At 70.3% G+C, this 229,521-nt stretch carries 207 protein-coding genes, 1 rRNA gene and 2 riboswitches (1 of these 210 only partly in view); of the genes, 127 read left to right on the forward strand and 81 right to left on the reverse strand.

Going from position 1 to position 229,521, the window contains the following annotated elements:
- From rrf to ACIGEP_RS00035, 7 genes are all read left to right on the forward strand, one after another.
- Positions 1-93: ribosomal RNA gene (gene rrf / locus ACIGEP_RS00005) — 5S ribosomal RNA — on the forward strand; the annotation flags it as partial.
- Between the two features lie 126 nt (positions 94-219).
- Positions 220-1,908, forward strand: coding sequence for an ABC-F family ATP-binding cassette domain-containing protein (locus ACIGEP_RS00010; protein ID WP_396659581.1), 1,689 nt, complete (start codon positions 220-222; stop codon positions 1,906-1,908).
- A gap of 48 nt (positions 1,909-1,956) precedes the next feature.
- On the forward strand, positions 1,957-3,078 hold the full coding sequence (locus ACIGEP_RS00015) for a GuaB3 family IMP dehydrogenase-related protein (protein WP_359918308.1): 1,122 nt from the start codon (positions 1,957-1,959) through the stop codon (positions 3,076-3,078).
- Positions 3,078-3,935 carry an SURF1 family protein gene (locus ACIGEP_RS00020; RefSeq protein ID WP_396659582.1) on the forward strand — a complete coding sequence of 286 codons (858 nt, stop codon included), beginning with the start codon at positions 3,078-3,080 and terminating at the stop codon, positions 3,933-3,935. The genes ACIGEP_RS00015 and ACIGEP_RS00020 overlap by 1 nt, the downstream gene beginning before the upstream one ends.
- A 10-nt stretch (positions 3,936-3,945) precedes the next feature.
- Positions 3,946-4,464, forward strand: a complete 519-nt coding sequence (locus ACIGEP_RS00025; protein WP_396659583.1) for a DUF3817 domain-containing protein — start codon at positions 3,946-3,948, stop codon at positions 4,462-4,464.
- Positions 4,461-6,041: a glutamine-hydrolyzing GMP synthase gene (guaA, locus tag ACIGEP_RS00030; RefSeq protein WP_396659584.1), complete on the forward strand. Its 1,581-nt coding sequence runs from the start codon at positions 4,461-4,463 to the stop codon at positions 6,039-6,041. Before ACIGEP_RS00025 ends, guaA begins: the two co-directional genes overlap by 4 nt.
- Before the next feature lie 124 nt (positions 6,042-6,165).
- Positions 6,166-7,758 carry an ATP-binding protein gene (locus ACIGEP_RS00035; protein ID WP_396659585.1) on the forward strand — a complete coding sequence of 531 codons (1,593 nt, stop codon included), beginning with the start codon at positions 6,166-6,168 and terminating at the stop codon, positions 7,756-7,758.
- A gap of 83 nt (positions 7,759-7,841) precedes the next feature.
- Here the strand turns inward: ACIGEP_RS00035 and ACIGEP_RS00040 are convergent, their stop codons facing one another.
- The gene (locus ACIGEP_RS00040) at positions 7,842-8,750 is read right to left on the reverse strand and encodes a Bax inhibitor-1/YccA family protein (RefSeq protein ID WP_396660981.1); all 909 of its coding nucleotides are present in this window, start codon (positions 8,748-8,750) and stop codon (positions 7,842-7,844) included.
- Positions 8,751-8,913: 163 nt separating this feature from the next.
- Between ACIGEP_RS00040 and ACIGEP_RS00045 the strand changes: the two genes are divergently transcribed.
- From ACIGEP_RS00045 to ACIGEP_RS00065, 5 genes are all read left to right on the forward strand, one after another.
- Positions 8,914-9,906: a glycerophosphodiester phosphodiesterase family protein gene (locus ACIGEP_RS00045; protein ID WP_396659586.1), complete on the forward strand. Its 993-nt coding sequence runs from the start codon at positions 8,914-8,916 to the stop codon at positions 9,904-9,906.
- Between the two features lie 93 nt (positions 9,907-9,999).
- Entirely contained in the window at positions 10,000-11,271 is a 1,272-nt protein-coding gene (locus ACIGEP_RS00050; protein ID WP_396659587.1) for an MFS transporter, read from the forward strand.
- Between the two features lie 10 nt (positions 11,272-11,281).
- Positions 11,282-12,214 (forward strand): ABC transporter ATP-binding protein, encoded by a 933-nt coding sequence (locus tag ACIGEP_RS00055; RefSeq protein WP_396659588.1) that lies wholly within the window; start codon positions 11,282-11,284, stop codon positions 12,212-12,214.
- Positions 12,211-13,287 carry an ABC transporter permease gene (locus ACIGEP_RS00060; protein WP_396659589.1) on the forward strand — a complete coding sequence of 359 codons (1,077 nt, stop codon included), beginning with the start codon at positions 12,211-12,213 and terminating at the stop codon, positions 13,285-13,287. The genes ACIGEP_RS00055 and ACIGEP_RS00060 overlap by 4 nt, the downstream gene beginning before the upstream one ends.
- Before the next feature lie 152 nt (positions 13,288-13,439).
- Positions 13,440-16,553: a S8 family serine peptidase gene (locus tag ACIGEP_RS00065; protein ID WP_396659590.1), complete on the forward strand. Its 3,114-nt coding sequence runs from the start codon at positions 13,440-13,442 to the stop codon at positions 16,551-16,553.
- A gap of 59 nt (positions 16,554-16,612) precedes the next feature.
- Here the strand turns inward: ACIGEP_RS00065 and ACIGEP_RS00070 are convergent, their stop codons facing one another.
- A complete protein-coding gene (locus tag ACIGEP_RS00070; RefSeq protein WP_396659591.1) occupies positions 16,613-17,035 on the reverse strand; it encodes a hypothetical protein in 423 nt (140 codons plus the stop codon).
- 71 nt (positions 17,036-17,106) lie between these two features.
- On the opposite strand from ACIGEP_RS00070, the gene ACIGEP_RS00075 reads away from it, so the two are divergent.
- The 7 genes from ACIGEP_RS00075 (at position 17,107) to ACIGEP_RS00105 (ending at position 23,654) form a co-directional block, all read left to right on the forward strand.
- Positions 17,107-17,736 (forward strand): DUF1684 domain-containing protein, encoded by a 630-nt coding sequence (locus tag ACIGEP_RS00075; RefSeq protein WP_396659592.1) that lies wholly within the window; start codon positions 17,107-17,109, stop codon positions 17,734-17,736.
- 244 nt (positions 17,737-17,980) lie between these two features.
- Positions 17,981-19,021 carry a zinc-binding dehydrogenase gene (locus ACIGEP_RS00080; protein ID WP_396659593.1) on the forward strand — a complete coding sequence of 347 codons (1,041 nt, stop codon included), beginning with the start codon at positions 17,981-17,983 and terminating at the stop codon, positions 19,019-19,021.
- Positions 19,018-19,776 carry an SDR family oxidoreductase gene (locus ACIGEP_RS00085; RefSeq protein ID WP_396659594.1) on the forward strand — a complete coding sequence of 253 codons (759 nt, stop codon included), beginning with the start codon at positions 19,018-19,020 and terminating at the stop codon, positions 19,774-19,776. Before ACIGEP_RS00080 ends, ACIGEP_RS00085 begins: the two co-directional genes overlap by 4 nt.
- Entirely contained in the window at positions 19,773-20,381 is a 609-nt protein-coding gene (locus tag ACIGEP_RS00090) for a bifunctional 4-hydroxy-2-oxoglutarate aldolase/2-dehydro-3-deoxy-phosphogluconate aldolase (RefSeq protein ID WP_396659595.1), read from the forward strand. The genes ACIGEP_RS00085 and ACIGEP_RS00090 overlap by 4 nt, the downstream gene beginning before the upstream one ends.
- Positions 20,378-21,319 (forward strand): sugar kinase, encoded by a 942-nt coding sequence (locus tag ACIGEP_RS00095; protein WP_396659596.1) that lies wholly within the window; start codon positions 20,378-20,380, stop codon positions 21,317-21,319. The genes ACIGEP_RS00090 and ACIGEP_RS00095 overlap by 4 nt, the downstream gene beginning before the upstream one ends.
- A complete protein-coding gene (locus ACIGEP_RS00100; RefSeq protein WP_396659597.1) occupies positions 21,316-22,314 on the forward strand; it encodes an aldo/keto reductase in 999 nt (332 codons plus the stop codon). Before ACIGEP_RS00095 ends, ACIGEP_RS00100 begins: the two co-directional genes overlap by 4 nt.
- Positions 22,311-23,654, forward strand: coding sequence for an L-fuconate dehydratase (locus ACIGEP_RS00105; protein WP_396659598.1), 1,344 nt, complete (start codon positions 22,311-22,313; stop codon positions 23,652-23,654). The genes ACIGEP_RS00100 and ACIGEP_RS00105 overlap by 4 nt, the downstream gene beginning before the upstream one ends.
- Here the strand turns inward: ACIGEP_RS00105 and ACIGEP_RS00110 are convergent.
- Positions 23,594-24,385, reverse strand: coding sequence for a FadR/GntR family transcriptional regulator (locus ACIGEP_RS00110; protein ID WP_396659599.1), 792 nt, complete (start codon positions 24,383-24,385; stop codon positions 23,594-23,596). The genes ACIGEP_RS00105 and ACIGEP_RS00110 overlap by 61 nt on opposite strands.
- 23 nt (positions 24,386-24,408) lie before the next feature.
- On the opposite strand from ACIGEP_RS00110, the gene ACIGEP_RS00115 reads away from it, so the two are divergent.
- A complete protein-coding gene (locus ACIGEP_RS00115) occupies positions 24,409-25,281 on the forward strand; it encodes an amidohydrolase family protein (protein WP_396659600.1) in 873 nt (290 codons plus the stop codon).
- A gap of 16 nt (positions 25,282-25,297) precedes the next feature.
- Here the strand turns inward: ACIGEP_RS00115 and ACIGEP_RS00120 are convergent, their stop codons facing one another.
- From ACIGEP_RS00120 to ACIGEP_RS00140, 5 genes are all read right to left on the reverse strand, one after another.
- Positions 25,298-26,044, reverse strand: a complete 747-nt coding sequence (locus tag ACIGEP_RS00120; protein ID WP_396659601.1) for an SDR family NAD(P)-dependent oxidoreductase — start codon at positions 26,042-26,044, stop codon at positions 25,298-25,300.
- Positions 26,041-26,892: a fumarylacetoacetate hydrolase family protein gene (locus ACIGEP_RS00125; RefSeq protein WP_396659602.1), complete on the reverse strand. Its 852-nt coding sequence runs from the start codon at positions 26,890-26,892 to the stop codon at positions 26,041-26,043. Before ACIGEP_RS00125 ends, ACIGEP_RS00120 begins: the two co-directional genes overlap by 4 nt.
- A 283-nt stretch (positions 26,893-27,175) precedes the next feature.
- Positions 27,176-28,678, reverse strand: coding sequence for a protein kinase (locus tag ACIGEP_RS00130; protein WP_396659603.1), 1,503 nt, complete (start codon positions 28,676-28,678; stop codon positions 27,176-27,178).
- A gap of 88 nt (positions 28,679-28,766) precedes the next feature.
- A complete protein-coding gene (locus ACIGEP_RS00135) occupies positions 28,767-29,105 on the reverse strand; it encodes a hypothetical protein (RefSeq protein WP_396659604.1) in 339 nt (112 codons plus the stop codon).
- Positions 29,102-30,553 carry a PspC domain-containing protein gene (locus ACIGEP_RS00140; RefSeq protein WP_396659605.1) on the reverse strand — a complete coding sequence of 484 codons (1,452 nt, stop codon included), beginning with the start codon at positions 30,551-30,553 and terminating at the stop codon, positions 29,102-29,104. Before ACIGEP_RS00140 ends, ACIGEP_RS00135 begins: the two co-directional genes overlap by 4 nt.
- 113 nt (positions 30,554-30,666) lie before the next feature.
- Here ACIGEP_RS00140 and ACIGEP_RS00145 point away from each other — a divergent pair, with 113 nt between their 5' ends.
- Genes ACIGEP_RS00145 through ligD form a run of 6 tightly spaced genes read left to right on the forward strand, consistent with a single transcriptional unit; the run spans position 30,667 to position 38,816 of the window.
- Positions 30,667-31,938, forward strand: a complete 1,272-nt coding sequence (locus ACIGEP_RS00145) for a PspC domain-containing protein (RefSeq protein WP_396659606.1) — start codon at positions 30,667-30,669, stop codon at positions 31,936-31,938.
- Positions 31,931-32,599, forward strand: a complete 669-nt coding sequence (locus tag ACIGEP_RS00150) for a LuxR C-terminal-related transcriptional regulator (protein WP_396659607.1) — start codon at positions 31,931-31,933, stop codon at positions 32,597-32,599. Before ACIGEP_RS00145 ends, ACIGEP_RS00150 begins: the two co-directional genes overlap by 8 nt.
- Positions 32,596-34,137 (forward strand): glycosyltransferase family 2 protein, encoded by a 1,542-nt coding sequence (locus tag ACIGEP_RS00155; protein WP_396659608.1) that lies wholly within the window; start codon positions 32,596-32,598, stop codon positions 34,135-34,137. Before ACIGEP_RS00150 ends, ACIGEP_RS00155 begins: the two co-directional genes overlap by 4 nt.
- Positions 34,138-34,190: 53 nt before the next feature.
- Positions 34,191-36,635, forward strand: a complete 2,445-nt coding sequence (locus tag ACIGEP_RS00160; RefSeq protein ID WP_396659609.1) for an ATP-dependent helicase — start codon at positions 34,191-34,193, stop codon at positions 36,633-36,635.
- A 39-nt stretch (positions 36,636-36,674) separates the two neighbouring features.
- Complete coding sequence (locus ACIGEP_RS00165) at positions 36,675-37,757, forward strand: SseB family protein (RefSeq protein ID WP_396659610.1); 1,083 nt, start codon at positions 36,675-36,677, stop codon at positions 37,755-37,757.
- Positions 37,758-37,802: 45 nt separating this feature from the next.
- The gene (gene ligD / locus ACIGEP_RS00170) at positions 37,803-38,816 is read left to right on the forward strand and encodes a non-homologous end-joining DNA ligase (protein ID WP_396659611.1); all 1,014 of its coding nucleotides are present in this window, start codon (positions 37,803-37,805) and stop codon (positions 38,814-38,816) included.
- A gap of 3 nt (positions 38,817-38,819) precedes the next feature.
- Here the strand turns inward: ligD and ACIGEP_RS00175 are convergent, their stop codons facing one another.
- The 4 genes from ACIGEP_RS00175 to ACIGEP_RS00190 form a co-directional block, all read right to left on the reverse strand.
- On the reverse strand, positions 38,820-40,016 hold the full coding sequence (locus ACIGEP_RS00175; RefSeq protein WP_396659612.1) for an AI-2E family transporter: 1,197 nt from the start codon (positions 40,014-40,016) through the stop codon (positions 38,820-38,822).
- Between the two features lie 44 nt (positions 40,017-40,060).
- Positions 40,061-41,101 carry an ATP-dependent DNA ligase gene (locus ACIGEP_RS00180; protein WP_396659613.1) on the reverse strand — a complete coding sequence of 347 codons (1,041 nt, stop codon included), beginning with the start codon at positions 41,099-41,101 and terminating at the stop codon, positions 40,061-40,063.
- A 39-nt stretch (positions 41,102-41,140) separates the two neighbouring features.
- The gene (locus ACIGEP_RS00185) at positions 41,141-42,367 is read right to left on the reverse strand and encodes an acyl-CoA dehydrogenase family protein (RefSeq protein ID WP_396659614.1); all 1,227 of its coding nucleotides are present in this window, start codon (positions 42,365-42,367) and stop codon (positions 41,141-41,143) included.
- A 68-nt stretch (positions 42,368-42,435) separates the two neighbouring features.
- Positions 42,436-43,098 carry a TetR/AcrR family transcriptional regulator gene (locus ACIGEP_RS00190; RefSeq protein WP_396659615.1) on the reverse strand — a complete coding sequence of 221 codons (663 nt, stop codon included), beginning with the start codon at positions 43,096-43,098 and terminating at the stop codon, positions 42,436-42,438.
- A 73-nt stretch (positions 43,099-43,171) separates the two neighbouring features.
- Between ACIGEP_RS00190 and ACIGEP_RS00195 the strand changes: the two genes are divergently transcribed.
- Positions 43,172-44,686 (forward strand): FAD-dependent oxidoreductase, encoded by a 1,515-nt coding sequence (locus tag ACIGEP_RS00195; protein ID WP_396659616.1) that lies wholly within the window; start codon positions 43,172-43,174, stop codon positions 44,684-44,686.
- Position 44,687: 1 nt separating this feature from the next.
- Here ACIGEP_RS00195 and ACIGEP_RS00200 read toward each other — a convergent pair whose 3' ends face one another.
- A complete protein-coding gene (locus ACIGEP_RS00200) occupies positions 44,688-45,188 on the reverse strand; it encodes a small multidrug efflux protein (RefSeq protein WP_396659617.1) in 501 nt (166 codons plus the stop codon).
- Positions 45,189-45,340: 152 nt separating this feature from the next.
- Here ACIGEP_RS00200 and ACIGEP_RS00205 point away from each other — a divergent pair, with 152 nt between their 5' ends.
- The 5 genes from ACIGEP_RS00205 to sucD all read left to right on the forward strand — a co-directional run bounded on the left by ACIGEP_RS00205 (position 45,341) and on the right by sucD (position 50,131).
- On the forward strand, positions 45,341-46,534 hold the full coding sequence (locus ACIGEP_RS00205) for a sensor histidine kinase (protein WP_396659618.1): 1,194 nt from the start codon (positions 45,341-45,343) through the stop codon (positions 46,532-46,534).
- Complete coding sequence (locus ACIGEP_RS00210) at positions 46,531-47,133, forward strand: response regulator (RefSeq protein WP_396659619.1); 603 nt, start codon at positions 46,531-46,533, stop codon at positions 47,131-47,133. Before ACIGEP_RS00205 ends, ACIGEP_RS00210 begins: the two co-directional genes overlap by 4 nt.
- A gap of 3 nt (positions 47,134-47,136) precedes the next feature.
- Positions 47,137-47,889: a phosphotransferase gene (locus tag ACIGEP_RS00215; RefSeq protein WP_396659620.1), complete on the forward strand. Its 753-nt coding sequence runs from the start codon at positions 47,137-47,139 to the stop codon at positions 47,887-47,889.
- A gap of 135 nt (positions 47,890-48,024) precedes the next feature.
- Positions 48,025-49,191, forward strand: a complete 1,167-nt coding sequence (gene sucC / locus ACIGEP_RS00220) for an ADP-forming succinate--CoA ligase subunit beta (RefSeq protein WP_396659621.1) — start codon at positions 48,025-48,027, stop codon at positions 49,189-49,191.
- 37 nt (positions 49,192-49,228) lie between these two features.
- Positions 49,229-50,131, forward strand: coding sequence for a succinate--CoA ligase subunit alpha (gene sucD / locus ACIGEP_RS00225; protein WP_064001264.1), 903 nt, complete (start codon positions 49,229-49,231; stop codon positions 50,129-50,131).
- Between the two features lie 141 nt (positions 50,132-50,272).
- Here sucD and ACIGEP_RS00230 read toward each other — a convergent pair whose 3' ends face one another.
- A complete protein-coding gene (locus ACIGEP_RS00230) occupies positions 50,273-51,688 on the reverse strand; it encodes an NCS2 family permease (protein WP_396659622.1) in 1,416 nt (471 codons plus the stop codon).
- A 58-nt stretch (positions 51,689-51,746) separates the two neighbouring features.
- Here ACIGEP_RS00230 and ACIGEP_RS00235 point away from each other — a divergent pair, with 58 nt between their 5' ends.
- The 19 genes from ACIGEP_RS00235 (at position 51,747) to ACIGEP_RS00325 (ending at position 74,950) form a co-directional block, all read left to right on the forward strand.
- On the forward strand, positions 51,747-52,088 hold the full coding sequence (locus tag ACIGEP_RS00235) for a DUF2200 domain-containing protein (protein ID WP_396659623.1): 342 nt from the start codon (positions 51,747-51,749) through the stop codon (positions 52,086-52,088).
- Between the two features lie 59 nt (positions 52,089-52,147).
- Positions 52,148-53,473, forward strand: coding sequence for a DUF6350 family protein (locus tag ACIGEP_RS00240; protein WP_396659624.1), 1,326 nt, complete (start codon positions 52,148-52,150; stop codon positions 53,471-53,473).
- Between the two features lie 4 nt (positions 53,474-53,477).
- Entirely contained in the window at positions 53,478-54,059 is a 582-nt protein-coding gene (gene purN / locus ACIGEP_RS00245; protein WP_396659625.1) for a phosphoribosylglycinamide formyltransferase, read from the forward strand.
- A 37-nt stretch (positions 54,060-54,096) separates the two neighbouring features.
- Complete coding sequence (gene purH, locus ACIGEP_RS00250; RefSeq protein ID WP_396659626.1) at positions 54,097-55,704, forward strand: bifunctional phosphoribosylaminoimidazolecarboxamide formyltransferase/IMP cyclohydrolase; 1,608 nt, start codon at positions 54,097-54,099, stop codon at positions 55,702-55,704.
- 93 nt (positions 55,705-55,797) lie between these two features.
- Complete coding sequence (locus tag ACIGEP_RS00255) at positions 55,798-56,502, forward strand: hypothetical protein (protein ID WP_396659627.1); 705 nt, start codon at positions 55,798-55,800, stop codon at positions 56,500-56,502.
- 3 nt (positions 56,503-56,505) lie between these two features.
- Positions 56,506-57,204, forward strand: coding sequence for a hypothetical protein (locus tag ACIGEP_RS00260; protein ID WP_396659628.1), 699 nt, complete (start codon positions 56,506-56,508; stop codon positions 57,202-57,204).
- Between the two features lie 11 nt (positions 57,205-57,215).
- A complete protein-coding gene (locus tag ACIGEP_RS00265; RefSeq protein WP_396659629.1) occupies positions 57,216-58,307 on the forward strand; it encodes a hypothetical protein in 1,092 nt (363 codons plus the stop codon).
- Positions 58,308-58,373: 66 nt separating this feature from the next.
- Positions 58,374-59,072, forward strand: a complete 699-nt coding sequence (locus ACIGEP_RS00270) for a hypothetical protein (protein ID WP_396659630.1) — start codon at positions 58,374-58,376, stop codon at positions 59,070-59,072.
- Complete coding sequence (locus ACIGEP_RS00275; RefSeq protein ID WP_396659631.1) at positions 59,069-59,674, forward strand: hypothetical protein; 606 nt, start codon at positions 59,069-59,071, stop codon at positions 59,672-59,674. The genes ACIGEP_RS00270 and ACIGEP_RS00275 overlap by 4 nt, the downstream gene beginning before the upstream one ends.
- Before the next feature lie 32 nt (positions 59,675-59,706).
- Positions 59,707-60,579, forward strand: a complete 873-nt coding sequence (locus tag ACIGEP_RS00280; RefSeq protein WP_396659632.1) for a hypothetical protein — start codon at positions 59,707-59,709, stop codon at positions 60,577-60,579.
- Positions 60,576-61,754: an RDD family protein gene (locus ACIGEP_RS00285; RefSeq protein WP_396659633.1), complete on the forward strand. Its 1,179-nt coding sequence runs from the start codon at positions 60,576-60,578 to the stop codon at positions 61,752-61,754. Before ACIGEP_RS00280 ends, ACIGEP_RS00285 begins: the two co-directional genes overlap by 4 nt.
- A 55-nt stretch (positions 61,755-61,809) precedes the next feature.
- Positions 61,810-66,441, forward strand: a complete 4,632-nt coding sequence (locus ACIGEP_RS00290; protein WP_396659634.1) for an FtsK/SpoIIIE domain-containing protein — start codon at positions 61,810-61,812, stop codon at positions 66,439-66,441.
- 192 nt (positions 66,442-66,633) lie between these two features.
- On the forward strand, positions 66,634-66,924 hold the full coding sequence (locus tag ACIGEP_RS00295; protein ID WP_231370862.1) for a WXG100 family type VII secretion target: 291 nt from the start codon (positions 66,634-66,636) through the stop codon (positions 66,922-66,924).
- 108 nt (positions 66,925-67,032) lie between these two features.
- Positions 67,033-67,257 carry a hypothetical protein gene (locus tag ACIGEP_RS00300; protein WP_396659635.1) on the forward strand — a complete coding sequence of 75 codons (225 nt, stop codon included), beginning with the start codon at positions 67,033-67,035 and terminating at the stop codon, positions 67,255-67,257.
- 7 nt (positions 67,258-67,264) lie between these two features.
- Positions 67,265-68,944: a hypothetical protein gene (locus ACIGEP_RS00305; RefSeq protein ID WP_396659636.1), complete on the forward strand. Its 1,680-nt coding sequence runs from the start codon at positions 67,265-67,267 to the stop codon at positions 68,942-68,944.
- 69 nt (positions 68,945-69,013) lie between these two features.
- A complete protein-coding gene (locus tag ACIGEP_RS00310) occupies positions 69,014-70,519 on the forward strand; it encodes an AlkA N-terminal domain-containing protein (RefSeq protein ID WP_396659637.1) in 1,506 nt (501 codons plus the stop codon).
- Positions 70,516-71,007, forward strand: a complete 492-nt coding sequence (locus ACIGEP_RS00315) for a methylated-DNA--[protein]-cysteine S-methyltransferase (protein ID WP_396659638.1) — start codon at positions 70,516-70,518, stop codon at positions 71,005-71,007. Before ACIGEP_RS00310 ends, ACIGEP_RS00315 begins: the two co-directional genes overlap by 4 nt.
- Positions 71,008-71,321: 314 nt before the next feature.
- Complete coding sequence (locus ACIGEP_RS00320; protein ID WP_396659639.1) at positions 71,322-73,142, forward strand: ABC transporter ATP-binding protein; 1,821 nt, start codon at positions 71,322-71,324, stop codon at positions 73,140-73,142.
- Positions 73,139-74,950: an ABC transporter ATP-binding protein gene (locus ACIGEP_RS00325; protein ID WP_396659640.1), complete on the forward strand. Its 1,812-nt coding sequence runs from the start codon at positions 73,139-73,141 to the stop codon at positions 74,948-74,950. The genes ACIGEP_RS00320 and ACIGEP_RS00325 overlap by 4 nt, the downstream gene beginning before the upstream one ends.
- A gap of 151 nt (positions 74,951-75,101) precedes the next feature.
- Here the strand turns inward: ACIGEP_RS00325 and ACIGEP_RS00330 are convergent, their stop codons facing one another.
- From ACIGEP_RS00330 to ACIGEP_RS00355, 6 genes are read right to left on the reverse strand one after another with little or no spacing between them, the layout of a single operon-like run.
- Positions 75,102-76,025, reverse strand: coding sequence for an N-acetylglucosamine kinase (locus tag ACIGEP_RS00330; RefSeq protein WP_396659641.1), 924 nt, complete (start codon positions 76,023-76,025; stop codon positions 75,102-75,104).
- Positions 76,022-76,987, reverse strand: coding sequence for a glycoside hydrolase family 113 (locus tag ACIGEP_RS00335; RefSeq protein ID WP_396659642.1), 966 nt, complete (start codon positions 76,985-76,987; stop codon positions 76,022-76,024). The genes ACIGEP_RS00330 and ACIGEP_RS00335 overlap by 4 nt, the downstream gene beginning before the upstream one ends.
- The gene (locus tag ACIGEP_RS00340) at positions 76,984-79,485 is read right to left on the reverse strand and encodes a glycosyl hydrolase 2 galactose-binding domain-containing protein (RefSeq protein ID WP_396659643.1); all 2,502 of its coding nucleotides are present in this window, start codon (positions 79,483-79,485) and stop codon (positions 76,984-76,986) included. The genes ACIGEP_RS00335 and ACIGEP_RS00340 overlap by 4 nt, the downstream gene beginning before the upstream one ends.
- Positions 79,482-80,378 carry a carbohydrate ABC transporter permease gene (locus tag ACIGEP_RS00345; RefSeq protein WP_396659644.1) on the reverse strand — a complete coding sequence of 299 codons (897 nt, stop codon included), beginning with the start codon at positions 80,376-80,378 and terminating at the stop codon, positions 79,482-79,484. The genes ACIGEP_RS00340 and ACIGEP_RS00345 overlap by 4 nt, the downstream gene beginning before the upstream one ends.
- On the reverse strand, positions 80,375-81,373 hold the full coding sequence (locus ACIGEP_RS00350; RefSeq protein WP_396659645.1) for a carbohydrate ABC transporter permease: 999 nt from the start codon (positions 81,371-81,373) through the stop codon (positions 80,375-80,377). The genes ACIGEP_RS00345 and ACIGEP_RS00350 overlap by 4 nt, the downstream gene beginning before the upstream one ends.
- Positions 81,374-81,387: 14 nt before the next feature.
- A complete protein-coding gene (locus tag ACIGEP_RS00355; protein WP_396659646.1) occupies positions 81,388-82,704 on the reverse strand; it encodes an ABC transporter substrate-binding protein in 1,317 nt (438 codons plus the stop codon).
- Between the two features lie 272 nt (positions 82,705-82,976).
- Here ACIGEP_RS00355 and ACIGEP_RS00360 point away from each other — a divergent pair, with 272 nt between their 5' ends.
- The gene (locus ACIGEP_RS00360) at positions 82,977-83,978 is read left to right on the forward strand and encodes a LacI family DNA-binding transcriptional regulator (RefSeq protein ID WP_396659647.1); all 1,002 of its coding nucleotides are present in this window, start codon (positions 82,977-82,979) and stop codon (positions 83,976-83,978) included.
- Between the two features lie 6 nt (positions 83,979-83,984).
- Here ACIGEP_RS00360 and ACIGEP_RS00365 read toward each other — a convergent pair whose 3' ends face one another.
- Positions 83,985-84,953, reverse strand: coding sequence for an acetylxylan esterase (locus tag ACIGEP_RS00365; protein ID WP_396659648.1), 969 nt, complete (start codon positions 84,951-84,953; stop codon positions 83,985-83,987).
- A gap of 136 nt (positions 84,954-85,089) precedes the next feature.
- On the opposite strand from ACIGEP_RS00365, the gene ACIGEP_RS00370 reads away from it, so the two are divergent.
- Positions 85,090-87,306, forward strand: coding sequence for an NADP-dependent isocitrate dehydrogenase (locus ACIGEP_RS00370; RefSeq protein ID WP_396659649.1), 2,217 nt, complete (start codon positions 85,090-85,092; stop codon positions 87,304-87,306).
- Between the two features lie 63 nt (positions 87,307-87,369).
- Here the strand turns inward: ACIGEP_RS00370 and ACIGEP_RS00375 are convergent, their stop codons facing one another.
- The 3 genes from ACIGEP_RS00375 to ACIGEP_RS00385 form a co-directional block, all read right to left on the reverse strand.
- A complete protein-coding gene (locus ACIGEP_RS00375) occupies positions 87,370-87,822 on the reverse strand; it encodes a GNAT family N-acetyltransferase (protein WP_396659650.1) in 453 nt (150 codons plus the stop codon).
- Positions 87,823-87,889: 67 nt separating this feature from the next.
- Entirely contained in the window at positions 87,890-89,314 is a 1,425-nt protein-coding gene (locus ACIGEP_RS00380) for a L,D-transpeptidase family protein (RefSeq protein ID WP_396659651.1), read from the reverse strand.
- 111 nt (positions 89,315-89,425) lie between these two features.
- A complete protein-coding gene (locus ACIGEP_RS00385) occupies positions 89,426-89,857 on the reverse strand; it encodes a hypothetical protein (RefSeq protein ID WP_396659652.1) in 432 nt (143 codons plus the stop codon).
- 117 nt (positions 89,858-89,974) lie between these two features.
- Between ACIGEP_RS00385 and ACIGEP_RS00390 the strand changes: the two genes are divergently transcribed.
- The gene (locus ACIGEP_RS00390; RefSeq protein WP_396659653.1) at positions 89,975-90,598 is read left to right on the forward strand and encodes a hypothetical protein; all 624 of its coding nucleotides are present in this window, start codon (positions 89,975-89,977) and stop codon (positions 90,596-90,598) included.
- Here the strand turns inward: ACIGEP_RS00390 and ACIGEP_RS00395 are convergent.
- Together ACIGEP_RS00395 and ACIGEP_RS00400 are read right to left on the reverse strand one after the other, a co-directional pair.
- Entirely contained in the window at positions 90,589-91,956 is a 1,368-nt protein-coding gene (locus ACIGEP_RS00395; protein WP_396659654.1) for an FAD-binding oxidoreductase, read from the reverse strand. The genes ACIGEP_RS00390 and ACIGEP_RS00395 overlap by 10 nt on opposite strands.
- Positions 91,953-92,351 carry a YrdB family protein gene (locus ACIGEP_RS00400; protein WP_396659655.1) on the reverse strand — a complete coding sequence of 133 codons (399 nt, stop codon included), beginning with the start codon at positions 92,349-92,351 and terminating at the stop codon, positions 91,953-91,955. Before ACIGEP_RS00400 ends, ACIGEP_RS00395 begins: the two co-directional genes overlap by 4 nt.
- 105 nt (positions 92,352-92,456) lie before the next feature.
- On the opposite strand from ACIGEP_RS00400, the gene ACIGEP_RS00405 reads away from it, so the two are divergent.
- The 5 genes from ACIGEP_RS00405 (at position 92,457) to ACIGEP_RS00425 (ending at position 97,813) form a co-directional block, all read left to right on the forward strand.
- Positions 92,457-93,593 (forward strand): ROK family protein, encoded by a 1,137-nt coding sequence (locus ACIGEP_RS00405; RefSeq protein ID WP_396659656.1) that lies wholly within the window; start codon positions 92,457-92,459, stop codon positions 93,591-93,593.
- A 69-nt stretch (positions 93,594-93,662) separates the two neighbouring features.
- The gene (locus ACIGEP_RS00410) at positions 93,663-94,925 is read left to right on the forward strand and encodes an extracellular solute-binding protein (protein WP_396659657.1); all 1,263 of its coding nucleotides are present in this window, start codon (positions 93,663-93,665) and stop codon (positions 94,923-94,925) included.
- Positions 94,926-94,978: 53 nt separating this feature from the next.
- Complete coding sequence (locus ACIGEP_RS00415) at positions 94,979-95,950, forward strand: carbohydrate ABC transporter permease (RefSeq protein ID WP_396659658.1); 972 nt, start codon at positions 94,979-94,981, stop codon at positions 95,948-95,950.
- The gene (locus tag ACIGEP_RS00420) at positions 95,947-96,909 is read left to right on the forward strand and encodes a carbohydrate ABC transporter permease (protein ID WP_396659659.1); all 963 of its coding nucleotides are present in this window, start codon (positions 95,947-95,949) and stop codon (positions 96,907-96,909) included. Before ACIGEP_RS00415 ends, ACIGEP_RS00420 begins: the two co-directional genes overlap by 4 nt.
- 1 nt (position 96,910) lies before the next feature.
- A complete protein-coding gene (locus ACIGEP_RS00425) occupies positions 96,911-97,813 on the forward strand; it encodes an ROK family protein (protein WP_396659660.1) in 903 nt (300 codons plus the stop codon).
- A 140-nt stretch (positions 97,814-97,953) separates the two neighbouring features.
- On the opposite strand, the gene ACIGEP_RS00430 is transcribed toward ACIGEP_RS00425, so the two are convergent.
- Positions 97,954-99,102, reverse strand: coding sequence for an N-acetylglucosamine-6-phosphate deacetylase (locus ACIGEP_RS00430; RefSeq protein WP_396659661.1), 1,149 nt, complete (start codon positions 99,100-99,102; stop codon positions 97,954-97,956).
- On the reverse strand, positions 99,090-100,544 hold the full coding sequence (locus ACIGEP_RS00435) for a family 20 glycosylhydrolase (RefSeq protein ID WP_396659662.1): 1,455 nt from the start codon (positions 100,542-100,544) through the stop codon (positions 99,090-99,092). Before ACIGEP_RS00435 ends, ACIGEP_RS00430 begins: the two co-directional genes overlap by 13 nt.
- Before the next feature lie 92 nt (positions 100,545-100,636).
- Positions 100,637-100,720, forward strand: a riboswitch (ZMP/ZTP riboswitch).
- Positions 100,721-100,757: 37 nt separating this feature from the next.
- Between ACIGEP_RS00435 and glyA the strand changes: the two genes are divergently transcribed.
- Entirely contained in the window at positions 100,758-102,032 is a 1,275-nt protein-coding gene (gene glyA, locus ACIGEP_RS00440; RefSeq protein ID WP_396659663.1) for a serine hydroxymethyltransferase, read from the forward strand.
- A 124-nt stretch (positions 102,033-102,156) separates the two neighbouring features.
- Entirely contained in the window at positions 102,157-103,047 is an 891-nt protein-coding gene (locus ACIGEP_RS00445; protein ID WP_396659664.1) for a bifunctional methylenetetrahydrofolate dehydrogenase/methenyltetrahydrofolate cyclohydrolase, read from the forward strand.
- A 151-nt stretch (positions 103,048-103,198) separates the two neighbouring features.
- On the opposite strand, the gene ACIGEP_RS00450 is transcribed toward ACIGEP_RS00445, so the two are convergent.
- Genes ACIGEP_RS00450 through ACIGEP_RS00460 form a run of 3 tightly spaced genes read right to left on the reverse strand, consistent with a single transcriptional unit; the run spans position 103,199 to position 105,671 of the window.
- On the reverse strand, positions 103,199-103,948 hold the full coding sequence (locus ACIGEP_RS00450; RefSeq protein WP_396659665.1) for an amino acid ABC transporter ATP-binding protein: 750 nt from the start codon (positions 103,946-103,948) through the stop codon (positions 103,199-103,201).
- Positions 103,945-104,790, reverse strand: a complete 846-nt coding sequence (locus tag ACIGEP_RS00455) for an amino acid ABC transporter permease (RefSeq protein WP_396659666.1) — start codon at positions 104,788-104,790, stop codon at positions 103,945-103,947. The genes ACIGEP_RS00450 and ACIGEP_RS00455 overlap by 4 nt, the downstream gene beginning before the upstream one ends.
- Positions 104,791-104,810: 20 nt before the next feature.
- Complete coding sequence (locus ACIGEP_RS00460) at positions 104,811-105,671, reverse strand: ABC transporter substrate-binding protein (protein ID WP_396659667.1); 861 nt, start codon at positions 105,669-105,671, stop codon at positions 104,811-104,813.
- Between the two features lie 181 nt (positions 105,672-105,852).
- Between ACIGEP_RS00460 and ACIGEP_RS00465 the strand changes: the two genes are divergently transcribed.
- From ACIGEP_RS00465 to ACIGEP_RS00475, 3 genes are read left to right on the forward strand one after another with little or no spacing between them, the layout of a single operon-like run.
- Positions 105,853-106,653, forward strand: a complete 801-nt coding sequence (locus ACIGEP_RS00465) for an NAD(P)H-binding protein (protein WP_396659668.1) — start codon at positions 105,853-105,855, stop codon at positions 106,651-106,653.
- Positions 106,654-106,691: 38 nt separating this feature from the next.
- Complete coding sequence (locus tag ACIGEP_RS00470) at positions 106,692-107,672, forward strand: squalene cyclase (RefSeq protein ID WP_396659669.1); 981 nt, start codon at positions 106,692-106,694, stop codon at positions 107,670-107,672.
- 10 nt (positions 107,673-107,682) lie between these two features.
- Entirely contained in the window at positions 107,683-107,925 is a 243-nt protein-coding gene (locus ACIGEP_RS00475) for a PLDc N-terminal domain-containing protein (protein WP_396659670.1), read from the forward strand.
- Between the two features lie 10 nt (positions 107,926-107,935).
- Here ACIGEP_RS00475 and ACIGEP_RS00480 read toward each other — a convergent pair whose 3' ends face one another.
- Entirely contained in the window at positions 107,936-109,594 is a 1,659-nt protein-coding gene (locus tag ACIGEP_RS00480) for a thiamine pyrophosphate-binding protein (RefSeq protein WP_396659671.1), read from the reverse strand.
- A gap of 170 nt (positions 109,595-109,764) precedes the next feature.
- Between ACIGEP_RS00480 and ACIGEP_RS00485 the strand changes: the two genes are divergently transcribed.
- From ACIGEP_RS00485 to ACIGEP_RS00535, 11 genes are all read left to right on the forward strand, one after another.
- Positions 109,765-110,106: a DUF6054 family protein gene (locus ACIGEP_RS00485; protein ID WP_396659672.1), complete on the forward strand. Its 342-nt coding sequence runs from the start codon at positions 109,765-109,767 to the stop codon at positions 110,104-110,106.
- Positions 110,107-110,112: 6 nt separating this feature from the next.
- On the forward strand, positions 110,113-111,162 hold the full coding sequence (locus ACIGEP_RS00490; RefSeq protein WP_396659673.1) for a winged helix DNA-binding domain-containing protein: 1,050 nt from the start codon (positions 110,113-110,115) through the stop codon (positions 111,160-111,162).
- A gap of 105 nt (positions 111,163-111,267) precedes the next feature.
- Positions 111,268-111,819, forward strand: a complete 552-nt coding sequence (locus tag ACIGEP_RS00495) for an RNA polymerase sigma factor (protein ID WP_396659674.1) — start codon at positions 111,268-111,270, stop codon at positions 111,817-111,819.
- Positions 111,816-112,397, forward strand: a complete 582-nt coding sequence (locus ACIGEP_RS00500; RefSeq protein ID WP_396659675.1) for an Asp23/Gls24 family envelope stress response protein — start codon at positions 111,816-111,818, stop codon at positions 112,395-112,397. Before ACIGEP_RS00495 ends, ACIGEP_RS00500 begins: the two co-directional genes overlap by 4 nt.
- A gap of 2 nt (positions 112,398-112,399) precedes the next feature.
- Positions 112,400-112,717: a hypothetical protein gene (locus tag ACIGEP_RS00505; protein WP_396659676.1), complete on the forward strand. Its 318-nt coding sequence runs from the start codon at positions 112,400-112,402 to the stop codon at positions 112,715-112,717.
- Positions 112,718-112,856: 139 nt separating this feature from the next.
- Positions 112,857-113,330, forward strand: coding sequence for an Asp23/Gls24 family envelope stress response protein (locus ACIGEP_RS00510; RefSeq protein WP_396659677.1), 474 nt, complete (start codon positions 112,857-112,859; stop codon positions 113,328-113,330).
- Positions 113,327-113,515, forward strand: a complete 189-nt coding sequence (locus ACIGEP_RS00515; RefSeq protein ID WP_396659678.1) for a DUF2273 domain-containing protein — start codon at positions 113,327-113,329, stop codon at positions 113,513-113,515. Before ACIGEP_RS00510 ends, ACIGEP_RS00515 begins: the two co-directional genes overlap by 4 nt.
- Positions 113,515-113,910 (forward strand): hypothetical protein, encoded by a 396-nt coding sequence (locus ACIGEP_RS00520; protein ID WP_396659679.1) that lies wholly within the window; start codon positions 113,515-113,517, stop codon positions 113,908-113,910. Before ACIGEP_RS00515 ends, ACIGEP_RS00520 begins: the two co-directional genes overlap by 1 nt.
- The gene (locus ACIGEP_RS00525) at positions 113,907-114,491 is read left to right on the forward strand and encodes a DUF6286 domain-containing protein (RefSeq protein WP_396659680.1); all 585 of its coding nucleotides are present in this window, start codon (positions 113,907-113,909) and stop codon (positions 114,489-114,491) included. Before ACIGEP_RS00520 ends, ACIGEP_RS00525 begins: the two co-directional genes overlap by 4 nt.
- Positions 114,488-115,102, forward strand: a complete 615-nt coding sequence (locus ACIGEP_RS00530; RefSeq protein ID WP_396659681.1) for a hypothetical protein — start codon at positions 114,488-114,490, stop codon at positions 115,100-115,102. Before ACIGEP_RS00525 ends, ACIGEP_RS00530 begins: the two co-directional genes overlap by 4 nt.
- Before the next feature lie 58 nt (positions 115,103-115,160).
- Positions 115,161-115,337: a CsbD family protein gene (locus ACIGEP_RS00535; RefSeq protein ID WP_396659682.1), complete on the forward strand. Its 177-nt coding sequence runs from the start codon at positions 115,161-115,163 to the stop codon at positions 115,335-115,337.
- Between the two features lie 97 nt (positions 115,338-115,434).
- On the opposite strand, the gene efeB is transcribed toward ACIGEP_RS00535, so the two are convergent.
- The 4 genes from efeB to ACIGEP_RS00555 form a co-directional block, all read right to left on the reverse strand.
- Positions 115,435-116,730 (reverse strand): iron uptake transporter deferrochelatase/peroxidase subunit, encoded by a 1,296-nt coding sequence (gene efeB / locus ACIGEP_RS00540; RefSeq protein ID WP_396659683.1) that lies wholly within the window; start codon positions 116,728-116,730, stop codon positions 115,435-115,437.
- A complete protein-coding gene (gene efeO / locus ACIGEP_RS00545; RefSeq protein WP_396659684.1) occupies positions 116,727-117,965 on the reverse strand; it encodes an iron uptake system protein EfeO in 1,239 nt (412 codons plus the stop codon). The genes efeB and efeO overlap by 4 nt, the downstream gene beginning before the upstream one ends.
- Positions 117,962-118,912: an iron uptake transporter permease EfeU gene (gene efeU, locus ACIGEP_RS00550; RefSeq protein WP_396659685.1), complete on the reverse strand. Its 951-nt coding sequence runs from the start codon at positions 118,910-118,912 to the stop codon at positions 117,962-117,964. Before efeU ends, efeO begins: the two co-directional genes overlap by 4 nt.
- 163 nt (positions 118,913-119,075) lie before the next feature.
- Positions 119,076-120,509 (reverse strand): helix-turn-helix domain-containing protein, encoded by a 1,434-nt coding sequence (locus ACIGEP_RS00555; protein WP_396659686.1) that lies wholly within the window; start codon positions 120,507-120,509, stop codon positions 119,076-119,078.
- A 109-nt stretch (positions 120,510-120,618) separates the two neighbouring features.
- Between ACIGEP_RS00555 and ACIGEP_RS00560 the strand changes: the two genes are divergently transcribed.
- Positions 120,619-122,520, forward strand: a complete 1,902-nt coding sequence (locus ACIGEP_RS00560) for a phosphoenolpyruvate carboxykinase (GTP) (protein WP_396659687.1) — start codon at positions 120,619-120,621, stop codon at positions 122,518-122,520.
- A 76-nt stretch (positions 122,521-122,596) separates the two neighbouring features.
- Here ACIGEP_RS00560 and ACIGEP_RS00565 read toward each other — a convergent pair whose 3' ends face one another.
- Positions 122,597-124,459, reverse strand: coding sequence for an ABC transporter ATP-binding protein (locus ACIGEP_RS00565; RefSeq protein ID WP_396659688.1), 1,863 nt, complete (start codon positions 124,457-124,459; stop codon positions 122,597-122,599).
- Positions 124,460-124,518: 59 nt separating this feature from the next.
- On the opposite strand from ACIGEP_RS00565, the gene ACIGEP_RS00570 reads away from it, so the two are divergent.
- Genes ACIGEP_RS00570 through ACIGEP_RS00580 form a run of 3 tightly spaced genes read left to right on the forward strand, consistent with a single transcriptional unit; the run spans position 124,519 to position 127,156 of the window.
- Positions 124,519-125,460, forward strand: coding sequence for an ABC transporter ATP-binding protein (locus tag ACIGEP_RS00570; protein ID WP_396659689.1), 942 nt, complete (start codon positions 124,519-124,521; stop codon positions 125,458-125,460).
- Positions 125,457-126,338 carry an ABC transporter permease gene (locus ACIGEP_RS00575; RefSeq protein WP_396659690.1) on the forward strand — a complete coding sequence of 294 codons (882 nt, stop codon included), beginning with the start codon at positions 125,457-125,459 and terminating at the stop codon, positions 126,336-126,338. Before ACIGEP_RS00570 ends, ACIGEP_RS00575 begins: the two co-directional genes overlap by 4 nt.
- A complete protein-coding gene (locus tag ACIGEP_RS00580; protein WP_396659691.1) occupies positions 126,335-127,156 on the forward strand; it encodes an ABC transporter permease in 822 nt (273 codons plus the stop codon). The genes ACIGEP_RS00575 and ACIGEP_RS00580 overlap by 4 nt, the downstream gene beginning before the upstream one ends.
- 3 nt (positions 127,157-127,159) lie before the next feature.
- Here the strand turns inward: ACIGEP_RS00580 and ACIGEP_RS00585 are convergent, their stop codons facing one another.
- The 8 genes from ACIGEP_RS00585 to ACIGEP_RS00620 all read right to left on the reverse strand — a co-directional run bounded on the left by ACIGEP_RS00585 (position 127,160) and on the right by ACIGEP_RS00620 (position 134,945).
- Positions 127,160-128,152 (reverse strand): NADP-dependent oxidoreductase, encoded by a 993-nt coding sequence (locus tag ACIGEP_RS00585; RefSeq protein ID WP_396659692.1) that lies wholly within the window; start codon positions 128,150-128,152, stop codon positions 127,160-127,162.
- 127 nt (positions 128,153-128,279) lie between these two features.
- A complete protein-coding gene (locus ACIGEP_RS00590; protein WP_396659693.1) occupies positions 128,280-129,728 on the reverse strand; it encodes an MFS transporter in 1,449 nt (482 codons plus the stop codon).
- 170 nt (positions 129,729-129,898) lie between these two features.
- Positions 129,899-130,246 carry a Fe-S protein gene (locus tag ACIGEP_RS00595; protein WP_396659694.1) on the reverse strand — a complete coding sequence of 116 codons (348 nt, stop codon included), beginning with the start codon at positions 130,244-130,246 and terminating at the stop codon, positions 129,899-129,901.
- 51 nt (positions 130,247-130,297) lie between these two features.
- Complete coding sequence (gene ribH, locus ACIGEP_RS00600; protein ID WP_396659695.1) at positions 130,298-130,771, reverse strand: 6,7-dimethyl-8-ribityllumazine synthase; 474 nt, start codon at positions 130,769-130,771, stop codon at positions 130,298-130,300.
- Positions 130,768-132,048: a GTP cyclohydrolase II gene (ribA, locus tag ACIGEP_RS00605; RefSeq protein WP_396659696.1), complete on the reverse strand. Its 1,281-nt coding sequence runs from the start codon at positions 132,046-132,048 to the stop codon at positions 130,768-130,770. The genes ribH and ribA overlap by 4 nt, the downstream gene beginning before the upstream one ends.
- Positions 132,045-132,692 (reverse strand): riboflavin synthase, encoded by a 648-nt coding sequence (locus ACIGEP_RS00610; protein ID WP_396659697.1) that lies wholly within the window; start codon positions 132,690-132,692, stop codon positions 132,045-132,047. The genes ribA and ACIGEP_RS00610 overlap by 4 nt, the downstream gene beginning before the upstream one ends.
- Positions 132,692-133,711, reverse strand: a complete 1,020-nt coding sequence (gene ribD, locus ACIGEP_RS00615) for a bifunctional diaminohydroxyphosphoribosylaminopyrimidine deaminase/5-amino-6-(5-phosphoribosylamino)uracil reductase RibD (RefSeq protein ID WP_396659698.1) — start codon at positions 133,709-133,711, stop codon at positions 132,692-132,694. Before ribD ends, ACIGEP_RS00610 begins: the two co-directional genes overlap by 1 nt.
- Positions 133,712-133,776: 65 nt before the next feature.
- A riboswitch (FMN riboswitch) is annotated at positions 133,777-133,918 on the reverse strand.
- A gap of 67 nt (positions 133,919-133,985) precedes the next feature.
- Positions 133,986-134,945, reverse strand: coding sequence for a sugar-binding transcriptional regulator (locus tag ACIGEP_RS00620; protein ID WP_396659699.1), 960 nt, complete (start codon positions 134,943-134,945; stop codon positions 133,986-133,988).
- A 128-nt stretch (positions 134,946-135,073) separates the two neighbouring features.
- Between ACIGEP_RS00620 and ACIGEP_RS00625 the strand changes: the two genes are divergently transcribed.
- The gene (locus tag ACIGEP_RS00625; protein ID WP_396659700.1) at positions 135,074-136,771 is read left to right on the forward strand and encodes a glycerol-3-phosphate dehydrogenase/oxidase; all 1,698 of its coding nucleotides are present in this window, start codon (positions 135,074-135,076) and stop codon (positions 136,769-136,771) included.
- A gap of 55 nt (positions 136,772-136,826) precedes the next feature.
- Positions 136,827-138,359, forward strand: coding sequence for a glycerol kinase GlpK (gene glpK / locus ACIGEP_RS00630; protein ID WP_396659701.1), 1,533 nt, complete (start codon positions 136,827-136,829; stop codon positions 138,357-138,359).
- A 1-nt stretch (position 138,360) separates the two neighbouring features.
- Here the strand turns inward: glpK and ACIGEP_RS00635 are convergent, their stop codons facing one another.
- Both ACIGEP_RS00635 and ACIGEP_RS00640 read right to left on the reverse strand, forming a co-directional pair.
- Positions 138,361-139,224: an Fpg/Nei family DNA glycosylase gene (locus ACIGEP_RS00635; protein ID WP_396659702.1), complete on the reverse strand. Its 864-nt coding sequence runs from the start codon at positions 139,222-139,224 to the stop codon at positions 138,361-138,363.
- A 43-nt stretch (positions 139,225-139,267) separates the two neighbouring features.
- Positions 139,268-139,825 carry a GNAT family N-acetyltransferase gene (locus tag ACIGEP_RS00640; protein ID WP_396659703.1) on the reverse strand — a complete coding sequence of 186 codons (558 nt, stop codon included), beginning with the start codon at positions 139,823-139,825 and terminating at the stop codon, positions 139,268-139,270.
- Between the two features lie 506 nt (positions 139,826-140,331).
- Here ACIGEP_RS00640 and ACIGEP_RS00645 point away from each other — a divergent pair.
- On the forward strand, positions 140,332-140,880 hold the full coding sequence (locus ACIGEP_RS00645) for an endonuclease domain-containing protein (protein WP_396659704.1): 549 nt from the start codon (positions 140,332-140,334) through the stop codon (positions 140,878-140,880).
- Positions 140,881-140,992: 112 nt separating this feature from the next.
- On the opposite strand, the gene ACIGEP_RS00650 is transcribed toward ACIGEP_RS00645, so the two are convergent.
- Genes ACIGEP_RS00650 through sdhC form a run of 8 tightly spaced genes read right to left on the reverse strand, consistent with a single transcriptional unit; the run spans position 140,993 to position 148,059 of the window.
- Positions 140,993-141,442, reverse strand: coding sequence for a hypothetical protein (locus ACIGEP_RS00650; RefSeq protein WP_396659705.1), 450 nt, complete (start codon positions 141,440-141,442; stop codon positions 140,993-140,995).
- On the reverse strand, positions 141,435-142,439 hold the full coding sequence (gene trpS / locus ACIGEP_RS00655) for a tryptophan--tRNA ligase (protein WP_396659706.1): 1,005 nt from the start codon (positions 142,437-142,439) through the stop codon (positions 141,435-141,437). The genes ACIGEP_RS00650 and trpS overlap by 8 nt, the downstream gene beginning before the upstream one ends.
- 47 nt (positions 142,440-142,486) lie before the next feature.
- On the reverse strand, positions 142,487-143,326 hold the full coding sequence (locus ACIGEP_RS00660; protein WP_396659707.1) for an exodeoxyribonuclease III: 840 nt from the start codon (positions 143,324-143,326) through the stop codon (positions 142,487-142,489).
- Positions 143,327-143,336: 10 nt separating this feature from the next.
- The gene (locus ACIGEP_RS00665; protein WP_396659708.1) at positions 143,337-144,500 is read right to left on the reverse strand and encodes a YihY/virulence factor BrkB family protein; all 1,164 of its coding nucleotides are present in this window, start codon (positions 144,498-144,500) and stop codon (positions 143,337-143,339) included.
- A 22-nt stretch (positions 144,501-144,522) separates the two neighbouring features.
- Positions 144,523-145,290, reverse strand: coding sequence for a succinate dehydrogenase iron-sulfur subunit (locus ACIGEP_RS00670; protein ID WP_396659709.1), 768 nt, complete (start codon positions 145,288-145,290; stop codon positions 144,523-144,525).
- Positions 145,290-147,116, reverse strand: coding sequence for a succinate dehydrogenase flavoprotein subunit (sdhA, locus tag ACIGEP_RS00675; RefSeq protein ID WP_396659710.1), 1,827 nt, complete (start codon positions 147,114-147,116; stop codon positions 145,290-145,292). Before sdhA ends, ACIGEP_RS00670 begins: the two co-directional genes overlap by 1 nt.
- Before the next feature lie 47 nt (positions 147,117-147,163).
- Positions 147,164-147,625, reverse strand: coding sequence for a succinate dehydrogenase, hydrophobic membrane anchor protein (sdhD, locus tag ACIGEP_RS00680; RefSeq protein ID WP_396659711.1), 462 nt, complete (start codon positions 147,623-147,625; stop codon positions 147,164-147,166).
- Positions 147,625-148,059: a succinate dehydrogenase, cytochrome b556 subunit gene (gene sdhC, locus ACIGEP_RS00685; RefSeq protein WP_396659712.1), complete on the reverse strand. Its 435-nt coding sequence runs from the start codon at positions 148,057-148,059 to the stop codon at positions 147,625-147,627. The genes sdhD and sdhC overlap by 1 nt, the downstream gene beginning before the upstream one ends.
- Before the next feature lie 229 nt (positions 148,060-148,288).
- Here sdhC and ACIGEP_RS00690 point away from each other — a divergent pair, with 229 nt between their 5' ends.
- The 9 genes from ACIGEP_RS00690 (at position 148,289) to ACIGEP_RS00730 (ending at position 158,791) form a co-directional block, all read left to right on the forward strand.
- Complete coding sequence (locus ACIGEP_RS00690) at positions 148,289-149,401, forward strand: mannose-1-phosphate guanylyltransferase (RefSeq protein WP_396659713.1); 1,113 nt, start codon at positions 148,289-148,291, stop codon at positions 149,399-149,401.
- A gap of 173 nt (positions 149,402-149,574) precedes the next feature.
- A complete protein-coding gene (locus ACIGEP_RS00695) occupies positions 149,575-150,684 on the forward strand; it encodes a BMP family protein (protein WP_396660982.1) in 1,110 nt (369 codons plus the stop codon).
- A gap of 90 nt (positions 150,685-150,774) precedes the next feature.
- Positions 150,775-152,295, forward strand: a complete 1,521-nt coding sequence (locus ACIGEP_RS00700; RefSeq protein WP_396659714.1) for an ABC transporter ATP-binding protein — start codon at positions 150,775-150,777, stop codon at positions 152,293-152,295.
- A 56-nt stretch (positions 152,296-152,351) separates the two neighbouring features.
- Positions 152,352-153,569 carry an ABC transporter permease gene (locus tag ACIGEP_RS00705; protein ID WP_396660983.1) on the forward strand — a complete coding sequence of 406 codons (1,218 nt, stop codon included), beginning with the start codon at positions 152,352-152,354 and terminating at the stop codon, positions 153,567-153,569.
- Entirely contained in the window at positions 153,566-154,849 is a 1,284-nt protein-coding gene (locus ACIGEP_RS00710) for an ABC transporter permease (protein ID WP_396659715.1), read from the forward strand. Before ACIGEP_RS00705 ends, ACIGEP_RS00710 begins: the two co-directional genes overlap by 4 nt.
- A gap of 50 nt (positions 154,850-154,899) precedes the next feature.
- Positions 154,900-155,298: a cytidine deaminase gene (locus ACIGEP_RS00715; protein WP_396659716.1), complete on the forward strand. Its 399-nt coding sequence runs from the start codon at positions 154,900-154,902 to the stop codon at positions 155,296-155,298.
- Positions 155,295-156,587, forward strand: a complete 1,293-nt coding sequence (locus ACIGEP_RS00720; RefSeq protein ID WP_396659717.1) for a thymidine phosphorylase — start codon at positions 155,295-155,297, stop codon at positions 156,585-156,587. Before ACIGEP_RS00715 ends, ACIGEP_RS00720 begins: the two co-directional genes overlap by 4 nt.
- Before the next feature lie 23 nt (positions 156,588-156,610).
- Entirely contained in the window at positions 156,611-157,726 is a 1,116-nt protein-coding gene (locus ACIGEP_RS00725; RefSeq protein WP_396659718.1) for an adenosine deaminase, read from the forward strand.
- 207 nt (positions 157,727-157,933) lie between these two features.
- Complete coding sequence (locus ACIGEP_RS00730; RefSeq protein WP_396659719.1) at positions 157,934-158,791, forward strand: DUF559 domain-containing protein; 858 nt, start codon at positions 157,934-157,936, stop codon at positions 158,789-158,791.
- 68 nt (positions 158,792-158,859) lie between these two features.
- Here the strand turns inward: ACIGEP_RS00730 and ACIGEP_RS00735 are convergent, their stop codons facing one another.
- From ACIGEP_RS00735 to ACIGEP_RS00765, 7 genes are all read right to left on the reverse strand, one after another.
- Positions 158,860-159,618: an alpha/beta hydrolase gene (locus ACIGEP_RS00735; RefSeq protein ID WP_396659720.1), complete on the reverse strand. Its 759-nt coding sequence runs from the start codon at positions 159,616-159,618 to the stop codon at positions 158,860-158,862.
- Positions 159,615-160,778 carry a mannitol-1-phosphate 5-dehydrogenase gene (locus tag ACIGEP_RS00740; RefSeq protein ID WP_396659721.1) on the reverse strand — a complete coding sequence of 388 codons (1,164 nt, stop codon included), beginning with the start codon at positions 160,776-160,778 and terminating at the stop codon, positions 159,615-159,617. The genes ACIGEP_RS00735 and ACIGEP_RS00740 overlap by 4 nt, the downstream gene beginning before the upstream one ends.
- Positions 160,775-161,215, reverse strand: coding sequence for a PTS sugar transporter subunit IIA (locus ACIGEP_RS00745; protein WP_396659722.1), 441 nt, complete (start codon positions 161,213-161,215; stop codon positions 160,775-160,777). The genes ACIGEP_RS00740 and ACIGEP_RS00745 overlap by 4 nt, the downstream gene beginning before the upstream one ends.
- 81 nt (positions 161,216-161,296) lie before the next feature.
- Positions 161,297-162,925: a PTS mannitol transporter subunit IICB gene (locus ACIGEP_RS00750; protein WP_396659723.1), complete on the reverse strand. Its 1,629-nt coding sequence runs from the start codon at positions 162,923-162,925 to the stop codon at positions 161,297-161,299.
- A gap of 29 nt (positions 162,926-162,954) precedes the next feature.
- A complete protein-coding gene (gene ptsP / locus ACIGEP_RS00755; RefSeq protein ID WP_396659724.1) occupies positions 162,955-164,622 on the reverse strand; it encodes a phosphoenolpyruvate--protein phosphotransferase in 1,668 nt (555 codons plus the stop codon).
- Positions 164,623-164,629: 7 nt separating this feature from the next.
- Complete coding sequence (locus ACIGEP_RS00760; RefSeq protein WP_396659725.1) at positions 164,630-164,905, reverse strand: HPr family phosphocarrier protein; 276 nt, start codon at positions 164,903-164,905, stop codon at positions 164,630-164,632.
- Entirely contained in the window at positions 164,902-165,231 is a 330-nt protein-coding gene (locus ACIGEP_RS00765; RefSeq protein WP_396659726.1) for a PTS sugar transporter subunit IIB, read from the reverse strand. Before ACIGEP_RS00765 ends, ACIGEP_RS00760 begins: the two co-directional genes overlap by 4 nt.
- Positions 165,232-165,372: 141 nt before the next feature.
- Between ACIGEP_RS00765 and ACIGEP_RS00770 the strand changes: the two genes are divergently transcribed.
- A complete protein-coding gene (locus tag ACIGEP_RS00770) occupies positions 165,373-167,265 on the forward strand; it encodes a BglG family transcription antiterminator (RefSeq protein ID WP_396659727.1) in 1,893 nt (630 codons plus the stop codon).
- Here ACIGEP_RS00770 and ACIGEP_RS00775 read toward each other — a convergent pair whose 3' ends face one another.
- From ACIGEP_RS00775 to ACIGEP_RS00785, 3 genes are read right to left on the reverse strand one after another with little or no spacing between them, the layout of a single operon-like run.
- Positions 167,266-167,844: a GNAT family N-acetyltransferase gene (locus ACIGEP_RS00775; protein ID WP_396659728.1), complete on the reverse strand. Its 579-nt coding sequence runs from the start codon at positions 167,842-167,844 to the stop codon at positions 167,266-167,268.
- A complete protein-coding gene (locus ACIGEP_RS00780) occupies positions 167,841-169,505 on the reverse strand; it encodes a phospho-sugar mutase (protein WP_396659729.1) in 1,665 nt (554 codons plus the stop codon). The genes ACIGEP_RS00775 and ACIGEP_RS00780 overlap by 4 nt, the downstream gene beginning before the upstream one ends.
- Positions 169,502-170,332, reverse strand: coding sequence for a purine-nucleoside phosphorylase (locus ACIGEP_RS00785; protein ID WP_396659730.1), 831 nt, complete (start codon positions 170,330-170,332; stop codon positions 169,502-169,504). Before ACIGEP_RS00785 ends, ACIGEP_RS00780 begins: the two co-directional genes overlap by 4 nt.
- 84 nt (positions 170,333-170,416) lie before the next feature.
- Here ACIGEP_RS00785 and ACIGEP_RS00790 point away from each other — a divergent pair, with 84 nt between their 5' ends.
- Complete coding sequence (locus tag ACIGEP_RS00790; RefSeq protein ID WP_396659731.1) at positions 170,417-171,877, forward strand: NAD(P)H-quinone dehydrogenase; 1,461 nt, start codon at positions 170,417-170,419, stop codon at positions 171,875-171,877.
- A 10-nt stretch (positions 171,878-171,887) separates the two neighbouring features.
- Here the strand turns inward: ACIGEP_RS00790 and ACIGEP_RS00795 are convergent, their stop codons facing one another.
- The 3 genes from ACIGEP_RS00795 to ACIGEP_RS00805 form a co-directional block, all read right to left on the reverse strand.
- Positions 171,888-172,331 (reverse strand): hypothetical protein, encoded by a 444-nt coding sequence (locus tag ACIGEP_RS00795; protein ID WP_396659732.1) that lies wholly within the window; start codon positions 172,329-172,331, stop codon positions 171,888-171,890.
- Positions 172,332-172,371: 40 nt separating this feature from the next.
- Complete coding sequence (locus tag ACIGEP_RS00800; RefSeq protein ID WP_396659733.1) at positions 172,372-174,153, reverse strand: acetyl/propionyl/methylcrotonyl-CoA carboxylase subunit alpha; 1,782 nt, start codon at positions 174,151-174,153, stop codon at positions 172,372-172,374.
- An 81-nt stretch (positions 174,154-174,234) separates the two neighbouring features.
- The gene (locus tag ACIGEP_RS00805; protein WP_396659734.1) at positions 174,235-174,891 is read right to left on the reverse strand and encodes a Maf family protein; all 657 of its coding nucleotides are present in this window, start codon (positions 174,889-174,891) and stop codon (positions 174,235-174,237) included.
- Between the two features lie 71 nt (positions 174,892-174,962).
- Here ACIGEP_RS00805 and ACIGEP_RS00810 point away from each other — a divergent pair, with 71 nt between their 5' ends.
- From ACIGEP_RS00810 to ACIGEP_RS00825, 4 genes are read left to right on the forward strand one after another with little or no spacing between them, the layout of a single operon-like run.
- Positions 174,963-176,243, forward strand: a complete 1,281-nt coding sequence (locus tag ACIGEP_RS00810; RefSeq protein ID WP_396659735.1) for a class I SAM-dependent RNA methyltransferase — start codon at positions 174,963-174,965, stop codon at positions 176,241-176,243.
- A gap of 16 nt (positions 176,244-176,259) precedes the next feature.
- Positions 176,260-176,916 carry a response regulator gene (locus tag ACIGEP_RS00815; protein WP_396659736.1) on the forward strand — a complete coding sequence of 219 codons (657 nt, stop codon included), beginning with the start codon at positions 176,260-176,262 and terminating at the stop codon, positions 176,914-176,916.
- Complete coding sequence (locus ACIGEP_RS00820) at positions 176,906-178,120, forward strand: sensor histidine kinase (protein WP_396659737.1); 1,215 nt, start codon at positions 176,906-176,908, stop codon at positions 178,118-178,120. Before ACIGEP_RS00815 ends, ACIGEP_RS00820 begins: the two co-directional genes overlap by 11 nt.
- Complete coding sequence (locus ACIGEP_RS00825; RefSeq protein ID WP_396659738.1) at positions 178,117-179,202, forward strand: hypothetical protein; 1,086 nt, start codon at positions 178,117-178,119, stop codon at positions 179,200-179,202. The genes ACIGEP_RS00820 and ACIGEP_RS00825 overlap by 4 nt, the downstream gene beginning before the upstream one ends.
- A gap of 208 nt (positions 179,203-179,410) precedes the next feature.
- On the opposite strand, the gene ACIGEP_RS00830 is transcribed toward ACIGEP_RS00825, so the two are convergent.
- Both ACIGEP_RS00830 and ACIGEP_RS00835 read right to left on the reverse strand, forming a co-directional pair.
- Entirely contained in the window at positions 179,411-179,641 is a 231-nt protein-coding gene (locus ACIGEP_RS00830; protein ID WP_396659739.1) for an acyl-CoA carboxylase subunit epsilon, read from the reverse strand.
- Positions 179,638-181,227, reverse strand: coding sequence for an acyl-CoA carboxylase subunit beta (locus tag ACIGEP_RS00835; RefSeq protein ID WP_396659740.1), 1,590 nt, complete (start codon positions 181,225-181,227; stop codon positions 179,638-179,640). Before ACIGEP_RS00835 ends, ACIGEP_RS00830 begins: the two co-directional genes overlap by 4 nt.
- 138 nt (positions 181,228-181,365) lie before the next feature.
- On the opposite strand from ACIGEP_RS00835, the gene ACIGEP_RS00840 reads away from it, so the two are divergent.
- The 9 genes from ACIGEP_RS00840 to ACIGEP_RS00880 all read left to right on the forward strand — a co-directional run bounded on the left by ACIGEP_RS00840 (position 181,366) and on the right by ACIGEP_RS00880 (position 191,626).
- Entirely contained in the window at positions 181,366-182,148 is a 783-nt protein-coding gene (locus ACIGEP_RS00840) for a biotin--[acetyl-CoA-carboxylase] ligase (RefSeq protein WP_396659741.1), read from the forward strand.
- Between the two features lie 52 nt (positions 182,149-182,200).
- The gene (locus tag ACIGEP_RS00845) at positions 182,201-182,755 is read left to right on the forward strand and encodes a PH domain-containing protein (RefSeq protein WP_396659743.1); all 555 of its coding nucleotides are present in this window, start codon (positions 182,201-182,203) and stop codon (positions 182,753-182,755) included.
- Positions 182,756-182,810: 55 nt separating this feature from the next.
- Positions 182,811-183,938 carry a 5-(carboxyamino)imidazole ribonucleotide synthase gene (locus ACIGEP_RS00850; RefSeq protein ID WP_396659744.1) on the forward strand — a complete coding sequence of 376 codons (1,128 nt, stop codon included), beginning with the start codon at positions 182,811-182,813 and terminating at the stop codon, positions 183,936-183,938.
- Positions 183,939-184,035: 97 nt separating this feature from the next.
- Positions 184,036-184,503 carry a 5-(carboxyamino)imidazole ribonucleotide mutase gene (gene purE / locus ACIGEP_RS00855; protein ID WP_396660984.1) on the forward strand — a complete coding sequence of 156 codons (468 nt, stop codon included), beginning with the start codon at positions 184,036-184,038 and terminating at the stop codon, positions 184,501-184,503.
- Positions 184,504-184,528: 25 nt separating this feature from the next.
- Positions 184,529-185,977: an LCP family protein gene (locus ACIGEP_RS00860; protein WP_396659745.1), complete on the forward strand. Its 1,449-nt coding sequence runs from the start codon at positions 184,529-184,531 to the stop codon at positions 185,975-185,977.
- Positions 185,978-185,996: 19 nt separating this feature from the next.
- Positions 185,997-187,106: a glycosyltransferase gene (locus tag ACIGEP_RS00865; protein ID WP_396659746.1), complete on the forward strand. Its 1,110-nt coding sequence runs from the start codon at positions 185,997-185,999 to the stop codon at positions 187,104-187,106.
- Between the two features lie 91 nt (positions 187,107-187,197).
- On the forward strand, positions 187,198-189,897 hold the full coding sequence (locus ACIGEP_RS00870; RefSeq protein ID WP_396659747.1) for an SH3 domain-containing protein: 2,700 nt from the start codon (positions 187,198-187,200) through the stop codon (positions 189,895-189,897).
- Positions 189,898-189,986: 89 nt separating this feature from the next.
- A complete protein-coding gene (locus tag ACIGEP_RS00875; protein ID WP_396659748.1) occupies positions 189,987-190,877 on the forward strand; it encodes an ABC transporter permease in 891 nt (296 codons plus the stop codon).
- Positions 190,877-191,626, forward strand: coding sequence for an ABC transporter ATP-binding protein (locus ACIGEP_RS00880; RefSeq protein WP_396659749.1), 750 nt, complete (start codon positions 190,877-190,879; stop codon positions 191,624-191,626). The genes ACIGEP_RS00875 and ACIGEP_RS00880 overlap by 1 nt, the downstream gene beginning before the upstream one ends.
- 24 nt (positions 191,627-191,650) lie before the next feature.
- On the opposite strand, the gene ACIGEP_RS00885 is transcribed toward ACIGEP_RS00880, so the two are convergent.
- Genes ACIGEP_RS00885 through rfbA form a run of 3 tightly spaced genes read right to left on the reverse strand, consistent with a single transcriptional unit; the run spans position 191,651 to position 194,921 of the window.
- Positions 191,651-193,054, reverse strand: a complete 1,404-nt coding sequence (locus ACIGEP_RS00885) for a sugar nucleotide-binding protein (RefSeq protein WP_396659750.1) — start codon at positions 193,052-193,054, stop codon at positions 191,651-191,653.
- Positions 193,051-194,049, reverse strand: a complete 999-nt coding sequence (gene rfbB / locus ACIGEP_RS00890; RefSeq protein WP_396659751.1) for a dTDP-glucose 4,6-dehydratase — start codon at positions 194,047-194,049, stop codon at positions 193,051-193,053. Before rfbB ends, ACIGEP_RS00885 begins: the two co-directional genes overlap by 4 nt.
- 2 nt (positions 194,050-194,051) lie before the next feature.
- Positions 194,052-194,921, reverse strand: a complete 870-nt coding sequence (gene rfbA / locus ACIGEP_RS00895) for a glucose-1-phosphate thymidylyltransferase RfbA (protein ID WP_396659752.1) — start codon at positions 194,919-194,921, stop codon at positions 194,052-194,054.
- 83 nt (positions 194,922-195,004) lie between these two features.
- Here rfbA and ACIGEP_RS00900 point away from each other — a divergent pair, with 83 nt between their 5' ends.
- Genes ACIGEP_RS00900 through ACIGEP_RS00915 form a run of 4 tightly spaced genes read left to right on the forward strand, consistent with a single transcriptional unit; the run spans position 195,005 to position 200,620 of the window.
- Entirely contained in the window at positions 195,005-196,930 is a 1,926-nt protein-coding gene (locus tag ACIGEP_RS00900; RefSeq protein ID WP_396659753.1) for a glycosyltransferase family 2 protein, read from the forward strand.
- Positions 196,931-196,980: 50 nt separating this feature from the next.
- Positions 196,981-198,102 carry an NAD-dependent epimerase/dehydratase family protein gene (locus tag ACIGEP_RS00905; protein WP_396659754.1) on the forward strand — a complete coding sequence of 374 codons (1,122 nt, stop codon included), beginning with the start codon at positions 196,981-196,983 and terminating at the stop codon, positions 198,100-198,102.
- The gene (locus ACIGEP_RS00910) at positions 198,099-199,910 is read left to right on the forward strand and encodes a CDP-glycerol glycerophosphotransferase family protein (RefSeq protein ID WP_396659755.1); all 1,812 of its coding nucleotides are present in this window, start codon (positions 198,099-198,101) and stop codon (positions 199,908-199,910) included. Before ACIGEP_RS00905 ends, ACIGEP_RS00910 begins: the two co-directional genes overlap by 4 nt.
- Complete coding sequence (locus ACIGEP_RS00915; protein WP_396659756.1) at positions 199,907-200,620, forward strand: 2-C-methyl-D-erythritol 4-phosphate cytidylyltransferase; 714 nt, start codon at positions 199,907-199,909, stop codon at positions 200,618-200,620. Before ACIGEP_RS00910 ends, ACIGEP_RS00915 begins: the two co-directional genes overlap by 4 nt.
- A gap of 7 nt (positions 200,621-200,627) precedes the next feature.
- Here the strand turns inward: ACIGEP_RS00915 and ACIGEP_RS00920 are convergent, their stop codons facing one another.
- The 4 genes from ACIGEP_RS00920 to ACIGEP_RS00935 are packed head-to-tail and all read right to left on the reverse strand — an operon-like array spanning position 200,628 to position 207,214.
- Positions 200,628-202,022 (reverse strand): SDR family NAD(P)-dependent oxidoreductase, encoded by a 1,395-nt coding sequence (locus ACIGEP_RS00920; protein ID WP_396659757.1) that lies wholly within the window; start codon positions 202,020-202,022, stop codon positions 200,628-200,630.
- Positions 202,023-202,075: 53 nt separating this feature from the next.
- A complete protein-coding gene (locus tag ACIGEP_RS00925) occupies positions 202,076-204,460 on the reverse strand; it encodes a CDP-glycerol glycerophosphotransferase family protein (RefSeq protein ID WP_396659758.1) in 2,385 nt (794 codons plus the stop codon).
- A 37-nt stretch (positions 204,461-204,497) separates the two neighbouring features.
- Positions 204,498-205,808, reverse strand: coding sequence for an O-antigen ligase family protein (locus ACIGEP_RS00930; protein ID WP_396659759.1), 1,311 nt, complete (start codon positions 205,806-205,808; stop codon positions 204,498-204,500).
- A 5-nt stretch (positions 205,809-205,813) separates the two neighbouring features.
- Positions 205,814-207,214, reverse strand: a complete 1,401-nt coding sequence (locus ACIGEP_RS00935) for an O-antigen ligase family protein (protein WP_396659760.1) — start codon at positions 207,212-207,214, stop codon at positions 205,814-205,816.
- 59 nt (positions 207,215-207,273) lie between these two features.
- Here ACIGEP_RS00935 and manA point away from each other — a divergent pair, with 59 nt between their 5' ends.
- The 4 genes from manA to ACIGEP_RS00955 all read left to right on the forward strand — a co-directional run bounded on the left by manA (position 207,274) and on the right by ACIGEP_RS00955 (position 213,170).
- On the forward strand, positions 207,274-208,416 hold the full coding sequence (gene manA, locus ACIGEP_RS00940) for a mannose-6-phosphate isomerase, class I (protein ID WP_396659761.1): 1,143 nt from the start codon (positions 207,274-207,276) through the stop codon (positions 208,414-208,416).
- Positions 208,417-208,557: 141 nt separating this feature from the next.
- Positions 208,558-208,878 carry a WhiB family transcriptional regulator gene (locus ACIGEP_RS00945; RefSeq protein WP_082886057.1) on the forward strand — a complete coding sequence of 107 codons (321 nt, stop codon included), beginning with the start codon at positions 208,558-208,560 and terminating at the stop codon, positions 208,876-208,878.
- Between the two features lie 66 nt (positions 208,879-208,944).
- Positions 208,945-211,785: a glycosyltransferase gene (locus ACIGEP_RS00950; protein WP_396659762.1), complete on the forward strand. Its 2,841-nt coding sequence runs from the start codon at positions 208,945-208,947 to the stop codon at positions 211,783-211,785.
- Positions 211,782-213,170, forward strand: a complete 1,389-nt coding sequence (locus tag ACIGEP_RS00955) for a DUF5719 family protein (RefSeq protein WP_396659763.1) — start codon at positions 211,782-211,784, stop codon at positions 213,168-213,170. Before ACIGEP_RS00950 ends, ACIGEP_RS00955 begins: the two co-directional genes overlap by 4 nt.
- Positions 213,171-213,194: 24 nt before the next feature.
- Here ACIGEP_RS00955 and ACIGEP_RS00960 read toward each other — a convergent pair whose 3' ends face one another.
- The gene (locus tag ACIGEP_RS00960) at positions 213,195-213,617 is read right to left on the reverse strand and encodes a metallopeptidase family protein (RefSeq protein WP_396659764.1); all 423 of its coding nucleotides are present in this window, start codon (positions 213,615-213,617) and stop codon (positions 213,195-213,197) included.
- 29 nt (positions 213,618-213,646) lie between these two features.
- Positions 213,647-214,267 carry a TetR family transcriptional regulator gene (locus ACIGEP_RS00965; protein ID WP_396659765.1) on the reverse strand — a complete coding sequence of 207 codons (621 nt, stop codon included), beginning with the start codon at positions 214,265-214,267 and terminating at the stop codon, positions 213,647-213,649.
- A 52-nt stretch (positions 214,268-214,319) separates the two neighbouring features.
- On the opposite strand from ACIGEP_RS00965, the gene ACIGEP_RS00970 reads away from it, so the two are divergent.
- The 12 genes from ACIGEP_RS00970 to hpf all read left to right on the forward strand — a co-directional run bounded on the left by ACIGEP_RS00970 (position 214,320) and on the right by hpf (position 226,545).
- Complete coding sequence (locus tag ACIGEP_RS00970) at positions 214,320-214,943, forward strand: biotin transporter BioY (RefSeq protein WP_396659766.1); 624 nt, start codon at positions 214,320-214,322, stop codon at positions 214,941-214,943.
- Positions 214,940-215,629, forward strand: coding sequence for an energy-coupling factor ABC transporter ATP-binding protein (locus ACIGEP_RS00975; protein WP_396659767.1), 690 nt, complete (start codon positions 214,940-214,942; stop codon positions 215,627-215,629). Before ACIGEP_RS00970 ends, ACIGEP_RS00975 begins: the two co-directional genes overlap by 4 nt.
- Positions 215,623-216,216: an energy-coupling factor transporter transmembrane component T family protein gene (locus ACIGEP_RS00980; protein ID WP_396659768.1), complete on the forward strand. Its 594-nt coding sequence runs from the start codon at positions 215,623-215,625 to the stop codon at positions 216,214-216,216. Before ACIGEP_RS00975 ends, ACIGEP_RS00980 begins: the two co-directional genes overlap by 7 nt.
- 51 nt (positions 216,217-216,267) lie before the next feature.
- Complete coding sequence (locus tag ACIGEP_RS00985; protein ID WP_396659769.1) at positions 216,268-216,474, forward strand: DUF3499 family protein; 207 nt, start codon at positions 216,268-216,270, stop codon at positions 216,472-216,474.
- Positions 216,475-216,496: 22 nt separating this feature from the next.
- Positions 216,497-217,954, forward strand: a complete 1,458-nt coding sequence (gene ahcY / locus ACIGEP_RS00990; RefSeq protein ID WP_396659770.1) for an adenosylhomocysteinase — start codon at positions 216,497-216,499, stop codon at positions 217,952-217,954.
- A gap of 61 nt (positions 217,955-218,015) precedes the next feature.
- Entirely contained in the window at positions 218,016-218,450 is a 435-nt protein-coding gene (locus ACIGEP_RS00995) for a Fur family transcriptional regulator (RefSeq protein ID WP_396659771.1), read from the forward strand.
- 38 nt (positions 218,451-218,488) lie between these two features.
- On the forward strand, positions 218,489-220,828 hold the full coding sequence (gene katG / locus ACIGEP_RS01000) for a catalase/peroxidase HPI (protein ID WP_396659772.1): 2,340 nt from the start codon (positions 218,489-218,491) through the stop codon (positions 220,826-220,828).
- Positions 220,829-220,970: 142 nt separating this feature from the next.
- Positions 220,971-221,651, forward strand: coding sequence for an MtrAB system response regulator MtrA (mtrA, locus tag ACIGEP_RS01005; RefSeq protein ID WP_396659773.1), 681 nt, complete (start codon positions 220,971-220,973; stop codon positions 221,649-221,651).
- Between the two features lie 19 nt (positions 221,652-221,670).
- Positions 221,671-223,350, forward strand: coding sequence for an MtrAB system histidine kinase MtrB (mtrB, locus tag ACIGEP_RS01010; protein ID WP_396659775.1), 1,680 nt, complete (start codon positions 221,671-221,673; stop codon positions 223,348-223,350).
- A complete protein-coding gene (locus ACIGEP_RS01015) occupies positions 223,347-225,020 on the forward strand; it encodes an LpqB family beta-propeller domain-containing protein (protein ID WP_396659776.1) in 1,674 nt (557 codons plus the stop codon). The genes mtrB and ACIGEP_RS01015 overlap by 4 nt, the downstream gene beginning before the upstream one ends.
- Positions 225,021-225,110: 90 nt before the next feature.
- A complete protein-coding gene (locus ACIGEP_RS01020; RefSeq protein ID WP_396659777.1) occupies positions 225,111-225,785 on the forward strand; it encodes a ComF family protein in 675 nt (224 codons plus the stop codon).
- Between the two features lie 100 nt (positions 225,786-225,885).
- Positions 225,886-226,545 carry a ribosome hibernation-promoting factor, HPF/YfiA family gene (hpf, locus tag ACIGEP_RS01025; RefSeq protein WP_396659778.1) on the forward strand — a complete coding sequence of 220 codons (660 nt, stop codon included), beginning with the start codon at positions 225,886-225,888 and terminating at the stop codon, positions 226,543-226,545.
- Positions 226,546-226,614: 69 nt separating this feature from the next.
- Here hpf and ACIGEP_RS01030 read toward each other — a convergent pair whose 3' ends face one another.
- Entirely contained in the window at positions 226,615-227,436 is an 822-nt protein-coding gene (locus ACIGEP_RS01030; RefSeq protein WP_396659779.1) for a serine hydrolase domain-containing protein, read from the reverse strand.
- Positions 227,436-228,761 (reverse strand): hypothetical protein, encoded by a 1,326-nt coding sequence (locus tag ACIGEP_RS01035; RefSeq protein WP_396659780.1) that lies wholly within the window; start codon positions 228,759-228,761, stop codon positions 227,436-227,438. The genes ACIGEP_RS01030 and ACIGEP_RS01035 overlap by 1 nt, the downstream gene beginning before the upstream one ends.
- 177 nt (positions 228,762-228,938) lie before the next feature.
- Here ACIGEP_RS01035 and secA point away from each other — a divergent pair, with 177 nt between their 5' ends.
- Positions 228,939-229,521, forward strand: partial view of a preprotein translocase subunit SecA gene (secA, locus tag ACIGEP_RS01040; RefSeq protein WP_396659781.1) — the start only. Its footprint extends 2,192 nt past the window's final position; only the first 583 of its 2,775 coding nucleotides appear in the window; it begins with the start codon at positions 228,939-228,941; its stop codon lies off the right edge, out of view.

The following is a 229,521-nucleotide window of genomic DNA, read 5'->3' on the forward strand; positions in this document are numbered from 1 at the left end:
ACGCCCGGTCACATTCCGAACCCGGAAGCTAAGCCTCACAGCGCCGATGGTACTGCAGGGGGGACCCTGTGGGAGAGTAGGACACCGCCGGACTTCTTTCGATCGAAAGCCCCGACCAATGCTGGTCGGGGCTTTCGTGGTTTCTGACCCATTTCGTCTCTCGGGTGCGTCTTCGATAGGCTGGTCGGCTCCGCCTTCGGGGCGGAAGGACCGATCATCGTGGCACACATCGACGCGCAGAACGTCTCCTACACACTTCCCGACGGGAGCCCCCTTCTCGACGACGTCGTCTTCCGCGTCCCTTCCGCCTCGACCACGGCCCTCATCGGTCAGAACGGTGCCGGGAAGACAACGCTGCTGCGCATCATCCGAGACGAGCTGCGCCCACGCGGCGGTACCGTGACGATCGATGGTTCGCTCGGCGTGATGGACCAGTTCATCGGTCACGGCCTGCCGGGCCAGACGGTGCACGACCTCCTCATCACCGTGGCGCCCCGACGTATCGGAAGCGCGGCCCGCGAGCTCGACGACGCGGAGAACGCACTCATCGAGCTCGATGACCTCGACGCACAGATGCGGTATGCCGCCGCGATCGCGGACTACGCGGATGCCGGCGGTTATGAGTACGAGACCGTGTGGGACACCTGCACGATCGCGGCCCTCGGCATCCCGTTCGAGCGTGCCCGGTTCCGGGAGCTCGTGACACTGTCCGGGGGTGAACAGAAGCGGCTCGCGCTGGAGGCGCTGCTGCGCGGGAGCGACGATGTCCTTCTCCTCGACGAGCCCGACAACTACCTGGACGTGCCCGGCAAGCGCTGGCTCGAGGAGCAGCTGCGCGAGACGACGAAGACCGTCTTTCTCATCTCCCACGACCGGGAACTCTTGGCCCGCGCCGCCGACCGGATCGTGACCCTCGAGGCCGGTGCCGCCGGCAGCACGGCCTGGGTCCACGGCGGTGCCTTCGGAACGTACCACCGGGCGCGCGAGGATCGGATGTCCCGCCTCGACGAGCTGTGCAGGCGGTGGGACGAGGAGCACGCGAAGCTGAAGAAGTTCGTCGCGGACATGAAGGTCAAGGCGGCCGCGAGCGACGACTTCGCCTCGCGATACCGGGCCGCCCAGACACGGCTCCGGCGATTCGAGGAATCCGGCCCGCCCGAGGAACGACCTGTCGAGCAGAAGCTGGATCTGCGGCTGCGCGGAGCCCGCACGGGCAAGCGGGCGGTGATCGCCGATCAGCTGGAGCTGACCGGGCTCATGCGCCCGTTCGACCTCGAGGTGTGGTTCGGTGACCGTGTCGCTGTCCTCGGATCCAACGGATCGGGAAAGTCCCACTTCCTGCGCCTCCTCGCCGGGGGCGGGTCGGATCCGGACGGGCTTCTCGGCCACGTCACGGCGGCCGGCGCGGCGCTCGAACCGGTGGCGCACGCCGGGGTCGCGACCCTCTGCGCACGCGTCGTGCCCGGCTGGTTCGCGCAGACCCACCGGCATCCGGAGTTCACGGGGCGCTCGCTGCTCGACATCCTGCACCGAGGCGACGATCGGCGGGCCGGCATGCCTCGCGACGCGGCCAGCTCCGCGCTCGATCGGTATGGGTTGGTCGCACAGGCGGAGCAGCGATTCGAGAGTCTCTCGGGCGGGCAGCAGGCGCGCTTCCAGATCCTCCTGCTCGAACTGTCGGGTGCGACACTGCTGCTTCTGGACGAGCCGACCGACAACCTCGACCTGGTGTCGGCCGAAGCGCTCGAGCATGCGCTGACCTCCTTCGAGGGGACCGTGCTCGCCGTCACCCACGACCGCTGGTTCGCCCGGTCCTTCGATCGGTTCCTCGTGTTCGGTGCGGACGGGACCGTCTACGAGTCGGATCAACCGGTCTGGGACGAGCGGCGTGTCACGCGCGCCCGGTGAGCGGGCGGGGCAGCGGTCAAGCCCCGACGGTAGGCTGGGACGGTGACCATGGAAATCGAGCTCGGCCGCGCGAAGCGCGCACGCCGCGCGTACGCCTTCGACGACATCGCCGTCGTGCCCTCGCGGCGCACGCGCAACCCCGAGGACGTCTCGACCGCCTGGTCGATCGATGCCTACAGCTTCGGCATCCCGGTCCTCGGCGCCCCGATGGACTCGGTCATGAGCCCGCGCACGGCGATCATGCTCGGCCAGCTCGGCGGTCTCGGCGTCCTCGACCTCGAGGGGCTGTGGACCCGGTACGACGACCCCGAGCCGCTCCTCGCCGAGATCGCTGCGCTCCCCGCCGACGGCGCCACGCGTCGTATGCAGGAGCTCTACTCCGCGCCGATCAAGCCCGAGCTCGTACGTGACCGCCTCGCCGAGATCCGCGCGGCGGGCGTCACGGTCGCCGGAGCGCTCACCCCGCAGCGCACACAGGAGCTGTACGAGACCGTCGTCGCCGCCGGCGTCGACCTGTTCGTGATCCGCGGCACGACCGTGTCGGCGGAACACGTGTCCAGTGTCGACGAGCCGCTCAACCTCAAGAAGTTCATCTACGACCTCGACGTCCCCGTCATCGTGGGCGGCGCGGCGACCTACACGGCCGCCCTCCACCTCATGCGCACCGGCGCTGCGGGCGTACTCGTCGGATTCGGCGGGGGAGCGGCATCCACGACCCGCGCCACACTGGGCCTCCACGCGCCGATGGCGACGGCCGTCGCCGACGTCGCCGGCGCGCGCCGCGATTACCTCGACGAGTCGGGCGGCCGCTACGTCCACGTCATCGCCGACGGCGGTGTCGGCACGTCGGGTGACATCGTCAAGGCGCTCGCGATGGGCGCCGACGCGGTGATGCTCGGCGTCGCCCTCGCGCGGGCGACCGACGCCCCCGGTCGCGGCTTCCACTGGGGACCCGAGGCGCACCACGCCAAGCTGCCGCGCGGCACTCGCGTCGAGGTCGGTCAGGTGTCGCCGCTCGAGGAGATCCTCTACGGCCCCGCCCCCGTCGCCGACGGCACGGCGAACCTCATCGGGGCGCTGCGGAAGTCGATGGCGACCACCGGCTACTCGGATCTCAAGGAGTTCCAGCGCGTCGAGGTCGTCGTCGCGCCGTACGCCTCGTCGCACTGATGACCGCAACCCCCGCCGTCGACGACCTCCCCGACGTCTTCCCGCCGACGCTGCGGGAGGTCATGACGCGTCCGTTCTGGATCGGGATGCTGGGCCTCGCCCTGCTCGTCGCCGGGATCTTCGCCTGGCTCGGACAGTGGCAGCTGGGGAACGCGATCGACACCGACCCGCCTCCCGCGGGGATGACCGAAGAGGTCCGCCCGCTGGGCGACGTGGTGGCACCGGGCGCCTACCTTCCCGAGCCCCTGGTCGGCCAGCGCGTCGAGGTGAGCGGCTCCTTCGTAGCGGGTGACTTCCGGGTCGTCACCTCCCGCTATGACGACGGCACGCCCGGGTACTGGGTCGCGGGGCAGTTCCGCGTCGACCCGGCGACGGCCGGGGTGGAAGGCCCCACCTCGCTTGCGGTGGCGGTCGGGTTCACGCCGGATCGAGACGCGGCGGATGCGGCGGCATCCGCGCTGAGCGACGCACCGCCTCAGGATGTGACGCTGACCGGTCGCCTCATCTCCGACGAAGGTGCCAAGGAGCCGCCCCGTAATGCCGACCCGTTCGAGATCGCGGCCATGTCGCCCGCGGCGCTGCTCTCGCAGTGGAGCGACATCGGGGGACTCGACGTCTATCGTCCGTTCCTCGTCTCGGCCGACGCGTTCGGGGGGCTGGAGCGGATCCACTCGCCCGCGCCGACCGAGCTCTCCTCGGTCAACTGGCTGAACATCTTCTACGCCATCGAGTGGGCGGTCTTCGCCGGCTTCGCCTTCTACATGTGGTACCGACTCGCGCGGGACGCCTGGGAGAAGGAGGTCGAGGCCCTCGTGGGCGACCCCGACGGCACCGAGCAGTCCCCGCCGCGCCCGTAGACTGGAAGCCATGCCCGTTCAGCCCAAACTCGCCTCTTTCCCGGCGATCCGTGGCGCCCTGCGGTTCTACCAGATCGCATCGATCATCACCGGTGTCGGCCTGCTCCTGCTGGTCGCCGAGATGGTCCTCAAGTACACGCCGATCCACGTCGAGCTCTTTGCCGGCGGTTCCGGGGGGCTGCTGTGGTTCGCCACCGCCATCCCGAGCCCCGACTGCCAGTGGTACTCCCTTTTCGTCCCCATGACGAATGAGTGCGACATCGTCTCCACCGGCGACGGCGTCAACATCTCGCTCGCGATCCTCATCGTCCACGGCTGGTTCTACGTCGTGTACCTCTTCGCATGCTTCCGCGTCTGGAGCCTCATGCGGTGGCGCTTCCCGCGCTTCATCGTGCTGGCGCTCGGCGGCATCGTGCCCCTGCTGTCGTTCTTCATGGAGGCGAAGGTCGCCCGCGAGGTCAGGGAGTACCTGTCCGCGCGGGAAGCCGCCGCATCCGTCCCCCTCGAAACCCCCACGGAGACCCGGTGACAGAGCAGACCGAAACCTCCCAGCGCCCCGTGCTGGTCGTCGACTTCGGCGCCCAGTACGCGCAGCTGATCGCCCGGCGCGTCCGCGAGGCCGGCGTCTACAGCGAGTTGGTGCCGCACACCGCGACCGCCGCGGAGATCGCCGAGAAGAACCCCGTCGGGATCATCCTCTCGGGCGGGCCGTCCTCGGTGTACGAGGAGGGCGCCCCGCAGCTGGACTCCGCTGTCTTCGACCTCGGCGTCCCGACCCTCGGCATCTGCTACGGCTTCCAGGTCATGGCGAAGACCCTCGGCGGCGAGGTCGCGAACACCGGTCTCCGCGAGTACGGCGCGACGGATGCCACGATCGTCACCGACAACGTCCTGCTCGCTGGGCAGCCCGTCGATCAGAACGTCTGGATGAGTCACGGCGACCAGGTCAGCGCGGCTCCTGACGGTTTCGAGGTCCTCGCCCGGACCGCTGCGACCCCCGTGGCCGCCTTCGCGAACGACGCACGCAAGCTGTACGGCGTGCAGTGGCATCCCGAGGTCAAGCACTCCGACCACGGTCAGCGCGTGCTGGAGAACTTCCTGCACAAGGCCGCGGGCCTCCCCGCGGACTGGAACAGCGACAACGTCATCGCTGAGCAGGTCGAAAAGATCCGGGCGCAGGTGGGTTCAGGTCGCGTCATCTCCGCCCTGTCCGGCGGTGTCGACTCCGCCGTCTCCACGGCTCTCGTGCACAAGGCCGTCGGTGACCAGTTGACCGCCGTCTTCATCGATCACGGGCTGCTCCGCAAGGGTGAGCGCGAGCAGGTCGAGAACGACTACGTCGCCTCGACCGGCGTGCGGCTCATCACGGTCGATGCGCGCGAGACGTTCCTCGATGCTCTGGCCGGCGTGAGCGACCCCGAGCAGAAGCGCAAGATCATCGGACGCGAGTTCATCCGCGCCTTCGAGAAGGTCCAGTCCGACCTCATCGCCGAGGCCGCGGCGGATGGCGACCCCATCGGCTTCCTCGTGCAGGGCACTCTGTACCCCGACGTCGTCGAGTCCGGCGGCGGTGCGGGCACGGCGAACATCAAGAGCCACCACAACGTCGGCGGGCTCCCCGAAGACCTCCAGTTCGAGCTCGTGGAACCGCTGCGGACCCTGTTCAAGGACGAGGTCCGCGCGATCGGCCGCGAGCTGGGACTGCCCGAGGCCATCGTCGGGCGTCAGCCCTTTCCGGGGCCAGGCCTCGGAATCCGCATCGTGGGCGAGGTCACCGCTGACCGTCTCGAGATCCTGCGTGACGCCGACGCCATCGCGCGCGCCGAGCTGACGAAGGCGGGCCTCGACGGCGAGATCTGGCAGTGCCCCGTCGTGCTTCTCGCGGACGTCCGCTCGGTGGGGGTGCAGGGGGATGGGCGCACCTACGGGCATCCGATCGTCCTCCGGCCCGTCTCGAGCGAAGACGCGATGACAGCGGACTGGACCCGTCTGCCCTACGACGTGCTCTCGAAGATCAGTAACCGCATCACGAACGAGGTGCGCGAGGTCAACCGGGTGGTGCTCGACGTCACGTCGAAGCCCCCGGGGACCATCGAATGGGAGTGAGTCGCGGGGGATGCCCCGGTGACCGTGTGCGGAGCCGGCCCTTGACACGGCGGCTCCACCGCGACCAGAGTGAGCCCGGGCCTCTGCCCCTTTCTGCACCGCCGTCTGAGGAGGGGGTGAGGCGTTGATCGAGCGTCCGCGTACACAGCCGTACGCGCAGTTCGTGCTGGCCATCTCGACCCTCATCGTGGTGCTCATCCTGGGCACGATCGACAGCAGCCGCATCACCCCCCTGCTCCTCGCCGGCTTCGGGGTCATCGTCCTCAGCACCGCAGCGATGACGGCGGTCTGGCTGGTTCAGCCGACGCGTCACACCGAGTGGTTGGCCGCCATCCCGCTGGTGCAGATCCTCGCCTGCGTCCCCCTGCGCGACGCCGGCGTGGAGGTCCTGCCCGCGGCAGGTCTTCTGGTGATCTTCCCGCTCGGCTGGCTCGCCTTCGCCTTCCCGCCCGCCACAGTCGTCGCCGGAGTCCTCCTGACCGTTCTCGGACCGCTGATACAGACGGTTCGGGATGGCGGATTCCGAGACGCGGCCGATGTCGTATCGGTCATCGCTCTGCCGATCATCGCAGGGCTCATCGCGGCGACGGTGACCTTCATCGCGCGGGATCTCGCACGCATGCGCGCCCACACGGAAGCCGTGTCGGACGATCTCGACCACGCGTTGCGTCTGTCGGGCCGCGACACCGCCATGCTGCGGGCGACCCTCGACGCCACCGACAACGCCGTCGCCGTCTTCGGCCCGGATGGGCGTCCGATCCTGCTGAACGCCGTCGCCGCCGAGATCAGCGGACGGTCGGGTATCGAAGAGGTCGACCGTGACGGCTTCCTCTCGGTCATCTGGCGGGCGGACACCTCGATGCCCGCCGAGGCCACCTCGGCCGACTTCGTCGAGCGGGTGCGCTCAGGGGACTTCGCCGCCCCGCGCACCGTCGAGTTCGGAGGCGACCCCCGCCGCGTGCTGCAGGTGATCGTGCGTCCGGTCGTCGCCGGTGGCGATGAGGTCGGGATCGTGGTCGTCGGGCAGGACGTCACCGAGCTCGTGGGCGCCGTCGAGGTCCGCGACCGTTTCCTCAGCACGGTCGGTCACGAATTCCGTACCCCGCTCACGGTGATCCTCGGCCACACCGACATCGCCCTCATGAACGAATCGGCCGAAACGGAGCGCTGGGAGGCTGTCGAACGCTCGGCGGAGCGACTGCTGCGTCTCGTCGAGCGCCTCATCGCGGCAGGTCAGAGCACCCGCGACGTCGAAGCGCGCTCCGGTGCCTCGCACGTCGGTCCGGTCGTCAAGCACGCCATCTCGGAGGTCGCCGCCCGCGCCCGTGAGCGCCGCATCCGCATCCAGCTCGGGTCGATGCCCGAGCGCGCGGCGCGCATCGCTGTCCGCGACCTGGCGTCGATCCTCGAGGAACTGCTGCGCAACGCGGTCGAGTTCACCCCGGCGGGCGGCGGCGACGTCGTGGTCTCCGCCCACGAGGAGGGCCGCGAGATCGTCGTGACGATCGCGGACGAGGGTGTGGGGATGACCGAGCAGGAGCGTGCGCACGCGTTCGATCGCTTCTACCGTGCCCCGTACGCGCACGACGCAGCCATCCCTGGTACGGGTATCGGGCTCTCCAACGCCGCCTCCTTGGCTGAGGCCTACGGCGCGACCGTGTCGCTCGAGGCGCACGCGCCGCGCGGGACCGTCGCCGTCCTCCGCCTGCCCTCCTGACGACGGTCGGCCGGTAGCGCCCGGACCCGACAACGACGAAGGCCGCCCGGTCTCCCGGACGGCCTTCGTGTGTGGAAGTCGGGTCAGTCGTTGCCGCGCAGGATCGCGATGATGCGCAGGATCTCGACGTACAGCCAGACGACCGTCACCATGATGCCGAAGGCGCCGATCCACCCGAACTCGCGCGGAGCGCCGTTGCGGGCACCCTGCTGCACGAGGTCGAAGTCCTGCACCAGCGAGTACGACGCCATGAGCACGACCAGCAGGCCGATGACCAGACCCAGCGGGATGCCGAAGATCTCCTGGCTGTAGAGGCCGAACGTCCCCTGCGTGACGCCGGTCCACATGAGGACCAGGTTGACGAGGCCGAACACGAGGTAGCTGACCATCGCGATCATGAAGATCTTGTTGGCCTTCTTGCTGACGCGGACCTTGCCGCTCGCGAACAGGGCGAGGGTCACGCCCACGACCACGAGGGTCGCGATGGTCGCCTGCAGGACGACACCCGGCCAGATGAACTCGAAGTAGGCGGAGATGCCACCGACGAAGAGACCCTCAGCCGCTGCGTACGCCCAGACCAGACCGGGGCGCACCTTCTTGCGGGACGTGAAGGAGATCACGAGGGCCAGGACGAACCCGACGAGCGCGCCGATGATCCACGGCATGATCGTCAGATCCGCCGGCTCCACCTGCGTGGGCATGAGCGACCCGCCGAGGGTCCAGAACCACCCGACGAGGGCGGTGACGAGCAGGATGCCGAACAGGCCCGCCGTCTTGACGACCGTGTCCTCGACGGTCATCCGGCCGGTGTCGGCGGAGGATGCGGTGGGAGCCGCGTACATGCCCTCGAGCTGCGCGCTCGCGGCGAGGTCGGCGGCCTGGTGCGAGGCGGCCGAGTAGTTCGTCGGGGCGGCAGGGGGAGTCAGGCCGGGACGGCGCTGATCCTCCTGGAACACCGGATTGTTGAAGGCGAAATTGCCGGACGCTGCCATTGTGTGTCTCACTCCAAAAGTCGACTCACAGCGCTGTGCTGTCGATCCAGCGTATCGGACCGTGTTTCCGCGGGTGCGGACGTCCGCTGTGAGAGGACTATGAGGCCCCTCTGCCGCGGCTCACTCGGCGGGTCGCGTCATCCTCGCTGGGTACCCTGACCGCATGCCCTCCAACCCCCCGCTCGTCATCGGTCATCGCGGCGCACCGGGGTACTTCCCCGAGCACTCACGCGCGTCGTACGAGCGTGCGCTCGCCGTCGGAGTCGACGCCGTCGAACCCGACGTGGTGTTCACCGCGGACGGCGTCGCCGTCGTCCGTCACGAGAACGAGATCGGGTCGACCACCGACGTCGCCGACCACCCCGAGTTCCGCGATCGCCGCACGACGAAGCTCGTCGATGGAGGTCCGCTGACCGGGTGGTTCACCGAGGACTTCACCTGGGAGGAACTCGCGACGCTGCGATGCCGGGAGCGACTGCCGCAGCTGCGGCCACAGAGCGCCGAACACGACGGTGAACAGCCGATCCTGCGGTTGCGCGACCTGCTCGACCTCGTCGATGCCGCCGAGACGCGACGGGTCGGCGTCGTGCTCGAGGTGAAGCACGCGACGTATTTCGGGTCGATCGGGTTCGACGTGGCGGAGCTGCTGGCCGCCGAGCTGCGCGGTGCCGGATGGGATACGGGTGTGCGGCCGCTCATCGTGGAGTCGTTCGAGCAGGGCATCCTGCGGGAGCTGCGGGACCGCGGCATCCGCGGCCGCTTCGTCTATCTGCTCGAGGCGGAGGGCAGCGCCTACGACCTCACCGCCGCGCAGGGGGAGGGGGCGCCGACCTACGCGCAGCAGCTCAGCCCCGCCGGGCTCGATCGACTCGCGCGGGAGGTCGACGGGATCAGCCTGGACAAGCGGATCGTCCTCGAGGATCCATCGGTGGTGGCGCGGGCTCACGAGCGGGGTCTCGACGTCTTCGTCTGGACCTGCCGCCCGGAGAACCTGTTCCTCGATCCGAAGTTCCGGCGCGCGGGCGCTGACGCCGACCTCGGCGACTGGCAAGGGGAGTGGCGGCGGATCGCGGAGACCGGTGTGGACGGCGTCTTCGTCGACCACCCCGACCTCGGAGTCGCTGTCTTCTCGGGACACTCAGGCTCGCCGCGGTAGAATGGATGCCGGTGCGCCAGCACCCCGTGTAACTACCTGATCCGTGGAGAGTCAAGGCGGCACGACGCCTCGTCTGCACGGAGGTTCTCACACATGCCCCTCACCGACTCGACGCCGGTGCGCGTCACCGCGCCCGACACCCCGATCCGCACCCTCGCGGCCACCGTCGGCATCGGCTACTTCGCGATCGCCCTGATCGCACGACTGCCGTACGCGATGATCGTGGTCGGCGTCCTCACAATGGTGGTGGACGCGCGCGGGTCCCTCGCCGTCGGCGGTCTCACCTCGGCGATGGTGGGTCTCGGGACGATCGCGACCGGCCCTCTCATCGGCGCCGCGGCCGACCGCTGGGGGCAGCGGCCGGTGCTGCTGCTCGCGACGCTCGTCCAGAGCGCCGTGCTCGTCACGCTGGTCGCAGTCGCCTACGGAAACACCGCCGACGGCCTGCTCCTGGCGGTCTCGGCGCTCGCGGGTGCCACCGCACCGCAGGTCTCGCCGATGTCGCGAGCCCGCCTGGTCGGGGCGATCGACCGCATGGGGCTGGATGCCGGTGCCCGCGGCCGGCTCCAGGAGTCGACAATGGGATACGAGTCGGCGGTGGACGAGATCGTCTTCGTCTTCGGCCCGGTCCTCGTGGGTGTCGTCGCGATCGCGACCACCCCCGCCGCGCCCGTTCTCGCCGCCGCCGCCCTCACGGTCGTCTTCGTCACCGCTTTCGCGCTCCACCCCACGGCGCGCACGGCGGTCCATGACCACGGCACGGCGCAGCGCGAACCGGCGCGCGCGGTCGCGCGTCCCGGCATCCTCGTTGCCGCAGCGGGCACCTTCGCGACCGGCCTGTTCTTCGGTGCCATGCTGACCTCGCTCACGGCCTTCGTGGCGGAGGGCGGATTCCCCGAGCAGACCGGCATCCTGTACGGGATCATGGGCATCGGATCGGCGATCCTCGCGCTCGGGGTGGGGCTGCTCCCTCGGAGATTCGCCCTGCCATGGCGGTGGATCGGCTTCACCGCCGTGCTCCTGATCGGGGCGATGCTCGCGGCCGGAGCGACCGGCGCGGTGTCGATGGGCTGGGCGCTCGCGCTCGCCGGCTGCGGGATCGGTCCGACGCTCGCGACGATCTACGCCCTCGCGGCCGCAAGGTCGCCGCGCGGCCGCGAAGCCACGGTCATGGCGGTGCTCGGCTCGGCCGTGGTCGTCGGGCAGGCGTTCGCGAGCATGGTGGTGGGCGCACTCGCCGAGTCGGCGGGCGCCGCCGTCGCCCTGTGGGCCCCGGTCGCAGCGGCTGCACTCCTGCTGACGTTCGGCCTCACCAACCTGCGGGTCCGCCGACCGCTTCCCCGCGAGGTCACCCCCGCCCCCTAGGGTGAGCCGTATGACTGATGCCGGCATCGTCGCCGAGGGGGTGCGACGGTCCTTCGGGAACGTCCACGCCGTCCGCGGCGTCACCTTCCAGGCGCCCGAGGGCGCGGTCACGGGTCTCGTGGGGCCCAACGGCGCCGGTAAGACGACGCTGCTGCTGATGCTCGCCTCGCTCCTGGCCCCCGATGTCGGCACGATCCGGATCGCCGGGATCGACCCGGTCGTCGATCCCGGCGCCGCGCGCGCCAAGCTCGGATGGATGCCCGACAGCCTCGGGGCGTGGCCCGCCCTGTCGGCTCGCGAGACGGTCGCCGTCACGGGGCGGCTCTCCGGCCTCGACCGGACGACGGCCGCCACCCGCTCCGCAGAACTGCTCGCCACCGTCGGTCTCGAGAGCCTCGGCGACGCCCCCGCCCGGGTGCTCTCGCGAGGGCAGAAACAACGGCTCGGGCTGGCGCGCGCCCTGGTGCACGACCCCCGGGTCCTCCTCCTCGACGAGCCGGCCTCGGGTCTGGACCCGCAGGCCCGCATCGACCTGCGACTGCTCCTGCGTTCCCTCGCCGCTGAGGGGCGCACCGTGCTGGTCTCGAGCCACATCCTCTCCGAGCTTGAGGAGGTCGTCGACGACGCCGTCTTCATGATGCAGGGCGAGACGGTGAGCTCCGAGCGTGTCGCCGCAGCCGCCGGTCGCGCCCGGACGTGGCGGATCCGCCTCGCGGATCGGGATGCGACGGCGGCCGCCCTCCCCGTCGCGCAGGCTCTCGGCCTCGACGTCGCGACCCTCCCGGTCGACCGACGCGACCTGCTCGTGAGCTTCGCGGGCGACGCGGCGGCGGCCCAGGGTCTCGCGGCGCTCGTGACCGCGGGACTCCCGGTCGCGGAGTTCTCCGCGGCCAGCGGCATCCTGGAACACACCTTCCTCGACCTCGAAGGAGGTGCGCGATGAACCTCTCGCGCTTGTGGACCATCGCCCGGCTCGACCTGACGCAGCGCATCAGGACGGTCTCCTGGTACGTCCTCCTCGGAGTCTTCGCGCTCATCCTGGTGGGCACGACGGCTCTCGCCTTCCTGTCGTTCTCGGGGCAGGACGACTCGGGCCCCGCGGTCTACTCGGTGGTCGTCTTCGTGACGCTGCTGCTCGTCGTGCTCGTCTCGCCGACCCTCAGCGGCAACTCCATCAACGGTGATCGGGATGCCGCGACCCTCGCGCCGCTGCAGGTCACCCAGGCGACGACATCGGAGATCGTCGTCGGCAAGTTCCTCGCGGCGTGGCTCACCGGGCTCGCCTTCGCGGTCGTGGCCGTGCCGTTCCTGGTGATCGCGACGTTCGGCGGCGGAATCAACCCGCTCGCCGTCGTCGTCTCGGCGGCGGTGCTCGTCGTGGAGGCGGGGGTCGTGGCCGCCCTCGGCACCGCGTTCAGCGGCATCCTCGCCCGGCCCCTCTTCTCCGTCGCGACGACCTATCTGGTGGTCGCCGCGCTGACGATCGGGACCCTCATCGCGTTCGGGCTGCTCGGGGCGAGCGTGCGGACGGAGCGGGAGGACCGCTATCAATCCGCGCAGTACGACGAGACCGGAGCGCCCCTCTGCCAAGACGGATCCTCGACCTGCGCGAACGACCCCGAGGAGTGGGTCTGCGGCGACTGGGAGAGCACCGTGTACGAGGTGCCCCGGTTCGATTACTTCTGGTGGATCCTGGCGGCGAACCCTTTCGTGATCCTCGCCGACGCGACGCCGTCGACATTCGATCGCTACGGCAGCCCGGACGACCTCTTCGGGTGGACGAAGTACTCCGTCCGGCAGGCGCAGGTGGCACCGGAGCCCGTCAGTTCGTACAGCGACTGCGCCGTCCAGCAGAACGACGGACCCACCCCCGAGGAGATCATCGCGTCGACCGTGCCCAGCTGGTTCGTCGGGCTCGGGGTGCAGGTGATCGGCGCGGCACTCCTCCTCTGGTGGGCCGGGAACCGAACCCGTACGCCGGCGCGTCGGTTGCCCCCGGGAACCCGCATCGCCTGACGCGCGGCAGGTGAGGATCCTCTCATCTGCGCATCTGCCTCTTGGGGAACCGTCAGGGGGTGCATAGCCTCCTATCAGCCTCGGCTGCGGCGTCCGATCGGATCCCGCCCAAGCCAGCCGAGCGCTCTTCCCAGAAGGAAAGGCGGTCCCCCTTGCACCGACGCATCCTGGCGGTTGCGGGCGTCCTCGCGCTCTCACTGCCCACGACCGCGGCTCTCGCCGCAACGCCGGACGACGATCCCACCGCGCGGTTCGACCGCAGTACGTCGACCGGTGCTCTCGACAGCGCCATCTCGGCGGCGTCGATCGATCCCGATCGGCAGGTCTCGGTCGTCATCGAGATGGAGGGCGACCCCGTCGCGGTCGTCGAAGCCGAGGAGGGACGCTCGCTCAGCAAGACCGAGCGCACCGACGTGAAGAAGGACCTGAAAGCGGCGCAGGACGCGATCCGCGGCGGCATCACTCAGCGCGGTGGCAAGATCCGCGCGCAGATGCAGTCCGCCTACAACGGCATCCAGGCCTCCGTGCCGGCCGCGGAGCTCGACGACGTCGCCGCTCTCCCCGGCGTCGTCGCGGTGCACCCCGTCGTGACGCACGAGCTCGACAACTCCGTGTCCGTGCCGTTCCTCGGCGTCCCGTCGGTGTGGCAGAGCACCGGGTACACCGGCGAGAACGTCAAGGTCGCGATCATCGACACGGGCATCGACTACACGCACGCCGGCTTCGGCGGACCGGGAACGGTCGAGGCATACGAGAAGGCTGCGGCGGCATCCGACACGGCCGCCGACCCGAAGCTGTTCGGCCCCACCGCTCCGCGCGTCAAGGGTGGCTACGACTTCGTCGGTGACGACTACGACGCGGGTGGAACCGGGGACGCGCTGATCCCGAAGCCCGACGTGAACCCCCTGGACTGCGAGGGTCACGGATCCCACGTCGCCGGCACGACCGGCGGGTCGGGTGTCACCGCGGACGGGAAGACGTACACCGGTCCGTACGACGAGTCGACGCCGTCGGTCGATTTCCGCGTCGGACCGGGTGTCGCCCCCGAAGCCGACCTCTACGCCCTGCGCGTCTTCGGCTGCGACGGTTCGACCGACGCCACCATCCAGGCCATCGACTGGGCCGTGGACAACGGGATGGACGTCATCAACATGTCCCTCGGCTCGTCGTTCGGGCGCGGTGACGACCCGAGCGCCGTCGCCGCAGCGAACGCGGTCGGCGCGGGCGTCGTCGTCGTGGCCTCGGCCGGCAACTCCGGGCCGAGTCCCTACCTGACCGGCTCGCCCGGCAGCGGCGACGGGGTCATCGCGGTCTCGGCCGTCGACAGCACCGCGTCCTTCCCCGGCGCCCATCTCACGGTCGGCGGCCAAAAGGTCGAAGCGATCAACGCGAACGGCGCCGCCCTCGACGACGTCGGCGAGCTGACGGTCGTCCGACTGACCGACGACCCCGCGACGACCGCCAACGAGGCCCTCGGGTGCGCGGCATCCGATTACACTCGCGTCGGCATCACCGAGGGCGGCGGCCAGATCGCGGTCGTCCAGCGCGGCACGTGCGCACGCGCGGCCAAGCCGATCTTCGGCCAGCAGGCCGGAGCCGCAGCGGTCGTCATGGTGAACTCCACGAACGATCTGCCCCCGTACGAGGGTGTCATCACGGAGAACCCCGACGACGGCACGCCGTTCGAGGTCACCATCCCGTTCTTCGGCGTCCGCCTCTCCGACGGCGCAGCCTTCACGGACGGTGCGACCGTCGCCGTGCAGGCCGCGGAGATCGCCAACCCGGCGTTCCGCGACTACGCCTCGTTCAGCTCGTCGGGCCCGCGCAGCGGTGACAGCTCGATCAGCCCGGACGTCGCGGCTCCGGGTGTGTCGATCTCGTCGGTCGCGGTCGGTACCGGCAGCGACTCGTCGGTGCTCTCGGGCACATCGATGGCCGCTCCGCACGTCGCCGGTGTCGCCGCACTGACCGTGCAGGCGCACCCCACGTGGGACACCGAGCGCATCTCGGCGGCGATCGTGTCGACGGCCGATCCGGACGGCATCGCAGACGTCGACCCGACCCGCGGCGGTGTCGGTCTCGTCGACACCGCCCAGGCGGTGAACACGACGGTGACCGCCACCGGCGACAGCTTCCGCACCGACAGCGGTCGTGTGCGCGAGGCTGCGCTGAGCTTCGGGTTCGACGAATCGACGGGCGCCCTCGGCGGCACGAAGAAGGTCACCGTCCGCAACGACGGCAAGAAGAGCGTCACCTTCACGGTCTCCACGAAGGCGTCGCCGCAGTCGCTGAAGGCGAAGGTGACGACGAGCACCAAGAAGGTGACGGTCCGACCGGGCCGTACCGCGAGCGTCTGGGTGTCGGTCTCGGCTTCCGCATCGTCGGTGCCGGGTTCGCTCAGCGCCGACGACCAGTTCTCGTTCTCCGAGATCTCGGGCGATGTCGTGTTCACCGCGCCGGGGTCGGCACTGCGGGTGCCGTACCTGCTCGTTCCGCGCGCCAACAGCGATGTCACGGTGAAGGGCAAGCTCACGACGCGCGGCCGCGTCGCCGACGGCGAGCACACCCTCACTCTGGACAACCGCAAGGGTGCGTTGGACGCGGCGGCGGATGTGTACACGTGGGGCCTGTCGGACAAGAAGGATGCCCCGAAGGCCATCGCCGACACCGGGTACGACCTGCGTGCCGCCGGTGTGCAGTCGTTCGCGACCGCGAACGGCGGCAAGCTGGCGGTCTTCGCCGTCAACACGCACTCCCGGTGGTCCAACGCCGCCAGCAACGAGTTCGACGTCGTCATCGACTCGAACCGTGACGGCACGCCGGACTGGGTGGTGTTCTCGTACGACTCCGGTGCCATCCGCACCGGCGCGGTCGACGGCGTCGCCGAGGTGTTCGTGCAGAACGTCAAGACGGGTGCGCTCACGCCGAGCGGCTACCTCGCGCAGGCTCCCACCGACAGCAGCACGATCCTGCTGCCGGTGAACCTCGCGGACCTGAAGATCACCGGGCCGTTCGACTACACGGTGCAGTCGTTCAGCCTCACGACCGACGGAAGCGACGCCTTCACGGGCACCGCGACGTACAACCCGAACGATCCCGCCGTCACCAACGGTCAGTACGAGATCGTGCCCAAGGGCGGCCGTACCTCGGTGAGCGTCGCGACCAAGGCCTCCGCGTATGCAGCGCAGGAGCCGCTGGGTGCGATGGTGGTGGTCGTCGACAACGAGTCCGGCAAGGATGAGGCGCTGCTCGTGCCGGTGAAGTAGGACCGGTCAGGCGAAGGGGCGGTGCGTCAGCCGACGCGCCGCCCCTTCGGCATCCGTCGTCAGCGTTCGCAGAGACGGGGTTCGTCGCCGTTGCCGAAGCGGTAGTCGAACATGCGGTCGTCGGCGCGGACGACGACGCGGTAGCCCTCGACGATCGCCTGGGTGTACGACATCCCGGGCGCGGGGCACCCCAGGGAGCCGTCGGAGAACTCGACCCGCTCCGACGAGACGAGGGACGGTTCCCCGTCGACTCCGCGTGCGGCGAGGTCGGCGACGATCGCCTCCCACTTCGCCGAGGAGAGATCGGCGGCGGTGCCGGTGGGGCCGAGCGGTGCGGGACTCGACGTCTGGAACGGGGGACGGCTGGAGGACGTGCCGTCGCCGGGGGATGCGGGCATGGACGTTCCTTCCGTCGCGCAGGCAGTGAGGGTGAGCGCCGCCAGCAGGGTGGCCGCGGCAAGGACGGAGCGTGGTACGCGCACGGGGGCCTCCTCCCCGCGAGGTTACGCCCGTTCGCGACCCCTGGGGAGGCTCGGACCCATAGCCTGAAGGCATGAGCACCGTCCCGGCCCGCACCGCCCTCGAGGTCGTCGACTGGCGTCGGCGCGTCTTCGCCCTGTACGCCGCCGTCCGCGATGCGGAGGACCCGCGACGCGCGCACGCGCAGTGGCGAGCGGCGCGCGACGACCTGTTCGCGCGGCATCCGGCCAGCCCGCTGCTGCCCGAGGACCGCGACGGGTTCGAGGGTCTGCCGGTCGCCCCGTACGACCCGGCCTGGCGCTGCGAGGTACCGCTCCGAGAGGCCGAGCCGGGCGGGTTCGAGTTCCCGACGGGAACCGACGGCGTGGTGCCCTTCGAGCGCATCGCGGTCGTCGATCTGCCGGATGTCGGCAGTCTCGACGTCTGGCGGCTCATGACCTACGGCGGCGGCATCTTCATCCCGCTCCGCGATGGGCTTGCCGGGACGCCGGGGGGCACGTACGGGGGCGGGCGCTATCTCATCGACACCATAAAGGGTGCCGATCTGGGGATGGACGCCGTCGCCGGCACGATCGTGCTCGATCTCAACTTCGCCTACAACCCGTCCTGCGCCTACGACCCGGCGTGGGCATGTCCACTCGCGCAGCCGGGGAACGTCCTCGCATCCGAGGTCCCCGTCGGAGAGCGGTACGTCGGCGGCTGAGGTCGTGTGGAGTGGCGCCTTCTGCGAAGCCGTGGGCGATCGCGCTGTACGCGCGCGCCTCCAGCGAGTAGATTGACAGTCGTACGATGTATCACCTTACCTTGCAGTAGAGATCAGATGATAAGTCGACGTGGCGTACCTCCGGTCGCCTGTCGATGATAAATTGGGTGAATACATTGGATGAATCATAGAGCGAGCGCACGGGCGCGCCTCGCCGACTGTCACGCGATCACCAAGGAGACCCATGCACGCCGCCGTCTACACCGGCAACCGGACTTTCAGCTCAGCCGCGCCTGATGCGCCGTCGCTCGGTGCGGACGAGGTCCGCATCGCCGTGCGTTACGTCGGGCTCTGCGGGACCGACCTGCACATCTTCCACGGGCACATGGACGGCCGCGTCGACATCCCGGCCGTGATCGGCCACGAGATGAGCGGAGTCATCAGCGAGGTCGGCGCGAACGTCGACGGATGGACCGCAGGGGACGCCGTCACCGTCATGCCGCTGCTGTGGGACGGGACCTGCCCCGCCTGTCTCGCGGGCCACTCGCACATCTGTCAGAACCTGAAGTTCGTCGGTATCGACACCCCGGGCGCCCTGCAGGAGGAGTGGGTGGTGCCCGCCTCCCTCCTGGTCCGCGTGCCCGAGTCGGTGCCGCTCACTCATGCTGCGCTCGTCGAGCCGGTCGCGGTCGCCGTCCACGACGTCCGCCGCTCGGAGCTCGAACGCGGTCAGAAGGCCGTCGTGATCGGTGCGGGGCCGATCGGCGTCCTCATCGCCTCGGTCGTCCGCGAGATCGACGCCGACGTGGTGATCGTCGAGTTGGATGCGGGCAGGCGATCGTTCGCGGAGGATGTGGGGTTGACGACGATCGACCCGCAGGAGGTCGACGCGGTCGCGTGGGTGCAGGAGTGGACCGGCGGCGCCGGCGCCGACGTCGTCTTCGAGGTCGCCGGTGCGGCCGCCGCCGTGCTGAGCGCGACGTCGTACGCGAAGGTGCGCGGCACCGTGGTCGTGGTCGCCATCCATCCGGAGCCGCGTCCCATCGACCTTCAGCGGGTGTTCTGGCGCGAGCTGCGCCTGCTCGGTGCCCGCGTCTACCAGCGGCCGGACTTCGAGGAAGCCGTGCGGCTGGTCGCCGCCAGGGCAGTGCCCACCGACGAGCTCATCTCGGGCATCGTCCCGCTGGGAGCCGTGCAGCAGGCGTTCGAGACTCTCGAGAAGGGCGGCGCCCTCAAGCTCCTCGTCGACGTGGCGGGCGCAGGAGAGACGGAGTCGCGGGCATGAGCGCGTTCGACCTGACCGGCCGGACCGCGCTCGTGACCGGCGCGAGCCGCGGCATCGGGTTCGCGATCGCGGTCGCGCTCGCCGAGGCCGGCGCGGACATCGTGGGTGCGTCGGCGAGTCTCGACCCTGCGGGCTCGGCGATCCAGGATGCCGTGACCTCCCGCGGACGGCGGTTCGTCGGGCATCGCGTCGACTTCTCCGACGGCGATGCCGTGGCCCGGTTCGGCGACGAGGTCGTCACCGAGGAGTCGATCGACATCCTCGCCAACAACGCCGGCACCATCGAGCGTGCACCTGCTGCCGACCATCCGGTCTCGTCCTTCGCGCACGTGGTGCAGGTGAACCTCACCAGCCAGTTCGTGCTGAGCCAGATCGTGGGGCGCCGCATGCTCGCGCAGAAGGGCGGGCGGATCATCTTCACGGCGTCCCTGCTGTCGTTCCAAGGCGGCATCAACGTGCCCGGCTACACCGCGGCCAAGTCGGGCGTCGCGGGACTGGTGCGGGCCCTCTCCAACGAGTGGGCCGCGCACGGCGTCACGGTGAACGCGATCGCCCCCGGCTACATCGCCACCGACAACACGCAGGCGCTGCAGGACGACCCGGAGCGCTCGCGCGCCATCCTCGAGCGCATCCCGGCCGGCCGATGGGGCCGCGCCGAGGACCTCGGCGGCGCCGCCGTGTTCCTGGCATCGGATGCGGCGGCCTACGTCACCGGCACGATCCTCCCCGTCGACGGCGGGTGGCTGGGACGGTGAGCGTCACGCTCGGCCCTCTGCTCCCCGTCGTCGTCATCGACGACGCGGACACCGCTCGTCCCCTCGCCGAGGCGCTGCGCGACGGCGGCATCCGTCACATCGAGGTAACCCTGCGCACCCCGGCGGCGCTCGACGCACTGCGGGAGATGGCGACCGTCGACGGCGTCACGGTCGGGGCGGGCACGGTCCTGACGGGGGAGCAGGCGGATGCCGCGACCGCGGCCGGTGCCTCCTTCCTCGTCAGCCCGGGGTGGGATGCCGCACTCGGCGAGCACATGCGCCGACGCGATCTGACCTGGCTCCCGGGTGTCGCGACGCCCAGTGAGGCGATGGCCGCCCGGGCCGCCGGCTTCTCGCGACTGAAGCTCTTCCCGGTCGAACTGCTCGGGGGTGTCGCCTTCGTCGATGCCCTCGCGGCCGTCCTCCCTGACGTCGTGTTCGCTCCGTCGGGCGGGATCCGCGTCGACCAGGCCGCCGACTACCTGTCGCGGCCCTGCGTCGAGACGGTCGGCGGGAGCTGGATGGCTCCGCGCGACCTCGTCGCCCGTCGCGACTTCGCCGGTGTCACGGCTGCGAGCCGGGCCGCGGTGGAGGCGCTCCCGTGAGCGGCGTCTTCACCTTCGGCGAGACGATGGCGCTCGTCCGCGCCGAATCCGGCCCCTGGGAGACGGCCTCCTCGGCGACCATCGGCGTCGGGGGCGCCGACAGCAACGTCGCCATCGGTCTCGCCCGACTCGGTGTCGACGTGAGCTGGCTCGGCCGGGTCGGCGACGACGCCCTCGGGCGCCGGATCGTCCGCGAGCTACGCGCCGAGGGTGTCGACGTGCACGCACCGATCGGGCCCGGCCGCACCGGCCTCATGGTCAAAGAGAAGCGGACGCCGCACACCAGCGGGGTGATCTTCTACCGCGCCGGCAGCGCCGGCAGCACGCTGTCGCCCGAGGACATCCCCACCGCGGTCATCGCCGCCGCCGAGCTCGTGCATGTGACCGGCATCACGGCGGCGCTGTCGGCATCCGCTCGAGCGACGGTCGACGCCGTGATCGACCTCGCCCGGTCGGGGGGCGTCCCGGTGAGCTTCGACGTGAACCACCGCCCGAGCCTGTGGCGGGACGAGGATCCTGCGCCGCTCTATCGTTCCCTCGCGCAGCGCAGCGACATCGTCTTCGCCGGCGACGACGAGGCGCGCCTTCTCGTGGGTGAGGGCCCCGGAGAGCCGCTCGCCCTCGCTCACGCGATCGCCGAGCTCGGACCCGCCGACGTGCTCATCAAATCGGGCTCCCGGGGAAGTGTCGGTGTCGTCGACGGCGAGGAGATCATCCGCCCCGCCCTGTCGGTTCCCGTCGTCGACACGGTGGGCGCGGGCGACGCGTACGTCGCCGGCTACCTCGCGGCCCGCCTGGCGGGCGACAGCGCGGCGGAGCGCGTCCGCCTCGCCACGGCGGCCGGCGCGTTCGCCTGCCTCCACATCGGCGACTGGGAAGGCCTTCCCCGCCGCGACGACCTCCGCCTGCTCGACTCGGAAGACCCGGTGACACGATGACCCACCCCACCCTCTCCACCCGATCCATCCGGGGACAGCTCCCCGTCAGCGACGTCGGGTTCGGCGCTGCGCAACTCGGCAACCTGAATCAGGAGACCACCGACGACGCGTCGACGGCCGCGGTGCGCGCAGCGCTCGCAGCGGGCGTGACCTACTTCGACACGGCGCCGCACTACGGTCTCGGCCTGTCGGAGCAGAGGCTCGGTCGCGCGCTGAGCGACGTCGCGCGCGACGACATCGTCATCTCGACCAAGGTCGGTCGTCTGCTCGTCGACAGCCCCGAGACGGCGGAGCGCCAGGACGATCAGGGATTCGTGGTGCCCGCCGCCGTGCGCCGGGAGTGGGACTTCTCGGCGGACGGCGTGAAGCGGTCGATCGAGGCGAGTCTCACCCGGATGGGGACGGACCGCATCGACATCGTCTACCTCCACGATCCCGACGACCACGAGCAGCAGGCCATCCGTGAGGCTCTTCCCGCCCTCATCGACCTGCGCGAGCAGGGTGTCGTCCGCGCCATCGGGGCAGGCATGAACCAGTCGGCGATGCCGGCGCGCTTCATCGAGGCCCACGACGTCGACGTCATCATGATCGCCGGGCGCCTGACCCTCCTCGATCAGACCGCGCTGGCGGACCTGATGCCCGCGGCACTGCGCCGTGGGGTCGCGGTGGTGGCCGCCGGTGTCTACAACTCCGGACTCCTCAGCTCCGCACGGATCCGTCCGGACGCTCACTTCGACTACGCGCCCGCCACGGCGGATGTCCGTTCTCGCGGCGAGAGGCTCGCGGCCGTCTGCCGTGACCACGGCGTGGACCTTCCGGCCGCAGCGGTGCAGTACCCGTTGCGGCATCCTGCCGTCGTCTCCGCCGTCATCGGCATGCGCACCGCCGCGCACGTCGACAGCAGCATCGAACGACGCACGACCCCCATCCCCGACGAGCTCTGGGCCGAGCTCGACGAGTCGGGCCTGGCCCCGGACCTGAACGGTGCAGCATGACCACGATCGTCGACGCCCTGGTGTACGACCTCCGCTTCCCCACGTCGCTGAGCATGGACGGCTCCGATGCGATGAATAAGGACGGCGATTACTCCGCCGCCTACGTCGTCCTGCGCACCGACGACGCCGCGCTGTCGGGGTATGGATTCACGTTCACGATCGGACGCGGCAACGACCTCGCCGTCGAAGCTGCGCGCCAGCGGGCGCTGCCGCTGATCGGTCGCGATGTCGCCGAGATCGTCGGCGACCTCGGCGGGATCTACCGGGAGCTGTCCTCCGACAGCCAGCTGCGATGGCTCGGCCCGGAGAAGGGCGTCGTGCACCTCGGTATGGCGGCGGTGATGAACGCGGTCTGGGATCTCGCCGCGCGTCGCGCCGGCAAGCCGGTGTGGCGGCTGCTGGCGGAGATGACCCCCGAGCAGCTGGTGGATGCCGCCGACCTCCGCTACCTCTCCGACGCCCTCACGCGCGAGGAGGCTCTCGAGATCCTGCGCGAGATGGAGCCGACACGTGCTCAGCGCATCGCGGACCTCGAGCAGCAGGGGGGATACCCCTGCTACACGACGAGCGCCGGATGGCTGGGGTACAGCGACGACAAGCTGCGCCGACTCCTGCAGGAGGCCGTCGACAGTGGCTACCGCCACGTCAAGCTCAAGGTCGGGGCCGACCTCGAGGAGGACAAGCGGCGGTTGCGCATCGCGCGCGAGGTCATCGGGTGGGACGCCAAGCTCATGATCGACGCGAACCAGGTGTGGGACGTGCCGCAGGCGATCGACTGGGTGCGCGAGCTCGCCGAATTCCAGCCTCACTGGATCGAGGAGCCCACCAGCCCGGATGACATCCTCGGGCACGCGGCCGTCCGCCGCGCGGTCGCGCCCATCGGGGTCGCCACGGGCGAGCACGGGATGAACCGCGTGCTGTTCAAGCAGATGTTCCAAGCCGAGGCGATCGACTTCTGCCAGCTCGACTCGGCACGTCTGGCCGGCATCAACGAGATCCTGGCCGTCTACCTGATGGCGAAGAAGTTCGACGTCCCGGTGTGCCCGCACGCCGGCGGGGTGGGGCTGTGCGAACTGGTGCAGCACCTGTCGATCTTCGACTACGTCGCCGTCTCGGGGACCCTCGAGGACCGCGTGACGGAGTTCGTCGACCATCTCCACGAGCACTTCGTGGACCCGTGCATCGTGGTCGACGGAAAGTACGTGCTGCCCACGCAGCCCGGTTACAGCGCCGAGGTCTACGACACGACGATCGCCGAGTACTCGTACCCGAACGGCACCTACTGGGCGGGCGCGTCGCTGTCGGCGTCGGACGTCGAGGGTGCCGTGTCGGCGCGGTGAGCGACCGCGAAGTCCTCGACCGCGAGCAGGTGCAGGTGCATCCGCATCCGCGCGCGGTCGGGGTCGTGGCGCTCGATCGCGGCGAGGATGGCGCGATGCTCCGCCTGCGTGTCGGCCGTGACGCCGCGTTCCTCGAGGGCACGCCAGACGCGGGTGCGGTAGGTGCGGCCCGCCAGCGAATTCACCAGTGCGGCCAGCAGCGGGTTGCCACTGAATTGGGCGATCAGTCGGTGAAACTCCGTGTCGACGTCGATGATCGCGTTGATGTCGCTCTGCTCGGCGCCGGCCTCGAGGAGGGCGTCGACCCGATCCAGCACGGTGCTCATCTCGGCGATCTGCTCGTCGCTCGCGAAGCGGGCGGCCAGTGCTGCGCTCTCGGCTTCGAGGACGCGGCGGACGTTGAGCAGCTGGGCGGGCTCGGCATCCATCTGTCGGTCGGCGAACCAGCTCAGCGGACCCAGCAACCGCGCCGCGTCCAGCGCCGTGACGTAGGTGCCGTCCCCCTGACGGGTCTCGACGACCCCCAGCACGGCCAGAGCGCGGACACCCTCTCGCAGCGAGCCGCGCGAGACCCCGATCTGTTCGGCGAGATCCTTCTCGACAGGAAGGCGATCACCGGCACTCAGCTGCCCGGATTCCACCATCGACAGAATCGACGCGACGACCAGGTCGGTCTGCGAAGGCCGCGGCGATGCGGCGGGCTGATCCGATGGAGGATCGAGCGGAATCATCCACCAATCGTAGAGGAGGACACATGATCATCGACGCTCACCTCCACGTCTGGGACCGATCCCGGGCGCGGTACGACTGGCTCGGTCCGGACCTGCCCGAGGTCGACCGCGACATCGCCTTCGGTGAGATCGCACCGGAGCTGACCCGCCTCGGTGTCGACGGTGTCGTGCTCGTCCAGTCCGCGGACAACGCCGAGGACACGGCGAACATGCTCGATGCCGCCGCGGAGTGGCCGCAGGTGCTCGGTGTCGTCGGCTGGGTGCCGGTCGAGGACCCGGATGCGGCAGGGGCGACACTCGAGGCCATGGCGGGCGACCGTCGCGTCGTCGGGATCAGGAACCTCATCCACGACCGGTCCGACCCGGACTGGGTGCTCGCCCCCGCCTTCGCCCGCGGGCTGTCGCATCTGAGCGCCCACGGCCTGCCCTTCGATTTCGTGACGGCGAATCCCGCGGCGCTCAGCCGCCTCGACCGCATCGCAGCCGAGCACCCCGAGCAGACGTTCGTCCTCGATCACCTCGCGAAGCCCCCGCTCGGCGCCGACGACGCAGCCCAGCGGGAATGGGAGGAAGCGTTGCGCGTAGCGGCCGCCCGGCCCAACGTGGTGGCGAAGGTCTCGGGCCTCTACTCGGCCGTGGGGCCGGAGGGCTCGTGGACGCAGGACGGGGTGGACCGGGCCCTCGCGGTCGCTGTGGACGCGTTCGGTCCGGATCGCCTCATGTACGGCGGCGACTGGCCCATGTCGTTGCGCGCCGGCGGGTACGAGCGGGTCCTCACCGGCATCCGCAGCGCGGTGCAGGACTGGTCGTCACAGGACGCCGAGCAGCTGTGGTGGCGAACCGCCGCGCGCGTGTACGGCCTCGAGGTCGACCGGATGCCCGGGGCACCGGCGTAAGGGCCTCACCGGCGGGTCAGCGGCGCACGCGCAGGTGGGTGACGCCGCCGTCCACGTCGAGGTTGGCGCCGGTGAGCGACGGCAGAGACGGGTCGGCGGCGAACATGATCGTCGCGGCCACCTCGGCGGGGCTCACCATGTGGCCGGTCGCCTGACGCGCATCGAGTGCGGCGCGCTCGGCCACCGGGTCGTCGAAACGCGCCAGCATCCGGTCGACGAAGGGTGTGTGCACCGTTCCCGGGCTCACAGCGTTGACGCGGACGCCCTCGGAGACGTGATCGGTCGCCATCGCGAAGGTGAGTGCGAGCACCGCCCCCTTGGATGCGGAGTACAGCGCACGGTCGGGCAGGCCGTTCAGCGCCGCGATCGAACACACGTTGACGATGGCGGCGCGCGACGACGCGCGCAGGTGGGGGAGCGCCGCGGCGCTGGCGCGCGCCATGCCGACCACGTTGATGTCGAGGACGCGTGCCCACTCGGCGTCGTCGTTGCCCTCGACGGTGCCGATCGCGCTGATGCCGGCGTTGTTGACGAGCACGTCGATGCCGCCGAGCGTCTGCGCCGCGTGATCGACGGCCTCGGTAGTCTGCGCGCGGTCGCGAAGGTCGGCCGCGACACCGACAGCCGAAGCGGGGAGGTCGTCGACGCTGACGTCCAGGACGGCCACCCGAGCGCCCGCTGCCAGGAACGCCTCCGCCGTTGCGCGTCCGATGCCCGAGGCGCCCCCGGTGACCACGACCCGCAGGCCCTCCCAGGCGCTCATGCGTTCACGAACCGCTGTCGGGCGCGGCCCAGGCCGGCGATCTCGAGTTCCACGACATCACCGTCGCGCAGGTAGGCGAAGTCGTTGGCGCCGAGCGCGACACCGGCCGGGGTGCCGGTGTTGATGACGTCACCGGGCCGCAGGACCATGAACTGGGAGAGGTAGCGGACCACGTGCAGCACGGGGAAGATCTGGTTCGCCGTCGACCCGTCCTGCTTGAGCTCGCCGTTGACCCACAGCCGCAGCGACAGGTTCTGCACGTCCTCGATCTCGTCGGCGGGCACGAACCAGGGACCGAGCGGGTTGAAGCCCTCGCAGTTCTTGCCCTTGTCCCACTGGCCCCCGCGCTCGAGCTGGAACTCGCGTTCCGAGACGTCGTGCGACAGGGCGTAGCCGGCGATGACGGCCGCCGCCTCGGCATCCGTGTCGAGATAGCGGGCCTCGCGGCCGATGACGACGGCCAGCTCGACCTCCCAGTCGGTCTTGGTCGAACCGCGGGGGATGGGCACGTCGTCGTGCGGCCCCGACAGGGTGTCGGCCGCCTTCATGAAGACCACCGGTTCGGCCGGGTAGGGGGCGTTCGTCTCGTCCGCGTGGTCCCGATAGTTCAGACCGATGCACACGATCTTGCCGGGAGCGGCGATCGGGGCTCCGGTGCGCGCGTCCTCGGGCAGATCAATGCGGGGAAGGATGCCGTCGGCCAGAGCCTTCCGCGTGCGCGCGACCCCGTCGGCGGCGAGGAAGGCGCCGTCGATGCGAGGTGTGAGGGGAGTCAGATCGAAGGTCTCGCCGTCCTGGGTCACGACCGGGAGCTCGTGACCTCGCGGTCCTCGGTGGGAGAAGTACATCGCTGTGCCTTTCGATCTCGCGTCCGCGCAGCCGGACGTCGATACATCCTATCTATGCGGACGCCGACGCCCATCTGCGTGCCGGAGAGGGCGCTCGTCGCAACGAAGATCGGATGATCTCCCGCCATCGACGCGACGGCGGGAGTCGAACCCGCTGCACATCCGGTATGACCCGGTGCCCGGGACCACCCGGACCGCCGCGATGGCCCCACGCTAACGCGGGGCTCCGACCTTCCGTCGACCGATGACCCGCGATGACGGCCTGTGTCCTCCTGTGACGTGCTCAGCCCTTCGCGGACTTGTCTTTTCCGCTCTTGCCGGAGCTGTTGCCGTTGCCGTTGCCGTTGCCGTTGCCGGAGTTCTGCTTATTCCCGGACACGGCGGAGTTGTCGGACGCGTGTTCCTTGGCGTTCTGATTCGCGTTCGAACGTGCCTGCTGTCCGGGGTCGTCCTCGGTCGCGGCGGTGTCGCCTGCGCTGTCGTCGGATGCGGGTGGGGCGGGTTCCGCGGACTCTGCGGGCGCGTCGACATCGGGAGAGGTGTCCGACTGAGACGCCCCCTCCTCCGGCCGGTCGACGGTGACGACGGCCGGGCCGGTGCCGTCGTCGGCGACGAGGTCTGCGGGGGCGGGCGTCGTGGGGCCGGTCAACGTCTCCTCCGGCGCGGGACCGGTGCCCGGTGCGCCGCCGGCCCACAGCGCGCCGACGACGATGTGGAGCGCGATGATCGCGGCCGCAGCCCCCGACAGCAGCCAGATGCGCGTGCGTCGTGCCCGACGGGCGGACCGTGCGGCTCGGCGTCCCCGCGGGATGTCGTCCCGCAAGGAGACGGTCGCGGTCCCCGCGAGGGGAGGAACGGTCGCGACCGCGGGTACGGCGACCGCAGCGTCGAACGGCTGCGTCTCCTCATCGACGGCGGCCGCGGTCGGACGGGTCGGTCGGACGATGTCACGGGGCAGGATGCGAGCGCGAGCGGACACCTGGGCCGCCGTCGGGCGATCCGCGGGGTCGCGCGCGATCATGGCCTCGAGCAGCCCCGACCATTCGACGCCCAACCACGCCGGGATCTCGGGGGTCTGGACCAGACGCGCCATGACACGACCGATCCCCGACGCTTCGGGGAACGCCCGGTCTCCTGTGATCGTCTCGAGCAGCAGCAGGCCGAGCGCGTAGACGTCGGCCGGGGGACCGGCCGGTTCGCCGCGGACCTGCTCGGGGGCGAGGTACGCGGCGGTCCCGATGACCGTGCCGGGGCTGGTGTGCCGGGTGCTGTCGGCCAGGTACGCGACGCCGAAATCGGCGAGCTTCGGCCAATACGCGCGTCCCGGAACCGTGCCGGGGGCGAGCAGGACGTTCGAGGGCTTGACGTCGCGGTGGACGATGCCCGCGCGGTGGACGGTGTCGAGTCCCGCGGCGAGTTCGACGGCGAGGCCGGCGGTCTCCGCGGCATCCAGGGGGCCGTCCTGCAGCGCCACCGCGAGTGAGGTGCCCTCGACGAACTCCATGACGAGGTACTCGGGCTGGCCGGGGACGATCTTCGCATCGAAGAGCGTGACGAGCGAGGGATGATTCAGCGAGGCGAGCAGGGACATCTCCATGCGGGCGCGCGGCAGGATGGCCGGATGCTCCGCCTCGGTCCGCATGATCTTGATGGCGACCGTCCGGCCGAGGACGACGTCCTCCGCGCGATACACCCGTGCCATGCCCCCCTGGCCGACGCACGGTCCGAGGACATAGCGCCCGTCGAGCATGCCCGACGTGACCGGTTCGACGGGCGGTTCGGTCACGGCCACTCCTGCGGGAACATCGGGCTGCGGCTGGCCCGTCGGAACGTCGCCTGCGGTGCGACAATTCGACCGTAGGGCCGCACACCGATCAGGTCTGGCGGCTTGACTCCGGTGTCGTTTGGTGTATACGACGGCGCGTGAGAGCCCGCTGCCCGGCGCGCAGCACGCCGGCGATCGCGCCGACCATCACGAGGACACCGACCATGAGAAGGAGCACGGCGATCGCCGCCCCCGGCTCTGCGCTCGCGAGGGCGTCCGTGAGGGTGTCCGTCGCGGGGGCGGACGACGCGACGGCGTACCCGGCGGCGGCCACGGCCGCGAACGTGAGCCCCCAGACGACGGCGGCCCAACGGATGCGGGGACCCGGCGTGGCGGCCGCCGATGCGGCAGGGCCATCCGGCGGGGTGTCGGCGTGCGCATCGGTCATGACGAAGGGCCTTCCGGGGTGATGTCGTTCTGGAGGAACAGGTCGATGTACCCGGAGTCCTGCTCGATCACGAGCGTGTGCGTCGTGGTGGGCGAGGTGGTCTCTCCGAGGCTCATGGAGTAGCGGGTGCGACCGTCGGGCAGTGTCGTCTCGACGACGCCTCCCACTTCCGCGGGGGTGAGGCCGCCGTCGGTCGGGGTCGAGATGTACACACCCGCGTTCTCCGTGACGATGTCGACGTCGACTCTGACGCCTTCGTCGACGCCGACGGTGGTGCTTCCGGATCGCTTCTCGACGGTCGTCGTCCCGTACCGCTCCGTGTCTGCGAGGACGACGGACAGATCGCCCCACGGCTGCACGAAGGTCGTGCCGGAGGTTGCCGAGCCGTCGATGTTGGAGATCCCCCAACTCCCGAAGTGGAGCTCCCGCCCGACCGTCATCGCGGTCGCCGCGACTCCTGCGACCAGGGTGACGGCCGTCACGAAGGCGAGGAAGCCGCTGCGCCGACGCAGGGCGCCGGCGACGGTCATGGCGCCCGCCAGCACGAGGGCCGCGACGAACAGCCCGGCCGCGATCGGATCCGCGGCGCGCGCGGTCAGGGCGACGATCGTGCCGGCCGTCACAGCGGCCCCGACCGCGAGTGCGGCGAACGCGAACGGGGCGCGGGGCGCCGTCGCCTGACGGTGCCGTCGGCGCTCCGCGGCCTCGGTGGCGAACGCGGCCGCGCGCTCCTGCCGCTCGCGCCGCACCTGTTCGCGGGCGATGCGGGCGGCATCCTGCTGCTCCCGCCGCCACGCCTGATCCTGGGCCTTCCACGCGGCGTGCTGCGCGCGCCACTGGGCCAGCTCGTCGTCGTCCGCGTCGCGCCCGGGGGTCGCCGGCTCCTCCGGTCGATCGATGTGATCGGCCGGATCGCCGTCCTCGGGCTCCGCCGCGATGACCGGCGCGACATCCCTTCGACGGGGGAGGAGCACCACCACCACGGCGAACAGGATCGCGACGACCGCGATGGTGACAGCCACCGCGGTCAGTCCGTCGGAGAAGACCCGCGTGAGGACCGACAGTGCCGGCAGACCGAGGAGGAGGGCGATCGGTGAGGGGACGAAAGCCGCCGCGACGAAGAGGGCGGCGCCGATCTGCGCGGGGTGGAACCGGCGTTCACCGGCCTCCTGCGCCGGGATCCGGCCGTCCGCGTCGGGGAGGACGGCCCACGCGACGCCGTAGAGGAGTGCCACGGGGATGCCCACGACACCCAGGACGACGAGGATCCCTCGCACGATCAGCGGGTCGACGCCCCACCGTGCGGCGACCCCCGCGGCCACCCCGCCGAACCAGCCGTCGGCACGGATGACGCCGAGGGACGAGGTCCAGCCGAAGAAGCGCTCGCCGCGGCTCGGGCGCGCGGGCGGCGGGTCGGCAGGCGGAGCGAGTGCGGGCTGAGGGTCCATACTCCGATCGTGCCGGGGTCCCGCATCCGCCGATATCGGGGGTCACCCTGATCCGTCCCTGATCATCCTTCCGGACGATGGTCGCCCGGGGCACGAGGTGGTGTGATGTGGGAATGTCCCTCCCTTCGACCGTGTCGGATGCCGCGGCGCGGCCGGTGCGGCCCGCTCGCCCCGTGGCGCGGCCCCGTCGTGTACGACTGGCGCGTCCGCGTGAGATGGCCGTTGCGGGCGTCGCCGCAGGTCTGGCGGACCACCTCGGTCTCTCCGTGAGACGCGTGCGGGTGCTGTTCGCGGTCACCGCCGTCTGCGGCGGTATCGGCCTCCTCTTCTACGCGTGGTGCTGGGCGTTCATGCCGGTGCGCAGCGGCGACACGACGCCCACGCGGCGTGTGCCGGTCGCGTGGTTGCTTCTGTCCGGGGCAGGCGTCGCACTCGTGGCCCTGCTGCTCACTGCGCCGGACGGTCGGTGGATGTGGCTCACGGTGCCGACGGGGGAGGGGGCCGGATACGGCGTGCGATTCTGGTCGACGGTGCCGTGGGTGTGGGCCGCCACCGTCCTCGCCGCCGCCTCGGGTGTCTGGGCGGGCGCGGTCGACCGCACCGACCCGGCCCGCGGCCCCCGTCACGCGACGATCGTGGGCGTCCTCGCCGCCGCGGCGCTCGCCGTCGCGGTGATCGTGATCCTCCCGGCGGTCGACGAGCGCGGCGGCCGTGCGGTCCTCGGCGAACTCGTCGTGCCGGTCGCGGGCGCTCTGGCGATCGCGGCATCCGCTCTCCTGCAGGCGTGGCGACGACTCGTGGACGACCGGATCGGCCGGGTCCGCGAGGAGCAGCGCGCGGCGATGGCGGCCCATCTGCACGACTCCGTGCTGCAGACGCTCGCGCTCATCCAGAACCGGTCCGAGGCGTCGAGCGAGGTCTCTCGCATCGCCCGCGCGCAGGAGCGCGAGCTGCGCGCGTGGCTCTACGACGGGGACTCCCCGGCGGACAGCGACCTGCCCACCGACCTCCGCGACTACGCCGGGGCGCTCGAGCTCGACTTCCCCGTCCGCATCGACGTCGTCTCGACGGGAAGCTCGACCGAGCGCGCGAGCGGCGAACTCGCCGCTGCCGCGCGGGAGGCGATGCTCAACGCCGCGCGGCACGCGGGCGGTGAGGTCTCGGTGTACATCGAGGGCGCGGCATCCGGAGTCGACGTCTTCATCCGCGACCGCGGCGAGGGGTTCGACCCCGCGGCCGTTCCGGCTGACCGATGGGGTGTGCGCGAGTCGATCATCGGACGGATGCGGCGTGCCGGCGGCTCCGCCGTCATCCGATCGGTGCCGGAGGTCATCGGCACGGAGGTCGCGTTGAGTCTGCCGGCGACGGGGGCGCGACGTGACTGACGCGGCACCCCTGCGGGTGGTCATCGTCGACGACCACTCGATCTTCCGATCGGGACTCCGCGCCGACCTCGACCCCTCGGTGCGGGTGGTCGGAGAAGCCGCGGACGTCGAGAGCGCGGTCGCCGTCATCGCGTCGGAGCGGCCCGACGTCGTCCTCCTCGACGTGCACCTGCCGGGCGCCGACGGCACTGCGCACGCGCTGGGCGGGGAGGCCGTGATCCTCGGGTCGACCGGCACCGCGACGCGCTTCCTCGCGCTGAGTGTGTCGGATGCCGCCGCGGACGTCGTGCGCGTCATCCGCGCCGGCGCGAGGGGGTACATCACGAAGGGCTCCTCGGGTGCGGACGTGAGTCGAGCCGTGCGTGCGGTCGCCGGAGGGGATGCGGTGTTCTCGCCCCGCCTGGCCGGTTTCGTGCTCGACGCCTTCGGTGCCGCAGCGGGCGAGACGGCCATCGTCGACGACGAACTGGATCGACTCTCGCGCCGGGAGCAGGAGGTGATGCGCCTCATCGCCCGCGGGTACGCCTACAAGGAAGTCGCGCAGGAGCTCTTCATCTCGGTCAAGACGGTCGAGACGCACGTGTCGTCGGTGCTGCGGAAGCTTCAGCTGTCGTCGCGCCACGAGTTGACCGCGTGGGCCACCGAGCGGCGCCTCCTGTGAACTCTCGCGCGGCGCGCTCCTCGACGGCGCTCGTGATCGCCGTGTGGGTCGCTCTCGTCGTGCCGCTCGTGACCTGGGCGGCGGAATCGCGATCACCGCTCGCGGTCGCGTTCGCCGTGGCGAGCGCGCTGACCTGGGTGGCGGGCGGACGCGCGCTCGCGCTGTGGGTGCGCGCCTCGTCCCCGCGCCGAGCCGAGTCCGTCGGGGGAGGTACGCGTCCCGATCGCATCGCCCTGCTGGTCTGCGTCTGCGACGATCTGGATGCCGCGGCCGTGGTCCGCAGCGCCCGTCAGGACGTCCCGGTCGACGTCGTACTGCTCGACGACTCCCGTGATCCGGGCGTCATGGCGCAAGTCGACGCCCTGGCTTCTGCGCGGGGGTGGCGTGTGCTCCGACGCACCGACCGGTCCGGCTTCAAGGCGGGCAACCTGAACGCCGGCATCGCCCGGCTCCGCGGACGGTACGACGCCTACCTCGTCTGCGACAGCGACGTCGTCCTCGATGCCGGTGTCGCGCGCGTGTGCGCCGCGGCCCTGGCCGACCCTGCGGTGGCCGTGGCGCAGGCCTCACCGGCGGCATCCCCCGGTCGCAGCCGATTCGCCCGCTACTTCGGTCCGCTCCTGGCCACCCATCTCGCCGTGACCCGGCGCGGACGCGCGGCGCACGGCGTCACCGCCTTCCTCGGTCGCGGCGCGCTGGTGCGGGCCGCGGCGATCGACGACGTCGGCGGGTTCCCCGACGCCGTCGCGGAGGATCTCGCGATGACCGTCCGACTCCGCCGACGAGGATGGCGGATCGTCGACGCCGACGTCGCATTCACCGAGGACTACCCGATCGACTACGCGGCGTTCCGCGTGCAACTGCGCAAGACGGCAGAAGGCGCCGTCGAGTTCCTGCGGCATCCCGAGCGGATGCGGGAACTCGCCCTGCGGGAGGGTCTCGACCTGGGGCTCGAGACGGCGCTGGTCCCGGTGACGGCGCTCGCCGGTGCGATCGCGCTCACCGGCGGGGCGGCTCTCGCCGGACTCGGCACACCGCCGCCGGTCTGGGTGATGGTCGTCTCCGCCGTCGCCGCGCTGGCGCCTCTGCTCCCGGAGGCGGTGCGGCGCGCCCGCACACGCCGCCTCGCGGCGGGCCTGGTCTTCGCGCTGGCCGCCGGTCTGCTCTACACCTCGGTGACGTTCGTGGTGCTCGCTGCCGTGATCCGGACGGTGCTCGGGCGGCGCGCGACCTTCTGGGTGACGCCCAAGAGCCGGTCGCGTCGACGAGCCGTCGCGCTGTTGCGGGATGAGATCGTCCTCGTCCCGCTCCTCGCGGTGGGCGCCATCGCCGCTTCGGGGTCGCTCGCCGCAGCGGCCGGACCAGCCATGCCCGCGGCTGTTGCCGCGCTGTTCGCGTGGGGCGCGCTGCGGGGTCATGCGCGTACGCACCTCGCGGCACCGCTCGCGCCGCGCCGTCGCCGCGGGGCGACCGCTGCGCGGCGGCCGCGTGCCGTCGCGCAGGTCTCACGCGGACTTCCGCGGACACTCGCGCGCTAGGCGGCAGACGGGGCGAGAGGGATGTCCGTGGGCGAACGTAGACTCGAAGGGACATGAGCGACTCCATCAAGCCCGTGATCGTCGGCGCCGGAGCGTCCCGTCCCACCGGCGAATCCCGACCCGACGAAGACCTGCTGGCCGGGCTCAATCCGCCCCAGCGCGAGGCTGTCATCCATCGAGGACCGGCCCTCCTGATCATCGCCGGCGCGGGTTCGGGAAAGACGAGTGTGCTCACCCGGCGCATCGCCTCGCTGCTGCGCACGCGTGAGGCGTACCCCAGCCAGATCCTCGCCATCACCTTCACCAACAAGGCCGCGGGCGAGATGCGCGAGCGCGTGCGGCAGCTCGTCGGCGAGAGCGCTCAGGGCATGTGGATCTCGACCTTCCACTCGGCATGCGTGCGCATCCTGCGCCGCGAGGCCGACCAGTTCGGCTTCACGAAGAGCTTCACGATCTACGACTCCGGTGACTCGCGGGCTCTCATCAAACGCCTCGTCAAGGAGCACGAGGGCGACTCGTTCGGGTTCACCCCCGCCGCCGTCCAGGGCCGGATCTCCAAGCTCAAGAACGAGCTCGCCGATGCCGAGTCCTACGCCCGCCAAGCGAACATGAGCGATCCCGCCGAACGGGTCTTCGTCGACATCTTCGCCGACTACCAGCGGTCGCTGCAGAGGGCGAACGCCTTCGACTTCGACGACCTCATCGCGCAGACCGTCTATCTCTTCCGCGCGTTCCCGCACGTCGCCGACGTCTACCGCAAGCGGTTCCGGCACATCCTGGTGGACGAGTACCAGGACACCAATCACGCGCAGTACGCGCTCATCCACGAGCTGACGCGACCCGTCGTCGGCAAGGCCGGCGATGCGTTCTCCAGCGGCGGCATGATGATCTTCGAGCCCGACGAGGCCCCCGAGATCGCGGGCGCATCGCTCACCGTCGTCGGCGACTCCGACCAGTCGATCTACGCGTTCCGCGGCGCCGACATCCGCAACATCAGCGAGTTCGAGCGCGACTTCCCGGGCGCGAAGGTCGTGCTGCTCGAGCAGAACTACCGTTCGACGCAGAACATCCTGTCGGCCGCCAACGCCGTGATCGGCCACAACTTCGACCGCAAGGACAAGAAGCTGTGGACCGACGTCGGCGACGGCGACCCCATCATCGGCTTCACCGGCTACTCGCAGCACGACGAGGCGCAGTTCGTCGCCGACGAGATCGAGTCATTGCACCGCAAGGGCGTCGACTACGCGCAGATGGCGGTCTTCTACCGCACCAACTCGCAGTCCCGTGCGCTCGAGGAGATCTTCATCCGCTCGGCCGTGCCGTACAAGATCATGGGCGGCACAAAGTTCTACGAGCGCGCCGAGATCAAGGACGCCCTCGCCTACCTCGTGTCGGTCGCGAACCCCGCCGACGAGATGGCGGTCCGCCGCATCCTCAACAAACCCCGCCGGGGCATCGGCGACGTCACCGAGACGGCGATCGCACGCTACGCGGCATCCGAGGGCATCACCTTCCGCGACGCCCTCGCGAACGCCTCCGCGCTCGGCGTCGGCGCCAAGGTGCAGAAGTCGATCGCCGAGCTCGACGCCGTGCTCGCCGAGGCGTCCGAGATCATGCTGCCGGGCTCGGGCGAGATCGCGCCGTCGACCTCGGTGACCGAGGGCCTGCGCGTCCTCTTGAACAAGTCCGGCTACTACGACGCACTGCGCATGTCGAAGGACCCGCAGGACGAGGCGCGCGTCGAGAACCTCGACGAACTAGTCGCGGTCACGCGGGAGTTCGCGCGCAACAACCCCGACGGCACCCTGCTCGATTTCCTCACCGAAGTGACGCTGGTGTCGGATGCCGACGACCTCGACGACGCGAGCGGTTCGGTCTCGCTCATGACGATGCACACCGCGAAGGGCCTCGAATTCGACGCCGTGTTCGTCACGGGCGTCGAGGAGGACCTCATCCCGCACCGCATCTCGGCGGGGGAGCCCGGCGGTCCGCAGGAAGAGCGTCGCCTCTTCTACGTCGCGCTCACCCGCGCCCGCAAGCGCCTGCACCTGTCGCTCGCGATGACCCGCGCCCAGTTCGGCGAGGTGTCCGCCGCGATGCCGAGCCGGTTCCTGCAGGAGATCCCGCACGAGCTGATCGACTGGCGACAGTCGCCCGGCGACGTCAACTCCCGCGGCGGCACGCAGTCGCGGGCGCTCAACGCTCGATCCGGCTCCCGGTTCGGCGGCTCCAACCGTTACGGCGACGATCTCGTGCCGCTGCCGCCGCGCGAGAAGTCCGACGCCCTCGCGAAGTTCGCCAACCGGATCCCGGCGAAGATCCGCGACAACGGCGACATGGAGCTGGCGGCGGGCGACCGCATCCGTCACGACGACTTCGGTGAGGGCAAGGTCGACATGGTCACCGGCGAAGGAGCGAAGCGCGTCGCGCACGTGCGGTTCGACACGGCCGGGCCGAAGAAGCTGCTGATCAAGGTGGCGCCCATCACCAAGCTGTGAGGAGCGTCCGGGTGGCCGCATCCCGCGTACCCTGAAGCAATGGCTCTGTTCTCCCGCCGCCCGAAGAAGGACTCCGATCCGACGGGCGAGGTGCCCGTCGACGCGCAGGCCGACGTCGACGAGGTCCAGCAGGACGTCAGCGCCGCCGTCGCAGCCGAGCAGGCCGACGAGGCGGATGTCGAACCCGTCCCGCACGTGCCGATCTCGGTCTCGACCTACGGCAAGCCGGTTCCGCGTCCCGCGCCCGAGCCGGAGCGCCTGCCGAAGACGCCCGAGACGGCTCCCGCTCCGAGCGAGAGTCGCCCCGGAATGCCCGACAACACACTGCTGAGCACCGCGCTGGCGGAGGTCCCCGAAGAGGTCGACAACGCCACGATCCTCGCCGTCATGCGCCAGGCGTTGCAGGGCACCCTGTACCTGCGCATCCTCGGCGACGCCCGTGCACAGGCCGCCGCGGGCGAGCCGCTGCGACTGGCGATCTCCATCGTCGGCGAGAAGAAGTTCCTGCTCGCGTACACCGGCGCGGCCGCGCTGCAGGCCGGGCTCGGCGATGAGGCTCAGAACACGTCGATCCTGTCCCAGCCCTCGCAGCGCGTGCTGCGCAACGTCATCGACGCGGGCTACGACGGCATCGTCTTCGACCACGCCGGACCCGGCCGCCGCATCGTCCTGCCGACGGGCCTCATCCAGCGCAGCCTCGACCAGGCCGACCCCGAGTTCACCATCAAGAACCTGCTCGCAGGCCCGCGCACCGCGGAAACGGCCCGCGCCGTCGTCGACGCCCTGGTCGCGCGTGGCGCCTGGATCGCGGCAGGGCCCCGTGCCGACGGCCAGGGCATGGGTGTCGCCGAAGCGCGCTCTGCCGAGGGCGGTCGGTACCTTCAGGTCTTCTCGCACCCGCTCGAAGTGCTGACGCTCCGCCGCGAGGATCAGCCGATGCCGCTCACCGCGGCGCAGCTCGGTGCCGCCCTCAAGAGCGAGTCGGGCCTCGACGGATTCCTCATCGACCCCGCCGGTCCGTGGATCCGTATCGAGCGTGCCGAGCTGGACGCGCTGATCACGATCGCCGACGCGGCGGAGACCGTCGACGCGGCCGCCGACGCCGAGACCGACGAGGACTGAGCAAGCCCCTGTCCCCGCCGGTGGTCCGCCCTTAGGGTGGGGCCCATGGCATCGGAGCGGATCACCCTGCAGCTGCCCGGAGGCAGGGAGCTCTCGCTCTCCAGCCCGAACCGCGTCGTCTTCCCCGAGCCGGGTATCACCAAGCACGAGCTCGCCGAGTACCTCCTCGCCGTCGCCGGCCCCTTCCTGAGCGCGAACGGGCACCGCCCGGTCTCGCTCGAGCGTTTCCCCGACACCGTCGACGGCGACAGCTTCTTCTCGAAGAATCCGCCGAAGGGCACACCCGACTACGTCGACCAGGTGATGTGCACGTACAACAGCGGGCGACGGCATCCCCAGGTCGTTCTCGGTGAGATCGCCGCGGCCGTCTGGGCGGTGCAGATGAACACGGTCGTCTTCCATCCGTGGGCCTCGCTCGCCGCCGACACGGACAACCCGGTCGAGCTGCGCATCGACCTCGATCCGCAGCCCGGGACCGACTTCACGGATGCCGCTGCGGTCGCACCGATCCTGCGAGAGGTGCTTCGCGAGGCCGGGCTCGAATCGTGGCTCAAGACGAGCGGGAACCGCGGCATCCACGTCTTCTGCCCCATCGAGCCGACGCACGAGTTCCTCGATGTGCGTCATGCGGTGATCGCCGCGGGACGTGAACTCGAACGGCGGATGCCGGACCGTGTCACGACGAACTGGTGGAAGGAGGAGCGCGGACAGCGCATCTTCGTCGACTTCAACCAGGCGAACCGCGACCGCACGATGGCCGGGGCGTACAGCCCGCGTGCGCTGCCCGGGGCCACCGTGGCGACTCCGATCACCTGGGACGAGCTCGCCGAGGGCGTCGACCCCGCCGCGTTCACGGTGCGGACCGTGCCGGACCGCCTCGCCGCGATCGGTGACCCCTGGGAGGGCTTGCAGGATGCGCCCGGGCGGATCGACACGCTCCTCGCCTGGTGGGAGCGCGATCTCGAGGCGGGGCTGGGTGAACTGCCGTTCCCGCCCGAGTTCCCGAAGATGCCGGGTGAGCCGCCGCGGGTGCAGCCGTCGCGCGCGAAAAAGGACTGACGCTCAGTCGGCGGTGCGCGGCGTCCCTGCCGTGACCGAGTCTGCCTTCTCCTCGAGCGGCTTCTTCCGTCGCGCCCACCGGGCGGGAGTGTTCGGTCCGTCCCACACCTGGATGATGCCCCACGCGGCAGCGGTCAACGGCACGGCGAGGATCGCGCCGACGATGCCGCCGAGCACAGTGCCGATGGTCAGCACGATGAGGACCGCGAAGGCGTGGAGCTTCATCGACCGCCCCATCAGGAACGGCTGCAGGAAGTTGCCTTCGAGCTGGTTCACCGCCACGACGACCACGACCACCCAGATCGCCGGTACCAGGCCGTTCGTCACGAGTGCGACGAGCGCGGCCAGGATTCCGGCGACCGTCGCTCCCACGATGGGGATGAAGGCCAGGACGAAGACGAGCGCGCCGAGCGGCAGTGCGAGCGGGATCTGCAGGATGAGGAGGCCGATCGTGATGCCGATGGCGTCGACAGCGGCGACGGCGGCCGTGCCACGGAGGTAGGCACCGAAAGTCTGAACGGCCTTGTGACCCACGCGCACGGCGCGTTCGTAGTTCGATCCGCGGAAGGGGCGGATGAGGAATTCCCAGAGCTTCGGGCCGTCCTTCAGGAAGAAGAAGAGCGTGACGATCATGAGGACGAGCCCGGTGAGGAAGTTGGCGACGGCGCTCACTCCGGCGAGGGCGCCCGAGCCGAACTGGGAGCTCGTGACGAAGTCGGTGGCGGTGCCGACCCACTCGTCGATCTGCTTCTGATCGATGTCGAACGGCAGCGACTCGGCCCAGGCGAGCACGCTCTGGAACCCGTCCCGCGCCTTGCTCGACAGATCGTCGAATTCGTCGCGGACGGCGTTGACCACCAGCCAGCCGATTCCTCCCAGCACGACGACGAAGGCCAGCAGCGTGAGGATGGTCGCGAACACCGAGGGGATCCCGTGCCGCCGCAGCCACGCCATGAGTGGCGCGGCCGCCGAGGCGATGATGAGCGCGAGGAGGACGGGGATGACGACGACGGTGAGCTGCAGCATCCCGAGGATGAGCGCCGTGGCGATCACGCCGACGATGATCACCTGCAGCGATCGGGTCGCGAGCGTCCCGAAACCGTCGGACCACATGCTGCCCGGTTTGCCGGCCGAGGTCACCAGCAACGGCGTGTTCTCGTCGGGTCGCACCGAACGTGAGGAGGTGAAGAACAGGCCCATGCAGCGACCCTATCGACCTGCCCCTTCGGGCGAGGCCCCTTGACTCAGCTGAGGACGTCGGCCAAGTCGTAGGCCGACACGGTCTCGAGCTGATCGAACGTGCACGAGCGGGCATCGCGGTCGGGGCGCCACCGCTGGAACTGCACGGTGTGGCGGAAGCGGTCGCCCTCGAGCTGGTCGTACGCCACTTCGAGCACGCGCTCCGGACGCAGGCGAACGAAGGAGGTGTCCTTCGAGGCGGTGAACCGGGAACGGTCGGACTGACCGGTGACCGCGTCACCGTCCTCGTCGCGGACGACGAGAGGTGCGAGTTCGTCGATGAGCTCGAGCCGGCGGGCGTTGCTCCAGGCCGCGACTCCGCCCACCTGGTGGAGGCGCCCGCCGCCGTCGTAGAGTCCGACGAGCAGCGAGCCGACCCCTTCGCCGCTCTTGTGGATGCGGTAGCCCATGGCGACGACGTCGGCCGTGCGGGCGTGCTTGATCTTGAACATCGTGCGCTTGCCGGGCGCGTAGGGAAGTGCGAGGGGCTTGGCGACCACTCCGTCGAGCCCCGCGCCCTCGAACTCGGCCAGCCAGCGCTCGGCGAGGGCCGCGTCGGTGGTCGTGCGGGTGAGGTGGATCGGATGCGGCACGCCGCCCAACAGGCCTTCGAGCTGCGCGCGGCGCTCGGAGAACGGTGCGCTTTGCAGGTCGCGGTCGCCGCGGGCGAGCAGGTCGAACGCGACGAACATGGCGGGGGTGGTCTCGCTGAGCAACGCGACGCGGGATGCCGCCGGGTGGATGCGCTGCGACAGCTGCTCCCACTGCAGTCGCTGCGAGCCCGGCTCCCCGTCCGCGACGACGATCTCGCCGTCGAGCAGGCACGGCTCCGGCACGAGGCGCGAGACCGCGTCGACGAGCTCGGGGAAGTAGCGGGTCAGCGGCTTCGACCCGCGCGAGCCGATCTCGACCTCCGACCCGTCCCAGCCGATCAGGGCCCGGAAGCCGTCCCACTTCGGCTCGTAGAGCAGGCCGCCCGCGGTCTTCTCGGAGTCGGGGATGCCGGGGACGGATTTCGCGAGCATCGGCGCGGGGATCTCGTACATCCCCTCATCCTGCCCGCCGCCCCGGCGCGGGGGAACGGGTCAGGCGAACGCGCTCACGCCGGTGATGTCGCGCCCGAGCAGGAGCGCCTGCACCGACTCGGTGCCCTCGTAGGTGTGAATGGCCTCGATGTCGGCCATGTGCTGCATCACGCCGTTCTCGAGCAGGATGCCGTTGCCGCCGAGCAGGTCTCGGGCCGTGGCGGCGACCCGACGCGCGGCCCGCGTGTTGTGGAACTTCGCGAGCGATGCCTGCGTGGGCCGGAGGCCCCCGGCGGTCTCGAGGTCGGCGAGGCGACGGCAGTAGAGCTGCATGGCGGTGAGGTCCTCCAGCATGTGCGCGAGGCGCTCCTGCACCATCTGGAAACGGGCGAGCGGCTTGCCGAACTGCACGCGCTGCTGCGCGTACTGAAGGGCCGCCTCGTAACACGCCGTCGCGTGTCCGAGCGCCGACCACGCCACGCCGGAACGGGTCGCGTAGAGGACCGTCGAGGCATCCTTGAAGGTCCTCGTCCCGGGCAGGACCGCGTCGGAGGGCACCCGCACGTCGTCGAGCGCGATGTGGGCCTGGTGGATGCCGCGCAGCGACGCCTTGCCGGCGATCACGGTGCCGGTGTAGCCGGGACGGTCCTGCTCGACGAGGAAGCACCGGACGGCACCGTGGTGCTCGTCGCCCTCGGCGTCGACGCGCGCCCAGACGAACGTGACTCCGCCGGACGCGCCGTTGCCGATCCACTTCTTCGCGCCGCGGAGGACCCAGCCCTCGCCCTCGCGCCGGGCTGTCGTCTCGAGCGAGACCGAGTCCGACCCGTGGTCGGGTTCGGTGAGGGCGAAGGCGGCGGGAACCTCGAACCGCGCGATCGCCGTCAGCCACCGCTCCTGCTGAGCCTCACTGCCGAACAGGGCCAGCGTCCGCAGGGCGAGCCCGCCCTGCACCGCCAGCACGGTCCCCAGCGACCCGTCGCCGCGCGAGACTTCCATGTTCACGAGCCCGGCCGCCAGGGGCGAGAAGCGGGCGAGCCGGGGATGGTCGATGCCGTCGTTCAGCAGATCCAACTCACCGAACCGCCGGGCGATGTCGAGCGGGTACTGCGCGGTGTCCCACGCGTCCCGCATCCGGTCGCCGATCTCGTCGACGAAGCCCTGCGCCCGCTGCCACACCTCGCGGTCGGCGGCCAGGATGTCGGCGAAGACGGCGTAGTAGTCCGTGTCGAGACGGCCGAGCACGTCGTAGCGACCGGAGGAGCCGCCGGGCAGAGGAGTGGTCATCGCGACAGGATACGCCGGGTTGGTATCCAGTTCCACCTAGAGTGGGACGCCGTATCAGTTGCGTGGTGTCAGCGCAGGGAGCCGAGTCGGCGCGCCACTTCGGCCGGCGGCATCCGTCGAGGGAACGTCGCCACGACGACGTCGTCGCCGGACGGCGGCTCGGGATCGGGGTGGACGCCGAAGCGCCGGAGCAGTTCGTCGTAGGCGGACTCGAGGACCGTGGCGGAGACCCGCTTCGGGCCGCGGAGCAGTCGTCGCAGGACGTGGTTGTGCACTGCCGTCACGGCGGCGGCGAACGCCACCGCGTCGACGGGGTCGAGACCCGGGACGGAGCGTCGCAGGTAGTCGTCGAACAGCCGCTCGTAACGGAAGACGGTGACGATCTCGCGGTCGCGGAGCGACGGCACCTGACGGACGACGGCGTATCGCCGGCGCGCGACCTCGGGGTCGGCGGCGAAGTGACGGAACACCTGCACGGACGCCTCGCACACCGCCGCCCACGGGTTCTCGTGAGGATCGGCGAGATACGTCCGAAGCGTCTCGAGCAGCACCTCGTGGTCGGCGAAGACGACATCGTCCTTGCCGCCGAACTGGCGGAAGAACGTCGACCGTGAGACGCCGGCGGACTGCGCGATCTGCTCGACCGACGTCTGCTCGTAACCGTGCTCGGCGAACAGGGCGAGCGCGGCGGCCACCACTGTGCTTCCCGTGGGACGGAGGTCGTCGGCCATGCAGGGAAGCCTACTGCGAGGGGGTTCTGTCAAGGCCTGTGGTGTCGGCGATGCGACGACGTTGACTCGGCCCATGTCCTCCCTGTGGAAGCACCGTCCGTCGGAGTCCGCCGGCGTCCCCTTCGCCCCCGGCAGCCGTCATGAGATCGTCGTCGTCGGGGCGGGGCTCACCGGTCTCGCGACCGCGTACGAACTCGCGCGCTCCGGGGTCGACGTCGCCCTCGTCGAGCGCGGTGCGATCGGCGAACTCGCGTCGGGTTCGAACACCGGCAAGGTGTCACTGCTGCAGGGGACGACGCTCTCGTCGCTGCGATCGGGGCACCCGGCATTCCTCGTCCGTGCCTATGTCGACGCGAACCGCGACGGCTTCGCGTGGATGACGGGCACCGCCGAGCAGCTCGGGGTGCCGCTCACGTCGCGCACCGCCTATACGTACGCCCAGGCTGACGACGGGCGCTCCTCGGTCGTGAAGGAGTACGACGCCGCCCGTGAGGCGGGTCTGGCCGTGCGGCTCGTCGACGACGCCGAACTCCGCGAGGCCGCCGTCCCGATGGTGGCGGCCGTCGCGCTCGACGACCAGCGGGCGATCGATCCGATGCAGATGCTCGCGGCGCTCGCCGATGCCTTCGTCGCAGCCGGCGGCACCCTGCATCTCGGCGTCCACGTCCGCGGCGTGAAGGTCTTCCCCGAGCCGCGGGTGGAGACCGACCTCGGTCCGCTCTTCGCCTCGCAGGTCGTGGTGGCCACCGGCATCCCGATCCTCGATCGCGGTCTGTACTGGGCGAAGGTGAGCGGGATGCGGTCGGCCTGCGTCTCGTTCACGCTCACCGACCCCCTGCCGGACGGGATGTACCTCTCCGCCGATGAGCCGACCCGGTCGGTACGCACGATCTCGCCGGAGGACGGACCGTCGGACATCGCGCAGATCGTGGTGGGCGGCGCGGGTCACCCGGTCGGACGGGCCACATCGGAGCGTGCGCTGCTCGACGAGCTCGTCCAGTGGGCGCGGCAGACGCTCCCGGTGGGGGAGGAGACCCACCGGTGGTCGGCGCAGGACTACACGTCGCACAACCGCGTGCCGTTCATCGGCGCCATGCCCCGATCGCTCGGACGCGTCCGCTTCGCGACCGGATATGCGAAATGGGGCCTGACGAATGCGCCCGCGGCGGCGCTGCGCATCGTCAGTGAACTGCGCGGCGAGAGCTGGCGCGATCGCCCCCGATGGATGACGCAGATCGGGACGCGCCTCACGGTGCCCGCCGACCTCGCGCGGGGCGCGGCCGAGAACGTGAAGGTCGCGGCGGCGGCGTCGAAGGGATGGGCTGCGGCCGAAGGGGAGGCCGTCCCCGTGTCGCAACCCGCCGAGGGCGAGGGGGTCGTGGCGCAGCGGGCGGGTCACCCGGTCGGCATCTCGACCGTCGCGGGGGAGACCCGTGCGGTGAGCGCGGTGTGCCCGCACCTCGGCGGCGTGCTGGAGTGGAACGACCTCGAGTGCACGTGGGACTGTCCGCTGCACGCCTCGCGGTTCACGGCCGAGGGTGAACGCATCGAAGGCCCCGCATCGCGAAGCCTCCGACGGGTCGACTGACTCAGCCGGCCGCGGCGATCACCCCGGTGATGATCAGGGTGACGAGGGTGGTCCACAGGACGATCGCCGTGCCCTGCCAGAACAGCACGACGCGGGTCGGGACACCCGTGCCCTCGAGCGCCGCGGCGGTGAACTGGGTGGGCAGGATGAGGGGGCCGAGCAGGCTCACACCGGGCGTTCCGTAACGGTGGTACGCCTTCTGGAACTTCTCGGACCGCGCGGACGGGGGCTTCTCGGCGCCGCCTCCGCGGGTCGTGACGGCGGTGCGGACGCGGGCGGTCACCAGGACGACGATCGCGACGCAGAGGAAGTTGCCGGCCGCGCCGGCGATCGCGGCGACGACCGGGTGGATGCCGCCGATGATGCCGATCGCGGCCGCGCCCTCGCCCTCGATGAAGGGGACGGCTCCCGCGAGCGCCACGATGAGCGGCTGCACGAGGTCGGGCACCTGGGCGACGAGGTCCTGGAAACCGGCGACGAGGTCGGAGACGGGGTTCGACATGATGTCCTCTCGGATGCGGCGACCGGATCTCGTATCGCCGTGATCCCATCCCACCCAGGACCCGGCGACGGCGGCAGTGTCGTGGCGTCACCTCTCGGCGGGAGGTCCGATGACCCGAGGGGTGACATTCGTCATGGTCGTACTGTGGCGGTGTGACGAGCCCTGACCCGACCCCGACGCGCACCGCCGTCTCGCTCGCCCGCGGGGTGACGGCCACCGGGTGGTACATCGCGTCGTCGATGGTGGCCTTCCTGCTGATCACGCTCTTCATGTGGGGCGTCGTGATGCTGGTCGCGCGCGACGGGGCGCGTGACGCCGTCTTCGTCGTCGGCTTCCTCGTGTCCTCGGGCGCCCTCACGGCCGCGACGGTCGTCCTCCTCGCGCGCTACCGCCGCGACGGAGACCTGGATGAGCGGGACCGGCCGGGCTGGCGTCGACGATTCCTGTCGCTGCCCGTGATCGGTGCTCTCGCCGCATCCGTCGTTCTCGCCGTCCTGTGCGGCTCGATCCTCCTGGGCGCCGCCCTGGTCGGGTCGACGCTGTGCCTCGTGCGCTGGGGACCCGGCATCCGCTGGCGCGGCGTCGTGCTGCTCGAGGTCGCCCTCGTGGCGCTGTGGATCCTGGAACTGTCCCGCGCGGTGCCCAGCGACAGTTTCGTGACGGCGCTGTTCGCCGTCCTGCTGCCCATGACCCAGGCCCTCTCGCTCTGGTCGTGGGACGTCGTGCTCGAACTCGACCACGCGCGGCGCACGGAGGCGCGCCTCGCGGCTGTGCAGGAGAGGTTGCGCCTGGCGGGCGAACTGCACGACCTGCAGGGCCACCACCTGCAGGTGATCGCGCTGCAGCTCGAGCTCGCCGAGCGCATGATCGGACGCGACCCGGATGCCGCCGCCCACCAGATCGCGCTCGCCCGGGCGTCGGTGGACGAGGCGCGCGAGGGCACCCGCTCGCTCGCCGGCCGGTTCCGCGGGGTTCCGCTGCCCGACGAACTCGCGAATGCGGCGGATCTGCTCCGGGCCGCCGGGTTGGAGGTCACGCTCGACGTCGCGGCGGACGCGGCATCCGCCCCCGCCGACCTGCTGGGACCGGTCGTCCGCGAGTGCACGACCAACGTGCTCAAGCACGGCGGCGGCCGGTGGGCGCGGCTGGGGCTCGAACGCACCGGCCACCTCTGGCGGCTCACCGCCGCGAACGACCCCGGCGCCGGATCGACCATCGGCGCGGGCGCCGGACTCGAGGGCATCACCCATCGCGTCGGTGTGGTCGGCGGGGATGTCACCACCCACCGGGCGGACGATCGTTTCGAACTCGTCGTGACCGTGCCCGCCGCAGGAGGAATCGCATGATCCGTGTGCTCATCGCCGACGACGAGGACATGATCCGCACGGCGCTCGCCGCCCTGCTCGCCCTCGAGGACGACCTCGACGTGGTCGCGGAGTGCGCCGACGGCGAGAGCGCGGTCGCCCGCGCGCTCGAACTGCGCCCCGACGTGTGCCTGCTCGATCTCGAGATGCCGGGGATCGACGGCGTCGAGGCTGCGTCCCGCATCCGTCAGCGCATCCCCGCGCGGTGCGTCGTCGTCACCCGCCACGCGCGCCCCGGCGTGCTGCGGCGCGCGCTCGGCGCCGGGGTCGACGGCTTCGTGCCGAAGTCGCGGCCCGCGGGAGACGTCGCCGCGGTGATCCGCGAGGTCGCCGCCGGCCGCCGGTACGTCGACCCCGAGATCGCCGCCGACGCGCTGAGCGACGAACGCTCGCCGCTCACCGATCGCGAGCTCGACGTGCTGCGCGCCGGTGCCCGCGGCGAGACGATCGCCGACATCGCGGCATCCCTCCACCTCTCCGCCGGCACCGTCCGCAACCACGTGTCGTCGATCCTCGGAAAACTGGGTCTCGCGACCCGTCAACAGGCCACGATCACCGCCCGCGAACGCGGCTGGATCTGACGGATGCCGCGCGAAGAACCTCTCGCCGGCGGCAACGCGAGCGGCGTGGTGGTCCGGGTCGGCGACACCGTGCGCAAGCCGTGGACCGTGTCGACGCCCAGCGTCACCGCCTACCTCGGTGCCCTGCGCTCCGCCGGGGTCGACGTACCCGAAGCGCTCGGGCGCGACGAGGCTGGGAGGCAGATCCTCGAGTTCGTGCCCGGGGAGCTCGCGATCGATCGCGGTCGGATGACGGAGAGCGGGGTGCGGCGCGTCGGCGCGATGGTGCGGGCGATCCACGACGCGAGTGCGACATGGACGGCGCCCGTCGACTCCAGGTGGGCGACCGCGATCCCCGCGCCCGGAGTCGAGCTCGTCTGCCACAACGACCTGGCCCCGTGGAACCTCGTCGTCGGCGACGACCGGTGGGTGTTCATCGACTGGGATGCCGCCGGGCCGAGTACCCGGCTGTGGGACCTCGCCTACGCCGCGCAGTCGTTCACCCTCAATGACACCTCGGTCGCACCGGACGTCGCCGCGGCGGCGCTGGCGACGTTCGTCGACGCGTACGGCGCGGACGACGACCTGCGCCGTGGGCTGCCCGACGCGATGGCCGCTCGCGCGGCGGCCATGCACGACCTCTTGCGTCGCTCGCATGCCGCAGGCGTCGAGCCGTGGGCGGCCATGTTCTCCGCCGGCCACGGTCACCACTGGCGCGTGGTCACGGACTACGTGCGGGAGCACCGTCAGGTCTGGACCGCCGCGCTCGCGGGCTGAGAGAGCCCCCGCCGAAGGAGGGGGCCCCGCGCGGGGCACTCAGGCGCGGGTAGTAGGCTTTTCGACCGGGCGATCTCTCGACATCGAGATAGTTCCGCGCCCGTCACCCCCACCGTCGCCCAGCGAAGGATTGCAGTGGACCTTTACGAGTACCAGGCACGAGACCTGTTCGAGAAGTACGAGGTGCCGGTGCTCGCCGGCATCATCGCCGACACCCCTGAGGAGGCGAAGGCCGTTGCCGAGAAGATCGGCGGTGTCGTCGTCGTCAAGGCTCAGGTCAAGACCGGAGGTCGCGGCAAGGCCGGCGGCGTCAAGGTCGCCAAGACCCCCGACGAGGCCTACGCGGCAGCCGAGGCCATCCTCGGCCTCGACATCAAGGGCCACGTCGTCCAGCGCGTCATGGTCGCCCAGGGCGCCGACATCGCCGAAGAGTTCTACTTCTCCGTGCTGCTCGACCGCTCGAACCGCTCGTACCTGAGCCTCTGCTCGGTCGAGGGCGGCATGGAGATCGAAGAGCTCGCCGTCGAGCGTCCCGAGGCGCTCGCGCGCATCGAGGTCGACCCGCTGCAGGGCATCGACAAGGCGAAGGCCGTCGAGATCGCGACGGCCGCAAACTTCCCCGAGGACCTCGTCGAGAAGGTCTCGGACGTGTTCGTCAAGCTCTACGACGTCTACAAGGGCGAGGGTGCGACCCTCGTCGAGGTGAACCCGCTCGTCCGCACCGGCGCCGGTGACATCGTCGCCCTCGACGGCAAGGTGTCGCTCGACGACAACGCGAGCGAGGTGCGTCACCCCGAGCACGAAGAGCTCGAAGACAAGGGCGCCGCCGATCCGCTCGAGGCGAAGGCGAAGGCATCCGGCCTCAACTACGTCAAGCTCGACGGCCAGGTCGGCATCATCGGCAACGGCGCGGGCCTGGTCATGTCGACCCTCGACGTCGTCGCCTACGCCGGTGAGAACCACGGCGGCGTGAAGCCCGCCAACTTCCTCGACATCGGCGGCGGCGCGAACGCCCAGGTCATGGCGTCGGGTCTCGACGTCATCCTCGGCGACGAGCAGGTCAAAAGCGTCTTCGTCAACGTCTTCGGCGGCATCACGTCGTGCGTCGCCGTCGCCGAGGGCATCGTGAAGGCCCTCGAGATCCTGGGTGACGCGGCCACCAAGCCGCTCGTCGTCCGCCTCGACGGCAACCAGGTCGAAGAGGGTCGCGCGATCCTCGCCGAGGCGAACCACCCGCTCGTGACGCTCGCCGCCGGTATGGACGAGGGCGCCGACAAGGCCGCCGAGCTGGCGAACGCCTGAGGCGCGCCGAGACTACTGAGACACAGGGACCACAGACATGTCTATCTACCTCAATAAGGACTCCAAGGTCATCGTCCAGGGCATCACCGGCGGTGAGGGCACCAAGCACACCGCCCTCATGCTGAAGGCCGGGACCAACGTCGTCGGCGGTGTCAACGCCCGCAAGGCCGGCACCACCGTCACCCACGAGAAGCCGCACGAGGGCGAGGTCGACCTCCCCGTCTTCGGCTCGGTCGCCGAGGCCATCGAGAAGACCGGCGCCGACGTCTCCATCGCGTTCGTGCCGCCCGCCTTCACGAAGGACGCCATGATCGAGGCGATCGACGCCGAGATCCCGCTGCTCGTCGTCATCACCGAGGGTGTGCCCGTCGGCGACACCGCCGAGGCGTGGGCGTACGCCAAGAGCAAGGGCAACAAGACCCGCATCATCGGACCGAACTGCCCCGGCATCATCACGCCCGGTGAGGCGCTCGTCGGCATCACGCCCGCCAACATCACCGGCAAGGGCCCGATCGGCCTCGTCTCGAAGTCGGGCACCCTGACCTACCAGATGATGTTCGAGCTGCGTGACCTCGGCTTCTCCACCGCCATCGGCATCGGCGGCGACCCGGTCATCGGCACGACGCACATCGACGCCCTCGAGGCGTTCGAGGCCGACCCCGAGACCAAGGCCATCGTCATGATCGGCGAGATCGGCGGCGACGCCGAGGAGCGCGCGGCCGACTACATCAAGGCGCACGTCACGAAGCCGGTCGTCGGCTACGTCGCCGGCTTCACCGCTCCCGAGGGCAAGACCATGGGCCACGCCGGCGCCATCGTCTCGGGCTCGGCGGGCACCGCACAGGCCAAGAAGGAGGCCCTCGAGGCCGCCGGCGTCAAGGTCGGGAAGACCCCGTCCGAGACCGCCGACCTGATGCGAGCCATCATCGAGGCGCTTTGATCTGACGCACGAAGGGGCGGATGCTGCGGCATCCGCCCCTTCGTCGTTTCCGTCCTGGCGGCCCAGGTCCCGATCCGGCCGGGAAAGCGTAGGCGATACCCGGCTCGATCGGGACCTCGGCGGTCGGCCCGCCGGGCCGGGTCAGACCCCGAAGGCCGCCTCGATGGGACCGCGGGCGAAGTACAGGACGAAGCCGGCGGCGACGATCCACAGCAGCCAGTGCACCTGCTTCGCCTTGCCCGAGAACGTGTTCAGCACGACCCAGCTGATGAAGCCGGCGCCGATGCCGTTGGCGATCGAGTAGGTCAGCGGCATGACCGTGGCGGTGAGGAAGACCGGCAGCAGGACGTTGAAGTCCGACAGGTCGATGTTCTTGATCTGCGTCAGCATGAGCGCACCGACGAGGACCAGGGCGGCCGCGGCGACGAACCCGGGAACGAGTCCCGTGACCGGGGTGATGAACATCGCGAGCAGGAAGAGCACGCCGGTGACGACATTGGCCAGACCCGTCCGGGCGCCCTCGCCGATCCCCGAGCCGGACTCGACGAAGACCGTCGCGGACGAGGACGACGTGCCACCGCCGACGACGGCGCCGACACCCTCGACGATGAGCGCCGACTTGATGCGCGGGAAGTTGCCGCGCTCGTCGGCGAGTCCCGCCTCGCGTGCGAGACCCGTCATCGTGCCCATCGCGTCGAAGAAGTTCGTGAAGACGAGGGTGAAGACGAACATGATGAGGGCGACGAACCCGACGCGGCTCCAGTCGAAACCGAAGTCGATGGCGCCCACGAGGCTGAGATTCGGCGCGGCGACGATGCTGCCGGACAGGCCGAAGTCCGCGACCGGCGTGAAGATGTTCACGATCGCGGCGAGGATCGTCCCGGCGACCAGGGCGATGAGGATCGCGCCCTTCACCCGCAGAGCCATGAGGATGCCGCCGATCAGCAGCGTGGCGATGAACAGGAGCGTCGCGGGCGAGGTGATCGAGCCGCCGACGCCGAGTTCGAGGGGCGTCCCTTCGGCGGGGTTCACGAAACCGGCGTTGACGAAGCCGATGAAGGCGATGAACAGGCCGATGCCGACCGTGATCGCGAGCTTGAGCTGCACCGGCACCGCATCGAAGATGAGCTTGCGCAGGCCGGTGGCGGCGAGCAGCACGATGATCAGACCGTTGATGACGACGAGCGCCATCGCCTCGCCCCACGAGACCTGACCGACGACCGAGAAGGCGACGAACGCGTTGATGCCGAGACCGGCCGCGAAGGCGAACGGAAGGCGGGTGACCAGGCCGAAGAGGATCGTCATGACGCCCGCGGTCAGTGCGGTCGATGCAGCGACGGCTGACGGCTCGAGGGTGAGACCCTCCACGTCGGGCGTCGACAGGATCGCCGGGTTCAGGATGACGATGTAGGCCATCGTCACGAAGGTCACGAGTCCGCCGCGGACCTCGGTGCCGATCGTGGAGCCTCGTCGGCTGATCTCGAAGTAGCGGTCGAGGAACGAGGCGGATGCCGGGGCTGCGGCACCCCGGGACGTGCGGGAGGTGGTGCTGTTCACCCTCCGAGGGTAGTCGCTCGCCGTCGACGTGGTGGGGGCGGCGGCGTACCCTGGCGGCATGCACCGGATCTTCGGCACCCCGTTCGCCGCGGTCTACCCGCTTTACCTCGCGAAGGTGGAACGCAAGGGGCGCACGAAGGCGGAACTCGACGAGGTCGTGCGCTGGCTGACGGGCTTCGACGACGCGGCGTTGGCGCGTCAGATCGACACCGAGGCGACGTTCGAGGAGTTCTTCGCGGCGGCCGAGCTGAACCCGGCGGTGTCGGAGATCACCGGGGTCGTCTGCGGCGTCCGCGTCGAGCAGATCGAGGACCCGCTGATGCGCCGCATCCGCTATCTCGACAAACTCGTCGACGAGCTCGCGCGGGGCAAGGCGCTCGAGAAGGTCCTGCGCGGCTGAGGCAGCCCGCGGTGCGGGAGCCGGGCCGGAGGCGTCGCCGCGGGTAGGGTCGGTCTGTTGTGAATCGCCTGCTCGTCTCCCTCCTCGCCGCCGTCGACGCCCTCCTGGCCGTCGCGGTCGGCGTTGGCGTCGTGCTCGCGCCCGTCACCCTCGTCTGGATCTTCGGGATCGGCGGCGACGCCGACTGGGCGGCGCTGTGGCCCGCCGCGGCGACGATCTGGCAGCTCGGGCACTTCGCACCGGTCGCTGTCTCGCTCCCGGCCGAGCTCGTCGTGCTGGGCGGGCTGCCGACGGGCGGTGCGCAGTTCACGCTGTCGCTCGCGCCCACTGCGCTGGCCCTGTTCACCGCGGCCTCGGCGTGGCGGTCGGGGTCTCGTGCCGCGCGCGCCGGCGCGTGGGTGACCGGTGTCGTCGGCGGCACCGTCACGGTCGCCGCCGTCTCGGCCGTGATCGCGCTGTCCGGTCGCGCCTCGGTCGCGTCGGTCGACCTGCTGGCCGCTGTCGCCGGCCCGACTCTCGTCTTCGCGGTCCCCGCGCTCATCGGCGCCGTCCTCCGCGCCTGGAACGACGGCGACGACGGCATCATCGACGCACTCTCCGAACGCCTCCCGGACGACGTCCAGGAGGCGGTGGACGCCGGTGCCCGCGGCGTCGCGATCTGCGTCGCCGGGATCGTGGCGGTGGGTGCCGTCGTCCTCGCCGTCCTGTTCTTCGTCCGGGGCGGAGAGGTCATCGCGCTGACCCAGGCGGCGCAGGCCGACCTGCTCGGTGTCGTGGTCCTCGCCTTGGGCAGCATCCTCTACCTCCCGACCCTCGTGGTGTGGTTCGCCGGATTCGCCGTCGGCCCGGGTTTCGCGGTCGGGACCGGGACCGCCGTGTCGCCGGCGGCGACGAGCCTGGGTGTGGTGCCCGGCATCCCCGTGCTCGGTGTCCTCCCCGATTCGACGTCGGGCTGGCTCCTGCTGCTCGCCCTCGTCGTCGTGGGTTTCGGTGCGCTGGCCGGCGCCGCGATGCGCGGCGCTCTGCTGGTCGCGTCGGCGACGGATGCCGAGCCTCTGCGCCCGCGCCTGGTCGCCCTCGCCGTCGTGGCCGTCGGGACCGGGGCGATCGTCGCCGTCCTCGCGTGGGCTGCGCAGGGGTCGATCGGTCCGGGCCGACTCACGCAGGTCGGCCCGGAACCGTGGCTCGTCGCCCTTGTCGCGGCCGCCGAAGTCGCCGTCGGCGCGGCCATCGTCCTGCTCTCGCCGCGCGGTGAGGACGACCCGTCCCGCTCGGAGTCTCCGCTCGTGCGCGAGGCTCCCCTGGCGACGCCGACACCCCAGCCGGTCCGGTCGACCGCACCCGCACCCTCGCCCGATGAGTTCCCGACCGCCCCGCTAGACTGATCCGGTGCTCACGGTCGCCGTCCTCATCTCGGGCACGGGATCCAATCTGCGTGCGCTCCTCGACGCCGCGATCGAGCCGGATTTCCCCGCACGCATCATCGTCGTGGGGGCGGACCGGCAGGCCGACGGATTCGCACACGCCGAGACGTACGGCATCCCGACCTTCATGGTCCCGTACCAGGAGTTCGACAGCCGCGAGGCGTGGGGAGACGAGCTCCTCGCGCAGCTCGAGGTCTGGAAGCCCGACCTCGTCGTCCTGAGCGGGCTCATGCGCCTGCTGCCGGCAGCAGTTGTCGCCGCGTGGGCGCCGCGCCTCATCAACACGCACCCGGCGTACCTGCCGGAGTTCCCCGGGGCGCACGGCGTGCGTGACGCGCTCGCCGCCGGCGTCGAGCAGACCGGCGCCAGCGTCATCGTCGTCGACGACGGCGTCGACACCGGCCCGATCCTCGCGCAGGAACGGGTCCCTGTCCTTCCGGACGACACCGAACACTCCCTTCACGAGCGCATCAAGCCGGTCGAGCGCCGGCTGCTCATCGACGTCGTCCGCCGCATCGCGACGGGCGAGCTCGACCTCACTTCCTGAACCGCATCCGAACGCCCCCGACCCGAGGAGTTCCCGCATGGCCGGACCGCAGATCGATCCCTCCCTCTACCGCGACCGCGACGTCGTGCCCGTGCGCCGGGCTCTCATCTCGGTGAGCGACAAGACCGGGCTGCTCGAGCTCGCTCAGGCGCTCACTGCCGCCGACGTCGAGATCGTGTCGACCGGCGGGTCCGCAGCGCTCCTGCGCGAGAACGGCATCGCCGTGAAGGACGTCGCCGAGATCACCGGCTTCCCCGAGTCGCTCGGCGGACGCGTCAAGACGCTGCACCCGAGCGTGCACGCGGGTCTTCTCGCGGACCTGCGCCTGGAGGACCACGAGACCCAGCTGGGCGAGCTCGGCATCCTGCCCTTCGAACTCGTCGTCGTGAACCTCTACCCGTTCGTCGAGACCGTCGCCTCGGGCGCGCAGGGCGACGCCGTGGTCGAGCAGATCGACATCGGCGGGCCGGCGATGGTCCGCGCGTCGGCGAAGAACTTCGCCAACGTCGCGATCGCCGTCTCGCCCGAGTCCTACCCCGCGATCGTCGACGCGCTCGGCCAGGGCGGCACCACCCTCGGGCAGCGGCGCGAGCTCGCCGCACGCGCCTTCGCGCACACCGCCGCGTACGACCGCGCCGTCGCGACCTGGTTCGCGGAGGAGACGCTCGAGGGCGAGGGCGACCTGCCGCAGCACCTCACGATCAAGGCGGAGTGCCTGGCGACACTGCGCTACGGCGAGAACTCGCACCAGCGTGCGGCGATCTACACCCGCGTCGGCGGTCACGGCATCGCCCAGGCGACGCAGTTGCAGGGCAAGGAGATGTCCTACAACAACTACGTCGACGCGGATGCCGCGCTGCGCGCCGCGTTCGACCTCATCAAGCCTGCGGTCGCCATCATCAAGCACGCGAACCCCTGCGGCATCGCGATCGGCGCCCCGCAGGCGCTCGACCCGATCGCCTCGGCGCACCTGCGCGCGCACGAGTGCGACCCCGTGTCGGCGTTCGGCGGCGTGATCGCCGCGAACCGCACCGTGACCCTCAAGATGGCTGAGAACCTGCGCGACATCTTCACCGAGGTGATCGTCGCGCCCGACTTCGAGCCCGAGGCGCTCGAGGTGTTCAAGCTGAAGAAGAACCTGCGCGTGCTGCAGCTCCCGGCGGACTGGCGGCAGGAACCGATGGACGTGCGTCTTGTGTCGGGCGGCCTGCTCCTGCAGGACGCCGACCGGTTCCCGAACGAGATCGAATCGCTCGTCGACTCCTGGCAGCTCGTGTCGGGCGAGCGCCCCGCCGACGACCAGCTCGAGAACCTGTCGTTCGCGTGGAAGAGCTGCCGTGCGGTGAAGTCGAACGCGATCGTCCTGGCGAAGAACTCCGCCACGGTCGGCATCGGCATGGGGCAGGTCAACCGGGTCGACTCGTGCCGTCTCGCCGTCGAGCGCGCCGGTGACCGGGCGACAGGCTCGGTCGCGGCATCCGATGCGTTCTTCCCCTTCGCGGACGGACCGCAGGTCCTGCTGGATGCCGGGATCACGACGATCATCCAGCCCGGCGGGTCCGTGCGCGACCAGGAGGTCATCGACGCCGCGCAGGCCGCCGGCGTGACGATGTACTTCACCGGGGAGCGCCACTTCTTCCACTGAGCGCGGCGGATTGTAGCGCCTCGATGACGGGGGAGTTCTCCCCATCGAAATCGGTCCCCAGGTTCGCCTAATGTCGTCGCGGGAGGTTCCGCCATGGGAATGATGCTGCCGAACGAGCTGATCTGGGTCATGGAGAAGCTCGGGTTCGATTGGCCCGACATCGATGAGGATGAGCTCCGTCGCGGAGGACACATCATCGAGGTGTTCCGCACGGAGCTCGAGGGCAAGCTGCAGGCGATGGACCGCAAGGTCAACACGGAGCTCGCCGTCGCCCTCCGAGGTCAGGCGGGCCCGGCCTACGTCGGCGCCTGGAATGCGAATCGCTCCCAGAACCTGCAGAAGCTGCTCGACATCCTCGGCCCCGTGCCGACGGGCGTCGACATCGCGGCAGGTGCCGTCACGGCGCTGAAGATCAAGGTGATCGCCGACGTCACCACGACGATGATCACGCTCGTGGCGATGCTCACGAACCCGATCACGGCAGCGGGCGCGGGGCCCATGCTGATCATCAAAAAGAAGCTGTTGAACGCGGCCGTCGACATCGCCGTGGAGCAGGTGCTGAACCAGGTGCTCCCCATGGTCATCGAACCGCTCATGAACGAGCTGCCGGGCGTCATCATGGCCGCCCTCGACTCGCCCATCGTCGAGGCCGTCGCGGGCGACCCCGACGAGTTCTACGCCGACCTGCAGGCGCTCGAGCAGTCGCAGGGCGAGATGGAGCAGCACGCGGCCGACGTCGAGACGCTCACCGAACGGCTCATGTCGGACCTTGCCGGCCTGAACATCGGAGGCGACTGACCTGTGGGTATCGGAGAAGTCGTCCGTCCGCTGAAGAACTCGCTCGACGGCGTCCCTGTACACGTCCGCCAGCTGGCGGAGATGTTCCGCAAGCACGGGCAGAAGCAGAACCAGAGCACGAGTCGCGTGAACGATCTCGATGGGACCGACGTCCCCGAGGCCCTCCGCGACGGCTGGAAGAAGGACTCCTGGCACACCCCGGATCGCGTCGTCGGATCGGGCAAGCCGAATCGGCCGTACCCGGCGGAGTATCTCGACGCCGACTACATCCAGCAGCACCTGCAGCGGTTCGAGGGCGGCGCGACGCGGTTCTACCGCTCCGAGAGCCTGGACCGCTACGGGCCCGGCAATCAGGGCACGACGTTCGTGTTCCCGACCTCAGAGATCGACAACATCATCACGCAGGCCGACGGCGATCCGAGGAAGCTCGGCGTCATGCTCGGCCTGGGTGAGAACTTCTTCGTCGACGAGGGCGGCAACGCGGTGGACATCACGCGGGCGGACTTCAACTACGAGGAGATCGTCAACGGCAACCTCCGGATGCCGCGGGGCAACGAGGCCGGCGCGAACGAGGCATGGATCCCCGGCGGCTATCTGCCGGAGGGCATTCCCGAGGCAGTGCTGAACACGCATCCCGATGCGGGTCGGGGTGATCCCTCCGCCGGTGGGACGTGGGGCTCGTACACGCCCTTCCGACTGTGACCGTCGGTGACGTGGGTGCGGTCCGGTACCCGGAGCGATTCGAGATCTACCGGCTCGAGGCCTTGGGTGAGAACCCGTACCTGAGCGTCGACGAGGCCCGCCGTCGCTACGACGAGGGCAGGGGACTGACCGTCGTCGAGGGCTCGACCCCGCCGTCCTGGTACCTCGATGCGTCCGCTCGCCGCCACCGCTTCTCGGTGACGTTCTACTCACCGTCGAAGACCCCGATCCGCCGGGTCGACTGGGAGGACAGCGGCGGGCGTCTGCTGCGTCGTGGCGCGGTCGACCTCTTCTATCCCGAGGGCGACCCGGGTCGCCGCGTGCCGTACTCGCAGCTGCTGCGGGTCGAGCAGCGCTGGTACGCGGACGGCGTCGTCCACATCGAGCGCTCATCCCCGGTCGATAAGGACCTCGTCACCGAGATCTGCGCGCCTGACGACCTGCACTGGCTCGACGTCCCGGACTTCGGCGAGTGGTCGCCGCTCATCGCGGCATCGGCGCCATCGGAGCTGGCCCGGTTCGACCTCGACGCGATCGACGCCGCCGAGGGATACGCACGTGCCGCGATCGCTGCGGGCAGGCCTGCGTCCGAGCAGGGCGACTGGATCCTGCCGGTCGCCGACGAGACCGTCCTTGAGGCCGTCACGGCCCTGACCCGTTTCGAGCGGGTGCCCTCGGCAGTGCCCGTGATCGACCGCGATGCGGCGAAGATCGTGCCGGTGGTGCTGCAGGTCGCGGCGCCACGGGGGTCCGACCGTGACGTCGCGGAGGAGCGCCGGCGGATCGACGACCGCGCTTCCGGACTCGCCGGCGCCTTCGAGTACGCCGCCGGCCGTCCGATCGATCTGCCGCTCGACGGACGCGGGGACGGCCCCGTGGCGGCCTACGCGGCGGCTCTGCGTGCGGCCGACGTCCGTGACGCACGATGGTGGGTCCTGAACGACACCGGCGTCGTCCTGGTCCGCTCGGGAGATGCGGAGGCGGGCGATCTGGCACTCGCCGTGCACCTCGTGCCTGCGCGCTGGGTGTCGGGGCGCAGTGCGACGGCGTCCGGGCGTGCGCCCGCAGACCTGCGCTGGTCGAGGGCGGACATAAGAGGATGATCGGCGCGATTGCAAGACCCGTGTGGACATCCTCGGCCGTGGTTAGCCTGACAGTGGAGGGGGATCATGGGTATCGGTGAGGTCATTCGGCCGTTGAAGAACTCGCTCGACGGCGTCCCCGTCCACGTGCGTCAACTGGCGGACATGTTCCGCAAGCACAGCCAGCGTCAGGACCTGAACCGCTCGCAGGTCACTGCGCTCGACAACGTGAGCGGCGCCTGGCGCACCGACACGCATTGGACCCCTGATTCCATCGTGAGCTGGAAGGGCGACGCTCCCGATCCCGGCGAGTACCTCGACGGCGACTACATCCGTCAGCACCTGGCGCGCTTCGAGGACGGAGCGAGCCGTATCTACTTCTCCGACACGCTCCACACGTACGGCCCCGGGCAGGCGGACGGCTCGACCTTCGTGTTCCCGACGTCCGAGCTCGACGACATCATCCGCAACGCCGACGGCGACGTCAACGTGATCGCCGATCAGCTCGGCATGGAGCGCAGCTGGTTCTTCGACGACAACGGCAACACGTTGCCTCTCGAGGTCCGGCATTTCGACCCTTCCGAACTCACGAATCTACGGATGCCGTCGGGCAACGAAGCAGGCGCGAACGAACACTGGATTCCGGGTGGGTATCTGCCCACCGGCATCCCCGAAGCCGTCATCGACATCCCGCCCTCGGCGACGGGCGTCGGACGCAATCTCGACGATGACTACAACCCCGGCCTCTGGCCGGGCACGGCCCAGGGGTTGAGCCTCAACTCATGACCCAGCCGAACGCCACCGTCACGGGCACGCCCTGGCTGACCGGCCACGTGGTCGACGCCGGCGACGTCCGCTCCGATGACGGCGAGGGTGCCCTGGTCAGAGCGGGCCGCATCGTCGACGCGATCGAGTCGAGCCTCGTCGATGGCAGCGCCGCGGCGCCCGTGGGCGAGCTGATCCCGGGCACGCCGCTCATCCGACGCGGCGACGTGTCGATCGTGCCGCTGTCCTGGGAGCCCGCCTCGCCAGACGCGACCCGCGCCGCGGTGCGCGAGCGCGCCAGCGAGATCTGGCGGGGCATCCGCAGCGCCTGCGAGTACCGTCACGGCGCCGCCGAGGTAGTGGAGCCGGGCGACGGTGCGCCACCCAACGCCTACGTGCGGGCGCTGGAGCGCCACGGCGTCCGCCGCGCCGACTGGTGGGGCTCCGACGACACGGCCATCGTCCTCGTCGTGCACGGGGAGCCGCTGCCGGCACCCGCCTCCGCCAGTGCTGTCCACGTCGTGCCCCGCGGGTGGGTGTCGACCGTCCGACCGACGCGCCGCGTCCCCGAGGTGGACCTCGCCTGGTCTCCGGGGACCGCGGGCGGGCAACCGAACACTTAGTCTGTGAGAACGCTGATGAGAGGGCTGAATCAATGAGCGCTGTCGAGGGGATCGCCACCGAGGTGACCGTCCGGATCTACGGTGCGAGCGAGCTCGGGGTGCTCGCGCAGACGGCACCCGGATCCGCGCACCCCCGCGTCGAGTACGTCGGCGGCGAGGTGTTCGTCGGGCTCGATCACGGCGACCACGGTGCCCCCGTCACGCAGGGCGAGACAGAGGGCGCGGATGCCGGGTTCCGGGATGCCGTGCGCTCGGCGATCCCTCTCGCAAGGGAGCTCCCGGTCGCTCACGAGGGTTCCATCGTCCTCGCCGACGAGACCCTGGCCGCCGCCGTGCTCCTCGACCCGTCGCGGCTGAGCGGCATCGAACTCTCCGGTGCGCCCGTGGCCTTTCCGTACGCCCGCGACCGCGTCCTCATCGTCGGAGCCGACGACTCCGCGGCCATCGCCCGGACGCTCGACGTCGCGGAGGAGCTGTACGAAGCGGACCGGCCCCTCGTGAGCGCGCACCCCGTCGTCCTCACCGACGAGGGATGGGCTCCGTTCCCGTGGCGCGAACGTCTCCCCGAACTCGCGATGCGGTTCGAGCGCGTGCTGCGGCTCTTCTCGGTCCGTGCATACGACCTGCAGACGGCTGCGCTGCAGCGGCCGGACGTCCACATCGCCCCGGCGAAGATCCGGGTGCTGGAGTCGGGCGTGACCACGACGTTCGCCACCTGGCCGCAGGGCACGGCGACCCTCCTCCCGGTCGTCGACAACGTGATCATCGCGGACCCGTCGGGCACCCTGAGTGTCGCAACGCTCACTCAGTTCCTCGACGCCGCCGGCGATGCCGTGATCCGCACCGGACTCTCGCCCGCCCGCTACTTCGTGCCCGGCGACCAGCCGCGCACGTCCGAGGCATGATCTGGGAGATCGACCAGCCGGAGGACCGGCCGGATGGCCTGGACGCGGCCGGACGCCCCGACCCGGCGTATGCGGCGGCACTCGGCCTCATCCGGGCCCCGTTCGGTCGTCGGTCGCTCGCCTTCGTGCTCGACATCCTCTTCTGGGTCGTCCTGCAGCTGCCGCTCTGGATCGGAGCCGTCCCGCTGCTCCTCAAGCTCGCCACGGGGACGATCTCGCCGTACGGACTCGTCAACCACCCCGGCTTCGTGCTCGCCGCCGTCATGGCCGCGATCACCGTGGCATTGTCGCTCGCCTTCCTCATCGTGCAATGGGTACTTCAGGCGCGGCGCGGACTGACGATCGGCAAGGGGTTCACGGGGCTCCGGAGCATCAACGTCCGCACGCTCGAGAAGCCCGGCGCCGGACCCGTCCTGCTCCGCGCGCTCATCGTCGGCATCGCCGGCGTCATCCCGGTCATCGGCACCGCGGTCATCCTCGCCTCACCCACTTTCGATCCGCAGGAGCGAGGCCGCGGACTGCACGACCGTGCCGCGCGGATGTGGCTGATCGACATCCGCGGCGGCCTGAACCCGTATGACGAGAAGCGGATGCGGATCGCGCGGAAGACCGTCAAGGCGGAGCCGATCCCCGAACGCGCCGAACGGCCGTCGCTCGCCACTCCCACCCGCCCCGGCGCGCGTCCCGACTACCGCCCCGGCAACCGCATCAGCGCGGGGGTCCTCGGCGTGAACCGCGCGCCGGACGGGAGCGCCGCTCCCGCCGAGGACGCCCCCGCCACCGGGCCCGGCGTCATCGACGCCGCGCCGGTGGCACCGAGCCCCGCGCCGGCCTCCGAGACGCCGCCGGCGGCCCGGATCGGGCTGCGCTTCGACACGGGGGAGACCGTTCCCGTCACCGGCCCGCTCCTGATCGGTCGCGATCCCGACCCGGCGAGTGCACCGGGCGCCGAGCCGCATCGTCTGCTCGACGAAAGTCGTTCCCTCTCGAAGACCCACGCGCTCCTGACGCCCACCGCTGGAGGGCTCGAGGTCGTCGACCGCGGATCCACCAACGGCAGCGCCGTGGTGCGCGCGGGCGTCGAGACCACCGCCGTCGCCGGGGTCGCGCTCCCCGCCGCGGTCGGCGACACCGTCCGCCTCGGAGACCGCCTCGCCGAGGTCGTCGCACTGTGACCGCCCCGTCCGCACCCACCCGCCCGACGCGCCCCCACCAGACCGGAGAAGAGCAATGCGGCTGAAGCTCACCCTGCACCGGCACGACAACGACCCCGTCGACATCGTCGTCACCGCCGACTCGACCGCGACCGTCGGTGACGTCGCGCGGTACATCGCGGCATCCGATCCCGCCCGGTCCACCACCTTCGCCGAGGACGACGTCCTCACGCTCTCCGTCGCGCCACCGACCGCCGCGCGGGCCGTCGAGCTGCCCCATGACCTGCCGATCGGGGAGGCCCCGATCGGGTCGGGGTTCTCGGCATCCATCGTCAACTACGGCGCCGGCTACATCCGGGCCGGAGGCGGTGAGACGGTGGGCATCCTCCGCGCGACCGCCGGACCGCTCGCCGGGCAGGAGTTCGCGCTCTCCGCCGGACACGTCTCGATCGGGCGCGACCCGAGCAACGACGTCGTGCTGCCGGATCCCATGGTCTCGAAACGTCACGCGCGCCTCGAGGTCGGGTCGCACGCCGAGGTGGTCGACCTCAACTCCGCCAACGGTGTGCTCGTCGACGGGGTCGAGGTGCAGCGCGTGCGCGTCGAAGACGGCCGTCCGTTCGTCATCGGCGCCACGACGCTCGTCGTCTACCTGACGAACGCGTGGGACGGCGCGGCGACCGAGGATCCAATCATCGAGCGCGGCGGAGGGCTGCTGTTCAACCGCAGTCCCCGCGTCGAGGTCCGCTACCCCGGCACCCGCTTCAAGCCGCCGCGGCTGCCGACTGAGAAGATCGGCAAGATCTTCCCCTGGCCGATCATGGTCGCTCCGATCCTCATGGGCGCCGCGCTCTTCGCGCTCAACGGCAACCCGCGTTCGCTTCTGCTCATCGTCATGACGCCCCTCATGGCGTTCGGCAACCTGATCAACCAATCCGTCCAGAGCCGCAAGAGCGAGGATCACGAGCGGCTGCTCTTCGAGCGACAGTTCGAGCAGCTCGAAGAGGACTTCTTCCGCGGCAAGCCCGAAGAAGAGGCAGCGCGCAACGCCGAGGCCCCCGCGGTCGCCGACGTGTTCGAAGAGGCGATGCGCCTCGGACCGTTGCTGTGGACCCGACGCCCCGAGCACTGGAACTTCCTCGCACTGCGCCTGGGAACGTGTTCCCTGCCGGCGCGCAACGGCATCGACGACGCCGAGACCCCTGACGGCCTGCCCGAGTACATCGACCGCGTCGACCGGCTGCGGATGCGGTACGCCACCGTCGACGACGTCCCCGTGTTCGACACGTTCCCGACGGCGGGGTCAGTCGGCATCGCGGGTCCGCGTGCGCTCGTCGCCGACGCGATGCGGGGCGTCGCCGTGCAGGTCTTCGGCCTGCACGCGCCCAACGACGTCGTGACCGTCGCCTTCTCGGACTCGTCGTGGACACCGGAACTCGAGTGGCTCAAGTGGCTGCCGCACACCACCTCGGAGCGCAGTCCGTTCCGCTCGGCGCCGCTCGCTGATTCGGCACCGAGCGCCGCCGCCCTGCTCAACTCCCTCGAGGAGTACGTCCGGCGCGCTGCCGGCAACGGGGGGGGAGAGCCCCGCGGGCCGTTCAAGGACGACTGGAACCCGCTCCTCTACGGGACGGATGTCGCGCGCGCCGCCGAGGACCGTGTGAAGACACCCCCGATCTCGGTGATCGTCTTCGTGACCGGTGACGCACCGGTCGATCGGGGGCGCCTCACGGACGTCCTCGAGCGCGGCGCCGACCACGGCGTCCACGCGGTGTTCATCTCCGAGACGGTGGAGTCGCTGCCTGCGGTGTGCCGCAGCTTCATCGAGCTCGGCACCGACCTCGCCGACGCCCGGGTGGGCCTCGTCCGCAACGGCGAAGCCTTCGAGCATGTGGCGATCGAGGGTGTCTCGAACGCCTACATGGAGATGTTCGCGCGACGACTTGCCCCCGTCGTGGACGCGAGCACGGTCGTGCACGACGCTTCCGACATCCCGAACTCGGTCATGTTCCTGCAGCTCATCGATCCCGCGATCGCCGAGAACCCGCACGCGGCGATCGAGCGGTGGCAGCAGAACAACACGATCGTCGACCGCTCGCCGACACCGCGGCCGCGCCTGAAGAAGGCCGGCACCCTCCGCGCCATCATCGGGCAGGGACCGAGCGACGCCATGGCCCTCGACCTGCGCACGCAGGGGCCGCACGCGCTCGTGGGCGGCACGACGGGTTCGGGCAAGTCCGAGTTCCTGCAGGCATGGGTGCTCGGCATGGCCGCCGCGCACAGCCCCGATCGCGTCACGTTCCTCTTCGTCGACTACAAGGGCGGATCGGCCTTCGCGGACTGCGTCGACCTGCCGCACTGCGTGGGCCTCGTGACCGACCTCAATCCGCACCTCGTGCGCCGGGCGCTCACGAGCCTGCGGGCCGAGCTGCAACACCGCGAGCACCTGCTGAACCGCAAGAAGGCCAAGGACCTCCTCGAACTCGAGAAGCGGCAGGACCCCGACTGCCCACCGTCGCTCGTGCTCGTCATCGACGAGTTCGCCGCCCTCGCCTCGGAGATGCCCGAGTTCGTGGACGGTGTCGTCGACATCGCCCAGCGCGGCCGCTCCCTCGGCATCCACCTCATCATGGCGACGCAGCGTCCCGCCGGCGTCATCAAGGACAACCTGCGCGCCAACACGAACCTGCGCATCGCCCTGCGCATGGCGGATGAGGCGGACTCGCGCGACGTGGTCGACGACGACGTCGCGGCGAGCTTCCCCGCGTCGGTGCCCGGACGCGCGATCGCCAAGACCGGTCCCGGACGTCTCGTCCCGTTCCAGTCCGCCTACACCGGGGGCTGGACGAGCCAGGAGGACACCGCGGTCGCCGAGGTGCGGGTCGCCGAGCTGCGCTTCGGCGCCGCCGCCGAGTGGGAACCGGACCGGCCCGCGGAATCCGATACTCACGAGGAGGACCTCGGCCCGAACGACCAGCGCCGGATCGTCTCGACACTCGTCGACGCGCGCGAGCTCGCAGGACTGCCGCTCCCGCGTCGCCCGTGGCTCGACGACCTGTCGTCGCTCGTCGACCTCGTGGCCCTCGCCAACGAGGGGGACACCCGCATCCCGATCGCCCTCATGGACGTGCCCGAGAAGCAGCTGCAGGAGCCGGCGTACTTCGTGCCCGACCGCGACGGCTCGCTCGTCGTCTACGGCACGTCCGGCTCGGGCAAGTCGACCGTGCTGAAGACGATCGGCACGGCAGCGGGCATGCGTCCGGATCGCGGACGGGTGAACGTGTACTGCCTGGACTTCGCCACGGGCGCGCTCGGCGCGCTGTCGGCACTGCCTCATGTGGGCTCGGTCGTCGACGGGTCCGACGTCGAGCGCATCCAGCGCCTGCTGCGCACCCTCGACGGCGAGATGGACCGCCGCGCGTCGGCGTTCTCCGCCGCGAGCGCCGCGACGCTGCAGGAGTACCGCGAGATCGCCGACCCCAACCTGCCCCGCATCATCCTGCTCATCGACAACTTCCCCGAGTTCAAGAAGGACTGGGAGGTCGCGCCCGGCCGCGGCCCGTTCTACCGGACCTTCATGCGGATCCTCGGCGAGGGACGCACACTGGGTGTCCACACGGTGCTCACCGCCGACCGCGGCAACGCGGTGCCGAGCGCCGTCGCCTCGAACATCCCCCGCAAGGTCGTCCTCCGGATGGGCGACCCGTCGCAGTACATGCTCCTCGGAACGCCGCGCGACGTCCTCGACGAGCAGTCCGTCCCCGGTCGCGCGGTCATCGACGGCCACGAGGCGCAGATCGCCGTCCTCGGCGGGACCTCGAACGCCGTCGAGCAGACGAAGGCGCTCGGCGTGCTCGGCGACAAGCTCCGTGCCGAGGGGGTGCGCGATCTCCCCGAGATCGGGGCGCTCCCGACCGCGGTGCCCGCTTCCGACATGCCGGCCAGGGTCGACGGGATGCCGGTGTTCGGCGTCGCCGACGACACGCTCTCGGCCTACGGCTTCGAGCCGATCGGCTCGTTCGTGATCTCCGGGCCCCCGGCATCCGGTCGTACCAACGGCCTCAAATCCCTCATCGTGGCGATGGAGCGGTTCGATCCGGGCGTCCAGCTCTACCACTTCGGCAGCCGCCGGGCCGAGCTCAAGGACTTCCGTCCGTGGGTCAAGAGCGCGACGCGCCCCGACGACGAGAAGGAGCTCGCGACCGAGTTGACCGAGCTCGTCACGCGCGAGCTGTCGGAGGGCCGCATCCTCATCGTCATCGAGGACATGCCTCACCTCTCGGACAGCCCCGCCGACCGACCCATGCGTGCGCTCCTGCAGGCCATGAACGACAGCGAGCACATGCTCATCGGTGAGGCTGAGATCTCCCGCGCGAGCGGCAGCATCGGCGTCCTCGGCGAGTGGAAGGCCGGCAGACAGGGCATCGTGCTCAAGCCCGACACCTATGACGGCGAGGCGATCTTCAAGACGCCGTTCGGGCGCGTCAAGCGGTCGGACTTCCCGGTCGGTCGAGGCATCTTCGTGCAGGCGGGTCGCTCCGTCACCGTGCAGATGCCGCTCGTGGCCGATGTCGCACCGCCGCCGCAGCCGACGGTCGCTCCGTCGTCGACGGTCGCCTCGTCGTCGCCGGCCGCTCCGCCCACGACGCGGGCGGCTGCGCGCGAGGCGGTCGGCGCCGACGCCGCCGGCACGACCCTCGGAGGCTGAGGACTGCCATGCCGCTGATGCCGGAATTGAGCGCCCGATCGGCCTTTCGCGTCGATCCGGCACCGCTCCCGGCGGTGGTTGTCAAGAGGGGACTTCTCCCCATGGGGTGGGCGGGACCTCTTCGCTAGCATCGATCACGCGGGGGAGGAAACCGGTTCTCCGCACCACGACGACACGCTGGGAGGCGGGTTCATGGCACACGATTTCGGTGCAACGTACAGCGAGATGGAGAGCGCTGCGCAGCGCCTGCGCGACGGTCGCCAGACCGTCACCGACACGCTGAAGGAACTCCAGGGCATCATCGACGACCTGGTGCAGGACGGCTTCAAGACGGAGAACGCATCCGAGGCCTACTCGACCGCGTACTCCGAGCTCACGACGTCGCTCGACGACGCCGCCGAGGCAGTCAACGACATGGCGCAGGCGCTCGACCGCATGGCCGACCGCATCCGCGACACGGACGCCGAGCTCGCGGGCGGTTGATCCCCCGCGCGGCTCACGGGCCGTGGTGCGATCCGAGGATCCGCACCACGGCCCGTTGCCTGCGTTCCGCATGATTAGGATCAGGATGACGAACGGAGAGTCGCGACGATGACCACCTCGCAGACCTACTGGTACAACCTCTCGACCCAGTCCGTGGTGCGCAACGATGAGCGCCCGTCCGAGGACTGCCTGGGCCCGTTCGCCAGTGCGGCCGAAGCCGAGGACTCACCGGCCGTGCTGCTCGAGTACGCGAAGAGCTGGCTCGAGAGCGAAGAGAGCGAGCCCTACCGGCAGATGGCCGAAGAGCTCGGCGACGACACCGACCGCCTCTGACCGGCGGATGCGAGCCTTCCGCCGTGGCGCGGTCGCTGCAGCCGCGGCCGCTGTCCTCGTCCTGAGCGCGTGCGCGCCCGCGCTCCCGCCGTCCGTGGTCGCCGACAGCCGCGTCACCGTGGGCTGGACCGGCGCCGTGACCTCGCTGAACGCACGGATCGATCCCACCTCGGGCAACCGTGACATCGCGGCCGTGACGCGCTCGTCTTTCGGGCGGATCGTCGACGGCGAGGTGGTCCCCGACGAATCCTTCGGAAAGGTCACCATCCTCGGTGACGATCCGTTCACGGTCCGCTACGACCTGACGGAGCCGTCCTGGTCGGATCGCATCCCGCTGGATGCCGCCGACCTCGTGCTCGGATGGGCGGCATCCGTGGGTCTGCTGTCGAAGGACGGTCCGTCGGATGCGGCGCGAGAAGCCGCCCCGCCCACGATCGACGAGTTCGCCCGGTCGATCGATGTGACCTTCGCCGCACCCACGATCGCGTGGCAGACGGCGGTCTCGGTCGACGTGCCCGCCCACACCGTCGGCATGCGTGCGTTCGACCTCGATGACCCGATGGAAGCCAAGCAGGCCGTCATCCGCGCCGTCCTCGACGGGGACGACAGCGCGATCTCGGCGATCGCGGAAGTGTGGAACACGGCTTTCGCCGTCACCGACGACACGGTGGAGACCGATCTGGCCCTGTCCAGCGGACCGTACCTCGTGACGGCGATCGGCGACGAGGGGACGAGTGTCACGCTGGAGCCGAACCCGACGTACTCGGGCGCCGCGGCGCCCAAGATCGCCGACATCGACCTCGTCCCGCAGGGCGACGATCCGATCGCCGCCGTGGGCGACTCCCTCGACATCGCCACCGTTCGTCCCACTCCCGGCAACCGCGATGCCGTGTGTGAGCGCGAGCGACGTGACTTCGCGGTGCAGACCACGCACGACGGAACGATCTGGGCCCTGCTCCTCAGCACGGACGGCGTGTTCGCCGACGCGGGTCCTCGATCCGCGTTCCTGCGGATGGTGCCCGCCGACGACATGGTGGCCGCGGGAGCGGGAGAGTGGTCGCAGGCCTACGCGAAGACGACGTCGATGGTCACCGCGCCGGGCTCCCGCGCCTTCGACATCGTGACCGAGGACTCCGGTTTCGCGGACGCCCTCGCGGCACCGGCGGACGACGCCGAGGCCGACCGTGCCGCGGCCGGGGTCGCGACGGGGACGCGCGTGTGCGTCGTCTACGACGCGGGCAGCGGCTTCGCCCAGGGAGCGTTCAGTGCGCTGAAGGCCGCCGCTGCCGAGGCGGGGTGGAACGTCGTCGACTGCGCGACGGGCGACGTGGATGCCGCGGTCGAGGCCCCCGGGTGGGATGCCGTCATCCGGCGGGTCCGCGTGCCGCAGACCCCGCGGGCCATCGCGCAGCAGTGGGGCACCGACGGGTCGTCGAGTCTGGTGGGACAGTCCGATCCCGCCCGGGACGAGCTCATCTCGACCCTGCAGCAGACCGTCGACGTCTACCAGGCCCGGGATCTGCTCGCGCAGATCGAGGCGACGATCGTGCGCGCAGCAGTCGCGAAGCCCCTCGCGGCCAACCCGCGGGTCACCGTCATCGCCCCCGACGTCACCGGGGTCACGGTGCGCGAGGGTGACGATGCCCCCGTGCTCTCCGACGTCGCAGGGTGGGCACCCGCCGGCTGACCGACGGGCACCCGCTGCCGTGTCCGATTTCCGCGAGCCGGTGTCGGCGGGGCATGTCAGGCTGGGGTCATGACGATCGCGCCGATGACCTTCGACGAGCGTTATCGCGCGATCGACGCACGCGACGCACGCTTCGACGGGCAGTTCGTCACCGCTGTGCACTCGACGGGGATCTACTGTCGGCCGAGCTGCCCCGCGCGCACGCCGAAGGCGACGAACGTCAGCTTCTACCCGACGAGCGCCGCCGCGCACGAGGCGGGCTTCCGCGCCTGCAAGCGCTGCCTGCCCGAGGCGACCCCGGGGTCTCCGGAGTGGAACCTCCGGGGCGACGTCGCGGGGCGCGCCATGCGGCTGATCGCCGACGGCATCGTCGATCGCGAAGGCGTGCCCGGGCTCGCGCGACGCCTGGGTTACTCGGAACGGCACCTCACCCGGCTCCTCGCCAGCGAGCTGGGTGCCGGGCCGCTCGCCCTCGCGCGGGCTCACCGTGCGCACACCGCCCGGACCCTCCTCGTCGACACCGACCTGCCGATGGCCGATGTCGCGTTCGCGGCGGGCTTCGGCAGCATCCGTCAGTTCAACGACACGATGACCGAGGTCTTCGCGCTGCCGCCGACCGACCTGCGCGCGAGGCGACGGGGTACCTCGGCTGCGGCCGGACGCATCGACCTCGTTCTGCCGGTGCGCGAGCCGTTCGACGCGGTCGGTCTGTTCGGCTGGATGCGCGCGCACGCGATCCCGGGCGTCGAAGTCGGCGAGGCGGTCTCGTTCTCCCGCACGATCCGCCTCGACGGCGGCCCGGCCTGGTTCCAGGTGCGGCAGGACGGCGCGGGGCGGATGCGGCTGCGCGCCGAGCTCGCTTCGCTGCGCGACCTCGCCCCCCTGATCTCCCGCGTCCGCCGGCTGTTCGACCTCGATGCGGACCCGGCCGCCGTCGATGCTGCGCTGGGCGCGCACGCCGAGCTGCGGCCGCTGATCGCACGTGTACCCGGTGTCCGCCTCCCCGCGGCGATCGACGCCGAGGAGATGCTCATCCGTGCGATGATCGGCCAGCAGATCAGTGTGGCCTCGGCTCGCACCATGATGGGGCGGCTCGCGGCCGAGCTCGGCGATCCCGTCGAGACGCCACGGGGCCCGGCGGTCCTGTTCCCGACGCCGGCGGTCGTCGCCGAACGCGGCGCCGACGTCCTCCGAGGGCCGGGCGCGCGGATCCGCGCGATCGTCCACGCCGCGGGGGCCCTCGCCGACGGCTCGCTCCGGCTCGGGCCGGGAGACGACACCCTCGAGCAACGGGCCGCCCTCCTCGCGCTGCCCGGTGTGGGCCCCTGGACCGCGGACTACGTGCGGATGCGAGTGCTCGGCGATCCGGATGTGCTCCTGCCGGGCGATGTCGCCGCCCGTGCAGGTGCGGCGGCCGCCGGCATCCCGTCCGACGCCGGCGGCCTCACGGAGTGGGCGACGCGGACCGCGCCGTGGCGCAGCTACCTCATGGCGCATCTCTGGTACGCCGCCCCGGTCACGCAGGCCTGGCGTGCCGCCGACATCGACCCCTCATCCCGGAAGGCCGCATCATGACCGCGATCCTGCAGACCGTCGACACCCCCGACGGGCCCTTCACGATCCTCGAGGAGGATGGACGCGTGCTCGCCTCGGGGTGGACCGACGACCCCGCGCGCATCCTCGGCCGTCTCCGCGCCGACCGGGTGCCGCAGGATGCGGCGTCCGGGCGCGCGCTGTCGGCCGAACGTGTCCTCGCCTACTACGACGGCGACCTCGGTGCCATCGACGACGTCCCCGTCGCCCAGCACGGGACGACGATGCAGACCTCCGGATGGGACGCCCTGCGCCGCATCCCCGCCGGTCGTCCGCTGACCTACAGCGAGTTCGCGGCGCATCTCGGATCGCCGACCGCGGTACGCGCCGCGGCATCCATCTGCGCGCGCAACGCGGCGGCGCTGTTCGTCCCCTGCCACCGCGTGCTGCGGACCGGGGGAGCGCTCGGAGGTTTCGCGTGGGGGCTGGACGTGAAGATGAGTCTCCTGCAGCGCGAAGCGACGAAATGATCACTGAATCCGAGTAAGCGCTTGCTTGCAGCGAATCCACAGGGATATCCTGGAGGGCTCCCGCACGCCGCGGGGGCCCTGTCCGGCCCCATCAAGGAGGAAGCCATGTCCCCGGAGATCGTCTACACGAAGTCCGCCGCCTTCCTCGTCGCCGGACGCCCCGTCCGTCGGGGATGACGACAGAGGTCTGACCTCGCGCGGAAGCTTCCCGCGCCCCTCATCGTTCTCCCTCGACGGGTCCCCGCGACTCCGATCGTCCGCGCCCCGCTGCGCTCCTCGCCGCTTCGGCATCCGCTCCTCACCTCTGCAGGATCATGACCTCCTCGACGCATCCCCGCTTGTCCACCGCCCGCTCCCTCGCTCGCCTGATCCCCTTCGCGAAGCCCGTGCTCCCGCGTCTGGGCCTCGGCGCGCTCAGTGCGCTCATCGCGAGCCTGCTGGGTCTGACCATCCCCCTCGTGCTCGAACAGATCGTCGGGACGAACGGCCCGATCGCCTCCGGCGATCCGTGGCTCATCGCGCTCGGCGGCGGTGTCGTGCTGCTGCTCGGCCTGCTCGAAGCCCTCATGGTGTGGGCGCGCCGCTGGTTCGTGCTGTCGCCGGCGACCGCTGTCGAGTACGAACTGCGCACCGACTTCTACGCCCGGCTCCAGCGGCTGCCGGTCGCGTTCCACGACCGCTGGCAGTCCGGCCAGCTGCTGAGCCGGATGATGCAGGACGTCGGTCTCATCCGTCGATGGATGGCGTTCGGCGTCGTGCTGCTGGTCGTGAACATGATCACGATCGTCGTCGGCTCGGCGATCCTGTTCAGCTGGCACTGGCTGCTCGGAACGATCTTCGTCGTGGTCTCGGCACCGCTGTGGATCGCCGGGTACGTCTTCGAGAACCGCTACGGCATCCTCTCGCGGCAGAGCCAGGATCAAGCCGGCGACCTGGCGACCGCGGTCGAGGAGTCGGTGCACGGCATCCGAGTCCTCAAGGCCTTCGGCCGGGGCAGCCACGCCCTGCGCAAGTTCACCCGGCAGGCCGAGACGCTCCGCGAGACCGAGATCAGCAAGGCGAAGGCCGTCGGCTGGATCTGGTTCTGGCTCGTGCTGCTGCCCGACATCGCGTTCGCGCTCTGCCTGGGTGCGGGCATCTACCTCGTCTCGGTCGGCGAGATCGACACCGCTGCACTCATCGCCTTCTTCGCGATGGCGACGATCCTGCGCTGGCCCGTCGAATCGATCGGGTTCCTGTTCTCGTTCCTCGTCGATGCGCGCACCGCGACCGACCGCATCTTCGAGGTGTTCGACGAGCAGAACACGATCGTCGACCCCGAGAAGCCCGTGACGATCGCGCAGCCCCGCGGCGAGCTCGTGTTCGCGGGGGCCCGGTTCCGGTATCAGGATGCCGCGGCCACCGAGCGCGACCTGCTCGACGGCATCGACCTGTCGCTGCGGCCGGGCGAGACCATGGCGCTCGTCGGTCTGACGGGGTCGGGGAAGACGACGCTCACCACGCTGCCGGGACGCCTGTACGACGTCACCGGCGGCCGTGTCCTCCTCGACGGCGTCGACGTGCGCGACCTGTCGCTCACCGACCTGCGCCGTCACGTCGGCATGGCCTTCGAAGACGCGACGCTGTTCTCGCAGACCGTGCGCGAGAACGTGCTGCTCGGTCGTGAGGACCTCGATCCGCACAGTGCGGAGGGCGAGCGCGTCCTGCGTGAGGCGCTCCAGGTCGCGCAGGCGGCGTTCGTCGACGACCTGCCCGACGGCGTCGACACCGTCATCGGTGAAGAGGGACTCAGCCTCTCGGGTGGCCAGCGTCAGCGTCTCGCGCTCGCCCGCGCGGTCGCCGCCCGCCCCGCCGTGCTGGTGCTCGACGATCCGCTGTCGGCCCTCGACGTCGACACCGAGGCCCTCGTCGAGGACGCGCTCCGGGTCGTCCTCGCCGAGACGACGGCGCTCGTGGTCGCGCACCGGCCCTCCACCGTCACACTCGCAGACCGCGTCGCGCTCCTCGAAGAGGGACGCATCACCGCCGTCGGCACGCACTCCGAGCTCCTGCGCACCAGCGAGCACTACCGGCACGTCATCTCGAGTCTCGAGGACGAGCAGGAACGTCAGCAGAAGAGGGAGGTGTCCCTGTGAGCACCGTCACGGGCACCAGCGGCGAAGACCGCTCCGACTACACCCGCGAGGAGAGCCGGCAGATCCGGCGTCGCTCGCTGCGACTGCTCGGGTCGCTCGTCACGCCGCTGAAGATGCAGCTCGTCCTCGCGGGGATCGTGCTCGTCATCTCGACGGTCCTCCGTGTGGCCGGCCCGGCGCTGGTCGGATGGGGTATCGCGAACGCGCTGCCCGCCGTCCAGAAGGAGGCCGACTGGATGCCGACGATCGCCGTCGTCGCGATCTTCCTCGTCACCGCCGTCGGCGGCGCGGCGCTCATCGGCTGGTACGCCGTCGTCGTCGCGAGGCTGACGCAGGCGGTCATGCTCGATCTCCGCAAGCGCATCTTCTTGCACACGCAGAAACTCAGCCTCGAATTCCACGAGTCGTACACATCCGGGCGCATCATCTCGCGTCAGACGAGCGATCTCGACACGATCCGCGAGTTGCTCGACGGGGGACTCAACGAGCTCGTCTCGGGTCTGCTCTACGGCGGGTTCACTCTGATCGCGTTGATCCTGCTCGACTGGCAATCCGGACTCATCCTCGCGTTCATGGGCATCCCGCTGTTCTTCCTGATGCGCTGGTTCTACCTGCGCTCGCAGGTCGTCTATCGCGAGTCCCGCGTCGTGAGTGCGAAGGTGATCGTCAAGTTCGTCGAGACGATGACCGGCATCCGCGCCGTCAAGGCCTTCCGCAAGGAGCCGGCCAACGACGGCGAGTTCGGCGGCCTCGCGAGCGACTACCGCGACATCAACATGCGCTCGATCCGCCTGTTCGGCACCTTCGAGCCCGCGATGATGGCGCTGTCGTCGTTCGCCCTGGCGGCGGTCGTGCTGTGGGGCGGGCTCCGCGTCGTCAGCGGTGCGCTGGAGCTCGGCTTCCTGCTCTCGGCCGTGCTGTACGTGCGCAACTTCTTCGCCCCCATGCAGGAGGTCGCGTTCTTCCTGAACTCGTACCAGTCGGCCACCGCGGCGCTCGAGAAGGTGTCGGGCGTGCTCGAGGAGGACCCGACCGTCCCCGACCCGACGAAGCCGGTGGACCTCCGCCAGGCGTCGGGCCACCTGCGCTTCGAGGACGTGACCTTCGGCTACTCGGAGTCGAAGACGATCCTGCCCCACTTCCAGCTGAACATCCCGGCGGGGCAGACGATCGCGCTCGTCGGCACCACGGGTGCGGGCAAGTCGACGCTCGCCAAGCTCGTCGCCCGGTTCTACGACCCCACCAAGGGCGCCGTGACCCTCGACGGTGTCGACCTGCGGGAGCTGCACCCGAAGGACCTGCGCCGCGCGATCGTGATGGTGACGCAGGAGGCCTACCTGTTCAGCGGGACGGTTGCCGACAACATCGCCCTCGGCAAGCCCGACGCGACGATGGACGAGATCCGGGCCGCGGCACGTGCCGTCGGCGCCGACGGGTTCATCGAGAAGCTGCCGGACGGGTACGACACCGATGTGAACAAGCGCGGTGGGCGCGTCTCCGCGGGTCAGCGCCAGCTGATCTCGTTCGCGCGCGCCTTCCTGGCCGACCCCGCAGTGCTGATCCTCGACGAGGCCACGGCGTCGCTCGACATCCCGAGCGAGCGGCAGATCCAGGAGGCCCTCGGCACCCTGCTCGCCGACCGTACGGCGATCATCATCGCGCATCGTCTGTCGACGGTCGCGATCGCCGACCGGGTGCTCGTCATGGAGCACGGCCGCATCATCGAGGACGACACCCCCGATGCCCTCATCGCGGGTACGGGCAAGTTCGCCCAGCTGCACCGCGCCTGGCGGGAGTCGCTCGTCTGATCCCCCGGTGAGGTGACGGATGCCGGGGCTCGAGGTCGGGGCCCCCGCATCCGTGGTCTGTGATGTGCCGGGTGCAGGGTCAGCGGACGTTCATCGCGCATGGTGCGCGATCGGAGCCATCTGAACCTGCACTCGGCGCACCGGGCGCAGGTCAGATCGCGCCGGCGCGGTGGACCGCCGTCCCCAGGGGGTGGGCCGTGGTGATCTCGGCGAGGGCGAGCGCGCCGTCGATCCCGACGCCCTGCGGGGCGACGAGCCGCAGCCCCGAGTCCGCACCGAGTGCGGCTTCGAAGGAGTCGTGGAGCGTTCGCGACGAGAACACGCCGCCGATCGCGCAGACGGCGAACTCGGCCTCGTCGGTGCGCACCCGATCGACGGCGGTGCGGGCACTGTGGGCGAGCTCGCGCGCCGCTCGGTGTGAGATCTCCGTCGCGACCCGGTCGCCGGCATCCGCGGCATCCGCGACCTCGCGTGCGAGCGAGGCGACCACCCGCACGCGGTCGTGATCGGCCTGCAGCGCCATGTACGCCTGCGACAGATCGGGCCAGCGCGACGTGGCGCTCTCGGTGAGCATCGTCGCGGGTCCGCGACCGTCGAAGGCGCGCATGACGGCGTCGAGTGCCTCGCGGCCGATCCAGTAGCCGCTGCCGGCGTCGCCCATGATCCATCCCCATCCGTCGACCCGCGCGGTCTCCGTCGCGCCGACGGCCAGGGTCACGACCCCGGTGCCTGCCGCGACGACCGCGCCGTGTCGGTCGCCGAGCGCGCCGAGGAACGACGTCGTGGAGTCGTGCGCCAGCATCGTGGCCCGTACGCCGTCCCCGTGCACGAGGGCGAGCAGGGCGTCGGCGTCCGAGTCCCGGTCGGTGAGGCCGGAGATGCCGGCCGTCACGACATCCGGCTCCGCGCCGGTGCGCTCGAGGGTCTCGTGGACGACGCGCGCCAGCTGCGGGAGGAGCGGCCCGCCCGTGTGGATGCCGCGGAACGTCAGGTCTTCACGGCGCGAGCCGTCGGCGATGCGCACCTTGATGTCGCTCTGACCGGCGTCGATCGCCAGGACACGGTGCGCGTTCATCGTCCTCCTCCTGCGGCGGCTGCCGACATGCTGCGATAGCGGGTGCGCAGGAACTCACCCGCCGGCTTCCCATAGGGACAGTAGTCGTCGTTGCGCTCGGCGGCCTCGGGCCCGTACAGATGGGCCGGCCAGTCCCAGAGGACGTAGCCTCGCATCCACTCGCGCTCGGCGCAGGCCTCGAACATCGCCCGGTAGTACTCGAGCTGCGCCTGCCCCGAGGGTGCTCCCTGGAGCTGCCAGTCGTTGGGTCGCAGAGGGGAGTTCTCGCGGGACGGGCACCCCGCTTCGAGGAACACGAACGGTTTGCCGGCGGCAGCGACCACCGCCTCTATCCGGTCGAGGTTCTCCTGCCACCGGTCGATCGGGTAGTAGCCGCTCGAGGAGATCACATCGACCGCGTCCCACCAGGTGATGTGATCCTCCTGGTACTTGTCGCAGTTGTAGGTGAGCACCCCGGAGTAGACCTGTCGGACCGCCGCGATGAGCGCGCGCCAGTGGGCTTCCTGGCCGTCGGCGCGCACCATCTCGCATCCGATGCACAGCATCGCGCAGCCTTCGGCCTCTGCGATGCGGGCGGCGTCGAGAATGAAGGTCCGGTAGGACGCGAACCACTCCGTCCAGCTCGGCTCGCCCGGCACGTCCCAGTCGAAGAAGCCGATGAAGGCGCGCCAGGTGCCGTCGGCGACGTTGACGACGGGCTTCAGGCAGACCTTCAGGCCGCGGCGGTGAGCGGCGCGGATCGCCGCCACGATCTCGGCCTCGGTGACCGTCGGTTCCTCCCGGAAGGGGATCTCGGTCGAGAAGGCCGTCGCCTGGACGGCGGAGTACGCCAGCGCTGTCCAGGTGACGCCGTGGTCGGCCATCGCGTCCATGGATGCCTCGGCCTGCGCAGTGGTCCAGGTGCCGCGTACGCCCGTCCACCCCCACGTCATCCCGCAGACGGGTTCGTCGAGGACGGTCATCCGGCGACCAGCTGGTTGGCGGAGCGGAGGACACGGGGTGCGGCCAGGCTTCCCGGGTCGAGGGTGACGTCGTCGTCGTGCCGCACGACGACCCGACGTGTCTCGCCGGGGAGCAGGGTGAACAGTCCGTCGAGCGGCTGTGCGGACGGGTGCACCTTGTCGGCCAGCAGCGACACCTCGCGGGCGAACGCCTGCGCGGTGACGCTGACCTCCGTGCCGCCGCCGACGGCGCGGGTGGTGACCGTCAGTCCCGGATCGACCAGGGCGGAGTCCCTCGGCTCGGCGAAGTACCAGACGCCGCGAGACGCGTCGGCGTCGACCACCAGCGCCTCGGCGGCCGCGTCCCCCGGGGTCGACAGGTCGGACGCGAGCGCGATGCTCACGGTGCCGCGCGCGGGCACCGTGACGTCGGTCGTCGCCTCGGCGCGGGTCGACCCCGCGAACGAGAGGCGCCGTGCGCGCATCGCCACGGCCCAGTCGTCGTCGGTGTCGTTGCTGACGACGGCGACCAGCCCGTTGTCGCGGGGTTGGACGGTGACGACCCGCGGCGCGAACGCGTTCTTGAGGGCGTGATAGAGCGGCTTGACCCGTTCGGCGCCGTCGATGGCCGCCCACGACGTGACCGGCCAGCAGTCGTTGAGCTGCCAGACCACGGCTCCCATCGTGTGCGGAGCCCACGAGCGGAAGTGATCGAGCGCCGTCCCGACGGCGAGGGCCTGGTTCAGCTGCATGGCCCAGTGCCAGGTCTCCATGTCGCCCGGCATCCGGAAGTGGGGGAGCAGACCGTCAGTGAGCTTCGTGTTGCCCTCCATCGCCTTCTGGTGCACGATCATGCCCGGCGACTCCGGCGTCAGCGGGGCGTCGTCGACCGAATCGACCAGCGTGGTCCACGCGGGCGGTGCCTGCCACCCGAACTCCGCGACGAAGCGCGGGGTGTGGTCGCGGTAGGTCAGCCAGTCGCGGCGGTTCCACTGCTCCCACAGGTGCATGCTGCCGTGCGTCTCGTCGTTCGGGTGCGGTCCGCTCTGGCGGCCGGATGCCGCATCCCACCGGGTCTCGGGGCTGAACGGGCTTCCGGGTGCGTAAGGGACGTGGGGGGCGAGCTCGTCGATGATGTCGGGGAACAGCTCGTAGTAGTACGTCGCGCCCCACGTCTTGCCGTCGAGGCTCGTCTTCCAGCCCCAGTCCTCGAAGCCCCACAGGTTCTCGTTGTTGCCGACCAGCTGGACGAGCGAGGCGTGGGAGGCGAGGCGGACGACGTTCTCGCGCACCTCGGCGTCGATCTCGGAGCGCAGCGGCTCCTCCTCGGGGTAGGCGGCGCACGCGAAGAGGAGGTCCTGCCAGACGAGCAGGCCGAGCTCGTCGGCGATGTCGTAGAAGTCGTCGGACTCGTAGAGGCCGCCGCCCCACACCCGGATGAGGTTGATGTGCGCCTCCGTCGCCTGCCGCAGCCGGCGTTCGTAGCGGTCGCGATCGACGCGGACGGGCAGGGCGTCGTCCGGGATCCAGTTCACGCCCTTCACGAAGATCGGCCGGTCGTTGACGACCAGCGTGTAGGGCGTTCCCGCGGCATCCGGCTCGGTGTCCCATTCGACCGTCCGGAACCCCACGCGGCGCGTCGCGTCGTCGAGGATGTCGCCGTCACGCCGCAGGAGGACCTCGACGGTGTACAGGGGCTGGTCGCCGTGACCGATCGGCCACCAGCGGCGGACCGCGGGCAGGTCGACCTCGACCCGTCCCGATTCCCCCACGACGGCGGCGGCCTCGTGGGCGTCGCCGTCCAGACCCGGCCCGCGGACGACGGCACGCACCTCGAGTGGCGCGGAAGCGGCATCCGTCCGTTCGAGGTCGACATCGACGGTGATCCGCCCGCCGTCTCCGACGGGCGTGGCGACGACCCGGGTCCGCGAGAGCCGGGCCGTCGACCACGCCTCGAGGCGCGCGGGCTTCCAGATGCCGCTCGTGTAGGTGGCGATGCCCCAGTCCCACCCGAAGCTGCAGGCGGACTTGCGGATCGCCTCGTACGGCAGGGGGTACGGACGCGGGCGTGCGCCGAGCTCGAGGCTCGCCTGGTTGGCGTAGGGCACGGGCGCGCGGAACGCCACCTCGAGGTCGTTCTCGCCGTCGCGGAGGAGCGCGGCGACGTCGTAGCGGTACGAGCGGTGCTGGTTGGCGACCTCGCCGACGACGCTCCCGTTGAGGCGGATGGTCGCGACCGTGTCGATCCCCTCGAAGACGAGGTCGTGACGCTCGGCGCCGTCGGGCGTCCAGACGAACGTCGTGCGGTAGGTCCAGTCGACGAGCCCTATCCAGGCCAGGAGGGCCTCGTTGTTGCCGTGGAACGGGTCGGGGATGCGCCCCGCGGCGAGCAGATCGACATGGATGCTGCCGGGCACGGCGGCATCGACGTCGACCCCCGCGAGGTCGTCGGGCACGGGGCCGGCCGCGGCGCGGACGGTCCACCCGTCGTGGAGGGGACGGCGGGAGAGGTGGGTCACTTGACGGCTCCTGAGGTGAGGCCCTGATAGATCCAGCGTTGCAGCAGCAGGAAGGCGATCAGTGTCGGGATGATCACGACGAGCGTCCCGGCGGCGATCACCTCCCACTGCGCGCCGAACGGACCTTTGAATCGGAAGAGGGACGTGGAGATCATGCCTTCGGAGGGCAGGTAGAGGAAGGGGGCGTAGAACTCGTTGTACACCGCGATGCCCTTGATGATGACGACCGTCGCGATCGCGGGGCGCAGCAGGGGCAGGACGACGCGCCAGTAGATCGTCCATCGGTTCGCCCCGTCGATCATGGCGGCCTCGTCGAGCGAGATCGGGATCGACTGCATGAACTGGATGAACAGGTAGATCGCGATGATGTCGGTGCCCATGAAGAGCAGGATCAAGGCGGCCTTGGTGTCGTAGAGCCCCAGGCCGTTGACGAGCTGGAAGGTCGCGACCTGACTCGTCACACCGGGGATGAGGGTCGCCAGCAGGAACAGTCCCATCACGAGCTTCTTGCCGCGGAACTGGAACCGGTCGAGGGCGTAGGCGGCCATCGTACCGACGGCGATCGTTCCGACGAGCGAGACCGCGAGGACGATCGTGGTGTTGACGAAGCCCTCGAGCATTTTGCCGCTCGTGAACGCGGTGACGAAGTTGTCGAGGTTGAACCAGTTCGAGGGCGGGTCGAAGGGGCCCGTCGCGGCGTACTCGCTCGCGCTCTTCATGCTCGCGAACAGCAGCACCGACAGCGGCAGCAGGGTCACGATCGTCGCGACGATCAGACTCGTGTACTTGGCCGCCGTGGCGCTCATGCTCCCGAACCGCTGCAGCGGCGTGCGACCCGACCGACGACGGGGAAGCGGGGTGGGCTTCGTGGGCGGGATCAGGGTGGCGGTCACGTCAGGTCCACCTTCTCGTCGGGGAAGACGCGTCGTTGAATCACGGTGACGACCAGGACGATCACCAGCAGCACGACGGCCATGGCGGAGGCGAGGCCCACCTGTCGGAACGAGAACGCGGTCTGCAGGGTCTGGATGACGAACGTCGCCGAACCGTTGGCGCCGCCGGTCATGACGAAGGGCACCTCGAACACCGACAGGCTGCCGGCGATGGCGAGGATGAACGAGAGGCCGATGATGCGACGGATGCCGGGGGCGATGATCGACCAGAACTGCTGCCACTTGTTGGCGCCGTCGAGTTCGGCGGCCTCATAGAGCTCGCGCGGGATCGACTGGATCGCACCGAGGAAGAGGACGAAGTTCAGTCCGGTGTAGCGCCAGACGGAGGTTCCCGCGAGCGACCAATTGACCACATCCGGGTCGCCCAGCCACTGCGGCGGATCCGCCAGCCCGAACCACCCCAGCACCGTGTCGAGCGTCCCGCCGGGCTGGAAGAGGTAGAGGAACACGAAGCCGATCGCGACGCCGTTGATCAGGTACGGGAAGAAGAGGATGCCGCGGAAGAGGTTTGAGAACCGGGTCGAGAAGCTGAGGATGGTCGCGAAGTAGAGGGCGATCGCCATCTGCAGGAACGATGCGGCGAAGTAGTACAGGCTCACCCAGAACACGCTGAAGATGCGCGGATCGGTGAACACCTGGATGTAGTTGTCGAGCCCGACGAGGTTCTTCTCGAGGTCGATGCCGTCCCAGTCGGTGACGGAGTAGTAGAAGAGGTTCAGCGCGGGCCAGTAGGTGAACAGCAGCAGGAGGCCGACGGCCCCCGAGAGGAACAGCCACGGCGTCAGCCGCTGGACGATCCCGCGTCCCGCCCCGCGCGACCCGGTGCCGGGCGCACCGGCCCCGCGGCGCGAGCCGCGAAGCCGGCGCACCCGGGCGGGTGCGGACAGGACCGCAGGGGCGTCCGCGGGAGCGGAGCCGGGAGTTGCGATCGCCATCGTGGATGCCTCTCTCAGCCGAGCTTCTCGACCGATGCGCCCCAGCGCTCGTTGAGTTCGGCGAAGTAGCTGTCCTTGTCGCCGTCGGCGGCGCCGCGGGCGATGTCGACGAGCTTCTGACGGTAGAGCGGACCGTAGAGGTCGATCTGCGAGTCGTCGGCGATCGCGTTGATCAGACCCTCCTTGCCGGCGGGGGCGGGGTTGATCTCCATGAGCTCGACGCCGGAGTCCTCGAATCCGGCGAGGTTGTCGGGGAGCGGCTTGTCGAGCACCGGCGAGATCATGCCCTGCGCCTCGGTATAGCCGGAGTCGGCGGCGACCCACTGGATCCACGCCCACGCGGCTGCCTTCGCCTTGGAGTGCTTGCTCACGGCGAGGTTGTAGTCGCCGCCGATGACGGCGTACTGGGTGCCGTCGACGTTGGCGGGGAAGGCCATGTAGCCGATGTCGTCGGCCGAACCACCGTTCGCCTCGGCGGCGGCCTGCATCTGCGAGATGGCCCACGATCCCAGCGGCATGGTAGCGATCTTCCCGGTGCCGAGGTCGACTTTGGACTGCTCCCAGTTCGTGGTGAGCGGGTCCTCCTCGGTGAGGCCCGCCTCGACCGTGTCGTAGAGGAACGAATCGACCGCGTAGGTGTCGGTGCCCTCGGTCCACGGCGCCGGGTTCTCGGCCATCGTGATGGGAGCGTCGGGGTCGTGGGTGATGGCGCCGAGGTTCCCGAACGCCTGGGTCAGCGGCCAGCCGTCCTTGTAGTTCGTGTACATCGGGATCGCGTCGGTATTGTCCTTGACCTGCTGCAGCGTCTCGATCCAGGAGGCCTCGTCGGTGGGCAGCTCGGTGATACCGGCCTCGTCGAAGACCTTCTTGTTGTAGACGATGCCGTTCGCATTGCCGCCGAAGGCGATGCCGTACTGGGTGCCGTCGTAGCTGGCCGCGGGCAGGAACCGGTAGGTGTCCTCGAACGAGGACGTGTCGCCGAGTGGCTCGAGGAACTGCTCGTACTGGTCGGGTTTGATGGCCGGGATGCCGATGACGTCTCCGTAGTTGGTCGTCGACATGCGCGTGAGCATCTCGCCCGCGTAGTCGGTGATCCCCTCGAAGGTCACGTTGACGTCGGGGTACTTCTTCTGGAACTCCTTGGCGTACGCCTCGAACGTGCCGTCCTCGACGAGGTCGGTTCGCCAGGTGATGACCTTGATGTCGCCGGCGACCTCGCCGTCGATCGTGTTGTCGCCGGCGGGCTGGGCGCCGCCGCCGGCGCAGCCGGCAAGGGCGATGCCGGAGACGGTGAGCGTCGCGAGAGCGACGCCGATCCGTGTGCGTGCCATGTTGCGTCTCCTGTCAGGTTCTTCTTCGAAACCACTCGGGTGCGGGTCGGCGACGTCGCCGATTGCGCTCACGTTAGCCATCAGAGCGGGTGCTCACAAGACCTTCATGTCAGCGCTGTCTCAGTCTGTCCGACACAAGATGAGTCGACTCGATATTCGTCTGAACTGGCCTTTTAGTGGGCGGATGGTGACGAGAGAGGACTTCCATGTCTCTTCAATGTCTATCGTCGTCATTTTGTGACGCGGTGCTATCGTCGACCTCGGGAGGACCGATGACGGTGCAACAGCGGGCCACGCTCGAGGATGTCGCGCGCTTGGCGGGGGTCAGCTCGAAGACGGTCTCGCGAGTGTTCGCCCAGCGCGAGTTGGTCGCGCCGCAGACCGTCGAGCGTGTGCTCTCGGCAGCGAAGCGCCTGCGGTTCCGGCCGAACAGCCTGGCGCAGGGGCTCCGGCGCGGAGGCAGCCGGACGGTCGGGTTCATCATCGGCGAGCTCGGCAACCCCTTCTACTACAAGGTCGCGGCCGGCATCGAGAAGGAGCTCTCGTCGCACGGCTTCAGCCTGGTCGTGGCGACGACCGACGACACCGAAGAGGGGGAGGGGCGCGTCGCCGACGCGCTCCTGTCGCAGCGCGTCGGCGCGCTCCTGCTGATCCCCGTGGGGGAGGATCAGTCCTACCTCGAGGGTGAGCGGCAGCTCGGCACCCCGGTCATCGCGATCGACCGGCCCGCCCGCAATCTGGCCGCGGACGCCATCGTCCTCGACAATCGGGTCGCCGTCCTCGACGCGACGCGTCGCCTCACGGCGCTCGGGCACCGGCGCATCGCCTACGTCTGCAATCCGGCGTCCGTCTGGACGCAGTCGGAACGGCTCGCCGGATACCGGCAGGCGATGGCGGAGGTCGGGGTCGATCCGACCCCCTGGGAGGTGCTCGGCGACGACCTGGAGATCCCGCCGGTCGAACTGGTGGAGCGGCTGTGGCAGGGGGAGGAGCCGACGGCCATCATCGCGGGCAACAACCGGGTGACCGTCGGAGCGCTGCGCGCGCTGCAGGCGAGAGGTGATCAGCGCACGGCGCTCATCGGCTTCGACGACTTCGACACGGCCGACGTCCTGGGCGTGTCCGTCATCTCCTACGACCCGCTCGAGCTGGGGCGCCGCGCCGCGCAGCTCGCGATCGAGCGGATCGGCGATCCGTCCGGCTTCGTCCGCCAGATCACGTTGCCGACCTGGGTCATCGAGCGGGGTACCGGCGAGCGGCCGCCGACCCCGTGACCCGCCTCAGACGCGTGCGGCCAGGAACTCCGCCTGGCGGAGCCACTGATGCGCCTGCCCGCCCTCGTGCTCGTTGAAGGGGAACACCTCGATCTCCTTGTCGGCGCCACCCCACGCGTTGAACGCCGCGAAAACGGTCGACGGCGGGCATATCGGGTCGAGCAGAGCGACGGAGAAGAGGGATGCCGCATCCGCTCGGGCCGCGAAGCTGACTCCGTCGAAATACGACAGTGTCTCGAAGACGCGCTCCTCGGCGCCGCGGTGGACGGCGAGGTAGCGCGCGATCTCCTCGTACGGATCGCGCCCGGTCATGCCGACGGCGCGCTCGAAGTGGCAGAGGAACGGCACGTCGGGCATCGCGGCCACGAGGTCGTCGCTGAGGGCCGCGGCAGCGATCGCGATGCCGCCGCCCTGGCTGCCGCCCGTGACGGCGATCCGCGCGGCATCCACCTCGGGGAGGGACCGGACCGCGTCGATCGCACGGACGGCGTCGGTGAAGACGCGCCGGTAGTAGTATGTCTCGGGGTCGTCGATGCCCCGCGTCATGAATCCGGGAAAGGCGGGCCCCGAGCCGTGCGGGTCGGGCGTCGCGCCGCCTGAGCCCCAGGCGCTGCCCTGGCCACGGGTGTCCATGAAGAAGTGCGCGTATCCGGATGCCGCCCACCCGAGCCGTTCGACGGGCAGTCCCCGGCCCCCGCCGTAGCCGTTGAACTCGACGACGGCCGGCAGGGCTCCGTCGCGCTGTGCGGGCAGGAGCAGCCAGCCCTTCACCGGGTCGCCGGCGAATCCGGGGAAGGTGACATCGAACGCCTCGATGCCGCGCAGGGGTGTCGTCACGGGGGTGACGACGGGCGCGCCGTCCGCGGCGCGAGCGCTCTCGACGGTCGTCGACCAGAAGTCGTCGAAGTCGGCGGGGGCGCGGACCTCCGGGCGATAGTCGCGGAGGTCGGACAGGGCGAGATCGAAGCGCGGCACGCGCTCACCCTAGCGGTCGCCGGTGCGGCCCGCAGGGGGCGATCAGCCCTCGATGAGATATCTCGACATCGAGAGAAACCGGAGGGGTGCGATACGCTGAGGACGATCCGCGACGCCCTTTTCTTGGAGACGACACGTGCCCGATTCCACCATCATCTACACCTACACCGACGAGGCTCCCGCGCTGGCGACGGCGTCCTTCCTGCCGATCGTCGAAGCGTTCGCAGGCAAGGCGGGCGTCGGCATCGAGACGCGCGACATCTCCCTCGCGGGCCGCATCCTCGCCGCCTTCCCGCAGAACCTGACGCCCGAGCAGCAGGTCGGCGATGCGCTCGCCGAGCTCGGCGGTCTCGCGACCCTCCCCGAGGCCAACATCATCAAGCTGCCGAACATCTCGGCATCCATCCCGCAGCTGAAGGCGGCCATCGCCGAGCTCCAGGCCGCGGGCTACGACATCCCGGACTACCCGGACGAGCCGAAGGACGTCGCTGAGAAGGACGTCCGCGCCCGCTACGACCGCATCAAGGGCTCCGCGGTGAACCCGGTCCTCCGCGAAGGCAACAGCGACCGCCGCGCGCCGCTCTCGGTGAAGAATTACGCGCGCAAGCACCCGCACCGCAACAAGGCGTTCGCCGAGGGGTCGAAGACCCGGGTGGCGACGCTCGGCCACGACGACTTCAAGAGCAACGAGACCTCGACGGTCATCGAGAACGACGACGTGCTCACCATCCGCTTCACGGGGGAGGACGGCACCGTCACCGAGCTGAAGTCGGGGCTGAAGGTCCTGCCCGGCGAGGTCGTCGACGCGACGTTCCTCTCCGCGAAGGCGCTCGACGCCTTCCTCACCGACACGATCGCCCAGGCCGCGGCCGAGGACGTGCTCTACTCCGTGCACCTCAAGGCGACCATGATGAAGGTCAGCGACCCCATCATCTTCGGCCACGTCGTCCGCGCCTTCTTCGCCGACGTCTTCGCGCGCTTCGGCGACCAGCTCTCCGCGGCCGGCCTCACCCCCAACGACGGCCTCGGTGCGATCCTCGCGGGCCTCGGCCAGGTCGAGGGCGGCGACGAGATCCGCTCCGCGTTCGAGGCGGCCATCGCGAACGGTCCGCGGCTGTCGTACGTCAACTCCGACAAGGGCATCACCAACCTGCACGTCCCCTCCGACGTGATCGTGGATGCCTCGATGCCGGCGCTCATCCGCAACGGCGGAAAGCTCTGGGGCGCCGACGGCGGCGAGGCCGACACGATCGCCGTCATCCCCGACTCCTCCTACGCGGGGGTCTACCAGGCGACCATCGACGACGTCATCGCGAACGGCCCGCTCGACCCCGCCACCATCGGGTCCGTCCCGAACGTCGGTCTCATGGCGCAGGCGGCCGAGGAGTACGGCTCGCACGACAAGACGTTCGAGATCGCCGCGGCCGGCACGGTCGAGGTCGTCAACTCGGCGGGGGAGACCCTGCTCTCGCACGCCGTGCAGCCGGGCGACATCTGGCGCGCGACGCAGACCAAGGACGTCGCCATCCGCGACTGGGTGAAGCTCGCGGTCACCCGCGCCCGCGCCACGGGCGTGCCCGCCGTCTTCTGGCTCGACGAGAACCGCGCCCACGACGCGAACCTCATCGCCAAGGTCAAGACCTACCTCGCCGACCACGACACCGAGGGCCTCACGATCGAGGTCCTCGCCCCGGCCGAGGCGACCCGGTACTCGCTGGATCGCATCCGCCGCGGTGAGGACACCATCTCGGTCACCGGCAACGTGCTGCGCGACTACCTCACCGACCTGTTCCCGATCCTCGAGGTCGGCACGAGCGCCAAGATGCTCTCAATCGTCCCGCTGCTCGCCGGCGGCGGACTGTTCGAGACCGGTGCGGGCGGCTCGGCACCCAAGCACGTGCAGCAGCTCGTCGCCGAGAACTACCTGCGCTGGGACTCGCTCGGCGAGTTCTTCGCGCTGGCGGCATCCTTCGAACACCTCGCCGACTACACCGGCAACGCGCACGCGAAGGTCCTCGCCGACACCCTCGACGCGGCGACCGGCACGTTCCTCGAGGAGGACAAGTCGCCCGGCCGCGCCCTCGGCACGATCGACAACCGCGGCAGCCACTTCTACCTCGCGACCTACTGGGCGCAGGAGCTGGCTCGTCAGACCGCCGACGCGGAGCTCGCGGCGGCGTTCGCGCCGGTCGCCGAGGCGCTGAGCGCGAACGAGGAGACGATCGTCGCCGAGCTGGTCGCGGTGCAGGGATCGCCCGCCGAGATCGGCGGCTACTACCGTCCCGACCCCGCGCTGGTCGAGAAGGTCATGCGCCCGTCCGCGACGCTGAACGGGATCATCGACGGACTCTGATCCGCACAGACGGATGCCCCGGCCGCGAGAGCGGGCCGGGGCATCCGTGCGTTCGGGGGAGCGTCAGAGGCGAATCTGTGCGACGACCTCGCCGTACTCGGTCTCGTCGACGGGGGTGAAACCCACGCGGCGGAAGAACGCATCCGGACCGCCCTCGCCCGCCTCGTAGATGACGTTGACGTGGTCGAAGCCGCGCGCGCGGGCCTCGCCTGTGAGCTGTTCGACCGCGTAGCGTCCGACGCCGCGGCGCTGATCGTCGGCATCCACGTTGATCCGCCACAGCACCGAGCGGAAGTGTTCGTGCGGGGCGTCGGCGTCGAAGCCGGCGCTGACGAAGCCGACCACCTCGTCGCCGTCGAGGATCACGCGCTGCCACGACGTGGCGGGGTCGACGACGGTCGCGGCGATCGCGTAGCTCTCGGGCGTGATGAAGCGTTCCTGGCCCGGCTTGAGCGAGAGGGTGTTCACGGCGACGATCGTCGACGCCGACAGTTCTTCCACGCGGAGGTCAGCCATGAGCACAGGCTAACCGTGATCGGTGCCCCTCGCACATGAACGACGGATGCCGGGCGTCAGATGACGCTCAGGAGTGGATCCAGACGTCGCCGCCGTCCGGCATCCAGTCGTAGAGCTGCTTGGCGAGGGCGGGCGGCATGTTCACGCAGCCGGCGCTCATCTGGTTGCCGAAGTTGTTGTGCCAATAGGCGCCGTGGAAAGCCTGGTTGCCGTTGAAGTACATGACCCAGGGCACGTCGGGCTGCGTGTACTTCGTCCCGGTGTCGCGCGAGGTGCCGGTCATGTCCTGCAGCGGCGTGCGCCAGCCGATGGAGTACCGACCCGTGAAGGTCACGGCGCCGTCGCGGCCGCTCGAGATCAGCCAGGTGTCGACGACCTTGCCGTTCTCCTTGAGGTAGAGGCGCTGCTCGCTGAGATCGACCTCGGCCAGGCGCACCGTGCTGACGGTCTCACGCGGCGTGATGTCGGCCGGCAGGGTGTACGACGCGTCGCCCTGAGAGAGCTGGTCGGCGAAGTCCCGGGCGACCCCGGCGGTGTCGCCGAGCACGCGGCCGTCCTGCCCCTCGACGATCGTCTTGAGGACCTCACCCGCGTCGCTCGTGAGCACCTCGGCCGTCACCGGATCCTGGTTGACGACCTCGGGCAGCTTGTCGACGGCGAGCTGGATCGCGGCTGCGTCGGCGGAGATCGTGAAGTCGCCCGAGGTGTCGGCTTCGACGGTCAGCCACGAGGCGAGGTCGGCGGCGGAGATCGGGACCGCGCGGTCGTCGCCGGCGTAGAAGCCGGCCTCGGCGATCATCCCGTTGAGGCGCTCGGCCGCCGATTCAGCGGCCGACGTCGTGACCGTGGCGGGTACCGCTTCGGGGGCCGCCGCCACCGTCGCGGTGGGCTCCCCGGCGACGAGGGCCGACGCGAGGGCGGCGCTGATCGCGTCGAGCGAGATGCCGGTGCCGTCGACGGCGGGGGTGCTCACGTAGGCGCCGTCCTGGAACCTCACGGTCGCGGGGGTGGGATCGATGTAGGCGCCGGGCAGGGCCGCACGCAGCGTCGTCGCGGCGCGCTCGGCGTTCAGGGTCACCGTCGGTGCGCCGTACTCGGCGAACCAGGAGGTCACGTTCCAGAGCGGGCTGCCGGCGAAGGCCTCGTCGGCGAGTGCGGATGCGTCGACGGAGGCACCGAGGTCGGCGGCCGACACGGTGGGGCCGCCCTCGCCCAGGCTGAGCTCGATCGCCGACAGGCGGGACGAGATCGAATCCGCGGCCATGCCGACGGTCTGACCTCCCACGGGCACGCCGGCAGCGGTCGTCCCGGGCGCGATCAGAACGAGTGAGCACACGGTCGCGGCCGCCACGACCGCGGCGACGGGCAGCCCGATCTTCAGCCAGAGACGGCGCGGACGGGGCGCCGGCTCGGCCGGGGCCCATCGCACGTCGGGGTGCTCGCCCGCAACGGGCGCCTCACCGGCGTCGTGGCGTGTGATGATCTCCGACATCGTTCTCCCCCGAGCTGCGGCCCGGCGTTCCGGACGCCACGGGGATCCGGGGTCTCGTCGTCAGGCGAATGTCGCTTCAGAAAAGGGTACGTGACGAGGGCGGATCAATGATCATCCCTTACACAGATCGTGATATTCGGCGACGCCCGTCCGGATGCGTTCCGTCGCGTCGGCGACTCCGGCGGCTCCGGCGATCTCTCCCGCGGCTGCCGCAGTCGTCGCGTCGGCGAGGATGTCGAATCCCTCCCGCAGATCCGCCGTGATCGCCGCGACACGGGCGTTGTCGATCGCGTCGGCGACGGCGGCGAGGTCGTCGCGCACGTCGGCCGTCGCGTCGGCGGTGGCGGACGGGTCAGCGGCATCCGCGGTGGCGAACGTCGCCATCGCGCCGTCGACGGCCTTCGCCAGGGTCGCGCACGCCGCGGACACGCTCTGGGCCTCGCCCCCGTCATCGGGCTGCGCGGAACACGCGACGCCGAACGCGGCGATGACCCCGGCGACCGCCAGGGATCCGGTCGCGCGGACGCGGCGGGATGCGGACACGGCGGACCTCCTCGGGCATCGGTACCGTTCGAGACTGCCACGCACGTCCTGGGGGAACGATGGATCCGTTCCCTCCGCCGGGTGACATCGCCGCGCCCACGGCCGTAGGGTGTGCGCATGCAGCGCACAACGGTGTGGTCGTGGCTCATCGGCGGTCTCCTCCTCCTGGTCCAGAGCGTCATGGCGGTCCTGGCGTCGTTCGCGGTGCGCGCGGGCGACCCCGCGTCGGTGCCCATCGAACTCGGCGCCGCCCTCCTGGTGGCGGGAGCGTGCGCGATCTACGCCGTCGGGGCGCGACCGGAGGAGAGCGTCGTCGCGCGTCGACCCGCGGGGATGGCCGTCCTGTTCGTCCTCGGCGCCTTCGTGGTGGCGCACGCCGTCTGGTGGGCCGGTCCCACGGGATATGCGGCCGGCGCCGGCGCCGGGCCCACGGCGGCACTCGGTGACGTCGTGAGCTTCGTGCTCGCCGTCGGCGGTGCCGTCGCGATCCTCCGGGTCGGCGTCATCCCGCGACCGTGGAGCTGGATCCCTCTCGCCGCGCTCCTGCTCGGGCTGCTGCTCGCGGTCGTGTTCGCCGCCGTGTCGGTGGTCGCGCCCGGCGCGGGCGGCCCCGTCGGCGTTCTGCCCGCGACCATACCGGGGGTGGTCGGGCTCGTCTCGATGGTGCTCGCGGTGACGACGCACCCCGCCTCGCCGCTCGTCCCGGCGGCGCCGACGGGTGCCGCCGTCCGTCAGGGCTGAGCGGCGAACACCTTTCCCGGGTTGAGGATGCCGGCCGGGTCGAACACGTCCTTGATGCCGCGCTGCAGCGACCACTGAACGTCCCCGAGCTCGTCGGCCAGCCAGCGGCTCTTGAGGACACCGATGCCGTGCTCGCCGGTGAGCGTCCCACCGAGGGCGATCGCCGCGCGGAAGAGCGCATCGGCGGCCCGCCATACGCGCTCGGGGACCTCGTCGCCGTCGAAGATGAAGTTGGGATGCAGGTTGCCGTCCCCGGCGTGACAGACGGTGGGGATCGTCAGGTCGAACTCGGCCTCGATGCGTGCGATCTCGTCGAACATCGCCGGCAGCGCGCTGCGCGGGACCGAGACGTCCTCGATGAGCGCGGTCCCCAGGCTCTCCATCGCCGGGTGCATCGCCCGCCGCACCGCCCACAGCTGTGCGGCCTCGGCGTCGTCGGCGGCCAGTCGCACCGCACCGCCCGTCGCCGTCAGGATCCCGGCGATCTCCGCCTGCTCCGCGGCGGCGGCGATCCCGTCGGTCTGCACGGTGAGCTGGGTCGCCCCCGGTGTGGGAGACGGCAAGCCGAGTAAGGCATGCGCGGCTGCGAGGCTCACGGCATCCATGAGCTCCATGATCGACGGCTGCACTCCTGCGGCGGTGACTGCGGCGGCTCCCGCGGCGGCTGCACGCACGTCGGGGAACTGCGCCGTGAGGGTCCGCGTCGACCCCGGCACGAGGCGGCGGAGCTTGAGCGTCGCGCCGACGACGACGCCGAGCGTCCCCTCCGAGCCGATCATCAGGGCGGTCAGGTCATAGCCGGTCACCCCCTTGACGCTGCGGTGGCCGGTGGAGATGAGGCGCCCGTCCGCGAGGACGATGTCGAGGGCGAGGACGGCGTCCCTGACGACGCCGTACTTCGCGCACAGCAGCCCGCCCGCACCGGTGGCGATGTTCCCGCCGACGGTAGAGATCTCGCGGCTGGCGGGGTCGGGCGCCCACCACAGCCCATAGGGCGCGAGCGCCCGGCCGAGGTCGGCGTTGAGGATGCCGGGCTCGACGACGGCGAGCAGGTCGTCGGGGCGCACCTCGAGGATCCGGTCCATGCCGCGGACCGAGAGCGAGATCTCGCCGGCGCCGGTGTTCGCCCCGCCGGCGAGGCCGGTGCCGGCGCCACGCGTGACGACCGGGGTGCCTGTGGCCGACGCGATGCGCATCGTCGTCTGTACGTCCGAGACGGATGCCGCGCGCACGACGGCGAGCGGTCGTCCGCCGGCGCGGTGGCCCGACTTGTCGGCGCGGGCGTCGTCGAGGGCGGGCTCGCTCGTGTCGACGCGCTCGCCGAGCGCGTCGCGGAGCAGAGCGACGACGTCGGTCACGACAGGCGTCGGCGACCCGCCAGCACGCCGACCACGACCGCGACGACGGCGAAGCCGAGGCCGATCCACGTCTGTCCGGCGCTCCACCAGGCGATCGTCGCGGAGAGATAGATGAGCAGTTCCACGAGCCCGCGCACGAACGGGTGGACCCGCACGACGGCGCGAGGCGAGGCGAAGAGCCCCCAGACGATGAGGGTGGCGAGCGGAGTCGCGATGCCGAGGATCACGTTCCAGGGGGCATCCCAGGCGGTGAACCCCCAGATCGCGAGCGTCACGACGGCGAACATCGCGCAGAGGAAGCTGAGGAGGTCGAGTGCCGACAGTCGCACCGGCGCGGTCTCGGCGGTCAGGGGCTCCGCGGGTCGTTCGGGGCGGACGTGGGGGAGCTCGGACATGCCTCGATCCTACGCGGGCGGTGATGTGTAACGAGTTTGTTAAGACTGCTTGCAAACATGTCCGGATGCTTGTGCCCCGGCTATTCGTAAGGTCTACTAACAAACATGTCGACCCCGACGCGACCCGCTCCCGCGACCCGCAGCCGCCGCACCGCCGGCAAGATCCTGCCGGAGCACGCCCGTGCCCACAACCGGGCTCTCGTGCTCCAGTCCCTCTTCACGCAGGGGGCCATGAGCCGCGCCGACCTCGCCCGCGAGACGGGGCTCACCCGCGTCACCATCTCCGACCTCGTCGGCGGGCTCATCGACGACGGCTACGTGGTCGAGCAGGGGGTGCGCGAGGCATCCGGTCCCGGCAAGCCCGCGATCCTGGTCGACATCGACCGCGGCGGACACCGGATCGCCGGCCTGGACCTCTCGGGGAGCGAGAGCTTCGTCGGCGCCGTCCTCACCCTCGACGGTGAGATCGTCGCCCGGCACAGTGTTCCCGTCCCCACCGACCGCGGCGACGTGTTCGACACCATCGCGACGCTCGCGCGCGCCGTCGTCGCGGACGCGCACGCGCCGGTCCTCGGCCTCGGCGTCGGAACGCCCGGCGTCGTCGACGATCGGGGCGTCGTGCTCGCCGCGCCCGGTTTCGGATGGACGGAGGTCGACCTGGCCGGTCGTCTCGAGGCCGAGCTCGATCTCCCCGTCCTCGTCGCGAACGACGCGAACGCGGCCGTCCTCGCCGAGCACACCTTCGGGGGAGCCGGCGACGACGTCATCCTCGTCCGTGTCGGCCGCGGTGTCGGTGCGGGGCTCCTCACCGGCGGCGAACCGCTCGCGGGTGCCCGCTTCGCGGCCGGGGAGATCGGCCACGTCACGGTCGGGACCGACGGCGGCCCCGCGTGCGCCTGCGGCAAGATCGGATGCCTCGAGGCTTGGCTCGCCGTCCCCGCGCTGACCGATCGCCTCGCCACCGCCGACGACCCCCAGGGTGTGCTCCGCGACGCCGGCGAGCGTCTCGGTATCGCCCTCGCGCCGATCGTCGGTGCGCTCGACCTGTCGGAGATCACCCTCTCCGGCCCCGCCGACCTGCTCGGCGGCACCCTCGCCGAGGCTGCCGCAGAGACGGTACGCACCCGGACCCTCGCCACGTTCCACGACGGGCTCCAGGTGCGCATGTCGGCCCACGGCGAGGACATCGTCCTCCGCGGTGCGGCCGTCATGGTCCTGTCCGGCCGTCTCGGCGTGTCCTGACACCGCACCACCCACCCTCCGCGGCGGCCCGGCCCGGGCCACCGCATCCCTCACAGTGAAGGAACCGCTATGAAGAAGACCCTCGGGGCACTGTCGCTCCTCGGCGCGTCAGCCCTCGTCCTGTCCGGCTGCGCCGGATCCGCCACGCCCGCCGGCGGCAGCGCCGAGACCGGCGACCTGACCGTGTGGCTGGTCGGCACCGACACCCCGCAGGACGCCCGCGACTACCTGAAGAAGACCTTCGAGGAGCAGAACGACGGGTGGACCCTCACCATCGAGGAGAAGACCTGGGCGGACACCGCTGAGGGATACGTCGCCGCGCTGTCCTCCAACGACGCCCCCGACATCGTGGAGGTCGGCAACACGCAGGCGCCCGGGTTCATCTCGCAGGGCCTGTTCGCCGACCTCTCCGACATCCAGGACGACCTCGGCGGCGACGACATGCTGCAGAGCTTCGTCGACCTCGGGTCCGAGGACGGCACGCTCTACGCCGCGCCCTACTACGCCGGGTCGCGCGTCGTGTTCTACTCGCCGTCGACCTACTCGGGCGAGATCCCCGCCACCCTCGAGGACTACGTCAAGGACGGCGTCGCGGCGACCACCGCCACGAAGTCCGGCATCTACGCGCCGGGCAAGGACTGGTACAACGCCCTGCCGTACGTGTGGGCGAACGGTGGCGAGATCGCCACCCTCGAGGGCGATCAGTGGGTCGGTGGCTTCTCGAGCGAGGGCGGCATCGCCGGTCTGACCATGCTGCAGGACGTCTACGAGAACGCCACGATCGCACCCGCGGATGCGGACGAGGCCGACCCGCAGGTGCCCTTCTGCGCCGACGAGATCGGCTTCCTCTCGGCGCCCGCGTGGGTCAAGTGGTCGATCCTCGCGGCGGCCGATGCCGAGGCCCCCGGATGCCCGGACGGTGCCGGCAAGGACCTCGCCGCCTTCGCCCTCCCCGGCATGACGGCGGGCGAGGTCGCCCCGGTCTTCGCCGGTGGGTCGAACGTCGCGATCGCCGCGAAGTCCGACGCGCCCGAGATGGCGCAGGCGGCGCTGGAGATCATCCTCTCCGAGGGCTACCAGAAGATCCTCGCCGAGAACGGGCTCATCCCCGCGCGCACCTCGTTCGCGCAGTACCTGCCCGACGATGAGATCACCGCCGAGGCGGCGAAGGCCGCGGCATCCTCCAAGGCCGTCCCGGCCAGCCCGAAGTGGGCCGAGGTCGAGTCCGCCGGCATCATCAAGGACGCGCTCGTGAAGATCGCCCAGGGCGGCGACGTCACCCAGATCGCGACCGAGCTCGACGGTCAGATCGAGTCGATCCTCAACTCCTGACCCCTCGGTGCAGGGGGCGGCGACGCCCCCTGCACCTCTTTCGGAGGATGCCGATGACCGCCACCCTGACCCGGCCCGCACCCGAGCAGCCGCCGCGAGACCGCTTCGCCGCGGGCGCGCGGGATCGGGCCCGCCGCCGCAAGGACGGGGCCGCAGCCCTCACCCTGCTCGGCCCGTCGCTCGTGATACTCGCCGTGATGGTCGGATACCCGGCCGTCCTCATGGTCGTCCAGTCGTTCACCGACTACTCGATCCGCAACAAGGTGCAGGGCACCCTGCCCGACGTGGTCGGGTTCGCGAACTACCTCGAGGTCTTCACCGCCTCGGACTTCCCGGCCGTCCTCGTGCGCAGCCTCGGGCTGATGCTCGTGATGACCGCGCTCATCGTGGGGCTCGGCGCCCTCGTGGCCGTGCTGATGACGCGCCTGACCCGCGGGTGGCGACTGCTCGTCTCGATCGGCCTGCTCCTGGCCTGGGCGATGCCGCCCCTGGCGGCCACCACGGTCTGGGGCTGGATCTTCGACGCCCAGTACGGGCTGGTGAACTGGCTGTTCAACACCGCGACGGGCACCTCGGATTTCACGAACCATTCGTGGCTGCTCGACCCGTGGTCGTTCTTCGTCGTGCTGACGATCATCGTCGTGTGGCAGGGCGTGCCCTTCGCGGCCTTCACCCTCTACGCCGCCCTCGGGCAGGTACCCGGCGAGGTGCTCGAGGCGGCCGCGCTCGACGGGGCGACCGGCCTGCAACGGTTCCGCCTCGTCGTCTACCCGTACCTCCGCAACGTCGTGACCGTCGTCGTCGTGCTGCAGGTCATCTGGAACCTGCGCATCTTCACGCAGGTGTACACGCTGCAGCAGCGCGGCGGTCTCGTGTCGGAGACGAACGTCCTCGGCACCTACATCTTCCGGCAGGGGGTGGGGGAGTTCGGGGTGACGAGCGCGATCGGCGTGCTGACCGTCATCCTCCTGCTCGCCCTGTCCTGGGGCTACGTCCGCACGACCCTCAGGGAGGAGGAGCTGTGAGCACGCAGATCACGCCTGCCGCTCAGCTGTCGACCGTCGGCGTCGACGAGGTCGCCGGCCGCGTCGGCCGCGCGAAGACGCCCGCGCCCGGGTCGCTCGCCGCTCGCCGCCGGCGGCGCTCGCCGGCGGGCCGACTGGTCCTCAACCTGGCCGCCCTCGTCGTGTTCGTCTGCTCGGTCTTCCCGGTGTACTGGATGCTGAACATGTCGTTCACGAGCGGCGAGTCGATCATCAGCCGCACCCCGAGCTTCCTCCCGCTGGACTTCACGCTCCGCAACTACGAGACGGCGTGGACCCGCGAGGCGGCGCCCGGGCAGACCGACTTCGTCCACGGCCTGCTGAGCTCTGCCGCCGTGACCGTCGGGGTGCTCGTCGCCACGCTGCTCGTCGCGTTCCTCGCCTCGATCGCGGTGGCCCGCATCCGTTTCCGGGGTCGGCGATCGTTCATCGTCGCGGTGCTCATCGTGCAGATGATCCCGGGCGAGGCGATGATGTTCACGATCTACGGGATGATCGACGACTGGCGGCTCATGAACACCCTCGTCGGGCTCGGGATCGTCTACGTCGCCGCCGTCGTCCCCTTCACGATCTGGACCCTCCGAGGGTTCGTCGCCGGTGTGCCGGTCGATCTCGAGGAAGCCGCGATGATCGACGGCTGCACCCGGTCGCAGGCGTTCTGGAAGGTCACCTTCCCCCTGCTCGCGCCCGGGCTCGTCGCCACCGGCGTCTTCGCCTTCATCCAGTCGTGGAACGAGTTCACGATGGCGCTCCTCCTGCTGCGCGGGCAGAACCTCACCCTGCCGCCGTGGCTGCTGTCGTTCCAGTCCGCGACCGAGGCGACGAACTGGGGCGCGGTGATGGCGGCATCCACCCTCATCTCCATCCCGGTGGTCGTCTTCTTCCTCATCGTCCAGGGGCGGATGTCGGGCGGACTCGTCTCGGGCGCCGTGAAGGGCTGACGTGCGCATCGGAGTGGATGTCGGTGGCACGAAGACCCTCGCCGTCGCGGTGGACGACGCCGGCCGTGTCGTCGCCGAGGAGCGACGGCCGACGGGATGGGGCCCCCGGGCGGTGGTGGACGGGATCGTCGCCGTCGTCGCGGCGGTCGCCGGCGGCGCCCGGCCCGCCGCGCTCGGCATCGGTGTGCCGGGTCAGATCTCGCCCGCCGGAGTCGTCCGCCATGCCCTCAACCTCGGCATCGACGTCTTCGATCTCGCCGACGCGGTGAGGAGCGGGGTCGGAGTGCTCCCGCTCATCGAGAACGACGTCCGCGCGGCCGCCGTCGGCGCGGCATCCCTCCTCCCTGCCGCCGGAGCGGTCGCCTACCTGAACCTCGGGACCGGGATCGCCGCCGGGATCGCTCGGGACGGGATGCCGTGGCGCGGCGCCCGCGGCGCGGCGGGGGAGATCGGCCACATCAGCGTGGACCCCGCCGGCCCCGCCTGTCGGTGCGGGCAGCGCGGATGCATCGAGGCGCTCGCGGGCGGAGCGGCCGTCGCCGCCCGATGGGCGAGACCCGCCGTTCTGCCGGTGGTCGACGTGTTCGACGCCGCGGATGCGGGTGATCCGCTCGCCGCCGCGCTGCGCGCGGACGTCGTGCGCGGCGTGACGGCCGCCGCCCACCTGCTCGTCCTGACCGCCGACGTCGATCTCGTCGTGCTGGGCGGCGGGGTGTCGCACCTCGGGGAGCGACTGCGTGATCCGGTGCGCACGGCGCTGGCGGCCGCGGCATCCGGCTCCGCCTTCCTCACCTCGCTGGACCTGCCCGATCGCGTCGTGCCGACGCCCCCCAGCGCGCCGGTCGGCGCGCTGGGGGCGGCACTGCTGGCGGGTGCGCCCGCGCCCGCCGTGACGGGGGTCTGAGGTCGGCTCGCGTTCCGAATTCAGTCTCGGCGGGCCGCGCATTCTCGAGACAGCCCAGATCCCGCGGCCCGCGTCGGCCCCTCGTCGGGCGGAGACTGAATACCGAACGCCCCGGGCTGCCGACGGTGGCGGATGCCGCGTCAGACCGTGCCGGTGAACACCCGCCGCACCCGCAGCTCGGCGTCGAGCAGCACCGCATCGGCGACGGCGCCGACGGCGAGCGAGCCGAGCTCGGGCCGGCCGATCGCGCGCGCCGGGGTGGAGGTGAGCGCAGCGACCGCGGCAGACAGCGGGACCCCGGCGGCGACCGCGGTGCGCAGGGCGGCGTCCTGCGTGAGCGTCGACCCGGCGATCGTGCCGTCTGCCAGGCGCGCGACGCCCGCCTCCACCGTGACGGACAGCGATCCCAGGCGGTAGGTTCCGTCGGTCGCGCCCGCGGCGGCCATCGCGTCGGTCACGAGGGCGACGCGGCCGGGTGCTGCGGCGAAGATGATGCGGATGACGTCGGGGTGCACGTGGACGCCGTCCGCGATGACCTCGATCGTCACCCGGGGGTCGCCGGTCGCGGCCCCCACGGGCCCGGGCGCACGGTGGTGCAGGCCGGGCATCGCGTTGAACGCGTGTGTCAGCACGGTGGCGCCGGCGTCGAACGCCTCACGGGTGAGATCGGCGTCGGCGGAGGTGTGCCCCACGGCGACGACCACCCCGGCCCGGGTGAGGGCCCCGATCGCCCCCGGCCCGCCGGGCAGTTCGGGGGCGAGGGTCACCTGCACGAGCGAGCCCCGGGCGGCCGTGATCAACGCGTCCACGGCGTCGGGCGTCGGCGCGATGAGAAGGTCGGGGTCGTGCGCACCGTGATGCCCCGGGTCGAGGAAGGGGCCTTCCAGGTGCGCGCCGAGGATCCCGGCATCCGCGTCGGCCAGGTCGGCGATGACACCGAGTCGTGCCTGCAGATCCGCCAGCGATCCGGCGACGAGGGAGAGGACGGCGCGGGTCGTGCCGTGCGCGAGGTGCAGGGCGCGGGATGCCCGGATCGCGTCGGCGCCCTCTTCGTGCGCCCGTCCGCCGCCGCCGTGCCCGTGCAGATCGACGAAGCCGGGCGTCAGCAGAGCGCCCTCGCCGGCGATCTCCTCGGCGTCGACGACCTCGTCCGCACCGAGCGCGCGCCAGGCGTCGCCCGTACCTCGCGCGGTGACGCGACCCCCCTCGGCGCGGATCCATGCGCCCGGCGTTTCGGTGCCGCCGTCGACGAGCCGCGCTGAGTGGATGATGCGGCTCACGTCGTCCACGGCACCTCCTCGAGAGCGGGGAAGTGGATGTCGAGGTTCGTCCACAGCGGTCCGAGCCCCCCGACGCGGCCGCGGAACGACTCCCACGACCGCTCGGCTCCGGTCGCGGGCGACCAGGCGATCTCGGCCGCGGCGGCGATGCGCGGGAAGGCGAGAGCGTCGATGTCGTCGAGGGTCGCGACGGTCTCGGTCCACAGCGGCGCCTCGACACCGAGGATCGCCTCCTCGCCGACACCGTCGACCACCTCCGTCGGCTCCCAGCCGTACGCACGGGCGAGGCTGGTCGGACCGTTCGCCCAGGTGAGCCCGAGGGCGGAGTCGGCCGTCGGCTTCATGTCGAGGTAGATCGCGTCCGCGGGCGACAGGATCAGCCGGCCGCCGCGCTCGGCGAACGCGCGCGCGTGGCGGGCCGCGGCATCCGTCGGCGAGACGAAGCCCCAGAACTGGCCGACCGTGCCGGGGGCGAGGCCCGACGCGGCGCCCGCTTCGTGCCACGCGACGGGGGTCTTGCCGAGACCCGCGATGACGGCGCTCGCCTGCGCGACGAAGCGGGCGAAGTCCTCGGGGTCGGTGCCCAGCGACTCGTCCCCGCCGAAGTGCAGCCACGGACCCGGGGTGAGGTCCGCCAGTTCGGTGAAGACGTCGCGGACGAAGGCATCCGTCGCTTCGTCGCCGATGCGCAGGGAGGAGAACCCGACGCCGATCCCCGTATACGGTTCACCGGCGACGGGGATCGAGCCCTCCGTGATGACCTCGACGACCGGCGCCGCGGCGATCTCGGGATAAGCCAACCCGACGGCGTGCGTGTGGCCGGGCATGTCGAACTCGGGCACGACCGTCATGTGACGGGATGCCGCGTAGGCGACGATCTGGCGGTAGTCGTCCTGCGTGTAGAAGCCACCGGCCGCGCCGCCGACGGCGGTCGCCGACGCTGTCGCGGTGAGCTCGGGGCGCGAGCGCAGCTCGAGACGCCAGCCCTGGTCGTCAGACAGGTGCAGGTGCAGGACGTTGAGCTTGAGGCATGCCGCCCGGTCGATGTACGCCCGTACGGTGGCGACGTCGTGGAAGTGGCGTGCGACGTCGAGCATCACTCCGCGATAGGCGAACCGCGGAGCGTCGACGGCGCGCACCGCCGGGACGACCCAGGAGTCGCCCTCGCGGCGGATGAGCTGGCCGAGCGTCTGCACGCCGTAGAAGAGACCGGCGGCATCCGCACCCGTGATCCGGATGCCGGTGGCCGACACGTCCAGCCGGTACGACTCCGCGGCGCCCGAGCCGTCGACGGTCAGCGCGATGTCGTCGCCCGCTCCGAGCTCGGCGCCGGTGCGCGTCCGAACGAGCGCGCGCAGCTGCCCGGCGGCATCCGGATCGCCCGTCACCGTCGCGCCGCTCAGCGCGAAGGGCGCGTCGCCGGTCAGCGCGACGTCGATGGGAAAGGGCACGAGGGGGAGGGGGAGCAACCGCCACCACCGTTCTGTAAGGCGTCCTAACAAAACCGATCGGGCCAGCCTATCAGCGGCGGCATCCGTTATGCTCGCAGTGTCGCGACTGGCGTTGAGGTGGGCTACCACCGGGGAGCGATTGACACGGCATTCGACCGCGCGCCTGGGCCGATGCGAGATTACCCATCCCGAAAGCCGTCGTCAGGAGATCGCATGACCGATTCGCTGTTCAACGCCCCGCTGTCCGAGGTCGACCCCGAGATCGCCGATGTGCTCGAGCGGGAGCTCGACCGTCAGCGCGGGTTCCTCGAGATGATCGCCTCCGAGAACTTCGTGCCCGTCTCGGTGCTGCAGTCGCAGGGCTCCGTACTCACCAACAAGTACGCCGAGGGTTACCCCGGTCGCCGGTACTACGGCGGCTGCGAGGTCGTCGACGTCGCCGAGGAGCTCGCCATCGAGCGCGCCAAGGCTCTATTCGGCGCGGAGTTCGCCAACGTCCAGCCCCACTCGGGCGCGTCCGCCAACGCGGCGGTGCTGCACGCCATCGCCCGCCCGGGCGACACGCTGCTCGGTCTGTCGCTCGACCACGGCGGTCACCTCACGCACGGCATGAAGATCAACTTCTCGGGCCGTCTCTACAACATCGTGGCGTACGGCGTCGACGCCGAGACCTCGCTCGTCGACATGGACGAGGTCCGTCGCCTCGCGCTCGAGCACAAGCCGAAGGTCATCATCGCCGGCTGGTCGGCCTACCCCCGTCAGCTCGACTTCGCCGCCTTCCGCGCGATCGCCGACGAGGTCGGCGCGCTCCTGTGGGTCGACATGGCGCACTTCGCCGGTCTCGTCGCCGCGGGCCTGCACCCCTCCCCGGTGCCGCACGCGCACGTGGTCAGCTCGACGGTGCACAAGACGATCGGCGGCCCCCGCTCGGGCTTCATCCTCACCAACGACGCCGACATTGCCAAGAAGATCAACTCGGCCGTCTTCCCGGGTCAGCAGGGCGGCCCGCTCATGCACGTGATCGCCGCCAAGGCGACGGCGTTCAAGCTCGCGGCATCCGAGGCGTTCAAGGAGCGCCAGCAGCGCACCGTCTCGGGCGCGGCGATCCTCGCCGACCGGCTCTCGCAGCAGGACGTGAAGGATGCCGGCATCTCGGTGCGCTCCGGCGGTACCGACGTGCACCTGGTGCTCGTCGACCTGCGCGACGCGGCGATCGACGGCAAGCAGGCCGAGGACCTGCTGCACGAGATCCGGATCACGGTGAACCGCAACGCGGTGCCGAACGACCCGCGTCCGCCGATGGTCACCTCCGGCCTGCGCATCGGTACGCCCGCGCTCGCGACCCGCGGCTTCGGCGACGCCGAGTTCACCGAGGTCGCCGACGTCATCGCGCTGGCGCTGCAGCCCGGCGCCGATCTCGAAGCGCTGCGCGAGCGCGTCGCGACCCTCGCCGACGCCTTCCCGCTGTACCCCGGCCTCCAGCAATGAGCCGCGGCATCCGCCCCCTCCTCCGGCCGCGAGACTGCACGCACGCGACGAGACAGCGGTCTGGGACCGCAGTCTCGTGCTCGCGGTGCAGTCTCGCGGTCGAGGGGCGACGACAGGAGACATCGTGACCGCACAGATCCTCGACGGCAAGGCGGCGTCGGCCGCGATCAAGACCGAGCTCGCCGAGCGGGTGGCCGTGCTCAAGGAGCACGGTGTGACGCCCGGCATCGCCACCGTGCTCGTGGGGGCCGACCCGGCATCCCAGCTCTACGTCGGGATGAAGCACCGGCAGTCCGAGGCGATCGGCATGAACTCGATCCAGCGCGAGCTCCCCGCGGATGCCACGCAGGAGCAGGTCGAAGCACTCATCGACGAGCTGAACGCCGACCCGGCGTGTCACGGCTACATCGTGCAGCTGCCGTTGCCGAAGCAACTCGACACCGACCGCATCCTCGAGCGGATCGATCCCGAGAAGGATGCCGACGGCCTGCACCCGACGAACCTCGGTCGCCTGGTGCTCAACGTCAACACGCCGATCACCTCGCCCCTGCCATGTACACCGCGCGGCGTCATCGAGCTGCTGCTGCGCAACGGTTACGACCTGGCGGGCAAGCACGTCGTCGTCGTCGGCCGGGGCGTCACGATCGGCCGCTCGATCGGCCTGCTGCTGACCCGCCGCGAGTACAACGCGACCGTGACGCTCACCCACACCGGGACGACCGACCTCGGCGCGCACCTGCGCCAGGCCGACGTCATCGTCGCCGCCGCGGGCGTGAAGCACATCGTCACGGCTGAGCACGTCAAGCCCGGCGCCGCGGTGCTCGACGTGGGCGTCACCCGCGAGGACGACCCCGAGACTGGCAAGAGCCGCGTCTACGGCGACGTGCACCCGGACGTCGCGGAGGTCGCCGGCTGGCTCTCGCCCAATCCCGGCGGCGTCGGTCCCATGACCGTCGCGCTGCTGATGACGAATGTCGTCGAGGTCGCCGAGCGCGCGGCGGGTCTGCGGGACTGAGCCCGCGCCGCGCGCTCGCGGATGCAACAGATCGTCGGCGACACGCCGGTGAGGCACGGGTGGATGCCGGGTGTCGCCCGGCATCCATTGCATCCGCGAACGCGGCATCCGCCTGCGCGGCATCCGCGCACGCCGCGCCCGAGCGCGGACGTCAGGCGGTGAAGCGCGCGAGGAACGCGCGGGTGCGCTCCTCGCGCGGATGCCGCAGCACGGCCGACGGCGGACCCTGCTCGACGATCGTGCCGGCGTCGAGGAACACGACATGGTCGGCGACATCGCGTGCGAACGCCATCTCGTGCGTCGCCATGAGGATCGTCGCGCCCTCCGAGGCCAGGTCGCGGACGAGCCCGAGCACCTCGCCGACGAGCTCCGGGTCGAGGGCCGAGGTGATCTCGTCGAGGAGCAGCACCTCGGGATCGGTGGCGATCGCACGCGCGATGGCGACACGCTGCTGCTGACCGCCCGAGAGGCGATCGGGGTGGTCCTTCGCCTTGTCGGCGAGTCCGACCCGGGCCAGCAGCTCGCGGGCGCGGGCCTCGGCCTCGCGTCGCGGCATCCGATGGACGACGCGGGAGGCGAGAGTGACGTTGTCGAGCACGGACAGGTGCGGGAAGAGGTTGAAGCTCTGGAAGACCGCCCCCAGCCGTGCGCGGACGCGGTTGCCGTCGACCCGCGGGTCGGAGATGTCCTCGTCGCCGAGGAAGATCTGCCCGTCATCGATCGGTTCGAGCAGGCCCAGGCATCGCAGCAGGGTCGACTTGCCCGAACCGCTCGCGCCGATGAGGGCGACGACCTCGTGCGCGGCGAGCGAGACGTCGACCCCTCGCAGCACGTCGCGGTCGCCGAAGGATTTGTGGATGCCGGTGGCCCGCAGCACCGCCGGGCCGGCCGTGCCCGTCACAGCACCGATCCCGTCTGCTCGCGCTCGCGGAGCCTCGCCGTGTACCAGTCGGTGAGCCGGATGGTGGGGATCGCGAGCAGGATGAAGAGGATGCCGGCGACGACGTACGGCGTGAAGTTGTAGGTCGTGGCGACCACGCCCTTGGCGCGCGCGAGCGCGTCGAGGCCCGCGATGACCGAGATGAGCCCGACGTCCTTCTGCATGGAGACGAAGTCGTTCATGAGCGCCGGCGTCATCTTGCGCAGCGCTTGTGGCAACACGACCCGTCGGAGCGACTGCACGTGGCTGAGGCCCAGGGCGCGGGCGGCGAGGCGCTGCGACGGGTGGACGGACTCGATGCCCGCGCGGATCACCTCGGCGACGTACGACGAGTAGGTGAGCGTGACCGCGAGAACGCCGAGGAACAGCTCGTCGATCCGCTCACCCACGACCGTCGGCAACCCGAACCCGACGAGGTAGAGGACGATGATGAACGGCAGGCCGCGGAACAGGTCGGTGTAGCCGGCCGCCAGCATCCTGACCGGGAAGAACACCGGACCGCGGAGCGTCCGCAACAGCGCGATCAGCATCGCGACACCGCCGACCGTGAAGACCGAGATGCCGAGCACGGTGAGGTTGAGCAGGAAGCCCTCCCACACGACAGGCAGCGCCTGCAGGGCGACGGCCGGGTCGAAGAAGCTCCGCTGGACTTTCGACCAGCCCTCGGTGTTGATCACGGTCGCCCACACGACGACGGCGAAGACGAGGGTCGACGCGATGGCGATCAGCACGGATCGCCGCTCGCGGCCGCGCCGGTAGGCGCGACGGTCGAGCTCGAGCTCGCTCGGGATGCGGGTGGTCACGGATCGACGCTAGCGCGCCCTCACTGGAGCTCGGTGACGCCCTCGGTCAGACCCGAGAGCCACTTCTCCTCGAGGTCGGCCAGCGTGCCGTCCTCGCGGAGCTCGTCGACGGCGGCACTGACGGACGGCGTCAGCGGCGAGTCCTTCGCGAGCAGCAGCCCCCACTGGTCCTCGATGCCCGACTTGGGCAGCTCGCCCACGAAGAACGAGTTCTCGATGTAGAAGTTGACCGCGACGTAGGCGGTCGGGGTGTCGAGGACGACGGCGTCGACCTGGCCGGCGCTGAGGGCGGCGGTCGCGTCCTCGTTCGAGTTGTAGAGCTTCGGCTCGAGCCCCAGGTCGAGCGCGTCGAGCGTGAGGGCGCTCGTCGAGTTCGCCATCGCACCGATCGTGATGTCCTTCAGACCCTCGAGATCGGTGACGCCGTCGGCCTTGCCGCCCTTGAGCGCGATGAGGGACTGGCTGGCGGCGTAGTAGGGCGACGAGAAGTCGACGCCCTGCTTGCGCTCGTCGGTGATCGTGTACTGCTGGATGTTGAAGTCGAAGCTCTTCGGGCCCGGCGCGATGGCCGCGTCGAAGCTCGTGCGCACCCACTCGACGTCGTCCTTCGCGAAGCCGAGCTTGTCGGCGACGGCGTACGCGACGGCGGCTTCGAAGCCTTCGCCCGACTCGGGGTCATCGTCGATGACGTACGGCTCGTAGGCGGTCTCGCCGGTCGCGATCGTGAGCGTGCCGGGGGTGACGTAGTCGTCGGGGGAGGGTCCGGCATCAGACGACGACGACGCACTCGGGGCGGCGCTGGTCGCGCAGCCTCCGAGGAGCAGAGCGAGCGCGGCAGCGGACGCGGCGAGTGCGGTGCGCAGGGCGGGACGACGGGACATGAGGGCCTCCGGAGGCGCCGAGCGGGCTCGGTCGAGGGGGTTCGGGTGGCGTCCCGCGCGCGTGCGGTCGGGTGCCGACCCTCATTCTCGCGCGACGACGGATGCCGCGGGTGCCGGAGCGTCGCTTTGTTACACGCCCGTCATCGTGACCGGGCGATCGCGCGGTTGAGAGGATGGGGGCATGGTCCCCACCCGCACCCTCATCGTCGGCTCCGGTCGGATCGGCACGCGCGTCGCGGACGCGCTGCGCCGCGCGGGCGGCGAGGTGTGGACGCTCCGGCGTTCCGCGGCATCCGAGCCCGATGATCACCACCTCGCGGCGGACCTCTCCCGCCCGCTGAGCAGCCCGCTCCCCGCCGTGGACGCGGTCGTCGTGACGCTGCCGCCTGGCGAGGACGAGGGCTTCCTCGCTGCCGCCGCGGCACACGTCGCAGCAGCATTGCCTGGCCCGCCTTCCCGGACGGTGTGGGTCTCGTCGACGCGCGTGCTGGAGGGGTACGGCGATGAGCGACCGCTGACCGAGGCAGACGAACCGCGCCCCGTGAGCGCGCGTGCGCAGCAGTTGGTCGACGGCGAGGTGCGCGCAGTCAAGCTGCTGGACGCGGTGGTCCTGCGTCCGGCGGGCATCTACGGACCCGGCCGCGACCGGCTCATCCGGCAGGTGCGGACGGGCACCCCCGTCGACCACGACCGCCGGACGAACCGCATCCACGAGACCGACGTCGTCCGCACGATCCTCGCCCTGCTCGAGGCCGACGCTCCGCCGCGCGTGCTTCACGGGGTGGACGAGCGCCCCGCGACCCTCGGAGAGGTCGTGACCTTCCTCGCCGCTCGACTCGGTGTGCCGGTGCCGCCGCACGGAGAGCCCGGCGACCGGCGTGGGACTGTGCTGGACGGCTCGGTGCTGCGATCGGTGGTCGGCGAGCTCGCCTTCCCGACGTTCGAGGACGGCTACGGCGAGATGCTCACGGCGTCGGCCTGATCCTGGCGGATGTCGGCGGCCGGGGGGAGGATGACGGCATGACGGTCGAACCCCGGATCCTGGACTGGCTGCGCGACTCGGACCCCTCGCTGCGATGGCAGGTCGAGCGCGACCTGGAAGGCGAGCCCGAAGAGGTCTGGCAGGCCACGCGCTCCCGCGTCGCGGCGGAGGGTTTCGGCGCCGCGCTCCTCGCGCAGCAGGGCGACGACGGGCAGTGGGAGGGGGGCGCGTACTTCCCCGCGGGCTTCTTCGGCAGCCCGGAGTCCGAGATGCCCGGTCAGCCGTGGACGGCGACGACCTGGACGCTGAAGGACCTGCGCGAGTGGGGGGTCCCGGCATCCGTCCTGGGGGACACGGCCGCACGCCTCGACCGCAACAGTCGCTGGGAGTACGACGACCTGCCCTACTGGGGCGGCGAGGTCGACGTCTGCATCAACGCGTTCACGCTGGGGACCGGGGCATGGGTGGGAGCCGACGTCTCTCGGCTCGCTCAGTGGTTCCCGGAGCACCAGCTCGCCGACGGCGGATGGAACTGCGAGGCCGAGGAGGGCGACTCGGTGCGCTCGTCGTTCCACTCCACGCTCAACGTCGTGCGGGGCATGCTCGCGTACGAGCAGTTCACGGGCGACACCGCCCTGCGCGAGAGCCGCCGGCGCGGGCAGGAGTACCTGCTCGCACGCCGGCTCGCGTACCGCCTCTCGACCGGCGAGCAGGTGGGGCCGTTCGTGACGCAGTTCGTCTACCCGAACCGGCACCGCTACAGCGCGCTCGCCGCCCTCGACCACTTCCGCGAGGCCTCCCTGCACGACGGCACCCCGCCCGACGAGCGGCTCGCGGACGCCGTCGAGATGGTGCGCGCCGCGCAGCAGCCGGACGGAACCTGGCATCAGGGCCGCGTGCTCGAGGGCCGGCGCTGGTTCGACCTCGACGCCCCCGAGGGGCAGCCGTCGCGCTGGCTCACCTTCCTCGCCCTGCGCGTGCTGCAGTGGTGGGATGCCGCCGCGCACACGGTTCGGTAGGTTCGACGGCGTGACCGCCAATCCCCTCCTCCCGTCCGGCTACGACATCGTCTGGTCCGTCGTCACGGTCGTCGTGGTCGGGCTCGCGATCGTCGCGCTCGTCTCGTTGGCGCGCTCGGCGCGCGGCCTGACCTCGCTCCAGGCGCTGCTGTGGGTGGTCGTCGTGCTGTTCGTCCCGGTCCTCGGTCCGCTCGGATGGCTCGCCGTCGGGCGCCGCGCCCGTCCCACCGGTCCGGTCACGCCCCACCGCTGAGCGGCGCGCGTCAGCGCCGCAGGTTCACCTGCAGGATCTCCTCCTGATACGGGGCGCGGACCGCCCCCGAGATGCGCAGGTCGAGCAGGAGGAACGGGCGGTCCTCCGCCGGACGCTCCCGCCAGCGCGCGAGCGCGTCGAGGTCCTCGAGCGTCCGCACGACGACGCCCTCGGCACCGACGGCGCGGGCGAGGCCGGCGAAGTCGACCTCGGGGATCTCCATGGGACCGCGCGCGAGCCCCATGACGCCGTAGAGGTGCACTTCGGCGCCGTACGCGCCGTCGTTCCACACGATCGCGAGCCCGCGCCCGCGCGCGACCCGCACGGCGGATTCGAGGTCGGCGATCGCCATGAGACCCCCGCCGTCGCCCGTCGTGAGGACGATCGTGGACTCGGGCCGCGCCATCGCGGCGCCGGGGACCGACGGGAAGCCGAGTCCGATCGACTGGTAGGCGGTGCCGACCATCATCATCCGGTCGGGTGAGGCGACCGTCCAGAACATGTTCGCCCACCCGATGAAATGCCCGCCGTCCGACACCACGACGCGGTCCTCCGGCAGCAGCTCCGCGATCGCCGCTGCGGCGCTGCGCGGGTCGAGCCGCCCGTCCGCAGCCGTCCCGTCGCCCGCGTCATGATCCCGCAGCGCTGCGACGTCCACCCGGTCGCGCCAGCGCGAGGATGATCCGCCCAGCCGCTCGAGCTCGTCGGCGATCGCACGGGCGGCGAGCGCGGCATCCGCACGCAGATACCGTCCGACCTGCGGGTGAGTGGCCGCCGGGGCGACGTCGACCTGCACGATCGTCGCGTCGGGGGAGAAGAGCCCGCCGAACCGCATCGTGAACTGGTTGAGCGAGGCGCCGAAGACGACCGCCACATCCGCGTCACGGATCGTCGCCATGGCCGCCTCAGCGCCGAAGCCTCCCGTGACCCCGAGGTCGAACTGCGGTCGCGGGAAGATCCCCCGGCCGAGGGCGGTGGATGCCGTCAGCGCACCGGACGCGTCGGCGAGACGTCCGAGTTCGTCGCCCGCACCCGCGGTCCAGGCACCCCGGCCGGCGAGGAGCAGCGGGCGCTCCGCCGCCGCCAGCGCTCGGGCGATGGCCCGGACGGTCGCCTCGGCGTGCGGCCCCGAGGGCGCGAGCGGCGCGGGCAGCACCGGATCCGGCGTCGCCGGGATCCCGCCCGCGTCGCGGCCGCCGACGTCGTAGGGGATCGCGAGCACGACGGGGATGCGGAACGAGAGTGCGTGCTCGATGGCGATGACCGTGGTGGCCGCGGCATCCGTCCTCCCGACCGTATAGGTGCGCACGCCCACAGCTGACGCGAGCGAGAGCTGGTCGACGTCCCACGGCCGCGGACCCGAAGTCGGTTCGTCGCCGACGACGAGCACGAGCGGCGCACGGGCCTGGGCGGCCTCGGCGAGGGCGGTCAGGGTGTTCGTGAAACCGGCGCCGTAGGTCGCGGTGGCAGCAGCGAGCCCGCCCCCGGCCCGGTGATGGGCGTCAGCGGCGACGACGCCGCCCGCCTCGTGACGGACAGCGGTGAAAGTGACGTCGTCGCGACGCTCGAGAGCGTCCAGGACGAGGGCGTTTCCGTTGCCCATCACCCCGAACACGTGGTCGATGTGGGCGGCGAGGGCGGAGGCGACGTGGGCGGCGACGGTGGGCATGGGAACTCCTGGAGACGATGACGACGGATGCCGTATATGTCTCGCTCCCCGCCGCGTCGCGGGTGGCTGCGTGCCCCTTTTCCGAGCACCAGGGCCTGTCGCGGTCCTGGACGGCACTCAGTGTAATCACGAGGCGTGCGCCGCGCACGCCCCCGTGTCACACTGCGGACATGCTGCAGACGATGACGATCAGCCTCACGCCCTTCGACGCGGCACGGATCGTCCTCGACCACGTGCAGTCGTCGGGGATGACCGTCGAATGCGTCGGGCAGCACGCGACGGCGACCGAGGCGGGGCATCAGATGACGCTGCTGATCTTCGAGAAGTACTACATGCGCACCAGCAGTCGGGCATCGCTGACCGTCGCGATCGAGAACCTCGCCGGCCCGACGGTCGCGGTCTTCCGCGGCTCCGGCGGGGGAGAGGGGGCGCTGTTCCGCTTCGACTGGGGCGCGAGCGCCGACTTCGCATCGAGCGTGATCGACGCGCTCCAGCCGTACGAGACGGCCTGACAGCCGATGTCGGAGCCCACTGAGGTCGCGACGGTTCGGGCGCACCGACTCCGGTCGCACCTGCTCGCCTCGCCCGCCCCCGACGTCGGCGCGGTGGTGCGGCATCTCCACGCCGTGCAGGCGCAGGACTTCGGTGCGGGGCGCTGGGCTCTCGGCATCCGTACTGCCGGCGACCTCACCGTCGATGACGTCGACCGGGCATTCGACGACGGCGAGATCGTCCGCGCCTGGACCCAGCGCGGCACGCTGCACGCCGTCGCCCCGTCGTCGGTTCCCGGCATCCTCGCCGTCACCGGCGAGCGTCAACTGCGTGCCCTCGGCGCAGACGCCGGCCTCGTCGAGCGGGCCGAGCGCGTCTTCCGGGACGCGGTGGCGACCGGGGGGCGGGCGACCCGGGCGGAGTTCTCGTCCGCGCTCGAGCGTGAGGGCGTCACCGGCTCGGCGAGGCAGGCGAACGGCGTCCTGCTCGCCCTGTCCTTCCGCGGTGTGCTGGCGCTCGGGCCCGTCGTGCCCCGCGAGGACGGCGTCACGCGCGAGCAGTACCTCGTGCCGCTCCCCGGCGGCGGCCCGGTGGGCGAGGACCCGGGCGTCGACCTGCTCCTCGCCTATCTGCGTGGGCACGCGCCGGCGTCGTCGGCCGACTTCGCCTGGTGGGCCGGGATCCCCGCGGGCGCTGCCCGCGCCGTCGTCGAGCGAGCCGGCGACAGGGTCGCCTCCGTCGGTGACGGGCTCCTCGTCGACCGGGAGGATGCCGCGGAGCCGGACTCCTCACACGCTGCAGGAACCCTCGCACTTCCCGCGTTCGACGAATACACGCTGGCCTACGCCGATCGCTCGGTCGCACTGGGCGCCGGGGACCGGGTGAGCGTCGGTCCCACGGCCAACGGCATGATGCGCGCCGTCGTCCTGCGCGGCGGCGTCGCCGTCGGAACCTGGCGGCTCTCGCTGGCGAAGGGGTCCACCGGCGAGGCGGACGCGCTGCTCTTCCCCGGAGAGACGAACAGCGGAGTAGACCTGGCACTCGCCAGGGTGCGGCGCTTCTTCGGATTCGCCTAGCGAGTCGCGGGGTGCTGCGCAAGGCGTTCTCGGCAGGAGAACCGCGCGATTACCTTCTCCTCGACACGGTCTCACCCGAAGAGGCCGCACGGGAGGGAGAGCATCGTGATCTCTCCGCTGCGCGATGTCGCCGACCGGATCCTCGTCCAGCGAGCCGTCGACGGTGACACCGCCGCTTTCGGTGAGATCGTGCGGCGGCATTCCTCCCTCGTCCGGGCGTACGTGTACCGCATCGTGAAGTCCGTCGCCGACACCGACGACGTCGTCCAGGACGCCTTCGTGACGGCCTGGAAGCAGCTCCCCACCCTCCGCGACCCGTCGGCGGTGAAGTCCTGGCTGATGCGGATCGCGGGACGCGAAGCGCTGGCGCTTGCCACGCGCAAGTCGCGAGAGGATGCTCTTGACGAGGCGACCTTGCCGCCGTCGTCAGCAGCCCTCCCCGAGCGCGCCGCGATCCAGAACGACCGCCTTGCCGCCCTGTCGCGTGCGCTGGATCGACTCAAAGAGGATCAACGGAGATGCTGGTTGCTCCGAGAAGTGGCTGAGCTCAGCTACGCCGAGATCGCAGAAGAGATGAACATGACCGACAGCACCGTCCGAGGACTGCTCGCACGTGCGCGGGCGAGCATCGCGATCGAGATGGAGGGGTGGCGATGAGGCCCGACGACGCCTCGACCCCCGACTGCGGGCGCACCATCGACGAACTCAGCAGCTACGTCGAAGCCGGCCGCACGCCGCGCGACCCGCACATCGAGTCGTGCCCCGACTGCCTCAACGCCGTCGAAGCGCTCGAGCGGGTGGGACAGCTCTCGCGCGACCTCGTCGCCGACGACGCCGAACGGATGCCGCGGCCTCCGGAGAGCTGGTTCGAAGGCATCCTCTCGGTCATCCACTCCGAGCTGCGCGCAGGCCGGAGCTTCCCGATCCACCACCCCGATCCGCGTGTGACGATCACCGTCACCGAGGGCGCCGTGCGTTCACTGGTGCGCTCGAGTGCGGACTCGCTCGACGGGATCTACCTGGGACGCACCGAGATCATCGGCGATGCCGAGACGCCGGGCGCCCCGGTGCGCATCGACCTGACCGCGTCGGTGGCCTGGGGTCGGTCGATCCCCGAGCTGACCTCCGCGCTCCGCGACCTCGTCTACCGCGTCCTCGCCGAGCACACCGAACTCAACGTCACCGCTGTCAACGTCGCCGTCGAGGAACTGCACGGCACAGAAGGGGAGGAGTGAGCATGTCCGAGCCGCTCTCCGACGACCAGCCCGACCTCGTCGCCCGCGTCCGGGCCGTGGACGGTGTGACCGACGTCTACTCGCCACGATCGGCCATCGGTCGCATCCCCGGCCTCATCGCCGCGGCTGCCGGCAAGGCCGACGACCGGATGGCGGAGGTCGCGGTCACCGTCCGCGACGGCGTGCCGCTGGTCGCCGCCCGGATCGCGACCGCCTCCCTGGACAGCACTCCCGACGCCGCCCGGCGCGTGGCCGACGCGCTGCTGGCGAACACGCCCGACGACGCACGCATCAGCATCCAGATCGCCCGGATCCACTGACCTCAGAACCCCCTCGAAGATTCTCCGAACTTTTTTGTGACGAATCCGGACGCCCGGCCCTCTTATCTGTGAGGCCGACAACAGCGGCCCACGACGCACCGACAGGGCGTCGCCAGATCGTTTGAGAAAGAGGAGAATCATGGCCACCGAGACCCCCAAGACCACCGCTCCCGTCACCCCGGGCGCCGGTCGCGTGGACCGCACGACGCCCGCCGTCGACGAGACCTCGTCCGCCACGAACGGCACCACGGTCATCGCCGACGGTGTCGTGGCCAAGGTCGCCGGCATCGCGGCCCGTGAGATCCCCGGCGTGCACGCGCTGGGTGGCGGCGGAGCCCGCGCCCTCGGCGCCATCCGCAACGCCATCAACGCCACCGACCTCGGTCAGGGGGTGAAGGTCGAGGTCGGCGAGACCCAGGCCGCTGTCGACCTCACCATCGTCGTGGAGTACCCCACTCCCGTCCACCAGGTCGCCGCGCAGGTGCGTGACGCCGTCGCCGGCGCCATCACCCGCCTCGTCGGGCTCGAGGTCGTCGAGGTCAACGTGACCGTCGACGACGTCCACATCCCGGGTGACGAGGACGACGAGGCCGAGGAGTCGCGCGTCTCATGAGTGCCACGATGAAGGGCGCCCTCCTCGGCGCCGTGCTCGCCGTCGCCGCTCTCGTCTTCGGGTTCTGGGGCTTCCTGCTCGTGAGCCTGTTCATGGCGATCGGTGCCGTGATCGGACGCGTTGTGTCCGGCCAGCTCGATCTGCGGGCCGTGACCGACGCCTTCACGGGACGGCGTACGTCCTGATGCGTATCGACACCGACGGAACCGCGGTCGGCGGGTCCTCGCGACCCGCCGCCGTGGAGCCCGGCGTCGCCGGCCGTACGGATGTCGCCGAGCGAGTGCTCGTCGGCATCGCGCGGGCGGTGTCCGCCGATGTCATCGGCGTCCCGCGGGGCAAGGTTTCCGTGGGTGTCGCCGATCGACGGGACGGCATGGCTGTGAAGATCTCGAGCCCCCTGCCGGTCCCCGACCTCGATGATCTCGAGGCGGTGCGCGGCACCGTCCCCGTCCTCGAGCGCGCCGCGCGGATGCAGGAGCAGCTGCGCGACCGATTGACCCACCTTCTCGGACGCGATGTCGCCCGAGTCGACATCACTGTGACAGGTGCCCTGACACCGGAAAGGAAGCGTGTGCGATGACCACTCCCGTGCTGCGTCGCGTCGTGCGCCGCGAGACCCACTCGCCTCGCAGCGTCGCCTTCGCACTCGTCCTCCTGCTGGCCGTCCTGGCGTGCCTCTACGTCGCTGTCGAACTCATCCTCGCGCTCGCCGCGCTGCCGTCCCTGCTGGTGCGGCCCATGGCCGCGCTGGAGTGGGTCGCCGGGCTGCCGACCGATGTCCCCGTCGCCGCCGCGGTGGCGGGCGGGCTCGTCGTCGCCGCGCTCGGTGTGTGGCTCCTCGTCCTCGCCCTCGCGCCGGGACGACTGTCCAAGCACGAAGTGGATGCCGGAGGCCGTGCCGCGGTCGTTGACAACGGTGTGCTCGCGTCATCGCTCGCCCAGCGGGTGAGCGACGAGACCGGTCTCGGTCGCGACCGTGTGACGGTCGGCGTGGCCCACCGGAGCATCGACGTCACCGTCCGGCCGGGAGCCGGCATCCCGATCGACAAGGGTCAGGTCGAGGCTGTCGCCGCGGCGGAAGTCGCCGCGCTGAAGCTCGTTCGTCCCGTCCGCACCCGCGTTCGCATCGAGCGCTCCGACGAAGAGGAGAAGTCGGCATGAACGACACCAATCGTGCGCTGAATCGCACCCTGCTCTTCCTGTTCGGTCTGGTGCTCGTCGTCGCCGGAGGGGCCGCCGCCACCGCCGCCGCGGTCCCCGCCGTGGGCGAGACCTGGACCTCGTCCGGCTCCACCGTGATCGACGCGCTCCGGTCGGCGAGCGATGCCACCGCGATCGGCGGGACGACCCTCAGCTGGGCCGTCATCGGCGCGACCGCGGTCGCCCTCATCGTCGCGGTGGTCCTCATCGCCGCGATGACGACGCTCGTCAGCCGGCGCTCCAAGACGGTACTCCGCTCGAGCGGATCGCAGAACCCGCTTGGTCGGGTGACGGTCACCGAGTCGTTCGCCGCTGACGCGGTGAAGAACTCAATGAGCCGCCAGGATGACGTGGTCGCCGCGTCGGTCACCGCGCACAGCGTCAAGGACGAGCCGGTGCTCCACGTGAGCGTCACCGCCCGTCAGGGTGCCGACCCTCGCCGGATCGTCGATCACGTCGACCGCCTCGTCGACGGCCTCGCGGCAGTGACGGGCACCGACACCCCTGCTTTCGTCTCCGTCCACGGCGGTCTGCGCAGCAGGCTCGCCTCGGACGCTCCCCGGGTCAGCTGACCCACCGACACCTCGAACCAGGCACCGGTTCACCCACCCACACAGAAAGGAGACCCTCATGGGACTCGACGACAAGATCAAGAACGCCGCTCAGGACATCGCCGGCAAGGCGAAGGAAGCGATCGGCAAGGCCACCGACAACGACAAGCTCGTTGCGGAGGGCAAGGCCGACCAGACGAAGGCCGACGCCAGGAAGGCCGGAGAGAACGTGAAGGACGCCTTCAAGAAGGACTGACCTTCACTCATCTCGCGCGATTCGGGCAGCGCGAGACGGCGGGGAGCACGTGGGGGCGTGCTCCCCGCCCCACCGTGTGCGGAGCTGTTCTCCCTGATCAGGCGAACAGCTCCGCACCGGCGTATGACCCGGTCCGCGCGCCGCGGGGGATCGCCCAGATCCCCGACGCCACATGGCGTACGTACTCGTTCATGAGATCCGTCGACAGCGACCGTTGCAGCGAGATGAACTGCTCGGGGGAGCGTTGATACGACAGGAAGAACAACCCCGCATCCAACCGGCCGAGGTCGGTGTTGCCGTCGACGTAGTTGTATCCGCGTCGCAGGATGCGGATGCCCCGGTTCAGCTCCGGATGGGCCAGGCGCACGTGCGAGGCGGCGTCGATGGCGGGGGAGCCGGAGGCATCCCGCTTTCTGAAATCGGGAGCCGTCGTCTCGGTGCCACCGGAGAGCGGGGCACCCTCGGACTTGTCGCGTCCGATGATCCGCTGCTGCTCCGACAGGCGCACGCGGTCCCACGTCTCGATGATCATCGCGACCTTGCGGGCCACGAGGTACGAGCCGCCCGCGAGCCACGCGGGTTCGTCGCCGCGCCCGACCCAGACGTGCTCGGTGAGACCCTCCGTGTCGTCCGCGAGGATGTTCGCGGTGCCGTCCTTGAACCCGAAGAGGTTGCGCGGCGTCGCCTGCGCGGCGGTCGTCTTCGAGGTCTTGCCGAACCCGAGTTGCGACCACCGCAGGCGGGCGCGGCCGAACGCGATACGACTGAGGTTGCGGACGGCGTGGACGGCGACCTGCGGGTCGTCGGCGCACGCCTGGATGCACAGGTCGCCGTTCGACAGTGCCGGGTTCAGATCGTCGCCGAGGAAGGCCGGGAGCTTCGCGAGCCCTGCCGGACGGAGCGAGGCGAGGCCGTACCGGTCCGTCCCGTCCGCGGCCTCGAAGAGGGTGGGGCCGAACCCGAAGGTGATGGTGAGAGCGGATGCCGGCAGCCCGAGCGCCTCGCCGGTGTCGTCCGGCGGCGCCTCGGGCGACCCGCCGACCGCTCCCGTCGCACTGACGTCGAGGCCCTGCGTCATCCGGGCAGCCGCGTAGCTCCAGTCCTGCAGCACGGACTGCAGGTCGGCGCGGTCGGTGCCTTCCATCATGTCGAAGGATGCAAAGTGCAGGTGATCCTGCATCGGGGTCGTGATCCCGGCCTGGTGCTCCCCGAAGAAGGGGTGGACGGAAGCATCGGCCACGTTCGAGTGCCCGAGGGAGCTCGCGGCCCACGCCCCGCCGCCCGCACCGAGGGCGAGGCCCGTGGCGCCGACGCCGGCGGCCAGACCGAACAGCCCCCGGCGGCTGAGTCCGGGACGCGGCGCGTCCGGGGACTCCGTCTCCTCCGCGGTCACTGCAGGACGGTCGCGGTCAGCCGCGACAGCGGTTCGGCGAGGGCGTTCAGAAGGTCCGTCAGGGTGCGCTTGTCGTCGTCGGTGAGCGTGCGATAGGCGACGAATCCGTCCGTCAGTGAGCCGTGTTCGGCCAGCGCCGCCTCGAGGTCGTCGTAGCGGCCGGTGATCTCCTTCGTGAGCGCCGCCCCGTCCGCACCGGTGGCAGCGGTGAGGTCCTCGACGAGGGAGAAGGCCATCTTCGAGCCTTCGACGTTGGCCGCGAAGTCCGACAGGTCGGTGCCCGACCACCAGTCCTCCTCGCCCGTGATCTTGCCGGTCGCGACCTCGTCCAGGAGCGCGATGGCCCCATTGGATATCCCCGCCACCCCCTGTGCGTCGAGAGCCTGCTGGAACGCGTCGGAGTGGACGTAGTCGTTCAGCTCTGCGACGTCGGCGATGAGCTGGTCACCGAAGGCGGCGCGCTCTGCGGTCGTCGACGGTGCCCAGTCCTGCCAGGCGGGAGTCTCGCCGTCGGCGTTCAGCGCGTCCTTCTCCGGCACCCAGAGGTCCTTCTCGATGCGGTGGAAACCGGTCCAGTCGAGGCCCTCCGCGACGGCGTCGACCTCGCGGTAGTCGATCCGCGGGTCGAGGTCTCCGAGGGACTCCGCGACGGGCTCGATCCGCTCGTAGTATGCGCGGACCCTCGGGAACTGCGCGCGGGCCTCGTCGTCCTTCCCGGATTCGTAGGCGGTCACGAAGGTGTCGACAGCCGGCACGAGCTGCTCGACCTGATCTTTCACGAAGGCCGCGTAGAGGTCGACGGCCTTCTCCTTCTGCTCGGCGTCGTCGCCGGTGGCGGCGACCGTGTCGCCGGTGACCGTGAAGTCCGCCCGGCCGATGCCCTCACCCACCATTCCGGGCTTGCAGAGCGTCGTGTACGCGCCCGGCTGGGCGACGACGGTGAGGGTACGCTCGGCGCCGGGCGCGATGTTCTCCACTTCGCCGATGATCCGCAGGCCGTCCTCGGCGAGGAGGTAGAACTCCGTCACCTGCGAGCTCCGGTTCGAGACGGCGAATGTCAGCGTGCCGCTGGTCGCCGTCGTCGTCGAGACGTCGCACGAGTCGTCGGTCGATGTGACGGTGAGGGCGTCCGCGCCGGCCGCATCGGTCTTGGCCACGCATCCGGACAGGATGACGGCGGCCAGGGCGGTGAGGGCGAGGGCGGCGGGCGCGTGCGCGCGACGGGCGAGGGTCATGATGCTCCTTGGGATGCGGGGCGGGGCGTGGCGGCGGCGGGGGATGCCGCAGGACGGGGGCGCGGGCGTCCGAGCAGCCCGCGCACGAAGAACGTGCCGACGACGAGGAGGTAGACGCCCCAGGCGATGACCTGGAGCCACGTCATCTGCGGCATGAAGCCGACCGTGGCCTGCAGGATCGCGGCGAGCGTGCTGTCGGGGGCGATCCCACCGGTCACGTCGAACGCCCAACCGAAGGGCAAGCCGCTCCAGCCCACGCCGACGGCTCCGGTGGCCGGGTCGATCGTGGCGGCATCCGAGAACGGACCCGGCAGGGCTGCCGCCTCCTGCAGATCGTGGATCGCATAGGCGAGGACCCCGGCGGCCACGACGACGAGGAAGCCTCCGGTCCATGCGAAGAACCGGCGGAGGTCGAGGCGCACCATTCCACGGGCCAGCAACCACCCGAGGACGATCGCGACCGCGATGCCGAGGACCGCGCCGACCAGTCCGACACCCTCCTCGCCGGAGGACTGCACCATCGACCACAGGAAGAGGGTCGTCTCGATCCCCTCGCGGGCGACCGACACGAAGCCGATCAGGACGATGCCCCAGAACCCGCCCATCGCGAGGGCGCGGTCGACGCCGCGCTCCAGGTGGGACCGCATGGTGCGGGCGGTCCGCTGCATCCAGAAGATCATCCACGTCACCATGCCGACGGCCAGGAGGGAGAGCAGTCCTCCGATGAGTTCCTGCGCCTGGAAGGTGAGGGCGTAGGCGCCGAAGGTGAGGACGGCGCCGATAACCAGGACGAGCGTCGCAGCGAGCCCGACGCCCGCCCACAGTCGGGGGAGGACGTCTCGGCGCTCGATGCGCGTCAGGTAGGCGGCGAGGATGCCGACGACGAGCGCGGCCTCGAGACCTTCGCGGAGGCCGATGAGGAAGGGGGGCAGGAGCGAGGCGAGCACGGGATCTCTTCGGGTTCACGGAAGTGAGGCCGGTGCCTGCTGCCCCGTCGCAGCCCGTCCGCGGACTCGGTCGGGTCGAGTCGCGACTTAGGTTAGGCGAACCTCACCGCGTGAGCGTACACCCGGGATGCTCGGCCGTTCAACACGGCGCCGAACACGGTCCTCAGGCGTGTCGGTCGAGGAACGCGTAGACCTCGCCGTCGTCGACCCCCGGGAACATCCCGCGCGGCAGGGGGGAGAACATCTGCATGTGCACGCGAGCGCTCGGCCACGCCTTGCCCTGCCATCGCTCGGTGAGCTCGGCGTCGGGGCGGCGGCAGCACGCCTCGTCGGGGCACGTCGACGTCGCGCGCTTATGGGTCTCCCGCCCGCGGAACCAGCGGGCGTCGTCGAACGGCACGCCGACCGTGATCGAGAACTCGCCCTCGGCGGTCGTGCCGGTCTGACTCGAGCACCAGAAGGTGCCGCCAGGTGTGTCGGTGTACTGGTAGTGCTCGGTCGTGCGGTTCTGCTCGGCGAATGCCGACCGCGCCGCGAACTTCCGGCAGACGACCTGGCCCTCCACCGATCCGGTCACATCCATCGGCAGGGGGAGTCCGTCGTTCTCGTAGACCCGGTTGATCGCGCCCGCGCCGTCCACACGGAGGAAGTGCAGCGGGATGTCGAGATGTTGCGTGAGGAGGTTCGTCAGCCGCATCCCTGCCGCTTCGTGGGTCACACCGAAGGCGTCGCGGAAGTCCTCGACGGCGAGGTTGCGATCCTTCTTCGCCTGCGACAGGAACGCGACCGACGCCGTCTCCGGCATGAGGCAGCACGCCGCGTAGTAGTTGATCTCGAGACGCTGCTGCAAGAAGTCGGCGTAGTCGGTGGGCGGAGCGTGACCGAGCAGCCGGTGGGCCATGGCCTGCAGGGCCATGGACCGCAGACCGTGCCCGCCGGGGATGGAGGCCGGCGGCAGGTAGATCCGACCGTTCTCGAGATCGGTGACCGAGCGCGCCGAGTGGGGAAGGTCGCCCGCGTAGATCAGCTCGAAGCCGAGCTGCTCGGCCATGATGCTCACGGTCCGGTGGGTGAGGGCGCCGGTCGTGTGTCCGGCCGCCTTCAGCTTCTTCTCCGCCAGTTTCTCGATGTCGGGGAGGTAGTTGTTCTGCTCCCGCATCCGCAGTCGCAACTCGGTGTTGGCGCGGCGGGCCTCTTCGGGGGTTGCGATCGACTCGCGTTCGCGGCGTTCGAGTTCGCGGTGCAGTGCGAGGATCCCCTCGATCACCTCGTCCGACATCGTCTTGCTCACCTTGACCGGGGGGACGCCCAGGCGTCGGAACACAGGACTCCGCTGCGCGCGTTCGAGCTCGAGCTCGAGCGCGGCGCGACGATTGGGCGGCTCGTTGGAGAGCAGATCGGTGACGTCGGTGCCCGTCGCGGTGGCGATGGCCTGCAGCACCGAGAGTTTCGGCTCGCGCTTGCCGTTCTCGATGAGGCTCAGCTGGCTGCCGGCGATGCCGACGACGGCACCGAGCTCGTCCAGCGTGTAGCCGTGCGCCTGGCGGTGGTGCCGGATGCGGTGGCCGAGGGTCGAGAGCTGGAGGGGCGTCGCCATGATCTTGATGTTAGCGAAAGAATCCAAGTTTTTTACGCCGAGAATCGCTGAAAGCCGGCTGGCGCAGGCGCACAGTGGAACCACGACCACCCCGACCGAGGAGCGCCGAATGGCCATCGCAGACCTGTTCACCCGCCCCACCCGCACCGTCACCGCCGCCGCTGCGCCCGCGGCAGGGACGGCGCCCACCGGCATCCGCCCCACCGTCACCGGCGCGGGGATGGCGGCCCTCGAGGCGTGGGTCGACGAGATCGCCGCCCTCACCGAGCCCGCCCGCATCCACTGGGTCGACGGTTCCGCAGCCGAGAACGACGCCCTGCTGCGGCAGCAGGTCGACGAGGGCAAGCTCATCAAGCTGAACCCCGAGTGGCGACCCGGTTCATACCTCGCCCGCTCGCACCCGAGCGACGTCGCCCGCACCGAGGGCCGTACCTTCATCGCATCGGAGCGCGAAGAGGATGCCGGGCCCACCAACAACTGGATCGCCCCCGACGAGATCCGCGCCACGATCACCCCTCTGTTCGCCGGCAGCATGCGGGGCCGCACGATGTACGTCGTGCCGTTCTCGATGGGCGCCGTGGGCGGCCCCCTCTCGCACATCGGCGTCCAGGTCACCGACAGCGCCTACGCCGTCACCTCGATCGGCATCATGACGCGTGTCGGCGCCGAGGTGCTGCAGCAGATCGCCGACGGCAAGCCCTGGGTCAAGACGGTGCACTCGGTGGGCGCGCCGCTGGCGCCGGGCCAGCAGGACGTCCCGTGGCCCTGCAACGACGAGAAGTACATCGTCCACTTCCCCGAGACGCTCGAGGTGTGGTCGTTCGGATCGGGCTACGGCGGAAACGCGATCCTCGCCAAGAAGTGCTTCGCCCTGCGCATCGCGTCGGTCATCGGTCGCGACGAGGGGTGGCTCGCCGAGCACATGCTGCTCATCCGCGTCATCGACCCGGCCGGCAAGGCGTACCACGTCGCCGCGGCGTTCCCCTCGGCGTGCGGCAAGACGAACCTCGCCATGCTCCGCCCGACGATCCCGGGCTGGCGCGTCGAGACCCTCGGCGACGACATCGCGTGGCTCCGTCCCGGTGAGGACGGCCGCCTGTGGGCGATCAACCCCGAGGCGGGCTTCTTCGGCGTCGCCCCCGGCACCGGCGAGTCGACCAACGTCACGGCGGTCGACACCCTGTGGGGCAACACGATCTTCACCAACGTCGCGCTCCGCCCCGACGGCGACGTCTGGTGGGAGGGGCTGACCGACGAGGCGCCCGCCGAGCTCATCGACTGGGAGGGCAAGCACTGGACCCCGGCATCCGGTCGTCCCGCCGCCCACCCCAACTCCCGCTTCACGGTCAGCGCGGGGCAGTGCCCGCAGATCGCGGACGACTGGGACGCCCCCGAGGGTGTGCCGCTCGACGCGATCCTCTTCGGCGGTCGTCGCGCGACCAACGTCCCCCTCGTCGTCGAGGCGACCGACTGGACGCACGGCGTCTTCATGGGCTCGAACATCTCGTCCGAGCGCACGGCTGCGGCAGAAGGTCTCGTCGGCGAGCTGCGCCGCGACCCCTTCGCCATGCTGCCGTTCTGCGGCTACAACATGGCGGATTACTTCGGTCACTGGCTCAAGGTCGGGCAGAAGCTGCGCTTCGACCGGGCGCCGCGGATCTTCCAGGTCAACTGGTTCCGCAAGGGATCGGACGGCCGCTTCCTGTGGCCCGGGTTCGGTGACAACGCTCGCGTCATCGACTGGATCATCCGCCGGATCGACGGGTCGGTCGGCGCCGTCGACAGCCCGGTGGGTCGTCTGCCGAAGACCGAGGACCTGAACCTTGCGGGCATCGAGGTGCCGCAGGCAGACCTCGATGAGCTGTTCGCGGTGGACCCGGCATCCTGGCTCGCCGAGGCCGATCTCACCGAGGAGTTCTACCGGACGTTCGGCGGCAAGGTGCCCGCCGCGCTCTACGCCGAGCTCGCCGCCCTCCGCTACCGCCTGCAGCGCACGCAGCAGGAGGTCTGACCCGCCGGCTCACGCGCCGAGCCGTCGCAGATGGTCGCTTTCCCTCGCGGGAGGCGACCATCTGCGACGTCTCGCGTCAGACCAGCAGCTGACGGGCGGCGAGGTCGCGGTAGAGCGGGACGTCGCGGACCAGTTCCTCGTGCGTGCCCTGGCCGACGACGCGGCCGTGATCGAGGACGACGATGAGGTCGCTGTCCACGACCGTCGACAGCCGGTGCGCGATGACGACGAGGGTGCGGCCGGTCGCGACCGCGTCGATCGCCTCCCGCATCCGCTGCTCGTTGAGGCCGTCGAGCGAGGACGTCGACTCGTCGAGCAGCAGGATGGGCGGTGCCGCCAGCAGGGCGCGGGCGATGGCGAGACGTTGACGTTCGCCGCCCGAGAGCATGACACCGGCCTCGCCCACCGGGGCCTGCAGTCGGAGCGGGGAGCGCTCGAGGACGTCCGTCAGGTTGACGGCGGCGAGGACCCGCTCGCAGTCCTCGTCCGAGGCATCCGGCGACGCGAGTCGCAGGTTGTCGGCGATCGTGCCGGCGAGCGTCGGGGCATCCTGCTCGACGTAGCCGAGCCGGGCGCGGAGCGAGAGGCGGTCGAGGGCGCGGGCGTCGACGCCGTCGATGATCACGGCGCCGGCGGTCGGATCGTAGAACCGTTCGATGAGGGCGAGGGTCGTCGACTTGCCCGCCCCGGAGGGTCCCACGAGCGCGACCCGGGAACCACGCGGCACGCGGAACGAGACTCCGCGCAGGACGGTCGCCTCGGAGTCGGACTCCTCGGGCAGGGGGGCGCGGGCATCGGCGAGCGTCTTGAGCGCCTCGTCCTGCGCGCTCCGCCGAGCGCGGACGACCGCATCCGGGTAGGAGAAGTGCACATCGCGGAACTCGATCGCGGCCTCGGAAGCGGACGGTGCGGCGGAGGCGGCGATCGCCGCATCCTGCGCCGTCTCGTCGGGCAGGTCGAGGACCTCCTGGATGCGGCCGAGGGCGCCGAGGGCCTGATTCACCGACGTGATCGCCCCGAAGAACGAGGCGAGCGGCTGCACGAGGAAGAACAGGAACATCACGAAGACGACGAGCTGCGCGATCTCGATCGCGCCGGATGCCACGCGGAAGCCGCCGACGCCGAGCACGACCAGCAGCGACACCTGCAGGGCGATGCCGGCCACGGGGACCACGACCGCGGAGGCCTTCGCCACCCTCACCCCGGCGTCGTAGGCCTCACCGGCCGTGGCGGAGATGCTCTCCTGCTCGCGGGACTCGGCGCCCGACGCGCGGATGGTGCGGATCGAGCCGATCGCGCGCTCCACCCCCGAGGCGAGCGCTCCGACCTTCTCCTGCTGGACGGAGGTGGCCCGACGGATGCGGCCGCTCAGGACGCCGACCACTGCCGCCGATGCCCCGATGACGACCACGATGAGCAGCAGGAGCACGGGATCGATGACGAGCATCGCGATGATCGCGCCCACGAAGATGAGAGCGTTGCCGATCGAATCCGCGAATCCCTGGGTGAGGACCGCGTAGAGCAGTGTGGTGTCGGTTCCGACGCGGGAGACCAGGTCGCCCGTGCGACGAGCGTCGTACTCCTGCACCGGCAGGTGCAGGAGCTTCGCGATGAGGCGTCGGCGGCTGGAGTACACGACGGCGGTGCCGGTGCGCTGCAGCAGATAGTGCTGGAATCCGCCGATGAGGGAGGAGAGGATCACGAGGCCCACGAGGACCCACACGAGGATGCCGAGGGCGTCGCCGGCTTGCACGCGTCCGATGACATCGCCCACCAGCAGCGGCTGAACGAGCGTGGCTGCCGCTTCGAGGATGCTGAGGACGGCGACGACGACGAGGACGCCCTTGTGCTCGAGGAGGAAGGGCAGGAGCTGGCGGAGGCTGGCGCGGGGGCCGTCGTCCTTCGAGGGGCGACGCAGACCGCGGCGGGGCGTGGACATCCCTCTATCTTCCTCCGCGACGGCTGAGTGGTGTCCCCTCCCGTCGGTAGGGTGGTCCGGTGCCAGAACCCGTGATCCGCGCCGACCAGCTCGTGAAGGCCTACAAGAACAAGGGCAAGCCCGATTTCCTCGCGGTCGACGGTCTGTCCTTCGAGGTCGCACCGGGCGAGTCCTTCGGTCTTCTCGGCCCCAACGGCGCGGGCAAATCGACGACGATGAAGATGATCGGGGCCGTGTCGACCCGCACGAGCGGGGATCTCTCGATCCTCGGTCTCGACCCCGACCGCTTCGGCCCCGAGATCCGCTCGCGGCTGGGCGTCGTCCCGCAGCAGGACAACCTCGACGGCGAGCTCAACGCCCGCGAGAACCTCTACATCTACGGACGGTACTTCGGTCTGCCGGGCAAGGTGTGCGCGCAGAAGGCCGACGAGCTGCTCGCCTTCGCGCAGCTCGAGGACAAGGCCAAGAACAAGGTCGACCAGCTCTCCGGCGGCATGAAGCGCCGCCTGACGATCGCGCGCGGACTCATCAACGATCCGCGCATCCTCCTGCTCGACGAACCGACCACCGGGCTCGATCCCCAAGCACGTCACGTCCTCTGGGACCGCCTGTTCCGCCTCAAGGAGCGCGGTACGACACTCGTTCTGACGACGCACTACATGGACGAGGCCGAGCAGCTGTGCGACCGCCTCATCGTCGTCGACAAGGGGCGCATCATGGCCGAGGGGAGCCCCGCATCCCTCATCCGGGAGCACTCCAGTCGTGAGGTGCTCGAGGTGCGCTTCGGTTCCGATCGCAACGAGCAGGTCGCCGCCCAGCTGCAAGGCATCGGCGACCGCGTCGAAGTGCTGCCCGATCGCATCCTCGTCTACGCGCACGACGGCGAAGCCGCGCTCGAGCGCGTCACGGCGACGGGCCTGCAGCCGGTGACGAGCCTCGTGCGGCGTTCGAGCCTCGAGGACGTCTTCCTCCGCCTCACCGGACGGTCGCTGATCGAATGAGCGAGACCACGCAGGCGGCGCAGCCGACCCTCGACGACTTGCGCGCCGAAGCGCTCGCGTGGGGCCGCAAGCCGCGGCGTCACGGCAGCTGGTACGTGACTGAGCACATGGTGCGCGCGATGCGCGCGTACGGGTGGACGATCGTCGTCGGCGCGCTCGGACAGCCGGTGCTGTACCTCCTCGGTCTCGCCGCGGGTCTCGCCGCCCTGATACAGGCGCCGATCGACGACCGCGGTGTGCAGGTGGACTACCTGGTGTTCGTCGCACCGGCCCTGCTCGTGACGGCTGCGATCTCGGTCGCGTCCGAGGAGATGACCTACCCCGTCATGGCCGGGTTCAAGTGGCGTCGGTACTTCTTCGGCTTCAACGCCTCCGCCCTCTCGAGCCCGCAGATCGCGAACGGCGTCATCGTCGGCGCCGCGGCGCGCATGCTGTTCGCCGTCGCGGCCTACTACCTGTTCATCTGGCTCCTCGGCGCGCTCGGTATCGGATGGACGACCGTGCCGAACCCCGGGACCGGCTGGCTCGCGATCCCGGCCGGGCTGCTCGCCGGCCTCGCCTTCGGCATCCCGCTCATGGCGTATGCGGGCTCGATCGAAGACGACAAGGGGCAGTTCGCCCTTGTGCAGCGGTTCATCTTCATGCCGATGTTCCTGTTCTCGGGCACGTTCTATCCGCTCGACACACTGCCGGTGTGGCTGCAATGGATCGGCTGGGTCTCGCCGCTGTGGCACGGCGCCGAGCTCGGCCGGCTGGCCACCTACGGTGCCGCGGTCCCGCCGCTCATGATCGCCGTCCACCTCGCGTATCTGGTGGTGTTCGCCGGGGTCGGATACCTCTGGGGTCGGAAGGTCTTCATCGAGAGGCTCGCGAAGTGAGCGCTGCGACCGTCGACACCACGGACCGTCGCGGGGGCGTGCGGGCCCTGTGGGCGGGGAACCCCGGCGCGGTGGTGCAACGCGGACTCATCGCCGCCCGCTCGTCGAGTTGGGTCGTCGTCGTCTCCGGCTTCTTCGAGCCGGTCTTCTACCTGCTGTCGATGGGTCTCGGCCTCGGTGCGCTGATCGGCACCGTCCAGACCTCTCAGGGTGTCGACGTCCCCTACGAGGCGTTCATCGCGCCGGCGCTCCTGGCGGTCTCGGCGATGAACGGCGCGATCTACGACTCGACGTGGAACGTCTTCTTCAAACTGAACTACGGCAAGCTCTACGAGGGGATGCTGGCGACCTCGCTCGGTCCGCTCGATGTGGCCCTGGGCGAGATCCTCTACGCGCTTCTGCGCGGCCTGCTCTACGCGACGGGCTTCATGATCGTCATGCAGGTCCTCGGACTGAACCTGGCATGGACGGCGATCCTCGCGATCCCGGCGGTGCTGCTCATCGCGTTCGGGTTCGCGAGCCTCGGCATGGCCATCACGAGCTACATGAAGACGTTCCAGCACATGGACTGGATCAACTTCGTCCTCCTGCCGATGTTCCTGTTCTCGGCGACGTTCTACCCGATCACCGTGTACCCCGAGTGGGTGCAGTCGGTCGTCATGGCACTGCCGCTGTGGCACGGCGTCGAACTCATCCGCGGGCTGACCCTCGGCATCCTGTCGGTCGACATGCTGTGGCACGTCCTGTACTACGTCGTGATGATCGCCGTCGGCCTCGTCTTCACGACGAAGCGGCTGCGCGCGCTGTTCCTCGATTGAGGGTCAGCGCCGGGACTCCATGACCTCGCGCGCCTTGCGGATGCGGCGGGGGTTCACGGGGTGCGTGGCGAGCACGACCTTTCCGCGCGAGTGCAGCTTCTGCAGGTCGTCGTACGCCTCGGCGACGTCGGCGAGCGGATAGAAGCCCGAGACGAGGACATTCACGGCGCGCTTCTCGGCGAGGTCGACGACCTTGCGCAGCTGATCTGTGCCGTGCGCGACCGCGTCCGGCTCATCCGAGAGGAGGGCGACCTCGCGCTCGCGCCGGTCGGCGCTCGAGCGGAACTTGCCCGCCGGCACCCCGAGCGCCTCGGCGATGTCTTGCCCGTCCTGACCGAAGTTGTCGATGTACGCGCTCACGCCGTCGGGCGCGAGGGCGCGGATGCGGTCGACGATGCCCTCGCCGTAGCGCACCGGCTTCACGCCGAGCTGGCGGAGGTAGTCGAAGTTGCGGTCGCCGCACGTGCCGATGACCCGCGCGCCCCGGTGCAGGGCGATCTGCGCCTCGACGCTGCCGACGCCGCCCGCGGCGGCGGAGATCACCACGGTGTCGCCGGCGCCGACCTTGAGCTCGTCGAGGATGTCGAGAGCGGTCGTTCCGGCGAGGTAGAGGCCCCCGGCGGTCTCGAAGGTGACGTTCTTGGGTTTGCGCACCAGGCGGTCGACGGAGACCGTCACGTGGCTCGCCTGCGCACCTGCGCGAAGGTGGCCGACGACGTCGCTGCCGACCGGGAAGCCCGTCGTGTCGGGCCCGACCGCGATGACCGTGCCCGCGAAGCAGCTGCCCGAGCGACGGGGGAAGGGATCGTCCCATTCCTTCTCGGCTCCCGAGCGGACGAAGCCGTCGATGTGGTTGAGGCCCATGGTCATCACCTCGACGGTCACCTCGCCGGGGCCGGGCTCGGGGAGGGGGCGGCTGACGAGGTGCAGCACCTCGGGTCCGCCGGTCTCGTCGTACTCGACGACTGATGCGTCTGCGACCTTCTTGATGGCCATCGTCCACTCCTCATGTGCCTGTGGGGCCGACGATAGCCCGGCACCCGCGGGGGCGGGAGCTCTTGACAGACGGATGCCGCGACCCTCCCGACGGGGTGGGCCGCGGCATCCGTCGGATCAGGCTCTGTCAGCGCGCGCCGAGGTCCACGTGTCCGATGTTGGTCTCGTACTCGACGTCCTTGGTCTCCTTCGACAGCCACAGCGCGATGAAGGTGAGGACGGCCGAGCCCGACAGGTAGACGCCGACGAGCCACGGCGAGCCACCGGCGGCCGCCCACAGCGCGGTCGCCACGATCGGGGCGAGTGCCGCCCCGAGGATCGACGACACGTTGTACGAGATCGCCGAGCCGGTGTAGCGGACGTTGGTGGGGAACAGTTCGGGCAGGAGCGCACCCATCGGTCCGAAGGTGGCGCCCATGAGCATGAACCCGAAGATGAGGAAGGCCTGCACGAGCGCGCCGCTGAACTTCGGGTCGAGCTGCGGGAGGAGGAACACGTTGAAGAGCAGGCCGAAGACGGCGATCGCGCCCGTGATCCACAGCAGCAGTCGGCGGCGGCCGATGGTGTCGGCGACGGGTCCCGAGAGCAGGGTGAACACACCGAAGAACACGACGCCGATGATCTGCATGATGACGAAGTCGGTGTAGCCGAATCCGAGCCCGGGGACGTAGGTGGCGGCGTCGAACGCGGTCCCCGTGGCCTCGGCCGCCGCGGCGGCTCCCTCGGTGGTGGCCTTCGTGCCGTAGGCGAGGGTGAAGCTCGTCATCAGGTAGAAGAGCACGTAGGTCGCCAGCATGATGAACGTGCCGAGGATCAGCTGCTTCCAGTGGCGGCGGACGACCTCGCCGAGGGGGAACTTGCGAATGGCGCCGGTCTTCTCGGCCTTGGCGAACGTCTCGGACTCGACGAGCTTGAGCCGGACGTACAAGCCGACGATGACCATGACGGCGGAGAACAGGAACGGCACGCGCCATCCCCACGCGAGGAACTCCTCGCTGCGCTGCGCCGGGCCGTCGGGGTGCGGCAGCAGGAAGTAGATCACCAGGAACACCGTGTTGGCGATGATGAAGCCGATCGGCGCGCCGAGCTGCGGGAACGTGCCGTACCACGCGCGCTTGCCCTTGGGGGCGTTCTCGGTCGCGACGAGCGCAGCGCCCGACCACTCGCCGCCGAGGGCGAAGCCCTGAGCGAGGCGGAGGACGAGCAGCAGGATCGGCGCGAGCACGCCGACCTGGTCGAAGGTCGGGAGGAGTCCGATGAGGAAGGTCGCGACACCCATCGTGAGGAGGGAGCCGACGAGGGTCGCCTTGCGACCGAACTTGTCGCCGAAGTGGCCGAAGATCACGGCGCCGACGGGGCGGGCCACCATGGCGGCGCCGAAGATGCTGAACGAGAGCAGCAGGTTCGTGGTGTCGTTGCCGGCGGGGAAGAAGAGGAAGGGGAAGACGAGGACGGCGGCGGTCGCGTAGACGTAGAAGTCGTAGAACTCGATCGTCGTGCCGATGAGGCTCGCCGTGATGACGCGGGAGCGGGGGTTGGCGGGCGCGGCGGATGCCGCGGGTGCTGCGGATGACATGCGGGGGACCTTCGGAACGAAGCGGTGGGTCCTCATGGGACGCGTCGGCGGCGGATGTCTTCGCAGGGGTGTCGCGGGGACATCACAGCACTGGGATCACCGAGGCGTCCACGGAGTCGTCGGCGCCAAACCTCAAGCCTACTCCCGCGCGTCGGGCGCGGCCGGAGCGGTCACCAGATGACCGCGAGTCCGGCGTTGAGCAGAGTGAGGATGCCGATGGGCCAGAAGATGCCGGCAGGCACCGAGCCGGACTTCCGCAGGCGTCCCGCTCCCGCGCCGAGCAGGCCGCCGATGATCACCAGGACGACGAGCTTGATGCCGATCTTCACGTAGTTCAGGTCGTGGTCGAGACCCCACGGGGCGGACAGGGCGAGACCCGCGACGAGGGCGATACCGAGCCCCCAGTGCATGATGCGCGTGACGCGGCGCTGACCGACGAGTTCGACCACCCAGGCGCCGAAGAGCGTCGCGAAACCGACGAGGTGGACGAGGACGACGATGCTGCGCAGGATCTCCATGCCCTCAGGCTACCTGAAGGTGGAGATGCCGCGCAGCATCGGGTCGCGCAGTCAGACGCGGAGCTCCCGCAGGACGAGCGCGGTGCGGATCGCGGCATCCGCTGCTTCGGCGCCCTTGTCCTCCTTCGACCCCTCGAGGCCCGCTCGGTCGAATCCCTGCTGCTCGTCGTCGAGGGTGAGCACGCCGAACCCGACGGGCTTGCCGGTGTCGAGCGCGACACGGGTGAGGCCGTCGGTCGCCGCCGACGAGACGAAGTCGAAGTGGGGTGTGCCGCCCCGGATGATGACGCCCAGGGCCACGGCGGCGTCGGCGCCCGCGTCGAGCGCGGCCTTCGCGACGACGGGCAGTTCGAACGAGCCCGGCACCCGGACCAATCGCCAGGATGCCCCGGAGGCGTCGAGCACCCGCTTCGCGCCGGCGATGAGGCCGTCGGTGATCACGTCGTGCCACTGCCCCGCGACGACGACGACCGACAGGTCGCTCGCGTCGACGACCTCGGTCTTCGGCGCTCCGTGTCCGCTCATGCGGTGTGCTCCTCACTGTGCGCGAGAGCCTCGCGCAGCTCGTCGGCGTCGATGATGTGACCCATGCGGTCGGCCTTCGTCGCCAGGTACTGGTGGTTGTTCGCGCCCACACCGACCAGGAGGGGCACCTGATCGACGATCTTGAGACCGAGCGCCGTCAGCTGCGCGACCTTGTCGGTGTTGTTGGTGAGCAGACGGATCTGCTTGACGCCGAGGTCCGACAGGATGCCGGCGGCAGCCGCGTAGTCGCGGGCGTCGGCCGGAAGGCCGAGCGCGAGGTTCGCGTCGACGGTGTCGAGGCCGCGCTCCTGAAGGCTGTAGGCGCGCAGCTTGTTGATGAGGCCGATGCCGCGACCCTCGTGACCGCGCATGTAGATGACGACACCGCCGTCCTGCTCGATCGCGTCGAGGGCCGCCTCGAGCTGCGGCCCGCACTCGCACTTGAGCGAGCCGAACGCCTCACCCGTCAGGCACTCGGAGTGCACGCGCACGAGCGGCGCCTCCTCCGCGAGGTCGCCCGAGACGACCGCGATGTGGTCGGTCCCGGTGATCCGATCCTTGTAGGCGAGGAAGCGGAACTCGCCGTGCGAGGTCGGCACGGTCGCCTCGGCGCGCAGGCTCACGCGGCGCTTGGCGGGGTGGTCGGTGTGGGCCGACGTGCTGTCACCGTCGGCCGCGTTGAGATGCGCGATGAGCTGCTCGATCGTGATGACGGGGATGCCTTCGCGCTCGCCCATCTCGATGAGCCCCGGCATCCGCATCATGCTGCCGTCGTCGGCGACGACCTCGCCGATGACACCGACTGGCTGGAGGCCGGCGAGCTGCATGAGTTCCACCGCGGCCTCGGTGTGTCCGGCGCGCTCGCGCACGCCGCCGTCCACCGCGCGCAGCGGGAGGACGTGACCTGGGCGGATGAGCGAGGACGGCACCGACCCCGGGTCCGCGAGGACGTTGACCGTGCGGGCGCGGTCCGACGCGCTGATACCGGTCGTGACGCCCTCGGCGGCGTCGACACTCACGGTGTAGGCGGTGCTGCGGGCGTCCTGGTTCTGCTCCACCATCGGAGGGAGGTCCAGGCGGTCGGCCCAATCGGCCGGCATCGGGGCGCAGAGGAATCCGCTCGACCAGCGGATGGTCCAGGCGAGCCATTCCGGCGATGCGAGCTCGGCGGAGAGGATGATGTCGCCCTCGTTCTCGCGGCTCTCGTCGTCGGCGACCAGGATCGGCCGGCCTTCCTTGAGCGCTGCCAGGGCGTCGGGGATGGTGGAAAGGCTCATCGGGAGCCTCCTTCTTCTGTGGACGGGATGCCGTCGGGTGAGGCGAATCGGAGCAGCCGCTGCACGTGCCGCGCGAGGATGTCGGTTTCGAGGTTCACCCGGTCGCCCGGGCTAAGGGCCCCGAGCGTGGTGACCTCGAGGGTCTCGGGGATGAGGGAGATCTCGAACCAGTGCGACGGGACGTCGGGTTCGGACACGGCCGATACGGTGAGGGAGACCCCCTGCACGGTGATCGATCCCTTGTCGACGACGAGCGGCGCGAGGTCGGCGGGGAGCGAGACGCGCAGGACACGCCACTGCGCGCCCGGACGCACCTCGAGCACCTGACCGGTGCCGTCGACGTGGCCCTGCACGATGTGGCCACCCAGACGCGTATGCGCGGCGAGGGCCCGTTCGACGTTGACGCGGGAGTCGACGCCGAGTGCGCCGAGCGTCGACATGTCGAGGGTCTGCTTCATCACGTCCGCCGTGAACCCGTCGGAGGTCTGATCGGTGACCGTCAAGCACACCCCGCTGATCGAGATCGAGTCGCCGCGCTGCGCGTCGGAGACGGCGAGGGGCGCCCGGACGGTGAGGCGCACGCCGTCGCCCGAGGGCTCGATCGCGGTGATGACGCCCTGTTCTTCGATGATGCCCGTGAACATCAGTCCTCCTGGGGGGTCAGGGTGACGAGGATGTCGTCGCCGAGTCGGTCGACGCCCGTGATGTCGAGGCGCCGCTGCTGGGAGATGGTCGTGACGCCGATGTCGCCGACGGCGAGGCGGTCGCCGCCGATGAGGGTCGGCGCGATGTAGACGAGGAGTTCGTCGACGAGCCCCTGGCGCAAAAAGGATGCCGCCAGCGTCGGACCGCCCTCGATGAAGACGCGCTGGGCGCCCAGTTCGCGGAGGCGGTCGAGCAGGTCCCGGAGATCCTCGCCTTCGTCCTGCATGAACGGACGGGGGTGCGTGCGCAGCCGGGCCTCCTGAGGTACGGCGCGGATGCCGACCACGACCGGTCGGGGCTGGTCCTCGTACAGCCCGCCGTCTTCGCGCCGCGCGGTGAGAGCGGGGTCGTCGGCGAGCACGGTACCCGTGCCGACGACGATCGCGTCCGCGAGCGAGCGGCGGTGGTGCACGTCCGCGCGCGCCGCAGATCCGGTGATCCACTGACTGGTGCCATCGGATGCCGCGGCCCGCCCGTCGAGCGACTGCGCCCACTTCAAGGTCACGTGCGGTCGCCCGAGTCGTTGGACGGTCAGCCACGAACCGATCAGCTCGGTGCCCTCGTCGCTCAGCACACCGCCCTCGACGTCGACACCGGCTGCCCGCAGCCGCTCTGCGCCTCCCGAGGACACCTCGCCCGGGTCGTCGACGGCGTACACGACGCGGCCGATGCCCGCCTCGATGAGAGCGAGGGCGCAGGGGCCGGTGCGTCCGGTGTGGTTGCACGGTTCGAGAGTGACGACCGCGGTGGCGCCGCGCGCGGCATCCGGCTCCAGCTTCGACAGCGCGTCGATCTCGGCGTGGGGGGTTCCGGCACCGTGGTGCCAGCCCTCGGCCAGCACCTCGCCGGCGGGAGACAGGATGACGGCCCCGACCTGGGGGTTGAGACCCCGTGGCCCGCGCCGGGCGAGCGCGAAGGCGTGACGGAGCGCCGCGCGCTCTGCGTCGGTGACACTCATCCGGATCCTCACGATGGGGTGTTCCGGGGCGCGGGCGCAGGCAGGAGGTTCGGCGTCGCCGCATCACCCGTGCTGCCTCCCATCCGGACTAGCGATTCGCATCGCATCACCGTCGGTTCCGGAATCACACCGGATCAGCAGGATCTTCAATCCCGCTCGCGGACTGTCACCGCCGGTTCGGATTCTCACCGACCCCGGAGCACGTTTCTTGCTCTCGAAGTGTAGTCAACCGAGACCGGACGATTTCATTCCCCGTCATCTCTTGACGCGGGGGTCATTCCGTCAGGGCACGCGCGGTCGCCTCGTCGACGACGAGCTCGGTGACCAGACGTGCCGCGAGCGCCCCGCGCAGACTGTCGCGCTTGTCTACCCCCGAGACGATGCACACGCGGCTCGGCACGCGGCGCAGCACGTCGAAACGCGGCCCGGTCGCGCGGTCGTTCAGCTCGATGCCGCGCGTGGACCCGTCGAGGCGGTAGAACACCGTCGCGACGTCGCCGACGACGCCCTCGCGCTCGAGCGCGGCGAGTTCTTCGGGTTCGAGGTAACCGCCCGAATACACGTGGCTGGGCACACGCGAGTCGGCCGCGCCGACGCTGAACACGACGAGGTCCATCGCCGCCTGCATGGCGAGGATGCGGGTGGTGCTGCGCTCCCGCCACATCGCCTGCTTCGTGCGGGGGTCGTCGAAGAACGCGGGTACGGGGAACTGCTGCGCGCTGCCGCCGTACGCCACGGCGAACCTGCTGAGGATGTCGCTCGCGTAGAGCAGGCCGGTCGTCCGGGTGTTCCCCGACCCGTTCAGTTGCACGAAGGTCGTGCCGTGCACGGCCTTGGGGACGAGGCGTCGGCTGACGGCGGCGGTCGTCGACCCCCACGCGACTCCGACGGTCGAGTCCGCCTCGATGAGGTCGCCGAGCAGGTGCGCGGCCGCCGTCGCCACCCGCTCCAGACGCTCCACCTCGCTCGCATCGTCGGGAACGGGCACGACGTGCGCGGCGATCCCGTAGCGGTCGGCCAGGTTCTGTTCCAGCAGCTGGGGGGCCGCGAAGGGAGAGCGGATGCGGATGTCGACGATCCCTGTCGCCCGGGCCCGGGACAGCAGTCGCGAGACCGTGGAGCGGCTCGTTCCGATCTCGCGCGCGATGGCCTCCATCGTGCGGTCCTGGACGTAGTACAGGTGTGCGGCGGTGAGCGCGCGCCGGACGTCGTCGGGATCCAGGGTGTCTTCCACGGATCACAGTGTGCACGTATGTGCAACCGGACTGCAATCCCGTCCACCGATGTGATGATGGGTGCCATCGGCCACTGCGGTGGCGGTCTGAGGCGAACCGGGCACAGCCCCGGAAGAGGGAGAGTGGCGTGGACACCGAGAACCGACGGACGACGACGGCGCTGCGCGAGCGGCCGCAGGCAGACGTGCTCATCATCGGTGGCGGCATCAACGGCGTCGCGACCTTCCGTGACCTCGCCCTCCAGGGCGTGGACGTCGCTCTCGTCGAGCGCAGCGACTTCCTCTCCGGCGCGTCGGCCGCGTCCAGCCACATGATCCACGGCGGCATCCGCTACCTCGAGAACGGGGAGTTCCGCCTCGTCCACGAGGCGGTCACCGAGCGCAACGACCTGCTGACCACCGCCGCGCACTACGTGCGTCCGTTGCGCACCACCGTGCCCATCTTCTCGACGTTCTCGGGTCTGTTCTCTGCGCCGCTGCGCATGCTGCTCCATCGCAAGACCGCCTCCACCGAGCGCGGCGCCCTGCTGATCAAGGTCGGGCTCATCATCTACGACTCGTTCTCGCGCGGCGGTGGGCGCGTTCCCCGGCACACCTTCCACGGTCGGCGCCGGTCGCTGCGTGACCTGCCCGATCTCAATGCCGACGTGAAGTACACCGCGACCTACTGGGATGCCTCTCTGCGCGAGCCGGAACGCCTCGGCCTCGACCTCGTCCGCGACGGTGTCGCCCTCGGCGGCAGCCGTGCCCGCGCCGCGAACTACACGTCGGCGGTCGGAGTCGACGGCGGCAAGGTCGTCCTGCGGGACGAGGTGACGGGCGAGGAGTTCCCCTTCTCGGCATCCGTCGTCCTGAATGCGGCGGGACCGTGGACCGACCTCGCCAACCGCGCCCTGGGCGACGCGACGCGGTACATGGGCGGCACGAAGGGGTCGCACATCGTCCTGGACCACCCTGAGCTCATGCAGGCGACCGGCGGCCGCGAGATCTTCTTCGAGCACTCGGACGGGCGCATCGTGCTCATCTACCCGCTGAACGGTCGCGTGCTCGTGGGCACGACCGATCTCGAGCACGACATGGCCGAGCCTGCGGTCTGCACCGAGGAGGAGGTCGACTACTTCCTCGACCTCGTCGGCCACGTCTACCCGACCATCCGCGTCGACCGGTCGCAGATCGTGTACCGCTACTCGGGTGTCCGTCCCCTTCCCGGCCACGGCGACATGGCTGCGGGCTTCGTCTCCCGCGACTACCGCATCGAGGAGGCGACGCTTCCGGGCTCCGACGGCGTGCCCGTGCTGAGCCTCGTCGGGGGCAAGTGGACCACGTTCCGTGCCGTCGCCGCGCGCCTGGCCGACGAGCTGATGGCGCGCATCGGACGCACGCGGGTCCGCTCGACCAAGGGACTGCCGATCGGCGGCGCCGTCGGGTTCCCGCGCACCGACGCCGAGCGCGACGAGTGGGTCCACCACCACCTCGGCGACTTCGGACTCGAGCGCGGCACCCGCCTCCTGCACCGGTACGGAACGCACGCGCTCGCCGTCGCCGCCGCGCTCCGGCAGGACGACGAGGATGCGGCCCTCGCCTCCCTGCCGCGATTCAGTTCGGGTGAGTTCCGTCACATCGCGCGCACCGAGTCGGTCGTGCACCTCGACGACATCGTGCTGCGGCGGACGAACGTCGGCTTCCGCGGTGAGGCGACACCCGAGGTCCTCGAAGAGGTGGCCGATGCCATCGCGGATGTGATGGGCTGGGATGCCGCGACCCGGCGCACGGAGATCGACCGGACGCTCGTCGCGGTCCACGCCGCCGATCCCGTCGCTGTCTGACGCCGGCATCCCGTCGCCGCCAACCGGCGACGAGTACTCGAAGAGGAGACGAGACGTGACCGAGCACGTGATCGCCATCGACCAGGGCACGACCTCGACGCGGGCCATCGTGTTCGACGGGCAGGGCAACCTCGTCGCCACCGCCCAGCGGGAGCACGAGCAGATCTTCCCGCGCGCGGGACGCGTCGAGCACGACCCGGTCGAGATCTGGACCAACACCGAATGGGTCCTCGCCAAGGCGCTCGGCCGCGTGGGACTGTCGGCGGCCGACGTCGCGGCGATCGGCGTGACGAATCAGCGGGAGACCGCGATCGTGTGGGACCGCCGCACCGGCCGGCCCATCCACAATGCGCTCGTCTGGCAGGACACTCGCACGCAGCCCGCGATCGACCGTCTGATCGCCGCGCACGGCGTCGACGCGTTCGCCGACGTCACCGGCCTGCCGCTCGCGTCGTACTTCTCCGCGTCGAAGATCGCGTGGATCCTCGACAACGTCGACGGCGCGCGCGAGGCGGCGCGCCGCGGCGATCTGCTCTTCGGGACACCCGACACGTGGGTCGTCTGGAACCTCACCGGCGGCAGCGACGGCGGCATCCACATCACCGACGTCACCAACGCGAGTCGCACGCTCCTCATGGACCTGACGAGCCTCGACTGGTCCGACGAGATGCTGCAGGTGTGGGACATCCCGCGCGAGATGCTGCCCGAGATCCGGTCGTCCTCGGAGGTGTACGGCGAGGTCGTGCAGCCGCGGGTGGCGCGGGGCATCCGGATCGCCGGCATCCTGGGCGACCAGCAGGCCGCGACCTTCGGCCAGGCGGCGTTCGACGCCGGGCAGTCCAAGAACACCTACGGGACCGGCAACTTCCTGCTCGTCGGCACCGGCACGGAGCTGGTGAGATCGGATGCCGGTCTCATCACCACGGTCGCCTACCGTCTCGGCGACGAGCCGCCGCATTACGCCCTCGAGGGGTCGATCGCCGTCACCGGATCGCTCGTCCAGTGGCTGCGCGACAACCTCGGCATCATCTCGGAGTCGACCGAGGTCGAGCGTCTCGCCCGCAGCGTCGACGACAACGGCGGCGCCTACTTCGTCCCCGCGTTCTCAGGTCTGTTCGCCCCCTACTGGCGCCCCGACGCCCGCGGCGCGCTGGTCGGCCTCACCCGCTACGTGACGAAGGCCCACATCGCGCGGGCCGCCCTCGAGGCGACCGCCTTCCAGACGCGGGATGTCATCTCCGCCGTCGTGTCCGACACCGGCCGTGAGCTCGAGGAACTCCGCGTCGACGGAGGCATGACGCGCAACGACCTGCTCATGCAGTTCCAGGCCGACATCCTCGGCATCCCGGTCGTGCGCCCCAAAGTCGTCGAGACGACGGCGCTCGGCGCCGCCTACGCCGCAGGTCTCGCCGTCGGGGTCTGGTCGGGGCTCGACGCCCTGCGGGGGTACTGGCAGGAGGATCGCCGGTTCGAGCCGCAGATGGATTCCGACGAGCGGGACCGTCGCTGCCGGCTGTGGGCGAAGGCTGTCGAGAAGTCCATGGGGTGGGTCGACGACGACGCACGCGTGCTCGCCGGCACGGTCTGACCTACTTCAGCAGGCGCGACAGCCGGCGGTCGGCGAGGATCTTGCCGCCCGTCTGGCACGTGGGGCAGTACTCGAGACTGTTGTCCGCGAAGAACACTGACCGCACCTCGTCTCCGCAGACCGGGCACGCCTGTCCCCGGCGGCCATGGACGGCCATCCCGCGGCGCTTGGCGTCTTTGAGGTCGGCGGGCGGTTTGCCGGATGCCGCGGACACCGCTTCGGCGAGCGTCTGCTGCATCGCCGCGTACAACCGATCGACCTCGGCATCCGTCAGCGTCGCGGCCAGGGCGTAGGGCGACGTCTTCGCGGCGTGCAGGATCTCGTCGGAGTACGCGTTGCCGATGCCCGCGATGATCGACTGGTCGCGGAGGACCCCCTTGATCTGCGTCCGTCGACCGGCGAGGAGGCCTGCGAGGGTGTCGCGCGTGAAGGACGGGTCGAGGGGGTCGGGGCCGAGGCGGGCGATCCCGGGAACGTCACCGGGGGAGCGGGCGGCGTAGTAGGCGAGCGACTTCTTGGTGCCGGCCTCGGTGAGGTCGAACCCGGAGCCGTCGTCGAACCCGACACGTAGGGCGATCGGGGTCTTACCCGGGCGGATCACCGTTGCCGGCAGCTGGTCGTACCACCGCAACCAGCCGGCCTTGGCGAGGTGGAAGACGAGGTGGACACCGGTATCCGTTTCGAGGTCGACGAACTTGCCGTGCCGCTGCGCACCGGTCACCGTCGCCCCCTTCACCGCGTCGATCGGCGGATCGTACGTCTTCAAGGCGGCGATGTTCGCGACGGAGACCTTCGTGACGGTCAGTCCGGTCGCGCGCTCGCGCAGGAAGTCGACCAGTCCTTGCACCTCGGGCATCTCCGGCATGCCGTCATCCTGCCACTCGCATCGGACGGTGATGAGGGGGTTGTCAGATCACCGGCCAGTGCACCGGGGTGCGGTCGTCGTCGGGGAGGAGCGCCGCGATCCACCCGTCGTAGCGCCCGCGGGGGTCGCTGAGGCCCTGCCGCAGGATCCCCTCGTACCGGAAGCCGAGCTTCTGCGCGACACGTGCCGAGGCGCCGTTGCCGACGATCGCTCTCCACTGGATGCGGGCGAGGGCGAGCGGTTCCGCGAAGCCGAAGTCGACGACGGCGGTCGCGGCCTCGGTGAGGTAGCCGTGGCCACGGGCCGCGGCATCCATCCAGAACCCGATCTCGGCGGAACCCCGCTTCTCGACGCGGTGCAGACCGACCATGCCGACCCAGCGCCCCTCACAGCGCACGGCCCAGGTGAGCTCGCTCTCCTCCTCCCACCAGGTGGCGGCCTTCTCGACGAACTCCTCAGCATGCCGTCGCTCGTAGGGAGAGGGCAGGGTGGTCCAGCGGGGCACCTCGGGATCCTGCGCCGCCGCCGTGATCGCCTCGATGTCCGCCTCGGTCGGTACCGACAGTTCGAGCCGCTCGGTCCGCAGGATCACCGGTTGCACCCTCCGACCCTATCCGCGGCTCTGTCCCGACTGCAGGTTCAGACGTGCGTTGGACGGTGCTCGTCGACGGATTCGCCGTTACCTCCTGCATTCGGCACGAGGATTCCTCCCCCGTGGCCGGGCGCAACCGATCAGCCAACATCCTTCGCCGGGTGGGGTCGGCGCACCGCCGTGGTCCGAGAGCGTCGTCGCATGACCTCGTCACGCGATCGGTGTGCCTTCGCCGACAGAGCTGCAAACCTCCTCGCCGTCCGGTCGCACACCGCGCACGACCTCCGGTCGTCCGGGATGTCGAAACGGGCCATCGCGCGGGCTGCTGCGGACGGTGTGATCGTGGCGGTTCGGCGCGGTCGATACGTCGCCTCGGACGCCCCGGTCGATGTCATCCACGCAGCGCGCGTCGGCGGTCGACTCACCTGCGTGAGCGCACTACGCCTCTTCGAGATTTTCACCCTCACGTCAGAGGGTCTGCACGTGCACGTCCGCCGCACGCGGCTCGACTCCGGATGCCGCATGAGGGAGCCCGCCGGCATTGGTCGCCATCTATCGGGGAGCGAGCTTCCGGCGCAGGTATCTCTCACCCATGGGACCTCCTCGCGCACGCGATCATCTGCCAGTCGCCCGCGGCGGCTGTTGCGACCCTCGATAGTGCCCTGCACTGGGGCCTGGTCGCCCCGTCGGAGCTCGACCTCATCTTCGCCGCCGTGCCTCGGAAGTACCGCGTCATCCGGAAACTGCTCGACGGTCGAGCCGAGTCCGGGCCGGAGTCGTTGATGCGACTCATCCTGCGCCGCCTCGGCGTGACCGTCGAGGTGCAGGTGAGGATCGACGGAGTGGGGAGGGTCGATCTGCTCGTCGACGGATGGCTCGTCGTCGAGTGCGACAGCGATGCGCACCATTCCGGTCCGCTCCCCCACAGGGTCGACCGTCGCCGCGACCTGGCGCTCGCCGCTCTCGGATACACGACGCTCCGGCCGATGGCGGCCGACATCATGTGGAATCCCGATCGGGTGGTCGCGGCGGTGAGGGGATTGCTGCGCGCGCGCCGGCGCTGACGGTGTCCCGAATGCAGGCGCAGCGTCGGTGGTGCGGTCGGAAACGTCCTGAACGGGCGACTGAACCTGCATCCGGCACGCGAGCCGCCGCGCACGGCGCGTACCCGCGGCCTCAGCCCTCGGGGTGCTGCTGAATCCAGACGGCCATGGCGGCGAGGTTCGTGAGCGGGGCCATGGCTCCGATGACGGGCGCGTCGAAGACCATCGATTCGACGCCCGCCTCGGCATAGGAGGCGACCCAGCCGGCGGCGTCAGGGAGGGGAACGGCGAGCACGCGGCTCCGTTCCTCGGCAGGGATGCCGAAGCCCGCCGCCGCGTCCTGCGCACGCTGCGCCGTGGAGAACGCGAAGATCGCGGGTCCCTGCTCGGTCGTGGCGGCGAAGGGGGTCGGGGCATCGTCCGTGCCGCGGGCGATGAACAGCCACTTCTCGAGAGAGAACACCGCCCGCCAGAGGCGCTCCTGGGCGACGCGGTCGTCCGGAGCCGCCATCGACGGGCCGGCGGCCGCGTCGATCGCGGCGACCAGCTCGGGCGCGGGGTCGAGGCGCGGTTCGTCAGACACGTCGCAGCAGCCCGAGCTTGTCGTACACGTCGGACAGGGTGCGGTCGGCGACCTCGTCGGCACGGGCGGCGTTCGCCGCGAGCACGCGGTCGAGCTCGGCCGGGTCGTCGAGCAGCTCCAAGGCGCGCTCGCGCACCGGGCCGAACTCCGACACCACGACCTCGGCGAGACCCTTCTTGAAGTCGCCGTATCCGCGACCCGCGTACTCGTCCTCGATCGAGGGGATCTGCCGACCCGTGAGCGCGGCGTAGATCACGAGCAGGTTCGAGACCCCGGGCTTGGCCTCGCGGTCGTACCGCACCACGCCCTCCGAATCGGTGACCGCGCGCATGACCTTCTTCGCGGACTTCGCCGGGTCGTCCAGGAGCCACAGCACGCCGGCATCCGACTCAGCCGACTTCGACATCTTGGAGGTCGGGTTCTGCAGGTCGTAGATACGCGCGGTGTCCTTCTGGATGACGGGCATCGGCACGCGGAACGCCTCGCCGAAGCGCCCGTTGAAGCGCTCCGCAAGGGTGCGCGTCAGTTCGACGTGCTGCTTCTGATCGTCGCCGACGGGCACGATGTCGGTCTGGTACAGCAGGATGTCGGCGGCCATGAGGATCGGGTAGGTGAACAGACCGACGTTCGTCGCATCGGTTCCGTAGCGCGCCGACTTGTCCTTGAACTGCGTCATCCGACCGGCTTCGCCGAAACCGGTGACCGTCGACAGCACCCAGGCGAGCTCGGCGTGGGCGCGGACGTGCGACTGCACGTACAGCGTCGACTTCGACGGCTCGATGCCGGCGGCGATGTACTGCGCAGCGGTGCGGCGGGTCTTCTCGCGCAGCTCCGCCGGGTCGTTCGGCTGCGTCAGGGCGTGCAGGTCGACGACGGAGAAGAACGCGTCGTAAGCCTCCTGCAGATCCCGCCACTGCATGAGCGCCCCGATGTAGTTGCCGATCTGAAGGGAGTCGGCGGAGGGCTGCATTCCGGAGTACAGGCGGGGTTTGCTCACCCTACGATCCTAGGCGCGAACGGATGCCGCGCCCCCGCCGCCCGGGTTCAGCCGCCGAGCGTGTAGTCGGCCACGACCGGCGCGTGATCGCTCCAGCGCGTGTCCCATGAGGCCGCGCGGACGACGCGGTAGTCGGTCGCGCGCGTCGCGAGCTCGGCGGTCGCCAGGTGGTAGTCGATCCGCCAGCCGGTGTCGTTGTCGAACGCCTTCCCGCGGTTGGACCACCATGTGTACGGCCCGTCCACCTCGCCGGCGAACGAGCGACCCACGTCCACCCAGCCGAGACCGCGACCGCTCCCGCCGTCGACCGTGGTCACGGTGTCGCCCGCGGGCGCGAGGAACCGGTCGAAGTACGCACGTTCGCGCGGCAGGAACCCGGCCTTCTTGACGTTGCCCTTCCAATTGCGGATGTCGAACTCGCGGTGTCCGACGTTGAGGTCGCCGGTGATGAGCGCCAGGTCGCCGAGGTGCGGCATCCGCTCCTCCAACGCGTCGAGGAAGGCGTACTTGGCGTCCTGCTTCTCGGTGCCGGCCTCGCCGGTGAACACATATGCGCTGACGACGGTCAGGGTCTCGCCCTCGACCTCGACATCGGCTTCGACCCATCGCCCCTTCGAGTCGAGCGTCTGGTCGCCCAGCTCGACGCGCCACACCTCGAGCGGCTCACGGGCGGCGATCGCGACACCGGCACGGCCCTTGGCCACGGCCTCGTCGTTCACGACATGCCACCCCGGCAGTGCCGCGCTGAGATCGGATGCCTCGGCCCGCACCTCCTGCAGGGTGAGGATGTCGACGCCCGCGGTCTCGAGCCAGTCGTGCATCCCTTTCCGAGCGGCGGCGCGGATGCCGTTGACGTTGACGGAGGCGATGCGGACGGTTCGAGGCACGCCTTTCAGCCTAGGCGCGCCCGCCGACACGGGTCGTGTCGCGGGTCTGCTCGAGCAGCTCCTCGGCGCGGCGCAGATCCCGACGCGCGCCCGGACGCTGCCACCAGGTGGCCTCCGCGAGCGCGCTGCGTGCCTCGCGGACGCCCGCCTCGGCGACGAGCCGCAGGGCCTCCCGTTCGGCGGCGCGCTGCTGTTCGGCCGTCACCGGTGCGAGCGGGATGTCGGCGTCCCTCGCTGCAACGCCGATCCACGAGGCCGCGACGAGCATGACGATCCCGGCCAGACGCAGCCACAGCAGCAGACCCACGACGACGGAGAAGGTGGCCAGCAGCGGGTTGGTGGGGGAGTAGACGGCGAGGAAGCCGAACCCCAGCTGGAGGAGCGCGAGCGCCGCCCCGCCGGCGGTCGCGCCCGGGACGATCGAGTGCCAGGGGAGCGAGGTGCCGGTGAGGAAGCGGATGAGGAGTGTCAGTGCCCCGGCATTGAGAAGAACGCTCACGATCACCGACCCGAGCCGGCTGGCGACCTCGGTCGCCGTTGATGGGAACGGCACGTTCGCCCACACGAGGACCTGCGAGACCAGTCCGCCGGCGACGAGGCCGAGTCCGGCGCCGACGATCAGTGCCGCGCCGAAGAGGATCGCGGCGAGGAGGTCGCCGAGCTTGAGGAGGACGAAGCTGCGCAGGTCGAACGGCAACCCGAAGATGTCGCGCACCGCGCGACGGGTGAAGGTCACGAACCCGATCGCGGTCCAGACGGCGACGGCGAGGGCGATGGAACCGGTGATGGCCAGCAGGCTACTGCTGTCGCGCGCTATCGAGGCGACGTCGTCCGGATCCACCGGCCCGGCGTCGGAGATGAATCCCGGGATGTAGGTGTTCACGACGCGGATGAGCGCGTCGATCGCGTCCTGCGACCCGCCGAGCCAGAGACCGACGACGGCGAAGGCCGCGTAGAGGGTCGCGAAGATCGCGAAGAGCGACTGGTAGCTGATGGCGGCGGCGAGGAGGAACCCGTTCCGCTGCAGGAAGTGCCGCCACACCCTGATCGGGAACGAGGCGATCGTCCGCCGCGTCAGGTCGGTGGCCTTCTCGATCGGCTGGTCGAGCCGCTCACGCAGACGAGACGCCTCCCACCGCTCGCGCAGGGGAGGCGTCGTGTCGTTCGAGGTCACGCCTCGAGGGTACCGGGGGCGATCAGCTGCGCAGGACCGCTTGCTTGACCTCGGCGATGGCCTTCGTGATCTCGATGCCGCGGGGGCACGCCTCGGTGCAGTTGAAGGTGGTGCGGCAGCGCCACACCCCTTCCTTGTCGTTGAGGATGTCGAGACGCACGTCACCGGCATCGTCGCGCGAGTCGAAGATGAAGCGGTGGGCGTTCACGATCGCGGCCGGACCGAAGTACTGGCCGTCGGTCCAGAAGACCGGGCACGACGACGTGCAGGCGGCGCACAGGATGCACTTGGTGGTGTCGTCGTAGACGGCGCGGTCCTTGATGGACTGGATGCGCTCCTTGCCCGGCTCGGGCGCGGTGTTCGCCTGCAGGAAGGGCTGCACGTCGCGGAAGGACTCGAAGAACGGGTCCATGTCGACGATGAGGTCCTTCTCCAGCGGCAGGCCCTTGATCGCCTCGACGTAGATCGGCTTCGAGATGTCGAGGTCCTTGATCAGCGTCTTGCAGGCGAGGCGGTTGCGGCCGTTGATGCGCATCGCGTCCGAGCCGCAGATGCCGTGGGCGCACGAGCGACGGAAGCTCAGCGTGCCGTCGACGTCCCACTTGATGCGGTGCAGCGCGTCGAGCACGCGGTCGGTCGGGTACATCTCGACGTCGTAGTCGACCCAGCGCGGTTCTGCATCGACCTCGGGGTCGAAGCGCCGGATGATGAAGGTGACCAGGTACGACTGGATGCCGGAGTCGGTGGACTCCTGCGTGCCGGTCGGAGCGTCGGAATCGACGATGGTCATCAGTACTTCCTCTCCATCGGCGGGTAGTTGTACTCGCCCTGCTCGTTCTTGGTGAACACGACCGGCTTCCAGTCCAGGCGGATGTGGTCCTCGGGGTTGGCGGAGTGCGGGTCGCCCGTGAGGTAGGCCATCGTGTGCTGCATGTACTTGTCGTCGTTGCGGTCGGGGTAGTCCTCGCGCATGTGACCGCCGCGGCTCTCGCGCCGGTTGCGCGCGGCGTAGGCGACGATCTCGGCGATGTCGAGGAGGAAGCCCAGTTCGACCGCTTCGAGCAGGTCGGTGTTGTACCGCTTGCCCTTGTCGTCGACGTGGACGTTCTTGTAGCGCTCGCGCAGATCGTTGATCGTGCCCATGACGTTGGTGAGCGTCTCCTCGGTGCGGAACACCTGGGCGTTGGCGTCCATCTCCTCCTGCAACTTCTTGCGGAGGGTCGAGATGCGCTCGGTGCCGGCGTTGTTCCGCAGGCCCTCGATCATCTCGCGGACCTCCTTCGCGGGGTCCTCGGGGAGCGGCATGAACTCGGCGGTCTGGACGTACTCGACCGCGTTCTGGCCGGAGCGCTTGCCGAAGACGTTGATGTCCAGCAGCGAGTTGGTGCCCAAGCGGTTGGCGCCGTGCACCGACACGCACGCGCACTCGCCGGCGGCGTAAAGGCCGGGGACGATGGTGTCGTTGTCGGCGAGGACCTCACCCTTGACGTTGGTCGGGATGCCGCCCATCGCATAGTGCGCGGTCGGCATGACCGGAACGGGCTCGACGACGGGGTCGACACCCAGGTAGGTGCGGGCGAACTCGGTGATGTCGGGGAGCTTCGTCTCGAGGACCTCGGCACCCAGGTGCGTGCAGTCGAGGTAGACGTAGTCCTTGTTCGGACCGGCACCGCGACCCTCGAGGACCTCCTTGACCATGCATCGCGCGACGATGTCGCGGGGGGCGAGGTCCTTGATGGTGGGGGCGTAGCGCTCCATGAACCGCTCGCCGGAGGCGTTGCGGAGGATCGCGCCCTCGCCGCGCGCACCTTCGGTGAGGAGGATGCCGAGACCGGCCAGACCGGTCGGGTGGAACTGGAAGAACTCGATGTCCTCGAGGGGCAGGCCCTTGCGCCACACGATGCCGACCCCGTCACCGGTGAGGGTGTGCGCGTTCGAGGTGGTCTTGAAGATCTTGCCGAAGCCGCCGGTCGCGAAGATGACGGCCTTCGCGTGGAAGACGTGGAGGTCACCGGTGGCGAGCTCGTAGGCGACGACACCGGCGATGCCGGTGCGACCGAGGGCATCCTTCACCGTGATCAGGTCGAGCGCGTAGAACTCGTTGAAGAAGTTGATGCCGAGCTTGACGCAGTTCTGGAACAGCGTCTGCAGGATCATGTGGCCGGTGCGGTCGGCGGCGTAGCACGCGCGACGGACGGGGTTCTTGCCGTGCTCGGCGGTGTGCCCGCCGAAACGGCGCTGGTCGATCTTGCCGTCGGGCGTGCGGTTGAAGGGCAGGCCCATGTTCTCGAGGTCGATGACCGCGTCGATGGCCTCCTTCGCGAGGATCTCAGCCGCGTCCTGGTCGACGAGGTAGTCGCCGCCCTTGACGGTGTCGAAGGTGTGCCACTCCCAGGAGTCCTCTTCGACGTTCGCGAGCGCTGCCGCCATGCCGCCCTGTGCGGCGCCGGTGTGGCTGCGCGTCGGGTAGAGCTTGGTGATGACGGCGGTCTTGGCCCCGGGACCCGCCTCGATCGCGGCGCGCATGCCCGCGCCGCCGGCGCCGACGATGACGACATCGAACTGGTGGTAGTGGACGCCGTCCTTGACGACGGAGTCCGCGGTCTGAGTGCTCACGTGACGATTGCCTCTGTTCTATCCGTATGCGTGCCGGTCGCGCCGGCTCAGCCCTGTGCCTTGCAGACCTCGGCGACGATGCTGCCGTCGAGGTTCGGGATGCAGGGGTCGAAGGTGAAGACGACGAGGGTGCCGAGCAGGATCATGAATCCGGCCACGACCCACAGGCTCGTGACGAGCACCTTGCGCACCTTCGCGTTGGTGACGTAGTCGTTGACGATCGTGCGCATGCCGTTGGTGCCGTGGATGAAGGCGAGCCACAGCATGAGGACATCCCAGATCTGCCAGAACGGGCTCGCGAACTTGCCGGCGACGAAGGCGAAGTCGAGCGCCGAGATGCCCTCGCCGACCATGAGGTTGACGAAGAGGTGGCCGAAGATGAGGACGATCAGCAGCACGCCCGAGACGCGCATGAAGACCCACCCCCACTTCTCGAGGTTCGGCCCCTTCTTGCGGACGGCGGCCTTGCCCTGCGGGGTGCGCGGGGGGACGAGGGTGTCGGCGGTCATCAGTGCTCGCCTCCCATGTGCGAGAAGACGTTCGGAAGGTGGCGTGCGGAGAATCCGACGAGGGTGACCGCCCAGACGGCCAGGACGCCCCACCACAGCTGACGCTGGTGGCGCGTCGCCCACGGCCACAGGTCGACCGCGATGATGCGGAGCCCGTTGAACGCGTGGTACACGATCGCCCCGACAAGGGCGACCTCGCCGAGACCCATGATCGGGTTCTTGTACGTGCCGATGACCGCGTCGTATGCGTCGGGGGAGACCCGGATGAGGGCCGTATCGAGCACATGCACGAGCAGGAAGAAGAAGATGGCGATGCCGGTGATCCGGTGCAGCACCCACGACCACATGCCCTCGTTGCCGCGGTACAGCGTGCCGCGCGGGGTCTTGGACGTGGTCTCAGCTACCGACGGCGTGACGCGTGCTGGTGCAGACACGGTCGTCCTCCCTTGGGTGAGATGGGTCGCGCTGCGCGGCGAGGTCACGGCATCCCCAGGGATGTCGCCCATCGTCGCAAGCGGGCGCACCGACCATCCTAAGCGGCGCTGAAGGACACCGGCGAGGAAGGGGAGCCTTAGAACATATTGGTCACGGCCGTCGGCCGGGAAGCGCGCCCTTCACGTGCACGGAACGGGAGCGTCACGACCGGCCGATAGGGTTCGGATCATGGTCGAACACATCGAGGACTTCTACGCCGTGATCCCCGCGGGGGGTGTCGGTTCCCGCCTGTGGCCGCTCTCGCGGGCGGATGCGCCGAAGTTCCTCCACGACCTCACCGGTTCCGGTCACTCGCTGCTGCGCGACACCTGGAACCGACTCGAGCCGCTCACCGGGCCCGACCGCATCGCCGTCGTCACCGGCCGCGCGCACCGCGCCGCCGTCGAGGCGCAGCTGCCCGGCATCCCCGACAAGAACGTCATCCTCGAATCCGAGCCGCGGGACTCGGCGGCCGCGATCGGCCTCGCAGCGGCGATCCTGCATCGCCGGCATCCCGATGTCGTCATCGGCTCCTTCGCGGCGGATCACGTCATCCGCGGCTCGCGTGTCTTCGAGTTCGCGGTGCGCGACGCCGTCGAGGTCGCGCGCGAGGGCTACATCTGCACGATCGGTATCCAGCCCACGGAGCCGGCGGTGGGCTTCGGGTATATCAAGCGGGGCGGCGAGCTGATCGTCGACGGGGCTCGGGATGCCTCACTCGTGGAGCGCTTCGTCGAGAAGCCCGACCTCGAGACCGCCAAGACCTACGTCGCCGATCGGTCCTATCTCTGGAACGCGGGCATGTTCATCTCGCGTGCCGATGTCCTGCTCGCCGAGATCGAGGCGAACAACCCCACCCTTCACGCCGGGCTCGTCGAGCTGGCAGAGGCGTGGGACGATCGCGATCGTCGCGGACCAGCCGTCGACCGCATCTGGCCGACGCTCGAGAAGATCGCGATCGACTACGTCGTCGCCGAGCCCGCCGCCGAGAAGGGCAAGCTCGCCGTCGTCCCCGGGCACTTCGACTGGGACGATGTGGGGGACTTCGCGAGCCTCGCGAAGCTCAACTCCGGAGGTCGCACCGACCTCGCGATCCTCGGGAAGAACGCGCGTGTGCTGTCGGACCGGGCGAGCGGCATCGTGGTCTCGCAGACGAGCCGCGTGATCAGCATCATCGGCGTGAAGGACATCGTCGTCGTCGATACGGACGACGCCCTGCTCGTGACCACGGCCGAGCACGCCCAGCGGGTCAAGAGTGTCGTCGACGCCCTCAAGGTCACCGGTCGGGGCGACGTCCTCTGACCCGCGCGAGGCGGGGTCCGCAATTGTGCAGGATGCCGCTCCCGTGACGGGATGATTGCGGCTTTGTAACCATTCCGGCGTACGGCCTGATCACGCTGCGTCCTCGGCGTCACAGTAGGTAACTTCAGTTGAGCCGCCGCGAAGTCCGCGGCGCCTTCAATGTGGAGGCTGCATTGACTCTCTCGACCCCCAAGAAGCTCGTCGGCATCTCCGCCGCAGCGGGCCTTCTCGTCGCCCTCGCCGGATGTGGGACCGCACCCGAAGCCACTCCCTCCGGCAGCGCCGGCGCTGAGCCGGGCGGAGCCGTCGACGGCTTCCTGCCCTGCATGGTGTCCGACTTCGGCGGCTTCGACGACAAGTCGTTCAACCAGCTCGGATTCGAGGGCCTGCAGACGGCCGCCGAGGCCCTCGGCGTGGAGCCCATCACGGTCCAGTCCGACAGTGAGACCGACTTCGCGCCCAACCTGCAGAACCTGGTCGACCAGAACTGCACCATGATCATCACGGTCGGCTTCGCGCTGGCGTCCGCCGCGGGCGAGTCCGCCGCCGCCAACCCCGACATCGAGTACGTCTCCATCGACGACCCGGTGGACAACGACTTCGACGGCGAGACCGATGCCCCGAACATCAAGCCGCTGCTGTTCGACACCTCGCAGGCCGCCTTCCTCGCCGGTTACGCCGCCGCCTCCTACTCCGAGACCGACAAGGTCGGCACCTTCGGTGGTCAGCCTTACCCGACCGTCACGGTCTTCATGGACGGCTTCCGCCAGGGCGTCGAGTACTGGAACGAGCAGAAGAGCGAGAACGTCCAGGTCCTCGGCTGGGACGGCGAGGACGGTGTCTTCACCGGTGCTTTCACGGCCAACCAGGATGCGATCAACGCTGCGCAGGGTCTCGTGGACCAGGACGTCGACGTGCTGCTGCCCGTCGGTGGACCGATCTACCAGTCCGCGGCATCCGTCATCCGTGACTCCGGTAAGGACATCGCGCTGATCGGTGTCGACGCCGACGTCTACGAGACCGACCCGAGCGTCGCCGACCTGCTCCTCACCTCGATCCGCAAGCTGATCGACGTGGGTGTCGAGGACGCCGTCACCGCCGCGGGCAAGGGCGAGTTCGACGCGACCCCGTTCGTCGGCACCCTCGAGAACGACGGTGTCGGCCTCGCGCCGTTCCACGACTTCGAGTCGAAGGTCTCGCCCGATCTGCAGGGTGAGCTCGACGAGATCACGGCGGGCATCGTGGACGGGTCGATCACGGTCGACTCCTACCTCGCCCAGTAATCCCCTTCGGACGTGGGGGGCCGGAGTTCCGGCCCCCCACGTTCTTTGCGTCCGGTGCGCTCTGCGCGCCCCTCTCTTAGGATCGGCTCTATGAAGCTCGAGCTCCGCGGTATCACCAAGCGGTTCGGATCACTCGTCGCCAACGATCACATCGATCTCGTCGTCCAGCCCGGCGAGATCCACTGTCTCCTCGGCGAGAACGGCGCCGGTAAGTCGACGCTGATGAACGTCCTGTACGGGCTGTTCCAGGCGGACGAGGGGGCGATCCTCCTCGACGACCAGGTGCAGAACTTCACCGGCCCCGGCGATGCGATGCACGCCGGCATCGGCATGGTGCACCAGCACTTCATGCTCATCCCCGTCTTCACGGTCGCCGAGAACGTCATGCTCGGCCACGAGTCCACCAAGGCCGGTGGGTTCCTCGACCTGGCCGCTGCGCGCGAGAAGGTCCGCGAGATCTCCGCACGGTTCGGGTTCGACGTCGATCCCGACGCCCTCGTCGAAGACCTGCCCGTCGGCGTGCAGCAGCGCGTCGAGATCATCAAGGCGCTGTCCCGCGACGCGCGCGTCCTCGTCTTCGACGAGCCGACCGCCGTCCTCACGCCGCAGGAGACCGACGAGCTGATCGCCATCATGCGTCAGCTGAAGGATGCCGGGACCTCGATCGTCTTCATCACCCACAAGCTCCGCGAGGTCCGCGAAGTCGCGGATCGCATCACGGTCATCCGTCTCGGCAAGGTCGTCGGCGAGGCCTCGCCGACCGCATCGAACGCCGAGCTCGCCTCGCTGATGGTCGGCCGCGCGGTCGAGCTGACCGTGCAGAAGGATGCGCCGCAGCTGAACGACGCCGCGCTCGTCGTCGAGAACCTCACGGTCGTCGACCCGTTCGGGCACGTCGTCGTCAGCGACGTCAGCTTCACCGTCCGCGGCGGCGAGGTCCTCGCCATCGCCGGTGTGCAGGGCAACGGTCAGACCGAACTCACCGAGGCGCTCCTCGGCCTCCAGCCCCAGACGCGCGGCTCGATCTCCCTCAACGGCACGGAACTCGTGGGCCTGAGCGTGCGCCGCATCCTCGACGAGGGCGTCGGCTTCGTCCCCGAGGATCGGACCGAGGACGGGCTCGTCGGCGCGTTCACGATCGCCGAGAACCTCATGCTCGACCGGGCCGACGGCGAACCGTTCGTGCGCGGCGGCGCCGTGCAGCGCGGTGCGCTCGAGGCCTTCGCCCAGGAGAAGTTCACGGAGTTCGACGTCCGTGCCCCCGGCATCCACACTCCGGTCGGCCGTCTCTCGGGCGGCAACCAGCAAAAGGTCGTGCTGGCCCGCGAGCTCAGCCGCGACCTGTCGCTCTTCGTCGCCGCTCAGCCCACCCGCGGCGTCGACGTCGGGTCGATCGAGTTCATCCACAAGCGCATCGTCGACACGCGCGATGCGGGCGTCCCGGTCATCGTCGTCTCGACCGAGCTCGACGAGGTCACGGCGCTCGCCGACCGCATCATGGTCATGTACCGCGGACGCATCGTCGGGATCGTCCCGGGCAACACGGAACGTGAGGTCCTCGGCCTCATGATGGCGGGCGAGAGCGCCCCCGGAGAGGGGGTCGCGGCGTGAGCGTCGCCACCGAACCCGCGCGCACCGACGCGCCCCAGCCGTCCAAGTGGCACACGATGCTCCTGCAGATCACGCAGGGAAGCGCGATCATCTCGGTGCTGGCCGTCGTCCTCGCCCTCATCGCCGGCGGCATCATGATCGCGGCGACCGACGACGGCGTCCAGGCTGCATCCGGCTATTTCTTCGCCCGCCCCGGCGACACGTTCGTCGCCGTCTGGCAGGCGGTGTCCGGAGCCTACGGCGCCCTCTTCCAGGGCTCCGTCTTCAACTTCGGTGCGCCGACCTTCGCCCGCGCGATCCGCCCCCTCACCGAGACACTCACCTTCGCCACGCCGCTCATCGCGGCCGGCCTCGGTGTCGCGCTCGCATTCCGGATCGGCATGTTCAACATCGGCGGTCGCGGCCAGATGCTCATGGCCTCCGCCGCCGCCGGCTGGGTGGCGTTCGGGCTCGACCTGCCGCCCGTCATCCACATGCTGGTGGCGCTGCTCGCGGGCATCATGGCGGGGTCGCTCTGGGCGGGCATCGCCGGCTTCCTCAAGGCCCGCACCGGTGCCCACGAGGTCATCGTCACGATCATGCTCAACTACGTCGCGTTCTACCTCGTGTCGTGGATGCTGCGCACGCCGGGCCTGCTGCAGGCGCCGGGCTCCAGCAACCCCAAGACGCCCGCGATGAAGGAGACCGCGATCCTGCCCGACCTGCTCGGTCCGCAGTTCAATCTGCACCTCGGGTTCATCCTCGTCATCATCGCGACAGTCGTCGTCTGGTGGATCCTCAACCGGTCGAGCCTCGGCTTCCAGTTCCGGGCCGTGGGGGAGAACCCCGCCGCCGCACGGGTCGCGGGCATCAGCGTGCCCCGCATGTACGTCTACGGCATGCTCCTCGCCGGTGGCCTCGTCGGCCTCGCCGGCGTCAATCAGGTGCTCGGCACCGTGACGACGGGCTTCTCGTCCGACATCGACGCAGGGATCGGATTCGACGCGATCACCGTCGCACTGCTGGGACGCTCGACCCCGTGGGGCACCTTCGCGGCCGGCATCCTCTTCGGTGCCTTCAAGGCGGGCGGGTTCTCGATGCAGGCGGCCGAGCAGGTGCCGATCGAGATCGTGACCGTCGTCCAGGCGCTCATCGTCCTCTTCATCGCGGCGCCGCCGCTCATCCGCACGATCTTCGGCCTGCCCTCGCCGGAGCGCGATCGTCGACGCGCCGAGAGGGCGCGCCGCAAGGAGCTCAAGGCGCAGTCCGACACGACGCAGGAGGTGGCCGCGTGAGCGCCCCCGTCGTTCAGACCTCGACGGCCGACGTGCTGCCCGAGACCACCATCATCCGCAGCTGGAAGGCAACGATCGCCCTCGCGGTGTTCACGGTCCTCTACGCGCTGCTCGTGCTCGTCGCCGCCCGCGATGGTGAGAGCACCTTCCGCCTGTCGACCCAGAGCGACGTGATCGTCCTGGCCGATCTGGTGGTTCCGGTCGGCGCGACGACCACTGGCATCCTGGTGCTCCTGGCCCTGCTGACCGCGGGCTCGGCGTACCTGGTCCGTTCCTCGGGGCGGTCACCGCTCTGGGTCACGGTCGCCTTCGTCCTGCTCGCCGTCGTCGGATTCCTCACCTGGGCCGCCGCCGGTGCGGCGATCCCCGTCGTGGGTCTGCTGGCGGGCTCGCTCACGCTCGCCGTGCCGCTCATCTACGGCGCGCTGGGCGGCGTCATCGGCGAGCGGGTCGGCGTCGTCAACATCGCCATCGAGGGGCAGCTGCTCGCCGGCGCCTTCACGGCGGCGGTCGTCAGCACCGTCACCGGTCAGCCGCTGCTCGGCCTGGTCGCCGCGATGGTCGCGGGCGTGCTCGTCGCCGCGATCCTGGCCGTGTTCGCGATCCGCTACCTCGTCGACCAGGTGATCGTCGGTGTCGTGCTGAACGTCCTCGTCACCGGCCTCACGAGCTTCCTGTTCTCGCAGGTCCTGCAGCCCAACGCCGCGGCGCTCAACCAGCCGCCGCGCTTCGACCGCATCCCGATCCCGCTTCTAAGCGACATCCCCGTCCTCGGGCCGGTGCTGTTCCGCCAGACGATCATCGTGTACGTGATGTACCTCGTCGTCGCCGCGGTGTTCTTCGGCATGTTCCGCACCCGGTGGGGTCTGCGACTGCGTGCCGTCGGCGAGCACCCGCAGGCCGCCGACACGGTCGGCATCAAGGTCAACGCGACCCGGTTCTGGAACGTGCTGCTCGCCGGTGCGATCGCGGGCCTCGGCGGCACGGTCTTCACGATCGGCAACGGCATCGCATTCAACAAGGAGATGACCGCCGGCGCCGGCTTCATCGCGCTCGCCGCCGTCATCTTCGGCCAGTGGAACCCCATCCGCGCCACTCTCGCCGCACTGCTGTTCGGCTTCGCGTCGAACCTGCAGAACACGCTCAGCGTGATCGGCGCGCCCGTGCCCAGCGAGTTCATGCTGATGGTGCCGTATGTCGTGACGATCTTCGTCGTGGCCGGTGTCGTCGGCAAGTCGCGGGCGCCCGCCGCGTCGGGCAAGCCCTACATCAAGGGCTGACCGGGGTGCCGCGAGCCGCGGCATCCGCCAGAACTACAGAGGAAGAAGTCGTGACCGACATCGATTGGGACGAGCTGCGCTCCGCAGCCGTCGAGGCCATGGAGAAGGCGTACGCGCCGTACTCCCGTTACCGAGTGGGTGCCGCGGCGCTCGTGAGCGACGGGCGGATCGTGACCGGCTGCAACGTCGAGAACGCGTCCTACGGCGTCGGCCTGTGCGCCGAGTGCGGTCTCGTCGGAAACCTGCACATGACCGGCGGCGGCGAGCTCGTCGCGTTCGTCTGCGTCAACAACGACGGCGAGACGATCATGCCGTGCGGGCGCTGCCGTCAGCTGCTGTACGAATTCGCGATCCCCGGGATGCTGCTGGAGACCGTTTCGGGCATCCGCACCATCGACGAGGTCCTGCCCGACGCCTTCGGCCCGCGCGACCTCGAGGCAGCCCGATGAGCCAGGTCGAGCCGTTCGACGCGGTCGACGTCATCCGCACGAAGCGCGACGGGGGAGCTGTTCCCGAGGATGCGCTGCGGTGGATGGTCGACGCGTACACGCGCGAGTACGTTGCGGACTCGCAGATGGCGGCGTTCGCGATGGCGGTGCTGCTGAACGGGATGAGCCGTGACGAGATCCGTGTCATGACCGACGCGATGATCGCCTCGGGCGAGCGGATGAGTTTCGCCGGGCTCGGCAAGCCGACCGTCGACAAGCACTCCACCGGCGGCGTGGGTGACAAGATCACGCTCCCGCTCGCCCCGCTCGTCGCCGCCTTCGGCGTCGCCGTGCCGCAACTCTCGGGCCGCGGCCTGGGCCACACCGGGGGCACGCTCGACAAGCTCGAGGCCATCCCCGGCTGGCGCGCGGCGCTCAGCAACGACGAGATGGTCGCGCAGATGCGGGACGTCGGCGCGGTCATCTGCGCCGCGGGCTCGGGCCTCGCGCCCGCCGACAAGCGTCTGTACGCGCTGCGCGATGTCACCGGCACCGTCGAGGCGATCCCGCTGATCGCCTCGAGCATCATGTCCAAGAAGATCGCCGAGGGCACCGACTCGCTCGTGCTGGACGTCAAGTTCGGTTCCGGCGCGTTCATGCGCGACGTCGACAAGGCGCGAGAGCTCGCCCGCACCATGGTCGCGCTCGGCACCGACTCGGGTGTCGCCACCACGGCGCTGCTCACGGACATGAACACCCCGCTCGGCCTCGCGATCGGCAACGCCAACGAGGTCCGCGAGTCCGTCGAGGTGCTCGCCGGCGGTGGCCCCGCCGACGTCGTCGAGCTGACCGTGGCGCTCGCGCGCGAGATGCTCGCCCTCGCCGGACAGCCCGACGCGGACGTCGAAGCCGCCCTGGAGGACGGTCGCGCGATGGATTCGTGGCGTCGGATGATCCGGGCCCAGGACGGCGACCCGGATGCCGCGCTGCCGACACCGCGCGAGACCCACACCGTCACCGCGACGGAGTCTGGCGTTCTCACGCGACTGGAGGCCCTTCCGTTCGGGATCGCCGCGTGGCGCCTCGGCGCGGGCCGCGCGCGTGCGCAGGACCCCGTCATCCACGCCGCCGGCATCGATCTGCACGTCAAGCCGGGCGACGCGGTCGAGGTCGGACAGCCGTTGTTCACCCTGCTGGCCGACGATGAGAACCGCTTCGCGCGGGCCACCGAGGCGCTCGAGGGCGCCTGGGAGATCGGTGCGGAGGCACCGGCATCCACTCCGCTCGTCCTCGAGCGCATCACCGCCTGACCCCCCTACGACAGGACACCACCATGGCCATCGACCAGCACGGCGACGCGAAGCTCGAGGGCGTCTCGATCCGCTCGCTCCCGAAGGTGTCGCTCCACGACCACCTCGACGGCGCGCTGCGCCCGCAGACGATCATCGAGATCGCCGACGACGTCGGGGTCGACGTGCCCGAGGCGGCGGCCGACGACCTCGCCGACTGGTTCGAGGACCAGTCCGACAGCGGCTCGCTCGTCGAATACCTGAAGACGTTCGATCTGACGATCGCGGTCATGCAGACCCGCGAGGGACTGCGCCGTGTCGCGAAGGAGTTCGTCGAGGATCTCGCCGCCGACGGCGTCATCTACGGCGAGGTCCGTTGGGCGCCGGAGCAGCACCTGCAGGGCGGTCTCAGCCTCGATGAGGTCGTCGAGGCCGTTCAGGAGGGCATCGAGGAGGGTGAGGACTCGGTCGAGGCCTCGGGCCGCGACATCCGTGTCGGCCAGCTCATCAGCGCGATGCGTCACACCGACCGGTCGCTCGAGATCGCCGAGCTCGCCGTCCGTCACCGCGGACGCGGCGCGGTCGGCTTCGACATCGCCGGTCCCGAGGCGGGCTTCCCGCCGTCGAACCTGCGCCCGGCCTTCGACTACCTGGCATCCGCCTTCTTCCCGGCGACGGTCCACGCCGGCGAGGCCGCGGGGCTCGATTCCATCCGCTCCGCGCTGATCGACGGACGCGCGCTGCGCCTCGGGCACGGTGTGCGCATCGCCGAGGATCTCGACGTCGTCGAGCAGAAGGGCGAGGAGGTGCAGGTGCGTTTCGGCGACCTCGCCCGCTGGGTGCGCGACCGCGAGATCCCGCTGGAGCTCTCGCCGTCGTCGAACCTGCAGACCGGCGCGATCGCCGCGTGGGGGACGCAGCTCGAGGATCACCCCTTCGACCTGCTGTACCAGCTCGGCTTCGCCGTCACCGTGAACGTCGACAACCGGACGATGAGCCGGACCTCGCTCACGCGCGAGCTCTCGCTGCTGGCGGACGCCTTCGAGTACACGCTCGATGACCTCGAGGCGTTCCAGCTGAACGCCGCCGCTGCTGCGTTCCTCACCATCGAGGAGCGCGAGGAGCTCATCGAGCTGATCGGCGAGGGCTTCTCGGCCTGACGGCTCGGGTGAGGTCCCGATCGGGCCGGGTATAGCTGTCGCATACCCGGCCCGATCGGGACCTCCACCCTTCTCCCCAGGGGGCGGGGCGCGGGCGCTCTCCGCGAGGTGCGGGGATCGTCCCTCACGCGGCGCGGAAGGTCGGCACCATGCAGGAATGCGCCGACCGCGCCCCTTCCCGACCACCTCCGCAGCCGCGCGTTCAGTGTGCGCGATGCCCGGCGAGCCGGTGTCTCCGCCGGGCGGCTGGATGCCGGTGACCTCACGATCCCGTATCCCGGCGTCCGCGTCCCCGCGGGCCACGTTGTCGACTCGATCGAAGCTCGAGCGAGGCAGTTCACAGAACGGATGCGGCCGTGGCAGTTCTTCAGCCACAGCACGGCGCTGGCGCTCCTGGGCGCACCCCTCCCGTCGGATCGAGAGTCGCAGCGGCTCCATGTCGCCGCGCACCGCCCGCATCGGGAACCGCGCGTGTCAGGCGTGGTCGGTCACCGCCTCGGGGTTGGTACGCCCGACGTCCGCATCGTCGATGGTCTGCGCGTCGAAGCACCCGCGAGCGCGTGGCGTCACGTCGCGTCGTGGTGGAGTCACGAGGATCTGGTCGTCGCGGGTGACTTCCTCGTCGGCCGTGCCGGTCTGCTCACCCTCGACGACCTCGCCGCGGAGGTGGCGAGGGGACCGGGGCGGGGCCAGAGTGCTCTGACGACGGCGCTCTCCGACATCCGGGTCGGTGCCGAGTCCCCGACCGAAACGCGACTGAGGCTCGTCCTCTGCGCCGCAGGCCTCCCCGAGCCCCGCCTGAACGTGGTCCTCCGGGCGTCGGACGGCCGGTTCGTCGCCCGGCTCGACATGGCGTACGAGAGTCATCGGGTCGCGGTCGAGTACGACGGGCGTCAGCACGCGGAAGACCGCTCGCAGTTCGAGCGCGACGCCGATCGCTGGCACGAGATCCGCGAGCAGGGGTGGACGCTCGTCCGCATCCTTCGCCATCATCAGCAGGGCGACGGCCGGACCGCCGTCCGCATGGTCGCCGGTGCGCTCCGGCAGGCCGGGTGGACGCCGTGAGGGGCGAGGTCCCGATCCGGCCGGGAATGACGGCGCGATACCCGGCCGGAGTGGGACTTCGGCCGGGTTCAGAGGCGGGCGACCAGCTCGGCGACGGATGCCGTGATCTCGGCCGTCATGTCGGCGTCGTCGATCGTGGGGGTGCCGTCGCCGGCCTGCGGGCCGTAGTCGCCGAACGACGCGTGCGAGGCGCCGGCGATCTCGACGAACTCGGCGTCGGCGGGAAGCATGCCGCGGGAGTCCTGGATCTTCGCCGGCGTCGACAGGCCGTCTTCCGCGCCCGAGATGCTGAGCACCGGAAGGCCGGAATCGGACAGGTCGTTCGCGCAGTACGAGCCGAAGAGGACCAGACCGTCGGCATCCGGTGCGAGCTGACAGGCCCGCACCCCGCCGAGCGAGTGTCCGCCGACGAGCCAGGAGTCCACACCCGGTGCAACGGAGGTGAAGTCCGACAGCGGCCGGGGATCGAAGAAGGCGAGGTTCAGCCACGGACGGCTGATGACGACCGTCATCCCGTCGTCGGCGACGAGCCCCGACAGCTTCGACTCGTACGCCTCGGCCTGGACCTTCGCTCCGGGGATGAAGACCAGGCCGACAGTGCTCTCACCGGAGGCCGGCGTCATGACGACGTTCCCGCCCGTGTCGGAGACGACGACACGATCGTCGCTTCGCACCGACCCGAGCGGGCCCGCCTCGGCATCCATCACGCCCACCTGACTCCAGATCACGATCCCGAGGGCACCGGCGACGAGCAGCCCCGCCACGGACAGCGACACGATCAGACCGATGCGCCGCGCCTGGGAGCGGGGTCGCTTCGAGGCACTCACGCGCGGTAGAGGCCGAGCTCGGTCTGACGCTGCGCGACCGCCTCCTGTACGCGCGCGAAGAGCGGATGCCCCGGCTCGAGACCCGTGACCGACGCGGTGAAGGCAGCGGCATCCTCGGTCCGGATGCGCTCCTGCAACTCGACCGCCTGGGGGTCTGCGGCATCCTCGAAGCGGAGCGCGGCCGAGATCGCGGCGACGAGGCCGTCGACGGCGAGTCCACGGTCCGCTGCTGCCGCCGCGGGGCCGATGAACCGCTCGTGACGGGAGAGCTTGCGCAGCGGCTGCCGGCCGACGCGCTGGACGGTGTCGGGAAGCGCCGCGTTCGAGAACCGCTCGAGGATCGTCGCGCGGTAGTCGGCCAGTTCGCCGGCGTCGAGGCCGTGGGCAGCCGACAGGAACGCCGAGGTCTCCTCGAGCGCCTGCTCCACCTTGGCGCGGATGCCGGGGTCGGCGAGCGCGTCCGAGATCCGGGTGATGCCGGCGGCGTAGCCGAAGTAGGCCGTCGCCGCGTGGCCGGTGTTGACCGTGAAGAGCTTGCGCTCGATGTACGGGGCGAGGTCGTCGACGAAGTGCGCGCCGGGGATGTTCGGCAGGTCGCCGCCGAAGGGGCCCTGCTCGATGGCCCATTCGAAGAAGGGCTCGACCGTCACGTCGACGCCCGCGCCGTCGGGCTGCCCCGGGACGATGCGGTCGACCGCGGTGTTCGCGAACACCGCGCGGGCAGACAGGTCGCCCCAGGCGTCGCCCGCGAGCTTCTCGATCTCGGCGCGGAGGGTGTCGGTCGCGCCGATGGCGTTCTCGCACGCCATGACCTGCAGGGGCTTCCCGCTCGCCTCACGGCGCGCGAGGCCCTCGAGGATGTGCGGCGCCACGAACGGCAGGATGTTCGGGCCGACGGCGGTCGTCACGACATCGGCGGTGGCGACCTCGTCGGCGACGGCGTCGGGGTCCGCCTGGCTGTTGATCGCGCGGAAGCCCGTGACCGTCTTGTCACCGCCACCCGGCCCGACTTCGTGGACGGTGTACTCGGATGCCGCGTTGATGGTCTCGACCAGGGTCGGAGCGACGTCGGAGAAGACGAGGTCGTAGCCGCCCTCGTGGAGCAGGAGACCGACGAACCCGCGACCGATGTTCCCCGCGCCGAAGTGGACGGCCTTCATGCGTTGTTCACCGTCGACAGCAGCTGGTAGAGCTCCTCAGGGGTCTGCGCCGCCTTGAGCTTCGCGACCTCGTCGTCCTCCGAGAACAGGAGGGCGATCTGCGACAGGATCTCGAGGTGCTCGTCGCCCTTGCCGGCGATCCCGACGACGAAGGTCACGTGCTCACCGGCCCAGTCGACACCGCCGTCGTAGCGGACGAAGGAGAGCGCCGAGTCGAGGATCGCGTCCTTCGTCTCGTTCGTGCCGTGGGGGATGGCGAGCTCGTTGCCCATGTAGGTCGAGACGGCGACCTCCCGCTGCTGCATCGCATCGAAGTAGGCGCCGGTCACGGCCCCTGACGCCTCGAGGATGTCGGCGGCCTCCTTCATCGCCTGCTCCTGGCTGACGGAGCCGGAGTGGATGCGGATCTGACCGAGGGTGAGGACGTCGCGAGCCATGGTTTTCTCCTTCTGGGAACGGTGTGGGGGAAAAGCGCTGCGGGGCCGGGACCATTGTCTCCGACCCCGCAGCGGATCGCATCAGGCGTCGCCGCGCTGGCGGCGCACCATCTCCACGACTTCGTCGTACTTCGGCGAGTTCATGAAGTTGTCGACCGAGACGTGCACGGACCCGGGGGTGACCCCGCGGGCACGATCGGTCAGCTGGGCCTGAGTGATGACCAGGTCGGCGGACGGGTCGAGGTTCGCGATCGCCTTGTTGGTGACCGTGACGCCCTCGACGCCCGCCTTCTTGAACTTGTTGCGCAGGACGCTCGCACCCATCGCGGACGACCCCATGCCGGCGTCGCACGCGAACACGATGTTCGAGATCTCGCGATCTGCGACGGCGGTTCCCGCCGGAGCGGATGCCGCGGCTGCCGCCGTCGGTCCCGAGCCGCGCAGCGCGTCCATCGCCGAGGAGGACTTGCCCTTGTTGGCCTCGGTCTGCGCGATCGCGGCGCCGAAGGTGTCACCCTCGGCCGCGAGGTCGCGCTTGCGGGACGCCCGCAGGATGACGGCGGTGATGAGGAATGTGACGACCGCTGCGACGACCACCGAGAGGTAGACGACGAGGAGGTTCGGCACGCCGGCGCCGATCGCCGCCGCCGTGACGGCGATGATGCTGCCCGGCGCGGCGGGGAACTGGAGACCGCCGTTGAAGAGCATGTTGACGGTCACGCCGCTCGCACCGCCCGCGATGAGGGCGAGGATCGTGGCCGGCTTGCTCAGGGCGTACGGGAAGTAGATCTCGTGGATGCCGCCCAGGAACTGGATGATCGCCGCGCCGGGAGCGGAGGCCTTCGCCTGGCCGACACCGAAGAAGGTGAAGGCGAGAAGCAGGCCGACGCCGGGGCCGGGGTTGGCCTCGATGAGGAAGAGGATCGACTTGCCCGCATCCTCGACCTGCTGCAGGGCCAGCGGTGTGAACACACCGTGGTTGATGGCGTTGTTCAGGAACAGCACCTTGGCGGGCTCCACGACGATCGACAGCAGCGGGAGCAGGCTCAGCGAGACGAGCCAGTCGACCACCCCGCCGAGGAACGCGCTGACGCCGAGCATGATGGGGCCGAACGCGAAGAACCCGATGATCGCGAGGATCATGCCGAGGATGCCGGCGGAGAAGTTGTTGACGAGCATCTCGAAGCCGGGCTTGATCTTGCCGTCCCACAACTTGTCCATCTGCTTGGTGATCCAGGCCGCGAGGGGACCCATGATCATCGCGCCGAGGAACATCGGGATGTCGGTGCCGACGATGACACCCATGACGGCGATCGTGGCCACGACACCACCGCGCGCGTCGTAGACCATGCGGCCCGCGGTGTTCGCGATGAGCAGTGGCAGAAGGTAGGTCACCATCGCCCCGACCAGGCCGATGTACCCGGTGTAGGTACCGGCGTCACCCTCGGTGAGGGCGGTGCGGGCACCCTGCCACCCGATCTGGGCGACGTCGCCACCGCCGCCGAGGATCTCGGCGACGGGGAACCAGTGCCAGCCGAACGGGCTGCGGGCACCGAAGAAGCCGTCCGGGATGAAGAGCATGGTGATGAATCCCCATGCGATGAACGCTGCGATGTTCGGCATGATCATGCCGGACAGGAACGTCCCGAATCGCTGCACGCCGACGCGTGCGCGGCTCGGTGCGCGGGTGGCTGTTGTCGCCGTTGACATGTGCTGGTTCTCCTTTGGTGTGCCGCGGGTCATGCGGCGGTGAGCTGTGCTGCGGCCTCCTGGGCCGCGGCTCGGGCGGATGCCGCATCGGATGCGGCGAGGGCTGCCTCGGCGATGCGCTTCGCGTCGTCGAGGCTGTGGTGCAGAAGGGTGGCGCGCACATCTGCGAGCGCCGTCGGTGCCATGGACAGGGTGGTGGCGCCGAGTCCGACCAGGACGACCGCGAGCAGCGGGTCGGCTGCGGCCTCGCCGCAGATGCCGACGGGCTTGCCGTGGGCACGTCCGCCGTCACCGGTCAGCTTCACGAGCTGCAGGACGGCGGGATGCCACGGGTCCTGGAACGAGGCGACGGAGCCGAGCAGACGGTCGGCGGCGAGCGTGTACTGGGTCAGGTCGTTGGTGCCGATGGAGGCGAAGTCGGCGTGGGCCAGCACCCGGTCGGCGAGCAGCGCGGACGAGGGGACCTCGACCATGACACCGGCCGCCTTGATGTTGTACTCCTTGGCGAGGGTGACGAAGTACTCGGTCTCCTCGACGGTCGACACCATCGGAGCCATGACCCAGAGGTCGGCGTCGGTGGCGGCATCCGCGTTGGACAGGGCGGTCAGCTGCTCGCGCAGGATGTCCTCGCTCGCGCGCAGCGCGCGGAGCCCGCGGAGCCCGAGCGCCGGATTCTCCTCGTGCGCGTCGTTGAGGAACGCCAGCGGCTTGTCGGCACCGGCATCCAGTGCGCGGACCACGACCTTCTTGCCCGGGAACGCCTGCAGAAGCTCGGTGTAAGACTTGGTCTGCTCCTCGACCGTGGGGGCCTGCGAGGAGCTGAGGAAGAGGAACTCGGTGCGGAACAGGCCCACGCCTTCGGCGCCCAGTTCGACGGCCTTCGCGGCGTCGGCGGGCTTTCCGAGGTTCGCGAGCAGCGGCACGGCGGTGCCGTCGGCGAGAGCACCCGGCGTGATCGGGGCGTCGGCCGCGGCGGCGCGATCGGCCTCGCGGCGCTCCGCCTGCGCGATCTCGTCGTCGGTGGGCTGCGTCGTCACGATGCCGCCGGCGGCGTCGACGATCACCGTCTCGCCTTCGGAGAGACCGGCCGCGCCGTGCACGCCGACGACGGCGACGATCGACTTCTCCCGCGCGAGGATCGCCGTGTGCGAGGTCGGCCCCCCCTCGGTCGTGACGAGGGCAAGCACCTTGTCGAGATCCAGGAGCGCCGTGTCGGCGGGCGCGAGGTCCTTCGCGACCAGGACGAACGGATGCCCCGGGTCGGGCACGCCCGGAGCGGGCACGCCGCGGAGGTGCGCGATGACCCGCTGTGCGACGTCGTCGAGGTCGGCGGCGCGCTCGCCGAGGTAGCCGCCCATGGCGGCGAGGGAGTCGCGGAACGAGGCGAATGCGTCGAAGACGGCGAACTCGCCGGTTTTGCCGGCCGCCAGTCGCGTTGCGACCTCGTCCTCGAGGGCGGGGTCCTCCGCCATCATCGCCTGTGCTTCCAGGACCTCCTGCGCGGCTCCGCCCGCGGTCGCGCCGCGCTGCTCGAGCTCGCGGGCGACCGCCTCGATGGCGGCGGCGACGCGAGCCTTCTCCTCGTCGGCGCTGAGCGTGCTCTTCTCGTCCTTCGGCGCGGGCAGCGGCTCAGCCATCCGTGCGACGGGGCCGTGGCTCACGCCCAGGCCGATTCCTACTCCTCGAAGCTCAGTCATGTGTCCCTCAGGCGTCGTGGTCGGTGGTCAGAAGTTCGGTGAGGTGGTCGAGCACCCCTTCGGCGTTCGCGCCGTCGGCGGTGAGCGTCACGTAGTCGCCGTTCTCGGCGCCGAGCGAGATGACGCTCAGGATGCTGGCCGCGTTGACGGCGCCGCCGGCGCCCTTCGAGATGGTGATCGGGATGCCGGCATCCTTCGCCGCCTGCGCGAACAGCTTCGCGGGGCGGGCGTGCAGGCCGTTGGCGGAGCCAATCCGCACAGTCCGGCTGGCCGGTGCGCTCATCGCGGGGTCCTTTCGATGCTGTCGGCGGCGGTTGAGGCCGTCACCAGGGCGAGCGTGCGGGTTCCGTCGCGATCGCCGAACACGTCCTCCGGCAGCAGCACGACGCGCGCCTGTCGGGTGGCGGCGTCCCGCTCGATGTCGGCGAGGGCGGAGGCAAGATGCGGACCCACGAGCACCACGTCGCCGGCATCCGTCCCCGTGGCAACCATGCCGGGGACACCCGCGTGGACGAGCAGTTCCCTGCCTTCGCGCTGTGCGGCTTGCCGCAGACGCTGAGCGACGAATGTGCTCGACGCACCCGCGCCGCAGACGACGAGGATCTTCATCGATCCGCCTCCTTGTCTCCTCGCCATTCTCATCCGACTCTCAGGAAGCGACAACCAGGCCTTCTTCCGCGGGGGAGGAAACCCCGGTACCCCGGCAGATGGTTGACTGGATCCGTGAGTCGGACGAGGCAGGATCGCGTCATGGCGCTCCTGGCGAGGGATGCCGGGTGGCGCACCGCGGGCGAGCTCGCCGACCTCGTCGGAGTGACGCCCCGCAGCATCCGCTCGTACGTCGCCGCGCTCAATGCGCGGGTCCCCGGCGGAGATGCGGTCGAGTCCGGGCCGTCCGGCTACCGCGCGGGTGCGGGCGCCGGAGGCGCGTTGCAGCCGGTCGCGGAGGAGACCCCGCGCGACCGCCTGCACCGGTTGGTCCGCGACATCCTGGACGCCCCCGACGGGATCGACGTGTACGCCGCGGCGCACCGCTTCCACGTCAGCGACGCCACGCTCGAAGCGGACCTCGGGCGTGTGCGCGCCTTGCTGAGCGGCACGCAGCTGACCCTCGAGCGGTCGGCCGAGCGGGTGCGGCTCACCGGGACGGAGATGGCGCAGCGGCGGTTGCTCAGTCGGCTGGCGCACGACGAGATGGAGCAGGGCGCCTTCGACCTGCGGGCGCTGCGCCGTGCGCTCGGGGAGAGCACCGCCGAGACCTCGGCTCTCGGGGCGTTCAAAGACGACCTCGTCGCAGGGCTCGGCGACCTCGGGTATCTCGTCAACGAGTTCGGCATCGGCGACGTCATGATGCACATCGCGATCGCCGCCGACCGCGTCGGCCGCGGCCGGGGCCTCGACGGCGCACCCGTCGACGACTCGCCCGCGCGTGCGCAGATCGCCGACCTGCTCGACCGCCTCGCGGTCGGTCATCTCGGGGTCCGCCTGGGCGAAGGCGACCGTGATCACCTGGCCGCGCTCGTCCAGACCCGCGTCGTGGCGCCGGGGGCCGCCGAGCCCGACACCGTGATCCGGAGCCGGCTCGACCCGGACGTCGAGTCGGCCGTGCGCGCGATCGTCGCGCGGGCGGCATCCGAGTTCCTCGTCGACATCGATCACGACGACTTCATCCTTCGACTGTCGCTGCACGTTCAGAACCTGCGGCAACGCGCCCAGGATCAGGCGTGGTCGCGCAACGCCCTCACCCGCTCGCTCAAGTCCAGCTACCCGATGATCTTCGAGGTGGCCGTCTTCATCGCGGAACAGCTGCGCGACGTCGTCGGTGCCCCGCTGTACGAGGACGAGATCGCGTACATCGCGATGCACGTGGGCGGGCGCCTCGAACGGTCGCGGCAGTCCGCGCGCCTGCTGACAGCGACCCTCGTGTGCCCGGGGTACTACGAGATGCACGAGCTGCTGCGGGCGAGCATCGACCGGGCGCTCGGACGCGAGATCGAGGTCGTCTCCGTCGAGACGCGGGTCGATCCCGACTGGGCCGCGCTCGACACCGACCTCGTGCTCACGACGATCGACCCGCCCGCCCCGTCGGACCGCATCGTGCGGGTGCAGCCGTTCCTCACCGAGCAGGACGTCGAACGCGTGCAGGGCGCCGCCGCCCGTGCCCGCCGCGGTCGACGGCTCGCGGGGCTGCGTGCCGAGCTGGAGCGGTACTTCTCCGCTGACGCCTTCGTGCCGCGTCTGCCCGGCGACGCCGACGAGGAGACGGTCATCCGCGGCCTCGGCGGACTCCTGGCCGCACAGGGGGTCATCACCGAGGACTACGTGATCCGCACGCTCGAGCGCGAGCGGATCTCGTCGACCGCCTTCACCGACGCGCTCGCCGTGCCGCACGCCATGGGGATGACCGCGACGCGCACCGCGATCGCGGTCGGGCTCGCCGACCCCTCGATCCGGTGGGGCGATGGACGGGTGCAGGTCGTGACGATGGTCGCCTTCTCCGAGTCCGACCGCGAGGCGTTCCAGACCGTCTTCGAGCAGCTCGTCGAGGTGTTCAGCGAACGCGACAGCGTGCTGCGGATCCTCCGCCGCGGTACGACGTTCGCGGCGTTCCTCGACGAGCTCGTCGCCGTCGTCGACGGCTGATCACCGCGTCAGGCGCGCCTCGAGCCCCATCCGCACCCCGGGCCACTCGTGGGGGAGGATCGAGTACACGACCGTGTCGCGCATCGTGCCTCCCGGACCGATCCGATGGTTGCGCAGCACCCCGTCGCGCCGAGCACCCAGGCGCTCGATGGCCGCCTGCGATTGACGGTTGTGCCACGACGTGCGGAACTCGACGGCGATCGCCTCGCATGCCTCGAAGGCATGGCCGAGCAGCAGCAGCTTCGCGGTCGTGTTGACATCGGTGCGCTGCACCGCCGGCGACAGCCAGGTGTAGCCGATCTCGACGCGGCGATGCTCGACCTCGATGTTGCAGAAGGTGGTCATGCCCGCAGGAGACCCGTTCACGACGACCGTGAACGGGTTCATCCTTCCCGCTGCGTGCTCCGCCCGGCGCCAGGCGATCTCGTCGGGGACGGATGCCGGGATCGAGGTGTACCACGCGTACTCCAGGCCCTCGCGCGCGTCGGCGAGGGCGTCCGCGTGCGCCGGTTCGAGCGGGACCAGCTGCACCCTGCCGCGGCTCAGGACGACCGGCTCGGTCAGCGGCGTCGCCGTCACCTCTGCGCCGACGCGAGGATGTCGCGCACGCCCGCCTCCACCGCAGCGAGCCGTGCCGCGGCGTCGTCGGCGGAATCCCCGCGCACGTCGAGATACGCCTTGAGCTTGGGCTCCGTGCCGCTCGGGCGCACGATGACCCGCGAGCCGTCGGTGAGCCAGATGCGCAGGACGTCGCCACTCGGCGAGCCGTCGGGAGCAGAAAGCAGGTCGTCGATGCGATCGACGGCCACCTCGCCGACGGATGCCGGGGCCGCCGCGCGCAGCGCGGTCATGATCCGTCCGATGACGGTCACATCGTCGACACGGATCGATACCTGTCCGCTCGCGAAATGACCGAAGGTCTCCGCGGACTCATCGAGCAGGTCGCCGAGGGTCCTGCCCTGCTCGCGGGCCTCGGCGACGAGGCCCAGCACGGCGATCGCCGCGGAGATCCCGTCCTTGTCGCGAACGGTGCCGGGGTTCACGAGGTAGCCGAGGGCCTCTTCGAACCCGTACACGAGCCCCGGTGCGCGCGAGATCCACTTGAATCCCGTCAGGGTGGCCGCGAAGTCGAGCCCGTAGTGCTCGGCGATCGTCTGCAGGCCCGGCGACGAGACCAGGGAGCACGCGAGGGTCCCCGAGGTGGCGGTGCGCGCGGCGCGCCAGCCGAGAAGGAGACCCACCTCGTTGCCGGTGAGCCGGCGCCAGCCGCCGGCGGCGGCGGCATCCGGGATCGCGACGGCGAGCCGGTCGGCGTCGGGGTCGTTCGCGAGGATGAGCTCGGCCCCGGCCGCTCGGGCGGTCTCGAAGGCGAGGTCCATCGCGCCGGGCTCTTCGGGGTTGGGGAAGGCGACGGTCGGGAACCGGCCGTCGGGTTGGATCTGCTCCGACACGACCGTCGGCGCGGGGTAGCCCGCGGTCTCGAGGATGCGAGCCAGCGTCTCGTGACCCACGCCGTGCATCGCGGTGTAGACCCAGTTCAGCCCGGCGGCGCCCGCCGGGGCGGGGGCGACGAGCGCGGTCGCGCGCACGTAGGCGTCGACGATGTCCTCGCCAGCCGTTTCGTAGTCGGAGGAGCGCGGGATCGACGCGAGGTCGGCCCGGGCGGAGACACGATCGATGTGGGCCGCGATCTCGGCATCCGCGGGCGAGACGATCTGGGCGCCGTCGTCGTCGCCGCCGAGGTAGACCTTGTACCCGTTGTCGTCCGGAGGGTTGTGGGATGCCGTGACCATCACACCCGCGGAGGCGCCGAGGTGACGCACGGCGAACGCGAGGACGGGGGTCGGCAGGAGGCAGGGGAGGAGGATGGCCCGCAGCCCCGCGCCCGCGAAGATCTCTGCACTGTCGCGGGCGAAGACGTCCGAGTTGCGGCGTCCGTCGTAGCCGATCACGACGGACGGTGTCGCGCCGCCGGCGCGCTCGCGCAGGTACGCGGCGAACCCGGCGGCCGCCTGCCCGACCAGGACGCGGTTCATGCGGTTCGATCCGGCGCCGAGAGCGCCGCGCAGCCCCGCGGTGCCGAAGGCCAGCCGGCTGTCGAACCGATCGTGCAGATCGGCGACGGCGGCGGCATCGCCGGACTCGGCCTGTGCGATCAGGTCCCGCAGTTCGCCTCCGGTCTGCGGGTCGGGGTCCTGCGCGAGCCACTGTCGGGCGACGTCGAGGACGCCCTCGCTCACAGGACGCCGATCACGCGCGCGAGGAGGTCGGAGATGACCGGCTCGGCTTCGCGACCCGCTTCGATGACCTCCTGGTGGCTCAGCGGGGTGGTCTGGATGCCGGCGGCGAGGTTCGTGATGAGCGAGAACCCGAGGATCTCCATGCCCGCCTGGCGTGCGGCGATCGCCTCGAGCGCCGTCGACATGCCCACGATGTGACCGCCGATGGCCTTGGCCATCTGCACCTCGGCGGGGGTCTCGTAGTGGGGTCCGCGGAACTGGCAGTAGACGCCCTCGTCGAGGGAGGGGTCGACCGTGCGGGCGAGATCGCGCAGACGCCGCGAATAGAGGTCGGTCAGGTCGATGAAGGTCGCCCCCTCGAGGGGCGAATCGGCGGTGAGGTTGATGTGGTCGCTGATGAGCACCGGCTGTCCCGGTGTCCATGACGTCTTGATGCCGCCGGCGCCGTTGGTGAGCACCATCGTCTTCGCGCCGGTCGCGGCGGCCGTGCGCACGCTGTGCACGACACGGCGGACACCGTGGTTCTCGTAATAGTGGGTGCGGGCGCCGATCACGAGGACGCGCTTGCCGTCCGGGGTGAGGATGCTGCGGATCGATCCGACGTGCCCCTCGAGTGCCGGCTTGCTGAAGCCGGTCACATCGGTCGCGGCGAGCGTCGCGGTGGTCTCGCCGATGAGCTCCGCGGCCTTTCCCCACCCGCTTCCCAGCGTGAGGGCGATGTCGTGGTGGTCGACGCCCGTGAGGCGTGCGATGTCGTCGGCTGCGGTCCGTGCGACCTCGAACGGGTCGGCAGTGGGATCGTCGAGCGGGTGGGTCTCCTCGTGCATGCTCCCACTCTAGGAACCGCGGCACCGCTCGGCCACACGGCGCGCACCGCGTCGCGGCGCACGGGGACCCCGCGGACTGGAAGAATGGTGCGCATGTCTGTGAGCTTCGAGACCACCCAGAGCGTCGCGATCATCGGCGGCGGCCCCGGCGGATACGAGGCGGCTCTCGCAGCGGCCCAGCTGGGGGCCGAGGTGACCCTCGTCGAACGGGCCGGCATCGGCGGGTCCGCGGTCATCACGGACGTCGTCCCCTCCAAGACCCTCATCGCCACTGCCGACGCCGCCGTGGCTATCCGCGGCGCCTCCGATCTCGGGGTGCAGCTGTTCGCGCGCGGCGATAGCGGCAAACCGCTCAAGCCCGAAATCGCCATCAACCTGGGCGCGGTGAACAAGCGGCTCCTGTCGCTGGCCCGTCAGCAGTCCGACGATCAGCGCGCGCAGCTGGTGGATGCCGGGGTCCGCATCATCTCCGGACACGGCCGCCTCGACGGCACGCACGCCGTCGTCGTGTCGACGGGTCCCGGCGGTACCGACTTCGACCGCGTCGAAGCCGACACCCTCGTCGTCTCGGTCGGCGCGTCGCCCCGTGAGCTCGACAGCGCGAAGCCCGACGGGGAGCGCATCCTCACCTGGACGCAGCTCTACAACATGTCGTCGCTGCCCGAGCACCTCATCGTCGTCGGATCGGGTGTCACCGGTGCCGAGTTCGCGGGCGCTTACATGAACCTCGGCTCGAAGGTCACGCTCATCTCGAGCCGCGATCAGGTCCTCCCCGGTGAGGACTCGGATGCCGCCGCCGTCATCGAGAAGGTCTTCACGCGCGGAGGCATGGAGGTCCTGTCCAAATCGCGCGCCGAGAAGGTCGAGCGCACGAAGGACGGCGTCGTCGCGACCCTGTCCGACGGCCGCACCGTCGAGGGCAGTCACTGTCTGATGGCCGTCGGTTCCATCCCGAACACCGCGGGAATCGGTCTGGAGGACGCGGGCGTCCAGCTCACCGACTCGGGGCACATCCAGGTCAACCGGGTCGCGCGCACCTCCGTCCCGAACATCTACGCCGCCGGCGACTGCACGACGTTCCTGCCCCTCGCCTCCGTCGCGGCCATGCAGGGGCGCATGGCGGTCTTCCACGCCCTCGGCGACACCGTCATCCCGCTCGAGAAGCAGCGGGTCACGGCGAACATCTTCACGGCCCCCGAGATCGCGACCGTGGGCCGCCAGGAGCGCGACATCGAGTCGGGCGCGGTCAACGGCACCGTGCACAAGCTGCCGCTCGCCGCCAACGCCCGCGCGAAGATGATGGGCGTCAAGGACGGCTTCGTGAAGATCATCGCCCGCGAGGGCTCGGGCACCGTGATCGGCGGCGTCATCGTCGCCCCGCGCGCGTCGGAGCTGATCTACCCGATCGCCATCGCCGTCGAGCGGCGCCTGACCGTCGACCAGCTCTCCCGCGTCTTCGCCGTCTTCCCGTCGCTGTCGGGCAGCATCACCGACGCCACGCGCGCGATGCACCAGGTCGCGCGCGACGAGGACACCTACAGCTGACGGCTGCGCGTCAGCCGTCGGCGACGGCGGTCACGTGCAGGTAGGTCGACACCGGGGCGGTCCCCGACGCCGAGACGGCCCGCGTGGACACGTCGGCGAAGGGGATGCGGTGCGGCTCGGTGTCGCAGACGACCTCCTGGGTCACCGTGATCTGTCCGCCGTCCGCGGTCATCAGGTTCACGGTGACGTCGGCGGTCACGTCGTCGCCGCCGTAACACCGGGCATCCGCCCCGGCGATCCGGACCGGATCGTGGAACTCCGCCCTCACGTCGCCCGAGCTCCCCGGGCCGACCCTCATCCCCACGACGGCGGCAGCGTCGGCGACGGGTTCGTCGTCGACGGTGGCGAACCACGTCGCCGCGGCGTCGGCGTCGACGGTGGGCGTCCCCGAGCATCCGGACAGGAGGAGCGCCAGCGCGGGGAGCGCGATCATCCGCGCACGCAGACTCCTCATGCGCACACCCTAGGGGCGACGGCTCCCGCCGTACAGGGCGTCAGGAGATGGTGAGCAGCTGGTGTCCCGCCGACACGGTCGTGCCCGGCTGCGCGTTGATCGCACCGACGACGCCGTCCTTGTGCGCCTGGATGGGCTGCTCCATCTTCATCGCTTCGAGGACGACGACCAGGTCGCCCTTGACGACCTGCTGTCCCTCCTCTACCGCGATCTTGACGACCGTGGCCTGCATCGGCGAGGCGACGGCGTCGCCGCTCGCGCCCGAAACGGCGCTCGCGGCGTGCGATCGGCGGGACGGGGGGACGACCGCGGGTCGACCCACCGCGGCGGGGGTGTGGGCGAGTCGGTCGGGAAGGCTCACCTCGAGCCTCTTGCCGCCGACCTCGACGACGACGGTGTGCCGTCCCTCGGGCTCGGCGGCGGGTCCCGCCTCGCCGTCCCAGGCGGGGATGTCGTTGTGGAACTCGGTCTCGATCCAGCGGGTGAACACGCCGAACGCGCCGTCCTCGGCCGTGAACGCGGGGTCGCGGACGACCTTGCGGTGGAAGGGCAGCACCGTCGGCATCCCGGCGACCTCGAACTCGTCGAGGGCGCGACGGGACCGCTCGAGGGCCTCCTCGCGGGTGCGACCGGTGACGATCAGCTTGCCCAGGAGCGAGTCGAACGCACCCGACACGCTGTCGCCCGCCGTGACACCCGAGTCCAGGCGCACGCCGGGCCCGCCGAAGGTCTTGAAGACGTGGATGTCGCCGGGAGCGGGGAGGAACCCCCGGCCCGGGTCCTCGCCGTTGATGCGGAACTCGAACGAGTGGCCGACCGGCTCCGGATCGTCGTAGTCCAGCGTGCCGCCCTCGGCGATGCGGAACTGCTCGCGGACGAGGTCGATGCCGGTGACCTCTTCGGAGACCGGGTGCTCGACCTGCAGGCGGGTGTTCACCTCGAGGAACGAGATGGTCCCGTCGGCGCCGATGAGGAACTCGCACGTGCCCGCGCCGACGTAGCCGACCTCCGTGAGGATGGCCTTCGACGCGGAGTACAGGATCTCGTTCTGCTCCGCGGTGAGGAAGGGGGCAGGCGCCTCTTCGACGAGCTTCTGGTGGCGGCGCTGCAGCGAGCAGTCGCGGGTCGACACCACGACGACGTTGCCCGCGGCATCCGCGAGGCACTGCGTCTCGACGTGACGCGGCTTGTCGAGGTACTTCTCGACGAAGCACTCGCCGCGACCGAAGGCCGCGATCGCTTCACGCGTCGCGGACTCGAAGAGCTCCTCGACCTCGTCGAACTCGCGCGCGACCTTCAGACCGCGCCCACCGCCGCCGTAGGCGGCCTTGATGGCGATGGGCAGACCGAACTCGCGCGCGAAAGCGATGACCTCGTCCGCTCCCTCGACCGGGCCCGGGGTGCCCGGAGCCAGCGGCGCGCCGACCTTCTCGGCCACGTGGCGCGCGGTGACCTTGTCGCCGAGCGCCTCGATGGCCTCGGGGGAGGGGCCGATCCAGATGAGACCGGCACCGATCACGGCGCGCGCGAAATCAGCGTTCTCAGCGAGGAAGCCGTAGCCCGGGTGCACGGCGTCCGCACCGGAGCGGCGCGCCACGGAGAGGATCTTCTCGATGGAGAGATAGGTCTCGGCGCTCGTCGAGCCGCCGAGGCCGTAGGCCTCATCGGCCAGGCGCGCGTGCATCGCATCGCGGTCCTGATCGGCGTAGACGGCCACCGAGGACTTCCCCGAGTCGCGCGCGGCGCGGATGATGCGCACCGCGATCTCGCCACGGTTGGCGATGAGCACTTTCGAGATTCCGGGGGTCACGCTCTCAGGCATGGCTTCGAGCCTACCCAGGAGTGAGACGGCTCCTTTGGATCACTCGCACAAGATCATCGAGGTTTCGTGTCGCGGAGTCCACTAAGCGGACGCGCTGTCCGCCCGGTTCCACAGCGAGGTCCATTCGACACCGAGCTCCCGGACCAGCCGCCGGACCGTCGACAGCGACATCCCCACCACCGTCGACGGGTCCCCGTCGACCCGCTCGATGAACGCACCGCCGAGGCTGTCCACGGTGAACGCGCCGGCGACGAGCAGGGGCTCACCGGTCGCCACATAGGCGTCGATCTCGGCATCCGTCACATCGGCGGCGAAGGACACGGATGCCGCGGCCACCGCGTGTGCCTCGACCGGTTCCGCTCCTGGGCGGAGGAGGAACACACTGTGACCGGAGTGGAGGACGCCGGTGCGGCCCCGCATCGACCGCCACCGGGCCCGTGCCGCCTCGGGGGCGTACGGCTTGCCCAGGATCTCGCCGTCGAGCTCGAACATGGAGTCGCCGCCCACGACGATCCCCTCGAAGCCCTCGGCGGCGACCGTCGCCGCGACATCCGCGGCCTTGCGCCGCGCGAGGAGGAGGACGTGCTCCTCGGGCGGCAGGGTGCGAGTCTCCTGCGCCTCGACCGCGGCGATCACCGCTTGTTCATCGACCTGCGGCGACCGGGTCGTGGGTTCGATGCCGGCCTGGCGCATCAGCATGAGCCGGGCGGGTGAGGTGGAGGCGAGGCACACACGCATACCGTCCACGCTAGCTGCGCGAGCCGGGTTCGTTGACGGCTCGGTGCGACCCGGTGTGACAGCATCGAAGGATGCAACCCGGAGACCTCCTCGACCTCGAGATCACGGCCGTCGCACACGGCGGTGTCTTCGTCGCCCGGCACGAGAACCGGGTGGTCTTCGTCTCCGATGCGATCCCCGGCGAGCGGGTGCGCGTCGCGCTCACAGACACGCGCAAGGCGTCGTTCTGGCGGGGGGACACCGTCGACGTGTTGGATGCCTCGCCGCACCGCCGCCCCCACGTCTGGGCGCCCGCCGACGTCAGCACTCCGCCCGAGTCCCGTCCCGGGGGTGCGGACTTCGGGCACATCGCCCTCGCCCACCAACGGGAACTCAAGGCGGAGGTCCTCCGCGACGCACTCGCCCGTTTCGCCGGCTCCACTGCTCCCGTCACCATCGAGCCCCCGCTCCCGCAACCGGGCCCCGACCGCATCGTCGAAGAGTCCGAAGACGGCACCCGCTGGCGGACGCGCGTGAGCCTGCACGTCGACGAGGAAGGGCGGGTGGGTCCCTTCGCCGCTCGCAGCCACCGCGTGATCCCGGTCGACGATCTGCCGTTGGCGACCGCCGGCATCGCCCGTGCGGCGAGCCGCCGCCGCGGCGGTTCCGCCGGGCGCCTCGACCTCGTCCAGCCGGCCGACGGACGGGTCCGGGTCATCCCGCGCGCCGAGCCGGGACGGTCGCGCCGGCCGGCTCCCGTCGATCCCGCCGCTCGCGAGGTCGTCGTCGAGACGGTCGGCGACCGCGAGTTCCGCGTCGATGCGGGGGGCTTCTGGCAGGTCCATCGCCTGGCCGCAGGCACCCTCCACGATGCCGTCGCGGATGCCGTCGCCGACGGCGTCGACCCCGACGGCTGGCACCTCGACCTGTACGGCGGGGTCGGCCTGCTCGCCGCATCCGTCGCGGGTGTCGGTGGCCCCGCCACCCGGATCACCTCGGTCGAGTCCGACCCCCGGGCGACCGAGCACGCGGGCGAGAACCTGGCCGCGTGGATCGGTGCCCGAGCCGAGACCGGTCGGGTGGACCGTTGGCTCGCGAACCTCGCCGAGACGGCGACGCCCGCTCAGCGTGCCCGTCTCGCGCGCGGCACCGTGGTCCTCGATCCGCCTCGGGCGGGAGCCGGCCGCGACGTCGTCGAGCGCCTCGTCGGACTGTCGCCGGCACGGATCGTCTACGTCGCCTGCGACCCCGTCGCCCTCGCCCGCGACCTCGGTACCTTCGCCGCACACGGGTACACGACCCCCTCGGTCCGCGCCTTCGATCTGTTCCCGCACTCGCACCACGTCGAGGCGATCGCCGTGGTGACTCGGTGACGGCTATGGTGAGCGCATGATCCGCGTCGCCCTGATCGACGACCATGAATCCGTGCGGCTCGGCCTCGAGGCCGCGTGCAGTCGTACGGACCACATGCGTGTCGTCTTCTCGGGTGAGAGCGTGGCCGCCTACCTGGACTGGCGCACGCTCACGCAGGAGCACCCCGCCGATGTCGTCGTCCTCGACCTCATGCTCGGCGACGGGGCGACCGTGACCGAGAACGTCAGCCGTCTGGTCCACGACGGTTCGCCCGTGATCATCCACAGCGTCGCCGACCGGCCCGCAGCCGTACGCGAGGCTCTCGTCGCCGGTGCGGCAGGGGTCGTGAGCAAGGCCTCGCGCATCGACGATGTCATCGGGGCGATCGACACGGTCGCTCACGGGCATGCGCTGGACAACGTGGAGTGGGCGTCCGCCGTGGACGGCGACCGGGCCTTCGCCGACGCGCAACTCTCCTCGCGGGAGCGCGACGTGCTGCGGCTGTACGCCGCGGGACTGCCGCTGAAGACGGTCGCCGAGCGCCTCGGTGTCGCCTACTCGACGGCGAAGGAGAACATCACGCGCGTGCGCGTCAAGTACGTCGAGGTCGGCCGCCCCGCTCCCACGAAAGTGGACCTGCTGCGCCGTGCGATGGAGGACGGTCTCGTGGCGGAGGAACCCGGTGGCAGCTGAGGTCGCGACGGCCGGGACCCTCACCATCCCACCCGATTCGACCTTCTTCTCCCGCGAACGGGTCGAGCGCATCCTCGCGCTCGTCGTGTCCGTGGGCTGCGCGATCCTCGGCTTCCAGTCCCTGTTCCACGCCGTCGGTTCCACGCAGGAGACACCGACGTGGAATCTGGTGCTCACCGTCGTCACCTTCGGCCCGCTGATCCTGATGATCGCCGCAGGCGTCTTCGGACGCTTCTACCGCGGCCCGGCAGCCGTCTTCGCCGGGGTGTTCCCCCTCGTGCTCGTGGTCTGGCCGATCGCGACGGCCGGGCGTGAGGCATCCGCGGTCGGCGAGCCGTGGATCTGGTACCTCCTCAACGTCGCGACGGTGGCGACCGCCCTCGTCTTCCCGCTCTGGCTGCAGTACGTGTGGTGCGCCCTGATCCCCGTGCTCTACGGGGTCGTGCGGCTCATCCAGATCGGTGCCGACGGTCAGAGCCTCATCCTGGTCTCCCGTCAGGTCGTGTACGCGATCATCCTGGCGGTCGTCATGATCATGATCGGGTGGATGCTGCGCCTCCTCGCGGAGCGGCTCGATCGCACCAGAGAAGAAGCGGTGCGCTCGTATGCCGCCGCTGCGGCCGCCGACGCCGTCGAACAGGAACGCATCTCGGTCGCCGCCCTCATGCACGACAGCGTCCTGGCGGCGCTCATCGCCGCGGAGCGGGCATCCACCCCGCGGGAGCGCGATCTCGCCGTGGCGATGGCCCGCGATGCGCTCACCCGGCTGGCCAACGCCGATCGGGAAGCCGAGGAGGGGCCGGACGAGCCGGTCGACCCCACGTTCATCGTCGACGGATTGCGCCACGCGGCCGGTGAGCACGACCTCGACCTCGACCTGCGCGTGAGTGTCGATCCGCGCTCGCACCCGCTGCCGGGTCGCGTCGCCCGAGCCCTCGTCCTCGCCGCCGATCAGGCGATCGTCAACTCCGTCGAGCACGCCGACGCCGCAGGCCTCCACGTCGAGGTGAGCGCCGACGACCGGAGGGTCGTCGTCCGGGTCGTCGACACGGGCAAGGGCTTCGACGTCCACGCCGTTCCCGAGGACCGCCTGGGGATCAGCGGTTCGATCGTGGCGCGCACCGCCGCGGTGGGCGGGCAGGCTCTGGTGCGCAGTTCGCGTCGGGGAACCGCTGTCGAACTGCGCTGGGAGTACCCGCGATGAACGTGCGCGTCCAGACCGGACTGTCCATCGTCGCAGTCGTGTTCACCTCCTACCTGGCCGTCGGAGGCCTCGTCTGGACGGCACCGGTCGCCCAGCCCGCCCTGTTCATCGCCGGTCTGTCGCTCTACCTCGTGACGACCTGGCTCTGCGTGTTCTGGGGCGTGACGCCTCGATCACCGGGCGCGACACCGCCCCCGGTGGCAACCGAACCCGACGGGCTGCCGCGAGGACCGTCGCTCCCGCTGTGGCTGTGCCTGCTGGTGCTCTTCACCACTGTCGCCGTGCCCTTCGCGACATGGGTGGCTGTGGACGAGGACCAGCGACTGGCGACCTTCGCGACCTGGAGCCTCGGCGGAATCGGTGCGCTCCTGACCATCGCGGCCGTCCGTCGTCGTCCCCTCGTGGCCTGGATCGGCGTGGTCCTGCTCGGGATCTCGTCGTCGTTCTGGATCGGCATCCTCGATTCCCTCGCCCTCGGGCTCGTCGGTGCCGCCGTTTGGGTCGTCGCCGCGCAGCTGCTCACGCGGCTCGTCGATCGCGCAGCGGTCGACACGGCCGAGCTCACCGGCATCCAGCGTCGCTCCTTCGAGTGGCTCGCGAGCCAAGAGGGCCGTCGCCGGGAACGTCGCGTGCGGGTCCAGCAAGCGCTGGCGGTCGCGGGCCCCATCCTCATCCGCACCATCGAATCGGACGGCGATCTCGAGTCCGAGGAGCGTGAGCGCGCGCGCGTCGCAGAAGGCTCTCTCCGCGACGAGCTGCGCGGACCGCGCCTGCTCGATGAGGCGGTGCGCGCGCGGTTGCAGGAGGCGCGACTGCGGGGCAGCACCGTCACAGTGCTCGATGAGGGTGGATTGGATGCCGCCGGCCCCGCCGCGCTCGACCGGATCCGGGCGGACCTCGCCGACGCCCTGAACGGCGCGTCGTCGGAACGGATCTACATCCGCACCTCGCCGCACCCTCGGGTCGCAGTCACCGTCGTGGGACGCTCTCGCAGGCGTGACGACCCGGACGGCGAAGAGGTCGTCGACCTGTGGCACGAGATCGCCCACCCGCGGCCCGCGGTCGAACGTCCCACGGCCTGACGCGAGCCGCCCCGGACGAAGAAGAGGCGAGGAGCGGCGAAGCCGCCCGCCCCTCGCCATGCGAGTGGTTACCCGAAAACCGACCCGCACAATGTCGATCCGCGCTCTGAGGGATACGGATCGACAGAACGCAGAAGCGTTCCAGCGGTATTAGTCTCTCTGATCGCGAAAAGAGTGTCTGTAGGTACTTTGGGGGACACTCGAGGTGTCAGCCCGCCCAATGACCCCAGGGCACATCGCGACGCAGGTCGTTCCCGACTCCTCGGGCCGAGATCCGCCACGCCGAGACGAGGGGGTCCTCCGCGACGGCGGTGCTCGCCTCCTGCGCGAGCGACTCGCTGACGACGGCGATGACCGCGGCGAGCTCCTCCGGAGTCGCCGAGCCGCGCCGCAGGCGGAGGTGCGGCGCGTCCGAGCGTGCGTCGTCCGCCTCGGTCACAGCGGGATGTTCCCGTGCTTCTTGGCCGGCTGGCTCGCACGCTTGCCGCGCAGGGCGCGGAGCGCCTTCGCGACGGCGACGCGGGTCTGCGCCGGTTCGATGATCCCGTCGAGCTCGCCGCGTTCGGCGGCGAGGAACGGGGAGGCCACGTTGTAGGTGTACTCGTTGGCGAGGCGGGTGCGGACGGCCGCGACGTCCTCGCCGGCCTCCTCGGCCCGCTTGATCTCGCCGCGGTACAGGATGTTGACCGCTCCCTGGCCGCCCATCACCGCGATCTCGGCGGTCGGCCACGCGAGGTTGATGTCGGCGCCGAGCTGCTTGGAACCCATGACGATGTACGCGCCCCCGTACGCCTTGCGGAGGATCACGGTCACCAGTGGCACGGTCGCCTCGGCGTAGGCGTAGAGCAGCTTCGCGCCGCGGCGGATGACTCCCGTCCACTCCTGGTCGGTGCCGGGGAGGTATCCGGGGACGTCGACGAGGGTGAGGATCGGGATCGAGAAGGCGTCGCAGAACCGCACGAAACGACTGGCCTTCTCGCCCGCGTCGATGTTGAGCGTCCCCGCCATCTGCGAGGGCTGGTTCGCGATGATGCCGACCGTCCGCCCCTCGATGCGACCGAAGCCGATGACGATGTTGGGGGCGAACAGCGGCTGGACCTCGAGGAAGTCGCCCTCGTCCACGATGTGCGAGATGACCTCGTGGATGTCGTACGGCTGGTTGGGGGAGTCCGGGATGACCGTGTTCAGCACGCGATCGGAGTCCGTCGTCTCGAACTCGAAGCCGGACTCGTACCCCGGGGCGTCCGACATGTTGTTGTCGGGCAGGAAGCTGATCAGGGTGCGCGCGTAGTCGATCGCGTCGTCCTCGTCCTCGGCGAGGTAGTGCGCGACACCCGAGCGCGTGTTGTGGGTGTGCGCGCCGCCGAGCTCCTCCATGCCGACGTCTTCGCCGGTGACCGTCTTGATGACGTCAGGACCGGTGACGAACATCTGGCTCGTCTTGTCCACCATGATCACGAAGTCGGTGAGGGCGGGGGAGTAGACCGCGCCGCCGGCGGCGGGGCCCATGATGAGCGAGATCTGCGGGATCACGCCCGACGCGGCCGTGTTCAGGCGGAAGATCTCGCCGTACTTCCCGAGGGCGACGACGCCCTCCTGGATGCGCGCCCCGCCGGAGTCGAGGATGCCGATGATCGGGATGCCGCTGCGCAGGGCCAGCTCCATGACCTTGATGATCTTCTCGCCGGCGACCTCACCGAGGGAGCCGCCGAAGGTCGTGAAGTCCTGCGAGTACACGGCGACCGTGCGACCGTGGATCGTCCCGGTGCCGGTGACGACGGAGTCGCCGTACGGGCGGGAGCGGTCCATGCCGAAGGCGGTCGTGCGGTGCCGGACGTACTCGTCGAGCTCGACGAACGAGCCGGGGTCGACGAGCAGCTCGATCCGCTGGCGAGCGGTGAGCTTCCCCTTCGCGCCCTGCTTGGCGCGGGCGGTCTCCTCGGCGGAGACGACGGCTTCTTCGTAGCGGGCACGGAGGTCGGCGATCTTGCCGGCGGTCGTGAAGAGGTCGGGCTGATCGGTCACGCGTTCCACCCTAGCGAGCGGGTCCTCGGCGGCGTTGGATACCGGCGACAACCGGTGGGCCGATCCGCTGTGGCATCCCTCACCATCCGCCCTGTCAAGCCGCGACCGGACCCGCGGTCGCGCGTCTAGGGTGGCGGCATGTCGATCCCCGAGAACGGATACCCCCGTGCCGCCGCGGTCAGCCCCCGCCTGCACATCGCACCGAGTGTCGACTCGACCAACAAGAAGCTCCTCACGGATGCGTTCGACGACCCCGAGGGGCACCCGCATCTGTCCGTCGTGGTGACCCGCGATCAGACCGCCGGTCGCGGCCGGCTGGACCGGACCTGGGTCACACCGCCCGATTCCGCCCTCGCCGTATCGGTGCTGCTCCGCGTCGACGCGGTCCCGGTCGCAGAGCGGGGCTGGATCCCGCTGGTGGCGGGGGCCGCCATGACCTCGGCCGTCCGGGCGCAGTTGGGCGACCGCGAGGTCGGACTCAAGTGGCCGAACGACGTCCTCGTCGGCGGGCTGAAGATCTGCGGCATCCTCGCCGAGGTCATGCCCGGCGACCCGCACACGGTCGTCGTGGGCGCGGGTGTCAACACCCGCATGACCGCCGCGCAACTGCCGGTGCCGACCGCGACCTCGTTCGCCGCGCTCGCGCTCACGGCGGACGAGGACCAGCTCCTCGGCGACTACCTCACCGGCCTCCGCGACGCGATCGCAGCGCTCGCCGTGGGCGGAACGACGGCGGATGCCGCCAAGGACGAGGTGCGTGAGCTGTGCCTCACCGTCGGCGCACAGGTCTCGGTCTCGCTTCCCGACGACTCGACCCTCATCGGGGTGGCGAGCGGTATCGACGAGGACGGTCGACTGACCGTGGAGGCCGCAGGCGTCGTCCACGCGGTTTCGGCCGGCGACGTCGTGCACGTCCGGTGAGCGATGGGCGCGTCGGCGGGACCGTGGATCGACGGCGCGCCATGATGGTGGCGTGAGCCAGTCGACCGCGTACCCGGGACGTCCGCGGACGCCCGCACCGGGCGCCGCGGCGCCCGAGCTCGTGATCGCCCGTTTCCGGCGGCACGGGCGTCGCCTCGTCTGGTCGGCGATCGTGCTGATCGCGGTGGCGGGCGCGACCGGCTATTTGAGCGGGAACCTCGTGTCGCCCTGGGAGGACTGGATGCTGTGGGTCGCCGCGGCCGCCCTGATCCTCCTGCTCGTGGTGATGCCGTACCTCCGGTGGCTGTCCCACACCTACACCGTCACCACGCGGCGCGTCATCGAGCGGGCGGGGCTCCTCCAACGCCGACGCGTCGACATCCCCCATGCCCGCGGGTACACGATCTCCGAGCGCCGCGGTCCGATCCAGCGCATCTGGGGCAGCGGCACGCTCACCCTCGCCAACGGCGTGGACGAGCCGGTGCGGCTCATCGACGTCCCCTCTGTGCGTCTCGTCCACGAGACGCTGTCCGATCAGGTCGAGGTCAGCCAGATCCTCGCCCATCGCGACTCCCACAGCGTTCCGGTCATCGCCTCGGACGACTGACGGTCGTCGGGCGTGCTCCCGGATGCGGGAGAATGTCGTGGTCGGGAGGAGACGCATGGCACTGCAGGTCGGAATCGTCGGAGGCGGTCAGCTGGCGCGGATGATGATCGCGCCCGCCGTCGAGCTGGGGCTCGGTGTCCGCGTCCTCGCGGAGGAGCCCGGGATGTCCGCGGGCCTGGCCGCGACGGCCGTGGGCGACTACCGCGACCTCGACACGGTCCTCGCCTTCGCTGCGGACGTCGACGTCATCACGTTCGATCACGAGCACGTTCCGCAGGACGTCCTCCGCGGACTCGTGGCCGCGGGCGTCGCCGTGCACCCCGGGCCCGATGCTCTCGCGTACGCGCAGGACAAGATCGACATGCGCACGAAGCTGGCGGAGCTGGGGCTGCCCCAGCCGGAGTGGGCTGCGGTGACGGATGCCGCCGCCCTCGACGCCTTCATCGCCGACAACGGTGGCCGAGCCGTCGTGAAGACACCGCGCGGCGGGTACGACGGCAAGGGGGTGCGCGTGGTCTCCTCCGCCGCCGAGGCCTCGGACTGGTTCGACGCGCTAGATGACGGTGCCGCCCTCCTCGCCGAGGAGCTCGTCGCCTTCACCCGCGAGCTCGCGCAGCAGGTGGCCCGTCGCCCCTCGGGGGAGCTCCTCGTCTATCCGGTCGTGGAGACCGTCCAGCAGGGCGGTGTGTGCGCCGAGGCCATCGCCCCCGCCCCCCACTCCGCCGGCCGCCTCGCGGTCGTCGCCGCCGAGATCGGCGAGGCGATCGCCATCGGCCTCGGCGTCACCGGGATGCTGGCGGTGGAACTCTTCCAGACCGGCGATGAGCGGCTGCTCGTCAACGAACTCGCCATGCGTCCCCACAACAGCGGCCACTGGACGCAGGACGGTGCGATCACGAGCCAGTTCGAGCAGCACCTCCGCGCGGTCCTCGACCTGCCGCTCGGCGACACGGCGATGCGCGCACCGCACGCGGTGATGGTCAACATCCTCGGAGGTCCGTCGGAGGGATCCCTCGGCGAGCGGCTGCCCGATGCGCTGGCCGCGCATCCCTCGGCCAAGGTGCACACCTACGGCAAGGACCCGCGCCCCGGTCGAAAGGTCGGGCACGTCAACGTCGCCGGGGACGACCTCGACACGGTCGTGTACGAAGCGCGCGCCGCGGCCGCGTTCTTCCTGGATTGACCCGTGCCGTTCCGGGGTTCTCCAAGCTCCCGCGCCTAGCCTTGATCGAGTGAACAGCCCCCTGCACTCGTCCGACTCTCCGCTCATCGGCGTCGTGATGGGGTCCGACTCGGACTGGCGTGTCATGTCGGACGCCTCGCAGGCGCTGAGCGACTTCGGCATCCCTCACGAGGTCGAGGTGGTCTCGGCGCATCGCACCCCGGACAAGCTGCTGCGCTACGGGCGAGAGGCACGTGGTCGTGGTCTGCGCGCGATCATCGCCGGCGCCGGCGGTGCGGCCCACCTCCCCGGCATGCTGGCGTCGGTCACGACGCTTCCCGTCATCGGGGTCCCGGTGCAGCTGTCCACGCTGGACGGACTGGACTCCCTCCTCAGCATCGTGCAGATGCCCGCCGGCATCCCCGTCGCCACGGTGTCGATCAACGGCGCGAAGAACGCGGGGCTCCTCGCGGCGCGTCTGCTCGGCGCCGCGGATGCGACGATCGCCGACCGTGTCGCGGCGTACGCCGCCGACCTCGAGGCGCAGGTCGAGGAGAAGAATCGGCGCCTGAAGGAGTCCCTGTGACCGGTCGTCGGCAGGGGGAGTGGGCATGAGCGTCCTGAGCCCGCCGCGGGCGACGCCCCAGCGTGCTCTCGTCGAAGAGCGGCCGCTACGCCATCCCGACGCGTCGGCCCCGGGGATGATGTCCCGGCGTGCGTGGTGGCTCGCGGCATCCAACTTCCTGTTCCCCGGATCCGCACAGATCCTCGCCGGCAACCGTCGCCTCGGCCGCGTGGGCATCGTCGCGTCGATCATCATGTGGGTGTTCCTCGTCGCGACGGTGCTGCTCGCACTGATGTGGCGCTCGATGCTCACGACCCTCGTCGCCTCCTGGTGGACGCTCACCCTCGCCCAGGTCCTGCTCTGGGCGTACGCGGCGCTATGGGTGGTCCTCACGGTCGACACCCTGCGACTGGCTCAGCTCCGGCGGGTGCCGGGGCGTACCCGCGCTGCGGTCTCCGTCGTCGCCCTGATCCTGGCGCTCGTGCCCGCGTCGGCCGCCGCTTACACCGCGCAGTCCGTGGTCGCGCCCTTGCGGTCGGGACTGTCGATCTTCGCGTCCGGCCCGAGCGTTCCGCCGTCGGACGGCTACTACAACTTCCTGCTGCTCGGCGCGGACAGTGGTCAGGGCCGCGACTCCATGCGCTTCGACAGCATCTCGGTCGTGTCGGTCAATGCGGATTCGGGCGCGGTGACGATCTTCGGCATCCCGCGCGACCTCCGCCACGTCCCCTTCTCGGACGGGCCGATGCGCGACCTGTACCCGGACGGGTTCCAAGGGCACACCTCGTCGACGTGCGGGTGGTCGTCGGGGATCAACCAGCTCATGAACGCCGTCGAAGTGTGTCGCGAGGATCGCGGAGCGAGCCTGTACCCGGACGCCGCGGCGCAGAACTCAACGCCGGCCGTCGAGGCGACGAAGGATGCCGCTGAGGGGATCCTCGGCATCAAGATCCCGTACCACGTCTTCATCGACATGCACGGATTCGCGGATCTCGTCGATGCCCTCGGCGGGGTGACGATCACCGTCAAGGAGCGTCTCCCCGAGGGTCCTGGTCCGCGCTATAAGGATCAGCCGGCCGAGGAGTGGGCGACGGGGTGGATCGAAGAGGGTACCCAGGTCATGGACGGCGACACCGCCCAGTGGTACGCGCGGTCCCGGTACACGACCAGCGACTGGGATCGGATGCGGCGGCAGCGGGAGCTGCAGACGGCGATCCTCGCACAGGCGACGCCCTCCACGGTGCTGACGCGTTTCAGCGAGGTCGTCGCGGCGGGCAAGAACCTCGTTCAGACCGACATCCCCGATTCATTGCTGCCCTACCTGGTGGACCTCGGTGTGAAGGCGAAGGATCAGGAGGTCCAGAACCTCGAACTGACGCCGAAGGGCGTGAACATCAACCCCGAGGACCCCACGGCCGAGGACTGGGCGAAGATCCAGTCCGAGGTCCAGCAGCTCCTGCATCCGCCCACACCGACACCGACGACCGCGCCGTGAGCGCGCACAGGGATCTCCGATGACGACCACGCTGCGGTTCGTGTTCGACCCGTCCGCCCCGGGAACCGATCCCGACCTCGTCGTCGCGTCGAGGGAGCTCGCGGCCGCCCTCGTCGAGACGGCGCCGAGTGGATGCGAGGTGCGGGCGATCATCCCCGGCGATGCGGCCGACGACACCCTCACCGCGCAGGGGGTGACCGCCGCAGACCGCCTTCCCGTCGGGTCCGCCGCCGCGGCGGCCTTGTGGCGGCGCGGACTCCGGGCCGGCGCCGGCGACGGTCTCATCCACTCCGCCACCCTCGCCGCCCCCCTCGTGCGCCATGATCGCGTGCACGATCACGATCAGACCGTCGTGACCCTGTGGGACGTCCGTCCGTGGGACCACCCCGACGAGGTCTCCCGAGCGGATGCCGCCTGGGCCCGCGCCATGCTGCGCCGGGCCGTCCGCCACGCCGACGCCGTCGTCGTCCCGACGCACGAGCTCGCGCACCGCGTCGCCGAGCTGGAACCCCTCGGGGATCGCATCCGGGTGATCGCGGGTGCGCCCGAGGGCGCTCTGCGCGTCCCCACCGACGAGGTCGGACGCCGACGCGACCTCGACGTGCCCGAGGGGTACGTCCTCCTCTCCGGCTCGGCCGCGGCATCCGCGCGTCTGCGCACCGGCTTCGAGGCCGTCGCGACGTCCGGTCGCGACACCGCGGTGGTGGTGATCGACGCGCCCGAGGGTCAGGAACCGGCGATCGCCGAGCTCGCCGCAGCGGCGGGCCTTCCCGAACGCCGCCTGCACGTGCGCGGTCATCTGGAGGCGCCCGACCGCGCCGCCGTGCTCGCCGGTGCCGTGGCGTTCCTCGCGCCGTCGGACGCGCGCACCTACCCCTGGCGGACTCTCGATGCCCTCCGTCTCGGTGTGCCGGTCGTGGCTGCGGACAGCGCGACCCACCGGGAGGTGCTGCTCGACGGAGCCGCCTACGCCGCGGGTGATGCCGGCTCGCTCGGTGAAGAGCTGGCCGCGACTCTCGCGTCGACCGCTGCGGTGGAGCGCCTCGGCGTCCTCGCCGCCGATCGCGGGCGGGCCTTCAGCTGGGTGGGGGCCGCGGAGCGGGTCTGGCAGCTTCACGCCGAGCTCTGACGCGGCTGGGAACGCTGCGCGAGCGGCGTGTCGTTCATCTCATCTCCAGACACGACTGGTAACACAGCGCGACATCAGTAACACTGTTCACATGCGCCTCACAGTCTCCGTGTCCCGTCAACCGCTGCGGAGCCTGGCGATGCTGTTGGCGACCGTCCTGTCGCTGAGTGTGCTGATGGCCGTCGTGCCGATGACCGCCGCCAGTGCGGCCGATCCGAAGCTGCCCTCGACCATCGAGGACGGCGGATTCATCATCAGCGACGCGGAGTTCTTCAACGGCGGTTCGATGACCGCCGCGCAGGCGCAGAGCTTCCTCGAGGCGCGGGTGCCTTCGTGCAAGGCGACGACCGGACCGACGTGCCTGCGCAACTTCACCGCGGACATGCCGGCGAAGGCGAAGGACGCCTACTGCGCCGCCATCCCGGCCAAGAAGAAGGTGCGCGCCTCCGAGATCATCGTCACCGTCGGAAAGGCCTGCGGCATCAGCCCCAAGGTGATCCTCGTCATGCTTCAGAAGGAGCAGGGCTTGGTCACCTCGACGAAGCCGAGCGAGTGGAGCTACCGCGCGGCGATGGGCATGAACTGCCCCGACACCGCGCCGTGCAGCGCGGCATCCGCCGGCTTCTTCAACCAGGTGCACCTCGGCGCCCGTCAGCAGCAGGTCTACGCGAAAAACCCCACGAAGTACGGTTATCGGGCCGGTCAGGTGGCCACGGTCAAGTGGCATCCCAATAGTGCGTGCGGCACGTCGAAGGTGCTCATCAAGAACCAGGCGACGGCGAACCTCTACATCTACACGCCGTACCGCCCCAACATTGCGGCCCTCGCAGCCGGCTATGCGACGGGCGACGGATGCTCGAGCTACGGCAACCGGAACTTCTACAACTACTACGTCCAGTGGTTCGCCCCGGAGGTGAACCGCTGGGGGTCGGGAGCCGCCGCCCGTGTGGACGCCTGCACCGCACCCAAGGCCGCCGACGTCGTACCGGCATCGACGGCGGCGACGGTCACGTCCGGCACGACCGCGCGCACGGCGCCGAGCACACTGTGCTCTGCGGGCTCGAGCGCGGTGGGGGCCTCGACGAAGCTCACGGTCACCGGCACGTACGGATCGTGGGTGCGGGCGACGGTCGGGTCGAAGTCTCTGTGGATCGCGAAGTCCTCGCTCTCGATCGCGAGCGGAACGCCCTCCGGCAACCCGTGCGCGGTGCCGACTGAGTCGAGCATCACGAAGGCCGGCGGCACGATCACCGTCATCTCGCAGAACCTCAACGCCCGCAAGGCGCCGTCCACCGCGTGCACCACGGGCGTGCGGTCGATCACGGCCGGTCAGAAGTACCAGCGCACGGGGATCTACGGCGTCTGGTGGCGCATTCAGGTGGCGGGCTCGACCTACTGGTCGCACAGCGATTACATGACGGTCCAGGAAGTCCCGCCGGCCAAGACGATGTACCTCGCGACGACGACGAACATGACGCCGTCCGAGTCGTCGGCGACGATCCAGGCGACGCTCCGCAAGGGGACGACCGTCACGACGCTGGCCGTGTCGGGGGACCGGACGCAGATCACGGTCGACGGGATGACGGGGTGGGTGTTCTCGTCGAAGCTGTCGACGAAGAACCCCGGCGGGATCTCCGGTCAGGACCGGCAGGTCATCGCAGCGACGCCGCTGCGGGCGACGGCATCCGCTTCCGGAAAGGTCCTGTCGACGCTCACGGCGGGCACGAAGGTCACCGTGCACGACACGTTCGGTGCATGGCGTGCGGTCACCGCAGGGTCGACGAAGGGGTGGATGCGGGACTCCGAGCTGCAGGTGATCGCGAAGACGATGTACCTCTCGGCGCCCGACAACGTCGCGCCGTCGGCGACGTCGACCACCATCCAGGCGACGTTGCGCAAGGGCACGTCGGTGAGCGCATCGACCGTGTCGGGCAACCGTACGCAGATCACCGTCGACGGGATGACGGGCTGGGTGACCACCTCGAAACTGGTCGCGAAGAACCCCGGCACGGTCGCTGGCCAGGAACGGCAGAGCATCGCGGCGACCCCGCTGCGGGCGACCGCGTCGGCATCCGGCAAGGTCCTCACGACCCTGAAGGCCGGCACGAAGGTCACCGTCCACGACACGTTCGGGATCTGGCGTGCGGTGACGGCGGGCTCGACGAAGGGGTGGATGCGGGACTCCGAGCTGAAGGCGGTCTCGGCGGCTCCGGCCACGAAGACGATGTACCTGGCGACGACGACGAACATGACGCCGTCGGTGTCGTCGGCGACGATCCAGGCGACGCTGCGCAAGGGCACGACGGTGAAGGCTCTGGCGGTCTCGGGGGATCGGACGCAGATCACGGTCGACGGGATGACGGGGTGGGTGTTCACGTCGAAGCTGGCGGCGAAGAACCCCGGTGCGATCGCGGGTCAGGATCGGCAGGTCATCGCGTCCACGCCCCTGCGGGCGACGGCATCCGCCTCGGGCAAGGTGCTGTCGACGCTGAAGGCGGGCACGAAGGTCACCGTCCACGACACGTTCGGGATCTGGCGTGCGGTGACGGCGGGCTCGACGAAGGGGTGGATGCGGGACTCCGAGCTCAAGAAGCTCGACGCCGCTCCGGCGACGAGCGTCAAGACGACCACCGCGGCGCTCAACCTCCGCGACCAGCCGTCGACCTCGGGCAAGGTCATGGTCGTCATCCCGAAGGGCACGAAGGTCACGGTGACCGCGTCGTCGGGCATCTGGCGGAAGACCACCTATCAGGGCAAGACCGGCTGGGTGAGCAGCGACTTCCTCCGCTGACGCGACACGAGCCGGGCCGGAGGTCGCTCAGCAACCGTCGGATAGGATGATCGACGGCCTGAACGGCACCCGCCTTCGCAAGGAAACCCGTGACACAGATCGATTACAGCGCCTTCGACACGCCTGGACGTGGACGCGGCATCCTCGACGTCTTCGAGTACCGCTACCTCCTCCGGCTGCTGATCGGCAAGAGCACGTCCCTGCGATACCGCAACTCGGTGCTCGGATGGTTCTGGTCGTACGTCCGGCCGACCGTCCAGTTCCTCGTGTATTTCCTCGTCGTCGGTCAGATCCTGGGCCTGCACAGGAGCGTGCCGGCGTTCCCGCTGTACCTGTTCAGCGGGCTGGTCCTCGTGAACCTCTTCAACGAGACGCTCGGCGCGGCGACGCAGTCGATCGTCAGCAACCGTGCGCTCGTTCGCAAGATCTACCTGCCGCGTGAGCTGTTCCCCCTCGCCGCGATCATCGGGGCGTTCACCCACTTCCTTCCGCAGCTCGCGGTGCTCGTCATCGTGAGCCTGCTGTTCGGCTGGCTGCCGAGCTTCGCGTCGATCGGGCTCGTCCTGCTCGGGATGCTGCTGGTCCTCCTGTTCGTCACGGGTCTCGGCCTCTTCTTCGCGGCCCTCAACGTGCGATTCCGGGATGCGAGCAACACCGTCGACATCATCCGGACGATCGCGACGTGGTCGGTGCCCGTCCTCTACACGTGGGCGATGGTCTACGAGCGCACCGAGGGATTCCGGTGGCTGTTCCACGTGTGGATCTCGAACCCGCTCGCGGTGGCCGTGGAGATGTTCCACCACGCGTTCTGGGGTGCGTTGCCCGTCGTCGACGAAGCATCCCCCGCGCCCGCCAACCTCGGCTGGCCGCCGGAGTTCGGGTGGCACGTCGTCGCGTCCGTCGGCGTCATCCTCGTCACGCTCGTCGTCGGTCAGCTCGTCTTCCGTCGCGCCGAGCGCACCTTCGCCCAGGATCTGTGATGTCGACTCGTACCGCCACCGAAGCCCAGCCCCGCATCATCGTCGAGCACGTCTCGAAGTGGTTCAACAAGCGGTCCGCCCGCTCGCTGAAGGACGCCTTCATCAGCGTCATCAAGCGCCAATCCACGCGCTCCCGTCAGTTCCAGGCGCTCGACGACATCTCGTTCCAGATCGCCGAGGGGGAGTCGGTCGCGATCATGGGCCTGAACGGCTCCGGCAAGTCGACGACGCTCAAGCTGGTGTCGGGTGTCCTCGAACCCGACGAGGGGCGCGTCTTCACCCGCGGCCGTGTTGCGGGGCTCATCGAGGTCGGCGCCGGCTTCCACCCCGACCTCACCGGGCGCGAGAACGTCTTCCTGAACGCGGCCATCCTCGGCATGACCGAGAAGGAGACGAAAGCGCGCTACGACGAGATCGTCGAATTCAGCGGCATCGGCGACTTCATCGACCAGGAGGTCAAGCACTACTCCTCCGGCATGTTCATGCGCCTGGCGTTCAGCGTCGCGATCCACGTCGAGCTCGACGTCCTGCTCGTCGACGAGGTCCTCTCCGTGGGCGACGCGCCGTTCCGCGCCAAGTGCGATGCGAAGCTGCGCGAACTCGCCGACCAGGGCGTGACGATGATGATCGTCAGCCACAGCAAGAACATCGTGAAGAGCCTCTGCTCGCGCGGCGTCGTCATCCGCAAGGGCAAGATCGTCTTCGACGGGCCCATCGACGACGCCCTCGAGGTGCTCGAGCAGGGCTGAGCCGACCGGTTCAGCCCCGCTCGGTCAGCCCAGGTAGTCGCGGAGGGCTTCGCGCCAGTCGCGCGCGGTGTACCCGGCCGCCTCGATCTTGCCGAGATCGAGCACGGACCATCGCGGGCGCGGTGCGACCGGATGATCGGCATTCGCGAAGTACGCGTCCGTCGACACGCCGGTGACCGCGTCACGGTCGTGCCCGGTGAGCTCGTACACCTCGCCGGCGATCTCCGCCCATGAGGCCGGAGCCCCGGCGCCGGTGAGGTTGTAGGTCCCGTACGGCGCGGCGGTGGCGATGAGGTGGCGGATGCCGCCGGCGAGCTCGTCAGTGAAGGTCAGACGCCCGATCTGGTCGTCGACGACCGAAGGGGAGATCCCCCGCTCCGCGAGCGAGGCCATGGTGCGGACGAAGTTCTTGCCCTCGCCGATCACCCACGACGTGCGGACGATGTAGTGACGCGGCACGGCCCCGACGATCGCGTCGGCGGCCGCTTTGGTCTGCCCGTAGACCCCGAGGGGGGCGACGGGCTCATCCTCGGCATAGGGGGCGTCGGCGCTCCCGTCGAAGACGTAGTCGCTGGAGACGTGGACGAGCGTGATGCCGTTCTCCGCGGCGATGCGCGCCAGCTGCGCGACGGCGGCGACGTTGCCCGCCCACGCGCCGACGCGATCGGTCTCGGCGGCGTCGACCGACGTGTACGCGGCGGCGTTGATGATCGTGCCGTAATCGCGCCAGCGGCGCGCCTCGGTGAGGTCGCCCGAGAGGTCGAGCTCGGCGCGGCCGGCGAACTCGACGCTCGCGTCATCCGCGTAGGCGGAGCGAAGAGCGAGCCCCAACTGCCCGTTCGCACCGACCACGAGGGTCTTCTTCGGCGGGATCGGAACGACGTCGGCCAGTCGCGGGTGCGCCAGGTCCTTCGCCGAGATCTCGACATCGGCCAGGGGGATCGGCCAGTCGATCGCGGCCGTCTCGTCGGCGAGGTTGAGGAAGGAGTATGACGCCTCGGGCGACCAGTGGTCGTTGACGAGATAGGTGTACGCCGTGTCGGGTTCGAGGGTCTGGTACGAGTTGCCCACGCCGCGGGGCACGAAGATCGCCCGCGACGGGTCGAGCTCCGCCGTGAAGACCGTGCCGAAGGTGGGGCCTTCGCGCAGGTCGACCCACGCCCCGAAGATCCGGCCCGTCGCCACGGACACCCACTTGTCCCAGGGCTCGGCGTGGATGCCGCGGGTCGTCCCGACCGCATCGTTGAACGAGATGTTGTTCTGCACCGGCCCGAAGTCGGCGAGGCCGGCGGCGGTCATCTTCTCCCGCTGCCAGTTCTCTTTGAACCAGCCGCGGCTATCGCCGTGCACGGGCAGGTCCCAGAGGACGAGTCCCGGGATGCCCGTCTCGGTCGGCGTCAGCGCCTTGCCGAACTCCGTCACGCTCACTGGCCCTTCGTGGCGTAGAAGGCTTCGACGCCGTCTTTGGTGGGTGCCCACCATGCCTCGTTGTCCTGGTACCAGTCGATGGTCGCGGCGAGGCCGGCCTCGAAGTCCTGGTAGGTGGGGGTCCAGCCGAGTTCGGTGCGGAGCTTGGTGGAGTCGATCGCATAGCGCAGGTCGTGACCGGCGCGGTCGGTGACGTGGTCGTACGCGTCGGGCGACTGGCCCATGAGCTGGAGGATGAGTTCGACGACGGTCTTGTTGTCCTTCTCGCCGTCGGCGCCGATGAGGTAGGTCTCGCCGATCTGCCCCTTGTCGAGGATGGTGAGCACGGCGGAGGAGTGGTCGTCGGCGTGGATCCAGTCGCGCACGTTCTCGCCCTTGCCGTACAGCTTGGGACGGATCCCGCGGATCACGTTGGTGATCTGACGGGGGATGAACTTCTCCACGTGCTGGTAGGGGCCGTAGTTGTTGGAGCAGTTGCTGATCGTCGCGCGCACGCCGAACGAACGCACCCAGGCGCGCACCAGCAGGTCGCTGCCGGCCTTGGTGGACGAGTACGGGGAGGACGGGTTGTAGGGCGTGTGCTCGGTGAACCGGGCCGGGTCGTCGAGCTCGAGGTCGCCGTACACCTCGTCGGTGGAGATGTGGTGCAGCCGGGTGTCGTGCCGACGGGCGGCCTCCAGCAGCGTGTACGTCCCGATGATGTTGGTGTCCAGGAACGGACGCGGGTCGTGGAGGGAGTTGTCGTTGTGGGACTCCGCCGCGTAGTGGACGACGGCATCCGCCTTCTCGAACAGCCCGTCGACGAGCTCGGCGTCGGCGATGTCGCCCACGACCAGATCCACCCGGTCCTCGGGGAGCCCTGCCAGGGACGCCTCGTTGCCCGCATAGGTCAGTTTGTCGAGCACGGTCACGGTGTGGTCGGTGTGCGCGATCACATGGTGGACGAAGTTCGACCCGATGAAACCGGCACCACCGGTGACGAGAAGGTGAGACATGGTCACAGACCTCTGTTCAGGATGTCGAGCAGGTACGTGCCGTACCCGGATTTCACGAGCTTCTGCGCCCGCTCGTGCAGCTGGTCGTCGGTGAGGAACCCCTGCCGCCAGGCGACCTCCTCGGGAACCCCGATCTTCAGGCCCGTGCGACGCTCGATCGTGCGGACGTACTCACCGGCATCCAGCATCTGATCGAAGGTCCCCGTGTCCAGCCACGCCGTCCCGCGGGGGAGCACCTGCACCTGCAGTTTCCCCGCCGCCAGATACGCCGTGTTGACGTCGGTGATCTCGTACTCCCCGCGCGGCGAGGGCTGCAGGTCCCGAGCGATCTGCACGACGTCGTTGTCGTAGAAGTACAGCCCCGGCACCGCATAGTTCGACTTCGGCTGTGCGGGCTTCTCCTCCAACGAGATCGCCTTCCCGGCGTCGTCGAACTCGACCACCCCGTACGCCTCGGGCTCGCCCACGTAGTACGCGAACACCGCACCGCCGTCGACCTCCCGGAACCTCGCCAACTGCGACCCGAGCCCCGGACCGTACAGCAGGTTGTCACCCAGCACGAGAGCGACCTTGTCGTCACCGATGTGATCCGCACCGATCGTGAACGCCTGCGCCAACCCATCCGGCGACGGCTGCTGCGCGAACGACAACCGCACCCCGAACTGCGACCCATCACCCAGCAGACGCCGGAAATGCTCCGCATCGTGCGGCGTCGTGATGATGAGGATGTCCCGGATCCCCGCCAGCATCAACGTCGACAACGGGTAGTAGATCATCGGCTTGTCGTACACCGGGATCAACTGCTTCGACACGCCCAACGTGATCGGATGCAGACGCGTCCCCGAACCGCCCGCGAGAATGATGCCCTTCATGGCACCCATCGTTCCACAGGAGCGTCAGCCGCCCGCACCGCGAAATCCTGGGCGACGACCCGGCGCGCCCGTAACATGGCCTGGTGATCAAGGTCTCGGTCGTCGTGCCCACCTACAAGACACCTCCCGAGGGACTGGCCCGGCTCATCGGGTCACTGGACCGGCAGACGCTGCCGACGTCGGAGTTCGAGGTGATCTTCGTCGACGACGGATCCCCCGACGACACACTGGAGCGCGTGACCGAGCTCGCAGCGACGCGCCCCCACGTGCGGGTGGAGCCCATCGAGAACTCGGGGTGGCCCTCGAAGCCCCGCAACGTGGGGATCGATCTCGCCCGGGGCGAGTACGTGGCCTTCATGGACCACGACGACGAGCTCTATCCCGATGCGCTCCGCGCGGCGTACGAGTTCGGTGCGGAGCACGGCGCGGACGTCGTGAACGGCAAAGAGGCGCGGACGACGTCGCCGTCGTGGGCGATGGGGACGTACGACCACGACCGGCCGCAGTCCATCGGGCGTCCCGACGTCCACCCGCTGATCCCGATGAACCCGCACAAGATGTACCGTCGCGCGTTCCTCAACGAGCACGGCATCCGCTTCGTCGAGGGCAAGCGCGTGCTGTGGGAGGACATCTTCTTCAACATTCTCGTCGCGAGGCACGCGAAGGTGATCTCGACGTTGAGCTCCGTGCCCTACTACCACTGGGTCACCACGAAGGGGAGCGGCTCCACGACCTTCGTCAAGCACGGTGAGGACTTCTGGCGCTGGCTGCCGAGGGTGTGTCAGGCGGTGATCGACGACCTCCCCGGCGAGGAGAACCGCCTGCAGCGGGAGCAGCTCGAACTGCACCAGTACAGCAACCGGGTCATCGGGGTCTTCGACATGAAGTACGTCACCCGCACTCCGACGCAGCGGGCGTTCATGTTCGAACAGGCGCAGGCCGTGCAGGAGCAGTTCGACTACATCCGCCTCGAGGACAGGATGAACTCCTCCAAGCGGGTGCGCGCCGAGCTGCTGCGCGCCGGCCGTCAGGATCTCCTCGAAGGCATTTGCGTGTCCGACGCCGCCATCCCGGGCTGGTCGCGTGCGACGTCGGTGGAGTGGCGCGGCGGCGTGCTCCACGTCGCGACGGACGTGACCTGGTCGGATTCGAAGGGGAACGAGCCCGCCCTCCGCCGCGAGGGAGACCGTATCCGGAAGGTACTCCCGGACAACGTCCGCGAGCTCGTGAGCGATGATGCGACGGACATGACCGGCGACGTGGCGGCGATCGCGTTCACCCCTCTGGTGAGGTCGCGGCGTTCGCGCATCGCCTGGGAGCTCCCCTCGGCGAGCGATGTGCGTGTCGAGGACGACGCCGACGGCGCCGTGCGGGTCTCCGCCACCGCCGCGTTCACGGTCGACCCCGTCTCCGCGGCGTCGGGCGCTCCGCTCGATCGCGCCACCCACTGGGATCTGCACCTGCATGCCCGCTTCGGAAACAGCTCGACGGACCGCGCCGTCCAGTCGACGATCCCGGCGTCCGTGACGGTCACCTCGGGCCGGCTCCATCTCGTCTACCCCAACGACGGCGGCAATGCGACGATCATCCCCGGCGGTGAGCGCGAGGCGGTCCGCCGACTGATTCCGACCGCCGCCCGGTTCGAGCACGATGGGCTGATCATCGACCTCGCCGGTCGTCACGACGGGGCCGGAAGCGTCGCGTCGGTGGTCTCCGTCTGGAAGCCCGGTGCAGAGAAGGCCTCCGAGGTCCCCGCGCGGCTGGAGGTCGCCGAGGGTGCGGCCCGTCTCATGGTGCCCGGGGTGGGACGCGACACCGTCGAGCTCCGCGTCGGCGATCGAGCTCCCGAGGGACCGGGCACCTGGATGGTGCGCGCGACCGGCGACCGTCGCGTCCTCGAACGGAGCACGCGACCGTCGACGGACGGCGCGCCGGTGCGGGCGTCGGAACCGACACCGACCCTCCGCCGCACGGTCGGCAAGGTCCTCCGCCGACTCGGCATCCGCTGAGGGGTCCGTCGCTCAGGGCCCTCGCGGACCGGTGCCGTAGAATCGGCAAAATGCCTGAACAGACAGTCCGTGGCGACGGATCGACCGCGACGGCTCCCGTCCTCCGTGTGACCGGGAGCGCCACCATCGACGGTGACATCGGCGAGATCATCGGGCAGCCGCTCCCTTGGGAGAAGCTCGCAGGCGCCACGGTCCTCGTGACCGGCGCCGCCGGGATGATCCCGTCCTACGCGGTGTTCACGCTGCTGGGTCTGAACGATGCACGGGATGCCGGAATCACCGTCCTCGCGCTGGTGCGCGACCTCGACAAGGCCCGCCGCCTGATGGGACCGGTCGCCGAACGGGACGACCTCGTGCTGGTGCAGGGCGACGTGCGGGAGCGGATCGTCCTGGACCGCACCGTCGACCTCGTCATCCATGGCGCATCGCCCGCGCGGCCGGCGCTCCACGCCGCCAGCCCCGTCGACACCATCCGCGCCAACGTCACCGGCACCTTCGGCCTGCTCGATCTGTGCGTCGCATCGGAGGGCGCCCGCTTCGTCATGATGTCGTCCGCAGAGGTGTACGGGCAGCGCGTCTCCGATGGATCCCTCGTGGCGGAGGACGAGTACGGCTCGGTCGACATCCTGAACCCCCGCGCCTCGTACACCGAGGGCAAGCGCGCCGCCGAGACGATCGCGGTCAGCTACCACGCGCAGTACGGCGTCCCGATCACGATCGGTCGGTTCGGCCACATCTACGGTCCGGTGATGGCGCTCGACGACGGACGTGTGCAGGCGGACTTCGCCGCCGACGTCCTCGCCGGTCGCGACATCACTCTCAACAGCGACGGCAGCGCGCGCCGCACCTATACCTACCTCGCAGATGCCGTTTCGGGCATGTTCGCGGCGATCCTCCTGGGCGAGGACACGGCGTACAACATCTCCGACCGCGACGGGTTCATCAGCATCCGTGAGCTGGCCGAGGCCTTCACCCAGGCGCGACCCGGGAAGAACCTCCGCGTGCGCTTCGCGGACGGCGTCGACCTCAGCCGGTACAACTCCGTCAAGGGTCAGGGTCTCGACGACGCCCGTCTGCGCGGACTCGGCTGGACCCCCCACGTCGGTCTGCAGAGGGGTCTGGATCGAACGCTCGCCTGGCACGAGGAGCGCGAAGCGGGGGCTCGTCCGTGACCGGCGCCGTCGTGCCCCCGGCATCCCTCGGCCCCGTCGACGCGGTCGAGTTCGTGCGTCCCGCCCCGCCCTTCGACGTCACGGTCGATTCGCTGGTCTGGGAACGGGCGAAGCTGACCATCCGGGTGTCCGTCGTCCAGACCGGTTCCTGGACCCCGCTCGAACCCGAGTGGGGTGAGGTGCCGGCGCCCGCGGTGGACTTCCGGCTCATCGACGGCAAGCGCCGCATCCCGGTGCCCTTCACGGCGGTCGGGCCGGGCGCGTACGAGCTGCACGTCGACGTCCCCACGTTCCGTGATCGTCAGGCGATTCCGAACGGGACCTGGCGCATCGTCATGTTCGCGCACGGCGAGCGGGTCGCACCGGCACGCTTCGACGGCCGCTCGCTGCTCGAACTCGACGAGGGTTCCCGCGTCTTCCTGTACGACGGCAACCGCGCCGTCACGACGGTGTCGTTCGGCATCGCCGAGAACGCCGTCGACCTCGAGCGCCTCGACTTCCTCATGCGGAGCTACCACCTGTTCCGCTCCCGCCCGAAGCCGAAGAAGTTCCGCCCGTTCAAGCGCCTCAAAGCGTTCTTCCTGGGTGCCCCGGCGAAGCAGCGGTATGCGGGGTTGATCTACCAGGTGATCACCCGCACGGTCGGAGTGAAGCCGGGCCGCATCCTCTTCGCCTCCGACCAGCGCGTCCGCATCGAGGGCAACCTCCGCCGCGTGCAGGAGCGGATCGTCGAGCGGGGGCTCCAGGACCGCTTCGACATGAAGTACTCGTTCCGCCTTCCGCGTGCGGGCGGCTGGGGGACGACGCTCCGGATCATCTACCTGCTCGCGACGAGCGAGATCGTCCTGCTCGACGACTACTTCGGCATCCTCAAGAGCCTGCGGATGGACCCCCGCACCAAGGTGATCCAGCTCTGGCACGCGGGTAGCGGGTTCAAGTCCGTCGGATACAGCCGATTCGGCAACCTCGGGTCTCCCAAACTGTGGCACCCGCATCGGCAGTACACCTTCGCCATCACGGGGTCGGAGCACCTGCGCCACGTCTACGCAGAGGCGTTCGGCATCGAGGAGGCAGCGGTCATCCCGACCGGTCTGCCACGCGTCGACTGGTTCCTCGACACGGAGCTGCGCGACCGGTTCCTGGCGAAGTTCGCCACCGAGTACCCCCAGATCGCGGGCAAGAAGGTCGTGCTGTTCGCGCCCACGTTCCGGGGCCGGTCGATCTACACCGCGTTCTACGACTACAGCCAGATCGACTTCGACGCCCTGTACGAGGTGTGCGGCGAGGACACCGTCGTGCTCTTCCGCATGCACCACTTCGTGAAGGATCCGATCGAGATACCCGAGGAGTATCAGGACCGCTTCTTCGATTTCACGCACTATCCCGACGGCCTGAACCTCCTGCACGCGACGGATGTCCTCATCACGGACTACTCGTCGATCATCTACGAGTTCTCGCTACTGGACCGGCCGATGCTCTTCTTCGCTCCCGACAAGGTGAACTATGCGGCCACCCGCGGGTTCCACCGCGACTACGACGAGACCGCGCCGGGACGGGTCGCGAACACGTTCGAGGACGTGCTCGACGCCCTCCGGACCGGCGAATTCGAGCAGGAGAAGGTCGCGGAGTTCCGCCGTCTCAACTTCGACCGCGTCGACACCGGTGCGGCCGATCGGGTCATCGATTGGCTGATCCTCGGCAATCCGAACACCGAGAAGATCACCGAGAGCCCGGTGCCCACCGAGCGTTCCGCCGTGAACACCGCCGAGTCCAGTGAGAAGGACGTCCCAGAAGAGGAGATCGCGTGAACATCGCCATCATTTTCGCCGGCGGGATCGGATCCCGCATGACCTCGGCGACCCTGCCCAAGCAGTTCCTCGAGATCCACGGCACTCCGCTGATCGTCCACACGCTGCAGCACTTCCAGGACCACCCCGAGATCGACCGCATCGCCGTGTCGATCCTGCCGGAGTGGCGCGACCGTTTCGCCCGTCTGGTGGCGCGGTACGAGCTCACGAAGGTGAACTGGATCGTCGACGGCGGCGCCACGGGCCAGGAGTCCCGGCACCGCGCCCTGCGGGCGGTCGCCAACGAGGCACCCGGCGACACCGTCGTCCTCCTGCACGACGGCGTGCGCCCGCTCATCAACGCCGACGTCATCTCGGCGAACATCGAGACCGTGCGTTCCCAGGGGCCGGCGATCACCAGCACGAAATTCAACGAGACGATCATCTCCTCGGCCAGCGGCGCCGTCGACGAGGTCATCCCGCGCGACCACCTCTACGTGGCGCAGGCGCCGCAGAGTGGACGTCTCGACACCGTCCTCGGCGTCTACGACCAGGCCGTGGCCGACGGCGAGAACGACTCGATCGACACGTGCAGCCTGCTGCGACGGTACGGTCACACCCTGTACCGCGTGGACGGACCGCGCTCGAACATCAAGATCACGACCGCGGAGGACTACTACGTCTGCCGCGCGTTCTTCGACGTGATCGAGCGCAACCAGATCGGCGGCTGAGCGGCGGTCAGCCGGCCGCGTTGCGCATCGCCGCGACGTTGACCGTCACGATCTGACCCGTCAGGTCGGATGCCGCGACGTTCAGCGTCACGCGCGCGACGTCGGCGGGGTCGAGGAGGCTGTCGATCGGCTCCTCGCCGAACGCCTGCGTACGCATAGGCGTGCGGGTGCGCTGCGGGTTGATGCAGTTGATCCGGACCCGGGACTCCTCCCACTCCTCGGCGAGCGCCTGCGTGAGGTTCACCACACCGGCCTTCGTCGCGGAGTAGGCGCTGTACCCGGCGCGGCCGCGGGTGTACGAGCTCGAGGTGAACAGCACGACCTGTCCCGCCGTCTCGGCGAGGTAGGGGTGAGCCTCTCTCGCGACGATCGCCGGCGCGATGAGGTTCACCTGGATCGTGTCCTTCAGGTCGCGCTTCCGGCTCTCGACCAGCGGAGCGATCCGCAGCACTCCTGCGGTGACGATGACGGCGTCGATCCGGCCGCTCCGGGAGTACGCCTCGGCGAGTGCGGATCGCACGGCCTTCGCCGAGCGGATGTCGGTGCCCGTCGAGGAGCGGCTGAACTCGTGGACAACGGCCCCGGCATCCGTCGCCTGCTGGACGATGCTCTCGCCGATCCCGTAGCTGCCGCCGAAGACGACCACGGCCTTACCCGACAGATCGGGGACCGTCGTCATGCTCTCGAGCGAGAGGCTCGCGGACTGGAGCTGGAAGAGCTTGTCGGCGATGTGGACGTCGATCGGCTCGGTCACCTTCATGTTCTCGGCCGTGCCGTCGACGACGTAGATGGGGACCTCGGGCAGGTAGGCGAAGACGACACCGCAGTCGTCGGTGGCGCGGAATCCCGGGTCGGTCGCCGCGATCTCGTACGCCTTCCGGATGGTTCCGAGGCGGAAGGCCTGAGGTGTCTGTCCGCGACGCAGCAGCGAGCGGTCCGGGATGGCGGTGATCAGGCGATCGGCGTCGACCTGGATGATCGTGTCGGCCGAGGGGATCGCGGTGTCGACGGCCTCGTAGGTGTCGAGCGCTCGGACGCAGTCTTCGATGATGCGGTCGTCGATGAAGGGGCGAACGGCGTCGTGGAAGAGGACCTTCGTGTCGTCGCCTTCGAGGGCGGCGATCGCCAGCTGCGTCGTGTCGTTACGGGTCTCGCCGCCGGGGAGGATGCGGGTGAGCTTTGCGAACCGGCCGCTGTCGACGAGGTGGTCGAGCTCCCCGATGGCCGCCGCGTTCATCATGATGACGATCTCGTCGATGTGCGGGCTGCTCTCGAGCGCCTCGAGGGTGTGCTCGACGATCGCCTTGCCCGCGATCTTGATGAGCTGCTTGGGGATGCCGAGACCCACCCGGACTCCGATGCCACCGGCCAGGACGACGGCGACGGTGCGGGCTGTGGTCACGGCGAGAGCTCCTCGTGAATCGGTGCGGCGTGCGCGGGCACGCCCGCACCATCCTATGCGAGGGGGTCTGCGGGACCCCGGCCGGCCACGCGGTCGAGCACGAGTCGGGCGATCCGGGCGGTGCAGGGGCGGCCGGTGGTGGCGTTCGTCTCGGCGACCCAGCGAGCGGCGAAGGCCGCTGCATCCGTCGCCGTCGCGGTGTCCGCCGCGACCGCGGCCGCGAGCTCGTCGACGGTCGTGCACACGGGGCCGGGCAGGTCGCTGCGGTAGTCGAGGTAGAAGTCGCGCGTCGCCAGGTATTCGTCGAGGTCGGGGGCGAGGAAGTACGTCGGGATCCCGCGGACGGCGGCCTCGAAGAGGGTCGACGAGTAGTCGGTGATGAAGACGTCGGCGACGGTGAGCATCTCTTGCGTCGAGAATCCCTCGGCGGTGTCGACGGCGCTTCCGCGCAGCGTCATGAGGGGGTGCAGTTTCACCACCACGTGCACGCCGATGGCCTCGAGTGCGGCCACCACGTCGTCGGGGGCGGACATCGCGGTGTCCTCGATGCGGAACGTCGGGGCGAAGACCGCGACGCGGGCGCCGCGGAGGTGCGGGTGCCGGCGATAGATCCGCTCGCGCGTCCGTCGCGTCAGCTCCTCGTCGCGGAGCCGGTCCACGCGGGGGAGGGGAGCGACCACGATCCGACTTTCGTCGGTGCCGAACGCCTCGGCGTAGGGTGCGCGGCACGCCTCCCCGCTGGCGAGCACGAGATCGTAGCCCGCGTGCATCCGCATGGCCGTCGCGAGCCGTTCGTCGCGTCCCTCTCCGGTGCCCAGGATGCTCAGACCGAACTTCTTGAAGGCACCGAGGGCGTGCCAGATCTGGATGACGCTCAGCTCCTCTTTGTGCCGCAGCATGCTCGCGACCATCGAGTAGGTGTCGACGACCAGCACCCGGGCGGTGGCCACGTGGTACATCTGCACCAGCAGGTGTGCGGCGTACCCGATCTTGCGCACGAGGCCCGGCGGGACCATCCGCACGAGGGAGACGACCGTCACCGACGGGTCCATCGCGGCGATCGCCGTGCGCAGGTCGATGAAGTCGTCGGTCTCCTCGGGGTGCTCCCGGCTGATCATGACGACCTTGCGCCGCGTCGGCAGCAGTTTGAGAGGGGCGTAACAGAGGCCGAGCACCGTCCGGGCCACGCGTGCGGCGAACACGTGCCGGCCGATCGGGCCGTCGATGCGGGTCGGCTGCACGGGCGGGTCGTCGAGCATCGCGGGCCGCTCGTGGACCTGCCGGGGCGTGAGGATCATCTCGCGCACGATCCGCTCGGTGGATCGCCCGTCGCACGCCGACATGAACCGCTCTCGGAAGGTCGCCAGATCCTCGCCGGCGCGGGCGTCGCGGATCGCCGCGGCGAGGTCGGCACCGTCGGTCACCAGCGGGCCGGCGAGGTAGTCCTCGAAGGGGTGGTAGAACGAGCGCTCCGCGGCGTAGACCTCCACGTCGGGGCAGAAGAACACCATGGGGCGACCGAGCAGCGAGAACTCGAAGATGGCTGACGAATAGTCCGTGACGAGCACGTCGGCGGCCATGAGGAGCTCGTTGAGCTCCCGCTCCGCGGAGACGTCGAGGATCCGCTCGTGCGACGGGATGCCGGCGGTGGCTCGGGCCACGAACGGGTGCAGCTTCACGAGCACCACCCACTCCTCGCCCAGCTCTTCGATGAGCTCGAGCCACGGCACCCAGTCGACGTCGTAGTGCGCGCTCAGCTGACCGTTGCCGCGGAAGGTCGGCGCGAAGACCGCCAGACGCTGATCCGGTCGGATGCCGAGCCGGTTCCGAACCTCGTCGGCGGTGCGCAAGATGAGCTCGGTGTCGAAGAACACGTCGGTGCGCGGCACACCCAGGGCGTGGACGCGCGCGACGTCCATGTCGAACGCCTCCGCATAATCGGGCCGGATCGCCTCCGAGCTCACCGTGGCATCCGTGTAGTTGCGGTGCGCGACCGAACCCGGGAGCGGTCCGCCGGGAAGCCCTGCGCGGCTCCAGCCCACCTTCTTGTACGCGCCGGCCGCATGCCAGACCTGCAGCAGGCGCGTCTCGGGCCGGATCTGCAGGGGGTAGATCATCGGGTAGTAGTCGTCGAGCACGATGGTCTGCGCGCGCGCGAGCTGCCACGGCAGGCGCAACGAGTCCCGGAGGGGACGCCGATCGGCGAGGCTCGCCTTGAAGATCCCCACGATCGTGGCGTCCGGACGCTGGCGCCGGATCTCGTCGCGCAGGAAGGCGATGTTGCCCGAGAAGCCGGTGCGGGAGTCCGACAGGAAGAGGGTGCGACCGTCCTGCACGCGCGCGAGCCGCGAAGCCAGCGCGTAGAGAGCGATCCACAGACCGAATCGCCACCTCTGCAGGAAAGCGTTCCCTCGCAGGTGCCTGCGAAGCAATCGCACGTGAAACCTCCTGGGTCGTGGCGGGTGTCGCTCGATTCTAAGCCGGTGACCCGAGCCCGAACGCGTCGGGCGCGTCCGGCGCGCCCGCGGGGAGAGGTCGCTCGCGGCGCCATCCCCGGACGAGGGATGCCTGCGTCGCGCACAGGACGAGCAGGAACCACCCGAAGCCGCCGAGGGGCGAGCTCGTCACGATGGAGTCGGAGAGCAGCACGATGATCACGAGCGCGGGCCAGACGTAGACGGTCGAGCGCCGTTCGCTCGCCGTCGCCCACGCGCGGGCGAGCGCGAGTCCGACGAAGGCCACGAGCAGCACGACCCCGACGGCCCCGGCCTGCAGCAGCACGTCCATCCAGACGTTGAGCGCCGACGCATGCGGGCGCCCGGCGACCAGGCGGATGTAGGTGAAGGGGGAGAGGTGATCGGGCCAGGTGCCCACCCAGCCCCATCCCTGCACGGGTCGCAGCGCCGACATGTCGAGGATCGCGTTCCACAGGCGGGAACGGGTGAAGAAGTCGGGTTCCGCGTTCAGCCAGTACACGAGCGGGCGGCGGAAGACGTACACGAGCAGGAGCCCGACGATCACCGCGGCGGCCAGCACGCCCTGGAGGACCGGTCGCACCCGGGCGGGGACGCGACGCAGGATGGCGAGTGCCCCCGTCGCCGTTCCCGACACGATCACCATCCCCAGGACGATCGGCGAGGCGGTGAAGACCGCAAGGATGGCGGCGAGCGTGACCGAGCCGATCGCCACGCCCGCGCTCACCGAGCGGGTCCGCCACTCGACGAGGAAGGTCACCAGCGCGATGATCGTGACCACGCCCAGCACGGTACGGGTCCCGAAGATCCCTTGGACGGGGCCGCCGTCGGCGAGGTTGCCCGCGATGCCGAGGAAGGTGATGGGGAGATCGAGCAGGATGCCGCTGAGGATCTCGAGTCCGAGCGAGACCCCGAGCAGCACGCGCAGGACGTCGCCGGTGGCGCGGACGGTCTGCAGGGTGTCGCGGAACTGCGCGACCACGACGGCGAGGAAGGTCGGTGCCCCCAGCTGCAGCCATCCCGTGACGGTCGCGCTGGCGAAGGCGGACCATCCGGCCGTGATGATCAGCCAGAGTAGGAGCATCAGGAGCGTGGTCGGGATCAACTGGATCAGACGCAGCTCCGCGCGGCGGGCGATCATCATGCCCGCCCCGATGAGGCAGAGGCCACTGAGGACGGCGCCGTATCCAGCGTTGCCCATCAGCTGACGGAGGGCGTGCGTCGAGAACAGCGCTCCGATCGTGACGAGGGTGTAGGCGGCGGCGACGTCGGGTGTCTGCAGCGCGGAGAGCAGCCGGGGGAGCGCGCGCACGAACCTCATGGCTCGGACGGCCTGTCGCCCTGTTCGCCGATGAGACGTTCCTCCGACGGCCCCCGACCCACGAGGGGAGCCTGCTTGATCTTGAACGCGAAGAGGATGAGCAGGAACCACCCCCAGTTCAGCAGCGGGGTCGATTCGGCGAGTCCCTGCACGAGCAGGATCGCGCCGGTCAGGGTCGGAAGGAGCGTCACCGCGGTGTAGGGCCGGTCCGCGACGAGGTCCCACCGGGGCCGGTCGACGGCGAAGAACCACGATCGCCAGATGAAGGCGACATAGGCGGCGGCGATGAGAACGACTCCGACGGCACCCAGTTGGAGGAACACGTCGACCCACATGTTGTGCGCCTGCATGACGGTCTGTCCGTGGTCGACGATCCAGCGGTCGAACGCCGGCTCGGTGGGGATCCAGGGCGTCGAGAAGCCCCATCCGATGATCGGGTGCTCCACGGCCCGTTCGAGGACCTTCTCCCAGATCGACTCGCGTCCGGTGAGATCGCTCGACCGCCCCAGCGCCGTGAACACCGTGTCGCGCAGGAGCCACACTGCGACGAGCCCGCCGACCGCGACGACGGCGTAGACCAGGTAGTAACGGGTGCGCTCGCCGGCTCGGGTCGTCGTCCGCATGACCAGCACGGTGATGAGGACCACGACCACGGCGATCGCCGACACCGTGGCGGTGGCGGATCCCGCCCGGACGAACAGGAACAGCGCGAGGACGATCCAGAGCGCGAGCACGGGCCGACGCGGGGCGCGGGACGCGATCCGGATGGCGAAGACCACGACCGCGAGGAGGGCGACGTAGGCGAGGGCGTTCGCATTGCCGAAGATTCCCTGGATGCGTCCGCCGTCGAACAGGTTGTCGCGCGACCACAGCACGATCGGGTCGTCGACGGGGCCGTCGGGGCGTACGAAGTGCGGCAGGATCGGGCCGTCCCAGATGAGGCTCACCCAGAGCTCGAACAGGATCGAGAGCGCCAGCATCCATTTGAGTGCGGATGCCAGGGCTCGCACGATCTCGCGCCAGGTGAGGACCGCCCCGACGAACAGCGCCCCGACGGTGGTCACGATCAGCAGCGCGACGGTGGCGAGTGTCGCGTCGAACCAGTGCGACCAGAGGAGGGAGAGGACGGCGAAGGTCAGGTAGGCGAGCGCGTACCAGGGCAGACGCCGCCACTGCACGCGGGGGCGGATCAGGGCCCACAGCGCGACCGAGAGGAGGAAGCTGACGATCCCGATGCCCGCGGCGATCTCGATGCCGAACGCGAGAGGCAGCGCCGTCCCCGACAGCGTGATGATCAGCAGGACGATGCACCATCCGCGCAACAGGATGTGGCTCGTCCGCTCGCGCGGCGGGGCGGCCGGCGGCGCCGAGACCGGGTGCGAGGAGTGGACGGCCATGGTGACAGAAGGGTATCGCGCAGCCCTGGACGTTCCGCCGCACGCCCTAGGCTGATCGCGTGCTGGAGACCCTCTCGAACGAGCCCCGCGACTACGCCTGGGGATCCCCGTCCGCCATCGCTGCACTGCAGGGGCGTGTGCCCACCGGTCGCCCCGAAGCCGAGGTCTGGTTCGGCGACCACCCCGGCAGCCCCGCGCGCCTCGGGGACGGCCGGTCCCTCCCCGAAGCGAGGGCGACCGCGGGGGAACCCCCGTTACCCTTCCTCTTGAAGATCCTCGCGGCGTCGTCCTCCCTCTCGATTCAGGCGCACCCCGACCTCGCGCAGGCGCGGGCGGGCTTCGAAGAGGAAGAGGCGGCCGGCATCCCGCGCGACGCCGACGACCGGATCTACCGCGACGACAACCACAAGCCCGAGATCATCGTCGCCCTCAGCGATCCTTTCCGTGCGCTCGTCGGCCTGCGGCCCGTGCCGGAGACCCTGCGCCTGCTCGACGGCCTGGGCGCCGCGGGCGGTGTCGAACGGCTCCGCACCGCACTCGCGGGATCCGATGCGTCGGCCGCCCTGCGCGGTGTCATCGACGAGGTGCTGAGCGGTCGTGCCGACGACATCGTCCGCGATGTGTCGGATGCGGTGGCGGATGCGGCGGTGCTCGGTTTCGAGCAGGAGCTCGACGTCCTCCGCGCCGTCGTGCGGGACTTCCCCGGGGATGCGGGCATCGTCGTCGCCCTCCTCATGAACCTCGTCGTCCTCCGACCGGGGGAGGCGGTCTTCGCGCCGGCCGGCGTCCTCCACGCCTACCAGGACGGCCTCGGCGTCGAGCTCATGGCGGCCAGCGACAACGTCCTGCGCGGGGGGCTGACCCCGAAGCACATCGACGTCCCGGAACTCCTGCGCATCGTCGACACCGAACCCGGACCCGCTCCGCTGCTGGTCCCGGCGCGCGAGGGCGACGGTGAGGTGTTCGACGCCGGGGTCCCGGACTTCCTGCTCTCGCGCTACACGCTCATCGGAGACCCCGTCACCGTCCGGCTCGGTGGCCCCGCGATCGTGCTCGCGGTGTCGGGCGAGGTCGCCGTGGCGGCCGCCCGGCGCGAGCTGACGCTCACTCCGGGCGCAGCCGCCTACGCCCAGGACGAGTCGTCGGTCACCCTGTCGGGCAGCGGCGTCGCGTACCTCGCGCAACCCGGGCGTTCCGCCTGACCGGCGCGACACGCCGGGACCCTCAAGAAGATTCAATCTCGGGTTGAGGGTTTACGATTTGCGACTTGACCGGAGCGAATCACACGGGTGTAATTAGGCATCGGCCGCACCGCGGCGAGTGTCTACAGGTGGGAGAGCAAGATGACGGGTTACCGTTCCGGCGTTCCCGAGAATTGGTTCGTCGACCCGGTGAACCTCGGGGTCCCCGGTGTCCGCCGGCGCGTCGAGACCGATGAGGACACCGCACTCGCATGGCAGGCGGATGCGCTCTGCGCGCAGACCGACCCCGAGGCGTTCTTCCCGGAGAAGGGCGGATCGACGCGCGACGCCAAGCGGATCTGCACGTCCTGCGACGTGCGCGGCGAATGCCTCGAGTACGCGCTCCAGAACGACGAACGGTTCGGCATCTGGGGCGGACTCAGCGAGCGCGAGCGGCGCAAGCTCAAGCGTCGCGCATCCTGAACCGATCTGCGCCACCCCGCCCGGCCTCCGCGTATCGGCGAGGTCGCGACCTAGGCTGACCTGGTCATGCCCGCCCGAGTACACGCGATCCTCGTCGTCCGCCCCCACGGACGAGGCCCCACGGATCTTCATCTGAGCCGCACCCTCCGCGCGCTCGCCGCGCAGACGCGCCGTGCCGACGTGCTGACCGTAGTGCTGTGCGGACCGGATGAGACCCTGACCCGTCTCGCCTCCGAGTCCGGAGCCGAAGCCGTGATCGTGGCGGGTCGGAACACCGGCTTCGCCGACGCGCTGCGCCTGGCCGGCCGTCGGATATCCGGCGACGCGGTCTGGTTGCTGGCGCAGGACACCGCGCCCGCGCCCGATGCCCTCGCCCGACTGGCGGGGGCCCTCGAGACGGCTCCCTCCGTGGCGCTCGCCGCACCCAAACTCGTCTCCTGGGACGACCCGAGCCGCATCGTCTCCCTGGGGGTCACGCTGACCCGCACCGGCCGCACGGTGGGTCTGGCCGACGGGGAACTGGATCAGGGTCAGCACGACACCGGCGAGGACGTGCTCGGTACGGACATCCGTGGCGCACTCGTGCGGACACCCGTGTGGCGGGCCCTCGGCGGCGTCGATCCGGGTCTCTCCGGGGCGGACGAGGGTCTCGACCTCGGCATCCGCGCCCGCTTGGCAGGCGGACGCGTGGCCCTGGCGCCGACCGCGATCGTCGCCGTCGCCGGCGACGGTGTGGCGGGCATCCCCGGCGGTCGCACCGCGGGCGCGCGTGGGCGCCGGCTGTACGCGGCACGCAAGGCCCAGTTGCACCGAAGGCTCGTCTACGCCCCTGCACCCGTCGTCCCGCTGCACTGGCTGTCGCTCCTTCCGCTCGCCCTGTGGCGGACCCTCGGTCACCTCGTCGCGAAGAACCCGGGAAGGATCGGCCCGGAGTGGGCGGCGTCGGTGTCCGTCCTCCTGGGCCTCGCCTCGATCATCCGTGCACGGCGGACGATCCGGCGCACGCGCACGACGTCCTGGTCGTCCCTCGCGCAGCTGCGCATCGGCCGGCGGGACCTCCGCGAGCGTCTCGAAGACGAAGCGGATGCCGCGGCCGCACCCCGCGAGGAGCTGCGCTTCTTCAGCGGCGGCGGGGCGTGGGTCGTGCTCGGCGCCCTCGCCACCTCGCTCCTCTCCTTCAGCGCCCTGCTGGCGTGGCCCGTGCTCGGCGGCGGAGGTCTCGCCCCGCTGCGCAGCGGTGTCGTCGCCCTGTGGACGGACGCCGCCTACGGACCCCGCGCGCTCGGGTGGGACACGGTCGGTCCTGCGGACCCGTTCGCGGCGGTGGTCGCCCTCATCGGATCGCTCTCGCCGCTGGCCCCCTCGCGCGCTCTCGTGATCCTCTGGGTGCTCGGACTGCCCTTGGCCGCACTCGGTGGCTGGTTCGCAGCGACCCGCGTCACCGAGCGCTCCGTGCTGCGGTGCGCGGCGGCCTTCGCGTGGGCGGTCGCCCCGACCTTCCTCGTCGCGCTGATCGAGGGGCGTCCTGCCGCCGTCGTCCTGCACCTGGCGCTGCCGTGGCTCGTCTACACCGCGGCCGCGGCGCGGCGATCCTGGAGCAGCGCCGGACTCGCCTCGATCATCCTCGTCATCGTGGTCGCGTGCGCACCGTCCCTCGCGCCCGCCGTCGCCGTCCTGTGGCTCCTGGCACTGATCCTCGTCATCGCTGTGCGGCGGGGGCGCGGCTCCGGTCGCGTCGCCTGGCTCGTGATCCCGACGGTCGCCGTGTTCCTGCCTCTCGTCTGGTACCACGTGACGACGGGTGACCCGCTCGCCGTGTTCGCCGACCCGGGCCGGCCGCTCGCCGTCACGGGGAACCCGGACGGGCTGCTGCCCAGGATCCTCTTCGCGTTCGGCTATCCGTCGACCGACGGTGCGGGCTGGTTGCCGTTCCTGGGGGAGGACGGTCGTGCCTGGTGGGTGGCCGCCTTCACCGCCCCCGTCCTGCTCCTGGCACTGCTCGCTCCCGTCCTCGGCCGGCTCCTCCCCGCGTCGCTCGCACTCGTCGCGGCCGCACTCGGCGTCGCGACGGCGGTGCTCGCGTCGGGTGTCGCCCTGACCGCGGCCGCCTCCGGCCCGGTCACCGTCTGGCCGGGCAGCGCCCTGTCCCTCGCGTGGGCGGGACTCGTGCTGGCCGCGATCACCGGACTCGACGGTTTCCGCCGCGTCGACGCGCTCGTGCCGGTCGCTGCATCCGTCGTCATCGCCTTCCTCGCGGTCGGTGCCGTCCCCGCCCTCACGGCCGTGCTCCGGGGGGATGCCGCACTCACCGACGGCCCCTCGAGCACGCTGCCCGCCTACGTGCAGACCGCGGGGAGCGAGGGCGAACGAGACGGCGAGCAGACGGCGACCCTCGTCCTGACCGCACAGGCGGATGCCGCCTACTCCGCCTCCGTGGTGTGGGGGGCGAGCGAGACGCTGGGAGGGCAGACCACGGTGCAGTCCACGCGGCCCGAGCTCACCGCCGGTGATCGGGAGCTCGCGCACGTGACCGCCGATCTGGTCTCCACCGCCACGGGGGACGTCGTTTCGGATCTCGCGCGGCACGGCATCGCCTACGTCCTCCTCGAGGAGGCGCCGGACGAGAGCGACGTGGCGCGCGCGGCGCGCCTCGGTGCGCAGAACCTGCTGAACCAGCGGGCCGACCTGGTGAGCGTCGGCGACACGGCGCGGGGCACCCTGTGGAGCGTGGAGGGCACGATCGCCGAGCGCACCGTCGACGATGCCTCGGGCCCGCACTCGGTGCGCGTCGCCCTCCTGCAGCTCGGCGTGATCGTGATCGCGCTGCTGCTCGCCGTCCCGACCCGGGCGAGCCTCCGGGCCGGACGCCGTCATCCGCGCATCATCGGCGAAGGGGCCCGGCTGTGACCGCCGCGCGCCGCATCCGACGCGGGGTGGGGGCCGTCGTGAGCCTGCTCGTCGTGGCCGGGACGTTCTTCGTCGTCACGACACCCTGGCAGGGCGTGGAGCGCTCGACGCTGTCGATCACGACGCGGCCCGAGCCGGCGACATCCGTCCTCTCGTGCGACGGTCCGATCGTCGCGGCGGGGCGCGACGTCGACGATCCCGGCGCCCTGCAGGTCGCCGCCGGCGCGAAGGTCGTCTCTGGGACGGCGGCGGGCTCGCCCGGCCCCGTCGCCGGCGAGATCGCCTCGGCGATCGAGGGGGCGGATCCCATCCCGTCGTTCTCGGCCGAGCCCGTCGACCGGGTGCGTGCCGACCTCGCCGCCGCGCAGTCCGCCCGCGTCACGGCCGATGACCTCGTGGGCTTCGCGGCATCGACCTGCGCGCCTCCCGCGATGGAGACCTGGCTCGCTGCGGGGAGCGGACTGACCGGCGCGTCCGACCTCGTGGTGATCGCGAACCCGGGCGACGTCGCCGCACGGGTCGACCTCACCGTGTTCGGCGTCGACGGGCGGGTCGCTCCCGAAGCCGGAACGAACATCCTCGTGCCCGCGGGGGAGCAACGCATCGTCCCGCTCGCGGCGCTCGCGCTCGGCGAGGCGAGCCCGGTCGTGCTGGTGTCGGCGACGCAGGCACCCGTCCACGCGGTCCTCCAGTCCACGCTGACCCGGACGCTCGTCCCCGTGGGAGTGGACCAGGGCGGTGCCACCGGCCTGCCGCAGACCTCTCAGACGATCCCGGCGTTCTCCGCCGTCGGAGGCGGTGACGAGCCGACCGACACCACGGTGCGCCTGCTCGCTCCGTCCGACGACACCACCGCATCGGTCACGGTGACACCGGTCGGCGGTTCGATGACGGCGGCGACGTTCCCCGACCTCGCGCTGACGGCGGGAGTGCCGATCGAAGTCGACCTCGACAGCCTCCCCGAGGGGCGCTACCGCGTCGAGGTGCAGGCGGATGCGCCGGTCGTCGCCGCCGTGCACGCCTCCACGGGGGCGGATGCCGGTTCCGACTTCGCCTGGTACGGGACGGCCGACGACATCAGCGTCCCGACCCTCGTCGCGGTCGCCGACGGGCCGCGGCCGCAGCTCGCCCTCGTGAACCCGGGTGCCGAGGAGGTCGCAGCGGTCCTCGTGGACGACGCCGGGGCGGGTGAGCCGCGCGAGGTCCGCATCCCCGCGGGCGGTTCGGTGTCGGTGGATCTGGCGGCGGGCGGGCTCTATCGACTCGATCCGGCGGGCGGCGCACTGCGTGCCGGCGTGACGTTCACCGCATCGGACGCGATCGCCGGGTACGCCGTCGTTCCGGCCGATGCGGCTGCCGCGCCGGTCGAGGTCCGACCGCGCTGATCGGCTCCCCGGTCGCCGCGCGGGTCAGAACCGGAAACGATCGGGACCGAGGTCCCACGGGTCGCGATCGAGGTACTCGGCGGCGGCGCGGAAGACGCAGCTCTCGATCATCATGCGCCGGTGGAGGTCGTCATTGCGGTGCAGCCGGGCGAGCCGCTCGATCGGCAGGCGGAACAGCACGATGCGCTTCTGCTCGCTGTGCACCTCCCAGCGGGGGATCCCGTCGTCGTCGGCGGCCTCGGGCATCCATCCGATGTCGAATCGGACCTCGCGCAGTTCGGGCCAGGCACTGCGCAGGAACTCCACCGCCGTCGTGACGGTCAGGTCGAACTTCTCGGCGCGTGTCTCGATCGCGGGCAGCGGCGGCCGGACCACAGGGCTGCGGTCGAGGCGCCCGTGCCTGCCGTGGCGGTCGGGGCGGGCGGCCGTGCGCGCGCGACGCCTCACAGATCCCCCTTGCTGAGCATGACGCCATCCTAGGCGCCGGGCACCCGCTCGGTGTCCGCGCGCCACGGTGCGATGCCGCCCGCGATGAGTGCCATCGCCGCCTCGAAACCGTCGTCCGCGGGGCGTAGGGCCGACTCGGGGGTCACGGCGACCTCGGATGCCGCAGCGCCCCAGGCATCCGCTGCGCGACGCTGCTGCTCGTGGAAGGTGACTCCGACGACGTAGTGCGTGATCGCGTCGGCGACGACGGCGGCCGCGGGGGAGCCGTCGACGTGACGCAGGGCCTCGTGCAGCGGTGACGGGACCAGTCCGAGGGCGAGCGAGCTGGAGACGACTTCGGCGCCGTCGCGATGGGCGAGCAGGCGGTCGCGGAGCCGACGTCCGAGGGTCACCGCGGCGCCCTCGAGGTCGTCGGGGTCGCTCGCCCGCAGGATGACGGCGGCGAGGATGCGGCTGCTCACAGAGGCCAGCAGCTCCTGCTTGCTGGCGACGTGCCAGTACAGCGCGCTCGGCTGCACACCCAGCTCCTCGGCCAGGCGTCGCATCGACAGATCGGGCAGGCCGACGCGGTCGAGGAGGTCGAGCGCCGCGTCGACGACGTCGTCCTTCGACCGGCGGGCGACGCGAGGGTTTGGATCGCGCGGAGTCATGCCGTTACCCTACCTGAACAGTGTTCACGTGAACGCCGTTCAGGAGGATGACATGACCCCGTCGACGCCCGCGCGCACCCCGCGCCTGGACACGACCGATCTCGCCCGCGCCGCCGTCTTCGTCGGTGTGATCGCGATCCTCGGCCTGCCCGGGTCGTTCTCCGTCTTCGGCGGCGTCCCGATCACCGCCCAGACGCTGGGGGTCATGCTCGCCGGCGCGATCCTCGGCCCGCTCGTCGGCGCGGTCTCGGTCGGCACGCTGCTCGTCCTCGTGGCCGTCGGCCTGCCGCTGCTGGCCGGCGGCCGCGGCGGAGCGGGTGTCTTCGTGGGGCCCACCGCCGGGTATCTCCTGGGTTGGCTCGTGGGTGTCGTGGTGATCGGACTCATCGTCCACCTGGGCGGACGTCGACCGGTCTGGTGGCGCACTCTCCTGGGCGTCGTGATCGGCGGAGTGGTCGTGGTCTACGCCTGCGGCATCCCGATCCAGAGCCTCGTCATGCGCATCGGCGCCGACCAGGCCCTCCTCTCGAACCTTGCGTTCGTCCCCGGCGATCTCGCGAAGGCCGCCATCGCCACCGCCGTGGTCGGCGCGCTCGTCAGGGGGTACCCACGCGCCTTCCGTCGCACATGGGCGCCGCGTGCGGCCGCGCCGCGAGAAGCGGCTCCGGTCCGGTGACGACCCTCCTGCGTCTCACCGGGGTCTCGGTGAGACTGGCCGACGTCGACGTGCTGCGAGCCGTCGATCTGGCACTCGACGCGCGGACGGTCGCCGTCATCGGCGACAACGGCTCGGGCAAGTCGACCCTTGCCCGTCTCATCGGCGGACTCGTCCGCCCCTCGACGGGGCGCGTCGAGGTCCTGGGGTTGGATGCGGTGACGGATGCTGCGGCTCTCCGCCGCCGCGTCGCCGTCGTCTTCAGCAATCCCGACGCCCAGATCATCATGCCGACCGTCGCCGAGGACGTCGCCTTCTCGTTGCGCGCGGATCGGCTGCCGCGCGCAGAGCGCGACAGCCGCGTCGCCACCGCCCTCGACCGGTTCGGCCTGACCGCGCTGGCGGACCGTCCCGCGTACGAGCTCTCGGGTGGGCAGAAGCAGCTCCTCGCCCTGTGCGGTGCTTTCGTCCGTGCGCCGGACCTCGTCGTCGCGGATGAACCGACCGCGTTCCTCGACGGCCGCAACGCGCACGCCGTCGCCGCGCATCTGCTCGCCGACACCGGGCATCGTCTTCTCGTCGTGACGCACGACCTCGATCTCGCCGCCCGCTGCGACGTCGCCGTGCGGGTCCACGACGGCCGCATCGCCGATGTGGGGGAGGCCGAGGGCGTGGTGGCCGCCCATGCGGCGAGCTGGCGGTGCTGACCGCGTATCGCCCCGGCAGGGGACCGTGGCACCTTATGCCGGCGGGCCCGAAGACCGCGGTGCTCCTCGTCCTGACCCTGGCCGTCTCCCTGCTCCCCACCGTCTGGCCGGCGGCGGCGATCTCCGGCGTCGTCTGTCTCGCGTGCTACGCGGTGCCGGGGGTCGGCCTGCGGGCGCTCGGACAGCAGGTGTGGGCGCTCCGCTGGCTCGTCGTGGTGGCCTTCGGCATCCCATGCATCTTCCTGGGCGTCGAGGCGGCGCTCGTCGGCACGATCCGGATCGTCGCCGCCGTCTCGCTCGCGGGCCTGCTGGCGGCGACGACACCCGTCGCCCTGCTCCTGGATGTCGTCGAGCGTGCACTGCGCCCGCTCCGGCCCCTGGGGGTGGATGCCGCCCGCGCCGCCCTGCTGCTCGTCGTCGCCCTCGGGACGGTGCCCACGCTGGCGCGCCTCGCGCGCGAGGTCCGCAGCGCGCAGCAGGCGCGGGGAGCCCGCGGCATCCGGGTGTTCGTCGTCCCCTTCCTGGTGCTGGCCCTGAGGCACGCGGACGACCTGGGCGACGCGCTCACGGCGCGCGGGGTGCGCTGACCCCGGCGCGGCATCCGTCCCGCGCAGGGGGCGGCCGATACCGTGGACGGGATGCTCGACAGACTCTGCTCCAAGGTGGGCTGCGCCCGCGAGGCCGTGACGACCCTCACGTACGACTACGGCGACCAGATGGCGGTCCTCGGCCCACTGGGCGCCGGCGATGACCCGCACGCGCACGACCTGTGCGCCATCCACACGAGCCGCATGTCGGTCCCCAAGGGCTGGGTCGTCGTGCGTCACGAGACCCTCCGCGTCTGAGTCCGCGTGGGAGAATGGGCGCGTGCCCACTCCCGTGAAGACCATCGAACACGTCGTCGCCGACCTCGCGCTCGCCGATGCCGGCCGCCACCAGATCCGCCTCGCCGAGAACGAGATGCCCGGTCTCATGGCTCTCCGCGAGGAGTACGGTCCGTCGCAGCCCCTCGCCGGCGCGCGCATCGCGGGCTCGCTGCACATGACGGTGCAGACCGCGGTGCTGATCGAGACGCTCGTCGCGCTCGGCGCGCAGGTGCGCTGGGCCAGCTGCAACATCTTCTCGACGCAGGATGAGGCTGCCGCGGCCGTCGTCGTGGGCCCCGCCGGCTCCGTCGCCGAACCCGCCGGTGTCCCCGTCTTCGCCTTCAAGGGCGAGACCCTGGAGCAGTACTGGGAGCTCGCCGACCGGATCTTCGACTGGTCCGAAGAGGGCTTCGACGGGCCGAACCTCATCCTCGACGACGGTGGCGACGCGACGCTCCTCGTCCACAAGGGCGCCGAGTTCGAAGCGGCGGGGGCCGTTCCGGACGCTGGTCCCACCGACTCCGCCGAGTACCGCATCGTGCTCGAGACGCTGCGTCGTTCGATCGCCCGCGACCCGCAGCGCTTCACGCGCATCGCCGCGGGCCTCCTCGGCGTGACGGAGGAGACCACCACCGGCGTGCACCGCCTGTACGAGCTCCACGCCGCCGGGAAGCTCCTGTTCCCCGGGATCAACGTCAACGACTCGGTCACGAAGTCCAAGTTCGACAACAAGTACGGCATCCGACACTCCCTTCCCGACGGCATCAACCGGGCCACCGATGTGCTCATCGGCGGCAAGGTCGCGTTCGTCGTCGGGTACGGCGACGTCGGCAAAGGGGCGGCCGAGGCGCTGCGCGGTCAGGGGGCGCGCGTGATCGTGAGCGAGGTCGACCCGATCTGCGCCCTCCAGGCCGCGATGGACGGCTACCAGGTCGCCCGGCTCGAGGACGTCGCGGACCAGGTCGACATCGTCATCACGGGCACCGGCAACACCCGCGTCGTGACCGTGGACCACCTGCTCTCGCTGAAGCACCTCGCGATCGTCGGCAACGTGGGTCACTTCGACGACGAGATCGACATGGCAGCGCTCGAGTCGCTGCCGGGGGTCGAGAAGATCGAGATCAAGCCGCAGGTGCACGAGTACCGCCTGCCGAACGGACGCAGCATCCTGGTCCTGTCCGAGGGTCGACTGCTGAACCTCGGCAACGCGACGGGGCACCCGTCGTTCGTCATGAGCGCCTCGTTCACGAACCAGGTGCTCGCGCAGATCGAGCTCTACACCAAGCTCGAGGAGTATCCGACGGGCGTCTACGTGCTGCCGAAGGCGCTCGACGAGAAGGTCGCGCGCCTGCACCTGCCCGCGCTGGGGGTGCAGCTGACGCGGCTCAGCGAGGAGCAGGCGGCGTACATCGGAGTCCCGGTCGACGGGCCGTACAAGCTCGATCACTACCGCTACTGACGCAACACGCCCGGCACCGGCGTTTTTTTGACTGGATCAAAACAACGTCTAAGCTGACGGCATGACCGATCCCGTGACCGACCCCGCCGCCGCCCTGCGCGACGCGGGATTGCGGGTGACGGAGTCGCGACTGGCGGTTTTCGCCGCGCTCGCCGCGCATCCGCACGCCAGCGCCGAGGCGGTGTACGCCGAGGTGGCGGGCGGGTTGCCCAAATCCAGTCGGCAGTCCGTGTACAACGCGTTGAACGACTTCGTCGACGCGTCGCTCGTCCGCCGGATCGAGCCCGCCGGGCAGCCGATGCTCTTCGAGCTGCGCGTCGACGACAACCACCACCATCTCGTCTGCACGTCGTGCGGTCGCGTCGAGGACGTCGAGTGCGCCGTCGGCGCCGCGCCGTGTCTGCACCCGTCCGACCACCACGGCTTCCGCATCGCGGTCGCCGAGGTCACCTATTGGGGCCTCTGCGGCACCTGTGCTGCAGAGGCTGCCGCCTGAGCTTGCCCTCTCCCACACCCCCGAACGGAAGGATCACCATGAGCGACCGTGACCCCCAGGCCGAACCCCTCGGCGCCGAGGCCACCGACGTCGACCAGGCCGTCACCCCCATCGACACCCCCGTCGACGAGCGCGCGGACGGCGAGGACCGCCCGCGGTCCAACGAGGCCGACGGATGCCCGGTCTTCCACGGTGCGCCCGGTGCGGACCGCGAGAACCACGGCGCCCAGCCCCACCCCACGGTCGGGTCTGCGAACCAGGTCTGGTGGCCGAACCAGCTGAACCTGCGCATCCTCAAGAAGAATCCTTCGGTCGGCAACCCCGTCGGCGAGGACTTCGACTACAAGGCGGCCTTCGAGAGCCTCGATCTCGCCGCGGTGAAGTCGGACATCGCCGAGGTGCTGACGACCTCCCAGGACTGGTGGCCCGCCGACTTCGGCAACTACGGCCCCCTCATGATCCGCATGGCGTGGCACTCCGCCGGCACCTACCGCGCGACCGACGGTCGCGGCGGCGGCGGCACCGGCCAGCAGCGCTTCGCGCCGCTGAACAGCTGGCCCGACAACGTCAACCTCGACAAGGCCCGCCGCCTCCTGTGGCCCGTCAAGAAGAAGTACGGCCAGTCGCTCTCCTGGGGCGACCTCATGATCCTCGCGGGCAACGTCGCGCTCGAGACGATGGGATTCGAGACCTTCGGCTTCGGCGGCGGCCGTCCCGACGTGTGGGAGCCGGACGACGACGTGTACTGGGGTCCCGAGACCACGTGGCTCGCCGACGAGCGCTACACCGGCGACCGCAACCTCGAGAAGCCGCTCGCGGCCGTCCAGATGGGGCTCATCTACGTGAACCCCGAGGGCCCGAACGGCGAGCCCGACCCGATGAAGTCGGCGCGCGACATCCGCGAGACCTTCGGTCGCATGGGCATGGACGACGAGGAGACCGTCGCCCTCATCGCGGGCGGCCACACCTTCGGCAAGACCCACGGCGCCGCCCCCGACACGAACGTCGAGGCGAACCCCGAGGCTGCCGGCATCGAGCAGCAGGGCCTCGGTTGGAAAAACAACCACGGCACCGGCAAGGGCGACGACACCATCACATCGGGTCTCGAGGTCACCTGGACCTACCACCCGACCCGCTGGGACAACGAGTTCTTCCACATCCTCTACGCCTACGACTGGGAGCTCATGCGCAGCCCCGGCGGCGGTCACCAGTGGCGTCCGACGAACGGCGCCGGCGCCGACATGGTGCCCCTCGCGCACTCCGACGGCCGCCGCGAGCCCCGCATGCTCACCAGCGACCTCGCCCTCCGCACCGACCCGGCCTACGACGCGGTCTCGCGTCGGTTCAAGGACGACCCGGTCGCCTTCGGCGACGCGTTCGCCCGCGCCTGGTTCAAGCTGACGCACCGCGACATGGGTCCCGTCGCCCGCTACCTCGGCCCCGAGGTGCCGCAGGAGGAGCTCATCTGGCAGGACCCGGTGCCGGCAGTGGATCACCCCCTGATCGACGAGGCCGCGGCCGCCGACCTCAAGGAGCGCATCCTCGCGACCGGCCTCACCGTTTCGCAGCTCGTGTCGACGACCTGGGCCGCGGCATCCACCTTCCGCGGCAGCGACAAGCGCGGCGGCGTCAACGGCGCCCGCATCCGCCTCGCGCCCCAGAAGGACTGGGAGGTCAACAACCCCGCCCAGCTGCAGACCGTCCTCACCGCCCTCGAGGGCGTGAAGGCCGCGTTCGACGCCGAGCAACAGGACGGCACGAAGGTCTCCCTCGCCGACCTCATCGTGCTGGCGGGCAACGCCGGCGTCGAGAAGGCCGCGAAGGATGCCGGAGTCGAGGTCACCGTGCCCTTCCACCCGGGCCGCACCGACGCGTCGCAGGAGCAGACCGACGAGCTCTCGTTCGGTTACCTCGAGCCGGCGGCCGACGGTTTCCGCAACTACTACGGGCCGAACGCGTTCCTCCCCGCCGAGCACCACCTGATCGACAAGGCGAACCTGCTGACGCTCAGCGCTCCGGAGACGACCGTCCTCGTCGGCGGCCTCCGTGCTCTCGGCGCCACCTGGGACGGCTCGTCCTACGGTGTGTTCACCGACCGGCCCGGCGTGCTCACGAACGACGTGTTCGTGAAGCTGCTGGACCTCGGCGCCACCTGGAAGCCGCTCGACCCCGGATCGCACGCGTTCCGCGGAACGACGGCGGACGGCGGCGAGATCGGCATCGGCACCCGCGTCGACCTCGTCTTCAGCGCGAACTCGGAGCTGCGGGCCATCGCCGAGGTCTACGCCTCGGACGACGCGTCGGAGAAGTTCGTCCGCGACTTCGTCGCCGCGTGGACCAAGGTCACCGAGCTCGATCGGTTCGACCTCCACGCCTGACCCTGCACGCCGGTGGCACGGCCCGTCCCTCCGGGGGCGGGCCGTGCGCCGTTCTGCCGGGCAGGTCACGGTTCGGTTACTGTGGACTCACCCGTGGGCGGAGCACCGGCATCCGCTGACCCTGAAGGACGACATCGGCCCTATGACATCGCGCATCCTGGTTGTCGACGACGACACCGCTCTGGCAGAGATGATCGGCATCGTGCTGCGCACCGAAGGCTTCGACGTCGCCTTCTGCGCCGACGGTGACGCCGCCGTGGATGCCTGGCGGGAGGAGCGGCCCGACCTCATCCTGCTCGACCTCATGCTCCCGGGGATGGACGGGATCGAGGTCTGCACGCGGGTGCGTGCCGAGTCCGGTGTGCCGATCATCATGCTGACGGCCCGCACCGACACTGCCGATGTCGTCCGCGGACTCGAGTCCGGCGCCGACGACTACATCGTGAAGCCCTTCAACCCCAAAGAGCTCGTCGCCCGCATCAAGACGCGTCTGCGGCCCACGACCGAGGCGCGCTCCGAGAGCCTGCGCATCGGCGACCTGACCGTCGACGTCGCCGCCCACGAGGTGCGCCGCGGGGACGCCGCGATCGCTCTCACCCCGCTCGAGTTCGAGTTGCTCGTCGCCCTCGCCTCGAAGCCGCAGCAGGTGTTCACCCGCGAGATGCTGCTCGAGCAGGTCTGGGGCTACCACTACAAGGCCGACACCCGGCTGGTCAACGTCCACGTCCAGCGCCTGCGGGCGAAGGTCGAGCGCGACCCCGACAACCCGCAGATCGTGACGACCGTGCGCGGTGTGGGCTACCGCGCCGGCGCCGCGGTGTGACGATCCGGAGCCTCCCCTCGTGTCGGTGACCGCCCGGACCGGCACGCACACCGTCGTCCCGGCATGGCGCGACTGGCGGTCGTGGCAGCGACGTGTGCAGTTCGCCTGGCGCCGCTCGCTGCGCTTCCGCACCCTGTCGGTGACGCTGACCCTGACCGCCCTCACGATCCTCGTCGCGCTCGTCTGGATGTCCCTCGCGATCCTCACCGACCTCTACGAGTCGCGAGCCGAGCAGGTGCAGGATGCCGCTCAGCGCGCCACGCAGGCCGCGCAGAGCACGTTCGACGCGGCCGTCGTCGACAGCGACGAGGTCGCCCTGCAGGTGCTGATGGACGAGGTGCGGCGCGAGATCCTGTCGCGTCAGGCGGGGACGTCCATGCTCGCGGTCTTCCGTATCGACGACGAGCCCTCGGCGATCGCGCCGCAGAACTTCGAGGCGGGCGGCCTCGAAGAGGCGATGATCTCGCCCGAACTGCGTGAGAGCGTCCGTCTGACCGGGGATCGGCAGTGGTGGCAGTCCATCGGACTGCCCGAGGGCGACGGGGGAGAGACCCCCGGCATCATCGTCGGCCAGCAGCTGGTCCTCCCCGAGGCGGGCGCCTACGAGGTGTACTTCGCCTACGACCTCGGTTCCGAGGCGCAGACGCTGCAGTTCGTACAGGTGACCCTGTGGGTCGTCGGTCTGGCGCTGCTCGTCCTGATCGGCGGGATCTCGCTGTTCGTGCTCCGCTCGGTGACCGTCCCCATCGCACAGGCGGCCGAGACCAGCGCGAAACTCGCCGCGGGGGATCTCGGCGTCCGTCTGCCGGTGCGCGGCGAGGACGAGTTCGCGACGCTCGGACGCTCGTTCAATGCGATGGCCGACAGCATCGAAGGGCAGATCAAGGAGCTCGCCGAGCTCTCCCTCGTGCAGCAGCGTTTCGTGTCGGATGTCTCCCACGAGCTGCGCACCCCCCTGACGACGATCCGCCTCGCCTCCGACATGATCAACGATCAGCGTGACGAGTTCGACCCCTCGACCTCACGCGCCGCGGAGCTCCTTCACGCTCAGGTGCAGCGGTTCGAGGTGCTGCTCGCCGATCTGCTGGAGATCAGCAGGTACGACGCCGGCTCGGTGCAGCTGGAGCTGGAGCCGACGAGCCTCGCGCACCTGGCGGAGGACGTCATCGAGTCGATGGCGCAGCTCGCCGAGCAGCACGGCAGCGACGTGCGTCTCGTCGCGCCCGGCGGCTACTCGCCGGTCGACATGGATCCGCGTCGTATCCGCCGGATCGTCCGCAACCTCCTCGGCAACGCCATCGAACACGGTGAGGGCCGCCCCATCGTGGTGACCGTCGACAGCGACCAGCGCGCCGTGGCGCTCGGTGTCCGCGACTTCGGCCTGGGGATGGGCGCGGCCGACGCGGAACGCGTGTTCGACCGGTTCTGGCGTGCCGATCCGTCCCGGCGGCGCACGATCGGGGGAACCGGACTCGGGCTCTCGATCGCCCTCGGCGACGCACGTCTGCACGGCGGCACGCTCGAGGTCTGGTCCGAGCTCGGCGGCGGCAGCCACTTCGTACTCACTCTGCCCCGTCAGGCGGGCGAGCAACTCTCGGGGACGTCGCCCATCGACCTCGATCCTCGCGACGACGCCGCCCTCGGCGACCTCGGCCTCACTCAGCCCATCTCGCTGCCGCCTCGGGAGGAGACGACATGACCGCGCGCCGCGTTCTCGGGACCGCCGTCGCGATCCTGCTGGCCGTGACCTTTTCGGCCTGCGCCGGGCTGCCTCTGGGCGGACCGGTGCACGTCGGCAAGGCGATCGACGAGGTCGAAGGTCCGCCCGACTTCTCGTACGTCCCCGACGGGCCGGTGAGGGATGCCACACCGCAGCAGATCGTGGAAGGTTTCATCGCGGCGGGCTCGGGTCCGCGCGGCAATTGGGAGGTCGCACAGGAGTTCCTGACGACGCAGTTCCGGCAGCAGTGGCAGCCGCAGGCGAACGTCACCGTCTATCGTCCCGGTGAGAGCTCGATCGAGTCGCCGTCCGAGAACGAGATCATCTTCACGGTGGATCCGGTCGCCCGTGTCGACGCGACAGGAGCATACGAGCCGACCGATGAGGGCCGCATCCCGTTCACCTTCTCGCTTGCCCAGGAGGACGGCCAGTGGCGCATCTCGCAGGCACCCGACGGCATCGTCCTCGACGCCAACCGCTTCGCCTCGGTCTTCCAGAGTTACGACCTCGCCTACTTCGACCGCGGCTGGGACACCGTGATTCCCGACGTGCGGTGGTTCCCGTCGACCAACCCCGCCACCCGGATCACGGCCGCGCTCGTCTCGGGCACCCCCAGTCCCTGGCTGACGGAATCGGTGCGCTCGGCGTTCACCGGTGAGGTGGGGCTCGCCCAGCCGGCGGTGCCCGTCGAAGCGGGCGTCGCGCGGATCTCCTTCGACCCGGCGATCCGCGACCTCGGTCGCGACACCATCGCTCGCATGAAGACCCAGCTCGACGCGAGTCTCGCCGACGCCGGCATCCTCGATGTGCAGATGCTCGTCGGGGACGAGCCGTTGGACGTGACCGCCGCCCCCACCCGGTCGACCGCGGTCGATGCCCGGCCGCTGGTCCTGCAGGACGGTCGGTTCGGCTTCCTGTCCGGGAACGACATCGACGTCGTCGACGGCCTCGGGGGCTCGTTGCAGAGCGTCGACGCGCGGGCCATCGAGACGGATGCCGCGCGGACGACCGCAGCGGTGCGGACGGCGGCGGGTGCCATCCTGCGGGTCGAGGCGGGCGGTGAACCCACCGAGCTGGACACCCGGCAGAAGATGACCAAGCCGTCGATCGACACCGACGGCTACATCTGGACGGTGCCCCGGGATCAGCCCGAGGAAGTCGTCGCCTACGGTCCCGACGGCAGCGCTCAGACGATCCCCTCCGGATGGGTGGGGGCGAGCGAGGTGAGCGCAATGCGGCTCTCGCGCGACGGCGCACGGCTGGCGGCGCTCGTGCGCAGCGGGGGCCGCTGGGCGGTGTGGGTGGCAGGAATCGTCCGTGACGAGAATCAGGTGCCGGTCTCGCTCGGCGAGCCGCTGCCGGTGGCGAATCTCGGGGGGCGCGGGGTCGACCTCGCCTGGATCGACGGGGCGACCTTGGCCCTCGTCTTCGTGGACGGCGATCAGCGCGTCGTGCGCGAGCAGACGATCGGCGGACAGGGGAGCGAGGTCCGCGCTCCCGACGAGGTCGTCGCGATCGCCGCCGGCAACCAGAGCGGCAGCGTCCGACTGCTGACCTCCGACGGCAGTCTGTACGTCCAACGTGGCTCGTGGCAGGTCATCGCCTCCGAGGTGACCGCGCTCGCCGTGCAGCAGGGTCTCCCCGGCTGAGTCCTCCTCCACACTCCTCTGCTGTCGTGCGGGGGCCCCGAACCGGCCGGGGAGTGCGCCGTCGACGGCTCGGGCGCGCACACTGACCGGATGCCGCTTCCCCCCGCCCTTTCCGCATCCCTGCACCGCGCGGTCCTGGACGCGCTCGCCGTCGTCTTCCCGGTGTCCTGCGCCGGGTGCGACGTGCCGGACAGCGACCTGTGCGAGTCCTGCCGCCGGAGCCTGATCCCGGCGCCGACGGTGCGACGGCTGCCGAGCGGACTCGAGGTCCGGAGCGCTCTCTGCTTCGAGGGGGAGGCCGCGCGGGTACTTCGCGCCTTCAAGGAGGACGGGCGCACCCCGCTCGCCCGTCCGCTCGCGGCCGCGCTGGCGGCGGCATGGCCGGTCGGGGTCGACGCCGTCCCCGTCCCGGTGCCCGCGAGCCGGGCGTCGCTTCGCCGCCGGGGGTACGCGCCCGTCGAGCTCGTGTGCCGGCTGGCCGGGTGGCGACCTCATCCGCTGCTGCGGGTGACCCGCCGCACCGCCGACCAGCGGACGCTTCACAAAGAGGAGCGGGCCGCGAACCTCGCCGGGGCGTTGGCGGTGCGACCTCGCATGCTCCGTCGATCGGGGGATCTCCCCGTCGTCCTCGTCGACGACGTCGTGACGACCGGGGCCACCCTCGAAGAAGCGGCGCGCGCCCTCCGGGCTGCGGGGATGACGGTGCGCGGCGCCGTCACGGTCGCCGCGACGCCGCGCCGGCATCGCTCAGAGGATTCATCGTGATCGGGTCGTGACACACACGGGGAGCAGCACTACGGTGGGGGGACACAAGGCGAACCGAGGTCCGCCCTTGACCGGGTGGACCGGAACAAGGAGGTCAGGGATGGAGATCAACATCGTCGGTGTGGGCGTGAGCGTCAGCGATCGTTTCCGCACAGTCGTCGAAGAGAAGTCCGCCCGAGTCGAGCACCTTGCCCCTCGAGCCCAGCGGCTCGACGTCAAGGTGACGCATCGCACCTACCACAACGGCGGACGCGAGGACGAGACCGTCGAGGTCACGCTCACCGGCAAGGGGCCCGTCGTCCGCGCCGAGGCGGTGGACAGCGACAAGTTCGCCGCACTCGATCTCGCGATGACCAAGCTCGCCGAACAGATCCGTCGCGCGAAGGAGAAGCGGGTCGACCTGCGCAACCACCCGCGCGGCGCCAAGCTCGAGAAGGGCACGGGCACCCTCCAGGGCATCGACGTCCAGCCCGCATCCGTCGACGTCATCCGTGCCGTCGCGACCGGCGAGGTGCCTGTCATCACGGGCGCCGAGGATGAGGATGACTACACCCCCGTCGTCATCCGTACCAAGCGTTTCGATCCCGAATGGATGACGGTGGAGGATGCCGTCGACCGCATGGAGCTCGTCGGCCACGACTTCTTCCTCTTCATCGACGCGCGCACCGACCAGCCGAGCGTCGTCTACCGCCGCAAGGGGTGGGACTACGGCGTCATCTCGCTGACGACCACCGCGGCACCCGCGGAGCTCGTCTCCTGACGCGACCCGCGCTCACGCGAAGGGCGGATGCCGCACGGCATCCGCCCTTCGTCGTGCCGGGGGACCGGTTCAGAGGGCGGCGAGCACGGCGTCGCTGAAGGGCGGCCACGCCTGCGCCGCCCAGTCGCCGAAGGGCCGGTCGGTGAGGGCGACGAGCGCGACGTGTGCCCGGGGATCGACCCAGAGGAAGGTCCCGGACTGGCCGAAGTGACCGAAGGTCTCCGGGGAGTTGGCCGCACCGGTCCAGTGCGGACTCTTCGTGCCGCGCACCTCGAGCCCCAGTCCCCAGTCGTTCTGCTGCTGCAGGCCGAATCCGGGAAGGACACCGCGCAGGCCGGGGAACGCCACACCCGTCGCCGTCGCCAGGGTCTCGGGATCGAGCAGGCGCGGCCGCTGCAACTCCGCGGCGAAGCGGGCGAGGTCGCGGCACGACGACGAACCCCCGGCCGCAGCGGAGCCGCCGACGGTCGTGGCCGTCATGCCGAGAGGGGCGAAAACCGCCTCGTGCGCGTACGCGTCGAAGGAGATGCCCGTCTCGGATTCGAGCAGATCGGCCAGTACTTCGAACCCGGTGTTCGAGTAGAGGCGCCGCTCCCCGGGGGTGGCGCGGATCGTCGAAGTCGAGAAGTCGTATCCCGCGGTGTGCGCCAGCAGATGCGCGACGGTCGCCCCGGGTGGACCCGCGGGCTGGTCGAGGGAGAGCGCGCCTTCCTCGACGGCGACGAGCGTCGCGTACGCACTCAGCAGTTTCGTCACGGACGCGAGTCGGTAGACGCGATCCTGATCACCGGCGGATGCCGCAGCCGTGCCGTCGGCCGTGACCGTGACCGCCGAGGCGTGCGGCACCTCCCACGTCTGCGACAGGGCGAGCGCGTCGTCGAGCGCGGCCATCAGTCGAACATGCCGTCGAGCAGGCCGCCGATGACGAGGCCGCCGAGCAGTCCGCCGGCCAGACTGCCGCCACCCATCCCGCCGCCCATCCCGCGACCGCCGTAGCCGCCGTTTCCCCAGTCGTTCGGGCGCGACGAGTCGATGTCCCGCTGAGCGAGCTGGAGGGCCTCGCCGGCGAGGTGCGCTGCCCGGCGGGCCATGCCCATCGCCTCGTCGCGGTCGTCCTCGTCGATCGGACCCGAGAAGCGCAGGAGGTCGCCGCGCAGGCGCTCGGCCTCGGCCAGTCGGGTCCGGGCGTCCGCTCCGATCCAGCCGCGGTGGCCCGAGATGACGCTCCGCGCCACACCGATCTGGCGGTCCGCGTCGTCGATCGTGTGGCGGACGTGCTCCTCGGAGGGCACCGGACGCGCCGCGCGCTCCTGGGCCTTCGCGACGGCGGTGTCGAGCGCGGCGTTCGCGGCGCGCAGACGGGTGAGTTCGGCGAAGGGGTCGGGCTTGCTCCCGGCGGGCGTGAGCGAGGTCAGAGCAGCCTCGAGGTCGGCCGCGGCTGCGGCGACGGCCGGCGTGCCGAGCAACGGCTGGGCGACGATGAGGTCGTCTCGGGAATCGTCCACGATCGCCGCGAGCGTGGACTCGGCCCGCAGCGCCTCGATCTCGAACGTGTCGACGGCTTCGACGAGGGTGCCGGCGCGGCGGGCGGCCTCGATCGCGGTCTCGAGCGCCAGGTTCGCCTGTTCCCGCTGCCCGCTGTCGCGCCGTCGCTCCGAGACCTCCGCGCTGTGCTCGGCGAAGTCGAGCAGCTGCGCCGCCTCGGCCGCGTTGCCCAGGACCGTTCGCATCGCGGCATCCGAGTACCGCGTGGAGAGTCGCTCGAGGCTCGCGTTCAGCGCGGGCAGACGCTCCCGGAGGCGCGCCACATCCGTGCGGATGCCGGCGATGATCTCCGGAGCCCGCCGCGCGCGGGCGATCGCCTCGGCCAGCGACTCGGTGCGATCGTCGAGGAGGTCCTCGGCCCATTCGCACAGCTGGACGATTCGCGCGTTCCGTGTGCGCAGCTCCTCCGGGGTGTCGGGGATCTCGTCGTGGTTCAGCTGATGCAGCTGGAATGCCTCGCCGAGGTGCTGGCGCACGGCCGCGACAGCGTCACGCAGATCCTTCGTCGCCTCCCGCCCGAGCTCGATCTCGGCGTAGGCGAGTTCGTCGTCGGTGACGCGGATGCGCTCATCGGCCGAGACGAGGGCGGCTCCCGCCTTGCGGTTGAGCTCGGCGTCCTGTGCCTCGATCTCCGCGTCTTCGCGCTTGCGTCTTCCCCAGAAACCGGCCATGGGCCGATCTTACGGGCCGAGGGATGTTGCCGGTCCCGGCGCGGGGGAGAGGTGTGATGCGCCCAGCAACCTCGTAGGTCACAGGCGGATAACATGGCGGTGTATGTCTGCGCGTCCCGCGCACCGGCATCCCGACATCGCACGTCGGGGTGGCGAATCGACAGATGGAGATCCTCCGTGGCGAACCCCCTCGAGAAACTGCTTCGTGCCGGTGAAGGCCGCATCCTGCGCAGGCTGCAGCAGGTCGTGAAGGCCGTGTCGGCCCTCGAAGAGGACTATGCGCACCTCACCGACGAGGAACTGCGCGGCGAGACCGCCGAACTGCGTGCCCGCTACGAGGCGGGTGAGAGCCTGGACAAGCTCATGCCCGAGGCCTTCGCGGCCGTGCGCGAGGCTGCGAGCCGCACGCTGGGACAGCGCCCCTACGACGTGCAGGTCATGGGTGGCGCCGCCCTCCACCTCGGCAACATCGCCGAGATGAAGACCGGTGAAGGCAAGACCCTGACCGCTGCGCTGCCGGCGTACCTGAACGCCATCGCGGGCAAGGGCGTCCACGTCATCACGGTCAACGACTTCCTCGCCTCGTACCAGTCCGAACTGATGGGCCGCGTCTTCCGTGCCCTCGGCATGACCACCGGCACCGTCGTCTCGGGGCAGAACCCCGAGGTGCGCCGCCAGCAGTACGAAGCCGACATCACCTACGGCACGAACAACGAGTTCGGCTTCGACTACCTGCGCGACAACATGGCCTGGCGTCGTG

This window comes from Microbacterium sp. NPDC077663 (assembly GCF_044542795.1).
Classification (GTDB): Bacteria; Actinomycetota; Actinomycetes; order Actinomycetales; family Microbacteriaceae; genus Microbacterium.

What these genes read in the sequence shown, in the direction of transcription:
- ACIGEP_RS00015 (WP_359918308.1), top strand. Translation starts at nt 1,957, where the DNA reads ATGGAAATCGAGCTCGGCCGCGCGAAGCGCGCACGCCGCGCGTACGCC.
- ACIGEP_RS00020 (WP_396659582.1), top strand. Translation starts at nt 3,078, where the DNA reads ATGACCGCAACCCCCGCCGTCGACGACCTCCCCGACGTCTTCCCGCCG.
- ACIGEP_RS00025 (WP_396659583.1), top strand. Translation starts at nt 3,946, where the DNA reads ATGCCCGTTCAGCCCAAACTCGCCTCTTTCCCGGCGATCCGTGGCGCC.
- ACIGEP_RS00040 (WP_396660981.1), bottom strand. Translation starts at nt 8,750, where the DNA reads ATGGCAGCGTCCGGCAATTTCGCCTTCAACAATCCGGTGTTCCAGGAG.
- ACIGEP_RS00045 (WP_396659586.1), top strand. Translation starts at nt 8,914, where the DNA reads ATGCCCTCCAACCCCCCGCTCGTCATCGGTCATCGCGGCGCACCGGGG.
- ACIGEP_RS00050 (WP_396659587.1), top strand. Translation starts at nt 10,000, where the DNA reads ATGCCCCTCACCGACTCGACGCCGGTGCGCGTCACCGCGCCCGACACC.
- ACIGEP_RS00055 (WP_396659588.1), top strand. Translation starts at nt 11,282, where the DNA reads ATGACTGATGCCGGCATCGTCGCCGAGGGGGTGCGACGGTCCTTCGGG.
- ACIGEP_RS00060 (WP_396659589.1), top strand. Translation starts at nt 12,211, where the DNA reads ATGAACCTCTCGCGCTTGTGGACCATCGCCCGGCTCGACCTGACGCAG.
- ACIGEP_RS00075 (WP_396659592.1), top strand. Translation starts at nt 17,107, where the DNA reads ATGAGCACCGTCCCGGCCCGCACCGCCCTCGAGGTCGTCGACTGGCGT.
- ACIGEP_RS00080 (WP_396659593.1), top strand. Translation starts at nt 17,981, where the DNA reads ATGCACGCCGCCGTCTACACCGGCAACCGGACTTTCAGCTCAGCCGCG.
- ACIGEP_RS00085 (WP_396659594.1), top strand. Translation starts at nt 19,018, where the DNA reads ATGAGCGCGTTCGACCTGACCGGCCGGACCGCGCTCGTGACCGGCGCG.
- ACIGEP_RS00100 (WP_396659597.1), top strand. Translation starts at nt 21,316, where the DNA reads ATGACCCACCCCACCCTCTCCACCCGATCCATCCGGGGACAGCTCCCC.
- ACIGEP_RS00105 (WP_396659598.1), top strand. Translation starts at nt 22,311, where the DNA reads ATGACCACGATCGTCGACGCCCTGGTGTACGACCTCCGCTTCCCCACG.
- ACIGEP_RS00110 (WP_396659599.1), bottom strand. Translation starts at nt 24,385, where the DNA reads ATGATTCCGCTCGATCCTCCATCGGATCAGCCCGCCGCATCGCCGCGG.
- ACIGEP_RS00115 (WP_396659600.1), top strand. Translation starts at nt 24,409, where the DNA reads ATGATCATCGACGCTCACCTCCACGTCTGGGACCGATCCCGGGCGCGG.
- ACIGEP_RS00120 (WP_396659601.1), bottom strand. Translation starts at nt 26,044, where the DNA reads ATGAGCGCCTGGGAGGGCCTGCGGGTCGTGGTCACCGGGGGCGCCTCG.
- ACIGEP_RS00125 (WP_396659602.1), bottom strand. Translation starts at nt 26,892, where the DNA reads ATGTACTTCTCCCACCGAGGACCGCGAGGTCACGAGCTCCCGGTCGTG.
- ACIGEP_RS00135 (WP_396659604.1), bottom strand. Translation starts at nt 29,105, where the DNA reads ATGACCGATGCGCACGCCGACACCCCGCCGGATGGCCCTGCCGCATCG.
- ACIGEP_RS00140 (WP_396659605.1), bottom strand. Translation starts at nt 30,553, where the DNA reads ATGGACCCTCAGCCCGCACTCGCTCCGCCTGCCGACCCGCCGCCCGCG.
- ACIGEP_RS00145 (WP_396659606.1), top strand. Translation starts at nt 30,667, where the DNA reads ATGTCCCTCCCTTCGACCGTGTCGGATGCCGCGGCGCGGCCGGTGCGG.
- ACIGEP_RS00160 (WP_396659609.1), top strand. Translation starts at nt 34,191, where the DNA reads ATGAGCGACTCCATCAAGCCCGTGATCGTCGGCGCCGGAGCGTCCCGT.
- ACIGEP_RS00165 (WP_396659610.1), top strand. Translation starts at nt 36,675, where the DNA reads ATGGCTCTGTTCTCCCGCCGCCCGAAGAAGGACTCCGATCCGACGGGC.
- ligD (WP_396659611.1), top strand. Translation starts at nt 37,803, where the DNA reads ATGGCATCGGAGCGGATCACCCTGCAGCTGCCCGGAGGCAGGGAGCTC.
- ACIGEP_RS00175 (WP_396659612.1), bottom strand. Translation starts at nt 40,016, where the DNA reads ATGGGCCTGTTCTTCACCTCCTCACGTTCGGTGCGACCCGACGAGAAC.
- ACIGEP_RS00180 (WP_396659613.1), bottom strand. Translation starts at nt 41,101, where the DNA reads ATGTACGAGATCCCCGCGCCGATGCTCGCGAAATCCGTCCCCGGCATC.
- ACIGEP_RS00185 (WP_396659614.1), bottom strand. Translation starts at nt 42,367, where the DNA reads ATGACCACTCCTCTGCCCGGCGGCTCCTCCGGTCGCTACGACGTGCTC.
- ACIGEP_RS00190 (WP_396659615.1), bottom strand. Translation starts at nt 43,098, where the DNA reads ATGGCCGACGACCTCCGTCCCACGGGAAGCACAGTGGTGGCCGCCGCG.
- ACIGEP_RS00195 (WP_396659616.1), top strand. Translation starts at nt 43,172, where the DNA reads ATGTCCTCCCTGTGGAAGCACCGTCCGTCGGAGTCCGCCGGCGTCCCC.
- ACIGEP_RS00200 (WP_396659617.1), bottom strand. Translation starts at nt 45,188, where the DNA reads ATGTCGAACCCCGTCTCCGACCTCGTCGCCGGTTTCCAGGACCTCGTC.
- ACIGEP_RS00210 (WP_396659619.1), top strand. Translation starts at nt 46,531, where the DNA reads ATGATCCGTGTGCTCATCGCCGACGACGAGGACATGATCCGCACGGCG.
- ACIGEP_RS00215 (WP_396659620.1), top strand. Translation starts at nt 47,137, where the DNA reads ATGCCGCGCGAAGAACCTCTCGCCGGCGGCAACGCGAGCGGCGTGGTG.
- sucD (WP_064001264.1), top strand. Translation starts at nt 49,229, where the DNA reads ATGTCTATCTACCTCAATAAGGACTCCAAGGTCATCGTCCAGGGCATC.
- ACIGEP_RS00235 (WP_396659623.1), top strand. Translation starts at nt 51,747, where the DNA reads ATGCACCGGATCTTCGGCACCCCGTTCGCCGCGGTCTACCCGCTTTAC.
- purH (WP_396659626.1), top strand. Translation starts at nt 54,097, where the DNA reads ATGGCCGGACCGCAGATCGATCCCTCCCTCTACCGCGACCGCGACGTC.
- ACIGEP_RS00255 (WP_396659627.1), top strand. Translation starts at nt 55,798, where the DNA reads ATGGGAATGATGCTGCCGAACGAGCTGATCTGGGTCATGGAGAAGCTC.
- ACIGEP_RS00270 (WP_396659630.1), top strand. Translation starts at nt 58,374, where the DNA reads ATGGGTATCGGTGAGGTCATTCGGCCGTTGAAGAACTCGCTCGACGGC.
- ACIGEP_RS00275 (WP_396659631.1), top strand. Translation starts at nt 59,069, where the DNA reads ATGACCCAGCCGAACGCCACCGTCACGGGCACGCCCTGGCTGACCGGC.
- ACIGEP_RS00280 (WP_396659632.1), top strand. Translation starts at nt 59,707, where the DNA reads ATGAGCGCTGTCGAGGGGATCGCCACCGAGGTGACCGTCCGGATCTAC.
- ACIGEP_RS00285 (WP_396659633.1), top strand. Translation starts at nt 60,576, where the DNA reads ATGATCTGGGAGATCGACCAGCCGGAGGACCGGCCGGATGGCCTGGAC.
- ACIGEP_RS00290 (WP_396659634.1), top strand. Translation starts at nt 61,810, where the DNA reads ATGCGGCTGAAGCTCACCCTGCACCGGCACGACAACGACCCCGTCGAC.
- ACIGEP_RS00295 (WP_231370862.1), top strand. Translation starts at nt 66,634, where the DNA reads ATGGCACACGATTTCGGTGCAACGTACAGCGAGATGGAGAGCGCTGCG.
- ACIGEP_RS00300 (WP_396659635.1), top strand. Translation starts at nt 67,033, where the DNA reads ATGACCACCTCGCAGACCTACTGGTACAACCTCTCGACCCAGTCCGTG.
- ACIGEP_RS00305 (WP_396659636.1), top strand. Translation starts at nt 67,265, where the DNA reads ATGCGAGCCTTCCGCCGTGGCGCGGTCGCTGCAGCCGCGGCCGCTGTC.
- ACIGEP_RS00310 (WP_396659637.1), top strand. Translation starts at nt 69,014, where the DNA reads ATGACGATCGCGCCGATGACCTTCGACGAGCGTTATCGCGCGATCGAC.
- ACIGEP_RS00315 (WP_396659638.1), top strand. Translation starts at nt 70,516, where the DNA reads ATGACCGCGATCCTGCAGACCGTCGACACCCCCGACGGGCCCTTCACG.
- ACIGEP_RS00320 (WP_396659639.1), top strand. Translation starts at nt 71,322, where the DNA reads ATGACCTCCTCGACGCATCCCCGCTTGTCCACCGCCCGCTCCCTCGCT.
- ACIGEP_RS00330 (WP_396659641.1), bottom strand. Translation starts at nt 76,025, where the DNA reads ATGAACGCGCACCGTGTCCTGGCGATCGACGCCGGTCAGAGCGACATC.
- ACIGEP_RS00335 (WP_396659642.1), bottom strand. Translation starts at nt 76,987, where the DNA reads ATGACCGTCCTCGACGAACCCGTCTGCGGGATGACGTGGGGGTGGACG.
- ACIGEP_RS00350 (WP_396659645.1), bottom strand. Translation starts at nt 81,373, where the DNA reads ATGGCGATCGCAACTCCCGGCTCCGCTCCCGCGGACGCCCCTGCGGTC.
- ACIGEP_RS00355 (WP_396659646.1), bottom strand. Translation starts at nt 82,704, where the DNA reads ATGGCACGCACACGGATCGGCGTCGCTCTCGCGACGCTCACCGTCTCC.
- ACIGEP_RS00360 (WP_396659647.1), top strand. Translation starts at nt 82,977, where the DNA reads ATGACGGTGCAACAGCGGGCCACGCTCGAGGATGTCGCGCGCTTGGCG.
- ACIGEP_RS00375 (WP_396659650.1), bottom strand. Translation starts at nt 87,822, where the DNA reads ATGGCTGACCTCCGCGTGGAAGAACTGTCGGCGTCGACGATCGTCGCC.
- ACIGEP_RS00380 (WP_396659651.1), bottom strand. Translation starts at nt 89,314, where the DNA reads ATGTCGGAGATCATCACACGCCACGACGCCGGTGAGGCGCCCGTTGCG.
- ACIGEP_RS00390 (WP_396659653.1), top strand. Translation starts at nt 89,975, where the DNA reads ATGCAGCGCACAACGGTGTGGTCGTGGCTCATCGGCGGTCTCCTCCTC.
- ACIGEP_RS00400 (WP_396659655.1), bottom strand. Translation starts at nt 92,351, where the DNA reads ATGTCCGAGCTCCCCCACGTCCGCCCCGAACGACCCGCGGAGCCCCTG.
- ACIGEP_RS00405 (WP_396659656.1), top strand. Translation starts at nt 92,457, where the DNA reads ATGTCGACCCCGACGCGACCCGCTCCCGCGACCCGCAGCCGCCGCACC.
- ACIGEP_RS00410 (WP_396659657.1), top strand. Translation starts at nt 93,663, where the DNA reads ATGAAGAAGACCCTCGGGGCACTGTCGCTCCTCGGCGCGTCAGCCCTC.
- ACIGEP_RS00415 (WP_396659658.1), top strand. Translation starts at nt 94,979, where the DNA reads ATGACCGCCACCCTGACCCGGCCCGCACCCGAGCAGCCGCCGCGAGAC.
- glyA (WP_396659663.1), top strand. Translation starts at nt 100,758, where the DNA reads ATGACCGATTCGCTGTTCAACGCCCCGCTGTCCGAGGTCGACCCCGAG.
- ACIGEP_RS00460 (WP_396659667.1), bottom strand. Translation starts at nt 105,671, where the DNA reads ATGTCCCGTCGTCCCGCCCTGCGCACCGCACTCGCCGCGTCCGCTGCC.
- ACIGEP_RS00465 (WP_396659668.1), top strand. Translation starts at nt 105,853, where the DNA reads ATGGTCCCCACCCGCACCCTCATCGTCGGCTCCGGTCGGATCGGCACG.
- ACIGEP_RS00470 (WP_396659669.1), top strand. Translation starts at nt 106,692, where the DNA reads ATGACGGTCGAACCCCGGATCCTGGACTGGCTGCGCGACTCGGACCCC.
- ACIGEP_RS00480 (WP_396659671.1), bottom strand. Translation starts at nt 109,594, where the DNA reads ATGCCCACCGTCGCCGCCCACGTCGCCTCCGCCCTCGCCGCCCACATC.
- ACIGEP_RS00485 (WP_396659672.1), top strand. Translation starts at nt 109,765, where the DNA reads ATGCTGCAGACGATGACGATCAGCCTCACGCCCTTCGACGCGGCACGG.
- ACIGEP_RS00490 (WP_396659673.1), top strand. Translation starts at nt 110,113, where the DNA reads ATGTCGGAGCCCACTGAGGTCGCGACGGTTCGGGCGCACCGACTCCGG.
- ACIGEP_RS00500 (WP_396659675.1), top strand. Translation starts at nt 111,816, where the DNA reads ATGAGGCCCGACGACGCCTCGACCCCCGACTGCGGGCGCACCATCGAC.
- ACIGEP_RS00505 (WP_396659676.1), top strand. Translation starts at nt 112,400, where the DNA reads ATGTCCGAGCCGCTCTCCGACGACCAGCCCGACCTCGTCGCCCGCGTC.
- ACIGEP_RS00510 (WP_396659677.1), top strand. Translation starts at nt 112,857, where the DNA reads ATGGCCACCGAGACCCCCAAGACCACCGCTCCCGTCACCCCGGGCGCC.
- ACIGEP_RS00515 (WP_396659678.1), top strand. Translation starts at nt 113,327, where the DNA reads ATGAGTGCCACGATGAAGGGCGCCCTCCTCGGCGCCGTGCTCGCCGTC.
- ACIGEP_RS00520 (WP_396659679.1), top strand. Translation starts at nt 113,515, where the DNA reads ATGCGTATCGACACCGACGGAACCGCGGTCGGCGGGTCCTCGCGACCC.
- ACIGEP_RS00525 (WP_396659680.1), top strand. Translation starts at nt 113,907, where the DNA reads ATGACCACTCCCGTGCTGCGTCGCGTCGTGCGCCGCGAGACCCACTCG.
- ACIGEP_RS00530 (WP_396659681.1), top strand. Translation starts at nt 114,488, where the DNA reads ATGAACGACACCAATCGTGCGCTGAATCGCACCCTGCTCTTCCTGTTC.
- ACIGEP_RS00535 (WP_396659682.1), top strand. Translation starts at nt 115,161, where the DNA reads ATGGGACTCGACGACAAGATCAAGAACGCCGCTCAGGACATCGCCGGC.
- efeO (WP_396659684.1), bottom strand. Translation starts at nt 117,965, where the DNA reads ATGACCCTCGCCCGTCGCGCGCACGCGCCCGCCGCCCTCGCCCTCACC.
- ACIGEP_RS00555 (WP_396659686.1), bottom strand. Translation starts at nt 120,509, where the DNA reads ATGGCGACGCCCCTCCAGCTCTCGACCCTCGGCCACCGCATCCGGCAC.
- ACIGEP_RS00560 (WP_396659687.1), top strand. Translation starts at nt 120,619, where the DNA reads ATGGCCATCGCAGACCTGTTCACCCGCCCCACCCGCACCGTCACCGCC.
- ACIGEP_RS00565 (WP_396659688.1), bottom strand. Translation starts at nt 124,459, where the DNA reads ATGTCCACGCCCCGCCGCGGTCTGCGTCGCCCCTCGAAGGACGACGGC.
- ACIGEP_RS00575 (WP_396659690.1), top strand. Translation starts at nt 125,457, where the DNA reads ATGAGCGAGACCACGCAGGCGGCGCAGCCGACCCTCGACGACTTGCGC.
- ACIGEP_RS00585 (WP_396659692.1), bottom strand. Translation starts at nt 128,152, where the DNA reads ATGGCCATCAAGAAGGTCGCAGACGCATCAGTCGTCGAGTACGACGAG.
- ACIGEP_RS00590 (WP_396659693.1), bottom strand. Translation starts at nt 129,728, where the DNA reads ATGTCATCCGCAGCACCCGCGGCATCCGCCGCGCCCGCCAACCCCCGC.
- ACIGEP_RS00595 (WP_396659694.1), bottom strand. Translation starts at nt 130,246, where the DNA reads ATGGAGATCCTGCGCAGCATCGTCGTCCTCGTCCACCTCGTCGGTTTC.
- ribH (WP_396659695.1), bottom strand. Translation starts at nt 130,771, where the DNA reads ATGAGCGGACACGGAGCGCCGAAGACCGAGGTCGTCGACGCGAGCGAC.
- ribA (WP_396659696.1), bottom strand. Translation starts at nt 132,048, where the DNA reads ATGAGCCTTTCCACCATCCCCGACGCCCTGGCAGCGCTCAAGGAAGGC.
- ACIGEP_RS00610 (WP_396659697.1), bottom strand. Translation starts at nt 132,692, where the DNA reads ATGTTCACGGGCATCATCGAAGAACAGGGCGTCATCACCGCGATCGAG.
- ribD (WP_396659698.1), bottom strand. Translation starts at nt 133,711, where the DNA reads ATGAGTGTCACCGACGCAGAGCGCGCGGCGCTCCGTCACGCCTTCGCG.
- ACIGEP_RS00635 (WP_396659702.1), bottom strand. Translation starts at nt 139,224, where the DNA reads ATGCCGGAGATGCCCGAGGTGCAAGGACTGGTCGACTTCCTGCGCGAG.
- ACIGEP_RS00645 (WP_396659704.1), top strand. Translation starts at nt 140,332, where the DNA reads ATGCCGCATGAGGGAGCCCGCCGGCATTGGTCGCCATCTATCGGGGAG.
- ACIGEP_RS00670 (WP_396659709.1), bottom strand. Translation starts at nt 145,290, where the DNA reads ATGACCATCGTCGATTCCGACGCTCCGACCGGCACGCAGGAGTCCACC.
- sdhD (WP_396659711.1), bottom strand. Translation starts at nt 147,625, where the DNA reads ATGACCGCCGACACCCTCGTCCCCCCGCGCACCCCGCAGGGCAAGGCC.
- ACIGEP_RS00690 (WP_396659713.1), top strand. Translation starts at nt 148,289, where the DNA reads ATGGTCGAACACATCGAGGACTTCTACGCCGTGATCCCCGCGGGGGGT.
- ACIGEP_RS00700 (WP_396659714.1), top strand. Translation starts at nt 150,775, where the DNA reads ATGAAGCTCGAGCTCCGCGGTATCACCAAGCGGTTCGGATCACTCGTC.
- ACIGEP_RS00705 (WP_396660983.1), top strand. Translation starts at nt 152,352, where the DNA reads ATGCTCCTGCAGATCACGCAGGGAAGCGCGATCATCTCGGTGCTGGCC.
- ACIGEP_RS00720 (WP_396659717.1), top strand. Translation starts at nt 155,295, where the DNA reads ATGAGCCAGGTCGAGCCGTTCGACGCGGTCGACGTCATCCGCACGAAG.
- ACIGEP_RS00725 (WP_396659718.1), top strand. Translation starts at nt 156,611, where the DNA reads ATGGCCATCGACCAGCACGGCGACGCGAAGCTCGAGGGCGTCTCGATC.
- ACIGEP_RS00740 (WP_396659721.1), bottom strand. Translation starts at nt 160,778, where the DNA reads ATGAAGGCCGTCCACTTCGGCGCGGGGAACATCGGTCGCGGGTTCGTC.
- ACIGEP_RS00745 (WP_396659722.1), bottom strand. Translation starts at nt 161,215, where the DNA reads ATGGCTCGCGACGTCCTCACCCTCGGTCAGATCCGCATCCACTCCGGC.
- ACIGEP_RS00750 (WP_396659723.1), bottom strand. Translation starts at nt 162,925, where the DNA reads ATGTCAACGGCGACAACAGCCACCCGCGCACCGAGCCGCGCACGCGTC.
- ptsP (WP_396659724.1), bottom strand. Translation starts at nt 164,622, where the DNA reads ATGACTGAGCTTCGAGGAGTAGGAATCGGCCTGGGCGTGAGCCACGGC.
- ACIGEP_RS00760 (WP_396659725.1), bottom strand. Translation starts at nt 164,905, where the DNA reads ATGAGCGCACCGGCCAGCCGGACTGTGCGGATTGGCTCCGCCAACGGC.
- ACIGEP_RS00765 (WP_396659726.1), bottom strand. Translation starts at nt 165,231, where the DNA reads ATGAAGATCCTCGTCGTCTGCGGCGCGGGTGCGTCGAGCACATTCGTC.
- ACIGEP_RS00770 (WP_396659727.1), top strand. Translation starts at nt 165,373, where the DNA reads ATGGCGCTCCTGGCGAGGGATGCCGGGTGGCGCACCGCGGGCGAGCTC.
- ACIGEP_RS00785 (WP_396659730.1), bottom strand. Translation starts at nt 170,332, where the DNA reads ATGCACGAGGAGACCCACCCGCTCGACGATCCCACTGCCGACCCGTTC.
- ACIGEP_RS00790 (WP_396659731.1), top strand. Translation starts at nt 170,417, where the DNA reads ATGGTGCGCATGTCTGTGAGCTTCGAGACCACCCAGAGCGTCGCGATC.
- ACIGEP_RS00795 (WP_396659732.1), bottom strand. Translation starts at nt 172,331, where the DNA reads ATGAGGAGTCTGCGTGCGCGGATGATCGCGCTCCCCGCGCTGGCGCTC.
- ACIGEP_RS00800 (WP_396659733.1), bottom strand. Translation starts at nt 174,153, where the DNA reads ATGCCTGAGAGCGTGACCCCCGGAATCTCGAAAGTGCTCATCGCCAAC.
- ACIGEP_RS00805 (WP_396659734.1), bottom strand. Translation starts at nt 174,891, where the DNA reads ATGCGTGTGTGCCTCGCCTCCACCTCACCCGCCCGGCTCATGCTGATG.
- ACIGEP_RS00810 (WP_396659735.1), top strand. Translation starts at nt 174,963, where the DNA reads ATGCAACCCGGAGACCTCCTCGACCTCGAGATCACGGCCGTCGCACAC.
- ACIGEP_RS00815 (WP_396659736.1), top strand. Translation starts at nt 176,260, where the DNA reads ATGATCCGCGTCGCCCTGATCGACGACCATGAATCCGTGCGGCTCGGC.
- ACIGEP_RS00825 (WP_396659738.1), top strand. Translation starts at nt 178,117, where the DNA reads ATGAACGTGCGCGTCCAGACCGGACTGTCCATCGTCGCAGTCGTGTTC.
- ACIGEP_RS00840 (WP_396659741.1), top strand. Translation starts at nt 181,366, where the DNA reads ATGTCGATCCCCGAGAACGGATACCCCCGTGCCGCCGCGGTCAGCCCC.
- ACIGEP_RS00850 (WP_396659744.1), top strand. Translation starts at nt 182,811, where the DNA reads ATGGCACTGCAGGTCGGAATCGTCGGAGGCGGTCAGCTGGCGCGGATG.
- purE (WP_396660984.1), top strand. Translation starts at nt 184,036, where the DNA reads ATGGGGTCCGACTCGGACTGGCGTGTCATGTCGGACGCCTCGCAGGCG.
- ACIGEP_RS00860 (WP_396659745.1), top strand. Translation starts at nt 184,529, where the DNA reads ATGAGCGTCCTGAGCCCGCCGCGGGCGACGCCCCAGCGTGCTCTCGTC.
- ACIGEP_RS00865 (WP_396659746.1), top strand. Translation starts at nt 185,997, where the DNA reads ATGACGACCACGCTGCGGTTCGTGTTCGACCCGTCCGCCCCGGGAACC.
- ACIGEP_RS00870 (WP_396659747.1), top strand. Translation starts at nt 187,198, where the DNA reads ATGCGCCTCACAGTCTCCGTGTCCCGTCAACCGCTGCGGAGCCTGGCG.
- ACIGEP_RS00880 (WP_396659749.1), top strand. Translation starts at nt 190,877, where the DNA reads ATGTCGACTCGTACCGCCACCGAAGCCCAGCCCCGCATCATCGTCGAG.
- rfbB (WP_396659751.1), bottom strand. Translation starts at nt 194,049, where the DNA reads ATGTCTCACCTTCTCGTCACCGGTGGTGCCGGTTTCATCGGGTCGAAC.
- rfbA (WP_396659752.1), bottom strand. Translation starts at nt 194,921, where the DNA reads ATGAAGGGCATCATTCTCGCGGGCGGTTCGGGGACGCGTCTGCATCCG.
- ACIGEP_RS00905 (WP_396659754.1), top strand. Translation starts at nt 196,981, where the DNA reads ATGCCTGAACAGACAGTCCGTGGCGACGGATCGACCGCGACGGCTCCC.
- ACIGEP_RS00935 (WP_396659760.1), bottom strand. Translation starts at nt 207,214, where the DNA reads ATGGCCGTCCACTCCTCGCACCCGGTCTCGGCGCCGCCGGCCGCCCCG.
- ACIGEP_RS00945 (WP_082886057.1), top strand. Translation starts at nt 208,558, where the DNA reads ATGACGGGTTACCGTTCCGGCGTTCCCGAGAATTGGTTCGTCGACCCG.
- ACIGEP_RS00950 (WP_396659762.1), top strand. Translation starts at nt 208,945, where the DNA reads ATGCCCGCCCGAGTACACGCGATCCTCGTCGTCCGCCCCCACGGACGA.
- ACIGEP_RS00965 (WP_396659765.1), bottom strand. Translation starts at nt 214,267, where the DNA reads ATGACTCCGCGCGATCCAAACCCTCGCGTCGCCCGCCGGTCGAAGGAC.
- ACIGEP_RS00970 (WP_396659766.1), top strand. Translation starts at nt 214,320, where the DNA reads ATGACCCCGTCGACGCCCGCGCGCACCCCGCGCCTGGACACGACCGAT.
- ACIGEP_RS00985 (WP_396659769.1), top strand. Translation starts at nt 216,268, where the DNA reads ATGCTCGACAGACTCTGCTCCAAGGTGGGCTGCGCCCGCGAGGCCGTG.
- ACIGEP_RS00995 (WP_396659771.1), top strand. Translation starts at nt 218,016, where the DNA reads ATGACCGATCCCGTGACCGACCCCGCCGCCGCCCTGCGCGACGCGGGA.
- katG (WP_396659772.1), top strand. Translation starts at nt 218,489, where the DNA reads ATGAGCGACCGTGACCCCCAGGCCGAACCCCTCGGCGCCGAGGCCACC.
- mtrA (WP_396659773.1), top strand. Translation starts at nt 220,971, where the DNA reads ATGACATCGCGCATCCTGGTTGTCGACGACGACACCGCTCTGGCAGAG.
- ACIGEP_RS01015 (WP_396659776.1), top strand. Translation starts at nt 223,347, where the DNA reads ATGACCGCGCGCCGCGTTCTCGGGACCGCCGTCGCGATCCTGCTGGCC.
- ACIGEP_RS01020 (WP_396659777.1), top strand. Translation starts at nt 225,111, where the DNA reads ATGCCGCTTCCCCCCGCCCTTTCCGCATCCCTGCACCGCGCGGTCCTG.
- hpf (WP_396659778.1), top strand. Translation starts at nt 225,886, where the DNA reads ATGGAGATCAACATCGTCGGTGTGGGCGTGAGCGTCAGCGATCGTTTC.
- ACIGEP_RS01030 (WP_396659779.1), bottom strand. Translation starts at nt 227,436, where the DNA reads ATGGCCGCGCTCGACGACGCGCTCGCCCTGTCGCAGACGTGGGAGGTG.
- ACIGEP_RS01035 (WP_396659780.1), bottom strand. Translation starts at nt 228,761, where the DNA reads ATGGCCGGTTTCTGGGGAAGACGCAAGCGCGAAGACGCGGAGATCGAG.